This window comes from Amycolatopsis acididurans (assembly GCF_012328925.1).
GTDB classification, from domain to species: Bacteria; Actinomycetota; Actinomycetes; order Mycobacteriales; family Pseudonocardiaceae; genus Amycolatopsis_E; species Amycolatopsis_E acididurans.
On sequence record NZ_JAAXLS010000012.1, the window covers coordinates 1 to 171,110 of the forward strand.

Genomic DNA, 171,110 nt, shown 5'->3' on the forward strand with positions numbered 1-171,110 from the left:
GTTTCGGGGTCGCAGTGCACGTCGAGCAGGGTGGGCCGGTCCGTGGTCAGGGCCTCGTCCCAGGCGGGGCCGAGTTGGTCGGGGTTGTCCACGGTGATGGCGTGCAGGCCGAGGGAGTGGGCGAAGCCGGCGTAGGAGAGCTCGGGCAGGGATTGGGATTCCTCGAATTTGGGGGCGCCGCCCATGGCGCGTAGTTCCCAGGTGACCTGGTTGAGGTCGTTGTTGTGGAACACGCACACGACCAGCCGGGGGTCGGTCCACAGGTGCTGGTAGCGGACGATGGTGAGCAGTTCGGCCAGGCCGTTCATCTGCATCGCCCCGTCGCCTTCCAGGGCGATGACGGGCCGGTCGGGGTGGGCGAACTTCGCGCCGATGGCGTAGGGCACGCCGGGGCCCATGGTGGCCAGGGTGCCCGACAGCGACCCGCGCATCCGGCCCCGCATCCGCAGGTTGCGGGCATACCAGTTGGTGGAGGATCCGGAGTCGGCGGTGACGATCGCGTCCTCGGGGATCCGCGCGGAGAGCTCGTGCACCACCCGCATCGGGTTGACCGGGCGGGCCTGGACCATGGCCTGCTGCTCCATCGTGTGCCACCAGCCCGCCACGTTCTTCTCCACCGTCTCCCGCCACCCGCCATCCCGCTGGGGGTGCAGCATCGGCAGCAGGGCGCGCAGGGTGGCCTTGGCCTCCCCGACCAGGTTGACCTCGGTGGGGTAGCGCATCCCGATCAGGGAGGCGTCCAGATCGATCTGCACCGCCCGGGCCTGCCCGAACTCCGGCAGGAACTGGCTGTAGGGAAAACTCGACCCCACGATCAGCAGCGTGTCGCAATCACGCATCAACTCATAACTGGGCCGGGTACCCAGCAACCCGATCGCGCCGGTCACATACGGCAGATCATCGGGCAGCACATCCTTACCCAACAACGCCTTGGCCACCCCCGCGCCGGTGACCTCGGCGACCTCGCTCACCTCGCGCGCGGCGTTGCGGGCACCCTGCCCCACCAGCATCGCCACCCGGCTGCCCGCGTTGAGCACCTCCGCCGCCCGGGCCAGCTCATCCTCCGGCGGCACCACCACCGGATGCGGCCAGCCCGGCCCACTGGAAGGCACATGCTTGAACGCGTGCCGGGGCGGGCTGTAATCCTGCTCCTGCAGATCCGCCGGAACGATCACCACCGTCGGCGCGCGGCGCGCGGCCGCGGTCCGCATCGCCCGATCCAGCGCGTTGGGCAACTGCTCGGCCACATTCACCTCGACCAGATACTCACTGGCCACATCCTTGAACAACGGCTGCAGATCCACCTCCTGCTGATAATGCCCACCCATCGCCGTGCGCGCGGTCTGCCCCACGATCGCCACCACCGGCACATGATCCAGCTTCGCGTCATACAACCCGTTCAACAGATGAATCGCCCCCGGCCCCGAGGTCGCCAAACACACCCCCACCTCACCCGAGAACTTCGCAAACCCCACCGCCTCGAACGCCGCCATCTCCTCATGCCGCGCCTGCACGAACCGCGGCTCATTCCCCGCCCGGCCAAACGCCGTCACAATCCCATTGATCCCATCACCCGGATACGCAAAAACCTGCCCCACACCCCACTCACGCAACCGCCCCAACAGGAAATCCGCAACCGTCTCGGACATGGCTCCTCCTCGCGCTCGTTTCCCGCCCACGGACTACCCGTGCCGCGAGCGGGAAACACATCAGGCGTTCTTGCGGTCGGGCACGGAGCGCAGCACGGCTGCGTCCTCTGACGAGGTGATCGCGTTGATCGCCTGCAGCGGCATCAGTTCCTGGTGGATCTGCAGGCTCGCGAGGTGGTGCAGCATGATTCCCTCGCGCAGCGCCCACGGGCAGATGTCGACACCCTCGATGTCCAAAGTAGACATAGTGGCCTTCGCGACGATCGCGCCGGCGAGGATCTGCCGGGCCCGCGGCGCCGAAACGCCGCGCAGCCGGGCCCGTTCGGCCGCCCGCATGTCCGCGAGCTTCGGTATCCACTTGTCCAGGTCGTCGATGCGCAGACTGCGTTTCGCGAACGGTCCCTTCCGCTGTGGAGGCGCACCCGCCAGCCGCGCGAGCTGCTTGAAGGTCTTCGACGTGCCGACCGCGCGAGCGGGCACGCCCTCCCAGCGCAGCCGGTCGGCGACCTCCCGCAACATGCCGCGGACGTAGCGCTGGAGTTCCTTGACCTCCTTGCGGGACGGCGGATCGTCGTGCAGGAACCGGCGGGTCAGCCTGCCCGCGCCGAGCGGAAGCGACAACGTCAGCTCGGGTTCGGCGTCGCGGCCGAGCGCGATCTCCAGCGAGCCGCCGCCGATGTCGAGCAGCAGCAGGCGGCCGGAAGACCAGCCGTACCAGCGGTGCGCGGCGGAGTAGGTGAGCCGGGCTTCGTCCTCACCGGTGAGGTACTGCGGCCGGACCCCGGTGCGTTCCTCGATGCGGCCGAGGATGTCGTCGCGATTGGCGGCGTCCCGGATGGCGGAGGTGGCGAACAGGAAGAGCTGTTCCACCCGGTGTCTTCGGGCCGCCGCGAGCGTCTCGTCGACGGCGTCGACCACGCAGGACACACCCTTTTCCGAAACCTGCCCCGATTCCTCGATCTCCTCGGCGAGTCGCGTCGGCTCCTTCACCGCGAGCGCGGGCAGCGGCGGCGCACCCGGATGGGCGTCGACGATCTGGAGCTGGGCCGAGTTCGAGCCGATGTCGAGTACGCCAAGTCGCATGAGAGATTGATTACCCGTTTAAAGCGAGGCCAACCAGGCTAATTAGGTAGCCATGCGTACTGTGCACTACACGGCCACCGCCGATCTGCCCGCCGATGAGGCCTTCGCGTTCATGTCGGACGCGCCGAACCTGCCGAAGTTCCTGCCGGAGGCCACCGAGCGAGCCTGGGTACAGGCCGACGGATCCGCGCGCCGTCTGTTGTGGGGCACCGAAAGCGACAGCGACGACCACGGCGAGCTGCGTGTCCTGGACCGGGGGCCGGAGAAGTGCGAGATCGACATCTCGCTGCGGACGTTGCGTGAGGACACCGACAAGGTGCAGGCGCAACTGGCCGAGGCGGTGGGGGCGTTGACGCACAAGGCCAGTTCGGACGCCGACGCGAACGCCGCCGAACCCGGCACCGGCTGGGTCTAATCTGGCCTCATGCATGTGATCGTCACCACGACGACGGACAACGAGCAGGCGGCCCGCGACCTCGCCGCGAAAACGGTCGAGGCGCGGCTGGGTGCGTGTGCGCAGATCGTCGGCCCCATCACGAGCGTCTACCGCTGGGAAGGTGAGGTACAGACCGACACCGAATGGCGCGTCGAGGTGAAAACCGCGGCGGACCGGGTCGAGGCACTGGTCGGGCTGCTCAAGGAACACCACACCTACGACGTGCCGGAGATCATCGCGACGCCGATCGAGGGCGGTAACGTCGAGTACCTGGCGTGGCTGGTGACCGAAACACGCTAACTCCATAACGCCGCTCGCGGTCACTCGTTGACGCAGCGTGGCCGGAAACGTAAATCGCTTTCACATGCTGCGCCGAGCGCTCGTCGTCGTCCTGATCGCGCTGTTCGTGCCGCCCCAGCCGGCAAGCGCGGCCGAGCGGTTCTACTGGGGCGTGGCCACGGCCGGCTACCAGTCCGAGGGCAGCGCGCCCGACAGCAACTGGTCCCGCTACGTCGCGAGCTCCACCAGCGTCGACCCGTACGCCAACGCCACCGATTTCCGCCACCGCTACCCCGAGGACATCCGGCTCGCCGCGGGCATGGGCGTCAACACGTTCCGCTTCAGCGTCGAGTGGGCGCGCGTCGAACCGCGGCCAGGCGTGTGGGACGAGGGGGAGCTGGCCTACTACGACGACGTGGTCAACCGTATCCGCGCCGCCGGCATGACACCCATGATCACGCTCAACCACTGGGTCTACCCGGCGTGGACGGGCGGATTCGCGAAACCGGCCACAGTGGACGGTTTCCTGGCCTTCACCGCGAAGATCGCGCAGCGCTACCGCGATCTCGGGGTGCTGTGGGTGACGTTCAACGAGCCCGTCGCCTTCCTCACCGAGGAACTGCGGATCGGCGCACTAAACCCGGTCGAAATCCCCGTGTGGCAGGCCAACGTCGTGCGCGCGCACCGCGCGGCCTACGACCTGGTCCACCGCATCGATCCGACCGCGAAGGTGACCAGCAACCAGGCGTACTACACGGGATTCAACGCCGCGACCGACCTCGTCGTGATGGACCAGATCCGGGACAAGGTCGACTTCATCGGCTTCGACTACTACTACGGCGCGAGCCTGGACAACCTCACCGCGGTCAACGCGGGCACCGGCGATCTGTGGAAGGTCAAGCTGCAGCCCGAAGGGATCTACGACGCCCTTCGCTACTACGCCGACCGGTATCCGGGAAAGCCGCTGTACATAGTGGAAAACGGGATGCCGACCGACAACGGCAAACCCCGCGAGGACGGCTACACGCGTGAAGCCGCGCTGCGTGACTCGATCTTCTGGGTGCAGCGCGCGAAGGCCGACGGCATGAACGTGATCGGGTACAACTACTGGAGCATCACCGACAACTACGAGTGGGGCAGCTACCGTCCGCGCTTCGGCCTGTACACAGTGGACGCCCTAACCGATCCGTCGCTGACCAGGAAACCGACCGCCGCCGTACCCGCCTACCGCGAGGTGATCGCGCACGGCGGCGTCCCCGAGGGCTACCGCCTGGTGCAGGGCCCGTCCACGTGCTCGCTGGTCGATCCGCCGCTCAGCTGCCTCGCACCCGCGGACCCGAACGGGCCACTCGCCCGTCTGGGTTAGATCGAACCCGGGGAACTTCCGCGTCCGGCAGGTAGTTTTGCAAACATGGCGAAAAGAATCCGGTGGGCGGTTCCAGCGTTGCTCGGCGCGCTGGCCCTTGCGGCGTGGGAGATCCCGTTCGCGTTCGGGGGCAGGCCCGACCTCGAGGTGATGAGGCGATCAGCGCAGTTCCGTGACGGCCGCTTCCGCAACCTGGCGCCGCCGGTCACGCCGAACGCCGACACCGGCCGCGGCCTGCTGCGCGAAATGCTCTTCGGCGGGCAGAAGCGCCGCCCGAGCGGTCCGGTGCCGCTGGTTCCGCAGCGTCCGGACCGTCCCGGCACCGGCCTGCACATCACCTGGTACGGCCACGCCTCGTCGCTGATCGAACTCGACGGCACCCGGGTGCTGGTCGATCCCGTGTGGGCCGAGCGCGTGTCGCCGTCCCGGCTCGTCGGGCCGCGCCGGATGCACCAGCCGCCGCACGAACTGGAGCAGCTGCCCCGGCTCGACGCCATCATCGTTTCGCACGACCACTACGACCACCTCGACGTCAGCGCGATCCGTACCCTCACCCGCACCCAGCAGGCGCCGTTCGTGGTGCCGCTCGGCGTCGGCTCGCACCTGCGGCGCTGGAAGGTGCCCGCGGACCGGATCATCGAGCTGGACTGGCACGAGAGCACCGAGATCGCGGGCGTGCGGATCACCGCGGCCGACGCGCAGCACTTCTCCGGCCGCGCCTTCACACGCAACAACACGCTGTGGGCTTCGTGGATCATCGCCGGCGAGCGCCGCCGCGTCTTCTACACGGCGGACTCCGGCTACTTCGACGGATACCGCCGCATCGGCGAGAAGTACGGCCCGTTCGACGCGGCACTCGTGCAGATCGGCGCCTACCACCCCGCGTGGCCGGACATCCACATGACACCGGAGGAGGGCGTCGCGGCACACCTCGACGTCCAGGGCGGCCTGCTGATCCCGGTGCACTGGGCCACGTTCCGGCTCGCGCTGCACGCCTGGAACGAGCCCGCCGAACGCGTGTGGCGCGAGGCGAAGGCGCACGACGTGCGGTTGGCCGTACCGAGGCCGGGGGAGCGGATCGACGTGGACGACGTGCCGCCCATCGACCCGTGGTGGCAGGCGCTGGGCTGATCAGCGCCTCGGCGGTCGGGCCTTCTCCGCGGCCTCGTTGATCTTCGTCATGGTGTGGTGGCACCAGAGTGCCAGCGTGGGCTCGGTTTCCGGCTTGCCGACGATCTCGCAGGCGAGCAGGTGGTGGTCGTAGAGCGCATGCAGCCACACCTCGACCTGCTCCGCCGTGCCGAGCTGGACCAGACCGCCGAGCACCGGCAGTTCGCCGAGGAACGCGGTGTGCGTGTCGCGGATGCACCGCGTCAGCTCGGCGTCCACCTCGGCCACACCCTCGCGCAACGCGTCGATCAGCGACCGCTGCGAAGCCCGCCACACCAGGGGATCGCGCAACTCGAAACCGTCCCACGGGCCGAGGGCGTCGCCCCATTCGTAACCGGTGATGCGGTCGGTCGCGGTGTCGATCACGGACTCCGAGCCGCGGCGCAGTACCGGAATCATCGCCGGTTCGATGACGCCGACCACCGTGTGCCCGGCGACATCCCACGTGGTGCCGCCGGTGAACGGGCTGTCGAACCGGCTACCGGCCATATCCGGTGACGCTAGCGCATTCCGAGCGTGCGATCGATGCGGATTTCCAGGACCACGCGTTCGGGGTTGGGCCGCGGCTGCCTTCCGTAGCGCGCGGCGTATCGCTCCTCGGCGTCCCGCACGGAATCGGCGTCCTCCCGGACGACCGCGACACCTTCCAGGGTCGAGTAACGCCGCCGGTCCACCTGGCACACGGCGACCCGCGCGCCGGCCTCGCCCGCCGCGCGCACGTTGCGTGCCTTGACACTGCCGCGCGAACAGATCACCCGCGCGGTCTCGAACTTCTCGTCGACGGTGACCCCGACCGGCACGACGTGCGGCGATCCGTCCGGGCGCGACGTGGTGAGTGTGCTCAGTAACCGTTCCCGCCAGAAGTCGTGCAACTCCACCGTTTTCCTCCGTTCTTCGGGCAAGATCGTGCCTCATGATGGGCCGTACGCACGCACTGACCGGATGGTGTGCCGGACTCGCGATCGCTCCCGCGGTCGGCGCCGGCACCGTCCACCAAGCGGTGGCTTTCGCCGCCACCACAGCGGGATTCGCGCTCCTGCCCGATCTCGATCACCCCGGCGCGGGCGCGTCGAGGCTGCTCGGCCCGGTCACCGGTGCCCTGTCCTGGGTGCTGCGGAAAGCGTCGGCGCTGCTGTACGCGCTGACGAAAGGCCCACGCGACGAACGCGGCAAGGGCACGCACCGGCACATGTCGCACACCGTACTGTTCGCCGCCGGACTCGGCGCGCTGACGATGTGGGGCACGCGGGCGGGCGGCTGGTACGTGGTCGCCGGGGTGGTGCTGTTCGGCCTGTTGCTCGCCGCGGACGCGCTGGGGGACTGGCTGCTGCTCGTCGCGGGCGGCGCCGTCACGTGGTGGGCGCTGACCGCGAGCGCGGCCGGTGAACTCGCACAGCTCACCGGCTGGCTCGGCCTCGCCGTCGCGGTCGGGTGTTTCGTGCACTGCCTCGGCGACGCGCTCACCGAATCCGGTTGCCCGTTCCTGTTCCCGATCCCGATCGCGGGCGAGACCTGGTACGAGCTGCGGCCGCCGGGATTCCTGCGGTTCCGCACCGGCGGCCGCGTCGAACGGCTGGTGATCGCGCCGCTGTTCCTGATCGGCGCGCTGGTTCTGCTGCCCGGCGTGATCGAGGCACTCGTCTCGATCTACGACCGCCTGTTCGGCCCGGCTCCGGTCACCTGAACGCGGCCGCGGTGCGTGCCGCCCAGTCGAACACCGCCGCAGCCTCGGTCCGCTGTCCGCGTCGCCGGCGCGGTGGTCCGAGGCGAACCTCGACGACGTGGCTCGTGCGCGCGCCGCGTACGACGAGGCCGGGCTGCCACGCGCCTAGAATCGGCAAGATGAACGGTCCCACCGCGAAACCGCCGTTGCGCGCCGACGCGCGCCGCAACCGCGCGCGCGTGCTCGCGGCCGCGCAGGAAGCGTTCGCGGACGAGGGCCTGTCGGTGCCGCTCGACGAGATCGCCCGCCGTGCCGGGGTCGGCGCCGGCACCGTCTACCGGCACTTCCCCAGCAAGGAGTCGCTGTTCGAGGCCGTCGTGCTGGACGGGGTGGAACGGCTGAGCGAGCAGGCGCGGGAACGGCTGACCGCGGCCGAGCCGGGACCGGCGTTCTTCGAGTTCATCGAGATCGTCGCCGAACAGGCGATGCTGAACAAGGCACTGTGCGAGGCGCTCGAATCCGCCGGCGGCAGCCTGTCGCACACGCCGCACACCGATTTCCGTGCCCTGTTCGGGGAATTGCTCCGCCGCGCACAGGCGGCGGGCGCGGTGCGCCAGGACCTCGAACCCGAGGACCTGACCGCACTGCTGGCCGGTTACCTGGCGATCAACCGCCAGTCCTCGCCGGGCCGCGCCCTCGGCCGTGTGCTCACCGACGGTCTCCGCGCTACTTGATGCCGAACCGGCCGGTCCGCGAGCTCGCGCCGTGCCACAGACGCGGCGCGAACAGTTGCACCGCCTCGGCGATGCGCTCGGCCGAGCGCAGCTGAGCGCCCAGCGCCAGGTCGAGATTTCCGTCCTTGGCGTGCACGACGAGGTGCGCCGTGGTGCGCGAGTTCGACAACGCCGATCCTCTGACCACAGTGGACTGAGTGGTGATCGAAGAGATCGAATCCCACGGCAGGATGCGCGACTGCCCGCCGGGATCGCTCCACATCAGCGCGTACGGGTCGAGCACGACGTGGCGGCTGCGCGCGAGCATCGGCACACTCGCCACGATGGCCAGCGCGACCAGCAGGAACGGCACGCCGATGATCCCGGCCGCGACACGCATTCCGGCCGGGGCGCCGGCGCTGAAGGCCCCGACGAGCGCGACGATCCCGAAGAACGCCGCGAGCGCACCCCCGACGAAGGCCTGGCGCGCCGAGGCCAGGCCGGTGTTGACGACCACCGGACGTCCCGGTGCGGGCTGCGGGATCACCCGCGGTGCGATCTCCGGTGCGGCGACGAGCACGTCCCATCCGGTCGCCGCGGGCCGCTGCCAGTCGCCCGGTGCCCCGTCCCGGATCGCCTCCGCGATACCCGGGCGGCGGCGCAACCGTGCCATGCGCCCGGCGTTGTCGCGCAGCGGAACGAGCGTGCCGCTGCCGGGCAGCTCAGGGGCTTTCGGATAGCAGATCAGCGTCAGCCCGAAGCGGGGATCCACCCCCTCGTCGGTATGTACGCCGAGCGCGGCCAGGTCTGACCAGCGCACCGCGAAACCGTCGCCCCCGCGTGACTCGCATCGGACGCCCTCGGCGTCCACGACCAGCTCGCGCGACCACACCAGGTTGCGCCATCCGGCCAGCCGCAAGGCCGTGATCAGCAGGAACAGTACGCCGAGCACGATCATCGGCACGGTGAGCCAGCCGCTCCAGTCCATCACCGAGCCGAGCAACACCAGTCCGGCACCGATGATGACGAGATTGATCGCGACCGCGACCTGGTCGAGTTTGGCCTGCCTGCCGAGCCGGAACCGGGTCACTCGCCTGCTCCGTGTTCTTTCTCGTAGGCCTCGGCCGCTTCGCGGGACCGGTCGGCCTGCTCGTTGGCCTGGCGCCTGCCTTCGAGCACGGTCGCGATGAGATCGCCGGAGTTCGGCGCGGTCACGTGCCCCTCTTCGCTCCACTTGCCCAGGTTGAGCAGGCTCTTCTCCAGCGGGTTCTCCTTGGTTTCGCCGGACGCCTCGCGGATCTCCTGCGCCGTCTTCTTGGCCTCGGCGGCTTCCTTGGCCTCCTTGCCGGCCTGCTTGAGGTTGTTCGCCGTCGATTCGATCTTCGTCGCGGCGTCCAGGCTCTTGTCGGCGATCTTGTCGGCGGTCTTGCCGATCTTGGCCAGCGCCTTGGCGGCCGCCTCGATCGCGCCCTTGGACTTCTCCGCGTTCTTCGCGAGCGCGGTGAGCCGCTCGACGATCTTCGCGATCCGGGTGCTGATCTTCTCGGCGAGGATTCCGCCCTCGACGACGGTGTCGGCGATGAACGCGGCGATCGTCCCGCCGAACGAGCACCACGACGTCGCCAGCGCGGCGAGACCCTTGACGATCAGTTCGCCGACGAACTCGGAGATCATGTCGCGGATCAGGCCGCGTTCGGTGCCGACGATCGCCGCGCCCACCTGCATCGCGGTGGAGGCACTCTTCGCGTGGCCGGCGGCACCACGCAGCGCGTCGGCGTAGCCCGCCGCGGTCTGCTGGTAGGCGGCCGCGCCGTCGCCGCCCTTGTACGACTCGCCCGTCTTCGCGGCCGACTTCTCGTAGGACTCGGCGGTCTTGGTGAGCTGTTCGGAGACGTTCTGCCAGGTCTGCGCCTTGGCGGTGACCGCTTCCGGGTTGCCGGCGAGCTTGTCCAGGCCGTCCTTGAGGAAGCTGATGTGTTCGATCAGGAACCCGACGCCCGCGCTGGCGAGCGTGCCGAGCGGATCCATCGCGGCCCCGAGCAGGTCGAGACCGTCGGTGGCCACGTCCATGGCGGCGTTGCCCCAGTCGCCGTCGGAGAAGTCCTTCACGGTCGTCGCGACGTCGTTGAACAGGCCGGAGCCCGCGGTCTGGGCCGGCAGGTTGTCGACGGCGCTGGCGCCGTCCTTGCCGGTGTTGGTGAACACGCCGGAGGAGGATTCGGACTTCGCGACGAGCGGGTTCTCCTCGGCGGTCTCGGTGGAGGTCATCGCTAGAGATCCTTCCCGATCGCGGTGAGCGCCGCCTTCGACTTGTCCTCGTGGTCGGACAGCGCCTCGTGCGCGTTCTTGACCTTGTCCGCCAGGTCGTGCCCGGCGTCGCCGAGGCCCTTGACGAAGCTGGTCGCGCTGTGAATCCAGTACTCGATACCGGCCGCGACGACCTGCCCGACCAGGCCGAACGCGTTCATGTCACCGAGTCCCTGCGCCGCGCCCGTCGCGTCGATCGCCTGGTGCACCTGTTCGGCGACCTGGTCGACCTCGGGCGCGTGCGCGGCGAGTGCCTGCAGGTCGACCTCGTAACCGCCCGCCATCACCAGCTCCTTCGCAGCAGAGGACCGGAACCGTCTTCGTCGTCGCCGTCATCCTGCGCGCGGGGCCGCTGGCGTGGTTGTTCCTCGGGCGCTTCCGGCGCGGGAAACTGTTCGCGCAGGAATTGCATCGCGTCGCTGTCGGTGCCGACGACCGGCGCCATGATCTCGGTGATCTGGGCCGCCGCCTGCGCCTGCGCGCGCTGTGCGGTGGCGAGCACGACGGCCGCGAGCCGCTCCAGCGGCAGTTCGCGTGCTTTCGGCCCGAATGCGAGATTCTGCAGCGCGCCGCTGGCATTGACGGTCACGGTCGCCGCACCGTCCTGACTGGACAGAGTGGCCGACAACTGCTGAAGACGGGCCTTGGCGGCCTCCGCTTTGCGCGTGATGTCCGCTATTGCCGCGTTTCCGGGCGAATTCATGCTCACTCTGATGCAGCTAAGCGGAAACGGGTTCCCCGGGCAAGCGGGGAATTATTTGTCCGGTTGATTCGGAAAACCCCGGAATTGTTACGAATTTTCCTTGATCGCCAGCGCCAGGTACTTCACGTCGAGGTACTCCTCGATGCCCTCGGCGCCGCCCTCACGGCCGAACCCGGACGCCTTCACCCCGCCGAACGGCGCGGCAGCGTTGGAGACCAGCCCGGTGTTGACGCCGATCATCCCGGTGGCCAGCCGTTCGCCGACCCGCACCGCGCGGTCGAGGTCGCGCGTGAACAGGTACGCGACGAGCCCGAACTCGGTGTCGTCGGCCAGCCGCACCGCCTCGTCCTCGGTTTCGAACGTGGTCACCGGGGCGACCGGGCCGAACACCTCCTCGTGCAGGATGCGCGCGTCCGGCGGCACGTCGGTGAGCACGGTCGGCGCGTAGAAGTACCCGTCGCCGTCGAGCGCCTTGCCGCCGGTCGTGGTCTTCGCGCCGCGGGCGAGCGCGTCGTCGACCAGTTCGATCACCTTGTCGCGCTGGTCGGCGTTGATCAGGGGGCCGACCTTGACCCCGTCCTCGGTACCGTGCCCGACCTTCATCGATGACATCTCCTCGGTCAGCCGCCGCACGAACTCGTCGGCGATCGAGGCCTGCACGTGGAACCGGTTCGCGGCGACGCAGGATTCGCCGTTGTTGCGCATCTTCGCCGTCACGGCGCCCTTGACCGCGTCGTCCAGCGACGCGTCCTCGAACGCGAGGAACGGCGCGTTGCCGCCGAGTTCCATCGACATGCGCTGCAGGTTCGGCGCGCACTGTTCGACGAGCTTGCGGCCCACCTCCGTGGAACCGGTGAACGACATCTTGCGGATCCGCGCGTCGGCGAGCGCCGGGCCGACGACACGGCTCGCCGAGGTCGCGGGCAGCACGCTGAGCACACCGTCGGGCAGCCCGGCTTCGCGCAGCAGCCCGGCGAGGTTCAGCATCGACAGCGGCGTCAGCTGTGCGGGTTTGACGATCATCGTGCAGCCCGCGGCGATCGCCGGCCCGAGTTTGCGCGTGCCCATCGCGAGCGGGAAGTTCCACGGCGTGATCAGCACGCACGGCCCGACCGGATGCTTGGACACCAGCATCCGCCCGCCGCCGCCCGCGGGGTTGCGCCCGTACCGGCCGTCGACGCGCACGGCCTCCTCGGAGAACCAGCGGAAGAACTCGGCCGCGTAGGTCACCTCGGCGCGCGACTCGGCGAGGCTCTTGCCCATCTCCAGCGTCATCAGCAACGCGAGGTCCTCGGCGCGGTCGGTCATCAGCTGCCACGCGCGGCGCAGGATCTCGCCCCGTTCGCGGGGCGCGGTCGCCGCCCATTCCCGCTGCGCCGCGACCGCGGCGTCGATGGCCTCGCGCACGTCGGCGTCCTGGGCGTCGGCGACCTCGCACAGCTGCCGCTCGTTGCCTGGATCCCGCACCGCGAACCGGCTCCCGTCGGCGGCGTCGCGCCACCGGCCGGCGAGGAAGATCTGCTTGGGCATCCGCTCGATCAGCTCGTTCATGTGCCCCGATTACCCGCGCCTGCCTGGGCGTATGCATGAAAAGAGCCCGGGTCCCCCGACAAACCCGGGCTCTTTCCCCCTGGTGCGGTTACCCGATGTCGCGGCGCCGGAAACCTGCCATGCCTGCGGCCAGTGCCACCAGCGCGATTCCGGTCAACCAGAGCAGCGGCGTGGCCGTGAAGTGGGCACTCGGCAGTTTCGGGATGTGCGTGAACGGGGAGATGTCCAGCACGATCTGCGGAAGCTGAAGCACCGGGCCGTACAACGCCAGCGCGAGCGAGAGCGAGGCCACCGACCAGCCCGCCATCGCGTACCTCGGCACCAGCCCGACGATGAGCACCGACAGCCCGACGACGACCCAGACCGCGGGCAGTTGCGCCAACGCGGCACCGAGCACCGCGGGCAGCTGACCGCTGACGTCGCTGACACGCAGTCCGTGCAGTAATCCGGCCGCGGTCCCGCCCACGACGAGCAGCAGCGCGCTGCCCGCGAGTGAGAACACCAGGTGGCTGCCCAGCAGCTCGAGCCTGCGGACCCTGGTCACGAGCAGGGGTTCCAGGCGGACCGCGGTCTCCTCCGCACGGATCCGCAGCGTCGCCTGGACGCCGTACATCGCGGCGATCATGCCGAAGATCGAGACGATCGCGGCGAGGAAGGCGTCCACCATCGCCGACGCGCCACCCAGCCGCTCGAACATCTCCTTGGCCTGCGGGCTGTCGCCGACCACGTCGCCGATCCCGGCGGCCATCGACCCGAACAACGCGCCCATCACGGCGAACCCGGCGAGCCAGCCGGACAACAGGCCCCGGTGCAGCCGCCAGGCGAGCCCGAACGACGAGCGCAGCCCTGCCGCGGCGACCGCCGGGCCCGGCCGCGCCGGAATGATGCCCATGCCGATGTCCCGCCGCGGGAGCAGCGCGTACGCCAAGCCCGCGCACGCGATCGTCGCCGCGAACAGCAGGAGCAGCACCCACCACCGTTCCCCGGCGAACGGGCGGACCTGCGAGACCCAGCCGATCGGCGAGAGCCACGACAGCCAGTGCAGGTCGGTCGCCGCGTCGCCGATCGCGCGGAGCAGGAAGGCGGCGCCGACGACGGCCGAGGCGAGCCCGTTCGCGGTGCGCGCGTAGGTCGCCAGCTGTGCCGCCACCGCGGCGACCGCGCTGAAGAACCAGCCCGCCAGCGCGATGCCGAGCCCGAACGCGATCGAGCCGGCCGCCGGCGCGCCTCCGGCCGACAAGCCGACCGCGGTGATGAGCCCGGTGACCGTCGCGGCGAGGCCGGCGGTGGTCAGGCCCGCGGTGAGGCCGGCGAAACGGCCGGTGACGGCGGAGGACAGCAGCTCCTGCCTGCCGGTGTCCTCCTCCTGCCTGGTGTGCCTGGTCACCGTGAACACGCACACGAATGCCAGCACCAGCGCGATGAAACTGCCATAGCGCCACACCACGAAGCCGGCCGCGGTGGACAGGTCGAACGCGGGGCCGTAGAGCAGGCTCAGCGAAGGGTTCGCGCCCATCGTCCTGGTCAGCGAGGCACGGGCGGCCGCGTCCGGGTAAAGGCTGTCGTACAGCCCCATCGTGGACGCGGGCAGCACACCGAGGATGACCACCCAGATCGGCAGCACGATCCGGTCGCGTCGCAGCGCGAGCCGGGTCAGCTGCCGCGTTCCGACGAGATCGTTCATCGCGCGCTCGTCTCCGTGTAGTGCCGCAGGAACAGCTCCTCCAGCGTCGGCGGCCGGCTGGTCAGGCTGCGCACACCGACGTCGGTCAGCTGCCGCAGCACCTTGTCCAGGGCGTGCGTCTCGACGTCGAAACGGACCCGCGTGCCCTCGACCTTGAGGTCGTGCACATCGGCCAATGTGGACAGTCCGTTCGGATGGCCGGCGAGTTCGGCCGTGATCGACGTGCGGGTCAGATGCCGTAGGTCGGCCAGCGTCCCGCTTTCCACGACGCGGCCGGTGCGGATGATGCTGACCCGGTCGCACAGCGCCTCGACCTCGGCGAGGATGTGGCTGGACAGCAGTACCGTGCGGCCCTTCTCCCGTTCCTCCTGGATGGCGTACTGGAAAGTGGCCTCCATCAACGGGTCCAGCCCGGAGGTGGGCTCGTCGAGCACGAGCATCTCCACATCGGACGACAGGGCGGCGACGATCGCCACCTTCTGCCGGTTGCCCTTGGAGTAGGTGCGCCCCTTCTTGGTGGGGTCGAGGTCGAAGCGTTCGATGAGTTCCTTGCGGCGACGCTGGTCGAGCCCGCCGCGCAGCCTGCCGAGCAGGTCGATGACCTCGCCGCCGGACAGGTTGGGCCACAGGTTGACGTCGCCGGGCACGTAGGCGAGCCGCCGGTGCAGCGCCGCGGCGTCGCGCCACGGGTCACCGCCGAGCAGGCGGACACTGCCGGAGTCCGCGTGGAGCAGACCGAGCAGGACGCGGATGGTGGTCGACTTGCCGGACCCGTTCGGCCCGAGGAAGCCGTGCACCTCCCCAGTCGCGACTCGCAGATCAAGGCCGTCGAGGGCCTTGGTCGACCCGAACGACTTGTTCAGGCCGGAGATGGAGATGGCGTTGTCCATGCACGTGAAGTTACAGTGATTTCATGAAGTTGTGAAGTTAGGAAAACGTATGGATCTAGTGAAGCGTTCAAGCGGCTAAGGGAGAATGAACCCATGTCCAGCCGACCTCAGTCCCAGCGCGACCCGGCCCCGGTGCCGAAGGAGGCACTGCCCTTCGTGGAGAAGTTCGCCGTGCTGCTGAACAACGCGGGCCTCGGCCGGATGCCGGCCCGCGTGTTCGCGGCCACACTGGCGAGCGCACACGGCAGGCTCACCGCGGCCGAGCTCGCCGAGACCCTGCAGATCAGTCCCGCCGCCGTGTCGGGAGCCGTCCGCTACCTCGTGCAGGTCGGGTTCCTGCAGCGCGGCCGGGAACCCGGTGCGCGGCGGGATCACTTCGCCTTCGACGTCGGCTGGTACGAGATCGTCAGCCAGAAGGACAGCACCTACCGGGACCTGGCGCAGGCCATCGACGAGGGCGCCGCGGCCGTGGGCCCCGAGACCGAGGTCGGCAGGCGGCTGGCCGAGACTCGCGACTTCTTCGAGTACCTGGCCAAGGAGATGCCGCTGCTGCTGGCGCGCTGGCGCGAGCAGGCTATCGAACGCCGTTCAGAAGCGTCCTGACCAGGCTTTTCGCCAGTCCGTCCAGCATATCGGGACTCGGCTCCTCCCCGTCGAAGTGGAGCAGGAACGCCTGCTGGAAGCACGCGCCGAACAGCAGCGCGGCCATCGCGTCGACATCCGCCGAGCGTGCCAGTCTGTCCAGCTTCTGCTCCTCGCGCAGGTACTGCGCCAGCGCGGCCAGTGGGCGTCGCGGACCGGCGTCCAGTTCCTGGAGTGCGCTGCGATGCGCGGCGAGCAGTTCCCGGGTGGAGAACACCGAGGCGGCGATCGGAAAGCTGCGGGCGTAGAAGTCCACGGCGGCGCGGGTGAACCGGGTCAGGTTCGCCCGCACGGTGCTCTTGCCCGCTTGGCCGTCGAGAACGCCGAGCGGAGGCAGCTGTTCCGACAGCACGCCGAGGAAGATCTCCGTCTTGTCCCGGAAGTGCTTGTACAGCGCGGCTTCCGAGAAACCCGCGGCACGCGCGATCTCCTTGGTCGTGGCCCGCGCGTAGCCCTGCTCGCGCATGATCTCCGTGGCCGCGGCCAGTATCCGCTCGCGCGTGCCCATTCTCAGTCCGTTCTCAGTGTTCGCTTGACGGTTGGTGAGTACACACTAACCATAGCGGGTGAGTGAACACTAACCGATGGAGGCGACATGAAACTCACGGTGTTCGGGGCGACCGGCGGAACGGGTGTCGAGGTCGTGCGGCAGGCACTCGCGGCGGGACATCAGGTCACAGCGGTGGTCCGCGATCCGGCACGCCTGGATGTTCCCGCACACGCACGGCTCGACGTGGTGACCGCCGATGTGCTCGACCCGCCCTCGATCGAATCCGCGATCAGCGGACGGGACGTCGTCATCTCGGCACTCGGTCCGCGCGGCCGTGGCCCGACGACCATCTGCCGGGACGGCACGGAGGCGATCATGGTCGCGATGCGAAGGGCCGGCGTGCACAGACTGATCGTGGTCAGCAACAGCGGCATGCACACACAAGGTGACGGTTTCTTCACTCGCGGGATCGTCAAACCCATTCTGATCCGGGTCCTTCGCGAAGGTTATGCCGATATGAGCGCGATGGAAGAGCGGGTGGGGGTGAGCGGTCTGGATTGGACGATCGTCCGCCCGCCTCGGCTGACGAATTGGGCGCACAGCGGACGAATCGCCAGCAGCACCAAGGGCAACGTGCGGGGCAGTTTCACCATCGGCCGCGCCGATCTCGCCGACTACCTGCTGCGCGCCGCCTCCGACGACAGTGTCATCAGGACGGCCGTGTCCGTCGCCACGGGGAAGTAGTCCCGGCCACCCGGGGCGCTCGAACGGCCGTTCTCTTGCTCTGAACGGGTGAATCGACGCCCGTTCGACCAGGCTCTTCGAAAAAATCCTCAGCGGTGTGTATCTGAGCGGCCCCCTCGTGCGTCATAGCTGGCGTCGGCTGAACAGGTAGCCCGCTTGGAGGATGCATGAGCTGCGAGGAAGAAATCGCGGCCATTCGTGATTCCCTTGCCACGGTTGGGGATCCGTGGCAAGCCGGGGAGACCGTGCTCAGCAGGCTGGGGGCCGAGTCGCGTGCTGTGCGACTGGGGGTGCCGGCCCCGAGCGCGGCCGAGGTCGAGGCCAGGGCGGATCTGCCCGGCCGGATGGCCGAGGCCGCGCTCGGGACCGCCGGGCAGAAATGCACGGCGGCCTACGCGCCGACGGGCACGTTGCCGCGGTCGTTCGATCTGCGCGAAACCTGCGACGGTGACTACGTCACGCCGGTCAAGGACCAGGGGGAATGCGGTTCCTGCACGGCGTTCGGCGTGATCGCGGTGCTGGAGGGCACCGCGGCCTACAGCAGGCGCAGGGCCGGGCTCGACCTGGACCTGTCGGAGGCGCAGCTGTTCTTCGGGCACGCCGCCGAGCACCATCTGACGAGCACCAGCGGCTCGTGGCCGGACGACCTGCTCGGCGAATGCGTGTCCGAAGGCGTCACGTTCGAGAATTACTGGCCCTATCACGACACCGGCGGCGGCTCGCTGCAGCCGGGCTGGCGGCACCATCTGGTGCGCGCCGAGCAAATCGTCGACCTGACCCGGGATCCGGCCGCGATCAAGCACCACATCTACGGCTACGGCCCGGTGACCGCGTGCATGGTGGTCTACGACGACTTCTTCCACTACGCGGGCGGCGTCTACCGGCACACCACCGAGGAGACCAGCGGCGGGCACTGCGTCGCGCTGATCGGCTGGGACGACGAGCACGGGTGCTGGATCGGGAAGAACTCGTGGGGGACCGGCTGGGGTGAGGGGGGCTACTTCCGGATCGCCTACGGGGAGGCGTATCTGGAGGACTATCCGGAGGCGAGGCCGACCACGCTCGGCTGCACCGGCGCCACACTGCGCGCGTGGTTACCGCCACAGCGCGCGCTCGGCCTGCACGTCCGGGCGCAGGACGTGTGGGCGAATCTGGAGAATCTGGGCTGGACCAGACTCTCGCAGGGGATGAGCGGTGCGCACCAGCTCGCACTGCTCGCGGACGCACGGGCCGGTGGCTACCCCGTCGTTCCGTATGTCGAGCACGACGAGATTCGCATGGTCCACACCGCTTTCTGAGCTTTCTGTCGAACAGGGGAGTCGAACCGATGACCAACACCGAGCAGGAACCAACCGACCTCGACACCGCGGCCGAGCAACTGGCGAAGGAGGCGGCGACAGGCGTCGCGCCGACGGGCAACTGGGAGCCGAACACTCCGCCGCCGGTGGCTGCGCCGACCGGGAATTGGGAGCCGAACACGCCGCCGCCGGTGGCTGCGCCGACCGGGAATTGGGAGCCGAACACGCCGCCGCCGGTGGCTGCGCCGACCGGGAATTGGGAGCCGAACACGCCGCCGCCGGTGGCTGCGCCGACCGGTAACTGGGAGCCCAACACCCCGCCGCCCAACGGCGCGGCGCCCGCCCCGACTCCGGCCCCGGCAGCGCCCGCCGCACAGGGTGCCTGGGTGTACGGACGCCAGATCACGCAGCTGTTCGCCTCCAGCACCCATCCCGGTGTCTGGGCGTTCGTCGGGGGCGTCGGCTGGCGGCGTCTCGCGTCCTCCGAGGTCGGCCGCAGCCCGCTGACCACGCTGGCGCTGCTGGCCAAGACCAACGGACTCGCCGTGTCCTACCACGAGGACGCCTACGGCCAGATCGACGAGCTGCAGGTCTGACATGAGCTGGTGGTGGCCGGCAGCCGAGGGGGCCGCCGGCCGCCACCTCCCGGCGGGTCGCGCTGCGATCCGAAGGGGTGTGGTGGCCGTTGGGGGAGCGGTCACTGGGTTGAGGGGGGCGAGCCGGCCGGCACTTCGTCACGGAGCGTCGGCCGGCGTTTCCTCGACCGGCGCGGACTTTGGGCCATCCGAGTGAAGCACGTATCTGGTGCCATCGAGCTTCCTCACCTCTGTCAAGGAGCGAGATACTGCCAACGCCGAACACGAGGAGAACCACTGAGAGCGGGGGCGAATGCGGTGACGGAGGTCCATACCGCGGAAGCTGATCCTCCCTGGGAGGGCCTGGCAGGCGCCGAGCTTTTCGCGGCCTGCCTGCGTGCCGCGCGCGAAGGCAACAGACAGGGAATGAATCGGCTGGTCAGCGAGCTGACCCCGCTGGTGTGGAACGTGGCCAGAGGGCAGGGCCTGGACACGCACGCCGCCGAGGACGTGGTGCAAACCGTGTGGCTGGCGCTGTTCAGCCATCTCGATCAGGTGCGCGAGCCCAAGGCGCTGGCGGGCTGGCTCGTCACGACCGCGCGGCACGAGTCGCAGCGCGTGCACGGCCGCAAGGCGCCGCCGGTTCCGCTGACCGACGAGCTGGCGGAGACCGTGCCGAGCACCCTGCCGGCCCCCGAGGCCGAGGTGCTGCGCGGCGAACGCGACCGGCGCATCTGGCGCGCGTTCGCCCAGCTGCCGCAGCGCTGCCAGGAGCTGCTGCGGCTGACCGTGCTCGCCGGGCGCGCCGAATACCGGATCGTCGCGGAGGCGCTGCGGATACCGCGCGGCAGCATCGGCCCCAACCGCGGCCGCTGCCTGAAGACGATGCGTGAACTACTGGACATCGAAGGGGGCAGCGCATGAGAGAACACGGAGCGCCGGAGGGCGGCGCCCACCCGGACGACGAATCGCTGCTCGCCGACCTCGGCCGAGTCATCGCCACGTTCGATCCGCCACCCCCAGGGCTGGTCGAACGGGTCCAGTTCGCGCTGGAACTCGAGAATCTCGACGTCGAGGTCGCGCGCTGGGAGCGGGCGGGTCTCGCGGGCGTACGCAGCGCGGTGGACCAGGGCACCATCACGTTCACCGTGAGCGACCTGACCGTGATGATCAACCTCACCAGGACGGGCCGCTGCCACCGGATCGACGGCTGGCTGGTGCCCGCGGGGCGGTACGACGTAGAGGTCCGCGTCGCCGAACACGGTTCCTCGGCCACGACCGCCGACGAGGGTGGCCGGTTCGTGCTCGACGACGTGCCGAGGGGAACCACCCAGATCGTGGTGTCGATACCGGACACGCGAGGGCGGCGGACCGTCGTCACACCCGCCGTGGTGCTGTAAAACTCACCGGCCGCACACGATCGCGTAAGAGTGTGCTCAGATAGGGCCTGTGGCAGGGCATCCTTCTCGCGTCGACCGCATCCTGGCGGCGGCCGAGGGGCTCTACCAGCGGGCCCGCAACGCCGCCGTCGACCACGGTCCCGCGGACGCGGCGAGGCTGTTGAACCAGTCGCTGCGCGAACTCGACCGGGCCGGGGCCGAGCGCCCGGCATGGCTCGCCCTGCGTGCGCGTGTCCTGATCAGCCTCGCCTCCGCCGACGCCGAGGTCACCTCCTTCAAGGCCGGTCTCGCGCATCTCGCGGCGGCACGGGCGGTGCTGTCCCAGCTTCCCTCCGGCGACGAACGCGCCGACCTCGAGGCGGTCGCCGAACTCCAGCGTGCCGTGGTGTTGTTCCGCGTCGGCAGGCTCGAGGACGCGCTCACGGTGTTCAACGCGGTCCTGCCCAAGCTGGACCGCGACTCCGCGGACAACCGCTTCCGGTTCACCGTCAATTTGCTCAACCGTGCCTACGTGCACTTGCGGATGAGCCATCCCGACGCCGCGCTCGCCGATCTCAACCGGTGCCTCGAACTGACGGTGGCGCACGGCCGCAGGCATCTGGAAGGCAAGGTGCGGCACAACCTCGGCGACCGGGCGCTGCTCGTCGGCGACATTCCCGAGGCGCTGCGGCACTACGAGGAGGCGGCGCGGATCTTCGAGGTCGAAGGTCCTGGCTCGCTGCCGCTCGTGCGGCTGGACCAGGCGCGGGCGCTGCTCGCCGCCGGTCTCGGCGAGGAGGCGTCGCGGCACCTCGACGAGGCGTTGCCCCGGTTGCGTGCGAACAAGCTGATCCAGGACGTCGCCGAGGCCGAGGTCGCCCGCGCGGCGGCGGCGATACTGGAGGGCGACTACGAGCTCGCGCGCCGCCACGCCGGTGCCGCACAACGGCGTTTTCTCCGGCGTGGCAACGAAAGATGGGCCGAGGTCGCCGCGCTCGCCAAGCTGCGCGTCAACGCGATGGAGGCGTTGAGCGGTGCCCGCCGCCCGCCCCGGCGGCTGCCGCTCGAACTGGTCGAGCACGCCGGGCACCTCGCCGAACTCGGACTGCGCGACGAGGCGGCCGCGGCGCGGTTGCTCGCGGTGCGGCTGCATCTGCGGCGCGGCGCGGTCGAAGCGGCGGAGGAGCAGCTGGCCCAGGTGCCGAGGCCGCGGCACACCACTCCGGTCGACCACGTGATGCTGCTGCGCCTGTGCCGCGCGGAACTCGCGGTGGCACAACGAAATTCACGTTCGGCACTCGCGCAGGCGCGGGCCGGGCTGGCGGAACTGAGCCGCGTCCGGGACCGCATGGGCGGACTGGACCTGTTGTGCGGCACCGCGGTGCACGGCCAGGAGCTCGGCAGGCTCGCGGTCGGGCTGGTCCTCGACGGGGCACGCGGGCACGCGGGCGCGCGGCGGTTGCTGGCGTGGCAGGAGCTGACCCGCGCGCAGGTCTACCGGTACGAGCCGCTGCCGGCGATCGCCGATCCGGTACTGGCGAAGCTGATCATGGAGATGCGCAACGTGCAGCGAACCGCCCAGCAGAACCGGTTGGAGGGCAAGCCGGTCGGCGCGCTGGAGCAGCGTTACGTTCAGCTGCAACGGGAAGCGAGCAGGCTCGGCTGGTACACCAGTCCCTGGGGCAGACCGCGCCCGGTGTCGCCGCCGGAGGAGGTGACCGGGCACCTCGGCGACCGGGTGCTGGTGAGCATCATGGGCCACGGCGACGAACTCGCGGCCGTGGTGGTGCGCGACGGCCGGTTCCGCCTGCTGCGCCTCGGTCCGCTCGCGGAGGCCGTGGAGATCACCAAACAGCTGCACGCGGATCTGAACGTGCTGGCACCGGACCACCTGCCCGACCCGCTCGTCGCCGCGGTGACCGCGTCCGCGGAGAAACGGGCGAAACTGCTGGACGAGCTGATCGTGCGGCCACTGGCCGAAGCGATCGGCGACCGCGAACTCGTGATCGTCCCGTTCGGACCGTTGTACGCCTTGCCGTGGTCGGCTTTGCCGTCGCTGCGGGGCCGCCCGATTTCGATCGCGCCGTCCGCGACGGCCTGGGTCAGCGCGGCACGCGACCGCACAGCCGAACCGGTGCTGCTCGTCGGCGGGCCGGGGGTGCCGGGCGCGATCGGCGAGGTGCGGGAGCTGCGTTCGGTCTACCCGCAGGCGAAACTGGTCGACGGGGCGGACGCCACCTCGGGAACTGTTCTGTCCGCTTTGGACGGTACGGGGCTGGCGCACCTGGTGGCGCACGGAGCCCACGAGCCCGCGAACGCGTTGTTCTCCCGGCTGGATCTCGTCGACGGTCCGCTGTTCGCCCACGAGACGGCGCGGCTGGACCGGCCGCCCGAGCACGTCGTGCTGGCCGCCTGCGAACTCGCGATGAGCCACATCCGTCCGGGCGAGGAAGCGCTCGGTTTCGCCGGTGCCCTGCTCGCCGGCGGTTCGCGGGCCGTCGTCGGCGCGATCGCCCGCGTGGGCGACCGCGCCGCGGCGGAGGCGATGACCGACCTGCACCGCAGGCTCGCCGCCGGCACGTCGCCGGCGCACGCACTGGCCGAGGCCGTCGCCCCGGACCCGCTCCGCAGGCCGTTTCTGTGCCTAGGCGCCGGCTGAGCCGCGTTCCGCCGCGCGCACGAGCCGTGCGGACAGGAAGAGGATCGCGCCGCGCAGGAGCTTGTGCGCGACGGGACCGGTGCGGGGCAGTTTCTCGGTGAAGCTGCCGCGCCAGCACAGGTCCGTGCCGCCGGTGCCGTTCGGGGTGAACAGCACCTCGGCGCGGTAGTTGTCGACCGGGCCCGGGCGCGAGAACGTGTACACGTGGCGGCGGTCCTGCTCGTATTCGACGGTCTCTTCGAACATCAGCAGCGGCCACAGCCCGACCCGCCGGACGGCGCCGACGCCACCGGGCGGGTTGGCCCACTTCTCCCATGCCGACTGCACGATCAGCGGCTTGGCCCACTCCGACCAGCGAGCACCGTCGGTCTCGAGGCGGAACAGCGTTTCCGGGGCGGCGGTGCTCGTGCGCTTCACTTCGAAGGAGTAGGTCTTGCCTGGCATCGGCGGCCCTTCAGGTGCGAGGTCGGGGACTTTGGGGTGAGATGGTGCCATGGGCATCAACTTCGACGAAATCAAGAAGAAGGCGCAGCAGGCGCTGGACCAGAACGCGGAGAAGATCGAGAGCGGCCTCGACAAGGCGAGCGGCTTCGCCAAGTCGAAGCTCGGCCAGCATTCCGACAAGATCGACAACGTCACGTCGAAGGCGAAGGACCTGCTGCACAAGCAGACCGGCGGCGGCGACAAACCCGGCCCCGGCGCGACGGGCACCGGCCCCGACACGCAGTAGAGCGGGGAGTTCCGGAACCGGGCGGCCCAGCGTCTCGTGGGCCGTCCCGATGCCCTGTGCGCCCGCTGGGCCGGCCGCGCGTGGTTAAGCGACCTCGCCGATGGCCGTGTCGTCGGTGATCGCGGTGATCCGGCCGCCGCGTTCGCCCAGCGCGCGCAGACCGTCGCGCGCGTCGGGCGCCTCCAGGTTCACCCGCACCCCGGCCGGCGTCACCTCCCGTGCCCGCGCAAGCGTTTGCGCACCCTGGTGACCTGCGTTGATCGTCGCGGCCAGTCCGCCGGTCGAGGCGAGCGAACCGCGCATCGCACCCAGCCGCCCGAGCGCCTCGTCGAGCACCGGCAACAGCGCCTCCCGGTTGCCTTCGGTCATCGCCCGCACCAGTTCCGGCCGCGTTCCCGCCACGCGCGTGCCGTCGGTGTAGGACCCGGCGGCCAGCGCCATCGCGAGCGGCCCGCCCTCCGAGCCGACCGAGGCCAGCACCGCCGCCAGCAGATGCGGCAGATGCGACACCCGCGCGACGGCCTCGTCGTGCGCCGCCGCGGTGAGCGGAACGACGTGGGCGCCGACGTCGAGTGCCAGCCGCGCGACCTCGGCCCACGCGGCGAGATCGGTGTCGTCCTCGAGACACGCCACCCAGGCCGCCCCGCCGAACAGCGCCGCGTTGCCCGCGCGCCAGCCCGACTCGGTGGTGCCCGCCATCGGGTGGCCCCCGACGTAGCGAGCCTCGGGCGCCAGGCGCCGCACGGAGGAGAGCACAGCCGATTTCACGCTCGTGACGTCGGTCAGCAGACAGTGAGGCACGCACGCGGCCACCTTGCGCAGCACCTCGTCCAGGCCCGTCAGCGGCACGGCCAGCACGACGATCGCGTCCCGCTCCGCGGCCTTGCGCAGCGCCGCGTCGAGGTCGGTGCTCGCGGCGAAGCCGTCAGCGCTCGCCTCCGCGGCGTCGGCCTCCGAGGCCGTCGCGCCCCACACCTTGCGCCCGACCGCCGATGCCGCGCGCAGCACCGAGCCACCGATCAACCCCAGGCCGATCACGCACACGTCTCGCACGGGGCGTCATCCTGCCAGTGTCGTCCGCGGTGTGCGCAACGCGTCCATCGCAAAGGCCGCGTACATGGCGACACCTGCGGAGAAAGCGCTTTCCTCATGGCGGATGCGGTTGGAGTGATTGGACGGCGCCTCGTCGGGGTCGAGCTCGGGCGGGCAGGCGCCCAGGAACGCGAAACAGCCAGGAACCCGTTGCAGCACATAGGAAAAATCTTCCGCGCCCATCATCGGGTCCCGCATCGGGACCACCTGTGACGCACCGAGTACGTCGCGGCCGAGCGTGAGCACACGCGCTGTCTCAACAGGATCGTTGACCGTCACCGGATAACCCGGCTCGATGTCGGCGTAGACCCGGCAACCGTGCGCCGTGCCGATTGCTTCGCACACTTTGGGCAGTTCCTCGCGCACCTGCGCACGGGTGTGTTCGGACAGTGTGCGGAACGTGCCTTCCAGTACCGCCGTCTCCGGAATGATGTTGGTGGTCGTGCCCGCCTCGATCCTGGTCACGGACAACACGGCCGGATCGAACACGCTGACGCGTCGCGTGATCATCGTCTGCAACGCCCCGACCATCGCCGCCGCCGCGGGCACCGGATCGAGCGCCGTGTGCGGGGCCGAGCCGTGCCCGCCCTTGCCGACCACGTGCACCGAGAACGTGTCCGCCGAGCCCATCAGCGGTCCCGGCCGGGTGCTCAGTTGCCCCGCCGGCATGTTGCCGTGGACGTGCAGCCCGAACGCGCGTTCGACACCGTCGAGCACGCCCTCGTGAATCATGTACCGCGCGCCGTCGTGGCCCTCCTCGCCGGGCTGGAACATGAACCGGACCGACCCGGCGAGTTCGTCGGCGTGCGCGGCGAGCAGCCGGGCCGCCGAGGCGAGCATCGCGACGTGCGCGTCGTGCCCGCAGGCGTGCATCGTCCCTTCGACCTGGGACGCGAACTCCAGCCCGGTCTCCTCCCGCAGCGGAAGCGCGTCCATGTCGCCGCGCAGCAGCACGGTGGGGCCGTCATTCGCGCCACGCAGGGTCGCGGTGATCGAAGTGGTGGACTTGCCGAGCTTGAGCTCCAGCGGCAGATCGGCCAGCGCGCGCCGGAGGGCTTCCTGCGTTCGGGGCAACTGCAACCCCTGTTCTGGGTACCGGTGGATCTCGCGCCGCAGCTCGACGGTCTTCGGCTGGAGCGCGCGGGCTTCGGCCAGCAGCCCGGCGAAGCGCGCGTCGGGCAGGGACGGCAGCTCTGTAGGTCCGCTCATTGGAAGATGGTGACCCATCGCCGTCGCGGTCAGGTATACGGTGTGCGCATGGCGGTGAAGGAGCCCGTTGCGGGGTTCGCTGTGGCCGTGGTCCGGGAGGACGGCCGGTGGCGTTGTAGCGCCCTGGACGGCGACGCACTGAACAGTTTGGACACCGCGATCACCGCGCTGGCCAAGATGCGGTCCACCGGGGCCGTGTTCGGGCTGCTGGCGGTGGACGACGAGTTCTTCGTGATCGTCCGGCCGAGCCCGCGCGGCCCGTCGCTGCTGCTGTCGGACGCGGCGGCGGCGCTGGACTACGACATCGCCGCGGACGTGCTGGACCTGCTGCGAGTCGATCCGCCGGACGAGGAGGACGAGTCGATCTGGCCGGAAGGCGACCTCGACATCCTCTCCGACGTCGGCCTGCCCGCGCCGGAACTCGAGGTCATCGCCAGCGAGGTCGACCTCTACCCGGACGAGCAGCTGCAGATGATCGCGCAGCGATGCGGTTTCGGGGACCAGTACACGGCGCTGCTCGACGAGATCTGATGGACGACGCGGCACTCGTGCGCGCCGCACTCGCCGCCGCCCGCGAAGCCGGACCGGACGTGCCGATCGGTGCCGCGGTCTTCGATCAGGACGGCGCGCTGCTGGCGACCGCCCACAACGCCCGCGAGGAACTCGGCGACCCGACGGCCCACGCGGAGATCCTGGCGCTGCGGGCAGCGGCGAAGCGGCACGGCGACGGCTGGCGCCTGGAGGGCTGCACCCTGGCGGTGACCGTCGAGCCCTGCACGATGTGCGCCGGCGCCCTGGTGCTCGCGCGGGTCGCCCGGGTGGTGTTCGGCGCGTGGGAGCCCCGCACCGGGGCGGTCGGCTCGCTGTGGGACGTCGTCCGCGACCGGCGCCTGAACCGCCGGCCCGAAGTGCGCGGCGGCGTGCTGGAGGCCGAATGCGCCGAGGTGCTGGAAGCGTTTTTCGAGCTTCACCGGGACGTGTGAGGCAGGGCAAATCGGGTAGCCGGTGCCCATGAGTGTTATGGAGAGGGCGAAGAGCAGGTCGCGCCGGCTCGTCGGCGCGGCGAAGCAGATGGTGGGTGAGCGCACCGGCAACCGGCGCCTCGCCGCGGAAGGCCGCCGTGACCGGACCACCGGCTCGGTGCGCGAGACGACCAACGAGATCCGCGACTGGGCGGCGACAGCCGCCCGCGACGCACGCCGCCGCTTCGGTAACCGCCCCAGGTGAGCGGCCGATCGTGCGTGCAGTACCCTAGTCGGCGGTAGCGTGTCCGAGCGGCCGAAGGAGCACGACTCGAAATCGTGTGACGGTTGATCCCGTCCGTGGGTTCAAATCCCACCGCTACCGCTCGACGAGAGGCGAGGTGTGCCCGCGGAAAGCGCGGGCCGCCTCGTCTCGCCGTGTTTTCTGGGGGTGCAACCCCCAGGCCCCGCCCGGCGGGCTTCGCCCCCGGACCCCCAACCGGGGGCTCCGCCCCCTGGGCCCTCCGCTCGGGCCTTCGGCCCATTGCTTCCGGTGGCCGCATGTCCTTTGTGGATTGGTGGGGCTGCGGTCTTGTGTATATCGATGCGGCATCAGCCGCCGTGTAGGTCGGATGCGCGGTGTTGGGCGGCGCGGGCGGCCTGCAGCATCGCTTCGGCGAGATCGACAGGTCTGACGTGGTCCACGAGCGCGGTGTTGATCGCCACCTCCACGAGCTCCCCGCCACGCGTCACGCCCACCTCGACCAGTCCCCAGTCGTCCTGCGCGACAGTGATCCGCTGCTCGTGCTGCCGGCGCCGGGCCAGCGGCGGCGGCGACTCGGGCTCCTTCTCCATCGACATCCCTCCCGTCTGCCCGCTACGACGGCAGGTCGCGGACTTCGGTTCCGATGCGGGAGGAACCCGTGACAATCCGTCCACGTCGGACGGACATGAGCTGGGTACGGGCGTGTGCTGACCAGGTGCACCGCGGGGCTCCCCCGGCGGTGCCCGCCATGATCCGCATCGATTCAGGGTGGGCTCGCGCCTACGTGCCACAGCGCCGGAGACCGTCGGCCGACACGCTCGAGCCCGAACGGTGGCTCCTGCCGGCGCACGAGAGGTGAAAACACAGCGAACTCACTTCTCGCCCCGATGTCAGACGAGCGGGCTAAAGGAAGATCGCGATTGCCACCCAGGGCAAACCCTCAGTGGCACATATTAGGCTAAACGGGTGGTTTCTGCATGTTGCACAAAACCTAGCTCGGGGGGCGCGGAAGGGGCACTGTCGCAGCGGGACTACCACTACGTATGGCACCCCGGGGGCGGCCCACGGCACGCCGTGCCAACCGCTGCATATCTATACAACGGGTGAAAGCCCGGTTCACGCCATCGACCCATTGATCGGTTGCGCACCGACTCAATAGGTTGGAGTGCAGGCAGCTTCGCGACGATCAGCGCCGATTACGCGAGGCTGCCGAGTCGGGGTGTGACATCGGGCCGGTGGCCCGATTTTGAGCTGCGTTTTTTATCGACGCCTGGCTTGGCACTTGTTCGCTTTCTTGCGATTTCCGGCTTTCCGAACCGTGGCCACTAGCCGAACGTGAAGGGAAACCCGAATGACAGATTCGATGCAAGCCCGCCCGGAAGCGAGAATCGGCAGCGAGGTCACGGCGCATCCGGAGCAGGCGTTCGGCACCGACCCGCTCCAGGTTCGTGACACCGATCACTATACGGACGAATACGTCAAGGGCTTCGTCGAAAAATGGGACGAGCTGATCGACTGGAAGAAGCGCTACGAAAGCGAGGGCCGGTTCTTCGTCGATCTGCTCAAATCGCGCGGCGTGAAGTCGGTACTCGACGTCGCGACCGGCACCGGTTTCCATTCGGTACGGCTCATCGAGGAGGGCTTCGACACGACCAGCGCGGACGGCAGTCCGGAGATGCTGGCCAAGGCCTTCGAGAACGGCATGAACTACGGCGGGCACGTGCTGCGCGTGGTGCACGCCGACTGGCGCTGGCTCAACCGTGACGTGCACGGCGAGTTCGACGCGGTGATCTGCCTCGGGAACTCGTTCACCCACCTGTTCTCCGAACGCGACCGGCGAAAGGCGCTCGCCGAGTTCTACGCGGTGCTCAAGCACGACGGAATTCTGATCCTCGATCAGCGCAACTACGACGCGATTCTGGACAGCGGTTTCTCCAGTAAGCACACGTACTACTACTGCGGTGAAGAGGTTTCCGCGGAACCGGAATACGTGGACGAGGGACTCGCCCGATTCCGCTACCGTTTCCCGGACGATTCCCAGTACCACCTGAACATGTACCCGTTGCGCAAGGACTACGTGCGGCGGTTGCTGCGCGAAGTCGGTTTCCAGCAGGTGGAGACCTACGGCGACTTCCAGGACTCGTTCGCCGAGGACGAGCCCGACTTCCTCGTCCACGTCGCGGAGAAGAGTTACGTGAAAAGCACGCAGTACTCGACCGCGGTCAACACGGCACGCGACTACTACAACTCCTCGGACGCCGACGACTTCTACTACTCGATCTGGGGCGGCGAGGACATCCACGTCGGCCTCTACGACAACCCCGGCGAGGAGATCGCGCCAGCCAGCCGCCGCACCGTGCAGCGCATGGCGGACAAACTCGGCATCACCAAGGACAAGCACGTCCTCGACATCGGCTCGGGTTACGGTGGCGCCGCTCGTTTTCTGGCCAGGACCTACGGTTGCAAAGTCACGTGCCTCAACCTCAGCGAGGTCGAGAACGAACGGAACCGGCAGTACAACGCCGAGGCCGGGCTCGGCGAACTGATCGACGTGGTCGACGGCTCGTTCGAGGATCTCCCGTTCGAGGACAACGTTTTCGACATCGTGTGGTCACAGGACGCGATGCTGCACAGCGGGGACCGGGCGCAGGTGCTCGGCGAGGTGACCCGCGTGCTCAAACCGCGCGGCGAGTTCATCTTCACCGATCCCATGTGCTCGGACACCTGTAACAAGTCCGCGCTGCGCCCGATCCTTGAACGACTGCATCTGGAATCCATGGGATCCCCGGAGTTCTATCAGCGGGAGTTGAGCAGGCTGGGTATGAAGGGCGTCACGTTCGAAGATCACACCGAACACCTCACGACGCATTATGGGCGTGTGCTCGAGGAAACCGAACGGCGTGAGCCCGAGATCGCCCAGACCATCAGTGCCGACTACCTGCGGAACATGAAGATCGGCTTGAAGCACTGGGTGGATGGCGGTCGGTCCGGCAACCTCGCGTGGGGCATCTTCCACGCCCGTTCCTAAGGAGACGCAACAGTGACTGCGAATCGACGCTTGTTCACCAGCGAATCGGTGACCGAGGGCCATCCGGACAAAATGTGCGACGCCATCAGCGACACGATCCTCGACGCGATGCTCGCGGCCGATCCGCGCAGCCGCGTCGCGGTGGAATCGCTGATCACCACCGGCCAGGTGCACGTCGCCGGTGAGGTCACGACGGACGCCTATGTGGACGTGCCGATGTTGGTGCGGGAGAAGATCCTCGACATCGGCTACGACTCCTCCGCCAAGGGTTTCGACGGCACCTCCTGCGGTGTCAACGTCGCGATCGGGTCACAGTCGCCCGACATCGCACAGGGCGTGGACACCGCCTACGAGTCCCGCCTGGAAAACGCGCTCGACGAGATCGACAAGCAGGGCGCCGGCGACCAGGGGCTGATGTTCGGTTACGCGTGCAGCGACACGCCGGAGCTGATGCCGCTGCCGATCGCGCTGGCGCACCGGCTGTCCCGCCGCCTGACCGAGGTGCGCAAGAGCGGCACCGTGCCCTACCTGCGGCCGGACGGCAAGACGCAGGTCACCATCGAGTACGCCGGTGACAAGCCGGTGCGGCTCGACACGGTGGTCATCTCCAGCCAGCACGCCGAGGGCATCGACCTGGACACGATGCTCGCCGTCGACCTCACCGACCAGGTCATCAAGCCGGAGATCGAGCTGCTCGGCCTGGACGCGGCCGAGCCGAAGATCCTGATCAACCCGACCGGCCGTTTCGTCGTCGGCGGTCCGATGGGCGACGCGGGGCTGACCGGCCGGAAGATCATCGTGGACACCTACGGCGGGATGGCGCGGCACGGTGGTGGCGCGTTCTCCGGCAAGGATCCGTCCAAGGTGGACCGTTCGGCCGCGTACGCGATGCGGTGGGTGGCCAAGAACGTGGTCGCCGCCGGGCTCGCCGAGCGCGCGGAGATCCAGGTGGCGTACGCGATCGGCAAGGCCGCCCCGGTCGGGCTGTTCGTGGAGACCTTCGGCACCGAGCACGTCGCGCCGGAGAAGATCCAGGCCGCCATCGACGAGGTGTTCGACCTGCGGCCGGCCGCGATCATCCGCGATCTCGACCTGTTGCGCCCGATCTACGCGCAGACGGCGTCCTACGGCCACTTCGGCCGTGCGGACCTCGACCTGCCGTGGGAGCGCACCGACCGTGCCGCCGCGCTGAAAGACGCCGCCAAGGCTTAGGGAGTTCACATGCGAATCGCGGTGACGGGATCGATCGCCACCGACCATCTGATGGTGTTCCCCGGCAAGTTCGCCGAGCAGCTCGTCGCCGACCAGCTCGACAAGATCTCCTTGTCGTTCCTGGTCGACGAGCTGGAGGTGCGGCGCGGCGGGGTCGCCGCCAACATCGCCTTCGGGCTCGGTTGCCTTGGGATGACGCCGATCCTGGTCGGCGCCGTCGGCTCCGACTTCGACGACTACCGGTCGTGGCTGGAACGGCACGGCGTGGACACGAAGTCGGTGCACATCTCGCAAAACCGGCACACGTCGAGGTTTCTGTGCACGACCGACCAGGACCAGAACCAGATCGCCTCGTTCTACGCGGGTGCGATGGAGGAGGCGCGGGAGATCGAGCTGCAGGCGGTCGCCGACCGCACCGGCGGTCTCGACCTCGTCGTGGTCGCGCCGAACGACCCGGTCGCGATGGTGCGGCACACCGAGGAATGCAGGCAGCGGGGTTTCGCCTTCGCCGCGGATCCCTCGCAGCAGCTGGCGCGGATGGAAGGACCGGAGATCCGCAAGCTGATCGACGGCGCGAAGTACTTGTTCACCAACGAGTACGAGACGTCGCTGCTGCTGCAGGCGACCGGCTGGTCGGCCGAGGAGGTGCGCGAGAAGGTCGGCTACTGGGTGATGACCCACGGCCCGGACGGCGTTCAGGTCGAGGGCAACGGCCAGTCTATCCGCGTGCCCGCGCTCAAGGTCGACGACATCGCCGATCCGACCGGTGTCGGCGATGCCTTCCGCTCCGGGTTCCTGTGGGGCATCCACGCCAAGATGAACCTGGAACGGGCCGCGCAGGTGGGGTGCACGCTCGCGGCGATCGTGCTCGAAACGGTCGGTACACAGGAGTACACATTGGACCGTGCCGAGTTCTCCAACCGGGTGGCCAAGTCGTACGGCAATGACGCGGCGGCGGAGATCGAGTCCAGGTTGCGGATATGAGCTTTGCCGATGCGCTGACCGAGCGCGTCCTGGTGGCCGATGGCGCGATGGGGACGATGCTGCAGTCGTTTCCGTTGTCGCTGGACGATTTCGCGGGTTTGGAGGGTTGCAACGAGATCCTGAACGTCACGCGTCCCGACGTCGTGCGCGGTGTGCACCGCGGGTACCTCGACGCGGGCGCGGACGCGGTGGAGACCAACACGTTCGGCGCGAACCTCGCGAACCTGGCCGAATACGACATCGAGGACCGGATCTTCGAACTGTCGGAGGCGGGCGCGCGCCTGGCGCGTGAGACGGCGGACGAGTACGGCGAACGGTACGTGCTCGGCGCGATAGGGCCGGGCACGAAGCTGCCGACGCTCGGGCACGTGACGTTCGAGAAGTTGCGCACGGCTTACGAGCAGACCGCGCGTGGCCTGCTCATCGGCGGGGTCGACGCGGTGCTCGTGGAAACGTGCCAGGACCTGCTGCAGACCAAGGCGGCCGTGCTCGCGGCGAAACGCGCGATGGCCGCCGAGGGCAGGCGGGTGCCGATCATCGCGCAGGTCACCGTCGAGACCACCGGCACGATGCTGCTCGGCAGCGAGATCGGCGCGGCGCTGACCGCGCTGGAACCGCTGGGCATCGACCTGATCGGAATGAACTGCGCGACCGGTCCGGCCGAGATGAGCGAGCATCTGCGCACGTTGTCGCAACGCGCCAGGGTTCCGCTGTCGGTGATGCCGAACGCGGGCCTGCCCAAGCTCGGCAAGAACGGCGCCGAGTATCCGCTGCAGCCCGAGCAACTGGCCGAGGCGCTCGCGGAGTTCGTGACCCGCTACGGCGCGCGGCTGGTCGGCGGGTGCTGCGGTACCACTGGTGAGCACATTCGCCAGGTGGTCGAGGCGGTGCGTGATCTTCCCGTCACGCCGAGGGAACCCGATCCGCAGCCGGGGCTCGCGTCGATCTACCAGCCGGTGCCGTTCGAGCAGGACGCGTCGGTGCTGGTCATCGGTGAGCGCACGAATGCCAACGGGTCGAAGAAGTTCCGCGAGGCGATGATCGCGGACCGGTACGAGGACTGCGTGGAGATCGCGAAGGCGCAGATCCGCGACGGCGCGCACGTGCTCGACCTGTGCGTGGACTACGTGGGCCGCGACGGCGTGGCGGACATGAACGAGCTGGCGTCGAGGCTCGCGACGGCCTCCACGTTGCCGATCATGCTGGACTCCACCGATCCGGAGGTGATCCGCGCCGGTCTCGAACACCTCGGCGGCCGCTGTGCGGTCAACTCGGTGAACTACGAGGACGGCGACGGCCCCGAATCGCGCTACCACAGGGTGATGGAACTCGTCGCCGAGCACGGCGCTTCCGTGGTGGCGTTGTGCATCGACGAGGAGGGCCAGGCCCGCACCGCGGAGTGGAAGCTGCGCGTGGCGACCCGGTTGATCGAGGATCTGACGAGCAACTGGGGTATGCGGGTCGAGGACATCATCGTCGACACCCTCACGTTCCCCGTCTCCACCGGTCAGGAGGAGGTGCGTCGCGACGCGATCGAGACGATCGAGGCGATTCGCGGGCTCAAGCGGCGTTACCCGGCCGTGCAGACCACGCTCGGTGTGTCCAATGTGTCCTTCGGGCTGAATCCGGCGGCACGGCAGGTGCTCAACTCGGTGTTCCTGCACGAATGCGTGCAGGCCGGTTTGGACACCGCGATCGTGCACGCGTCGAAGATCCTGCCGATGGCGCAGATCCCCGACGAGCAGCGGGAAGTCGCGCTGGACCTGGTCTACGACCGGCGCCGCGAGGGCTACGACCCGTTGCAGAAGCTGATGGAGCTGTTCGAGGGCAAGACCGCGGCGTCGAACCGGGCGTCGCGGGCCGAGGAGCTGGCGAAGATGCCGCTCTTCGAACGTCTTGAACAGCGGATCGTCGACGGGGAGCGCAACGGCCTCGAAGAGGACCTCGATGCGGCGATGACCGAGAAGCCGCCGTTGGACATCGTCAACGACACGTTGTTGTCGGGGATGAAGACGGTGGGTGAGCTGTTCGGGTCGGGGCAGATGCAGTTGCCGTTCGTCCTGCAGTCGGCCGAGGTGATGAAGGCCGCGGTGGCGCATCTGGAACCGCATATCGAAGAGCAGAGTGAAGGACGTCGCCAGCACAAGGGCCGGATCGTGCTGGCCACCGTCAAGGGCGATGTGCACGACATCGGCAAGAACCTGGTCGACATCATCCTGTCCAACAACGGCTACGAGGTGGTCAACCTCGGCATCAAGCAGCCGATCACCGCGATTCTCGAGACGGCGGAGGAACAGCGCGCGGACGCGATCGGGATGTCGGGGCTGCTGGTCAAGTCCACGGTGATCATGAAGGAGAACCTGGAGGAGATGAACTCCCGCGGGGTCGCCGGCCGCTGGCCGGTCCTGCTCGGCGGCGCGGCGCTGACCCGCGGTTACGTCGAGAACGACCTGACCGAGGTGTATCACGGCGACGTGCACTACGCGCGGGATGCCTTCGAGGGCCTGCATTTGATGGACGACGTGATGGCCGTTCGCCGTGGTGAGGCCCCGGCCGCGGACCCCGAGGCGGAGGCCAAACGGGAGGAGCGCAAGGCCCGTCGCGAGCGGTCGCTGCGGATCGCCGAATCCCGCAAGGCACGCGAGGAACCCGTCGAGGTGCCCGACCGCTCGGATGTCGCGACCGACGTTGCGCTGCCGACGCCGCCGTTCTGGGGCAGCCGGGTCGTGAAGGGCATCCCGGTGGCGGACTACTCGGCCTATTTGGACGAACGCGCCACGTTCCTGGGCCAGTGGGGACTGCGCGGGGCGAAGGGCGGCCAGGGCCCGAGCTACGAGGAACTGGTCGAGACCGAGGGCAGGCCCCGGCTGCGGTACTGGCTGCATCAGTTGGCCACCGAGGGGGTGCTGCAACACGCGGGCGTGGTGTACGGCTACTTCCCGGCCGTCTCCGAGGGCGACGACCTGGTGGTTCTCGCCTCGCCGGAAGCGGACGCGGCCGAGGTGTGCCGATTCACCTTCCCCCGGCAGCAGCGCGACCGTTTCCTGTGCCTGTCGGACTATTTCCGGCCACGGTCCTCTGGCGATGTGGACGTGCTGCCGCTGCAGATCGTGACGATGGGTGAGCCGATCGCGGAGTACGCCAATGACCTGTTCGCCCGCGACGCCTACCGGGACTACCTGGAGGTGCACGGGCTCGGCGTGCAGTTGACCGAGGCGCTTGCCGAGTACTGGCACCGCCGGGTGCGGCAGGAGCTGAGCATCGCCGGTGAGGATTCGCCGTACGTGGAGGATTTCTTCAAGCTCGGTTACCGTGGTGCCCGGTTCTCCCTCGGCTACGGCGCCTGTCCCGATCTGGAGGATCGCGCCAAGATCGTGGACCTGCTGCAGCCCGACCGGATCGGGGTGAAGCTGTCGGAGGAGTCCCAGCTGCATCCCGAGCAGTCCACCGACGCGATCGTCGTCCACCACCCCGAAGCCAAGTACTTCAACACCTGAGGAGATTCATGTCTACTGTGGACACTGCGGAGAAGCGGCTCGACACGCGCAACGGTGTGGAGTTCGCGGTGGCGGATCTGGAGCTGGCTGAGTTCGGCCGCAAGGAGATCCGGCTGGCAGAGCATGAGATGCCGGGGTTGATGGCGCTGCGCCGGGAGTACGCGGAGGTCTTTCCGCTTCGCGGTGCCCGGGTGTCGGGCTCGCTGCATATGACGGTGCAGACGGCGGTGTTGATCGAGACGCTGGTGGCGTTGGGTGCGGAGGTGCGCTGGGCTTCCTGCAACATCTTCTCCACGCAGGATCATGCGGCGGCCGCGGTCGTCGTCGGTCCGCATGGGACGGCGGAGGAGCCGAGGGGTGTTCCGGTGTTCGCGTGGAAGGGTGAATCGCTGGAGGAGTACTGGTGGTGCACGGAGCGGATGCTCACCTGGGATGGTGAGGGCCCGAACATGATCCTTGACGACGGTGGCGACGCGACGATGCTGGTGCATAAGGGCACCGAGTTCGAGGCCGCCGGTGTGGTGCCGTCCGCGGATGAGAACGACCCGGATGAGTGGAAGGTGTTTCTGAACCTGCTGCGGGAGTCGCTGGCCGCGGACCCGCGCAAGTGGACCGGGATCGGCAAGGGCATCCGCGGGGTCACGGAGGAGACCACGACGGGTGTGCTGCGGCTGTACCAGTTGGCGGCGGCGGGCACGTTGTTGTTCCCGGCGATCAATGTCAACGACTCGGTGACGAAGTCGAAGTTCGACAATCGCTACGGTATCCGGCATTCGCTGATTGATGGCATCAATCGTGGCACGGATGTGCTGATCGGCGGCAAGGTCGCGGTGGTCTGTGGTTACGGTGATGTCGGTAAGGGTGCGGCGGAGTCGTTGTCCGGTCAGGGCGCGCGGGTGATCATCACTGAGATCGATCCGATCTGTGCGTTGCAGGCGGCGATGGATGGTTACCAGGTCAAGTCGCTGGAGTCGGCGCTGCCCGAGGCTGACATCGTGATCACCACGACGGGTAACAAGGATGTGGTGATGGCCGAGCACATGGCGCGTATGAAGCATCAGACGATCGTGGGCAATATCGGTCACTTCGACAACGAGATCGACATCGCCGGGCTCACCCGGTATCCGGGTGTGCGGCGCGTGAACATCAAGCCGCAGGTGGATGAGTGGACGTTCCCGGACGGGCACTCGATCATCGTGCTGTCCGAGGGGCGGTTGCTGAATCTGGGCAACGCCACCGGGCACCCGTCGTTTGTGATGTCGAACAGCTTCTCCAACCAGGTCATCGCGCAGGTCGAGCTGTTCACCAAGCGCGAGGAGTACGACCTGGAGGTCTACCGGCTGCCCAAGAAGCTGGATGAGAAGGTCGCTCGGATTCACCTGCAGGCGCTGGGTGGCGAGCTGACCAAGCTGACCAAGGAACAGGCCGAGTACATCGACGTCGACGTCGAGGGGCCGTACAAGTCGGAGCACTACCGCTACTGATGTGCACCGTCACCGAACGACTCCAGGCGTTGACCGCACCCGGCTTCTCGATCGAGTTCTTCCCACCCAGGGACGAACCCGACGAGGCGGTGCTGTGGCGCTCGATCCGCCAGTTGGAGCCGCTGGACCCGTCGTACATGTCGATCACGTACGGGGCCGGCGGTTCCAACCGCGACGGCACGATCCGCAGCATCGCGCGGGTGGCCACGGACACCACACTGGTGCCCATGGCGCACCTGACCGCGGTCGGGCATTCCGTGGCCGAGCTGCGACAGGTCATCGGGCACTTCGCGGCGGTCGGGGTGCGCAACATCCTGGCCCTGCGCGGCGACCCGCCGGGCGATCCGATGGGCGAGTGGATCGCGCACCCCGACGGGCTGAACTACGCCGAGGAACTGGTGCGGCTGGTGCGGGAACTCGGTGACTTCTGCGTCGGGGTGGCCGCGTTCCCGTACGGCCATCCCCGTTCGGCGGATCTGGACACCGACACCCGGTACTTGGTGCGGAAACTGCGTGCGGGGGCGGATTTCGCGGTGGCGCAACTGTTCTTCGAGGCGGAGGACTTCCTGCGCCTGCGTGACCGTGCCGCCGCTGCGGGCAGCGATGCGCCGATCATCCCCGGCATCATGCCTCTGACCACACCGCGGACTTTGCGCAAGACGATCGAGCTGTCCGGCGCCACGCCGCCTTCGTGGCTGCTCGACCGCCTCGAGCCCCTGGCCGACGACCCCGCCGCGTTCCGTGCCGAGGGCCTCAACGTGGTCACCGAACTGTGCGAACGCCTGCTGGCCGAGGGCGTGCCGAACCTGCACTTCTACACGTTCAACCGGGCCAAGGCGACCCGCGAGCTGGTGAGCAGGCTGGGGCTGAGCCCGGCGCTGGCGCCGGTCGCCTAACGGCGCGAGCGCCAGCCCAGCGACAACACGGCGTCCACGAGCTCCTGGTAGAGCGGCTTCACCTCGTTGAGGTACCGGTCCAGCCAGGAGCCGTGGGCGTTGGTCGCCGGGGTGGGGCCTTCGGCGAGTTCCAGCCACGACAAGCGCGAAACGTTGTCCTCAGCCATGCGCCACCAGTGGTGCACCGCCTGCGCCGTCCGCTGCTCCTTTTCGCGGGCTTCGGCGACCGCGGCGTGTGCGGCCGCGATCTCGGTGTCCAGCTCCTTGACCCGGCCCAGCTCCCACGCGCGCAGTTCCTCGGCGGCCTTGCCTGCCAGCCCGACGATCTGCTTGTAGCGCATGGCCGCGGTTTCCATCTAGAACTCCGGACGGTCGAAGGGAATCATCACTTCCGGTGACACGTGCGTGCTGCGGTCGAAGAACAACGCGCGTCCCGGCCGCGGCGACCAGTGCACCACCTGCCCCGCGGCGAACGTGCTCAGCTCGCTGCCCTGCACGTCGAGCGCGGCCCAGGCACCGATGTCGTCCGGCCCGCCGAAACCGAGCGTGTCCTTCAGCCGCGCCGTGCTGCGCCACCAGCCGAGCGTGTGCACACCCCTGGTCGGCCCCTGCTTGAGCAGGGCGCGGAAATGATCCAGCCCGCTCTTGAGCTCACCCGGCTTCTTCGCCTCCAGCGTCGGCAGCGCCGCATCCACGCCGTACAGCAGCAGAATGCGCGGCCGGTCGGCCGGCTCCTCCAGCAGCTGGAGCATGCGCGGGCCGAGGTCGTCCGCGGTCAGCCGGGTCACCAGATGCGCGTCGGATTTCAGGCCGTCGACGAGATGGTCGACGGCGGGAGCACACCGGTCGACTTCGCACGACACCAGGAACTCCACCGCGTGCGGCGCGTACTGCCTGCCCAGCGACCGGGCCGCCGCGTCCATAATGGACAACGCTTCGGCGGAGGCGGTGCCGATCACGGCGAAGTTCCGCCCCGGTGACCGCGACAGCTCCACCGCGCAGGCGGCGTCGTCGACGTCGATCGACTGGCCGAGCAGCACCTTGGGAGTCCCGCCCGGCATGAGCCCGCCGAACGCGGGACTGTGCTCCAACAGCGGCGAATGCGCACCGTCGAACAGGCGCGGGCGCTCGTCGTCGTTGGCATACAGCTCGAACAGCTTGCGCTGCAACGAGGAGAAGATGTCCTTGCTGCTCGCGTCGGGCACGTGCGCGAGCTGGTTGCCGTGCGCGACACCCGAATCGTGGTTGATCACCGCGTGCCACTTCGGCGCGGCCACCGCCGCGTTGTTCGTCTCGGCCAGCACGCGCCGGGCCTTGGGCATCGCGATCCGCAGCGTGCACTGCTCGAACACGGCCGGCTTGCCCCAGAACGCGTCGATGCCGGCGATGTCCTGGCTGGCCAGTATCAGGTGAATGCCCTGCGCACGGCCCCGTCGCGCGATGTCCTCCAGCAGCGCCGTCGCCTGGTTGGTGACGGTGTCGCGCCCGGAGAACAGGTACTGGAACTCGTCGATGATCGCCACGATCCGCGGCCAGTGCCCGTCCGGGTCCTGCTGGCGCAGCGCGGCCAGGTCGGTGACCTCGTGTTCCTTCGCCGCCGCCGACCGCCGCCGCAGCTCGTCGGCGAGGAAACGCAGCAACGCGAGGCCGAACTCGCGGTCGGTGTTGACGTTGATCCCGATCAGGCGCGCGTGTGGCAGCCAGCTGTTGTCGCGACGACCGGGCGCGAGCCCGGCGAAGGACACGCCTTCCTTGAAGTCCAGCAGGTAGAGCGCGAGCTCGTCCGGTGGGTAGCGCGCGGCGAGGCTGCCGATCAGGGCGTAGAGGAAGTTCGTCTTGCCGGATCCGCTCGGCCCGCCGATCAGCGCGTGCGGCGTCGCGTCACCGATGACCACCTCGACCGGATCGCCCTCGTGGAACCCGACCGGGGCACGCAGTTCGCGGGCCGAGTTTTCCTGCCCGAGTTCGGCGGGCAGCAGGTCGGCGAACGAGCGGGGGCCGCCCTGCTTGGCGATCAACGCCTCCGCCAGTTTGCTCGCCGTGCCGCTGACCTGCGCCGACGTGAGCGGCGGGTCGAGGTCCACGACGAGGTCGGGGCCGATCATGCTGGTCACGGCCCGGTGTTCGTCGAGCAGCCGGATGTTCTCCACGCCGCCGCCGAGCACGGTCGGCATGTCGACGATGATCAGCGAGATCCCGGCGGCCAGCGCCCCACCGGCGATGCGCTTGAGCTCGCGCAGCTCCTCGGGCGGCAGGGTCTCGTTGTTGCCGTACAACACCGCGATACGCCACGGTTCGGTGCGCTGGCCGATCGATTCGCGCAGGCCGCGCAGTGAATGGTGGCCCGCCTGCATGGTTTGCGCGTGAATGCGGCGGATGTGGCCGGCCAGTTCGTCGAGCAGGTCCTCCAGCCGGGTCGGGTCGTAGATGCTGACGGCGCTGGTGCGGCTGAGCGGGTAGATGTTGGGCAGCACGGCCGTGAGCTGCCCGACGTCCCACAGGTGGACGCGGACGGCGCCGGGTTCCATGCTGCTCAGCACGCGCAGCAGCAGGCCCTCGATCAGGGAGTCGATGGCCTCGCGGGTCTTCGGCGCCGACGTGATGGCCAGGTGGGACTCGTCCAGCAGCGGCACCGCCACCGGGAACGGCCCGCTGTCGTCCATTGTGGACGAACCGATGCGCCACAGCGGCGGGACGGTCAGGGTGCCGGTGCCCACGCGGCCGAGCCAGTCGCTCGGCGGCCGGCTCGCCGCGCCGGGCGCGACCCGCTCGACGAGTTCGCGCAGCTGGCCGGGCACCGTGCCGGCCTCGCGGTAGAACGCGGCGTGCACGGCGTTCAACTGCTCACGCACGGCCGCCATCGCGGGATGGCGCAGCGCGTCCGCGAGGTCCTCGTCGCCCGCCGCGCCCGCGATGCCGACCCGCACCACGCGCTGTTCGAGTTCGAGCCGCGCGAGGTGCGTCTCCGCCGATTCGCGGGACGCGGTGGCGGCGCCGAGGACGAGGGACAGTTGCTGGCGCATGTTGCCCAGCGCGGTCAGTACGCGGCCGCGCTGTTCACTGGCCTTGGGGAATCTCATTACAGCCGTGCCTGATACCCGCTCACCAGGTCGTCGGCCGCGCGCAGCCGGTCGGTGTCCTGGCGGAGGCGTTCCGTGGCGATCGCGAGCTCGGGCGGTAGCCACGACTGTGCCGCCTCGTGGGCCGTGACAATGGTTTCGCGTGCCTCATCCAGCAGCTCCACGGCACGATTGGTGTGTTCGGTTGCCTCAGCCAGTTTCGCACGAAAGGCGCCGAGCTGTGCATGCAGCTCTGACAGTGAGTACATCTACAGGCGCGCAGCGTACGACTCGGCCGACGAGACGGCGGCCTGGATCGTGCTCTGCTGGCCGTTGATGCCCTGGACCGCCTCGGCGAGCAGGCCGTGCGCCTGGGTCACCTCCGGCTGCGTGCTGCCGGACGTGACCTGTCCGAGGATCTGCTGCGCTTCCTCGAGGGCTTGCGCGGCTTGCTGCAGGGCGGCGACGCTGGCGTTGCACTTCTCGTTCGCCATCGCGATCCCAGCGCGGATCTCTTCCACTCCGGCCATTGGCGCGGGTACTCCTCGGGTTGGTAGGTCTTCGGCCGCCTTCCCGGCGACGCCGATAAAACTATCGGTAGACCCTGAGTGCGAGACATCGCGGTGTACTAGGGCAAATGGGTGACGCCCGCCAGGGGTATGCCGCGCAGAACGGCCCCGAGGCGGCCCCGGGCGCCCGGGCAATTCGCCTCTACCGGCGGGAACGCGGACCGGCTTAGCTGTGAATCCGCGCTGGCTTGATGTCGAAGGAACTCACGATGCCGACCAAGGCCTACGACCTGCCCGAGCAGGAATGTGTGCGTCTCGTGCGATCGAAGCACGTCGGTCGCCTGGTCTACGCCGAGCGCGGGCTGCCCGTCGTCCGGCTCGCGGAGTTCGTGATCGTCGACGAGAACGTGGTCATCCACGGCCAGGTGGGGCCCTGGCTGGACCGCCTCGACGGCGCCGTGGTGGCGTTCGAAGTCGATCACGTGAACACGGCCACGCACACCGGATGGTGCGTTGTCATCGTCGGCCGAGCGCGAAGGGCGGAGACGGCCGACGACTCTTACGAGCGGCACTGCAGCATCGACATGGGGCAGATCAGCGGCCACCGGGTGCGGTTCCCGGCCAGGCCCGTGCAGTGAGCCCGGTGCAACGGCAGAACGCCGGGCACCCGTTGACGGGCGACCCGGCGTTGCGCTGGCGGAGGATACGGGATTCGAACCCGTGAGGGCTGTTACACCCAACACGATTTCCAATTCCGCTTCGCGGCGTTCGACCTTTCCCGGTGGTCGCCTGACCTGCAAGGACTGATGATGCGGCGACTAGAGAGAAGCCCGCTATCTCGAGCAACTGCAACCCAGACTGCAACCCATTGGTTGCCGGGCGCAGCAGCCGCGAGCGTCCGGTCCTGAGAAGGATTGCCCCGTGTCCGCCACTGAAGGGGCTTTCGATCACGCCGCCAAAGGCATGCGTTGCACTCGTCTTTTTGGGGCAGCATGTCGCCGATCAGTAACGTTGGGTGGTTGTTGACCGACTTCTCCAGCCGAACGATCACAAACGTCTTGCGAGGATGCAGCGATGGCACGAACGGGCGAGCGAGAAACCGTCTGGGAGTTGAAGCCGCACACGGCCGCGAAGCACCAGCTTCTGACCGGGTATCTCAAGGCCTGGTTCCCGATTTTGAGCAGGTGGAACGCTCGGATTGTCTTTCTCGACGGCTTTGCGGGGCCCGGCATCTACAAAGGGGAAGAGTACGGCTCGCCGATCAAGGCTCTCGATGTGCTGCTCAAGCACACGCACAGAGATGCAATGGCGAATAAGGAGTTTGTCTTCTTGTTCAACGAGGCTGAGCAGGACCGTTACGAGCAGCTTGAAATAGTCGTAAGGGATTACGTTGCGAAAAACCAACCGTGGCCGAGTAACGTAAAGGTTTCGGTTGGAAGCGACAGTTTCGAGAATGTCGCCGAGGGGATTCTCGGCTTCCTTGAGCAACAAAAGTCAAACCTAGCGCCTACGTTCGCCTTCGTTGACCCTTTCGGTGTCAAGGGTTTACCCATGGACTTGCTGCGTCGTCTCCTCTCTTTTGACCGCTGTGAGCTCTTCGTCTACTTCGACTTCAACACAGTCAACCGGTTTGCGAACGCTGGCAACATTGACGACCGACTCACCGAGTTATTCGGTACAGACCTCTTTAAGCAGGCCAGAGGCTTGACGGGGGCAGAGCGTAAGGCCTTCCTTCACGACTTGTATCAATCTCAGCTCGTCGAGGTGTGCGGTTTTTCTTACGTCAAAAGTTTCGAGATGGTAAACAGCAGCGGGCACACCGGATACTTCCTGTTCTATGGCACCCGGAACATCAAGGGCCTTGAAGTAATGAAAGATGTCATGTGGACGGTCGACCCCGGCAGCGGTGAGAAGTTCTCTGACATACTCGCCGGGCAAGACGTGTTGTTCCAGGCTGAAGTTGATACTCGGCCTCTACAACAGGACATGGCACAACATTTTCGTGGGCAGCTCGTAAGCGTCGAAACGCTTGCGCACTATGTCCTCGTCGACACGCCCTACGCGCTGAAGCATCTAAAGAAGCTCACCTTAAAACCAATGCAGAAAGAGGGCGTAATAACCAGTCCGAATCAAAAAAGGACGGGAACCTTTCCGGAAGGTACGCTTATCAAGTTCGCAGACTGATTACACGGCTAGTGCGCTGCGCACTTGAGGATACTCGCTCCATTCTCGTCCATCAAGTGACCGGCCGCCTGCCTTTGGTGTGCGCCCTCCCCATTGCTTGAAGAAGAATGGAATGTTTGCCGCCCGCGAGGCGTCGCGCAGGTCGCGAATCCACTCCGGGGCAACGGGGCGCGCCCCAAAACCACTCTCCCCGCCCGCGATGACCCACTGGATCCCGTGGAGGTCAATCTCATTTAGTGGGCCCAGCAGTGGCTCGGCCGATATGAAACGGACGACGGCAGGAACGGAGCGTAGGTGGTCCATGCGTTGCAATTGGTCCGATGATTCGACGCTTACGCCCATCCAAAGGTTTGGCGGCCAGTCAAGCTTTCCTGCGACGCGCGCCATGCGCAGTGAGCGCTTAGTCAGGACTTGGTAAGTGTGCTGGGGCGTTTTGCGAATCGTGGCGAAGACCTCTCGGATGTAGCTGATTGGCACGCGGGCGTGGAATAGGTCACTCATGCTGTTTACAAAAATGATCCGGGGCTTCGTCCAACGAAGCGGAGCGTCAAGCGAGTCGGGATGAAGGGTTACTCCGAAACCGGGCCCCGAGGTCTTCTCGTTGCCGTCAACCTGGTACCGGGCCTGGCCCATGGCCTTTAGACGGCCTGCAAGTTTGAGCGCGTAGCAGTTGTCACATCCGGCACTAATGCGATCGCAACCGGTGGTAGGGTTCCATGTTGCTTCAGTCCACTCGATTGAGCTGCTCTGTGCCATGACGACAGCTTATAGAACCTCATCTCATCGAACAAGTGTTTGAGTGGTTAGGGAGTCGCGACCCAGGCGCGATGAGTCGTCAAATGGGTTCGACTGTCTAGATCGGCGGTCCCTTGCCGATCGGTTCTGGTCATCGCCGCGACGAATGGCCGCCGGTCGGAAATCTGAAAAGCGGAAGGTCGCCGGTTCGACCCCGGCCCTGGCCACTTCATCTACCAGCATAAACAGCCCCTGTCGCGCATGGCGGGGGCTGTTTCGCGTCACGGGACGTCTCAGTTTCCGTCTCAATTGCCCTCCAGCGGTCGTTCACGTCACGGCGAAGGGCGAACACTGATCGTTACGGGTCGGCCGGTCCACACGGTCAGTGGGTACTGTGGGACGCAATAGCGGACGGGACAAGTGAGGCGTCGCCACTACCGCCGGTCGGAGCCCAGGGTCGCCGCTATGTTCGTTGGTCCTGGCAAGAGTGAGTTCTGTTCCATCTTCCGCTTGAAGAGCCTCACAGCTCGCCGAATGCGGCGACGGCGCCACTTCGGTTCGAAACCTTCAACGCCGAGGTCTTCACGTATCGCTGCGAGTGACAGTGTGTGGACAGCTCGTTCGAGCGTCAGCAGACGCGCGCGTTCCTGCTCATCAGCCGCGTTCCAGGACAGGAGGTTCCGTATGCACTCGCGATACTCCTCGAACGCTCCGAGGACCATGTGGCTGGCGAACGCCTGCATGCGTTCTTCAAAGCGTGCCAGCTCTACGTAAAGGCCGTCGACGTCCGGCGTGCGTGGGTCGTCCTCGCCGCGGAGGAGTGAGGCGTTCCGTGTCATGACGTCGAGGTAGGCCAGGTAGAGGTCGTATCGGCGGTCAAGCAGGCGAGACAGGTGGACGTTCGACCTGTTCTTGCGTTCGCGACGGCCTGTCAGGCCGGCCGTTATGAGGACGCCGAGGAGGGTAAGGCCGCCGCCAACCAGAGTGGAGATGACCTGTTCCGTCATCCGGCTACGGTAGCTGACACGCGGTGACGGACGATCGAACACGCTGGTCCCCGCTCGCCCTCGCCGTTCCTTCCGCTGGTACTGGTGGTGACCGCATGCGGTCACCACCGCAGCGGCGACGGTCGACACGCGACTCGCGCCTGCGGCTGTGGATGTCCGCGGTGGACTTGGATGTGCGGATGAACGTGTTCGGCCTGCCTATGGACGAGATCACGAAGTTGGGCGGCGAGATTGCCACCGGCTTGAAGGCCGCTCGCACCCTGTTCTCGATCATGCCGCCTGGTCAGGACAAGGGTGCGAAGAACAAGCAGAAGCGCCAAGGCGCTTACCTCGGACTTCTGGTCGCCACCGGCGACCTGATGACCTGGCACATCTACCTCGGCGGAATGGCGGTCGCGATGCAGCGATGGGAGCCGTTCGCGTTTCGGCACACTACGACCGCGATATACCAGACCGCCGACGCGCGGAAGGCGATGTCGGCCTTCCTTGCCGCGCTATCGGAGATCCGGCTGGTCGGTAACCCGGAGCCGCGCGCCGCCGCCGAGGAGATCACCGCGGCCCTAGGTGAGCTGTTCGAGTTGCTACCGACGGCGAAGAGGGCTTCGGAGCGCGAGCAACAGATCGCGCGCACGGGGCGGTGGATGCTCCGACTGGGTGAGGCGCAGAAGGATTTCATTCTGGCTGCGCGGCGCGACCTCGGTTTCGCGAAGAAGCTGCGTACGCACCGGTGGGAGGTCTGGCGCCCGCGGACCGTCGAGGAGTGGCCGGGCGGCTGGCCTCGGAATATCTCTCGGCATCAGGAGAAGGCCCACGGCAAGGCGTTGGGGTCATCTCCGGGCGAGTAGCCGAGATCGGCTTCTTGAACGGCATCGAGTCGGCCTCAAAGCTGTACCGACCCGCCGGCTTGTGCTGGTCGAGCGCGCGGAACAAGAAGCTCAGCCACGTCACAAGGCCCAGGCCTGTCGCAGTGTGATTAGCGCGCCGCTGATCCCCACGGCATAGGTGAAGAGCCCCGTGACGATCGCCGTGTATTGGTCACCGGCCGAGTCGTTCGGTCGGGGGTGTATCCGGCTGGAGTTTGCTGATCAGTTTGCCCGGGTCGATCTCCAGGACGTAGGCAAGGTTGAGCAGGGTGTTGATGCTGGGTAGCACCTGGCCGTTTTCGTACTTGCTGATCGCGGAAAGCGTGGCGCCGGCCTGGTAGGCGAGGTCGAGTTGGGTGAGCTTCTTCGCCTGGCGTCGGTGCCGGAGGCGACGCCCGAATTCCTCGGCGGCAGCGGACGCGGGCTCGGGCACGCCCGCAACCATGATCAAACAACGCGTGAAGCACTATACCTTCGACGACACCTAGAAAAAGAGTTGGCGTTTGAGATAAGTTTGCGTGGCCGCGATCACGCTAAATACGCTGGTCAGGGCACATCGAAGTGTCGAGGTGGGGAGCGGGTGACAACGATCATGGTGTGGGTTGCGTCTACCGCAACGGGCAAGGTCACGAAGGTCGACGGCGGCGAGCGGCCGCCACGCTGCGTGACCCGCCTGTGCTCAGCGTCGCTCTGTGTGCTGGCTCGGGCGCGGGTTCCGCGCGGCGCGAGCCCACGATGCGCGCTGGCGCTCGCGCTCGCCGCCGGCGCGGGGCAGGAGATCGGTGCGGCCGAGCCCGCGGTGTGTGTCGAGTGTGGCCTGCCTCGGGGCACGGTGGCCGGGGAGATCTGGCGCCGGTCGTGGACCGGTGAGCCGCTGTGCGCGGATTGCGGGTCGGTGCTCGAACTGGACGGGGAACTCAAGGCGTTCGCCGCGCTCGCGCCCGCCCGGAGCGCGTGCTTTGCCGACCGGGCGGGGGATGTCGGATGACGCGCGAACGACCGCCGAAATGCTCGACACCGCGCCCACAGCGCACGATCCCTATCGGGACCACGGGGATGAACTGGGAGTTCCCCGCCACGACGCCGGCGCCGGTGATCACCGCCGAGCGGGAGGACGGCACCATATTCGTTGTCGATCAGTGGCGGCTGGCCTCCGCGGTCACGCTGCTGAGCCTGTGGGCCAAGCACGGCGTGCTACGGCTCTCGGCGAGCGGTTGGGCTCTGGCCTGGGAGGACGTCCAACGAGGCTACGAGTGGGGTGTCTTGCCACAGCGCGTCGGAACCCATCGGATCACGCTGCACCTGCACGACACTCGGCAGACCGAACCGAGCCGGGTCGAGCTGATCGACATCACCCGTGGCCCGGATGGGGACGCGCAGGCCCGCCATTCAGCCTTCACCGCGCCGCGACCGGGACTCAGCGGCGACACCGATACCGACACTCACCTGGCGATCATGCTGACGATGCTGCGAGAGAACGGCGGCACGCTCGCCGGTCGCCTGGATCAGCTGCTCGCCACCGCCGACATGATCCAGACCGGGCACGAGTGGCGCGCGGTCGAGCTGCCCGTCAACGGGGACACCAAGACCTTCCACCTCGCCGAACCCGCCCGGCAGGCGGCGAGCGCCCCGTGAACGAGGACTGCCCCGACCGCCGGCCGAACACATCGGCAAGGCCGGCCGCGCTCATCGCCGCGCGATTGCGTCGCGGCGGCGTGCTGCCCGGCGGCCGCATCGTCGGCGAGACCGACCGAGCCGTGCACCTGTTCCCGCTCCCGGCCGACATCACCCGCGCCGAGCACCTCACCGCCCTCTGCGGACTGACCATCACCCCCGGCACGGCAGACATGGTGCCCGCCGTGACCGGCATGCCCTTGCCCAGCGTGTCTCGCGCGGGCCCCCCACGGCGCGACCGGCTAACCCCCAAACGGCCGCCCGGCACCGGCCCCCGCGCTCCAGCCCACGCGGCGCGGGGACCGGAGTGCATGCCCACTCGGGCACGCAGCCAGCCGTTGCAGCTGTCGAACATGTGTTCTAACGTGGACGCTGGCAAGCAGGGTGGGGGCTGTCCGATTCGGGCGTCAGGGGTTGCGCATGGTCACCAGGCACGAACGTCAGCTGGAGCGGGCCGCGCTCGCGAAACGGATGCGCGAGCGCGCCGATGAGGTGCACGCGGTCGCCCGCAACGTGCCCTTCTGGCGGGTCGATGACACCGGGGACGAGCTGGTCATGCGCGACACCGACGGAGCGGTGCTCGTCACCTTCCACGGCATCCACGCGCCGCTGATGGCCAGATGGCTCGACATGCTCGGTCGAACGGCGGGGATGGCTCTCGCGCAGCTGATCCGGCATTGCAGCGGAAGCCAGGAAGAACTCCCCGGACGCGCGGCGGCGCTGGCACTGCTGCAGGAGATGGGCGTCGAACCCAAACCGACCCGGTCAGGGCGCCGATAGGCGCCGCATTCACTCGTCGAACGTGCTGGCCCCGGTGATGCATCGAAACCCGGTGTCGTCGTCGCACATCGTGGCGGCGGCGTCGTTGAACGATGACGGGGTGGCGCGGCTGAACGGGCTGGTCCAGGCGCCGCCCTTCAGCTCGTGCCGACCGGGTTTGCTCTCGGTCGAGCACCATTCCCAGACGTTGCCGCACAGGTCGTAGACGCCGTACGCGCTGAGGCCGCTCTGATAGCAGTCTCCGGCCGTGGTTTCGCCGACGCCGTTCTCGCGCACGTTGCACTTGGCCGGGGTCGGCTGGTCGCCCCACGGGTAGACGGTGCCGCGGGTGCCGCGGGCAGCCTTCTCCCACTGCTGGGAAGTCGGCAGTTCCTTGTTGGCCCAGGCCGCGTACGCCCTGGCGTCGTGCCAGGTGACGAAGACGACGGGGTGATCGGCGCGGCCGGCCGGGAAGTCGCCGTCGACCCAATGGCGCGGCGCCTCGCGCCCGGTCGCCGCCACAAATCGTGCGTACTCGGCGTTGCTGACCGGGTGGACATCGATGTAGAAGGCACTGAGCCACACGGGCTCGTTACTTGGGCCGGCTAGGTAGACGCCGCCGTCCACCTTGACCATCGGACGGCCGTCGACCGGGTGCCGGACCTCGCTACCGCCGACGAGGGCGGTCTGGCCGTCGTCCTCATTCGTCGGGACGAGGGAACCGCCGGTCAGGTGGCCGAACCGCGCCTGCGTGTCGGGGTCGCTGCGCGTGAGGCAGGTGTCGAGGGCCGCCTGGTTCACGGGCCGCGGGTTGATCGTCTCGCGCCCCGCTTCCCACTTGGAGATCATGCGTTCGCTTACGCCGAGGTGAGCCGCGAACTCTCGGATGCTCATCCTCTTTGCTTCGCGCAGCGCCCTGACCTCGACACCCGACCAGCGTTGAACCGTAGCCACGTCCGCTCCCGTAGACGATCTTCCTGCTGGCGAGGGTAGCTGCTCGGTGGCAGGGGCTACACGCGTTCGGCCGGAATATCCGCGTACAGCTCGCGCAGGCGTTGCACGGCTGGGTGGTCAGTGGGCCACTCCCGATCGTCAATCGAGGCGATGGGGCGCACCCCGGTGGCCGCGTTCGTGCCGAACGCCGCATCGACGCCGGCGAGGTCGGAGAGGGTGAGTGGCTTCGACGTCACGGGTTCGTCGAGCTCTTGGTTTATCAACGTCATGGTTACTCCGGCGAGGTATTCCGCCCGAGGCCACACGATCTCATCGTCGCGCACAAAACCGATATTGGATGTCGCGATTTCGGATATGGTGCCGTCCGGGTTCAAGAAAAGCACGTCGTCGAATCCATCACGCTGCGCGGCTCGCCTTCTCTGGAGTGCGCCGAATAGGCTGATGTGCTTCACCGCGGGGATTTCGCGTTGGTAAGACACAGCCTGCAGGCGCCAGGGCGCAGGTAGGCCCTCGCCAGCCGCACGCGTGGTGACCAAGACCCGAGGATTCGCGTCGTTGCCGATCGTGCCGAGGTCGAGCGCCGGGTCATAGATCGTCACTCGCACGACCGTCCGCTGGTCGTCTCCGGCCAGGGCATGGCGCACGTAGTCGCGTACCCGCTGCGCGTCCAGCTCAGTGTTGAAGAGGTAGCGGCAGTCCCGGGTCAGTCGCTGGAGGTGCAGCGACAGGCCGCGCACCTTGCCGGACTCGACGAGCATCGACGTGAAGTGGCCGTAGTTGGTCAGGGCCAGCGCCTTGATCTGCTCGATTGTGGGAGGGACGCCATTCAGTTCCATTGGGCCAGCTTCGCACTTTCCAGGTCCGGTGTGCACCTCGGGGGCGCGCAAGTTCAGTGAAAGTTCAGGGGTGCTGGTTCGGTGAAAGTTCAGCGGTGGGGCGCTGGTCGGACAGTTCTCGGGAACGATTTTCCGGGGGAACCTGGATTCATGAGCAAAACGGGTACAACCCGCCGATTGAGTAGCCCGAGGCATGGAGGACGTCATGGCGAGAAATGCAATTCCAACCGCGTACCGGCCCAGGCTCTGGCCCAAGGTCGTATCCGGTTTGGTGATGGCGCTGCTGCTCCTGCTCGCCGTGAGGAATCCAGTCGAGGCGGCGCATTGGCTCCGCGCCACAGCTCAGGGCCTGGCGACGATGGTGGACGGAATCGCGGAGTTCACCCGCAAGCTGAACGGGTAGGTGGCTCGGCGTTCGCTCCGTCAGTCCCCGGCCTCAAGTGCGGCGAGCCGCTCTTTGATCGACTCGATTTCGCGCCGAAGGTCGCTGACCGTTTCTGCCATGTCCTGGTCCGCCGGCCGCCGTTCAGGCCGTTCGTCGGCACGGTGGCGAACGTAGGAGCCCTTGCCCTGACGGGTCACGATCAGCCCGGCGGCGCGCAGTTCACTCAAGGCGCGCTTGGCGGTCTCGATGGCCACTCCGTACTCGCTCGCCAGCTCGCGGTGCGTGGGCAGCTGTTCGCCCGGGGCGCGGTCGCCGCTTTCGATTGCCGCGGCCAACCGATCGGCGAGCTGGCGATACGACGGCCGGGCGTCGTCGGGGTCGAGCGCGCTCATGACGCACAGCATACGAGCTGTGTCAGCTCGGACGGCTTCGCTGGCACGCCATCCTTGTCCGAACTATCTAAGACGTCTAAGATAGCTATGTACGCACGTTTGTCGGTTGTCTCGCATCCGAGGTGGCGACAGCAAGAAGCCCCGACCGGTGTTCCAGCACCAGCCGGGGCGCACATCGAAACCGTGGGAGTAACGATGCAGATTGAGCGTACCCGGCTGTACCGGGTTCGAACCGTCGCCGAGAGCTTCGACGTCTCGGTAGCCACGATCTACCGGGCCGTCGAGTCGGGGGCCCTCCGGGCTATCCGGCTCGGCAAGGGCAAGGGTGCTGTCCGGATTCCTGGCGACGCGATCGAGGAGTACCTCACGGCGTGCCAGTCGGCCGCGGTGACCCGCGAAGGCCACCGGGAACTCGACGAGGTCGCGGCTGGGGGTGCGGCCTGATGAGGACGTTCGGTGCCGCCCTGGTGGCGACGGTGTTGATTTTCCTGGGTGCGGCCTTGTCGGGCTGGCACGTGAAGGTGGCGGTGATCTGGCCGTGGTTCGTGGTCGCGGGTGTCGCGGCCGCGGCGTTCGGCCTGGCGGAACTGGTCAAGGGCAACGTCGCCCGGTTCGCCACGGTGTCGGCCGGTGTGGTGGGCCTGTCGATCTGGTTCGCGGGCTGGGTGCCGGAGGAGACCCCGGGTTATGGGGTGTGGCTGTGGGGCCTGTTCCTCGGTGGCCCGGTCCTGCTGTTCACGGTCGCCTTGGGTCTACGGGGGCGGGGCGGTTCGCGAGGCCTGTTGGGTCGGTGGTCGCGCAGGTCGCGTCGGAACGGTGGGGTTGCTTCGCGCTGGCAGATCTGGCGGGTGGCGTCCAAACACGCGATGCGCCGCAAGGCGAAGGTCCTCAAGCCCAGCTTGCGAAAGGCGATGTGGTGGACGCGGCGCCGGACGCCGGTGCTGGCCTACGCCACGCCGGTGGCCCGGGTGGGTTGGCAGCGGATCTGGTCGCCGGTGGAGGACGTGACGCTGCGCTTCGGCGGCCCGCGGTCGGGCAAGACCGGTGAGCTGGCCTGCCGGATCCTGGACGCGCCGGGCGCAGTCATCGCCACCAGCACCCGCACGGACCTGATGGGATTGACCGCCACACTGCGCGCGCAGCGCGGTCCGGTGCGGATCTTCAACCCGTCGGGGTTGGGCAAGCGGCCGTCAACGATCACGTTCGACCCGCTGACCGGGTGTGAGAACCCGGTCACCGCCACGTACCGGGCGAACGACCTGCTGCCGGGTGAGGGCGGCAGCGAGGAGCGGGAGCACTGGGTGTCCCAGGCCCGCCGCGCGCTGGCGACACTGATGCACGCCGCCGCCCTGGACGGGCTGTCGATGGCCGATGTCGCGGAGTGGGTGGCGAACCCGGAGCGCGCGGCCGATGAGGTGCTGAAGTTGCTGCGCCGGTCGCCGGAGCCGATGTTCGTCTCGATCGCAGAGCAGTTCCTGACCACCAACGACCGCACCCGCTCGTCGATCACGACGACGATCATGCCCGCGCTCGGGTGGCTGACCGACCCGACCGCGAAGGCCGCCGCCACCGGCGGCAGCTTCGACGTCGCCGAACTGCTCGAATCTCATGCCACGGTGTACATGCTGGGCGCGGAGGAGAGTCACACCGCACCGCTGGTGGCGGCGTTGACCGGGCATATCGCGCGGGAGGCCCGCCGCATCGCCGAGGAATCCCCAGGTGGCCGGCTGGACCCGGCGCTGACCCTGGTCCTGGACGAGGCGGCCCTGGTGTGTCCGATTCCGTTGCCGGACTGGACCGCGGACATGGGTGGCCGCAACGTGACCATCCACATCGGAGCCCAGTCGCGAGCGCAGCTGCGCAAGCGGTGGGGTGACACCGGGTGCGGCGCGATCATGACGAACTCGGCCACGTTGCTGATCCTGGCCGGCGCCCGGGACGCGGATGACCTGCAGGCGTATTCGACACTGACGGCGGACCGGCACGAGCTGGTCGAGTCCGAGGACGCCGACGGCAACGTGACCGGGCGGACTCCGCAGCGGGTGCCGGTGCTGTCCCCGGGGGAGATCTCGCAGCTGCCGGAGTTGCACGCGGTGATCGTGCGGCGGGGGATGCCCGCGGCGATCGGGCGGCTGCAGATGGCGTGGAAACGCCGCGATGTGAAGGCCGCCGAGCGCCGCGAGCGGTGGGCCGAGTTCGCGCAGCGGTGGGAGACCCGCCGCGAGGAGTGGGCGATCCGGTTCGGCGCGTGCGTCGACCTGCTGGCTGACCGGGCAGACCGGTGGATGGCTCGCGCCGAGGCCTGGCACGCCGCGCGGAAGGCCGCCCGTGCCGAGGTGCCAGTGCTGGTGCAGGACCGCACCGAGACGGTATGGGCCGAGGTGATCCGTCTCGACGAGCCCGAGTGGGGTGCCGTCCGGCGGGGCGACGCTCCGGCCGAGGAGCCGCTGGCCGCGCTGGACGCCGAGTTGGAGGCCGACCTGGGCCAGTGGAGCGACGCCGAGACCGGCGACGAGCGCGGCGAGGGGCGGTGACCGTGATGCGGATGGATCTTCCCGTGCTGATCGGCTCCGGCCACACCGTCGCGAGCTTCTACTACGAGTCGGCCGACCCGTACGCGGTGACGCTGCGCGTGATCGACGGTGCCGGGCCGGTGCAGTGGGTGTTCGCCCGGGACCTGTTCGCCGAGGCTCTCGACGACGGGCGGGCCGGTGTCGGCGATGTCGCGGTGACGGTCCGCGGTGATCTGGTGGTGCTGGGGTTGTCCAGCCCGCACGGGACGGGCACCGCGGTTTTCCGCCGCGCCGACGTCGCCACCTTCATGGCCAGCACCCACGAGATCGTGCGGCCGGGCAGCGAGTCCGTCTGGCTGGACTGGTCAGACGTGCCGGGGGTGAACCGCTGATGGTCTGCCCGAATGGACACGGCGACTGGTTCGGCTCGTGCGGGATCTGCACGTGCCGGGTGTGCGGCGCGCAGTGGCGGCCCGCCCTCTCGCTCATCGTTCTCGACCTCGCCCTGTCCGACGGAGGTGTCGCATGAGCAGCACCAAAGACCTGAAGGAATGTGTCCTGTGTGGACGTCGCGGGGTGCAGGGGTTCACGGCTGCCGATGCGCTGACTTGGCGCTGTGCCAACCAGATTGCCTGCCAGCGCCGCCTGAACGAGGCGGAGCAGGACCGCCCGCACACACCGGATGCGTCCCAGCCCGAAACGGGGACGGCGAATGCGGCGGTGGCGGGCATGGCCCGCGAGATCGAGGGACTACGCAAAGCTGTCGCGGCTCTGCCACCGCTGTCCATGCGGGTCGAGGACCTGGCGCGGGTAGTGCAGGACCTCGCGGCGAAACTCGCCGAGAGCCCGGCCGAGGGCAACCCGGCCCTGTCCTGGCTCGCGTTGCCCGCCGACCCGGAGATGACGCGGGAGGTGCTGGACGGGCTGTGCCGGTGGCTGGCCGAGGTGTTCCTGCGCTACCCCGACGGGGCCGGGGCGCTGCCGGAGTGCTGGCTGTGGCACCCGGACGTGGTCGAGGAACTGCTGTGGCTGATGCGCACCTGGCTCGCCGCCTACGAGGACGCCGACGCGTCCGCGTTGCGGGCTGGGGACTGGCACGACCGGTACCGGCCGGGCGTGGTCAAGCGGATCAAGACCGCGACGGGCAGCTGCTCGCTGGAAAACCACCTGGCGGGCGGCAGCCATCACCGACCAGCGCCGGCCGTACCGCTGACCGAGGCCGCCGAGCGCATGGCCGCGTGGTGGTCGACCGCGCGCGGTGACGCCGCGCCGGAGCCCACACCAGAACACCTGCAGGCGGCGCGCGATGTCGATGCGCAGCAGCGCCGCACCGGAATGGGGGGACGTCGATGAGCAGGCAAGGAAAGTCCTCGGCCGCACTGCTGGCGGCCGGTCTGGTGGTCGCGTTCGGCGCGGCCGCGGCCACGGCGCACGGCCTGTTCGAGGTCGCCGCCGCCTCCGGCGTGCCAGCCGCGATCGCGTGGATCTACCCGCTGATCACGGACGGCCTGGCGATCGTCGCGTACGCGGCCACGTCGCGACTCGACGCCGCAGGCCGCCGGTACGCGTGGGCCGTGGTGATCCTCGCCGCCGGGCTCTCCGGTGTCGCGCAAGCGGTGTTCCTGGCTGGTGGCATCGGCGCCTCCGGTGCAGCGGCGCGGCCGGTGCCGGAGCTGTTGCGGTTCGGTGTCGGGGCGTGGCCCGCCGTCGCGGCGGCCATCGTGGCGCACCTGCTGTTCATGCTCGCCACCGACCACCGGACGAATCAGACCGGAGACGAGGAGGCGAACGGCGTCGGCGGTGCGGCAACGACGGCCACGCCCGTCGCGCCGTCCACTCCGGCCGTCGTCCCGGAGCGTGTTCAGCGTCCAGCCGTTCAACCGGTGCCCGTTCAGCCGAGCCCTGTTCAGGCGGCAGCGTTGAACGCGGCTGTACCACCGGAGGCGGCTGAACGTACAGCCGAGCTACCGGCGCTGGTACAGCGCGAGGAGCCGACGGACAGCGGCGCGCATGCGGATGGGCCGCGACGTCCAGTCAGCACTCCGGCGTCGCCGAAGCGGGACCGGGCGCTGCGCGAGGCCCGCAAGCACCTGGCGCTGCACGGAGTCTTGCCGACCGTGGATCAGCTCATGCAGCTCGCCGAAGTCTCCCGAGGCACCGCAGGCACCGCCCTGCAAGAACTCCGCGAACAACCCGCAGCACTCCACCTCATCACCGAAGCCAGCACCAGCAAGGCCAACTCATGACCACCACCAAGATCGCCACGACATCACCACTCAGTAAGCCAACTCAGAAGTCCAAGACCACCATCAGCAACTCACCCAGCAACGACTCATCAAGCCAAAAAGAAGATGCACACCTATGCATCACGATCCGATGGGCCGGTGCGCCGTGGCCGGCGCCCGGGAACTCAGCGGCCGTTGTTGATCTTCAAGAAGCTGAGTTGATCTTGTCTGGGGGCGCGAAATGCTGACCGTGGCGAATGGTTACTCGGTCTCCTACCTCACCGACGAGGTCGCGAAGGGCCGGGAGAACTACTACACCGACGCCGTCGCAGCGGGGGAGCCGCCGGGCCGCTGGTACGGCGGCGGCGCCGAGAAACTCGGGCTCGTCGGGCTGGTCGACGAGCAGGACATGCGCGCGGTCTACGAGCAGTTCCTCGACCCACGCGACGAGGCGTTCAACGACCCGAGCCGCTGGGGCGAGGCGTCCACTCTCGGCCACACCGGCCGGAAATATCCGACGGAGGACGAACTGTACGCGGCGGCGTTGGACGCCGAGCCGCACGCGACGCCTGAACGCCGGGAGGAACTCCGATTGGACGCGGGCAGGCGGGCCCGCAAGAACGTCGCGTTTTTGGACGCCACGTTCAGCGTCCAAAAGTCGGTGACCGTACTGCACACCGCGTTCGAGGCGCAGCGGGTGAAGGCTGAACGAACCGCTGAACGGCTGACCGAGGCACTGGCCACCGCGACCGCCGCCGACCCGAGCGAGCTGGCCGCGTTGGCGCGGCAGCGGGACGACGCGACCGCGGCGGCGGATTCGTGGCGGGCGCACCGGGACGCGGTCGAGGACGCGATCTGGGCAGGGAACCGGGCGGCGCTGGATTACCTGTCCGAGCACGCCGGCTACTCCCGCGTGGGGCACCACGGCGGCGCCGCTGGCCGGTTCATCGACGCACACGACCTTGTCGTGGCGAGCTTCTTTCAGCACGACTCGCGCAATCACGACCCGCAGCTGCACATCCACAACGCGATCCTCAACCGCGTCGAGGGCAGCGACGGCCAGTGGCGCACGCTGGACGGCCGCGCCTTGTACCTGCATCGCGGTGCTGCCGCCGCAATCGGGGAGCGCACCACGGAGGAGCACCTCGCCCGGGCCCTGGGGGTGCGGTTCGCGTCGCGCCCGGACGGCAAGGCCCGCGAGGTGGTGGGGATTTCGCCGCAGGTCATGGAGCTGTTCAGCTCACGGCGCCGAGCGATCACACGCAAGACCGCGACGCTGGTCGAGGCGTTCGAGGCGAAGTTCGGCCGCGAGCCGAACTCGCTGGAGCTGGACCGGCTGCAGCGGCAGGCCACCTTCGCCACCCGCAAGGCCAAGACCCACGACGGGGAAACCGCCGCGGCCCGGCTGGAGCGCTGGGACCGGGAGTTGCGTGCGGAGGTCGCCGACGGACTCGCCGGCGTTGCCCGCGACGTGCTGGCCCTTTCGCACGAGCAGCGCGAGGCGCCCGAATGGTCACCGGAGGTGGTGCTGAAGACGGCCTTGGCCGATGTCCAGTCCACCAAAGCCGGGTGGACGGCGCCGGATCTCACCCGCGCGATCAGCGCCGCCCTGCCCGACCACCTCGGCGACCTCGACGGCGCCCAGCTCACACAGCTGCTGGACAGCCTGACCGCCGAGGGCGTGAAGCTCGCGACGCCGCTGGCCACCGACCGGCCCGGGGTCGCCGTGCTGCCGGACGCGCTGAAGCTGGCCAACGGCCAATCCGTGTATGAGGCGCCGGGCCGGAAGCTCTACGCCACACCCGAGCACGTGCACACCGAGCGCGCGCTCGCGGCGTCGACGGCTCGGGGCGGGGCTCCCGCGCTCGACGTGTCCGCGGTAGACGGGTTCGTAGCCGCCCTCGCGGACGCGAACGTGGTGCTTGGCGCCGACCAGGCCGCTGCGGTGCGCGGCGTGCTCACGTCCGGCGCGGCCGTCGAGTGCCTGGTGGGGCCGGCGGGCACCGGAAAGTCCTTTGTGGTCGGAGCCTTGGCGAAGGCGTGGGAAGACCCGGACCTGTGGAACGGCGCGCCGCGCCGGGTGGTGGGGCTGGCCTCCAGCCAGGTCGCCACCGACGTCCTCGCCGGAGAACGCCTGACCGCGCGCAACATCGCGCGGTGGCTGCACGCCCAAGCCAAGCTCGCCGAGGGCAGCACCCACCCTGAGCACGCCGCGTGGCGGCTGAACCCCGGTGACCTGGTGGTGGTCGACGAGTCGGCGATGGCCAACACTGCCGATCTGGCACGGATTCACCACCACGTTCGCGAAGCGGGCGCGAAGCTGCTGTTGACCGGTGACCACCGTCAGCTCGCCGCGGTCGGGGCGGGCGGCGGCATGGAACTGATGGCCGGCGCCGGAGCCGCGTACGAGCTGACCGAGGTCCGCCGCTTCGCCGCGGATTGGGAACGCGGCGCGTCGTTGCGGCTGCGGGACGGCGATCAGACCGTGCTCGGCGACTACCACAAGCATGGCCGGATCCTCGACGCCGGAACGCGCGAGCAGGCCGAGACCACGGCCGGGAAGGCATGGCTGGCCGACACCCTCGCTGGCAAGCACTCGATCCTGATCGTGGACACCAACGAGCAGGCCGCGCACCTGTGCGCCGAGCTGCGTAACGACCTCATCCGGCTCGGCCACGTCGCCGAGGACGGGGTGCCGCTGGGGTTGCAGGGCACCTACGCCGGGGTCGGCGACCTCATCCAGGCCCGCCGTAATGGCTGGGACCTCGCCGGATTCGAGGGCAACCGTGAGGTGCCGATCAACCGTAAGCAATACCGCGTCCTAGACACCCGCGACGACGGCGGCCTGGTCGTGGCCCGGGTCTTGGGCCGCGAGGACGGGATCGGCGAGGTGCTCGGCGAGCGCATCACGCTGCCCGGCGCCTACGTGGGTGAGCACGTGGCGCTCGGGTACGCGTCGACCGTCCACAGTGCACAAGGCTTGACGGTTGATACGAGCCACGCCGTGGTGACCGAGTCCACCGGGCAGGAAGCGCTCTATGTCGGGCTCACCCGCGGCCGGCACGGCAACACCGCCCACGTGACCACGTTGAGCGTGCCGAACGACGCGCCTGAGGGCGCCGCCCTGGAGGCGGTGCACAAGACCCCTGCCGCGGTGCTGGCCACCGCGTTCGAGGGCACCGGCCCGCAACGCTCGGCGCTGGCCGAGGCGACCGAGGCCGAGGCCGACAATCGGTCGATCCGCACGCCTGCCGAGCTGCTCGCGGACGCGAGCGAGCTGGCCACCGCGGGGCGGACCGCGCGCTGGCTCGATGACCTGGTGCGGGCCGGGAGGCTGACGGAGAACCAGCGGGCCCGCATCGCCGCCGAGGACGGGGCACCGACCCTGGCGCGGCTGCTGCGCCGGGCGGAGCTGGCCGGGCACGACCCGCGCCACGTGCTCCACGAGGCCGTTACGGCACGGGAGCTGGCCGGAGCACGGCAGCTGTCCAACGTCATCCACGGCCGCATCACCGCCGCAGTGCGGCTCGACCCGGTCGGCAACTCCTACCACGACTGGCTGCCCACGGTGGATGATCCAGAGTGGTCGACCTACCTGCGGACGTTGGCCGATGCCGCTGACCAGCGGTGCCGTGAGCTGGGTGAGCAGCTGGCCGCCGAACCGGAGCAGTGGGCCGTCGAGGCGTTCGGGCCGGTGCCCGACGAGCCGGAGGCCCGCAACGAGTGGGTCGAGCGGGCCGCGATCGTGGCCGCGCACCGCGAGCTGACCGCCCATGAGGACGAGGCGACCGCGCTCGGCGCGACACCGAAGACCGGGCAAGTTGAGGCGTACGCGTCGTGGCGGGCCGCGTGGCGGGCGCTGGGACGGCCGGAATCCGGCCGGGACGAGCTCGAGATGTCCGACGGGCAGCTGCACGTCCGGATGCGTGCGTGGGAGCGAGAAAAGGCGTGGGGCCCGGAGTTTGTGGGCAACGAACTGGCCGGAACCCATCAGGCGCTCGATCAGCGTCGCCGCGACGCCGCGATGCGCCGCGCCGAGGCCGACGCCTCCACGGACGAGGCCGAGCGGGAGCGACTGCTGCAGGAAGCCAGCGACGCGGAAGCCCTCGCCGATGTGCTCGCCACGCGAGCGGCGGAACTCGAAGCAGCTGACGATGCGCGCGCGGTGTGGATGGCCCACACCGCAGAAACCCGCGCCGCAGCCGACCGGGCACGGCTGGAGCTGTCAGCCCGGTCGGTCGACGCCGCGCCGGTTGAGACCGTCACCGCCGAGGAATGGCTTGAGGCCCACAACCGGCACATGGCAGAGGAGGACTCGCACCGCGAGGTCACGGCCGAGCACGACCTCGCCGACGTGGTTGAGCAACAGGCGACCGACCTCGACGCCGTCGCCGCAGACGCCGACGACGACGTTGCGGAAACCGACGTGAGCGACGTGAGAGACACCGCCAGCGCCGAAACACCGGTCGTGCATTCGGCAGACGTTCGAGTGCCCTCCGCAGACGAATCGGCCGACACCATCGAGCACGCTCGGCGCGCGCTGCAGGAAATCCAGGCCCGCGAGGCCGCCGACGCGCAGCGGGCCGAGGAGGAAGCCAGGGCAGCGGAAATGTACCGCCGCAACACCATCGACGCGGCCGAAGCAGCCGTAGTCGACGAGAACGCGGCGGTCGCGCAATGAGCCGTCAGTCGCGCGCCGGGGCCGGGGCGGGAACCTCGATCGGCGGATTTCCGTACCGGTGCCACGCCCACTCGAACGTGGCATGCACCGCCAGCAGCCAGCCCGGGCGTTTGGTCAACCAGTACGGCACCGGCCGGCGGCCCAACAGCTTTGCTGCGGCCAGGGCCTCCTCCTCGATGGCTTCCTCGTACGCGGACCCGAACCGGCGCGTGATCGGCGCGTCAGCTGGATACCACGCGCGGCCCTCCGGTCGCACAGTCGCGGTCGCCAGCCACCGGCATGTCTGGACCACCCCGAAGTTCGCCCACGTCCGATCCCGCTCATACAACCGCTCAGCTGCCAACCAGAGCCGCGCGAATTCCACCGTCGGCACGCGCACATTGCCGCGCGGAATCCTGTCGAAATCGCGTCCTGTCAGCTCCATACCAACCAGGGTGACACCGGGCACCGACAATTTTGAGCACCCGGCGCCATCGCTCGCCAACGCGCGGGTGCTCGCGCTCAAGGCCGCGCGGGCCAAGGACCCGAGCTGTGCCGCCTTCGGCGGCGCGGTCTTGTCTACCGCGACAAACGTGGCTACTCACCCTGCCAGCGGCGGCCCGTGTCCGGTTACCACGGCCCCACCTCACCAGCAAGGGGTCCAAAACATCTTGGCCGCAAAAAAGCACGCGCCCAAGATCTTTTGGCCTGATCCCTTGCTGGTGAGCCTCCGGGGCCGTGGTCGCCCTCGCCCGCGGGCAGGCCCCGGAAAAGCACGGGGCATGCCCGCCGGCCCAAGGGCCGCGGACCGAAAAGAAAAAGACGCCGGTGCCGGACTGTCTGGAAAGGACACTGAGAATGAAGTGCATTGCCCACAGCGTCGAGTACTGCCCGACCTGTAACTCACTGCCGCAGCCGTTCCAGGCCAGCTTCGAGGGCTGGAACGCCAACCCCGACAGCCTCGACGACTGGCCCAACACGGTGTCGGTCGAGGCGGTGACCGGATACGACCCGGCGGCCGAGGACGCCGCGAGCGTGGCCGGCGAGCGTGACCTCGACGAGTACGCCGACACCCACGGCGAGCGGGAACTGGTCGAGATCGACACCAACTACAAGCCCACCCGGCCGGGGCAGCACCCGGTGCGCCTCACCAGGGTTGACGCCGCGCGCCTGGCCGCCGCGATCCTGCAAGCCACCGAGGACACCTTCCACTACACGCGGTGCGGGCGGTTGCGCCCGGCCGACGCGAAGGAACTGCTGGAGGCCCTCCGTGACGTCGAGTACCAGCTGAGCGAACTGCGTGACCACGCGCTGACCGACCTGCTCATCGGCACCGGCCTCGACCGCGACCCCATGAACACCGCCGACGAGGAGAGCAAGCGCCCCGACGAACACAACCGGAGCGAGCAAGCGACCGTCGAAGGCACGCCCACACCGACTGAGGCGGGCCAGGGAAGCGAGCAGCACACGCCGGTGCCCGCATGGCGCGGAACCTGGCCAGCTGAAACCCGCAGCTTCGACACGCAGTTGGCCGACGCCCTGCACGAGCTGTACCCGGATGTCGTCGTTGCGTTCACCGGGGCCGACGCGTTCGGTGCCCTGGCCTACAAGGTGAACCGCCGCTGCCGCGAAACAGGTGAGACCCCGCTGCAGGTGCTGACCTCCCTCGACCCCGAGGACCGCGTGTTCGCACCCGGCGCCCTCGACCCGGCCGCGTTTCTCGCCAGCCGCATCGATTCCTGACCCCGCGCCGCACAAACAACGACAAGGAGGTGACACGCGATGAACTGCAACCCCGCCGCAGGCGACGGCCACTACTACGTCAAGCAAGACGGCCGCTGGGTCTGCTGCAAATGCGGCAGCTCGCAATGAGTGGCGTCTGAGATGCGGACGGGCCGGGTCGTGACCGGCCCGTCCGACTCAGAGCCTACGTCCCGCGAAGAAACCCCAGGTCCCGACCGACTCAAGCTCTGGGAGCGAGATCCAATGGAAGCCTCATCCGCCGCCGAAAACCGCCGGCGCCTGCTCACCGTTGAAGAGGCCGCCGAGGCGCTGAGCATCGGCCGCACCACCATGTACGCGCTCATCAAGGCCGGGCACATCTCGACGGTCCGCCTCGGGAAACTCCGCCGGGTACCCACCGACGCTCTCACCGCCTATGTCTCGCAACTTGCTACCCACCAGCACGCAAGCGCGACGCGCTGACCAGGGGAGGGGACTTTACATGGCAAGGAAGAAGCGAGCTGAGGGCACTCGTCGACCCAACGGGGCGTCAAGCATCTACGAAGGCGCTGACCGCAAGTGGCACGGTTGGGTGACGATGGGTGTCGGCGACGACGGCAGCCCTGACAGACGCCACGTCAAGCGTTCGAGCGAGGCCGACGTGATCAAGGCCGTCCGGCAGCTGGAGCAGGAGCGCGACAGCGGCAAGGTTCGTAAACCAGGGCGGGCGTGGACGGTGGAGAAATGGCTGACCTACTGGGTCGAGAACATCGCGGCGCCCAGCGTCAGACACACCACGATGGTCGGCTACAGGTCGTCGGTCTACAACCACCTCATCCCCGGAGTGGGAAAACACCGCATCGACAAGCTGCAGCCGGAGCACCTCGAAGCGCTGTACAGGCGGATGCAGGAGACGGACTATCGGCCGGGCGAGAAGCCCTTGAGGTCCGGCACGGTCCATCTGGCGCACCGGACGGTTCGCGTCGCGCTCAACGAGGCTGTGCGACGTAGCCACCTTGTCGAAAACCCTGCTCGGATTGCGAAGCCGCCCCGGATTGAGGAAGACGAGATCGTGCCGTTCACGCAGGAAGAGGCGTTGCGGGTGATCAACGCGGCTGCGGCGACGCGCAACGGCGCGCGTTACGTCGTGGCGCTGTCACTCGGGCTGCGCCGTGGTGAGGCCCTCGGATTGAAGTGGTCAGATCTATCAATCGAGTGGCGACACGGTTGCGTGAGGAACAGTGCGTGTCGCCGCAAGCTCGCAGCGAACGAGTGCCCAGCCCGAACCGGGAGCGGCACACTGACGATCCGACGCACGCTGCAACAACGCACCTGGCAGCACGGCTGTAGCCCCGCTGGATCTTGCGGGCATCGCCTGGGCGCCCATTGCCCGAATCGACATGGCGGGGGAGTCGTCGTCTCAGAGACGAAGTCACGGGCGGGCCGCCGGAAGGTGGGCGTGCCGCAACAGGTGGCCGAGGCGCTGGAAGCCCACCGAGCCGCGCAGCAGCGCGAGTGCGACCACGCTGCCAACCTGTGGGAGGACGGAGATTGGATCTTCACCAACCTGGTCGGCCGGCCGGTGCACCCGACCGAGGACCACCGCGCGTGGAAGGCGCTCCTGCGAACCGCCGGTGTGCGAGACGCGAGGATGCATGATGCGCGCCACACAGCAGCGACGGTGCTGCTCGTGCTAGGTGTCCCGCTGCCCGCGGTGATGGAGCTGATGGGGTGGTCTGATCCGAGCGTCGCCAAGCGCTACATGCACGTCACCGACGAGCTGGTCGCCGCGATCGCAGAGCAGGTCGGTGGGCACCTGTGGGCCGAAGCGTCCGGCGACGAAGAAGAGGGGAATGACCTGACCGACGAACAGCGGCAAGCTGTCCGTGAGGTCGCGGGCACATTGCCGAACAACCTCGCCCGGCTGCTTCTGGCGTACCTGGGCGAAGGCGGAGAGGGACCGTCTGCTGCCGCGGCCTCCAGCGTGGGCTAGGCCGTAAGCCGCAACGACGTCGTGGGCGTTTGGCGCTCGACCGGCTCGGGACTGTTCACGGCGACCTCGGCGATAAAGGTCCGGAGTCGAGCGACATCGGGTTCCAGCCTGTCGACGGCATCCGACAGAAGTTCTCGGCCAGCGGGCAGTCCGTCGTTGATCCACCCGACGATGTGCGAGTGGGACGTGAGCACCTACATCAGGTCGTGGGGCATGTCGTGCATGTCAATATGTCCGTGTGCAAGCTCGCTGGATGTCTGATTCCCCCACAGCAGGCCGGGGTCGGCGAGCATCCCGTCCTTGACGGCCACCAGCGTCTGGGACAACCGATTCCAGCGTGTCGCGAGGTCGGATCCCGGTGGTGGCGCCGCGGGCAATGTGGGCACCATGCGCGCCGCGAGGGACTGTTGGGCCGACGTCACCACCCAGTTTCCGGTCACACCCAGCTCGCGCAGATCCACGAAGGCATGCGCGTACCTTATCTGACCGGTTCCGGGACCGCTCCCGAGTCGAGGAACCCCTGGAACGCCCGCCCGTCCTGATGAACCGCGCCCTATCGACGGATGCCGGTCGCGGTCCGGATCCCGGCCACGGCGCGGTCCAGACCCACGATTTTCCCGTTGAGGCGAACCGCCCCGCTTGTGGTGTTACCTGCGTCTTTCTGCGTGTAGGTGATCTCGCAGAATTCTCGACGGCTCACGGGGATGAGGTTGACCAGCCGGATGGCACGCTGGTGATCGATGGATTGCACCGTCTCCCACGGGACTGCTCTGCGCAATTGCAGGAGAGGGAGACCGAAGAAGCCGCGCGAGTCGACGAACCCACGCTCGTAGAGGTACAACCCGTCACGGCGGATGGCGATCTCAACGATGTCGAGGACATACCACGCCAACACCACCGCCGCCACAACCGCCAGCGGCACCGACCAGCCAGAACCAGCCGTGCGGAAACTCAACACCGCGAGTACGACGATCACGATCGGCGCCAGCGCGCCGGGCCGGCGCCGAAAACCCTCGGCGTATGCGCCCAAGCCACCTGCATCCGCCGCGGCCTGCACCGGCTGCGGCACACGAACCCCGCTCATGTGCATGATCGTAGTGACCACTTTTGGGACCGCGCCCCGACTGGGACTACGTCCAGCACGTCGTCGACCTGCTTCCGGTCGGCGGGTCCCCGGTCTACCTACCGGACGAGGGCTGGCTGCGGGAGGTGGCCGCAGGCGGCTTTGGTGACTTAGTCGACGTGCGGCCTCGTAAACGGGTCCGACTGCAACCCAAACTGCACCCCCAACGACAACGCCGGGCCACCCGCTCAGCGGTGTGCCCGGCGTTTCGCCTGCTCAAGAGCGGAGGATACGGGATTCGAACCCGTGAGGGCTGTTACACCCAACACGATTTCCAATCGTGCGCCTTAGGCCGCTCGGCCAATCCTCCGTGGAAGAGGGTACAGGTCCCCGCCCGACCAGGGGTTACGGGGTCTGAACTGCGGCGACCGGCGCCCGGGGCTTCGATCAGGCGACCTCGGCCCTGGGCGTGGCGAATTCACGCGTCACGGGTGCGGTGAGGTTGTTGATCTCGCTCCAGCGGTGACACGCCACGAACGAGTCGTCGGGGGCTATGGTCATCGGCGGCCGTGTGGTGTGGCAGATGTCGACGACGTGCGGGCAGCGGCTCGAGAACGGGCAGCCGGCCGGGCCGCTGGCCGGCGCGGCGGCGGACGCGGTCGTGAACCCGCGGCGTTCCTCACGGCGTTTCTTCTGCGCCTCCGGATCGGGCACGGGGGCGGCCGCCACCAGCGCCTGCGTGTACGGATGCAGCGGGCGCCGGTAGACGGTGTCGGCCGGGCCCTGTTCCATCACCCGTCCGCGATAGAGCACGACGATGCGATGCGACAGGAAGCGCACGACGGCGAGGTCGTGCGCGATGAACAGGTAGCTGAGCGAGAACTCGTCCTGCAGGTGCCGGAACAGGTTGAGTACCTGCGCCTGCACCGAAAGGTCCAGAGCACTGACCGGCTCGTCGCAGATAACCATCTTCGGTTCGGCGATGAGTGCCCGCGCGATGGCGATGCGCTGGCGCTGCCCGCCGGAGAAATGCGCCGGGTACCGGGCGAATGCGGAGCGGTCCAGACCGACCTTCTCGAGCATGCGGACCACACGTTCCTCTGTCTCGGGCCGGGGAAGCTTCCGGTGTACACGCAAGGTTTCGGACAGTGTCTGCCCGATGGTCCTGGCGGGATTGAGCGAGCTGTACGGGTCCTGGAAGACGACCTGGAGGTAACGTGAGAGTGCTCGTCGCTGCTTGGTGTTCGCGTGGGTTATGGCCTTGCCGCCGAACGTGATCCGGCCGGTGTCCGGCCTGGTCAAGCCCAGTACGGCCCGGCCGAGTGTGGTCTTGCCCGAGCCCGATTCGCCGACCAGGCCGACGGTTTCTCCCGCTCCGACAACAAGGTTCACGTCGTCGACCGCGCGCACTGGTGTCCCGTGCCGTTCGCTGGGGAATTCGATGGTCAGGTTCTGGATATCGAGCAGCGGATGCGTGGGCTCACTCATGCGATCGCGACTCCCTTGTCGACGATGACCGTTCAACCTGCGCTGCTGGCGCGTGTAGGCCCAGATTCAATAATGAGAAACGCTCGTTTCGAATGGTGACATGAACACCAGGTTTCGACAACCTACCGACCCAGATCGGAATCGGTTCAAGCGGACGCGGTCCGTGGCGCCCTACCGCGCCTCGCGTGCAAGCGCTGCACTACATTGGCCTTGATGACAGCATGGCCGTCGGTGATGACCAGAGTCCGGGCCGGCTCCACCGGCGGCGCCCGCCGCCTCGACCCTGTCGCATGGTCGATCGCTGGGCTCGCGGTGGTGGCCGGGCTCGCGTTCCTCGGGGTCAACCTGGCCTACAACGGCGGCAGGCTCGTCGCTCCGCTCGACGATGTCTACATTCACCTGCAGTACGGGAGCCAGATCGGCCTCGGGCACTTCTTCCAGTACAACACCGGCGACCAGGTCTCGACCGGCGCGAGCAGCCTGCTGTACGCGCTGATCCTCGGTGCCGCCTCCGCGGTCGGCTTCACCGGCAACGGGTTGCTCGGCTTCGCGGTCGGATTCGGCATCGCGTGTTTCGCCGCGACCGCCGGGCTGACCTGCGTGCTCGGCACCCGTGTCGTGGCCCGGCCGGTGGGGATCTGGGCAGGGCTGCTCGTGGCGGTGAGCGGGCCGTTACTCTGGGGCTCGTCGAGCGGCATGGAAGTCGGCCTCGTCATGCTGCTGGTCGTCGCGATGCTCCTGACGTTCCGGTCGGTGAGCGGGCCGTTCATGGGTGTGCTGCTGGCGCTGTCTCGTCCCGAGGGACTGATTTTCGCGGCAGCGTTGACGTTCGCGGCGGTGTGGGTGCACCGGCGTCGCCCGCTTCGCGCCGTCCTGTCGCTGCTGCCGCTGGTGGCCGGTGCCGCGCAGTTGGTGTTCTACCGCATCGCGACGGGCAGCTTCTCCGCGAACGGGATCCAGGCGAAGTCCTTTTTCGACGACCGGCCGGTGTTCTACTTCAGTAGCTTCCTGGATCGGACGGCGGCGAACCTGCACGGTTTCCTCGGCACGTTCCTCGCGTTCACCGAGCAGGACTACGCGTTCCCGGGCGCACTCGTCGTGTTCCTCGTCGGCGTGCTCTTCGTGATCTTCAGCCGCCCGCCGGCGCGGCCCATGGTGATCGCCACCGGGATCGGCCTCGCCTGCGTGCTCGTGTCGGTGTCCACTTTGAACACCGCGTTGATCCACGAACTCCGCTATATCCAGCCGTTCATGCCGGTCTTCATCCTGTTCGCGGTCGCCGGCGTGTACGCGGCGACGCGCGTCGTCGCCCAGCCGCGAGCCCGGCGGCTCGCCCTGCACGCCGCGCTGGCCGTCGCGCTGGCGTTCTCGCTGGTGTCCGTTCCCACCTGGGCCGCCCGCTTCGGCCGCGACGCGGCGACGATCCGGGACACGGACGTGTCCGTGGCGTTGTGGCTCAAGGAACACATCCCGGGCAACGCGGTCGTGGCGGTGAAGGACGTCGGTGCGGTGGCCTATCTGAGCGGTCATCGCGTCGTTGACGTGATCGGGCTGGCGACCAACGGCCTGGCCGAGGCGGCGAACAACGGGCCGGGCGCGGTGTACGAGGCGCTTCGCCACCTGCCGCCCGCTCAGCGTCCCACGTATTTCGCGGTCTACAACACGGTTCCCGGACCGGACATGACGACCTTGCGCGACGCGGGAGTCCTTGCCGAGCCGCCACTGCAGACCTTCACGGTGCAGGCGCCACCCGACTTGACCGGTGAGCGCATCGTGCCGTTCACCGAACTGAACGTCTACCGCGCGGATTGGAGCGTCGCCGACAAGGGCGACCAGCAGCCGGTGCCCGGTTCGGTGCGCGACTACGTCAACGTCGGCGATCTCAAGGACGAGAAGGCGCATGACTACCAGCCGCATCAGGCTCAGGACGGGACGCAGCCGTGGACCGCGGTGGCCCATCTCGACGGGGTGGTGGACAGCGGCCGGGACATCGTCGGGGGCGAGTCCTTCACCGTTCGCGGCCTGACCCCGGGCCGGCAGGCGACGCTCACGGCGCGCACTGCCGTCACGGCTCCCACCGAAGCCACGAACACGACGCCGCTCATGCAGGTGCTCGTCAACGGAGTGCCGGTCAGCACGTGGAATCGTCCTCACCGCGCAGGTGCCTGGTCGACCTACACGTTCACGATGCCCGCGTCGGCGGTCACCTCGGACACGGCCCGCATCGACGTGGTCCCGCGCACGCCGCTGCTGAACCCGTACCCGGTTTACACGTCGTTCGGCTACTGGGTGAGCCAGTGATCATGCCGCTTCGCGCGGCTCGTCGACCAGCGCGCGACCGGCAGCGGTGAGCCGCACCGGCACGCGGTGCCCCACCGCACCCGGACGTGCGGGACAAATGAGGCCGGCGTGTGCGAGCGAACGTGCCGTCATCTGGTCGCAACAGGCGAGCCCATCGATGAACACGTCGGGTTCGCAGCTGCACGTGATCTCCGCGCGCCCGCTCGCGACGGCTCGCAAAATCGCCATGGCGCGTGACGAAATGTTCTTCATCGGGTGACCACCTCCGGCCAGTTCGCCGTGGCCGGGACGGGACGGTCACTAACGTGTCGACTGTCTTCTGTTGTCGTGCGTTCACGCCGACCGTGGCGCCGGGACGTCGGGCTCCCCGGTCGTCTCCGCAGGTGTGAACAGAGTGCAGATCTGTGCGATGACCTCGGTGTGCGCGGCGATGGCGAGGTGGCCCGCCCCGCGCACGAGGACGTTGCGCACCAGCAGGTCGGGATGGTCGATCAGCGCGTTGCGGGTGGGCAGGACCAGCTCGTCACTGTCGCCGGCGAACGCCACGAACTTCGTGCCGCAGCTCTGGGCGGGCTCGCTGAGTTCGAGCAGCAGTTCGCTGCCCGGCCGCAGCTGGCGGATCACCGGCAGCGGCGAGGGCAGGCGCGCCGCGATCGTGCCACCGTGGGGTGTCGCGATCGAGACGAGAGTGCCGACCCTGGCGTGCCCCGCCAGGCGCTGCACGTAGTAGCGCGCGACGAGCCCGCCGAGGCTGTGCCCGACGACGTCGACCGAGTCCGATCCGGTGACCGCGCAGAGCTCCTCGACCTGGTCCGCCAGGCGTTCCGCGGCGGTGCGCACGTCGTCGAGCCAGCTGTAGCCAAAGGACACGACGGGCCCCGCGCCGCAGGTCTCGAGGGCCTGTTTGAGCTCTGTGAAGATCGAAGTGTTGTCCGCGAGGCCCGGCAGGACCACGAGCGGGCGCCCGTGTCCGGGCGCCCGCCCGGCGGCGGCCCACTGGCGGCCGATGCTCGACGGGTACCGCACCAGGTGGGTCAGCACGCTGGCGATTTCGTTGGCCATGGTTCGCAGTGTCATTACCACGCACCTCCGCTGTGAGGTGATCGCCTCGGATGCAGAGTAGACGTGGGGTACGACATTTTTGTTTCGCCGCCGTCGGTATCAGTTGTGTGTCAACTGAATAACCCGAGCTTGGGCAGCGCCTCCGTGGCCGCGGCGAGCAGCGACCGCACGGTGCCCAGATAGGTCTGCGCTTCGGCGGGCGTCGCGTGGCTGTCCCGGCTTGTCGGCATGTCCAATTCCCGCGCGCGCCGGCGCAGAAGTTCGATCTGCGAGAACTGGTGTCCGAATTGGGCGGTGACGGCCGTGCCCACCACGTATTCCGGGGCCGAGGCCGAGGCACGGAGTCCCTGTTGCGCCAGCAACGCGGAGCCGATGAGGTTGGCGGCCTGCGCGAGCAGGACGAACGCGGAATCGGGCGAGACCTCGGCGAGCGGCTCCGCGGACGTGATGTGCTTCGCGGCCAGATCGAGGAAGGGGCGGCTGCTGGAGGCGGGCCCGTTGAACAGCTCCAGCTGACCGGTGCGCAGCATCTGCCGGATGACGTCGAGTCCGTCGAGCTCCATGCCGGCGATCTGCGGCACGGTGCGGGGCCGGATCGGGGCCACCTCGACGACCGGATGCCCGGGGCGCTGCCGCGGAATCTGCAGCGTGTCGAGGTCGGGCTCCAGCGGTACGACGGAGAAGGTCACGGGGCGGCGGAGGCGTTGTTCGACGCGCCGAGCCGCGGTCGTGAGCGCGCGGTTGTCGAGCGTCTTGCCTACCGGCGCCGCGATGAGCACCTCGATGCTGTCCGGTGCGGGCCCGCCGATGCCGGCGAACCGGTCGGCCCAGACTCCACCCAGCACGATGCGCACCACGCCGGGGACGCAGCCGAATTCCTCCGCGATGACCTGTGGCACGCCGTAGGTCATGCGCATCAGATCGGTCAGCGGCCCGACCAACGGCCCGCGGTTGCCGGCGGCGCGCATGAGCCGGATCGTGCCCTCGCGGCGGCTGGTGAGGATGCCGGCGCGTTCGAGGAGTTTGTTCTCCTTGTCAACGGAGGCAAGTGATGCGCCGGCGTGCTCGGCCAGCTCGGTCAGGCTGAACGAGCGGTCGGGGTTGAGCAACGTGGCGGCGAGAATCCCGGCCTGGACGCGCGACCGGAATACCGGCAGCAGCGCCGGCGTGCCCTGCGCGCGGCGGGTCGGCCCCGGCGAAGCGGGCGCGTTGTCGGTGACGACCGCGTGTCCCAGCCGGCTGCGCCGCCTGGCTGCGGCGGCCGCGACGTCGAGCTGGTCCTTGGGGACCTGCAGGATGACGGAGAGCCATTGGCGCGTGCCCTGCCGGGGGATCTGGTGACCGCGTTCCCAGCGAGCCACCAGGTCACGGGTGATGGTCGGCCGTCCGGAAAGCGTGGCCAGCTCCCGGGCCAGCGAGTACTGGCTGAGCTGCCGCTGCCGCCGAGCGGCCCGGATCACCTGCGAGATCGGCTGATTGAGGTCAACTTCCATGATGAGTCATAGCTCCCTGTTTCACCCTTGGGAGCTTCGACGTTAACCCTCATGAGACCGACCGGTCCGTCCGCTTCGCGCACGCCTTTGACGATTTCGCGCACGCGGTCACAGCTGCCCGCGCAGCCGCGCCGTGGCCCGGACGGCGGCCACGATCGCGGCGAGACTGGGCAACCAGCGCTGCTTCACGTCGGGCGCGACGACCCACCGCGCGGCGCCACCTTGGGCCGTCATCGGCACGGGAAGCGTTGTGCCACAACCCAGGAGCCGGACGTCGGCGGGAAGCTCCGCGGGATTGACCACAAGCCCGTTCGCATCGGCGAGAAACACCCACGTGCCCATCTCGGGTTCGAGCACAGGGCCCGCGAGGTCGTGCCGTTGGAGATAGCCGAGCACGGCCCCTCCTTCGGCGGGCGGTGTCGCGAGCCCGACCATGTTGTGCCCGAGCACGAGGTGCGGAATCTTCTCCCGGTCGGCCACCGTCCAACCGAAATGCAGGCGATATGCCGTTGACAGCATGGTCCTCCTTGGCGGCATCGGTCGTGATTGTTGAAGCACCGAGGGGTGATTTACGGGCGGCGTAGCTGTTGTGATAGTCGCAAGTCTTTCCTGAAAAAGGCGACATCGACCACGCGTTGGAATGCTGAGATGCCGTGAAGAGGTTCCGCTTCACTATATGCGACGGAAGGGGAACCGTGAATACGCCGACTGTTGCGCTTTGGCCTCGCGTCGAACAGCAGCGGGGAGGGCGCCCACGGCCAGCCCTAAGCCGGTCATCGCGCACGCGCGCTTACGATAACTATTACGCGGGTCGGCCCCGCAAAAGAAGGCCTATCGTGACTGCTCCGACAATGAGCAGACCTGCGGCGTATATCGCTGCTACCGCGTAGCCGTGTGCGATCGCCGCTGCGGATTCGGGATTGGCAGTGGCGTCTGTCACGTCGAGCGCAATCGTAGTCAACAATGCGGTACCCAGCGAGGCGCCCATCATGTTCGACGTCTGAAACAACGCTGACGCGACCCCGCTGTCATGTGCTGCGACGCCCCCGACCGCGGAATCCATCACCGCGGGTAGGGCGAGCCCGGCGCCGAATCCAAGGAGCAGTTCAGCAGGCAGGATCAGAGTCCAAAAAGACGATTCGGGTGTCAGCTGAGTAAGGAGGATCATCCCGCAAGCGGCGACGAGGAGCCTGAGCGCGAGCACTTGCCCCAGGCTGGCTCGCCGCACGAGACGACGTGAGAAAGCGCTGATACCCGCGAGGTTGGCCCCCACCATGGGGACAAAAGCCAGTCCGGTCAGAAGGGGCGGATATCCCATAATGCGCTGGAACTGATAGGTGAGGAACACCCAGACCCCGAACATGCCAAATGCAAGTACCACGGTAGCCAGGTAGCTGCTGACGCGGCTCCGGCTCGAGAAGATCGTCAACGGCACTAATGGGCGGTTAACGGTGATTTGTCGCAGCACAAATCCCAACAGCAGGACCAGGGCGACGCAGAATGCGCCCATGACATAGACAGACGACCACCCTCGGGTAACCGTTTCCGACAGCGCATAGACGAGCGCAATCATGCCGCCGGTACAGCCGAGCGCACTCCAGCTGTCGAGTCGCGTTGTTCGTTTCCCCGCAGGATTGGGCCAAAAGAGGAAGCCGACGATGCCGACGACGATCGCGAGTGGAAGCTTGATGAACATGCACCACCGCCAACCCAGAAACTGGGTCAGCGCGCCCCCGAGGAGCAGGCCCGCAACGCCGCCGGACATGACGACTGTACCGAAGACGGCTAGCGCGTTGGAGCGCTCGCGACCGTGGGGGAACGTAATGGCGAGAAGTGACAGCGCGGCGGGAGCGAGGAGGGCTGCAAACATGCCTTGACCGGCACGCGCGAAGACCATCATAAGGGGATTGCTTGCCGCGCCGGCTACGGCGGAGGCCAGCGCGAATCCGCAAAGCCCGGTCAGCAGGGTCCGGCGGTGCCCGAAGCGATCACTCACCCTGCCGCCCAGCAACAGGAGCCCGCCGAAGGTCAAGGTGTAGGCGCTTACCATCCATTGCTTGTTGGCCTCGGACATGCCCAAATCTCGTTGCGCCGAGGGCATGGCCACGTTTATGACGGTCACATCGATGATGATCAACAACTGTGCCAGCGTGATGGCGGCCAGTACCCAGCCCTTGCGGGTGCGACTCATGGTTGCTTGTGGGAGGGACATCGACAACTTTCGACTCATGAGAGCGTGATCAGCAGCACCAAGGCTGGGCGGTCATGGCGCGCACTCGTCCGGGCGATCGCCCACGTGAGGCGTTTCCCGGATGCACCGCCGTTCCTGTCGTGCGGTGGCTTCTCTGCAACGTCGCCTTCGACGTTAACGGCAAGATGACCTTCTGCCTGTCCGCTTCGCGCACGGTTTTGGTCCCTTCGCGAAGGATCCCGGTGTGATCACTTGGAAGCGACGTCAGCAGCGAGGCGTTCCGATACACCCGTTTCACCACTTGACATAGGACACCCGCGATGTGAGGCTAATGTTGACCTTGCGCGTCCCTAGCCTGCCCGATTCTTGTGTCGCTGCCGCACGTCGACGTCCGCGCCTGGCGGCTGTCTGGAGAATGATACGATGCGCCTTGGTTTGGACGAGCACTACGAGCGGCTGCGCGCCGAAATCGGCAAAGAACATTCCGAGCTGATAGGCCCATTAAGTCGGCGTGATATGCATCGTTTCGCCATCGCATCGAACGCGCCGTCCCTGGATGGAGACGAAAGCGCGTCCGCGAGTGCTCCACCGCTATTCCTCAGCTCGGTCATGGGCTGGGGCGACGGTCCGCCCGAGTCTGAGCTCGGCGCCGACGGAGCCGGCCTGAGCGAGACCCGCGGGATCCCGCTGGAAGGCGTGCGGCTCATGGGAGCAGGGCAGACACTGCAGTTCCATCAACCGGTTGTCGAGAGCACCGTGGTCTTCTCCCACGCCAGCCTCGCGGATGTTCAGCTCAAGGAGGGCCGGAGCGGGAAGCTGCTGCTGATGCGCATCTTGCGCCGTTTCACTGACGAAGAGGGCACTGCACTGGTGACCTGTGAAGAATCGTTTATCGCGCGGTGAGGTGACCTATGGCAGACGTACAGTCAGATCAGGAAACGATCACGGTTGGCACCGAGATCACGCCATACGATGTACGCCCGAGCACAACCCAGCTCTTTCGTTTCAGTGCCGCGACGTGGAACGCGCACCGAATCCACTACGACCAGGAATACGCCCGGTCGGAGGGGTACCCGAACGTGCTGGTGCAGTCTCATCTGCACGGATGCTTCCTCAGCAATGCGGTACTGGAATGGGCCGGAGACAACGCGACGCTGCGCGAGTTCCGATGGCAGAACCGCCGCCTCGCTGTTGCGGGCGACCACCTCACGGTGACGGGTACGGTCACGGCCGTCTACGACGAGCCGGGGACGCGCGTCGTGGAGGTCGAACTCGAGGAACACAACCAGCGGGGTGAGCTCTGTGCTCCCGGTCGGGCGGTGCTGGCCCTGCCGGACGACGCAGGTGACCGATGACGCAAATTGAAACAACAGCACCAGCCACCGAGCTCACGAAGCGGCTGTATCGGACGATGTGCCTGATCCGGAACTTCGAACTGGCGGCCTCGCGTGCGCTCGCCTCAGGAGAGTTGAGCGGCTTCCTCCATCTCTCGATCGGGCAGGAAGCAATCGCCGCAGGCGTCTGCGATGTCCTTACCGACAAGGACTACATCACGACGACTCATCGGGGACATGGTCACTGCATCGCGAAGGGTGCCCGGATCGATCGCATGATGGCGGAGATCTTCGGCCGTGCCACGGGCTACTGTGGTGGTCGCTCCGGCTCGATGCACGTCGCGGACCCCGCCAGGGGAATCCTCGGGGCGAACGCGATAGTCGGGGCCTGTATTCCAATCGCGCTCGGCGGGGCTTTCGCAGCGAATGTTCTCGGGCAGACCAACGTCGCCGTAGCCTTCTTCGGGGACGGCGCGGTCGCCGAAGGAACCTTCCACGAGTCCCTCAACCTCGCGGCGCTGTGGCGACTGCCGGTGGTCTTCGTGTGCGAGAACAACCTCTATGCCGAGATGACGCCGATAGACGTGCATCTGAGCAACAAAACGGTCGCGGCGTTCGCCGACGCTTACGGCATTCCGGGCGAAACAATCGATGGCAACGACGTACTGGCAGTACATGATGCGGCGGCGCGCGCTGTCGATCGAGCCCGTGCCGGGCACGGACCGTCCCTGCTGGAGTTCCGGACGTACCGCTGGCGCGGACACTTCGAAGGCGATGCGCAGCGATACCGGTCGGCCGACGAGGTCGCCGCGTGGCGCGAACGCGACCCCCTGCGGCTCCTGTCTGCCGTCACCGATCAGGAACTCACCGACGAATTGAGTCGCATCGCCAAGGACTGCGAGCAGGAGGTAGAGCGAGCCGTCGAATGGGCGAAGGCACAACCACAGCCAGAGGCCGGCTCCTTGATCGAACACGTGTACACCGCGGGGGCCTGACCACAACATGACTGAAACCAAGTACTGGCGGGCCATCAACACGGCATTGGCCGAGGAAATGCGTCGCGACGAGCGAGTCGTCCTGATCGGCCAAGACGTCGCATCCCCAGGAGGTCCATTCGGCGCGACCAAAGGCCTCATGAAGGAGTTCGGACCCAACAGGGTGCGTGACACGCCGATCAGTGAGGGAGCAGTGGTCGGGGCGGCCGTCGGAGCCGCCATGGCCGGCCTTCGCCCCGTCGTCGAAGTCATGTTCTTCGACTTCATCACGCTCGCGCTGGACCAGCTGGTGAACCAGGCCGCGAAGATGGCATACATGTCCATGGGGCACTACTCCGTGCCTCTGACGCTCCGCACGATGTGCGGCGCTGGTCTCGGCGCCGGACCCCAGCACTCGCAGAACCTCGAGGCGTGGCTGGCCGCGGTCCCCGGACTCAAAGTCGTGTCGCCGGGGACGCCGGCAGAGGCGAAGGGACTGCTCAAGGCGGCGATTCGCGACCCAGATCCCGTGGTCGTCATCGAAAGCGCGAGCCTTTGGTCGATGAAGGGCGAGGTGATCGACGATGCCGAGGCCGTCCTGCCCATGGGCAGGGCCGCGGTGCGGCGCGAGGGAAGCGACGTCACCCTCGTGTGCTGGGGCTCATCGGTCCCCGGTGCCTTGGAAGCCGCGCAGATCTTGGCCGAGCAGGGAGTTGAGGTGGAGGTGATCGACCTTCGGACCTTGAACCCCCTCGAAAAGGAATGTGTGGTTCGTTCGGTGCGGAAGACGGGGCGACTGGTGGTGTGCCAGAACGCCGTGACAACCTGCTCGATCGGGTCCGATCTCATCCGCATCGTCGCGACCGCCGCGCACCGATCGCTCCGTGTCGCGCCCGAGCTGGTCGCACCACCGTTTGCCCCGGTGCCCTTCCCGCCCGGGCTCGAACGAGCCTACTTCCCGCAACAACATGACGTCGTGGCAGCAGTTCATCGCGCACTAACGGAGGAGCCGACGTGGCCGAGATCGTCGTACCCAAGTGGGGTCTGACCATCGAAGAGGTGACCTTGCTCGAGTGGCTCAAGGAGGTCGGTGAGCACGTCGAGGTGGACGAGCCGATCGCGTCCGTGGAAACTGACAAGGTCACGCAGGACATCGTGAGCCAAGTTTCCGGCACCATTGTTGAAATCCTGGCCAAGGAAGGCGACGAACTGCAGATCGGACAGTCGATCGCCCGTGTGGAATCGTGACAGCCCGGCCCTGACCCGGTGAACTTCATCCCCTAGTTGCCGCCTGCGTCGCGCGGGGAGCCTTGAAGGCAAGCAAACTCCGAACTGCCTTCATGGAGGTCCGCGATCGTGTCGCAGGCGTCAATAGGAATCCTGGGAACAGGGTCTTACCTGCCAGAACGGGTGATCACGAACGAGGAGATCGCCTCGCGGGTAGGGACCACTGTCGAGTGGATCGAGCGAAAAACGCAGATCCGGACCCGCCGTTACGCCGCTCCGAGCGAAGCGACCTCCGATCTTGGCGCGCGGGCTGGTATTGAGGCGATCAAGCAGGCTGGCATATCCGCGGACCAGATCGACTACATCATCGTCTCGACGTCCACTCCTGATTCGCCACAGCCTCCTACGGCCAACCTGATCCAGCACGAGCTGCAAGCCCACAATGCCGCGTGTTTCGATGTCAACGCGGTCTGCAGTGGTTTCATCTACGCCCTGGCCTTGGCGCAGGGGTTGCTCACCCGGCGTCCCGATCGTCTCGCACTGGTGATCGCTTCGGACGTCTATTCCAGATCTCTGGACTTCGACGAGCGTCGAACCGCCGTGCTTCTTGGGGACGGCGCCGGTGCCGCGATCGTCGGCGGGATGCCACCGCCATACGGGATCATCGATTTCACGTTGCTCAGTGATGGCGACGCGCACGAGCTCATTCGAGTCGATGCGGGAGGAAGCCGGAAACCGGCGTCGCACGAGACCGTGGATTCCGGCGGCCACTTCTTCACCATGCGAGGTCGTGAGGTGCGCGACTTCGTGTTGGAGCGGGTACCTCCTGCGCTGGACGACCTGCTCGCCGCCGGGAACGTGCCGCGGAATGCGGTCGACCACATCGTGCCGCACCAGCCCAACGGGAATCTCTTGGACGACTTGCAGGAGAAACTCGGCCTCCGGCACGCGATCGTGCACCGGACCGTAGTCGACTACGGCAATGTCGGTAGCGCATCCGTTCCTCTCACGCTCGATGTGGCGAACCGTACCGGCGCTTTTCGCGACGGCCAACTCGTTCTGCTTGCGAGTTTCGGCGGCGGTATGGCTATCGGGGCATCACTTCTTCGCTGGATGAGGTGTGGCTGATGGGATCCGCGTCGGAACCTGTCAAGCGTGTTGGGATCGTCGGTTGTGGACAAATGGGGACGGGGATCGCGGAGATGACCGCGCGTGCGGGCTTCGAAGTAGTCGTCGTCACGTCGTCCCGCGAGTCGGCGCAGCGTGGAGCCAAACGAATCGCGACATCGCTGGATCGCGCCGTGCGCAACGGGAAGCTCGCCGACGACGATCGGGACGCCGCGCTGTCACGCATCACGACGACGACCGACCTTCTCGGTCTCGCCGAGTGCCAGCTCGCCATCGAGGCTGTTCGCGAAGACGAGTCACTGAAGTTGCGGGTCCTGGGCGAGATTGACAAAGCCATCGAGAATCCTGACGTGGTCCTGGCCACCGGCACCTCGTCGATTCCGATCGTCCGTCTCGGTCGCGCAACGGAACGTCCTGAGCAAGTGATCGGCCTGCATTTCTTCAACCCGGTGCAGGTCATGCCTCTAGTCGAGCTCATTCCGTCGTTGCTGACGAGTCAGGTGGCCTACGACCGCACGCTCGAGTTCACTGCAGTACTCCGGAAACAGGTCGTCAGATCGCCCGACCGCTCCGGGTTCATGGTGAACGCGCTGCTGATCCCGTACCTCCTGGCCGCCATACGGATGCTCGAATCTGGCTTCGCTTCGGCCGACGACATCGACACGGCGATGGAGCTCGGTTGCGCTCATCCGATGGGGCCGTTGAAGCTGACGGACCTGATCGGACTCGACATCATTCTCGCCGTCTCCGAGGCACTCCACGCCGAGTTCCGAGAGCCGCACTACTCGCCGCCGCCACTCCTCATGCGCATGGTCGATGCGGGCTTGCTCGGAAAGAAGGTCGGCCGTGGTTTCCACCAGTACACGCGATAGCCGACAGAGGGGCGCTCAACCATGACCACCACCGAAAACCGGCAGAAGCTCTTTGTGGCAGTTGTCACCAAGAGCGAATCCTTCGCCGCGACTGTCGCAACCGCACTGGCGTGCCTCGGCACCGACACCCGTCACGTCACTGGCACGCGCGCCGGCACGGACTACGTCGACCAGTGGGGACCGGTATTCGGCACGATTTCTGCGCGAGCCAAGCGGTTCCTCGACGAGATGCTCCCTTGCGCGGATGTCGAACTGCTTACGACGCCGAATCTCGATGACCTGGCTACCGAACTCCATCGACGCTCGCCGCAGGCGAATCAGCATCCGGACCGCGGTCCCCAGCCGTGGGCAGCCGGCGTGACCGTGTTGTTCCTGATCGACGCGGCGACAGCGGTGCCAGGCACAGACGTGGAGAGCCGACTCGACGCGGCTGTGTCCGCGCTCTTTCGGCTACGGGACGAAGTTGGTGTCGGTTTGTCGCCGTACTCGGTGTTCGTCTACGACGCGCACAACCGAGAAGCGGTCTACTCCCGTACGCTCGGCAACGCCAGGAAGCTTCCGGACGAGGACTGGGTACTCGGGATCGAAGCCGTCCGAACCTTCACCGACCTCGTGCAAACCCGCGTCGCGAACAAACACGCGGTAATCCCGGAAACGGACCCACCTGCCAGCCTTGCGACCGCGCTCACCGACTTCCTGACCGAGCAGGCCGGTACAAAATGGGGGTTCCATTTCTTCACGGGATCGATCGTCTCGAAAATGATCCAGGACTGCTCGACGATCGCTCATCGTGCTGGCAACCCGGTGTTGCGCGGGCCCAGCGAACACAGCCTGGCCTGCGGTGCGCTCGCCCGTTGGCAGCTGCAGGAAGCACCTTTCCTCATGGTGGTCACCTCCGGGATGGTCGACGAGCTCCGCGGGACGCTTGCGAACCTGCGGGACTCGCAGGCCAAGGGTTTCATCGTCTTCGGCGAGACCGAGCCCGGGGGCTGGCAGCCGTTCCAAGGAACGGTGCACCACGAAGAGGACGCACGAGCGGTGTTCGCGGCCCGGGGAATTCCGTGCTTCTACCTGACTGACCCCAGCCGGCTCGGCCAAGACCTCGCCGCGGCCTTGCGCACGTACCACTTGCGCAAGGGGCCGGTGGCCCTCCTCGCGTCCCCGACGGTTTTACGCTGCGCCGATCCGGTCGAGATCCCGCAGGTGACGGTGCCGAAACAGCGGTCACGGGTCAGTGAAGACACCGTCGATGCTGTGGCTCATCTGCTGAACCACGATCCAGGCGTCTTGGTGTGGCAGTGCGGCCATCTGACCGCTGAGGAGCGCAGTCTGGTCTACGAACTCGCGCACGAAGCCGGGGTAGCCCTGGTGGACTCGCTCGGGCGCCCCGGCACAGTCGCTCGATACCACGACGGCCAGGTCGTGGACGAGTACCTCGGCACCCTCAGTCTCTATGGTCATTCGCCTGCGGTGTGGCGCCTGCTTCATCCTGGTGGCCGCGGTCTGGGGTACGACGAGCACGCGATCTTCTTCATGAAGAGCCGGGTGCCCGACCTGGCGACGCCGTTCAGTGAGAAGGCGTTTTACAGCCGGCTGCGGGTGGTCCAGGTGACCGACACGTCGAGGCATGTCGCACCTTTCGCCGACATACCTGTCGTCGAAGACCTGCACTCATTCCTCACCCGGTTGCGGCCACGGGTGGAGCCCGAGCAATGGATCGTGCACAAGCGCCGCGACGCGATCGCGGTAGCCCGAAACGCACCCGGTGACCCGCTTGCCACAGTGCCTTCGACGCCGATGACGCACGAGTACTTCTTCACCCAGCTCAACGCGGTCCTCAACGACCTCATCACACAACACGCCTACACCTACACGGGCTTCTACGATGTCGGCCGCGGCGGCATCTCGGCGGTGAGAAATCTCGTGCGAACCGGCGAAGGTATGTCAGGTTGGTACGGTCGCGCGCTCATGGGCGATGCCCTGCTGGCCATTCCCGCGGTGGCGCTGAGCAGCCCGGCCAACATCCTCGGCTTCATCGGCGACGGCGCCCTGCACCTGGTTCCCTCGATCTTGCCGAGCCTGGCGCAGCAACTCCGCCACGAGGGCGGGCGGATCGAAGGCAACGTCAGCATCTTCTATCTGCTGAACGGCGGCTTCTCGATCATCAGGTCGTATCGCGAGCTGCAACATGCCGCTACCGCGGACGCCCAGATGTCGCTTATGACACCGGTAGAAGGTGACTGGCAGGCCGAGTGGGGTAAGACCACAATCCGGCACCAACGTTTGCCGGACGTGGATCCGGATGACATGGCCACAAAACTACTCACGCCGGCGACCGTGAACCTCTTCTCGGTCTACCTGGCCCACGAAAACGAAGGCGACACGATCATGCCGCTGTCCCGCAAGAACTGGAGAATGCCCTGACCTCAATGAAACTCTGGGTTCACTCCTTGACACCGGGGCTGAGGCAGTGCAAGGCTTCCCTTGGAGACAAGTAACCAAGGGAAGCAGGGTGGGAACACGAAACGACAGAATTTGATTAGCCGCGTCTTCTGAGCGCGACGCACCTGCCGTCATGGTCCGCGTCGCGTTCGTTCATGTACGCGCAAGGTAGGGAGTGAGTGCAGTGGATTTCTCTGTTCCCGATGAACTCAAGATGTTTATCGACGGCGTCAGGCAGTTCCGCGAGAAAGAGCTAATGCCACTGGAACGCGAGTTCCTGCTCAACGGACGCTTCGCTCCGGAACAACGGTCCGCGCTCGAAGAGAAGGCCCGCCAGCAGGGCTTCTGGGCCCTGGACGTCCCCGAAGAATACGGCGGCCAGGGCATGGGGCACCTGGCGATGTGCATGGTCGTGGAGGAGCTGTACAAGCACCCAGCGATGTTCGAGTTCGGTGGCAGCCCTGAGCCGATCCTCTACCACTGCAACGAAGAGCAGAAGGAACGCTACCTTTATCCGATCATCAAAGAAGGTAAGCGGACGTGCTATGCCTTTACTGAGCCGAGCGGCGGCTCTGATCTCGCAGCTATCAGAACGACAGCAACTCGTGACGGCAACTACTGGATCATCAACGGGACGAAAACCTTCATATCGCACGTTGAACGCGCAGATTTCGTCATTCTTTTCGCAACCGTTGATCACAAGTTGGGCTCCAAGGGAATCACATGTTTCTTGATTGACAGGGAAACCCGCGGCCTTCACGCGTCGAGGCCCATCCCAACGATGGGGGACGATTGGGAACCTTACGAACTAGTTCTCGACAGCTGTGTCGTTCCTGATGCCAACCGACTGGGCAAAGTTGGAAACGGGTGGGTGCTCGCAGGTGAACAGTTGACCCACGGGCGTCTTAGGATCGCGGCGTACCAACTCGGAATCGCTCAACGCTGTATCGACATCGCTGTCGACTGGGCCAAGCAACGCCACACCTGGGGACAACCTATTGCGACTCGCCAAGGCATCCAGTGGATGCTCGCGGATTCCATCACCGAGCTCACCGCGGCCAGGGCGCTTGTGTACCGTGCTGCTTGGATCGCCGATACTGGATTTAGGCAGCAGAACGACGTCTTTGCGGCCAAGTTGTACGCGTCCGAGATGGCCCAACGCGTTACAGATCGAGCCCTGCAAATTTTGGGAGGATTGGGCTATAGCAGGGAGTTGGCTATTCAAAGCTTCTATCGCCAGGCCCGTTTGTGGCGAATTGGCCACGGCACAGCGGAGATTCACCGAATGATGATCGCGCGTAACCTACTAGGTCTTTCCGCGAATAGCTGACCAGATATTTACGGAAAAAGTAAGTGCGATCAGCCGGTTACACCCACATCTAAATTATCGCAGAGTCAAGAATAGAGAAAGGTTCTTTGGAGTGCAACGGCGTTATCTGGATAGGGTTGAAGAGCGTTTCCTTCTTCGGTGGCCAGTATTCTGCGTGGATTATGAGGGCGACCTTGCGTTAGGAATAGTTGAAGAAGCATTTAACGCCTTATGCCACCATCATTCAGTTTTGCGTGCGAGGGTAGAGCGCGATGATGGCGGCTACTTGTTGCATGTGCCGCCTGGCCATGTGCCGGAGATATGTAATCTATCCGGAACCGGGCAAACTTTACGGCAGAGTATCATCCATCGCCCTCATTACTCGTCAAGCTTGGCTAGACTCTTGGTTGTGCGGGGTGATGGATCCGGGCAGCTAGCCCTACAGCTGAACCATGCCGTGTTCGACAGTCAAGCTGCCATGTACCTCTTAAACGAATTTTGGAAAAGTTATACAAGTATAAGAAATGGTGAAGACATCTCACGTCTTACTCCGGAAGCGCTTCCCGCCAGCCCTTCCAAATATATGACGGCGTTTTGGGATGACACAGATCTACGCGTACAAGATACGATGTCAGCAGACCGCGCCGGAGATCCCTCGAAATTAGACCGAGAAGATTTTAATTCTCTTCCGCATGAATTCAGAATCCGTTTCAGTGAGCAAGAAACGCGATTCTTACTGCACGTGTGCAAAGAGGAAAACGCTTCGCTTCATGCTGTCGTCAGCGGCGCTCTTGTCCTGGCGTTTCGTAATTACCGAGCGCATGAAGATCGGTCATCAAGAAGGAACATAACCTGTTACTCGCTAGTAGACGTACGGAACAAGCTAGTTCCACCGTTGGCTCCAACTGAAACAGCGCTTGTTTTCTTTCGAAGTCGTGCTGATGTAAGCGTTGGTCTCGAAGATCCGGCGATAACAATCGGAAAGAAGATTAAGAATCAATTAGATAACGATATTGCTAGGCGTCTAAGTTCTACGAGTGAACGTCCTACGTTGCGCCGGCCACAGACACTATCGCATTTGAATCAACAGAACATGAAAGAAAGCCAGTCCCTAGCAGTGAATAATGGTGGCGCTATACCCCCATTCAGGTTACCCAATGACCTGAACATTGCAGATCTTAAGTTTATTCCAGACGTAACCGTAAATCCACTTTTGTCGAAGGAGCCGTGGCCAAGCTTCACCGTTTATAGTTACAATCAACGATTGACGATCGACGGGCGATTTTCTTCGTTATCTTTCTCCGTGAACGACGTTGCTTCAATACGCGGTTTCTTCCGTCGCGCACTGCCCATTTGACAAGCTGAGACACGGGATATTTGTGCGATCGAAAACCGCACGTTGTAAATCGTGCGGGCTCGAGGCGTTCTATCTAGAAGATCGCTCGTCAATACGAGCGACCGGGCGCTTATTCTCTGAGTCGAAAGAGGCACAAGTACGCCCCTTGCCGGCCGTCGTCGATATTCTTATAGTGGGTTTCGTGTAAAGAGTTCTCGATAGTCTTTTCCGACGGGCTTGCTCGTGCGGCACTGTGATTTTCGAGAAAATATAAGCTGGTTCTGATGTAATGCGAGTTCAGTTAATCATGTACTCAGTCCGATGTTAGCCGGAATTCGCGACGCCCGTCCGAAGGGATCATTAGGGATGAGAATCAGTGATCAATCACCGTGGGGGCGACGGCATCGACAACAGTTTCGTAACTGTTCTCGGTTTGGAAAAACAACGGGTATTGCGCTTCTTTCCGCAATCTTGCTGGTTGCAGCGTCATGTTCGGCAGATCAACGTGTTGGCAGTGGTACGAGTTCATCCTTGAGCATAGGTGTGACTCAGGGCTTCCTTTCTCTTGATCCCGCGCGAGACGGTAACGGACCACAGACTGCGATACGCGCTCTATCATATGAAGCGTTGACGCACGAGAATCAGGATGGCTCAGTAGGTCCTGCGCTCGCTAAATCATGGCAATACATCGGGCAAGGGAATAAAGAGTTCGAGCTCACGCTCAGAGATGATGCACGTTTCTCTGACGGCACGCCAGTGACTGCTGACTCCGTGAAGAAATGGCTTGATTACTATAGTGGCGCGAAGGGGCCGAACGCCAACTGGATCAAAATTAGTTCGATCCAAGCGATTGCGAATGATAAGGTGCATATATCGCTGTCGGATCAAAATCCAATTTTGCCGGAACTCCTCTCCGACCAATGGACTTGGGGCGCCCTGGCGTCAGATAAGGCGGTGGCGAACCCTGCGTCATTATTGGAGGAGAGCTTCGGTGCAGGGCCGTATGTCTTAGTTCCCTCCGAGACAGTAGCCGGTGATCACTATACTTACGTGCCAAATCAGTACTACTATGATCAAACGAAAATTCGGTATCAGAAAATCGTCGCGCGGGTAATTGGCAACGCCAACTCGATGTTGCAGGCGGCGGCATCTGGACAGGTCCAGGTGGCCACAGGCGACCCGAGTACAGCGGCCGTTGCCGCAAACGACGGGCTGTCCGTCTTCAATAAGCCAGGCGGTACAGCTGAACTCGTTTTTATGGATGTCGACGGGAAATTATCGCCAGCGCTGGCTGATGTACGCGTTCGTCAGGCACTTAATTATGCGGTGGACAGAAAATCGATAATGTCCGCACTGATTGGCGGCTATGGAAGCGCGGCCTCCGTGCACATGACCAGTGACGGCGCTGAACCGCAGTATAATGACTATTACACCTATGATCCGGTGAAAGCAAAATCGCTTCTATCGGCTGCCGGCTATCAAAATGGTTTTACTTTAAAGGTGCTGACGTCGGCGCAGTGGGGGACGTTGGGTGTACCGGTGATGCATGCCGTCGCTAAGTATCTGCAAGCTGTGGGAATTACATTAGACATTGTCGAAGCGAAAGATAATTCCGATTGGCTTCAGAAGCTTCGGTCAAAGGAATTTTCCGCCACGGGCTTGCCGGGTGATAGCCTTCCGATGTTCATCACGTATCCAACGTTCTTTGCGGCGAATTCTGTGCTGCATCCAGGTGGTGCAACAGACCCAATACTCGCGGACATGTTCAAGTCAGGATCGATTTCGGGTGATCCGAGCAACGTCTGGAAACAGATGACGACGCGGATCACGGAACAGGCGTATCTTATGCCACTGTTCGCCAGTGATAAGATTTGGTATGCAAGCAAGGCTATAGGTGGCGTATCATTCAGTTCGAATGCGCTTATACCAATTGCTACGGATTGGTTCACGAGAAGCTAGTCTTGTTATTAGTGCGACCTGAGCTCAGCGCAGTTGAGGATAGCAATGGCAAAGAAATTGTTCGTCGCGAACGCGGGTGATATTCGATAGCGGAGTGCGCGCAGGTGTCCGCAATCATTGATTGCCCGTGCTTGTATCCCGCGATAAAGCGGGCCATGTCTGGGCGAAGATGGCGAGGCATGTAGGCGTACTCGTCTCGTGGGGACGGGCCCGATAACCGTCGCGCCCGTCCCCTGTCTGGCGTTGCGATCGCAACCAGGAACGTATGACGATGCCGGAGGGCTGTATCAAAGCCGCAGTAACTCATTAATGCTGCGGCGCGGACGGGTTGACGGCAGAGCAGTTACGTGGGGCACGGTGGCATACGTCCTGTGTCGGTTCGGCGTGGCTGAGCACGCGGAAGGGCCCATCGCGTGAGTCTCTACAGGAACCCGCCAAGGAATCTGTTAGATAGGCGCTTCACCATGGCCTTGGAGCAGTCTGCCCTGCTCGAAGTTCTTGATGCACTGAAAGGTCGCCGATGTTAGTGATCATGTCCGTCAGGATGAGGAGACGATCCAGCGAGCGTTTCTCGAGGCCCAGCTGACCGAGACGAGCGGCGCCGCCCTGCACGAGCGCACGGAGGGCCGCACCGCCCAGCGCAACGGGCACCGCACCCGCGCCTTGACCCAGTACGGCCGGGGACCTGGAGCTGCAGATCCAGAACTGCGCAACGGATCGTTCTTCCCGCCGTTGTTGGAGCGCCGGCGACGGGCGGGTCAGGCGCTGTTCGCGGTCGTGATGGAGGCCTACCTGCACTGTGTGTCTACTCGCGAGGTCGACGACCTGGTCAAGGCATGGGGGCCGATACCGGTCTTTCCAAGACCGAGGTCTGCCGAATCTGCGCCGTGAGGTCCCTCGGCCTCACTGTCGGTGCCCCGAGGACGGCGCGTCCTGGGGCACGTGTCTGCGCAGCCTCAGGGCCGCCGGTCTCGGCGGGGTGCAACTGGTCGTCTCCGACGTCCACACCGAGCTGACACAGGCTATTTCCGTTGTCCAGCGTGGCGTGGCGTGGCCGCGCTGCCGGGCGCACGTACTTGGCCAGGTCGTCCCCAAGGGCTCCGCGGAGATGGTCGCGGCGGCGACCCGCACGGCCTTCCCCGGACGAAGGCCGACATAGTCCGTGCGCAGCTCGACGTGGTCGCCGCGATGCTCGGGGCAACCGGCAAAGGTCGATACCATGCTTCGCAATGCCACATCCGACCTGCTCGCGTTCGCCGACTTCCCCATTCACAGGACGAGGATCCGGTCCGCCAACCCACTGGAGCCGCTGAACAAAGAGGTCAACCGCGGCACCCATGTCGTCGGGCTCTTCCTCAACTCCGAAGCCCTGCTCCGCCCGGCCGGCGCGGTTCTCATTTAGGCTCAGGACGAATGGCAGACCACCGACCGGGCCACCGCGGTGATAACACCATGGCCCAGCTCACCACCATGCCCACCGCAACGGTAGCCGCAACAGAACTCATCACGGCATGATCTAAAGCGCAGAGACCTCCGCGGACCGGACCAACACCGCCACCCCACGGGACACGGTCCCCGCTTGTCCAGAGCCTCGAGACTGTGCCGTGGGGGTAGAGCGACTCGTGCGCCTGAATCACTTGTGCTCACTACAATGCGGTGACAAGTTAAGACATTTCCCGCGCGATTGGGAATGACCGTAAGTATGACGCAAAGCGATCTGCAATGACTCGTATATCTACGTCGAAGTCTTCCGCAAGGTTGTAAATCATCCGTCCGCGAACGCCGCGGCCGTGTCTTCTTGCAAATGACTCGAGTTGCCACTCTGCCGCTGAAGTCATATTGATATCTGCTACCGAATAGATTCGCTCGACTACTGATCTATGATTCGCGGTCAGCTCTTCGAAAGTTACGTCGACGCGCCTTTGCTTGTCTATTAGGTCACCGTGACACATTACCGAATCTAGCCAGTTTTGAAGAACGGCAGCCCAGTAGTGAACGGTATCTTTGAGATCGAACGACGTGTACTCCAGGCGTGCTCTGTAGGCGCTTAAGGTTGCGACCGATTGGAGCGAAGCCATAGGGTCTCGATGCGTTACGACGACAGTTGCGTCTGGGAACACCGTGGTTAGAGCCCTTATCTGCCCCGCATGATCTGGTGTTTTAAGTATCCACCTTTCGGGCCCTCGCTGCCATTGAAGCGCCTTCAAAACTGTTTTCATAAATTCATAATGTTGCGTCTGGTCTCTGTCTTTCCCCTGTGATTTCCAGGGGCGGAGCAATGACATGCAGTCGAGGACATAACCTCCGAAGTCTAAACCTTGTAACCAGAACTCTTCTGCTGTATCATCCGCATCATATGGCTTCATGGCGGCTAAGTGAGGTAGAAGGGATCGTCGATACTCAAGCTGTTGTATACAACGTTGTCTTCTGTTGTCCGTTCCGGTCACGGCTAATTCGTGGTGGTTGGGTAGCGGTTCCTCACATTCCCATCTCGAGAGAGATCTAAATTTCGAATCGCGAGCAATTAAATTTACGAGATGTGTGCTGCCTGATCGGGGTAGGCCAAGTATTATGAGAGGTGACTTGATCTCGATATCGTTAATTTCGGGGTGAACGTGAAGAAGTTCCTCGAGTAGCAGTCTCTGCGTGCAGAAGCGAACTGCATGTTGGAACATGATCTTTTTTCCCAATGCAGAACGTTGTGGTTCTTCGGCGATACTCGTCAACCACTCTTCTAGTCTGGACGTGAAGTCCAAAGTGCGAGGTCGAAGTCCTCCACATTCATTTATTGCCGAATCGAGCACTGCGGCAGCTGTGAGTCGTATCGGCTCCGTACGTGCGATCCTTTGTGCATGCATATGGGCTTCGGTCGGTATCGGTGAACCTAGATCTTCGATTCGTATGTCGTTGTCACTTCTTGACATTTATTTAGCCCAACGCTCGCGCGAACAACCAATTATTGATGGTAATACCGATTGTCCGCTTAGCAATGTATGTTCTTTTCGCCGCGCGTGATTCTTCGTCGATTATGCAACGTGTAAATTTCATCCTCCTGTATCGTGAATCGTCGCAGAGAGTGGAAATTGTATGCTACCGCCGAACGTCGTTCTAGTCTTAGCGGACGATTTAGGGTACTCCGATCTTGGCTGTTACGGAGGCGAGATAGGGACGCCGAACCTTGACTTATTGGGGCGCGGAGGGGTGCGGCTGAGCGACTTCTACAACACGGCTCGGTGCAGTCCTTCGAGAGCGTCTTTGCTCACTGGCCTCCACCCACATCAGACCGGCGTGGGAATCTTGACCAACGACGACTCGCCGGAGGGCTACCCGGGTTCGCTCAATGATCGTTGTGTCACGATCGCTGAAGTTCTGCGCAACGCCGGCTATAGGACCGGGATGGTGGGGAAATGGCACTTGTCGGCCGATACTTCTGTGCCTAATGATTCCTGGCCTACACGTCGTGGATTTGAGCACTTCTTCGGCACGCTCTCTGGCTGTGGATCTTATTATCAACCTGCAACGCTGAAACGGGGCGAGGCGGACGCGAGTGCGGAATTCGGGGAGGCCGACTTCTATTATACGGACGCGATTAGTGAGGAAGCATCGTCGTTTATCGAGGCGTGTGACAGTGACTCGCCTACCGTGCCGTTTTTCCTATATGTCGCCTACACTGCCCCACATTGGCCCCTTCACGCTCCGGAGTCCGACATCCAACGGTATGTGGGCGCCTATGACTCCGGCTGGGATGAGCTGCGGGAGAAACGGTTAGCATCGCTGAAACGCGAAGGAATCCTGGGACGCGATTCACAGTTGAGTCCGCGAGATCCTTCTCAGCCGCCGTGGGAGGCGGCTGAGGCGAAGGACTGGGAAGCGCGGCGCATGTCGGTATACGCAGCCCAGGTTGAGCGAATGGACAGGGGTATAGGTACGATAATCGAAACGTTGAGAAAGACGAATCGGCTGGACAATACAGTCTTCGTATTCCTCTCAGATAACGGCGCGTCCGCTGAAGAGTTGCTGCGCGATGTCGGTGGCGATGACTTCATGAAGAGAAGTGAGTATGCGCCGACTTCGACGCGCGAAGGAAAGGACATATGGTTCGGGAACAAGGTCGAGATCTGGCCGGGGGCTGAGAACACGTATGCCAGTTATGGTCGGGCTTGGGCTAATCTGTCGAACACTCCTTTCCGGCTGTACAAGCGATGGGTACACGAGGGTGGGATAGCGGCCCCATTTATCGTGAATTGGCCCAACGGTGGATTGTCAGACGGATCCGTTGTGCGTAACGCGTTCCAACTTGTCGACGTGATGCCGACGCTTCTCGAAATGGCAGGTGTGGAGGAATTCTCCGCTGGCTCCGATGGTTCTGCGTTGCCACTGGAGGGAAGGAGCATGCTTAATGCTCTGCGCGGCCAGGTGGTCGATGACGTTCCATTGTTCTGGGAGCATGTCGGGAACGGGGCGCTCCGTTTGGGAAACTGGAAAATCGTCCGGGAGTATCCGGCCGCGTGGGAGTTGTACGATATCCTCAGCGATCGGGCCGAGTCGTGCGACTTGGCGGCCGAAAATTCGTGGATAGTCGAGGAATTGGCGCAGATGTGGGAAAAGTGGTCTTCGCGCGTTGGGGTGATTCGTTGGGAACAGGTTTTGGCGATCTACAGTAGCCGGAGTGCCGGGATGGACCCGGCCGACGGATGAACGGGTGCTCGTCGGGCCTTCGGTGATCGCCTGGCGATCGACCGCGGCACCTGTCATGGCGCGTGTATCTTTAGTGCACGCCCGGCTGCCGATGTCGGCGTCTTTGACATCGCGAGTTGTGGTCGGGGGCTCCGGGCCGGCGTCAGCCGGCTGGGGGTCCCAAGGTCCCTGCTCGCGGCAATCCATGCTGGTAGAACCTGCCTCTTTGTCGTTGGCCCCGTGTGATGTCGATGATGGAGCCAGCACAGGTGAGAGATGTCCTGTTTGAAATTCGACAGGCCCTGTGGGACCGAAGCCTACGCAGGAGACGGATTGCTCCATGGCCTTAACGATGCCAGCTACAGGACAATGGTCGATTGATTCGCAGCAGGTTGTCCGATATGCCGTACGCTCGCTGGACCGTGTCCTTGACGCCACGTTCGATCTAGCGTCAAACAGTGCTCTTGATATTTTAGGCCGCAGCAGAAGTACGTCGTTGCGACGTGTTGTTGTAGTGGATAGCCAGGTTATCCGCATTTATGGTGCGCAGGTTTGCGAGTTTCTCGACCGTCACGGGATTGAGTACAAGCTTGTGGTCCTCCCGGGGGGAGAGGCCACGAAGACGATGCGAACCGTGTTTCGGGTGTGTCAGGAGCTCGATGACTTCGGGGTTTCCCGGCGAAGTGAGCCTGTCATCGTGTTCGGGGGCGGCGTCCTGAACGATGTCGTTGGGATGGCCGCAAGTATCTACCGCCGCGGTATTGAGCGGATCGTGTACGGGACCACCCTCGTGGCGCTGGTCGACGCGACGGTGGGGGCGAAGACCGGGTGTGATCACAACGGGTTCAAAAACCGCCTCGGTACCTACAGGCCGGCGCGACTTGTTATCGCTGACAAGAGCTTTCTAGCGACCCAAGACCGACGTCGGATTTCCGACGGGCTTGCGGAGATCTTGAAACTCGCGATCGTGTGTGATGGGCAGTTGTTCGAGCTGCTTGAGAAGCATGGGCGGACCGTCCTCGACGAAAAGTTCACGTGCAGCACCGCAGTCGGCGAGCAGGCCGCCAACGGGATCATCGAAGCGGCGATCGGAGGCATGCTGAGCGAACTCCACAACAACCTCTGGGAAGACGACCTCGCACGCGCCACATACTTCGGGCACACCTGGTCACCCAAGGTTGAGATGGTGGCGCTTCAGCGCTCGAAAGACCTGCTGCCATGGCGGCGGAGACAGTGGCTCCTCCACGGCGAGGCCGTCGCGCTGGACATGTTGATGAGTGTCTTCATCGCGCACGCTCGCGATCTGCTGACCGCCGACGAGGTCGACCGCATCATCGGGGTGCTTGACCAGCTCGAACTGCCGATGTGGGACTCGATTTTCGGAGAGCCGGAGGTGCTTGCGGCCGGCTTCGAGGAGTCGATCCGCCATCGGGACGGGAAGCAGCTCGTGCCGCTGCCCAAGTCCATCGGCAGCGTGACGTTTGTCAACGACATCACGCCAAAAGAGATCGACACCGCGGTGCGCAGGATGCGAGCGCTGGGCGGCCGGAGCCTCGGGTAGACGCGCCCGAAGAAGAGGAGAGAGCAGATGGCTGACCTTGACCACCGCTTCGTTGTCCCGCCGTACCTGCGGATCACGGAGCGGAAGAAGACCTCTTCGGGCGACGAGGTTTACCTGTGGCAGCTGCGCCTGTCACAGCCGAACGTCGCTCAGGTGTCCATGCCGGTGGTGCACTCGTTCGAGCACTTCCTGGGGGACACGCTGCGTGCGACCCGCGAGGACGTCATCAACATCGCGCCCATGGGGTGCCAGACCGGCTTCTACATCGCCGCGATGATCGACGACTACGAGCAAATGGCAGAGCTCATCGCCGGCGTGCTCGCGTCGATCGGCGCCGCCACTTCGGTGCCGCTTGCGGATCCGGTGCATTGTGGCTGGGCGGAGAATCACTCATTGATCGGTGTGCAGGAGCTGGCGGCATGGCTTCTCCGGCAGCGCTCGGAGTGGGCCGATCCCGGGCCGGCGCGCGAGTTGTGAGCCGGGCACGATGGTGAGGGTTGTCGTGCTCGGGACCGGCACGCTGGCGCGCTTCCGTATTGAGGGGCTCAGACGGGACGCGCGCGTGGAGTGGGTCGGCATAGGGAGCGCGCGCGGACGGAGCGCCAAGGAGTTCGCGGTTCAGGTCGGCGCCGACGCCGCAGGCAGTGTCGAAGAGATGCTCGACGCAGGACCCGGTGCCGTCGTCGTCGCCAGTACGAGTACGAGCCACGCGGCTCAGCTTTGGGCAGCGCTCAAGCTCGGCGTGCCGATCCTGTGCGAGAAGCCGATCGCGACCAACTTGGCGGACAGTCAGGCGATCGTGCGCGCCTCGGAAGACGCCGGCGTCCAACTGCAGGTGGGACTTCAACGACGATTCGACGCCGAACTCGTGCGCGCCAGAGAGAAGGTGGCGCAAGGCGCGCTGGGGGAGCTGTACTCGATCAGGCTGGTGTCGCACGACCGGACACCTCCCGCGCCGCGATTCGCCGCTACCAACGGCGGGATGTTCTGCGACCTGCACGTTCACGACTTCGACCTTGCCCGCTGGTTGAGTGGCAGGGAGATTCAGGACGTCTTCGCCGTAGCGGGAGTGCGCACCGAATACCACTACCTGGGTGAGCTGCGCGACGTCGATACGACGGCGATCGTACTCCGCATGGACGACGGGCTTCCGGTGTCCATCAGTGGTAGCCGCCACGATTGCGGTGGATACCAAATGCGTGCGGAGATTCTCGGCTCGAAAGGCGCCCTCGTGCTCGGCGCCGATCGCTTCGTCGATTATCGGCAACGTTTCCGCCAGGCGTTTACGGATCAGCTGAGCGCGTTCTTGGACGTGGTAGCCGAGAAGCGAGGGAATCCCTGCCCAGGCCGGGAAGGGCTGGCCGCCGAGCGTGCGGTTGCCGCAGCTCAGCGGTCCCACCGCGAGCGGCGTGTCGTGAGTTTTTAGTTGTGCCGGTGGCACGAGTCAAATAGTGTGTTGGGTACTCCCAATTAGATCCGCCATTACATCTGTGTCCTACACGGCTGGAGTGCCTATGAAGGTTTATGTCACCGGCGGAACGGGCTTCGTTGGCTCGAATATCGCGAAGCTTTACGGCGAGTTTTTCGGACTGGACGTGGTCGTGGGCGGCAGGAAGCCGCCGGAGCGGGCACTGCCCGGCAGCTTTTCCCAGATCGACTTGCTTGACCGGGACGCCGCGCGTAAGGGCATCGTGGAGCAGGCTCCCGATCTCATCGTTCACTCCGCGATCTTCAACGATCTGTCCGGGATCTACGCCGACCGGCAGCTCGCCTGGGACTCCTATGTGGAGGCGACGCGGGCCGTGGCCGACGCGGCGAACGAGCTCGACGTGCCCATCGTCTTCGTGTCAACCGACTGGGTTTTCGACGGCACGCAAGCGGGAGCGACCGAGAGCACGCCACCGAACCCGGTCAACTACTACGGGCTGCTCAAGGTCGCGGGTGAGCTGGTCACGCTCGAGCGGGCGCACAAGCCGATCGTCGCCCGGATCGCCGGTGTGAACGGGATGCACTGGGCGCGAGCGGAGGGACCGCGGACACAGGATGCGGGCTTCGGGTTCTTCGTCGCTGCCCTCGTCGACGCGTTGAGTGCGGGCAAGCCGTTCACGGTGTGGGAGAGCGAAGCGATCAACGTACGGGCCACGCCGAGCCTCGCCAGCGAGAGCGCGGCGATGATGCTCCGGCTCGCACAGGCCGGGGCGTACGGCACTTTCCACTGCGTCGGCGGGGAATCCGTCACTCGGATGGAACTCGCGAAGCTCGCGGCAGAGGTGTTCGAGCTCGACGCAGGTCTGTTGCGCAGCGGGCCGCCGGAAGCGGGAGGGGTGCCGCCGGCGCCCGTGCCCTACGACACCAGCTTGGACGCGCGGGCGACAGCCGCGGCGATCGGCTACGAGCTTCCGACGGTCCGGCAGCTGCTGACCACCTTCCGGCGCCAGCGCGAGACCGGTGAGGTCCAGCCGGTCTGAAGAAGACGGTGGGCCAGGGCGCGAGAAGCCCTGGCCCACCACGAGAACTATCCGAGGGACCGCAGAAACTCCACACTCGCGCGGATGTCCGCCAGAGGCCCGTCCTCACCCGGCTCGGCGGCGAGGACCCGGTCCTGCTCCGGGACGTACCAACCCGAATAGCCCCGCGACTCCAGGAACCGCACGATCTCCCGTAGATCGATGCCGCCCTCGCCGAGTACCCGGTACATCCCGTCGCGCACGGCTTCGGTGTAGGTGCGCTCCGACGACCGGACGCTGTCCATCAGCGCCAAGTCGACGTCCTTGAGATGGACGTGGACGATCCGGTCTGCCGCGGCGTGCACGAGTTCGACCGGATCGGTGCCCCCGACCAGGAGGTGACCCGCATCGATGCACAGCGGCACCTCGCAGTCATCCAGGAACCGGTACACCTCCGAGCGCGTTTCGACCGTGGTGCCGACGTGCGGATGGAGGCACGCCTGTACCCCACGCTCCGCCGCTCGCGCGGTGATGCGTTCGAGGTTTTCGATCAGCTGCTTCCATTCGTCGTCATCGAGCGCGGGACGGACGTCGTAGCCGGTGAGACCGGAGTCGGCCGCGATGACCATGACTTTCGCGCCCAAGGTGTCGAATGCGTCGAGGATCCCCTCCACAACCGGCTCGATCGTCTCCGGCTTCGCGTGCAGGACGATCGGGTTGAAAGAGCCGAGAGCACGCAGGTCGAACGACGCGAGCATGTCCCGCTGGTCAGCCGGTGTGCCTGGAATGAAGCCGACCGGACCGAGTTCGGTATAGCTCAGGCCCGCCTCGCGCATCTCGGACAACACACGACTCGCCGCGATTTGATGACCCCAACCCGGGACTTCGCAGATGCCCCACGACGCGGGGGCGCCGGCAACGCGTTCGGCGATGGGAGCACGGTTCACAGGGCAGCGACCTCCTGGATCCGGACCGGGCGATGCTCACGTCGCGACAACTCGACCGCTTCAGCGATGTATGAGGCCTGGAGTGCGTCTTCGACGGTGCACGGGTTTTCGCAACGTCCTGCCGCGACATCGATGAAGGTACGCAATTCCTCGGCGTAGGCGGGTTCGAACCGGTCCCAGAACAAGGTCCAGGCGGGTCCGGCGGGGAACTCGACACCCGGTTCGGCGGAGCGGATCGGCGTACGGTCCGTCAGACCGACGACATGGTTTGCCTCGGTGCCGATGATCTCCATCCTGATGTCGTAACCCGCGCCGTTGTAACGCGAACCCTGGAACGTCACGAGCGTCCCGTCATCCAGCAGCAGAGTGCCCACCGACTCGTCGGGGTCGTGAGCCTTGGCGAAGTAGTCCGCGCCGCGGTTCGCGCCGATCGAGTACACCTCGACCACCTCTCGGCCGGTGACCCACCGGAGAATGTCGAAGTCGTGGATGTGCAGGTCGCGAGCAATGCCGCCGGACGTGACGATGAACGACTCCGGCGGGGGCGCGGGGTCGCCGCTGATCAGGTGAAGTCGCCTGAGGTCCCCGAGTTCGCCGTTTCGCAGGGCCTCTCGACCTGCCGCGTAGCCCTTGTCGAAGCGACGCTGGAAGCCGACCTGAACCGGCACGTCGTTCGCCGACACCAATTCCAGTACTTGTTTCGTGCGTTCCGCGTCGATCGCTACGGGCTTCTCACAAAAAGCCGGGACGCCTGCTTTGACCGCCGCCTCGATGAGTTCGGCGTGTGCTGAGGTGGCTGTCGAAATAACAAGGCCATCGAGATTCGCGTCGAACAACTCGTTCAGGCTCGCCGCGACGACTCCGTTGGCCTTGGCCGCGACCGCGGACGCTCGATCGCGGTCTTCGTCGAATACTACGAGTTCGGTGACGTCATCGTGAGCGGCCAGCACCATGGCATGACCGGCTCCGATACGACCTGTTCCAGCGATACCAACTCTCATCGAGCTCGGTCCTCCCAGACGTGGGACAACGGGGACTGGGTTGCGGTCAACAGTACGCAGGTTTCAGTGAGTGATCCGACGGTACAGGCCGCCCGATCTGCCCGGCAAGGCTCTGGGAGCCGCTATTCGCGGCGTTTGATGCGCCAGACAAGATCTTTCACATCTTCCTGTTGCGACATGCGCACAGAATCGGTTTGTTGCGTATAACGCGCCATTGTGTACCCACAAGTTGCGCTATATGCTCCTCGCCATGAGTAGCGTGGGCGCACTGGAGCGCGGGCTCAGGATTCTGGACCTGCTCATCGAGGTCGAGTCGGACCCGATTCGGCGTGAGGAAGGGCTTGCGATTCAGCAGGTCGCGCTCGAGCTCGACATCCACAAGAGCACCGCGTCTCGCCTCATGCAGACGCTTGTGGCCAGGGGTTATGCAATCCCGAACTACGGCGGCAAGCGCGGTTTCCGGCTCGGGCCCGCCGTCGAGGTGAGCTCCGGGCTGAACATGAACCAGCGCCGGCTGACCGAGCTGGCGCACCCCTACCTGGTCCGGCTCGTCGACGAGACCGGCGAGTGCGCTCACGCCGCAGTTGCGTCCGGCGCAACCGCACTCGTCATCGATGACGTGGAAACAGGACAGCCGTTGCGGGTCGTCGCGGGCACCGGGCGCCGGGTTCCGTTGCACTGCACCTCCGCGGGCAAGTGCCTGCTGGCACTCGGGCTCGCGACGATCCCGGCGGAACTGCCTGCCCGCACCGCACGGACTATTACCAATCCTAATATTTTACAACTGCACCTTTCCGAGATTTTGGAGCGCGGCTACGCGCTCGACGACGAGGAAAACCATTCCGGGGTCCGCTGTATCTCCGTTCCCGTTTACTACGGCGCCGGTGGCGCGCCGGTTGGCTGCATTGGGATCGACGGACCTTCGGTGCGCGTGGTCGAAGGCGAAATAGACAAGCTGGCCCGCAAGGTCATCGAAGTGGCCCAGGAGCTGTCTGCTCGGCTGGGGGAGGACCACTTGCTCCCCGTGGGATAGCCGAACAGCGGTTTTCCGGAGAAGGGACAACGGCGTTGAGTATCCGGTTGACGACAGGTCAGGCGATCGTCCGCTACCTGATGAATCAGTATGTGGACTTCGACGGAGTCTCCGAACGGTTTTTTGCCGGGATGTGGGGGATTTTCGGGCACGGCAACATCGGCGGTGTCGCGGAGGCTTTGCAGGAGGCGGGACCCGAGTTCCCGTACTACCTGGGGCGCAACGAACAGGGCATGGTGCACGCGGCGGTCGCGTACGCGAAGCTGAAGAACCGGCGCCAGGCCTTCGCCTGCCTGTCCTCCATCGGACCGGGCGCGACCAACATGGTGACGGGTGCGGCTACCGCCACCGTGAACCGGCTGCCGGTGCTGATCCTCTCCGGCGACACGTTCGCGGAACGGCTGCAGGACCCGGTGCTGCAGCAGGTCGGCAGTGAGCACGCCGGCGACCAGACCGCGAACGACTCCTTCCGATCCGTGGTGCGCTATTGGGACCGCATCACCCGCCCCGAGCAGCTGATCAGCTCCCTGCCCGAGGTGATGCGCACGCTGACCTCGCCCGCGGACACCGGTGCGGTGTTCCTCGGCCTGCCACAGGACATCCAGACGTACGCGTTCGATTTCCCGGAGCAGATGTTCGAACCACGAACCTGGTACATCCCGCGGCTGCGTGCCGACGAACGGCAGATCGCCCGCGCCGCGGCGTGGATCCGCGACAGCGAACGCCCGCTGATCGTCGCCGGCGGCGGCGTGCGCTACAGCGAGGCCTTCGACGCGCTGCGTGCGTTCGCCGAGCGGACCGGCATCCCGGTCGCGGAAACCCACGCGGGCAAGGGAGCGCTGAGCTACGACCATCCGTTGAGCCTCGGCGGCGCCGGTGTCGCCGGGACCCGCGCGGCGAACCTGATCGCCGAAGCCGCGGACCTGGTGATCGGAATCGGCACCCGCTACACGGACTTCACCACCGCGTCCAAGACCGCCTTCCAGCACCCCGGCGTGCGCTTCATCAACATCAACGTGTTCGAACAGGACACCTACAAGCACGCGGCGGTGCCGCTCGTCGGCGACGCACGCGCGGTGCTGGAGGAACTCGACGCGACACTCGGGGGGTACGAGACCGCTCCGGCGTACCGCGACGAGGTGCTGCGGCTGAACCGGGACTGGAACACCGAAGTCGAGCGGCTCTACAACCTCGGCAAGGACCCGATCAGCCAGGGCGAAATCATCGGCGCGGTCGAGGCTTCCACCGGCCCACGCGACGTCGTGGTCACCTCGGCGGGCAGCCTGCCCGGGGACCTGTTGAAGCTGTGGCGTTGCCGCGATCCGCTGAGCTACCAGGTCGAGTACGGCTACTCGGTGATGGGCTACGAGATCGCCGGTGGTCTCGGTGCCAAGCTCGCGGACCTGGACCGCGAGGTGTACGTGATGGTCGGCGACGGATCGTTCCTGATGATGAACACCGAGATCGCCACCGCGGTGCAGGACGGCATCAAGATCATCGTCGTCCTGATCGACAACCGTGGATTCTCCAGCGTCGGCCGGGTTTCCGAGCAGGTCGGCAGCGAAGGCTTCGGCTGCCACTTCCGGGCCCGGTCGGATTCGGGCTGGTACAGCGGCCAGCCACTGGAGGTGGATTTCGAGGCGGTGTGCCGCGGCTTGGGTGCCGAGGCGGTCACCGTCAAGACGAAGTCCGATTTGGAATCGGCGCTCCAGGACGCACGCGAGTCGGACCAGACCCGGTGCATCGTCATCGCCACCGACTGGCACGAACGCGTGCCCGGTTACGCCTCGTGCTGGTGGGACATGGCGACCGCCGAGGTCTCGACCATTCCCGCCGTCCGCGAGGCACGCCAGGACTACGAGAAGGAGAAGTCGCGCGAGCGGTACCTGATGGTGCCCGGTCACCCGCATTGGGGCGGCGATGACTGATCTGCTCACGGTCGGCCGGGTGAACCTGGATCTGTACGCCCAGCAGACGGGTGCCGAGTTCACCGAGGCCCGCGGGTTCGACGCCATGATCGGCGGTAGCCCGTCCAACATCGCGATCGCCGCCGCCCGGCTCGGCGTCCGGTCGGCGGTGTTCACGGCGGTGGGTGACGATCTGGTCGGCGAGTGGGTGTCACGGGCCTTTGACAGGGAGTCCGTCGATACCCGCTATGTCGCCCGGAAGCCGGGCGTGCACACGTCGCTGGCTCTGCTCGGGCAGATCCCGCCCGACCGGTTCCCGCGCACCTTCTACCGCGACAATCCGGCCGACATCCACCTGACCAGGCAGGACGCGGAGTCGCTGCCGCTGGACCCGGTGGGTGCCGTGCTGGTCTCCGCGGACGTCTTCGCGCGCGGATCGTCGGCGGAAACCGCCGCCTGGATTTTGCGGACCTGCCGGGAAAAGGGCACCACCACCTACATCGACCTGGATCTGCGGCCGGAGCACTGGCCGAAGCCGGACGAATACTCGACGCTGGTCGGTGCCGCGGTGCGGGACGCCGACGTCGTGCTGGGCACCGCGGAGGAGTTCGCGGCGCTGCACCAGGTCGAGGTGCGTGACGTGGGCCGGGTCCTCTCGGCGGGCGAGCGGACGCTGGTGCTCAAGCGCGGCGAGGACGGCGCGACCGTCCTGTCGCCGGACGGCGAGTTCGCGGCACCGGTGTTCGGTGTGACGGTGGCGAGCACGGTGGGTGCCGGTGACGCGTTCGCCGCCGGGCTGATATCCGCGCGGTTGAACGGATCCGGCTGGCAAGCGGCGGCTCGGTTCGCGAGTGCGTGCGGAGCGATCACGGCCAGCCGGTTCGGTTGTTCCCGGGGCTTCCCCTCGCTCGACGAGGTCGCCGACCTGCTCGGCTTGGAGGTGGCTGCCGATGGCCGTTGACGACCTGCGGTATCTGGGTTTCCGGGCGCTGTCGCTGCGTCCGGGTGAGACGGTGGAGCTGGACACCACCGGCCGCGAAACGGGTGTGCTGACGATTTCGGGCTCGGGCACGGCGGCCGCGGACGGCGACAAGTTCCCGCTGCGCCGGCGCGACGTGTTCGAGGAGTTGTCGGGTCTGCTCTACGTGCCGCCGGGCACGGCCCTGACGCTGACCGCGACGACGGAATGGACCGTCGCGGTCGGCACCGCTCCGGCGTCCGGCCGCTATCCCGTCCGGCTCATCGCACCGGAGGAGATGAAGGTCGAGCAGCGGGGCGGCGGCGTCGCGATTCGCCAGATCCACCACGTGCTGACGCATCCGCTGCCGGCGGAACGGCTGGTCGTGTACGAGGCGCTCGTGCCGGCCGGGGCGTGGGCGGGCTGGCCGCCGCACTGCCACGACGGGCGGCACGGTTCGCCGAACTTCGAGGAGACCTACTTCTTCCGGTTCGACCGCGCCGAGGGCTTCGGGTTTCACCGGAACTACGTGGAGGACGGCTCGTTCGACGAGACCTTCGTCGTGCGGGACGGGGACTGTGTGGCAGTGCCGCGCGGTTTCCACGTGACCGCACCATCGCCCGCGGCGAACATGTGGATCCTCAATTTCCTGGCAGGTGAGCCGGTTGACGAAGAGCGCGCACGACCACCGTATTTCGACCCCACGACGAGCTGGATCACAGATGACTGGTCACGAGGACGTCTTGAGCTTCCCGTCGCCGTCCGGTGAGCGGCTGCGCGCGGCGGCGAGCTGGGACGGCGTGTACTGCCTGCTCGCCCTGGACCATCGTGACGCGATGCGCAACGCGTTCGCGCGCGCCGGTCTCGACGGCGTGGACGAGGAGAAGATGCTGCAGGTCAAGGGCCGTATCGCGGACACGCTGACCAGTCGTGCGTCCGGCATCCTGCTGGACCCGGCCGCGCTCGAACGCTGCCGGCCGAAGGACGCCGGCGTGCTGATGCCGCTGGAGGCGCAGGGGTACGAGCCGTTCGCCGGGGGCCGGCTGACACGGCTCGAACACACCGTCGCCGAACTGGCGGAACTCGGCGCGGACGGCTGCAAGCTGCTGATCTACTACCGCTACGACCACCGGGAAACGGCGTGGCGGCAACGAGAACTGGTGCATCGGGCGGTCGCCGACTGTCGCCAGCACCGGCTGCCGCTGGTACTGGAGCCGCTGCTCTACCGGCTGGAAGGCGAGACCTCCCACCCACACCCGGATCTCATCGTGGGTGCCGCTCGTGACCTGGCCGGCATCGGCGCTGACCTGCTCAAACTGCCTTTCCCCGGTCGCCGGGAGGCGTGCGAGCAGGTGAGCGAACTCGCGGACTGGGTGCTGCTCGGCGGAAGCGACACCGACCGGGACACCTTCGCCGAACAGCTCGTGATCGCCACGAGCGCCGGCGCGTGCGGGTTCATCGCGGGACGGCCGATCTGGGGCGGGGCACTGGGATTGGACGAGGCCGAACAGGCGAAGTGGCTCGCCGAGGACGCGCTGCCCTACTTCGACCGGCTGACCGACATCGCACACGGAAGGACGATCGCGTGACCGCCATTTCCACCGACCGCATCGGTCACTGGATCGCCGGGAAAATCAACGTCAACGGCGGTGATACCGGCCCGGTGTTCAACCCGGCGACGGGTGAGCAGACCGGTTGCGTCGAGTTCGCGACGGCTGCCGAGGTCGACAGCGCCGTCGAGGCGGCCAAAGCCGCGTTCCCGGAATGGCGTGCGATGTCGTTGGCGCGCCGGGCGGAGCTGTTCTTCCGGATCCGCGAGGTCTTCCTGGCCAACCGGGAGGAGATCGCCCGGCTGGTGACGGCGGAGCACGGCAAGACCTTTGCCGACGCGTTCGCCGAGGTCGGGCGAGGCGTCGAGGTCATCGAATACTGCTGCGGCATTCCCGATCACCTCAAGGGCGAGTACGCGGAGCAGGTGTCGACCGGGGTCGACGTGCATTCGGTGCGCCAGCCGCTGGGTGTGTGCGCCGGCATCACGCCGTTCAATTTCCCGGCCATGGTGCCGATGTGGATGTGGGCGCCCGCACTCGCCTGCGGCAACACCTTCGTGCTGAAACCGTCCGAAAAGGACCCGTCGGCGCCGATGCTGATGGCGGAGTTGCTGCGCGAGGCCGGGGTGCCCGACGGCGTTTTCAACGTCGTGCACGGCGATCGCGTGGCCGTGGACACGCTGCTGGGGCATCCGGATGTCGCGGCCGTGTCGTTCGTCGGTTCGACCCCGGTCGCCCGCCACGTCTACGAGCAGGCGACGGTGCGGGGAAAGCGCTGCCAGGCCTTGGGCGGAGCGAAGAACCACATGATCGTGCTGCCCGACGCGGACATCGGCATGGCGGCGGATGCCGCGGTGTCGGCCGCGTACGGTTCGGCCGGCGAGCGATGCATGGCCGTGTCGGTGGTCGTCGCGGTGGGCGGTGTCGGAGACGCGCTGGTCGAGGCGATCCGGCAGCGGATCGCGAAACTGACGGTCGGCGACGGTGCCGATCAGGTCGACATGGGGCCGCTGATCACCGGCGAGCACCGGGCGCGGGTCGCCGGGTATGTCCGCAAAGCGCCGGGGGAAGGCGCGACGATCGTCGTCGACGGGCGTGTCGCCACGCCGGACGGTGACGGCTACTTCCTCGCCCCGTCACTGCTGGACCACGTCAAACCGGGCATGAAGGCCTACGACGACGAGATTTTCGGCCCGGTGCTGAGCGTGACGCGCACCGATACCTACGAAGAGGCCGTGCGGCTGGTCAACGACAACCCGTACGGCAACGGAACGGCGATCTTCACCCGCGACGGCGGCGTCGCGCGGCGGTTCCAGTGGGACGCGCAGGCCGGCATGGTCGGGATCAACGTGCCGATCCCGGTGCCGGCGGCACAGTTCTCCTTCGGCGGCTGGAAGAACAGCCTGTTCGGCGACACCCACATGTACGGCCGCGAGGGAATCAGGTTCTACACCCGCGGCAAGGTCATCACGTCGCGATGGCCGGATCCGGCCACCTCGCGGGTCGACCTCGGTTTTCCGGAGACACGATGAAAAGGAGATTCTGATTCCGCGTTAGCGTCAGAAAGGTTAAAGAAATGCCATTGGTAGCAGAATGTAGAAGTTGCAAGACGCGTATCTCGGGCCCGGTCTATCTCAAGGAGCTCCTGGCCACCATGGCCAAGAACGGCTGGCTGGTGGACGATATCGAGCCCCAGTGCCCACGCTGCATCGCCGAGGAACAGCGGTCCGCGTGTGCGCGTGCCGGCCGGTGATGTCCGCGCGGGATCTGCCTGCCAGGGTTCGGACACCGCCACGGCGATCCGGACCCTGGGCAGGCTGGGCGCGTCAGGCCGGCGAGGACTCCGGCTCGCCCTGCAGCGGGTTCGTCGCGATGCCCGAGGCCGTGTCCAGCAGCGCCTTCGCGACCTTCTTCACCTCTTGCATGGTGAACCGCGACGACGGACCGCTGACGCTGATCGCCGCGGGCAGGTGCGTGCCGAGCAACGGCGCCGCCACGCAACGGCCGTCCTCCTCGTTCTCCCGGTCGTCGATCGCATATCCGGTGCGCCGGACCTTGGCGAGATCGGCGAAGAAGTCGTCGATCGCGGTGATGGTGTTGCCCGTGCGCCGCTCCAGACCGGTCTCCTTCAGCAGATCGCGGACCCGGTCTTCCGGCAGCTGGGCGGCGATCGCCTTGCCGAGCGCGGTGCAGTGGATCGGCACGCGATCGCCGCGCGAGGCCGCGAGCCGCACCCCGCGCCGGCTTTCCACGATGTCGATGTAGATCACGTGGTCGCCGTCGAGGAGGCCGAGATTCGCGGTCTCACCGAAGTCGTCGCGCAGTTGCTGCAGTGACGGGCGGGCACGCTCACGCAGGATTTCGAGGTGGCGCGACTGCATGCCGACGAACCCCAGCCCCAGCCGGAACAGCCCACCCTCCTCATCGCGTTCGACGTAGCGGTGGTTCTCCAGCGTCCACAGGTAACGAAACGCGGAAGACTTCGGCAGTCCGGTGGTCTGCGCTACCTCGTTCAGCGTAATGCCGTCCACGGACTCCTGAAGCAGGTTCAAGATCAGGCACACTCGTTCCACAGCGCGTACGGAGTAATCGCGCTCCTCCTCCGAGGCTCCTTGCTCCGGAGAGGAAAGGTCATCGGGATCGTGCTTCCGGCGGCGTCCCACAGCTTTACCTCATTTCGAGCGCTAACGTTTGCGTTTCAGATATTACCGTTCGCGTACGCCATACGTCAGGGGGCCAGTGCCGTCTTTGCGTCACATTCCGTGAGAATCCGGCACCTTCGTCCGCTGGGTGTGACCCGTTCGCGAGCTTGACGGCCCCCGGGTGGCCCCCTTGACGGCGGCGGCGTGTACTCGTAGCGTTAGACGCGCCTGGAAGATCGTGCGTTTCGCTGAATGAAACCACGCGCGGACGCCGATATTCGCCGCGGGTATTTCCGCGGGCCGTTGTCCGCACGTGCTATCTGGCTCCAACCGACCAATAAAAGCCTTGGCAGTCGTGCGTTATTGATTTACTTTGGGTGATGGTTGGGTCTTGTCTATCCGCCAGGTCGGCGTACGATGTGGATTTCACGTTTCACTTGCGAAACGACGGAATCAGGTCCATCAGCCGAAAGCAGGCGTTGCATGGAACAGGATGGCAAACGTTATCCGTTCGCGGACTACCCGGTCTTCGCCTCGACGGACATCGACGAGGTCCGCGAGAAGATGGCCCGGATCATGTGCCCGCACGTGCTCAAGCCGCTCGACGCGGGATTTCGGCTGGACGCGGTGATGAACTCGATGCCGCTGGACCATCTCGTGCTGAGCTACGTGCATTACGGCGCGCCGGTGTACGTCGGGCCCGGGCGGACGCAATCGTTCACGGCGGTACAGATTCCGGTCGCCGGGCACGGCACGATCCTCAACGGTTTGACGGTCGTCGACTCCTCGCCCGAGCGGATCCTGGTCAGCCGGCCGGACGAGCCGCTGGGCATGAAACTGTCCGCGGACACAAGGCTCCTGCTCGTCAAAGTTCCCACGGAATTCATGACGCAGAAGTTGAGCGACGTGCTCGGTGGTCTTCTGGGCGAGGAACTGCGCTTCGAACCCGGAATGGACGTCACCAAGGGTCTGCAGCGTCGCTGGCTCGAGGATTTCGTCAACCACGTCCAGCACATGCATTTGTTCGCACGCCGGCTTTACCTGCCGATTTTCGAGGAACGCTTCGTGCTCAGCCTGCTGTTCCGGCAGGAGAACAACTACAGCGACATCCTGGCACACCGCGCGGTGCCGGCGTCGCCGGTCAAGCGCCGCGAGGCGCAGGACCTCCTGCACGCCACCCCCGACGATGCGCACACCGAGGGCTCGATCGCGCGCAGTGTGGACGTGAGCCTGCGCTCGTTGCAGCAGGCCTTTCATGGTCACCTGGGCCGATCGGTCGGTGAGTACCTCGCCGACGTTCGCCTGCGCCGGGCCAGGGAGGAACTGTTGCAGGCCGCTCCGTACGAAACCACCGTGCGCGCCGTGGCCGCACGCTGGGGCTTCGTCGAACCCAACTTCAGCCTGCGCTTCATCGCGACGTACGGCGAATGGCCCATCGACACCCTCCGAGGGCGCTGAACGATGAAAGACAACGCATTCTCCTACGCCCGAACCTCCGACGAGGGGATGGCGCGGGCGTACGCGATGCCGATACTCGGTGCGCATCACCTGTGCGTCAACGGAAATCACGAACGCTTCGACATGCGGATGAGCGCGGTGCGAGGTCTTTCGACGACCGCGGGAAGCCTCGCCTACAGCACCGAGGTCCGCGTCGTCCTGGAGCCGGCGCGGACGCACTACCTCGTACTGATCGTGTTCGCCGGCCGGGCCGTGTTCGGCTACCGCGGCGGATACGTGGATGCGCGAATCAGCGACGTGCTCGCGTTGTCCCCGGAGCAGGCGGCGGAGCTGACGTTGTCGGCGGACTGCGCGTTGCGGATCGTGCGGATCAACCCGGCGCTGGTCCGGCATCGGATCGCCACACTGGTTCCGGGTGCGGCCGGGGAGACCGTGGTCTTCGAACCACGCTCGTGCGCACTGGGCGGGGCGAGTGATGCCGTCACGAAGAGCGTGCGGCGGCTGCTCAGCGATCTGCCGGAGGACCCGTTCCGCCCGGCGTCCGAGCGGTCCTTTGTGGACTGGTTGGTGCGGCATCAACCGAACCAGTTCTCGCGGCGACTGGGCGATCCGGCGTATGCCGACGGGATCGTGCCGTTCGCCAAGGTGGTCATGCCGCTCGAGCAGAAGGAGCTCTCGGAGCATGCCGCCGAACTCGGAGTAGGCGAAGCGGACCTGGACGCCGCTTTCGTGCGGGAGACGGGTGCTTCGGCGGCCGAATACCTCGCCGGCGCCGCGAGGCGCAAACGGCGCTGGTTCCGGCGTCGCGGCTAACTTTCCTTGGCTTCGGACTCCGGCCACCACTGATCGAGGATCTCCATTCGCGCGTCGAGCAGGGCCGGGTTTCGCAGATCGACGATGTGCACGCCGTTCCAGCGGCGGAAGCCGACCCGTTCGAGCATCGAACCCGCGCGCACGCTCGCGAGTTCCGCCGACACCCGATCGCCCGAGCATCGGAAATCCAGCGGCGAAACGCGGCAGGCGCCGATGCGTGCGTCCGGGGTCAGGATCCGCAGCGAACTCGCGATCAGCGCCGTACCGAGGCCGTGTCCGCGCCACGGTTCGGCCAGTTCCACCCGGCGCAGGATGAGCATCCGCGGCGGGCCGGGACTCAGCGTGGCATCCAGTTCCGGGTGCAGTCTGCCCTTGTCCGGATCGATGACGGTCTCGGCGATGAACTCCAGCGCCCATTCGCCAAGGACGACCGAGTCCAGCAGGTTGCGTTCCTTCGTGAGGTCGGCGATCACGAGCGAGACGTCGCCGACGTGCCGGAATTCATCGGGACAGGGATCTAGGAGTGTGATGTCGGCGGACGCATGCCATTGTTCGGGCTGCTCGTCCTCGTCGTCTATCTGCCACCAGAAACGGCGATGCGAGAGTGTCAGCTCAATGGAAAGTGGATTCGCGGGTAGATCAGGAACCACGAGTCAGGCACCAAATCGACGAGGGTTGCACGTGCATTTGCGAGAGCATTCCGGCGAGGCCGGTCTTTCTCCGTTTGCGGGCACACCGCGAATCGTGAGTACACGTACGCGGTGAGTCAATAGGGTTAACCCTGCAGGGGCAGAATTGGGACCCTTCAGGCAAATTTTGTCACCAGGATGTTTCATTGTGCACCGATCTGCGGGAATCCGCAACATAAGTTCCCTTGGACCTGATGGTGATTACCAGTCCGCGGTATCGCAACAAGCGGGTCGCGTGCCGGGCCGTGCCGAGCGAGACGCCGTACTCATCCGCCAGTCGCCGTTCCGACGGCAGCGGTGTATTCGGCGTCAATTCCCCGGCCTCGATCCGAGCCGCGAGGTGATTCGCCATCATCTCGTAGAGGTAGCCCGGTGTGTCCCCGGGCTCAAATTTGGGCACGGCCACGTACATGACCGTAGGAGGGGCTTGAACTGCGTTCTTTCGCGGACGCGCAAGCGTGCGGCATGCCGCGCGAAGACTTGGTTGTGGATGGAATTCCTTCACCTTTTCGCGGAAGTCCACACTAAATGGTGGAGCTGAAAGGCTTTCACGTAGAACCTTTCGTGCTCGCGGCGATACGTAGCGATGTAAACCTATGCAGGCAGCTGAAGGTCACGTATGCTCAAACGTGAAGGCACGACGAGCTGGTTTCATGTTGTGCTTGCCCGGCGCCCAGCCCTCCCCCTCGGGGCGCCGTGGCACGGGGCCCCGGTGCACCAACCCCCTGGCGCCGGGGCCCTTCTCAGAGGGGTTATCGCGCCGGTGAGGGTCTCGCCGGCTGGTCCGAGCCGCGCAGGATCTCGACCCGGTCGCTGCCCGGCCAGCCGTTCACCCAGCTGGATCCCTCGACGTGCTTGGCGTGTTTCTTCAGCGGTGCCAGCAACCGCGAAACGTCGCGGTACGACCTGGCCTTGCCGCCGGCGCAGACCATGGTCGCGAGCGACACCGTCACCGGCAGCCCCTCCGCGGACCACGGGGCGTCGAGCAACGTGTCGGCGACCGTGGTGATCTCGTCGATATCGCACGCGATGAGGAAGTCGTCGCCGCCGACGTGGCTCACCGTCACGCTGCGCAGCTTGGCGCCGAGATCGGTGAGCGCGCGGCCCAGCGAACGGATCAGATCATCGCCGGCGGCGAACCCGGCGGTGTCGTTGACCTTCTTGAACGAGTCGACGTCGAGCCAGGCGACCACCGTCGGACTGCCCGCCTCGAGCCTGCGGTCGACCTCGCGCGCCACCGCGTCGCTGCCGGGGAGCCGGGTGAGCGGGTTCAGCGCCGCGGCCTCCTCGATCTTGGCCTCGGCCACGCCGCGCACGATCTCGTTCACGATCACCACGCCGACGCACTTGCCCACGTCGTCGATCACCACGATGTCGTCGCCGCTGCGCGCGAGATCGGTGTCGGCGACCAGGTCGAGAAGCTCGAGCGCGCCCGCGTTGGCCCGGATCGTGTTCGGCGCGTCCGCCAGCCGGGCGGCCGGTTTGTGCGCGTGCAATGCGTGCCCGAACGGACCGGTCATCTCGAGCAGGAAGCGGCTACGGTCGATCGACCAGCGTGGCCGTCCCTGCCCGTCCAGTCCGACGATGCCGGTCGGCGCGTCGTGATCGAGCAGGACGTTGCGTACCTCCTCGCAGGTCGCCGTTTCGGGCAGGGTCGTCGCGGGCCGCAGGAAGTCCCGTACCCGCGGGCTGTTCGGCCGGGCGACGACGGTCTCGGGCTGGACAGCGGTCGTGGACGTCGCCGACTTGAGCGGGACGGTGCCTTCGCGGGCCGGTGCGAACAGGTTGCCCTGCACGATCCGGATGCCGAGCTGCCGCACGGTCGCGAGCTGCTCCTCGGTCTCGATCCCGGTCGCGACCAGGCGGATGTCGGTTCGGGCGGTGAAGTGCACCAGCGCCTCGACCAGTGCGACCGTGGATCTGTCGGCAGGCAGCCTGCGCAGCGTCGTCCGGTCGAGCTTGATCAGGTGCGGCCGGGCCTCGGCCAGCAGGTTGAGCGGGATGTCGCCCGAGCCGAGGTTGTCGAAGGCCAGCCGGAAACCCAGTTCGCTGAACCGGCGCGCGCCGGCCAGCAGCGCCTTCGGGGACACGCCGTGGAACGGCGAGCCGATCTCGAGCACCACCTCCCGGGCGCGGCGCCCCGCCTTGCCGAGCGCCTCCATCAGCGTGTCGAGCACCAGTTGCGGCGCGGCGGCGGACAGCGCGGTCAGGTTGAGATGCAGCGGAAGCAGCGTTTCGTGCGACGCGTCCTCCAGGACGGCACGGGCGGCGAGCGCGGCATCGACCGTCACCAGCCGGCCCTTGCGCATGGCGTAGCGGAGCAGCTCCTGAACCCTGCCCGAGGCAGGCCGGGCCAACGCCTCAACCCCGACTGTGCCGCCCGTGTGCAGGCTGTACAGCGGTTGAAACGCGAAGCTGACCTGCTCGACCGCTACTTCCACGGCTCAAATCTTCGCTCGTCGCATATGGACCTTCGTTTAATTGTGGCTCGATAGTTACCCGCGAATAACGTTCAGATAAATATTGTGGCGAAGGTCACGTCGAATATTTGCCGACTGTCCACCTTGAACTGGCCCCTACCGCGGCTCGTACCGACCCAGCACTCTGGAGAGACTGGCCCGCACTGGTGCGAGGAGGCATGGGTGCCGTCTTTCATGGAGCCGTTCCGAATCAAGGCAGTAGAACCGATTCCCTTTCCTGGACCGGATGAGCGCCGCGCGGCGCTGGTCGCCGCCGGCTACAACCTCTTCCGGGTCCCGTCCCGTCTTATCACCATTGACCTGCTCACCGATTCAGGGACCGCGGCGATGTCCGCCGCACAGTGGTCGGCATTACTGTCCGGTGACGAGTCCTACGCCGGTGCTCGTTCATTCGAGCGATTTGAAGTCGTTGTTCAGGAGTTGACCGGTTACTCGGAGGTACTGCCGGTTCATCAGGGCCGGGCGGCCGAGCGAATTCTGCTGCATGCCCTTCTCGGCCTCGGTGACCTTTGTGTGAGCAATACGCACTTCGACAGCACGCGGGCGAGCGTCGAGGCGGCCGGTGCGCACGCCCTCGACCTGCCCGCGCCGGTCGAGGACGACGTGGCCGACCCCTTCGGTGGCGACATCGACACCAAGGCGCTGCGCGAGCTGCTCGCGGGCACGTCCGGTCCACGGGTCCGCTGCGTCGTGCTGACGGTCACCAACAATGCCAACGGTGGTCAGCCCGTCTCGCTGCCGAATATCGTCGCGACGCGGAACCTGTGCGACAAATACGGCATTCCGCTGTACCTGGACGCTTCGCGATTCGCGGAGAACGCCTATTTGATCACCGAACGCGATCCGGCGCATGCGAAATCGACGCCCCGCGAGGTCGCGCACGCGATGTTCGAACTGGCCGACGGATGCTGGGCGAGCCTGAAGAAGGACGGCATCGCCAACATCGGCGGGCTCATCGCACTGCGGGACGCGCCGCTCGCGGACCGGCTGCGAGAGCAGGTGATCGCGTTCGAAGGGTTTCCCACCTACGGTGGTCTCGCCGGGCGCGATCTGGAGGCGCTGGCGCAGGGCCTCATCGAGGTCACCGACGCCGACTATCTGCGGTACCGGGCGGAATCCGCCCGGTGGTTCGGTGAGCAGCTCGGCCTCGCGGGCCTGCCGGTGCTGCAGCCCACGGGATGCCACGCCGTGTATGCCGACGCCGGATTGTTGCTCGATCACATTCCGGCGCAACAGCTGCCCGCGACGGCCTTCGCGAACGAGTTGTACCTGGCAGGCGGGGTGCGGGTGTGCGAGCTCGGAACTCTCGTCTTCGGCCGTCGCGATCCCGGCGGCGGTGCGGATCTGCCCGCGCCGCGCGAACTCGTCCGGTTCGCGCTGCCGCGGCGCGTGTACACGGCGAGCCACCTGGAATACGTCGTGGACGTGACGGAGGAGGTATGTGCCAAGGCGGAGGCCCTGCGGGGTTACCGGATCGCGCGCCAGGGTGGGGCGATGCGCCAATTCACGGCCACACTGGAACCGCTGTAGATCGCGAGTTGGTATTCAACCCGTAACGCACTGCAAGTTGCAGTCCGCAAAGTCCACCCATTTGCCGGTACTTCCGTCGCGGAAAAGGGCAGACAGTATGTGGTGGAGGTGTTTGGGAGTCGACCTCACCTGGAAACCTCGACAACCGACTGCCCGGGACGAATGACCGCGTTACCACTCGAGAACTACAAATTATTCGAGTCCAGAGATCTAGACGAGACTCGGGAGCAGGTTGGCAAGATCTTCTGTCCGCACCGCCTGGATGTCGTCGGACGACGGCCGCAACTCGATGCCAGATTGCATTGCCGTCGCCTGCGCAATGTGGCGGTAACATATGTCTCCTATGGTGAGGACGCCCGGGTCACTCCCGGTGAGCTGGAAGCATTCTTCGCCGTCCTGGCGCCCGCTACGGGAAAGGGTACCTATCAGTGCGGCTCCGAGCACGCGCAAACGGATCAGAACAATATTTGTATAGCAACTCCCACCGAATCTTTGGCCATGCGTCTTTCCGCCGACTGCGGAAACGTGGTCTACCGCATCGAGCGGGCCGCCGTGGAGGCGCGACTGTCCGAGATGATCGACGGTCCGCTGCGTGAGCCCATCCGGTTCCAGCTCGGCATGGATGTCACGCGAGGATTCGCACGCAGCTGGTACAGCGCACTTCGTGCCGCGGTGTCCGATCTGGACTCCGGCGACACGATGCTGACGCACCCGTTGTGGATGGAGCAGTTCGAGCAAAGCCTGATCACCGGTTTGTTGCTGGCCCAACCGCACAACTACAGCGCGATGCTCTCCGGTGACGATCGCCCGGTGCCGTCCCGCCTGCTCGGCGTCGTCGTCGACATGATCGAGGGGCACCCGGAATGGGCGCACACGACGACGAGCCTGGCCAGGCAGGCGGGAGTCAGCGTACGGGCGCTGCAGAAGGCTTTTCGTGAACAGCTGGACAGTTCGCCGAGCGAGTACCTGCGCGGCGTACGCCTGCAGCGCGTCCACGACGAGTTGTGCGCGGCGCAATTCGACGCCACGACAGTCGGCGAGATCGCGAGTAAATGGGGCATGCCACACCATGGTCGTTTCGCGGCGGTGTACCGGCAGCGATTCGGCGAGTCACCCAAGCAAACCCTTGCCCGCCAGCATGCACGAAGGGGATAGAAGTGTACGTGAAACGGATCGCCGGCCTGTTCGCCGGCTTCTAACGTCGAGTCATGTTGACCCGCGAGAATGCCTTGGCGTCTCGTAACAGGCCCGGTGACAGCCTGCCCATCGGACGGCTCATCCGGTCGACTCGCCATGAGCACGGACTGACACAGTATGACCTGGCCGATGCGCTCGTCGCCGTGTCGGGCAACGAAAGCCTGGGACGCGACGAGGTTTCCCGCTGGGAGCGCGGCAAACGCGTTCCCGGTCCCTACTGGCAGGGTTGGCTCAGCTCGGTGCTGGGAATCGCACCGGAACGGCTGCGCGCGTCCGCGCGGCTGGCCAAGGAGCTGAGGTGGCACCAATGAAACTGGCCCCCTGATTTTCGTTCCACTCCCAGTCACACTTCTTCCCACGGGGAGATCGTTGCTGTCACCGGGAGTCGGAGTAAATGGGGAAAGCACTAGTCACCTTGGTCAACCCGAATCTGGTCCATCCTCCTATCACGCCCTATGCGCTGGATATCCTGACCACGTCCTTGGAGGCGGACGGATTCGACGTCGAAGTAGTCGATCTCACCTTCAACAGGGACGACTGGTCCACCGTTCTACGAGATTATTTCGCGGATCGTTCCCCGCTTCTGGTAGGAATAACCATCCGCAATACGGATACCATTTATGCTCAGCAGCAGCGCGTCTTCCTCGGCGATCACCGCGCGATCATCGAGGAGATCAAGGCAAGCACCTCGGCGCCGATAATCGCCGGTGGTGTGGGCTTTTCGTCGATGCCGTTCGCGCTGATGGACTACTTTCAAATCCCCTACGGCGTGAAAGGGCCGGGGGAGAACACGATCGTGCTGGTGGCCAACGCGCTGTTGCGCGGAGCGTCGCCGGATGCCGTACCCGGACTGCTCGTCAACCGCGGCGTGGGCAGCGTCGACGGTATCGCGATGGTGGGCCGGCCTCACCGCCGCAGGGCGGTGTTCAGTCCGCTCAACACCGGCACCAGCTATGTCCGGCGGTCCGGTGACGAGTACAAAGTGGACAACCTGCGTTACTACCGCAGCGGTGGTCTCGGAAATATCCTGACGAAGAACGGGTGCGCCTACTCGTGTGCGCACTGCGTGGAGCCGGACGCGAAGGGAACGCATTTCACGCGCCGTGCCGTGGAAGCGGTCGTGGACGAGATGGAGGCGTTGTGTGAGCAGGGTGTGCTCGACCTGCACACCACCGACAGCGAGTTCAACCTCGCGATCGCGCACAGCAAGGCGGTGCTGCGTGAGGTGATCCGGCGGCGGGAAACCGATCCGGGCTCGGCGTTGCGCCGGCTGCGCCTGTGGATCTACGCGCAGCCGACGCCGTTCGACGAGGAACTGCTGGAGCTGCTCGTGCGGGCCGGGTGCGCCGGCATCAACCTCGCACCCGACCACGTGCGGGAGGACCTGCTCGACGACTGGAAGGTGACCGGCCGGGGCCGCCGCTATTACGACTTCGACGACGTGCGGCGGCTGGTCGAGCTGACCAAGATGTACGAGCTTCCGGTCATGGTCGAGGTGCTGCTCGGAATGCCCGGCGAGACACTGGAGACGATGACCGAGGCGGTCGAGCAGACGCTCGCGTTGAACGTGACGGTCGCCGGATACAGCCTCGGCATCCGCACGTTCCCGTACTCGCCGCTGGGCATTCAGCTCGCCCAGCAGTGCAACGGCGAGCGCACGGTGCCGGGCCTGCAGTCCGACACGGCGACCGATCCGATCGTGCTGAAGCCGCGGTCGCTGTGCGAGAGCCTGGTCGAGTACGAGCGCCAGTTCGCCTTCGACCGCGAAGGCCGGTTCCGGCCGGTGTACTACCTCTCGCCGGCGCTGCCCGAGTCCCCGACGACGCTGGCCGCACCCAACGGCCGCTGGGTGAACACGGTGAAACTGTTGTGGGATCTGGTGCCGGAGTCCGAGCACTACCGCGTGATGCTGCCGACCCTGCCGGGCATCACCGAGGATGACAACAACTATGCCGACAACCCGTTCCTGCTGCGACTCATCGAGCGCGGCTACACGGGGGCGTTCTGGTCACACTGGCCGCAGCGGAAGCAGATCATGCGCGCCGGCTGAAGGGAGCGGGCCCCGCCGGATTCCGGCGGGGCCCGCCTTTAGTTCGGCCGCCGCACGGCGTCGGCGGCCGGCTGTTTGACCCCGATCGGCGGCGGCACCGTGCGGCGAATTCCGGCCGCCGCGATGGCGAGCACCGCGAGCGATCCACAGCACAGCAGAATGACGGTCGAAGGCACATGCCAGAGTGCGAGACCGGATCCGAGCAGCAGGATCGCCAGCGCCCAGCGAAGGAAGCCGCTCGGCGCACGGGACGAGAGGAACGCGCCGCCGAGGATTCCGGGGATCGCGCCGATCAGGACTCCCGCCACCAGGCCGAACTTCGTGTCGCCGACGATGAGATGGCCGGCCGCGGCCGCGGCCACCATGGGGATGGCCTGCACCAGATCCGTTCCGACCAGTTCGTTCACGCGTAGCCGGGGGTGGGTCAGCATCAGCGTGACGATGATGAGTGATCCGGACCCCACCGACGTCATGCCCACGATCAACCCGCCGACGAGCCCGATCAGCAGCGTCGGCACCGGGCGCACGGGCACCCGCTCGCCCGGCAGCGCGGGACGCCGGTTCAACAGCGCGCGAGCGAGCGTGCCGAGGACCGCCAGCAGCAGCGCGGCTCCGATCGCCAGCTTCAGCCGTTCCTGGAGCGCGTCGCCGTGGCCCAGCAACGGCAGGATGAACGCCCCGGCGAAACCGGCGGGCACCGCGGTCGGCAGCAACCAGCGCACGATGTCCCAGCGCACCGTCTTCGCGCGCTGATGGACCGCGGCGCCGACCGGCTTCATCGCGACCGACGCGGCGAGGTCGCTTCCGACGGCCGCGGTCGGATCGACGCCGAAGAGCATCACCATGATCGGGGTCATGAGCGCGCCGCCGCCCATACCCGTCAGCCCGACGGAAAAACCGACGAGCAGCCCGGCGACGATCAGCGGCCACGAGAAGGTCATGTATTCACCGTATTGACTCCCGGCGTGAGACAGAGAGGGCCTTGTTTCTCCCGGCCGGCGCGCATTGCCTGAAGAAAACCCTGCTCTCACGAGCTTTTCCGCGGCTTACGGTCACTGTGATGACTACTTGCGAGCCGTCCTACCTACAAAGTCTCGAAGCCGAGTCCGTGCACATCTTCCGAGAGGTCGCGGCCACCTTGGAGCATCCGGTGCTGCTGTTCTCCGGCGGCAAGGACTCCGTCGTGATGCTGCACGTGGCCGCCAAGGCGTTCTGGCCCGCGCCCGTGCCGTTTCCGGTGTTGCATGTGGACACCGGGCACAACTTCGACGAGGTCATCGCCTTCCGGGATCGGGTCGTGGAACAGCTCGGTGTGCGGCTGCTCGTCGCGCGCGTCCAGGACGACATCGACGCCGGCCGCGTCGTGGAAGAGACCGGGCCACGGGCTTCGCGTAACCGGCTGCAGACGACGAGTCTGTTGCGCGCGATCCGGGAAGGCGGCTTCGACGCCGTGTTCGGCGGGGCGCGGCGGGACGAGGAAAAGGCGCGCGCCAAGGAACGCGTGTTCAGCTTCCGCGACGAGTTCGGTCAGTGGGATCCGCGCAACCAGCGGCCGGAGCTGTGGAACCTGTACAACGGCCTGCACCGCCGCGGCGAGCACATCCGGGTCTTCCCGTTGTCCAACTGGACCGAACTCGACATCTGGTCCTATATCGTGGCCGAGGAGATCGACCTTCCGTCGTTGTACTTCGCGCACCGGCGGCGGGTGGTGCAGCGCGACGGCATGTTGCTCGCGGACACCCGGTACCTGACCGCGCTGGACGGCGAGGAGAGCTACGAAGCCACGGTGCGTTTCCGGACTGTCGGCGACGCGACGTGCACCGGATGCGTGGAGTCGTTCGCGGCGACCGCGTGCGAAGTGGTCGCCGAAGTCGCGGCGACCCGGCTGACCGAACGCGGGGCGACGCGGGCCGACGACCGGATTTCCGAAGCGGGCATGGAAGATCGCAAGAAGGAAGGTTACTTCTGATGCCTCAGCTGGTACGGCTGGCCACGGCAGGCAGCGTCGACGACGGCAAGTCGACGCTCATCGGGCGGTTGCTGTTCGACTCCAAGACCCTGTTCGAAGACCAGCTCGCCGCGGTGGAACGGGCGAGCAGACAGCGCGGGGAGTCCTATCCCAACCTCGCGCTGCTGACCGACGGCCTGCGCGCCGAACGCGAGCAGGGCATCACGATCGACGTCGCACACCGGTACTTCGCCACCCCACGCCGGAAGTTCATCATCGCCGACACACCGGGGCACATCCAGTACACCCGCAACATGGTCACCGGCGCCTCCACCGCCGACGTGGCGCTGATCCTCGTCGACGCCAGAAAAGGACTGCTCGAGCAGTCGCGGCGGCACGCGTTCCTCGCGGCCCTGCTCGGGATTCCGCACCTGGTGTTGTGCGTGAACAAAATGGACCTCGTCGGCTGGTCGCAGACGCGGTTCGAGGAGATCTGCGACGAGTTCCGCCGGTTCGCGATGAAACTGGACGTGCACGACGTGGTGTTCGTACCGATCTCGGCGTTGCACGGCGACAACATCGTGCACCGGTCGGCGAGTATGGGCTGGTACGAGGGCCTGCCGCTGCTGCACCACCTCGAAGAGATGCACCTGGCCTCCGACCGGAACCTCATCGACGCCCGGTTCCCGGTGCAGTACGTCATCCGGCAGCACGAGAAGGATTTCCGCGGCTACGCCGGCACTGTCGCGAGTGGAGTGTTCGCGGCCGGCGACGAGCTCGTCGTGCTGCCGTCGGGTTTCCGCACCAGGGTGAGGGCATTGTGGGGACCGGGCGGCGCCGAAACCGCCGAAGCTCCGGCCTCGACCGCGGTCACCGTCGAGCTGGAGGACCAGCTGGACATCGGTCGCGGCGACCTGTTCTGCCGTCCGGGAAACCGGCCGCTGGTCGGCGCCGACCTCGACGCGATGGTCTGTTGGTTCGCGGAGCAGTCCACGCTGCGGCCGGGAGCGATCTACACCATCCGGCACACGACGCATACGACCGCGGCGGAAATCCGGGGACTCGACTACCGGCTGGACGTCAACACACTGCACCGCGACGAGAACGCGACCGGCCTCGCGCTGAACGAGATCGGCAGGCTGCGCCTGAAGACGCGCCGCCCGCTGCTGTTCGACCCCTACCGGCGGAACCGGACGACGGGCAGCTTCATCCTGATCGATCAGGCGACCAACAACACCGTCGCCGCGGGCATGATCCTCGGGCCGAGCTCGCCGGCGTCGCGGATCGTGTGGCACACCAACGCGGTTTCGCGTGAACAACGGCCGTCGCAGGGGGCCACGGTGTGGCTGACCGGGCTGTCGGGTTCCGGTAAATCCAGCGTCGGTGTCGAGTTGGAGCGCCTTCTCGTGTCCGCCGGGCGGCCCGCGTACCTGCTGGACGGGGACAACTTGCGCCACGGCCTCAACGCCGATCTCGGCTTCGGCGAGGCGGACCGTGCGGAGAACGTGCGGCGGGTGGGCGAGGTGGCGAAGCTCTTCGCCGATGCCGGACTTGTCGTGATCGTGTCGCTGATCAGCCCGTACCGGGCGGATCGCGCACGTGTTCGCGCCGCGCACCACGACGGTGGGCTCCCGTTCGTGGAAGTCTTCGTCGACACCCCGCTGGCGACGTGCGAGGCGCGCGACCCGAAGGGGTTCTACGCCAGGGCGCGGGCCGGGGAGATTAGCGGCTTCACCGGCGTCGACCAGGCCTACCAGCGACCCGTCTCGCCCGAGTTGGTGTTGCGGCCCGGCGACGGCGATCCCGCCAAGATGGCCGCGAAGGTCCTTCACGTCCTTGACGGCCTGGGCTGACCGCACCTCACCCATCGCTCGGCCGCGCCTGGCGAGATGCCGCGCTCGGCGCGATGCTAGGGGCAGGAGGTGCGGCGGCAATGGCGTTGAGCTGGACCAAAGAAGAAACGCCGCGTTGGGACGCGGCCAAGCGTGCGGTGTTCGGGGAGCATCCGCCGGACGTGTTCGGGCTGAAGGCCACCGATGATCAGGTGCTCGCGGACGAATGGTGGAAGGCCACCGACGGCGACGAGGTGGTCGGCTACGGCCGCCTCGACAGCGTGTGGGGCGACGCGGAGATCCTCGTGGCCGTCGCGCCGTCCTACCGCGGGCGGGGGATCGGCGAGTTCGTGCTCGACCGCCTCGAACGCGAGGCCGCGCGCGAGGGACTGAACTACATCTACAACACCGTGCGCGACGCCCATCCCGACCGGGCGCACGTCACGTCCTGGCTGTGCGGCCACGGCTTCGCGGAGCATCCGGACGGGCAGCTCCGCAAGCGCGTGTCCAGAACTTGAACACACGCCGCTGCTCCACTCGGCCGATCATTCCCGGGACAGCCCTGGAAGACGGAGGAGTCAATGGAGACGACAGCGGCGATCCTGTGGGAACGTGGCGGACCGTGGAGTGTCGAGCAGATCGAGCTCGACCCGCCCAAGGCCGGTGAGGTGCTGGTCGAGCTGGGCGGCAGCGGCCTGTGCCACTCCGACGAGCACGTGCTCACCGGAGACCTGCCCTGGCCGCTGCCGATGATCGGCGGCCATGAGGGCGCGGGCACGGTCGTGGAGACCGGGCCGGGCGTGGAGTGGCTCAAGGCGGGCGACCGGATCATCTTCGGTTTCATCCCGGCGTGTGGCCGCTGCGCCTCCTGCTCGGCCGGGATGCAGAACCTGTGCGAGCTGGGCCAGTATCTCGGCGAGGGCACCCAGATCTCCGACCACACCGCCCGACACCACGCGCGCGGCAAGGACCTCGGCCTGATGTGCCTGCTCGGCACGTTCGCCCGGCACACCGTGGTCAGCGAGGCCAACTGCATCAAGATCGACGACGACATACCGCTCGACAAGGCGTGCCTGCTGGGCTGCGGCGTCGTCACCGGCTGGGGTTCGGCGGTCAACGCGGGCGGGGTCAAGGCCGGTGACACCGTCGTCGTGGTCGGCACCGGCGGCATCGGCATCAACGCCGTTCAAGGCGCCGCGCTGGCCGGCGCCGAGCACCTGGTCGCGGTCGACCCCGAGGAGTTCAAGCGCGAGAAGTCGATCGAGTTCGGCGCCACGCACGCGGTAGCCACCAGTGAGGAAGCCCTGGAACTGGTGCGGGAACTGACCCGCGGCCGCGGCGCGAACGTCGTGGTCAACACGATGGGCGTCGGCACCGGCCGGCAGATCGGCGCGAGCCTCGCGATGACCGCCAAGCGCGGCACCGTCGTGGTGACCAACCTGCACAACGCCACCGAGACCCAGGTCGAGATGAGCGCGCTCGACCTCGTGCTGATGGAGAAGCGGGTGGTCGGCTCGCTGTTCGGCACCGCCAACCCCCGGCTCGACATCCCGCGCCTGCTGGGCCTGTACTGCAGCGGGAACCTCAAGCTCGACGAGCTGGCGACCCGTACGTACAAGCTGGACGACATCAACACCGGCTACGACGACATGCGTCAGGGACGCAACCTACGTGGGGTTATCTCGTTCTGACTACAATTATTTGACCGCACGCACGCTCTATGTAGACTCTGTCGTCGGACGAGGAGGTCCGCCGTTGAGTGTCCTGGACACGCCCCCGCGGCCGGTGATCGCCCTGTCCTGGAAGCGTGCCGCCCTGTGCGGCCTCGATCCGGGTGCGCCGGTCGACAACTTCAGCGTCGAAGAGGTCGACCGGCGTAGCCGGCTGGCGATCGCGGCGGCACCGATGCTGGACGAGATGGCACGCGAACTCGACGGCACCGGTTTCTCCGTGATCCTGGCCGATCGCAGCGCGAAACTGGTCGATCTCCGGTTCGGCGAGCGCTCACTGCGGCCGCGCATGGAGAAGGTCGGCGCGGTCCAGGGGCGGGTGTTCTCGGAGGAGACGACCGGCACCAACTCGATCGCGACGACGTTCGAGATCCGCACCGGCATCGCGGTGCACGGCGAAGAGCACTTCATCGAATCGTTGAAGAAGTTCAGCTGCTACGGCCATCCGATCGTCCATCCGGCCACTCGCAGGCTCGAAGGCGTACTCGACATCACCTGTCTCGCGGAGGACGAAAATCCTTTGCTGGCGCCGTTTCTGCTGCGCGCGGCACGGCAGATCGAGAGCAGGCTGCTGGCCGGTGCACGCGAGGCCGAGCAGCGCATTCTCGCCGGATTCCAGATCGCCGTGACGCGCGACCGGTCCCGGCCGGTCGTGGCACTGGGCGAGGATCTGTTGCTGGCCAACGTCTCCGCCGTCGAACTCCTCGACTCGGCCGATCACGCGGTGTTGCGTGGCATGGCGGTGGAAGCAGCGGGCCGCGCGCGGCGGCTGGAGCTGAGCACCGGCCAGGAAGTGCTGGTCTCGTTCGAACGCATCGCCGACGGTGCGGTGTTCACCTTCGAGCAGCCCGCCCGGCAGGCCCCCGCGCCGCGGAAACGGGTGGACGCGCCGACGCTGATACACGGCGAGCCCGGCTCGGGACGTACGCGGACGGCGCGGGCACTGGTCGGTGAGGCCTGCGTTTTCGACGCGTGTGAGTACTCCGACGACTGGATGTCGCGTTTGGACACCGCGATGACCGTCGAGAGTGTCGTGGTGATCGAGGCGGTGCAGCTGCTGCCCGAGGCGGCCGCACGACGGGTCGCCGCCGCGATTCCGGCCGCGCGGGCGAGGGTGGTGCTGACCAGCGCACCTGTCGACGAACTGCGCGGTGAGCACGCGGGGCTGGTCGCGCACTGCCCGGAGCGCGTGGAACTGGTGCCGTTACGCAACCGCCGCGACGAAATTCCCGCAGTGGTGCGCTCGGTGCTCGTCGAACTCGGCGCGGCGAAGGAACTACGGTTCACGCCCGGTGCGTTGGAAGCCTTGTCCGGCCAGCATTGGCCCGGAAACCTCCGCGAGCTGTTTTCCGTTGTGCGGCAAGTGGTCCGGACGCGCGGTGTCGGTGACGTCGGCGTGCGCGACCTGCCGGAGGCGTATCAGGACCGGGCGCGGGCGCGCGTGCTCACGCCGATGGAACAGGCCGAGCGAGACGCGATCATGGAAGCCTTGCGCGCGACGCGCGGCAACAAGAAGGACGCCGCCAAACGCCTCGGTATCAGCCGGACCACGTTGTACAACGCGATTCGCGCGTTCGGCATCGTGACGCCCGTGTCCAGAAGTTGAACATCGGCACCGCTCCCGTGGCGCCGATGATCGCTTCATGAACTACGACAAGCTGTTTATCGGCGGCGCATGGGTCGCCCCCTCTTCCGCCAAGCGAATCGACGTCCGCTCCGCCAGCACCGAGGAACCCATCGGGTCCGTGCCCGAGGCGCAGGAGGCCGATGTCGACGCCGCGGTCGCCGCGGGCCGGCGCGCTTTCCCCGTCTGGGCGCAGACTCCGCCCGCCGACCGTGCGGCCGCGATGGAACGGCTCGCCGGCATCCTCGAACGGCGCGCCGACGAAGTCGTGCAGCGGGTCAGCTCGCAGAACGGCATGCCGGTCGCGGTCGCCGGCCAGCTCGAAGGCGCGTTCCCCGTGGTGCTGCTGCGCTACTACGCGGGACTGATCCGGGACGGCGCGTCCGAGGAAACACGCCCCGGGCTGTTCGGCGGGAAGACCCTGGTGCGCAAGGAAGCCGTGGGCGTGGTCGGTGCGATCGTGCCGTGGAACTTCCCGCAGACCCTGGCGGCGTTCAAGTACGCTCCGGCGCTCGCGGCCGGTTGCCCGCTGGTGATCAAGCCGTCGCCGGAGACCGTGCTCGACAGCTTCCTGTTCGCCGAAGCCGTGGCGGAGGCCGGAATTCCGGCCGGCGTGGTCAACATCGTGCCCGGCGGCCGCGAGCTCGGCGCCTACCTCGTCGAGCATCCCGGCATCGACAAGATCAGCTTCACCGGCTCGACCGCGGCCGGCCGGTCGATCGGCGAGACCTGTGGCCGGCTGCTGCGGCCGGTCACGCTCGAACTGGGCGGCAAGTCGGCCGCGATCGTGCTGGACGACGCGAAACTCGAGCTGGAGAAGATCGCCGAGCAGCTGTTCACCGCGACGCTGCTCAACAACGGCCAGACCTGCTTCCTCGGCACCCGCGTGCTCGCGCCGCGTGCCCGCTACAGCGAGATCGTGGACCTGTTCACCGGTTTCGCGGGTGCGCTGAAGGTCGGCGACGCGCTCGACCCGGCGACGCAGATCGGCCCGATGGCCAGCGCCCGCCAGCGGGAACGTGTCGAGGGCTACATCGCCAAGGGCCGCGGCGAGGGCGCGCGCGTCACGATCGGCGGCGGGCGTCCGGCCGATCGCGACCGCGGATACTTCGTGGAGCCGACCGTCTTCGCCGACGTGGACAACAACCACACGATCGCACAGGAGGAGATCTTCGGTCCGGTGTTGTCGGTGATCCCGTACGCCGACGAAGAGGAAGCCGTGCGCATCGCGAACGACTCGGACTACGGCCTCGGCGGCACGGTCTGGACGAACGACCCGGAGCGTGGACTCGCGGTCGCGAAGCGGGTGCAGACGGGGACGATCGGCGTCAACACGTACCTGCCGGACCCGACCGCGCCGTTCGGTGGCGTCAAGGCCAGCGGCATCGGGCGCGAACTCGGCCCGGAGGGATTGGCCAACTACCAGCAGCTGAAGTCGGTTTACCTGGGCTGAGCCGGGGTTACCCCGCTCGTATGAAGTTCCCGCGTGAGCGGCCGCGCACGCGCGAGGAGTACGAGCGGGGCCTGCCCAACTACCACGATCCGACCGCGGGCTACGGCGGCGCCGCCCCGACCTACAGCGCCCTCACACTGCGGCTTGTGCTGGCCGCGCTGGCGGTGGTGCTGTGCATCGGGGCGGCCGTGCTGTTCGGCGCTGTTCACATGTGGTGGGCGACGGTGCTGCTCGCCGTGGTCGCGGTCGGATCCGTGATCGACTTCGCCTGGGTGCTGCATCGCAAGCGCCGCGGCGAACCGGGTTGACGCGCGTGCCGCCGGGGTAACCGGCCGGTATGAGTCGGATTCGAGCGTATCCGGACCGCCGGGTGGCGGGCTTGCATCTCGGCGAGCAGCTCCGGGAGCGCGAGTGGCACGATCCGCTCGTGCTCGGCCTCGCGCGCGGTGGCGTCGTCGTGGCGCACGCGGTGGCCGAGGTGCTCGGGGCGCCGCTGGACGTGGCGGTCGCGCGGAAGATCGGTGCGCCGGGCCATCCGGAGTTCGGTGTCGGCGCCATCACCGCCAGAGGCGAGGCGACTTACGACGAACGGACGTTGGCCGCGCTGGGCCTCCGGCCCGACGATCTGGCGGAGGCGTGTGAGACCGAGCGCGCGGAGGCCCGCCGCCGTGAGGCGGTCTATCTCGGCGGCCGTTCGCCGCAGCCACGTGCCGACCGGGACGTGCTGCTGATCGATGACGGCCTCGCGACGGGGGTGACCGCACGCGCCGCCGCGCACGCCGTGCGCGAGGCGAAGCCGCGCTCGCTCGCCTTCGCCGCGCCGGTGTGCGCGCCCGAGGCGGCGATGAACCTGAAGTCCGATGTGGACGAAGTTGTCTGCCTGCTGATGCCGGACGAGTTCCGCGCGGTGGGGCAGTGGTACGGCAACTTCGACCAGACCACCGATGACGAGGTCGTCGAGCTGTTGGGGAGTAAGTCGTGACTGTTCCGCTCACGCTCGCCGGTGGCGCGGGCGATCTGACCGTGCCCGCCGACGCGGCCGGTGTCGTGGTTTTCGCCCATGGTTCGGGAAGTTCGCGCAAGAGCCCGCGCAATGTCGCGGTGGCACGCACCCTGCAGGACTACCGGCTCGCGACCGTGCTGTTCGATCTCCTGTCACCGGACGAGGACGACCGCCGCTTCGACATCGAGCTGCTGACCGCGCGGTTGCTGCAGGTCGTGGACCTGGTACGAGGCGAGGAACCGACCGCCGGGCTGCCGGTGGGCCTGTTCGGTGCGAGCACGGGTGCCGCCGCGGCGCTCCGGGCGGCGGCCTCCCGGCCCGACATCCGAGCCGTCGTGTCCCGCGGCGGGCGGCCCGACCTGGCTGGGGAAGCGCTTTCTCGGGTGACCGCACCGACGTTGCTGATCGTCGGCGGTCAGGATCCGGACGTGCGGCGGCTGAACGAGGAGGCCGCGCGGCGCTCGCCGGCACCGAACGAGGTCAAGATCGTGCCCGGCGCGACGCATCTGTTCGAGGAACCCGGCGCACTCGAATCGGTGGCCGAGATGGCCGCGACCTGGTTCACCACGCACCTGGACTGAGACCGACGAACTCCGCCATCTGCAGCGTCGTGTAGGAGAAGAACGCGTCGGCCGGGTCCGCGCTTCCGACGTACTGGCCGAACAACTCGAAGCTGATCGCGCCGAACAGTTGCGTCCAGGCCACCAGCGCACGGGCCAGTTCATCGGCGCTCAGCGAACTCTGCAGCTGCTCGGCGACCCCCTCGGCCTGCGCCCGCAGCTCGCCGGGCACCGGTGGGCCGGGGAAGGCGGGCCGCAGCGTCGCGGATTCGACGATGTGGATCAACGCCAGCGGGACGCGTGCCGCCGGGCCGGTGGTGTCCTGCGGCGCCTGGTATCCGGGCACGGGCGAACCGTAGATCAACGCGTACTCGTGCGGATGCTCCTTCGCCCACGCTCGCGTGCCTGCCCACACCGAGCGCCAGCGGGAGAGCGGATCCTCGTCCGGCCGGTCGGCCGACTCGGCGGCCTCGCCGATCGCGTTGTAGGCGTCGATGATCAGTGCCGTCAGCAGGTGGTCGCGGCTGGAGAAGTAGCGGTACAGGGCGGACGAGACCATGCCCAGCTCCCGCGACACCGCGCGCAGTGAAAGCCCGTGCGCGCCGACCTCGGCGAGCTGCCTGCGTGCGGCGCCCTTGATCTCCTGCGTCAGCTCCGCCCTGGCGCGGTCCCTTGCTGTTCGGCTCGCGGTCATGGCGATCAGTCTGCCACTTCCGAGAGCAGGGGACAAATTCGAGAGCACTGCTCTTGACACGCGAATGCGGGGAGGTGTTCACTGATCTCAACAGAGAGCGGTGCTCTCGAAACAGTGGAGGCGATCACATGACCAGGTACATCGAGCCCAAGAAGAACGACGCGGCCTTCAACAACGCGGTGGCCTGGCTGACCAGGCACGGGCTGAGCGTGCTCGGCAGCCGGGTGCTCATCGTTCGCGGCCGCAAGAGCGGTGAGCCGCGCTCCGTCCCGGTGAACCTGCTGCCGTTCGAAGGCGAGCGCTACCTCGTCGCGGCGCGCGGCGACACCCAGTGGGTGCGCAACCTGCGGGCCGCCGGCGAGGGACAGCTGCGGGTCGGCCGCCGGGTGGAGACGTTCACCTACGTCGAGCTTTCCGACGAGGAGAAGCCCCCGCTGCTGCGCTCCTACCTGAAGCGCTGGTGGTTCGAGGTCAGCATGTTCTTCGACGGCGTCAACGCCAAGGCTCCGGAGGAGAAGTTCCGCGAGATCGCGCCCGGATACCCGGTGTTTCGCATCGTGTCCAAGAGCAACGGTTGATCCTGACCTCGACCGGCCCGCGGATTCACTTCGCGAGAAACTCCCGCAGGTGCTCCAGCACGACCGCGGGCCGCTCCTCGGCCACGAAATGCCCGCACTCCGCGATCGCGAAGCCGGTCAGGTCTTCCGCGTAGTCGCGCCAGACTTCCAGCGTGGGCAGGGTGCCGAGCAGGCCGGCCTCACCCCACAGGGCCAGCACCGGCATCGCGAGCTTGCGGCCGGCGTCGGCCTCGTCGTCCTCGGCGTCGGTGGGGAAGGCCGCGCGGTAGTCGTCGAAACCGGCCCGCAGCGCACCGGGTGCGGAGAACGCGCGGACGTACTCGTCGATCGATTCGGGTGACAGGCGCTGGTAGGTCCAACGCTCGAAGAAGTAGTTCAGGTACGCGGGAATGTTCTGTCCCGCAAGGAGTTCCGGCAGATCGGGTTGCAGGTGGAACAGCCAGTGCCAGTAGCCGCGGGCGACACCGGCATCGAGGCGGCGCCACATCTCCCGGGTCGGGATGATGTCGAGAACGGCGAGGCGTTCGATCTCCTCCGGCCGGTCCAGCGCCCACCGGTGCGCGACCCGTGCGCCCCGGTCGTGCCCGATCACGCCGACCCGCCCGAAGCCCAGTTGGTGCACCAGTTCCGAGACGTCGGTGGCCATCGTGCGCTTGTCGTAACCGCTGCGTGCCTTGTCCGTGCGGCCGTACCCACGCAGATCCGGCGCGATCACCGTGTGGTCGGCGGCGAGGTCGTCCCAGATCCGGTGCCAGCAGTAGGAAGTCTGCGGCCATCCGTGCAGCAACACCAGCGGCGGCCCGTCGCCCGCGCGGCGGTAGTGCATCCGGATCCCGTTCACCGTCGCCATCGAGGATTCCATGCCTCCTTCTAACCACCTTCGCCGGTTAGAATCAAGGCCGTGGACTGGATCTTCGACGGCGGCCGCCCCAGCGTCGATCTCGTGAACACGATGCGGGACCGGCATCTCGGCGGCCGCGAGCTGCTGGTCGATCCGGCGGCGTTGATCGAGTGGCTGACGCTGATGAAGCTGGTGGAGCACCGCAGCCGCGCGACGAGGGACCAGCTGGCCGCCGCACACGAGCTTCGCGAAGCGATCGACCGGCTGGCGCGCGGCGGCCGGAGCGCTCACGACGTCCGGCTGCTCAACACAACCGCGCAGGCCGCCCCGGTCCCGCAGCTGCGTCTGGCACACGGCAGGCCGACCCGGCAAACCGCGAACACCGTCGCGACAGCCATGGCCACACTGGCGATCGACGCGATCGAGCTGGTCGCTTCGGGCGCCGAGGTACGTATCTGCGCGTGGGACCACTGCGGCCTCCGCTTCGTGGACACCTCACCCGAACACAACCGCCAGTGGTGCTCGATGTCCCGGTGCGGCAACCGCGCCAAGGCGCGAGCCCACTACGCGCGGCGGAAGGCGCAGTGAACGGACTCCAACGCCCGCACTGCCTCCGCCACGCCACCCTCGGCGCGGATCAGTCCTCGCCACTCACCCGCACGAGCAGCCATTTCGCGGTCGTTGACGGTCTCGACGACGGCTCGGGCGAGTTCACCCGCGCTCAGTTGCCCGAGCGGCCTCGGCGCCGGAGCGACGCCGAGCGCGTGCACACGTTGCGCGAAGAAGTTCTGCTCGGTCAGCGACGGGCGGACGATCTGTGGTCTGCCCGCGGCGAGGGCGGCGCCGGTCGTGCCGCTGCCACCGTGATGCACCACCGCGGCGACGCGAGGAAGCAGCCAATCGAACGGCGCATGGCCGACGTGAAGCACGCGCCCGGCTGAATCCGTGCCGGTCGAGCCGTCGACCACGACCGTGCGGAGCCCGGTCAGGCGGACCGCGTCCGCGACAACCTGCCGCACGCCGGGCTGTTCGGCGGAGCTGCCGAGCGTGACGCAGACCGGCGGTTCGCCCGCGGCGACGAACTTCCGCAGATCCGCGGGCGGCGCCGACTCCGGTACGAACCAGAAACCCGTGGTGTGCACGGATTCGGGGTAATCGGCCGAACCCGGCAGCAGGTGTCTGCTGAAGGCTTGCAGCACGAGTGAGTCCGGGTCCCGCCACCGGCCGCTGAGCGTGCGGACCCGCAGTTCGGTTGCCAGATACGAGGCCCGGTTGAGCTCCCTGGGAACCGGAAAAGTCGTGCTGGGGTTGGGAAAAGACCGCGTCGGCACCCACATGGGCTGCAGGCACACCGGCACGGCGGGCACGCCCATCTCGCCGGCGATCCGGTGCCCTGGCACGAAAGCCTGGTGCACGACAAGATCGAAGTCCAGGCTCTCGTCCGCGTCCCAGGCCATTTTCGAGTAGGCGCGGCGGATCTCCCGGTAGAGGCGCGGAGCGGATCGCGTGTCCAGCGCCCGCCCGCGGAAACCACGGCCGCCGGTCTCGAACGCCGCCCGCGTATCCGGATCGGCCAGTATCTCGCTCCAGTCGTCCCCGAACGGCGCCACGCGCACGCCGTACGACTCGGCGAGCGGGGTCGCCGAGGTGGGTGCGCGGAGCGTGACCTGGTGGCCGTCGGTGTTCAACGCACACGCGAGCGCGATGAACGGCTGGATGTCGCCGCGGCTGCCGGTGGTCAGGAGCAGGACTTTCACGCGGGGCATCGTTTCACCGCGCCGATCCGGCGAACAGGAGCCGATTTATCGCGCGAAAAGCAGAGGGCCGCGAAATCGCGGCCCTCCACCGGTACCGCGGTCAGCGTTCGAGGAAATCCTTGTGAATGCACCGGGTTTCGTGGCCCGCGGCCGGAATCGCGAGCGGAATGGCCGACTCGGCACATTCGGGGATCGCGTAGCCGCACCGGGGACGGAAGTGACATCCCACCGGCCATTCCCCCGGTTTCGGCACCATGCCGAGGATCGCGGGCAGCGTCTTGTCGTCGCCGTCCATCTCGTGGGCGTGCGGGTTCGCGGCGAGCAGCGCTTCCGTGTACGGGTGCCGCGGCTCGTAGACGATCGGTGAAATGCCCGCTTGCTCGACGACCTGCCCGGCGTACATGACGACGGCCCGGTCACAGAGGTCGGCGGCCACCCCCCAGTCGTGTGTGACGAGCAGGATGGCCATGTCCTCGGTCCGCTGCAGCTCTCGCAACAGGTCGAGGATTTCGGCCTGCACGGTCACGTCGAGCGCGGTGGTCGGCTCGTCGGCGATGAGCAGCTTCGGATTTCCGGCGAGCGCTCGGGCGATGGCGATCCGCTGCGCCATACCGCCGGACAGCTCGTGCGGGTAGCGCCGGGCGACCCGCTCGGGGTCCGGCAGATGCACCAGGCGGAGCAGTTCGACGGCGCGTCGCTTCGCCTGTCGTCGGCTCAGTTCCGGATGGTGCGTGCGGACGGCCTGGGTGAGCTGCCAGCCCACCCGGAACACGGGGTTGAGGCTGATCATCGGTTCCTGCGAGATCAGCCCGATCTGGCTGCCACGCACGCGTTCCAGTTCCTTGTCCGACAAGGCGGAGAGGTCCTGGCCGTTGAACCGGATCCGGCCGGCGGCGATCCGCCCGGTGCCGGGCAGCAGGCCGAGTACGGCCATGGCCGTGATCGTCTTGCCACAGCCGGATTCCCCGACCAGTCCGACGGTCTCTCCGGGGCGCACCGTCAGGTTGACGTCGTCGAGGATGGGCACCGGGCCCGACCGGGTGTCGAACACGACGGAGAGATTCTCGATCGACAGCAGCGCTTTGTCGTCGGACGAGACCGCCTGCCGGGTGGCGACCCGGCGCTTCTTGCGGCGCGTCACCGTGGTGGACCAGCCCTCGGCGGTGGCGTCCCGGACGACGTCGCCGAGCAGCCCGAAGGCGAGGATGGTCAGCGCGATGACGATCCCGGGCGGCCAGATCAGCCACGGCTGCAGCACGATCGTCTGTACGCCGTCGGCCACCATCCCGCCCCAGGACGGCTCGGGCGCGGGAACGACGAGCGACAGGAACGCCAGCCCGCTCTGCACGAGCAGCGCGACGGCCGCGAGCAGCGAGGACTGCACGATGATCGGGCCCGCGATCCTGGGCAGCACGTGCCGGAAGATGATGTAGCGCCGGGACAGCCCGGAGACCTGGGCCGCGGCCACGTAGAGCTCTTCGCGCACCGGCAGCGTCGCCGACCGGACGATGCGCATCAGCCCCGGCGCGGCGATCACCCCCAGTGTGACCATCGCGGCCGCCATGTTCTGCGGAAACACCGACAGCACGACGAGAATGATGATGATGGACGGCATCGAGAACGTCAGGTCGGCCAGCCAGCTGACCACGCGGTCCGCCTTGCCGCCGAGGTATCCCGCGACAAGGCCGATCGGAACCCCGAGCAGCAGGACCGCGACGAGTGCCTCGGCCACCCCGACCATCGTGATGCGGGTGCCGACCAGCAGCCGTTCGAGCACGTCGCGGCCGAGCGAGTCGGTGCCGAGCCAGTGCGCGCTCGACGGTCCCTGCCGGGCGCCGAGCAGGTCGCCCGCGAACTGGCCGGAGACGTCCGGCATGACGATCGGCGCGACGATCGCGATGCCGATGATCACCGCGAGGAATGCCAGGCATCCCACCGCGAGCTTGCGGCGCAGCAGCCTGCGCCAGAACCGCGGCGATGACGCGATCGTGGGCGCGCTGCTACCCGAGTCGGCGACAGTGGTGACGGTCATGAGGTACGCACCTTGGGGTTCAGCCACGTGTAGGCGAGGTCGACGAGGAGGTTGATCACGACCACGAGAATGGTGAAGTAGACGACGATGCCCTGGATCACCGGCAGATCGTGTTGTGCCGTGCTGTTCACGGCCAGCGAGCCCAGACCGGGCAGCGCGAAGACGTTCTCCACGACCACCGTGCCGCCCAGCAGGGCGACGGCCTGCAGGCCGAGGATCGTGACCACCCGGACCGAGGCGTTCTTCAACGCGTTCACGAAGACTATGGAGCGGTATTTGACGCCGTTCGCGCGGGCCATTCTGATGTACTCGCTGTTGAGCACGTCGAGCATCGATTCGCGGGTCTGTTTGGCCAGCGCGGCGATCCCGCTCAAGGCGAGCGCGAATACGGGCAGCACCAGCGATCGCAGCCAGTCCTGGGGCGATTCGGCGAAGTCCACATAGCCGGTGGGCGGCAGCCAGCGCAACGCGACGGCGAAGACCACGATCAGCATCGCGCCCACCCAGAAGCCGGGCAGCGCGAAACCGACGAGCGCGATCCCGTCCACGAGCCGGCCCAGCACGCCACCCCGGACGGCGGAGAACACGCCCAGCGCCACCCCGGCGACCAGCGAGACCAGCAAAGCGCCGAACATCAGCGACAGCGTCACGGGCAGCCTGGTGAGGATCGCGTTCGTCACCGTCTCACCGGAGAACAGCGATGAACCCAGATCGCCGGTGACCGCGTGCGACAACCATCGCCAGTACTGCTCGTACAACGGCAGGTCCAGGCCGAGCGAGCTGCGCAGCGCCTCGTACTGCTCCTGCGTCGCCTGCGTTCCCAGAATCGCCTGTGCGGTGTCGCCCGGGGTCAGGGACACGAGCACGAAGCTCAGGACGGAGATGACGAACAGCAAGGGAACCGCCATGAGCACGCGCCGGACGGTGGCTCTCAGCAGTGGCATGCGGATCAGTGCGGCGAGTGGATTGTCCCGTTCAGGACGCGCGATAACACCCTCAGTCATACCGCTCCTTGCCAATCGGTATGCGGACGACCATTTAAGAACGAAACTAGTATTTCACTATAGGGGACCGGCTGAGGGGAAGGAAGGGTCAAGGTCAGGACTCGCACTCGGCCGCGAGACGCCTATTCCGCCTGGTCCTGCCGATGTGTTCCGGCGCGCGATCACGATGAGCGAACAGATCAGCGCGACGTCCACGATCAACGCGAGCCGCTGGACGAAGCCGACCGGCAGCAGCCACGGCAACGCATAGCCGATCCCGAACAGCAGTAACATCAGCGTCGCGCCGGCCGAGATCCCGCGCACCGCACGGCGGCCGCTGGGAAGCGTGTCCAGCAACGAAAAACCGAGTGCGGGCAGGCTCAGAAACGCGATGACGCAGGAGTACTGGTGGATCTCGCCGCTGACCGGGTTCGGATGCTCCGGGTAGCTGGCCGGGAACAGGGCCGCCGCGCCGAGACCGAGCGACCACGTCCCGAACAGTGCCCTGCTCGTCCCGCTGACCGCGATGCCCGCCGCGCTAAGCGCCGCCAGGGTCGCCAGCGAGCCGATCGCCGTCGCGAGGATGCTCGCGCCCAGCATTCCGGTGCCGCGGTCGGTGAACGCGTAGCTGGACAGCGTGTCGGTGAGCGGGTCGTGCGAGCTGATCAGATGCAGAACCGTCATCGTGAACGCGGCCCAGGCGAGCGCCGCCGTCGCGATGCTCACCCAGAGCCTGGTTCTGTCCCCTGGTTCGGTCGAGATCCCCATGACGCCAAGCTTTTCGTGGCCGGGCGCCGGGCAGATCCGGACAAGTCCCTGATCTTCCCCCTAGTTGGCGAACTCGACCAGCACCAGCGCCTGATCGTCGTGCCGCTTGGCGCGCGGCCACCTGGCGCCGTGTGGGTCGCCGCGCTCGGCGACGCGCACCGCCTCCAGCACCGCGTGCAGACCCTGCGCACGGGCCAGTGCGCGGACGTCGTGCCAGTCGAACAGTCCGTAGTCGTCCACGGCCACGGCCACCCCGTCGCTCGCGAGCAGGACGGTTTCGATCTCGTCGCGCGGCCACGACCGCCGCAGCGCCTCGCCCGCCGCGGCCGGATCGGCCTCGGCGACCCAGAACCCGTCGGCGGCGTTGCGCCTGGCCCGCACGTCGGCGCCGGTGTAGAGCTTGCCTGCCGCGCGCAGCGCCGCGATCCGCCCGTCGGCGAGCACCTCGTGGCCCGACCGTCCAAAAGCGACGATGGGACTGTCGGCGAGTACGAGCGCGTCCACCCGCTCGGCGTTCCAGCGCAGCATCGCGACGGTGCTCGACGGCGACGAACCGGGACGCAGATCGTGCGTCTTCGCGACCTCGGCGATGGCACGGGCGAGCACGGCGCCCAGGTCGTCGTCCGGGCGCGCGCCGAGCTCGTCGGCGAGCTGTTTGCCCAGTAGGCCCGCGTACCAGCCGCCGGGAGGCTGCTCCGGGCTCGGTGCGGTCGCGCCGTCCAGCAGCAGCACGGCGTCGTCGAGGGTCAGTACGTGGTCCTCGGTCGGGCGCGGATCACCGTTGCTGCCGACGCCCGCCTGTTCGGCGATCTGGATCGTGGGCACTTCGCTGACCTTACTTGTCAACTGCGGTTGACACGATGGCGTTGTCAACTTAGGTTGACAGCATGACTGAGGCAACCGATCTGGCCGCTCTGGCCGGCGACCGCGATCCCCGCGTGGGGCTGCGGGCCGTCGCCGCGCTGCGCAGGCTGCTGGAGCAACTCGAAGCCGTCCAGGTGCGCAGCGCCCGCGTGCACGGCTGGTCGTGGCAGGAGATCGCCGCCGAGCTCGGGATCAGCCGGCAGGCGGTCCACAAGAAGTACGGGAGGAACTGATGTTCGAGAAGTTCACCGGTGACGCGCGGGAGATCGTGATCGCCGCCCAGCGTGAAGCGGTGGAGCGGCACGCGCCGGAGATCACGCCCATCCACGTGCTGCAGGCGTTGCTGCGGCGGCCGGACAGCGAGGCGGGCAGGCTGCTCACGCGGCTCGGCGTCCCCGTGGCCGAGGTCGCCGCGGAGGCCGAACGTGTGCGCAGACGTGGCGGGATCAGCGAGGCGGACGCGACGGCACTCGGCGAGTTCGGGATCGACGTCGACCGGATCGTCGAACGGCTCGAGCAGGTGCACGGGCCGGATCCGTTCACCAGCGCGCAGGCGGTGCGGGTGAAGCGTCGGCACGTCCCGTTCGCGGACGAGTCGAAGAAGACGCTCGAGATCTGCCTGAAGGAGGTGATCAAACTGGGCGGCCGGGAGCTCGGCTCCCAGCACATCCTGCTGGCGCTGGCGGTGCTGCGGGGTCCCGCCGCCGATGTACTGGCCCGCTTCGACGTCGACGCGCCGAGGCTGCGGCAGGCGCTTTCCGCTTAACGGTCGCGCTCGCGCCAGGCGACCAGCGGCAGGAAGAACTGCGCGAGCGGGCCGATCGCCAGCGCGTAGAGCACGGTTCCGATGCCGACGGTGCCGCCGAGCAGCCAGCCCGCGCCGAGCACGACCACCTCGATCGCCGTGCGTACCAGGCGCACCGAACGGCCGGTGCGGCCGGCAAGGCCGGTCATCAGGCCGTCGCGCGGACCGGGACCCAGCCGCGCGCCGACATAGGCCGCGGTCGCCAGCCCGTTCGACACGACGCCGCCGAGCATGAGCGTGATCTGCCAGGCCAGTACGTGCTGATCCGGCAGGATCGCGCGTACGAGATCGACCGTGATCGAGATGACGACGATGTTGGCCACGGTGCCCAGGCCCAGCCGCTGGCGCAGCGGGATCCAGACCAGCAGTACGCAGACCGACGCGATCGCCACGATCGTGCCGAAGGTGAGCCCGGTCCGGTTCGACAGCCCCTCGTGCAGCACGTCCCACGGGTTCAGGCCCAGCCCCGCCCTGGTCATCATCGCCATGCTCGCGCCGTAGAGCACCAGCCCGAGCAACAGCTGGGGCAGGCGGCGTGCGGGGCTGACGGAGACGGCGACGGGACGGAGATCTATTGCTGCCACACGTCGAGAATGCGCGGGATTGGCCCGGATGAACAGGGCCAATCTGTCATTATTGGCCTTATGAACCCCGTCGGCGGTCGCATCAGCGGCATCAGATTGGCCGCACTCCTGGGTGCGTGGCGCCGTGGCACACGGCAGGGCGCCGCCGATCTCGCGGCAGCGGTCGAACTGCAGGTGCTGGACGGGCACCTGCCCGTCGGCACGCAGTTGCCCGCCGAACGTGAGCTGGCGGACGCGCTCGGGGTGAGCCGGACGCTCATCGGCGCCGCGCTCGACCGGTTGCGCGAAGGCGGTCTGGTCGCGAGCAGGCGGGGAGCGGGCTCGTGGATCACCGCGCCGGGCGGGGACATCATCGATCCCGCTCTGCCCGAGCGCGAGGACACGATCGACATGAGCCGGGCGACACCGCCCGCCGTACCGGGAATGGCCGCCGCGGTGGATGCCGCGCGCCATCTGCTCGCCGACGAACTCGGCCGGACCGGCTACACCGGACAGGGCCTGCCGTTGCTGCGGGAACGCGTCGCCGCCCGCTACACCGAGCGCGGCCTGCCGACGACACCGGCGCAGGTGATGATCACCAACGGCGCGCATCACGGTTTCGTGCTGGCGCTGCGCATGCTGACCGGCCCCGGCGATCGCGTGCTCGTCGAGCAGCCGACGTATCCGAACTCGCTGGAGGCGGTGCGTGCGGCGCACGCGATCCCGGTGCCGGTCGCGATGACCGACGAGGGCTGGGATTTCGAGGGAATCGAGGCGGTGCTGCGCCAGGCCGGCCCGCGGCTGGCCTACCTGATCGTCGACTTCCAGAACCCCACCGGCTGGCGGATGGACGAGGCGGGCCGCGAGCGCCTCGGCCGGATGTTCGCGCGTGCCAGGACTTCCGTCGTGATCGACGAGACGCTCGCCGAACTCGATCTCGGAAACGAGGTTGCACCAAGCCCGCTCGGCAGCGCGATTCTCGTTGGCACATCGTCGAAATCGCATTGGGGCGGGTTGCGGATCGGCTGGATCCGGGCGTCGGAGGACATTCTCGCGCGGCTGTCGTCGGCCCGGTTCGGACTGGACCTCGGCTCGCCGGTGTTCGAACAGCTCGTGTTCGCCGAACTGCTCACACAACCCGCGCGGGGACGGCGGGAGGAAATCCGTGTGCAGCGGGACGCGCTGATCGACGCCGTGCGCACCTACTGTCCAGAGTGGACTTTCCGGGTGCCGGAGGGTGGATTGTCCTTGTGGTGCAAGCTTCCCGAGCCGATGAGCACGCGACTCGCCGTCGCGGCGGCCAGTCACGGCGTGCAGGCCGCGCCCGGTTCGAGATTCGGCGTCAACGGCGGGCTGGAGCGGTGGATCCGGTTGCCGTTCGCGCATTCGCCGCACCGGCTGACCGAGGCCGTGCGCCGGCTGAGTGTGGCCGCGGCGTCGGTGCGCGACTGCCCTGGTGAACTGCCCGTGACATGAAGCAGCCGGTGTGCTGGAGGTCCAGCACACCGGCTGCCGATACCCCGCCCTGACGACCTGGGCGGGGGTGCCGCGCGGACCGATCGGCATCGCCCCTCGACATGCCGTGGTCTCTGCGGCTAGGCACGCGTCTTGGTGATACCCCTGCTCGGCGCGGTGAGTAGGAGCGAGCGACGCGTGCCTGGTGTCGGTCCCGGCGCCGCGGGGGCAACGCGGCGCCGGGACCAGGACCCGATCCGGCTAGGCGCGGTTAGCCGGCCGGGAAGACTGTGTACGCACATGAAAGAAACCCCGAAAAACTCGCTGTGGCCGCGAAGTTGATCTTGTTTTGGACGCGGATCGCCTGTGTCGCGAGGTGGGGTCAGTCGGGAGAGGTCGTGGGCAGCGCCGGATCCCGGCCGCTGTCTAGGAAAGTGGCGCGGCGCGGTGTGCCTGCGAGCAGCAGGTCGGCCGACGCCGCACGCGTGGTGAGGATCGCCGGCTGGTTCTTGGAGTTGCCGCCGTTGTCGTGGGACACGGTGACGCCGCACGTCTGGCCCTGCGGCTGGACGGGTGCGGGCACGGGAGCCTCGTCGCGGATCCGCACCGGGTTCGTGATCGCGCTGACCGGCGGGACCGCGGGCGCGCGCCGGGCATGCGACGGCTTCGGCACGGCGGCCTCACGGTGCGCGATCGGCGTCGACGGCGCCGGTGCGGCCTGGGCCGGCGCGGCGACGGCGGGCTTGCCCGTCTCGTGCACGACGACCGGAGCCCGCGTCACGTCCGCGCGCGTCTCGGTGGTGACCGTCTTCTGCTTGGTGGCAGGCGCGGTCACGGCGGCCACGGCATCGGTGGCGGGCCGCACGACCGTTTCGACCACCGGCGTCACCACCGTTTGGGTAGTGGCCGTGACGACGCCGGTCACGGTCTGGACCGTGCTCAGCGTCGTGCCGAGCACGGTGTCGACCGTGCCGGGCACCGTGTTGAGCGTGCCGCCGACCAGTTGCCCGAGCCCCCGCGCCGGGCCCGGCTGGGGAGCGGTGGTGGTGTCGTGCCCCGACGGCTCGTCGGCGGAGGCGGTCGATGCGCCCAGTGCCGCCGCGAGCAACCAGCCCGCGACCGCGAATCCGGCGGTGAGCATGAGCTTGGCCCACAGCGGCATGGTCCGGTGCGCGGAATCCGCGTTCCTCACCGCCACCACCGCCAATCGGGCCTACGCGTCACATGCCATGACTCGATCTTGTTTGAAATTTCATTTGGGCTGGTCATCCCGCACGCGGAGCCGGCCCCTTTCTAGCATTGCTGGCGAGTGTTTCACCTCGAAAGCTTGGGATCCACCCCGGACGGCCGAAAAGAGTTACCGGCTTGCGTGCATCCAAGCATAAGTTGATCACTCTGGGTATGGCATCTTGCGACACGAAACATGCGCCGTTTCGGCCGAGAACTACCCGATCCAGCGATGACCTGCGGTTTCCCGGATCCCGCTCGCACCGTGTCCCGTCTCAGTTCCGCACAGTGCCCGGCGGGGAGGTTAGGGGAGCGGATAGTGACCGAGACCGACATCGGAGAGCTGCTGACCCGCGCGCTGGGCGGCGATCAGGCGGCGTGGCGGTCGCTCGTGCGCGGATTGTCCGCGCTGGTGCTGCACATCGCCCGCTCGTACCGGCTGGGAGACGCCGACGCGCACGATATCTGCCAGAACACCTGGCTCACCCTCGCGCAACGGTCCAGCGCCCTGCGCGACCCGGCCAAGCTTCCCGGCTGGCTGGCGACGACCGCACGCAGACAGGCATTGCGCACGATCTCGGCGGCCCGCCGCGAAATCCCGTCCGACGGGCACGACGCGGTGGGCCCGCTTCCCTCGCCCGAGCACGCGGTGCTCAGCAGCGAACGCGACCGGGTGCTGTGGCGGGCCGTCGGCACGCTCCCGGAGCGGGACCGCACGTTGATCCGCCTGCTGGCGACCCAGCCGGAACTGACGCACACCCAGCTCGCGCAGCGGATCGGCGTCGCACCGGGCACGATCGGCCCGCTGCGCCGCCGCACGTTGGACCGCCTGCGCCGCGCGCTGGAGGCGCAGGGCTACGACCACGCCTAGCCGAGCTTGTGCAGGCGGTTGACGGCCTCGTCGAGCACCTCGTCGCGTTTGCAGAACGCGAAACGGAGTAAATGTTTCCAGTCGTCCGGATGGTCGGTGAAAACGTTCACCGGCACCGCGGCGACCCCGATCCGCTCGGGCAGCTGCCAGGCCAGCTCCGCGGCGTCGGTGAAACCCAGCGGCCGCACGTCCGCGCACACGAAATACGTGCCGGAGCTGGGCCGCACGGCGAATCCGGCCTCCGCCAGTCCCTTCGAGAGCCGGTCCCGTTTGGCCTGCAATGACTCCCGCAGCCGCCCGGCCCACGGCAACTCGTGGTCCAGCGCGTGCGCGACCGCGGGCTGCAGCGGTCCGCCCGAGACGAACGTCATGAACTGCTTCGCCGCCTTCACCGCGCCCACCAGGTCCGGCGTCGCGCACACCCAGCCGATCTTCCAGCCCGTGCAGTTGAACGTCTTGCCCGCGCTCGAGATCGACACCGTGCGCGTGCGCATTCCGGGAAACCCGGCCAGCGGCAGGTGCTCGGCCTCGTCGAACACCAGATGCTCGTACACCTCGTCCGTGATCGCGATGAGGTCGTTGCGCACGCAGACCTCCGCGATCACCGACAGCTCCTCGCGCGTGAACACCGTGCCCGTGGGATTGTGCGGCGAGTTCACCAGAATCGCCCGTGTGCTCGGGGTGACCGCGGCCCGCAGCGCGTCCGCGTCCAGCACGAACCGCCCGTTCGCACCCTCGACGAGGGAGATCACGCGGCGCGTCGCGCCGGCCATCGCGACCGCCGCCGCGTACGAGTCGTAGTACGGCTCGATGACGATGACCTCGTCGCCCGGCTCGGTCAGCGCGATCAACGCCGCCGTGATGGCCTCCGTGGCGCCCGCCGTGACGAGCGTCTCGGTGTCCGGATCGTAGGACAGGCCGTAGCGCTCCCGGTGCCTGGCGACCGCCCGCCGCAGCTCCGGCCGTCCAGGGCCCGGCGGGTACTGGTTGGCGCCGCCGAACAGCGCGTTCTTCGCCGCTTCCAGCATGCCGTCCGGGCCGTCGGTGTCCGGGAAACCCTGGCCGAGGTTGATCGCTTCGGTGCGCACCGCGAGCGCGGTCATCTCGGCGAAGATGGTCGAGGTGAACGGCCGCAGGCGGGGTACTAGAGGTGGTACGCGCATAATCCCCGATCCTCACGGACAATGGCGGTGTGGAGCAAATAACCCCGGCGGATCCGTTCGGTTCCCCGGCCAAGGAAGAGGCCAAGCGGCGCGGGCTGCGCAAGATGAAGCTGGTCGCGCTGTCGTTCCTGCTCGGCGCGACGGTGATCTTCCTGCTGACCAGCTGGGCGCAGGCGGCGGGCTGGCCGGCCTGGGTCGGGTATGTGAAGGCGGCGGCGGAGGCCGGCATGGTCGGCGCGCTCGCCGACTGGTTCGCGGTCACGGCGCTGTTCCGGCATCCGCTGGGGCTGCCGATCCCGCACACCGCGATCATTCCCAACAAGAAGGACATGCTGGGCGACAGCCTCGGCGACTTCGTGGGCACCAACTTCCTGTCCGAGTCCGTCGTGCGGGACAAGCTGCGCCGCGCACAGATCGCGAGCCGCGCCGGTGAGTGGCTCGCGCGGCCGGACAACGCCGAGCGCATGACCTCCGAACTCGCCACGATGGTGCGCGGGCTGGTCACCGTGCTGCGCGACGAGGACGTGCAGGCGGTGATGGAGCAGGCCGTCGTGCGCCGCATCGTGGACCAGCCGTGGGGGCCGCCGCTGGGCAAGCTGCTGGAGCAGGTGTTCACCGACGGCGCGCACTACAAGCTGGTCGATCTCATGTGCGATCGGGCCTACGAATGGGTTCGCGACAATCACGCCACGGTGCTGCGCGTCGTGTCGGAGCGTGCGCCGAGCTGGTCGCCGAAGTTCGTGGACGCGATGCTCGCGGACAAGGTCTACGGCGAGGTGCTGACGTTCGCGTGGGCGGTCAAGACCGACGTCAACCACCCGATGCGGCTGGCGTTGGACAAGTTCCTCGGCGAGTTCGCGCAGGACCTGCAGAAGGACCCCGAGACGATGGCGCGCGCCGAGCAGGTCAAGCAGCAGATCCTCGATCACCCCGATGTGCAGAAGCTGATCGGCTCGGCGTGGACGACGGCGAAGGGCATGCTGCTCAACGCCGCCGAGGACCCGTCGAGCGAGCTGCGGCTGCGGGTCCGCGACGGCCTGCGCGCACTGGGCGACCGGCTGGTCACCGACGAGAGCATGCGGTCCAAAGTGGACGGCTGGCTCGAAGGTGCCGCGGGATACGTGGTCAACAACTACTCGCGCGAGATCACCACGATCATCACCGACACCGTCGCACGCTGGGACGCGGAGGAGACGTCGCGCAAGGTCGAACTCCAGGTCGGCCGTGACCTGCAGTTCATCCGCATCAACGGCACCGTCGTCGGCGCGCTGGCCGGCCTGCTGATCTACACGGTGGCGCAGCTGCTGTTCTGAAGCGGCGTCAAACGCCTCCCGCGAATCGGTGTGCCGGCAAGCCGCGGCCGGAAACCTCGGCCGCGTAAAGGAGTCCGCCGCCCGGCGACTCGTGGTTGGCCGTTGTGATGTACAAAGTGGACAGCTCAGCCCCGCCGAACGCGCAGCTGGTCACGTACGGCGTCGGCACCTCGACGAGGGCCGTGGTCTCGCCGGTGCCCGGATCCAGCCGCCACACCTGGCCCGCGCCACGGACGGCGAGCCAGATGCCGCCGTCCTCGGCGACCGCCAGCCCACAGGGCATCCCCGTCTCGGCGGGTATCCGGCGCAGCAGCCGCGGCACGTGCAGATCGCCCGCGAAGACGTTGTATCGCCAGCCGGTGAGCGTTCCGGTGCCGCTGTCGACGTGGTAGAGCTCCCGGTTGTCCGGTGACCAGCCGATTCCGCTGGACATCGAGATCTTTTCCAGATGCGTGGTCACCGAACGCCGGGCCAGCCGGTACAGCGCGCCGCCGCGGCTGTCGTCGCGCACGGCGGATCCGGCCCAGCACCGGCCTCGCCCGTCGATCGCGGCGCTGTTCATGGAAACCGGCGGCTCGACGACATCGGCGAACTGCTCGATCCTCCCGCTGCGCGGATCGAGCCACGCGAAGCCGGTGCTGGTCACGGCGAGCAGGTCACCCGCCGCGCCGGGTTCGATCGCGGTCACGAGCACGGGCAGCGCGACGCTGGTGTGCCGCCCGCCGCGATCGAGTGTGTGCGGCCGCCGTCCGGGGACGTCCAGCCAGCGCAGGCCGATGTCGTTCTCCCACAGGGGCGACTCACCCAGCTCCGAGGCCACCTCCAGCACGGGCGTGGCCTTGACGCGGAGCTTCTGTGCCGACATGCCACCACCGGAGTCCGAGTTTCCTCAGTGAAACGTTCGTTTCAGCTTATCAAGGCACGTTGGGCCAACCGTTCGCGCCGCTCGGGTGATTGGCTGTCCACCGTGCTGAACTGCGGTTTTTCATGGTTGTCCACAGTTTCCCGGGTTATCCACAGTCCTTTTGTGGGTAACTCGTCCGGGGGTTACCGGCCGGTTCGCTCGCGCCAGGCGCGAGCCTTTTCGCGATTGCCGCACACCCGCATGGAGCACCAGGTGCGCGATCGGTTGCGCGAGCCGTCGAAGAACGCCCACCGGCAGTCGTCGGCGGGGCAGATCTTGAGGCGCTCCCAGTCGCCACGTACGACCAGCCGGCTCGCGGCCGCGAGTACCGCGCTGACCACGGTCGGCGCGACCAGTTCCGGCCCTGTGGCGCGGAGTTCGATCCGCACCGCGACGGACGGCGACGGCCCGGCCGCCAGGGGATCGCCGACGGCGCGCCGCAGCGCACTCCTCGCCTGCCGGGCGTCGTCGACGGGGTCGGGATCGAGGCCGCGGCCTGCGGCCCACTGTCGCCAGGTGGCGGCGTCGGCCAGTACGTCGGTGTCCCTGTCGACATCGACCGTGTTGAGGAAGTCCACGACGAGCGAGACGTCCTCGGGCGGTACCGGCACGTAACCAGTGTAAGCCGAATAGTGGTTGCGACCGGTCGTCGGTAACCCACATACTCGGTTCACCGGTTATCTGGAAGGAGCGACTGATGGTTCCCACCTTTGGCTGTGTCGTACTGGACTGCCCGGATCCGCTCAGCTTGGCCGAGTTCTACGCGGCGGTGCTCGACTGGTCCGAGCCGAAGGTTCAGCACGACGGGCACTGGGTGACGCTGACGGGCCCGACGGGCGTGGAGATCGCGTTCCAGCGCGTCGAGAACTACCGCGCCCCGGAGTGGCCGTCGCAGACCATGCCGCAGCAGTTCCACCTGGACCTGGACGTCAAGGACCTCGACGCCGGGCAGGAACGGGTGCTGGGCTTGGGTGCCAGGTTGCTGGACGACAAGCCCGAGACGTTCCGCGTCTACGCCGATCCCGCCGGGCACCCCTTCTGTCTGTGCGCCTGCTGAGGCGCGACTACGGCGGGCCGCCGCCCGCGTACCGGCCGGACTCGCCGCGTCCGTACCGCGGCCACTCCGGTTACGCGGACTCGCCCCGGCACTACCGCGGTCACCGCAAGGGGAGCTTCCTCGAGAACCTGTTCGACTAGATGCTCGACCCGAGGATCTGCCCGGCCTGCGGCGAAGTCCACGGTCGGCCCGCTGCTGCTCGAACGCCTTGGCGGGCAGGCCGTCGTGCTCGAACAGGACGTGCTGTGGACGGCCGGACTACGCGACGACGTCAACGGCCATCCGGCTTTTCGCGGTGCCTGGCTGCGAATGGCCGCGATGATCCACCAGAACGGCCGCCCGGTCGTGCTGTGCGGCACGGTCGTCCCACCGGAATTCGAGCCGCTGCCCGAACGCGCTCTGTTCTCGGCGATCCACTACCTGGCGCTGGTCGCCGATCCGGGCGCGCTCGCTCGCCGTCTTCGTGCCCGGCCCGCGTGGCGCCAATGGAACGAGCCGCGGATCGAGGAGACCCTGGAGTTCAACGACTGGCTCCGCGAACACGCCGGATCGCTGACCCCACGAGTGGATCTCCTCGACACGACGGACCTTTCCGTGAGGGAAGCGGTGGATCACCTGGCGGGCTGGGTCAGTTCCCAGCTGTGCTCGCCGTCCGGATCATCGAGCCAGAGTCGTTGATCCCTCGGCGTCACGGTCAGGCCGAAGCGTTCCCTCGTCGGTTCGCCGAGCGAGCGCCAATCCGCATGCGCCTCTTCGAGCAGATCCCACAACGCGCGCGGGCCGCCCTGGGTGACGTGGCCCGCTTCGTGCCGGGCCCAGGATCCGTCCGGGTGCAGCAGATACGTGGCGTCCGCGTCGTACACCGGCGCCACCTGGGGCAGCGCGAGCCCGGCGAAGAACTCGAACCGGCTCGACGGGTTGAGCACCGCCTGGATCGACAGCGTCGTCTCGCGTGGCCCGTTCCCGTCCGGGCCGCGTGCGGCCAGCAGCGTTTGGGCGTCCGCGAGCCGGTGTGCGCGCAGCGGCATGAACCGGCCGTCGCGGGGCAGTACGCGGCCGTGTGCGGTGCCGTCGGTACCGACCGTGACGCGGACCAGGCCCGCGCCGATCGGCCGGTTCAACGTCGTCACGATGAAGCCGCCGGGCACCGTTTGCTCCAGCCAGGCCGCCGGAATCCGCGAGACCGCGCACGTGCACAACACCCGGTCGTACGGCGCGTGCGCCGGAAAACCGCGCTCACCGTCGCAGGTCGCGCACGCGGGGTGATAGTCGCACGAGCGCAGGCGTGCTCGTGCCTTGCGCACCAACCCGTCATCGATGTCTACTGTGGACACATTCGCGGATCCGAGGCGGTGGCAGAGCAATGCGGCGTTGTAGCCGGTACCGGTACCCACCTCCAGCACGCGGTTCCCGTCCTCGACGAGCAGCTCCTCGAGCATGATCGCCATGATGGAAGGCATGCTGGACGAACACGTCGGTACTCCCCGCACCGGGCCGTCGCGCCGGGCCACGTGCCATAAGCCGGGATCGCCGTCGAGTTGAGTGACCAGCACCCGATCGGAGTAGACCGTGGCGAGCCAGCCGGGGTCCTGATGGGCGACCGCGGCCCAGCCGCCGGCCTCCGCGACGAAGAACCTCGGCACGAAGACATGCCGGGGGACCTGGGCGAACGCGGCGGCCCACGCCGGGTCGGCGATCGCACCGGCCTGGCGAATCGAGTCCACGAGCCGTCGCCGTCGGCGCGCGGCGCTCCGCATTCACTCACCTTAGAGCGTGACTCAAGTCACCACCTAAGGTTGCAAGCAGGGTGCTTGCAATTGCTAGCAGTAGGGCGTACCTTGGGAGGTGTCGCGAGGAGATGAGCCAGATGCCTGAGGACGGCTCGCAAGCCGGGCCGATCGAGAAGGTCGGTCACATCGCTTCCGACATCGGTGAGTACATCCGCCAGCAACGCAACAACGCGAAGATCTCGTTGCGGCAGCTGTCGAAGCTCGCCGGCGTGTCAAATCCATACCTGAGCCAGATCGAGCGCGGGGTCCGCAAGCCCAGCGCGGAAATCCTGCAGCAGATCGCCAAGGGGCTGCGGATCTCCGCCGAGGCGCTGTACGTGCAGGCCGGAATTCTCGATCTGCCCACCGGCGGCCCGGTGCCCGACGCGATCCGCGCGGACACCGAACTCACCGAGCGGCAGAAACAGATCCTGCTCGATGTCTACGAATCGTTCCGCCGCGAGAACGAAAACGACAAGACGCCAACTCCCCTCAAGGAGAGTGAAGATCATGACGAACACCAGGACTGAGGACGTTCGCAAGACCCTGAACACGGCCGTCGAGCAGCTCCGCACGTCGCTGCTGGCCGCGCTGGGCGCAGGCAACCTCGCCACCCAGGCGGTGACCGACGCGGTGTCCAAGGCCCGCACGCGTGTCACCGAGAGCGGTGAGGTCGCCCGCAAGAACATCGAGGAGCTGCCCAACGAGGTCACCACGCTCCGCGAGAAGCTCGACCCGGCCGAGCTGCGCAAGCTCGTCGACGACTACACCGAGGCCGCACTCAAGCTGTACAACCGGCTGGCCGAGAACGGCGAGCAGGCGTGGGACAAGTTCGCCGCCGAGCCGCGCGTGAAGGCCGTGCTGGAGCAGGTCGAGGAGGTCCTGAAGACGACTCAGGACCGCGTCGGAGAGGTGAGCCAGGAGGCCCGCGAGCGCGTCGAGGACGTGCTGGGCCTGGTCGCCAAGAAGACCCGCACCGGTAGCGAGAAGGTCGCCGAGGCCGGCGAAGAGGTCGCCGAGAAGATCGAGGAGGAGGCGCCCGAGACCAAGCCGGCGCCCAAGACCACCACGGCTTCGCGCACCACGACCAGCAGCACCACCACGCGCCGCACCACCGCGGCGAAGAAGCCGGCGACCGGCTCCACCACCCCCAAGACCACCAAGTAAGCGGTCCTGTTCGAACGGCCCGTCCGGCACCCGTGTGCCGGGCGGGCCGTTCGTGGCATTCTGGACACACGTGAAAGCTTGTGATGGTGAAGGGACGTAGGCTGGGATCGTGCCGCTAATCGCGCAATGGATCATGATGGTCATCGGCTGGGCCGGGACTCTTGCGGGGCTCGGCGCCTTCATTCACGCCCTGCTGCAACGTTCCGACGCGTTCACCGCCGCCGACCGCAAGACCAAACCCATCTGGCTGGGCATCACCGGCGCGGGCACGGTCGCCATGGGCCTGTTCGGATTCGGTGGCGCCGGCACGCTGTTCTGGCTCGCCGGGATCGTCGCGGTGCTGGTGTACCTGGTCGACGTCCGGCCCAAGCTCATCGAAGTCCAGCGCGGCGGCAAGAACTGGTGATTGGCTAGCCTTGCGCGTCATGAGGAACTGGACCATCGCGGGCACCCTGACCGTCGAGGTCGCGGCCGAGCGGCCCGATTTGCTCGCCGAGCCGGTGGCGAAGGCACTCGCGAGGGTCGGGGGCGAAGCCGGAGTCGTGGCGATCGATCCCGAACTCGCCGACACTGCGGCCTTCTGCGAGGCCTACTCGTCGCCGATGTCCGCCTCCGCGAACTGCGTCGTCGTCGCGGGCAAGCGCGCCGGTGAGGTGCGCTACGCGGCCGCGCTCGTGCTGGCCACGACGCGCGCCGACGTCAACGGCGTGATCAAGCGGCGGCTGGACGTGCGTAAGGCGTCGTTCGCACCGATGGACGAGGCCGTCGAGCTGACCGGCATGGCATACGGCGGCATCACGCCCGTCGGCCTGCCCGCCGACTGGCCGATCCTGATCGACAAGGCGGTCGCCGACTCGCCCGAACTCGTTATCGGCAGCGGTGTCCGTGGCGGCAAGCTGCTGGTCACCGGGGAGCTGCTCAGCTCGCTGCCGGGGGCGGAAGTCATCGAAGGCCTCGCCAAAGCGGCCGGGTGACCGTGTTCGTCCGCGCCGCGGGCGATCTGGAGCCGGATCTCGTCCGCCGGATCGCCGAGGGTGCGCAGGTGCGGCTGGACGCCGGGTTGATGGCGTCGGTCGCGGCGCAGCGTTCCCGGGTCCTCACCGCTCTGTCGGCAGGGGAACCCGTCTACGGCGTCAACACCGGTGCCGGGCGGTTCGCGGGCACGAAGCTCACCGCGCGGCAGCAGGCCGACCACCAGTCGCGGCTGCTCGTCGGCCGCTCGGTCGGCGGGCCGCCGTGGTTGCCCGAGCGGGATGTCCGTGCGTTGTTCGCCGTGCGGCTGCGCGGGCTGCTCTCACCGGAAACCGGTGCCAGCGCGGAGGCCGCACGGTTTCTCGTCGAGCGGCTGAACGACGGATTCGTGCCCGCCGTGCCGCGCGGCGGTTTCGGCTCGGCGGGCGAGATCATCCCGCTCAGCCACGCGTTCCAGACGTTCCTCGGCGTGGGAACGGTGCTGGCCGGCGGCGCGGAGCTGCCCGCCGCGGAAGCGTTGGCGCAACGGGGAGTCCGGCCGTACCGGCCCGGCCCGAAGGAGGGCATGACCTTCCTGCAGGGCTCGCCGATGGCCACCGCGCACGCGCTGCTGCGAGCCGCCGAAGGCGCGCACGTCGTGGACCTTCAGCTCGTGGCCTGCGCGATGACGATCGACGCGATGGGTGCCCCGCGCGCCGGCTACCGGCCCGAGCTGGCCGGACCCGATGAGGTGCTCGCCGACGTGCTTCGCGAGGTCGGCGAACTGGTGAAAGGCTCGGTGGTCCGGGATCTCGTGCAGGCGCCGGTGTCGGTCCGGGTCGGCCCGCAAGCGCTTGCGCACGCCCGGCGAACGCTGCGCGAACTCGACGCGGCCGCGTCCCGGATGCTGGCCGCACCTACCGATTCACCCGCGTTCGTCGGCGGCGAGTTCGTGTCCACCGCGGGTTTTCACGCGGCCGAACCGGGACTTCGGATGGACGCGGCGACGGCCGCGCTCGCGCACGTCGGCGAGGTCAGCGTGCAGCGCATGCACCGGCTGCTCGATGGACGCTTCAGCGGGCTGCCCGACCAGCTCACCCCGGACCAGGGCCCGCAGGCCGGGCTCACCGTGGTGCACAAGCGCGCCGTCGGTGAGCTGCACGCGCTGCGCCGCCTTGCCACACCCGCGACACTGGGCACGCTCGACACGTCGGCGGGACAGGAGGACGTGCAGGCGTTCGCGTGCGCCGCGGGCGAAGAGCTGCGGACCGCGATCGACCTGCTGCTGACGATCACGGCTTGTGAGCTGATGATCGCGCACCAGGCGCACGTGCTCCGCGACAAGCCGGGCGCGCCCGCGTTGCGCGAACGGTACCGGCGCGTCGGCGAACTGGTGCCCCCGGCGCTCGAAGACCGGCCGCTCGGGCCGGAGATCACAGCACTTGCGGCTGCCTTGCGTTCTCGACGTGCAGACCTTTCGGCACGGCCAGCCGGGTGATCAGCGTGAACACGCCCTCGCAGACCAGCGCGAGCACGATCACCGCGACACCACCGGCCAGGATCTCGCCGTAGCCGCCACGACCCTGCGCGAAACCGTCCACAATGTACCGGCCGAGTCCGCCGCCGTCGTTGACGATCGCGCCGATCGCCACCGTCGCGACGAGCTGCAGGAACGCCACCCGCGCACCGGCGAGGATCACCGGCAGCGCCAGCGGCAGCTCGATGCCGAACATGATCTGCCGTTCCCGGTACCCCGAACCGCGTGCCGCGTCCACCGCGTCCGGCTCGACCGAGACGACACCCGCGTAGGTGTTGGTGAACAGCGGCGGCAGGGCCAGCGCCACCAGCGCGACCAGCAGCGGCCAGAACGACGTGTTCAGCTCCCACCGGCTGGCCAGGTACCAGAACAGGATGATCAGCCCGAAGCTCGGAATCGCCCGGCCGAGGTTGACCACCGTGCTCGACAGGAACGCGCCGCGCCGGTAGTGCGCGAGCCACAGCGCGGGCGGGATCGCCAGTGCCGCGGCCACGACGAGTGCCAGCGCCGAGAACTCCAGATGTTGGATCGTCCGGTACGGGATGCCCGCGGGGTCGGTCCAGCTCCACCGGTCCGGCTCGCCGAGCCAGGCCCACGCCTCGCTGAAGATGCTCACGCGCGCCCCTTCCGCGCCCACGGTGCCAGCGCCTTTTCCGACACCCACAGCAGAAAGTCCACGACCACGGCGAGCGCGATCGACAGCACGATGCCGACGATGATCGCGGTCGGGTTCGGCGTCGTGGTCTGGATGCCTTGGCGGATGAAGTAGCCGAGCCCGCCCATGCCGAGCATCGAGGTGACCGTGACGAGACCGATCGTGGTGACGGCCGCGACCCGCAGCCCGGCGATCACGACCGGCAGTGCCAGCGGCAGCTCGACTTTGACCAGCAGCTTCGTCCTCGTGAAGCCCATGCCGACGGCGGCCTCACGGACCTCGCCGGGCACCTGCTGGATGCCCGTCACGATGTTGCGCAGCAGGATCAGCAGGGTGTATGTCGCGAGCGGGATCACCGCCGTGGTGAACGACAGCCCGAAGAACGGTACGAGCAGCGCGAACGCGCCGAGGCTCGGAATCACGTACAGCGTGCCGGTGCCCGCCAGCGCGACGGCGTAGAACCAGCGCCAGCGCAGCGAGAGCATCGCCAGCGCGACCGAGACGACCAGTCCGATGGCGAGCGCGGCGGCGGTCAGCGCCAGATGCTCGCCGAGCCGTTCGACGATGTGTTCGGCGTTGCGCTCCACCCAGCGCCACTCGAACAGCGGCCGGTTGGATTCGGCCAGCACGTATTCGCCCACGGGCCGAGCATAAGGGCACGTCCCGGCATGTGGTTTCTGTCGGTGGTCGCCGCTAGGGTCGGTGCGTCATCGTTGCGAGAGGGTGGGGATCATGCGCTGGACCAGTGGTTTCAAGCTTGCTGCCGTCGCCGCGGCGGCGGTTCTCGGGCTTGCCGCTTGCGGGGGAGGCGGCGGTCAGCAGGCCGCGGCGAGCAAGGGCGGCAATCCGATCGTCGTCGCGTCGTTCAACTTCACCGACAGCCAGATCCTCGCCGAGCTGTACTCGCAGGCGCTGGAGGCCAAGGGCTACCCGGTCCAGCGCAAGTTCAACATCGGCTCGCGTGAGCTGGTGTACCCGTCGCTGAAGTCCGGTGAGCTGCAGTTCATCCCCGAGTACCAGGGCGCCGCGATCAGCACCGGCTTCAACGAGCAGGCCCCGAAGGACGCCGATTCCGAGCACGCGAAGCTCGCGGAGCTGTTCGCGCCTTCCGGCATCTCGTTGCTGAACTACGCGCCCGCGGAGAACAAGAACACCTACATCATGAAGGCCGACACGGCCAAGGCCCAGGGCATCACCAAGATCAGCGACCTCAAGAAGCTGGACAAGGTCGTGCTCGGCGGCCCGCCGGAGTGCGGCACGCGTGCGAACTGCTTCGTCGGTTTCCGTGACACCTACAAGCTGAACGTCACGTTCCAGAGCATCCAGGAGGCCGGCCCGCGGCTGGAGCAGCTGAAGTCCGGCGCCGTCACGGTCATCCCGGTGGACTCGGTCAGCCCGCCCACCGCCGACCCGGCCTACACGGTGCTGCAGGACGACATGAACATCGTGGCCACGGAGAACATCGTGCCCGCGGTGAACAAGAAGGTGCTCGACGAGCGCGGCGCGGACTTCGCCAACACGGTCAACGCGGTCAGCGCGAAGCTCACCACGTCGGAGTTGCGCGATCTGAACAAGCAGGTCGACTCGGACGGTGACGCGGTCGCGGATGTGGCGAAGGACTGGCTGGGCAAGCAAGGGCTGCGCTGATGCCAATCCGGCCGGAAGTAGCCCAGACAGCCTGACCGCAGGCGACCTATGTGAGGCGGACAGCCGTGGCTGTCGGTCGGATTGGCGTCGATGGGAGCAGCGCTAGAGTCGGGGCCATCACGACTACTACCTCGGGGAGTAATGATGGCTAAGGTCACGGCCACCGCGGAACGGACGATCAACGCGCCGGCGGAGAAGGTGCGCGCGCTCGTCGCCGACTACGCCGACACGCGGCCGAAGATCCTGACCGAGCACTACCGCGACTACGAGGTCACCGAGGGCGGCACCGGCGCGGGCACGAAGGCGCGCTGGAAGCTGCAGGCCACGTCGAAGCGCGTGCGCGACGTCGCGGCCACGGTCACCGAGCCTGCGCCCGGTACCCTGGTGGAGACCGACGCGAACTCCAGCATGGTCACCACGTGGACGGTCAGCGGCAGCGGTGACCGCAGCATCGTGCGGATCGAGACCACGTGGCAGGGCGCGGGCGGGATCGGCGGCTTCTTCGAGAAGACGTTCGCGCCGGGCGGGCTCAAGCGCATCTACGAGGGTGTGCTGGGCAAGCTCGCCGATCTGGTGTAAGGCGAGCCACAAAGCGGAATTACCGCCCCGGTTCACCGTGTTGTGCCCATGGATGTGCACGACGACGTTGGGAGTCGCCCCATGACCACTGGCACCGAGATCCGGCTGGCATCCCGGCCGACCGGCTGGCCGATGCTGGACAACTTCTCCATCGCAGACGTTGAGGTGCCGCGGCCCGGCCCTGGGCAGCTGCTGGTGCGCAACGTGGAGATCAGCGTCGATCCGTACATGCGCGGCCGGATGAGCGCGGCGAAGTCGTATGTCGCGCCGTTCGAGGTCGGCAAGGTCATGGAGGGCGGCGCCGTCGGTGAGGTGCTGGAGTCCACTGTGGACGAGTTCAAGCCCGGCGACCACGTGCTGCACGGTCTCGGCTGGCGCACCCACGCCGTGGTCGACGCCAAGCGTGCGTCCAAAGTGGATCCGGATGCCGCGCCGTTGAGCACGTACCTCGGTGTGCTCGGCATGACGGGCCTGACCGCCTACGCGGGCCTGTTCGAGGTGGCCGGTTTCCGGGCGGGCGACACGGTGTTCGTGTCCGGTGCGGCGGGCGCGGTCGGCTCGGTGGTCGGCCAGCTGGCGAAGCTGAAGGGCGCCAAGCGTGTCATCGGCAGCGCGGGTTCCGGCGAGAAGGTGCGGTATCTGACCGAGGAACTGGGTTTCGACGCGGCATTCAACTACAAGGACGGCCCCGTCGCCGACCAGTTGAAGGCCGCCGCACCCGACGGCATCGACGTGTACTTCGACAACGTCGGCGGCGAACACCTCGAGGCCGCGATCGCGAGTGCGAACCTGCACGCCCGCTTCGCGATCTGCGGCATGATCTCGATCTACAACGCGACGGAGCCGCCCGCGGGCCCGCGCAACCTGATGCAGGTGGTCGGCAAGCGCCTCACCATCCGCGGCTTCCTCGTCGGCGACCACTACGACCTGCAGAACCAGTTCGTCACCGAGGTGGCCCCGCTGGTCAAATCCGGCAAGCTCCGCTACTCGGAAACCGTCGTCGACGGCATCCGGCAGGCACCCCAGGCGTTCCTCGACCTGCTCCGGGGCGCCAACACCGGCAAGATGCTGGTCCGGGTCTAGTCCGACGGCTGCCTACGCCGTCGGTCGTACGAGCCGGTCGCGCCTGTGGGCGGACGAGAAACCGCGGCGTCGCGCCGAAACTGGGCGTCATGACGCTTCAGGAACTCCGGCGAACCGGCGTGCGCCCCGTCGAACGCGTCGCGTACCTCCTCGGTGCGGTGCTTTTCGCCAGTGGGCTGGTCCACCTCGTGGTGCTGGTCGTTTCCGGCACCACGTGGGAGGGGCCGCTGTCCTACCGCAAGGCGATGACGTTCGGGCTGTCGTTCGGCCTCACGCTCGCGACCCTGGCCTGGGTGACGTCGTTCCTGCGCATGAACGACCGGTGGCGGAACCTGCTGCTGGGCGCTTTCACAGCGGTCAGCGTGGTCGAGACCACGCTCGTGACCATGCAGGCCTGGCGTGGTGTCCCGTCGCATTTCAACTTCGAGACCGGCTTCGACACGGCGGTCTCGATGATGCTCGCCGCAGGCGGCGGCGTGATCATCCTGACCGTCCTCGGCTTCACGGTCGCCGCGCTGCGAACGTCGAGCGGACTGGCGCCGAGCATGCTGCTGGCGCTGCGCTTCGGACTGTTCGTGCTGCTCGTCTCGCTCGGCGTCGGCGCGCTGATGATCGCCGACGGCGTGCGCCTCGCGCGCGGCGGCCAACCCGAGCTCGCGTACACCACCGCCGGCGGCCTGAAGCCCGTCCACGCCGTGGCGATGCACGCGATCCTCGTCGTACCCGCACTCGCGTGGCTGCTGCGCTTCACCACGTGGACCGAACGGCGCAAGACCCGCGTGATCGGCGCCGTCGCCGCGGGCTACGCGCTCGTCGTCGCCGCCACGTGGCTGGTGTTCGGCTAGAACACCACCGTCCGGTTGCCGTGGACCAGGACGCGGCCTTCCAGATGCCACCGCAGGCCCCGCGCCAGGGTGACCTTCTCGATGTCGCGGCCCTTGCGCACCAGGTCGGGCACGCTGTCGCCGTGGTCGACGCGGATTACGTCCTGCTCGATGATCGGGCCCGCGTCGAGGTCCGCGGTCACGTAGTGGCACGTCGCGCCGATCAGCTTGACGCCGCGCCGGTGCGCCTGGTGGTAGGGCCGCGCGCCGACGAACGACGGTAGGAAGCTGTGGTGGATGTTCACCGCCCGGCCGGTCCACTCGGTGCACAGGTCCGGCGGCAGGATCTGCATGAACCGCGCCAGCACCACCGCATGGGGGTCGTGCTCGTCGACCAGCTTCCGCACCTCCGCGAACGCCGCCGCCTTGTCACCGGGCGGGAAGGGCACGTGATGGAACGGGATCCCGTGCGCCCGCGTGATCCCCGCCAGCGAGTCGTGGTTGCCGATCACCGCGCGCACGTCCACGTCCAGCTCGCCGGAGGCCACCCGGCCCAGCAGGTCGTAGAGGCAGTGCCCCTCCTTCGACACGAGGATCACCACCCGCCGCCGCTCGGCGGTGTCCTCCACCCGCCAGTTCGACTCCGCCGACAGCGACGCCGCCACCTCGGCGAAGCGCGCCCGCAGCTCGTCCACCCCGAACGGCAGCGAGTCGGCCCGCACCTCCTGCCTGGTGAAGAACCAGCCGGTGTCCAGATCCGTGTGATAGGCCGCCTCGACGATCCAGCCGCCGGCATCAGCCAGGAACGACGACACGCGCGCGACGATGCCGGTGCGGTCGGGACAGCCAAAGGTGATCACATAACGTCGTTCGGACACCCGGCCATTGTCGCTCACGGCCCCGCGAGCGGCTCCAACAGCGCCGTGTTCCCGGTGACCTTCGCCTCGCTCGGGCGCCGCCAAACCCGCCGGTAGACCGCGTCGGCGGTACCGGCGATCACCACGTCACCGTCGAGTCCGCCGTCCTCGACACGCGGCGCCGACCCCGGCTCCAGTACGACCGTCCACGTCCGCCCGGCGTCGGCCGCGTGCACCACGACCGAACCCGCCGCCCTCGACTGCGACCAGTCGCCGCGCGTCGGCACGAGCCACGCGAGCAGCTCGTCGATGCCGTCCGCGGCGAACTCCGAGTCGAACAGCAGCGACGGCGCCGGGCCGCACGCCAGCTCGGCGTCCAGCCGGTGGATCGCCGCCTCATGGGCCTGCCGTCGCGCCCATGAGCCCGTGACCTGCGGATACCGGGTGAACGGCAGCCACGCCGGCACGTCCGGATCGGTCAGCCCCTCGATCATCTCCGTCCGCTGCTCGTCCCACCACGGCAGCAGCTCGTCCCATGCCTGTGGTGGCCGGTCGGCCTTGACGTCGCGTCCGCTCGGATCGGCCAGCGACTTGCGCACCCACGACTGCACCCGCGCGAGATGCGCGACGAGCCTGCTAACGGTCCAGCCCGGACAGCTCGGCACCTCCGCGTCGGGCCCCGCGGTCAACGCCGCCGCCCGCAGGGAGTCGCACTGTTTCCCGATCGCCGTGAGGAAGTCCGCGTGCCGCATACCGGGAGCGTAACCGCCGTGCGACCTCGATGACGCCGACCATGAGCAAACCGATGGCGAACGAGAGCAGCAGCCCCTTGTGTGGTTCGTCGGTGAAGCTCGCGCCGCCGATGCATCCGATGAGCACGCTGTACACGGCCCAGATCGACGTGCCCAGCGCGTCCAGCGCGATGAACCGCGCCCACCGCACCCCCATGCTTCCGGTCGCCAGCCCGGTCGCGACGCGCCCGCCGGGAAGGTAACGGGCGGCCACGATCAACAGCGCACCGTGCCGCTCCAGCTGTGTCCGCGCCCAGTCGTAGCGCGCCTGCCCCTTCTCGCCGCGCTGCAGCACGTTCAGCACCCGTGGCCCCGCGCGACGGCCGATCCAGTGCGACAAGCAGTCGCCCAGCAGCGCGCCGACCGAGGCGATCACCGCGAGCAGCGCCAGCCTCGGCAGATCGACGCCGAGCAGGACGGCGACCGTGACGACCGTTGTTTCGCTCGGCATGAACGGCAGCAGCGCGTCCAGTCCGGCGACCGCGAACACGATCAGCCACAGCCACGGCGAGTCCAGCGTGCTCTGCAGCAGCTCCGTGATCCGGCTCAGCAGCTCAAACATAGGCGGCCTGACGCACGCTCAGCTCGGCTCGCGCGGCCAGTTCCCGCCGGTCACCGTCGGGGTCGAGCGCGGGATGCGCGGTGAGCCGGACTTCGAGCCCATCGGCACGGCTGATCCGGTTGAGCGAGGTCGCCAGTGTCTCGTCCCCGACGAAAGCCGCGGCGGTCGACGGCTCGCCGTCCTGCCGGTATTCCAGCGTCACCGGCCGGATCGGCGCCCCCGCATCGATCGCCGCCTGGAACGCGGCGCGCCGGAACTCACCGGGACCGCAGCGTCCGCACCACGTGGTGCCCTCCGGGAAGACGACGACCGACCGGCCGGCGCGCAACGTGGCCGCGATCCCGGCGACGGCCTCCGGCAGCCGCCGCATTTCGCGCCGGTCCACGAAAACCGTGCCGCAGCGGGCCGCGAGCGAACCGATCAACGGCCACGTCCTGACCTCGTGTTTGGCGAGGAAGGCGGTCGGCTCGACGGCGATCGCGGCGACGATGTCCAGCCAGGACACGTGGTTGGCGACGACGAGCGTGCCCGTCTCGCCCGGCACGCTCAGCCGTTCGCTGTTCGTGCTCAGCCCGATCCCCAGCTCGTCCAGCAACCGCCGCGCCGAGGTGCGAAGGTCCGCACGGCGGCTCGCCCCGGTCAGTACCGAGGTCACCGCGGCCCATCTGCGCACTGCTTGGATTCTGGTCACCGCAGGTCGCGGCAAGGTGACGCAGCGCGGTGTACACGGTGAATAGATGGCCCACGGGTTCATCTGCCGTCTCCGAAGAAGTAACGCCGGTAGCGCTCACCGATCCGCTCGAGTGACAGGAGCGTGAAGAGGTCCGCGACCTCGAACTCCGGGTCGTAGGCGGGCGGGCCGCAGATCCACGCGCCGATCCGCAGGTAGCCGCGCAGCAGCGGGGGCACCTCGGCGTACGTGCGGTGTGCGCCGCGCTGCCGGGGGATCCACGGGTGGTGCGGCGTCACGCGCAGCTCCGGCGGCGCGAGATGCTTCTCCCTGGCCAGCGACCACGTCGTACCGGCGGCGACGCCCCCGTCGGCCAGCGACACCGACGCGCAACCGCCCAGGTGGCGGTACCCGGCGTCGCGGACGTAGCGGGCCATCGTCGACCACATCAGGGTGATCACCGCGCCCGTGCGGTGCTCGGGATGCACGCACGACCGGCCGATCTCGACCAGCTCCGGCCGCAGCGGATCCAGTGCGCCGAGGGCGAATTCCCCTTGCGAATAAAGCTTTTCGCTCCGGCCGGGCAACAACATGCGATAGGTGCCGACCACCTGGTCGTCGTGCAGCACCGCGAGGTGCTCGCAGATCTCGTCGAACTCGTCGGCGTCGTCCTCGGTGCCGAATTCGGCGGCGAAGACGTGCTGCCGCAAGGACTGGCAGGCTCGGACGAGGTCTGGATCTCTGGTGACGACGGCGCGATAACGGGTCGCGGTGAAGGTTGTCATGCGGCGATCGTGGCGCCCGAAATGTGTGGCGCACCATGCTTTTGCGGCTATTCCGGGGAGAAGTCAGGGTTCGCCCGTACCGGCAGCCAGGCGGGAAAAGGTAGGGCCTGCCCTATTCACACGGCGGCGACGGTGTGCCACGGGACGGTGAGCTCGCCGAGGCGCCAGCGCTTCGGCCCGTCGAGCACCGGCCAGCCGCGCTGCACGAGCAGGCGCACGGTGTGCAGCCAGCGGAAGCGGACGCCGAAGGCCTGCTGGGGAGCCGAGACCGCCCAGCAGTTATCCAAAGTGGACAACAAGTCGTGCACGGGTTCCCCGGGAATGTTGTGGTGAATCAGCGCTTTGGGCAACCGTTCGGCCACAGTGGAGGGACGGTCGAGTGTGCTCAGCCGGTACGACAGGGTGAGCGAGCGAGGCCCGTCGGCGTCGAGCGTGATCCAGGCGCACAGCCTGCCGATCTCGTCGCAGGTCCCCTCGACGAGCAGCCCGCCGGGCGCGAGCCCGTCGATGATCACCTTCCAGGCGCCGGGCACCGCCTCCTCGGAGTACTGCCGCAGCACGTTGAACGCGCGCACGAGGACCGGCCGGGTGCCGGCGAGCTCGAAACCGCCCTGGCGGAAATCCAGCCAGGGCGGTTCGGCGTCGGGCAGCGCGGCGGCCACGCGCAGCGGATCGAGTTCCAGCCCCAGCACCCGCACCCGCGGGTGGACCGCACGCAAACGATGTGCCATTTCGACGGTGGTGATCCCGGACGCGCCGTACCCGAGGTCCACCACGAGCGGGTCCGCGGCGCGCCGCAGCAAGGCGCCCACCTCGGGCGAGGTGGTCAGCCAGCGGTCGACGCGGCGCAGCCGGTTGGGGTTGGTGGTGCCTCGGGTCGGGTTGCCTAGGAGCGCTCGGCGAGCCACTGAGCCGAGTATTCGGCCTCGCTCGCGAGCAGCTTGGTGATCTGCTCCGCGACGAAGCCCTCGAGCTTTCCGCCGACCAGTGGGATGTGGATCTTCACCTCACCGGTCGTGCGCAGCACGGTTTTCCCGCCCTCGGCCCTGAGCTCGGTCCGTGCCTTGATCTCGCCGGGTATCCCGCTGACCGTCGCTTCGGCCAGCCCGGTGCGGGTCTCGCCCGCGATCCGCCAGGTCTCGTGCCGGTCGACGAACAGGTCGCCCCGGTGCAGGTTGCGTACCACCGAGGGCAGCTTGTCCGCGCCGACACCCTGACGGAGGTGGAAGCGCACGCCGTCGGCGCCGGGCGCGTAGTCGAGCAGGGCCGAGTTGTGGCCGCCGATGTCGGCGAGGCGCGCGCGCAGGGCGTCCTCGCCGGTCTGGGCGGCGTACACGTCGGAAACACTGTGCGCGAACTCGGCACGGTGCTCGATACGGGATGGCATGACCTCAGACAGTACCCTTTTGGACCCGTGGCACCTGTCGAAACCCAGACCGTACTGGCCGAGCACACCACGCTGCGCCTCGGCGGCCCCGCGCGCGCCTTCGTCGTCGCGGAGACCACGGAGGAGCTGCTGGCGGCCGTGCGTGCCGCGGGCGAGCCGATGCTGCTGCTCGGCGGCGGGTCCAATCTGGTCGTCGGGGACTCCGGGTTCGACGGCACGGTCGTGAAGATCGCCACTCGCGGTTGGCGCGTCGACGGCGATTCGGTCGAGGTCGCTGCGGGCCAGAACTGGGACGAGTTCGTCGCCGCGATGGTCGCCGAGGGGCTCGGCGGGCTGGAGTGCCTGTCCGGCATCCCGGGTTCGGTGGGCGCGACCCCGATCCAGAACGTCGGCGCCTACGGCTGCGAGGTCGCCGACCTGCTGACCTCGATCGACTGCTACGACCGGCGCACCGGCGAGGTCCGGGAGATGAGCGCGGACGAGCTGGGTTTCGCGTACCGCACGAGCGTCCTCAAAGGAACGGACGCCGGAATCGTGCTCGATGTGCGGTTCCGGCTGCGCGCCGACGGCCTGTCCGCGCCGATCCGCTACGCCGAGCTCGCCCGCACGCTGGGCGTCGAACTGGGCGAGCGGGTGCCGACGGCCGACGCGCGGAAGGCGGTGCTCGCGCTGCGGCGGGGCAAGGGCATGGTGCTCGACGCCGGCGATCACGACACGTGGAGCGCCGGCTCGTTCTTCACCAACCCGATCGTGCCCGACGCCGAACTCGCCGGCGTACTCGCGCGGATCGCGGAGGTCGTCGAGGGTCCGGTGCCGCAGTACCCGGCCGATGGCGGCGTGAAGCTGTCGGCGGCGTGGCTGATCGAGCGCGCCGGGTTCGGCAAGGGGCACCCCGGACCGGGGGGCCGGGTGTCGTTGTCCTCGAAGCACACACTGGCGCTGACCAACCGAGGCGGCGCGAAGACCGAGGACCTGCTGGCACTGGCCCGGGAGGTGCGCGACGGGGTACGCGACCGCTTCGGCGTCACGCTCCGTCCCGAGCCACTACTGATCAACTGCTCGCTTTAGCTCACGCGGTGTGCCCGGGAGCCGTTGTACTGGTCCCGCGGCTTGATCACGATCGAGTCCAGGTTCACGTGTGACGGGCGGGTGGCGGCGAACGCGATCGCCTCGGCCACGTCCCGCGCGGCCAGCGGCGTGAGGCCCTGGTAGACCTTCGACGCCCGCTCGGTGTCGCCGTCGAAGCGGTTCGCCGAGAAGTCCGTCTCCACCATGCCGGGGATGATCTCGGTGACGCGCACCGGCTCGCCGAGATGCTCCGAGCGCAGTGTCCGGTGCAGCGCCGACTGCGCGTGCTTCGCCGAGGTGTAACCGGAGCCGCCGTCGTAGACCTCGTGCCCCGCGATCGACGTGACGGTGATGACATGCCCGTCACCGGACTCGATCAGCTTCGGCAGCAAGGCCTTCGTCATGCGCAGCGTGCCCAGGACGTTGACCTCCCACATCCAGCGCCAGTGATCCTCGTCCGCCTCGGCGACGCGTTCCAGGCCGCGCGCTCCACCGGCATTGTTGACCAAGACGTGGCATTGTGGGATCTGCTGGACAAATGCGGCAACCGATGCAGGGTCCGACACGTCCAGTACATGGGCGGTACCGGACAAATCAGCTGCCAGCTTCTCGAGGCGGTCGAGGCGCCGGGCCCCGAGCACGACGTGGAAACCGGCTTCGGCCAGCGCGCGGGCGGTCGCTTCGCCGATGCCCGCACTGGCTCCGGTGATCACCGCGGTTCGCTTGCTCATGCCGCCCATACTTCCAGTGGGGGAGTGTCCGGAGTGTGGAGGTAGTTGGTGTTGTTCGAACGGCGAACGGTGTTCAAGGCGGCGCTCGCCGGCGGGGCGGGGGTCTTCGCGGCGGCCTGTAGCAGCGGTGACGGGTCGAGCGGCGGCAACCAGCCGCCCGCGACCTCGGCCGCGGCGCCGGTGGCCAAACTCACCGCGGAGCCCGCCGTCGACGCGAAGAACGTGCCGGTCCTGCAGCCGGTCACCGTCAAGGTCACCGACGGCAAGCTCACCGATGTCAAGGTCACCAACGCCGACGGCAAGGCCGTCCAGGGCGCCTTCAACGCGGATCGCACGGCGTGGACCACCAGCGAGTCACTCGGCTACGGCAAGACCTACACCTATGCCGCCACCGCGACCGGCAGCGACAACAAACCGGCCACGCTCGGCGGCTCGTTCACCACGATCGATCCGGCCAATCAGGTGCGGGTCACGGTCAACCCCGCCGACGACGCGGAGGTCGGGGTGGGAATGCCGGTGAGCGTGAAGTTCACCACCGACGTCACGAACAAGGCGGCCGTGGAGAAGGCCCTCGTGATCGAGACCGGCAACAAGGTCGAAGGCTCGTGGGGCTGGCTCTCGGACCGGCAGGTGGACTGGCGGCCCAAGGCGTACTGGCCGGCCAACACCGAGGTCAAGGTCGAAGCGAAGCTGTACGGGATGGACCTCGGCGGCGGCGCCTACGCCCGCGCCGACGTCACCTCCAGCTTCAAGATCGGGCGCAACCAGGTCGTGAAGATCAACACGCCGGATCACGTGATGAACGTCTACCGCAACGGCTCGAAGACCGCGAGCTACCCGTGCAGCAACGGGCTCGACTCCGATGTGAACCGCAACACACCCAACGGTACCTACATCGTCATGACCAAGGAGCCGCACGCGATCTTCGACAACGCCCGCTACGGCTACACCAACGTCAACAAGAAGTGGGCCTGCCGGATCTCCAACCACGGCGAGTTCATCCACGAGAACCAGGACAACGCGGCCGCGATCGGCCGGACCAACAACTCCCACGGCTGCGTCAACCTGCTGGAAGCCGACGCCAAGAAGTACTTCGACTCGGCGCTGATCGGCGATCCCGTCGAGATCACCGGATCCCGGCTCGGGCCGGTCACGACCTCGGACGTCATGGACTGGCTGATCGACTGGCCGACCTGGAAGGGCAAGTCGGCGCTCTAGCCGGTTCACGCCCTTGGGAAGATGTCGGGGGTCCGCGCGCGTTGGCTCAGGGTGCGGACGCTGACATACATGGGAGTGGAATCAGTGACGACCTCGCTGCGCGGGCCTCGACGTGTTCCGGCGACAACGATCTGGCCGCGCAGAGTCGCGGTGCTGTCCGTGCACACCTCGCCTCTCGAACAACCGGGTACCGGCGACGCGGGCGGCATGAACGTCTACATCACGCACACCGCGATCGAGATGGCGCGCCGGGGGATCAGCGTCGAGGTGTTCACCCGCGCCACCTCCTCGGAGCAGCCGCCGGTGGCCGAGCTGGCCCCGGGCGTGCTGGTGCGGCACATCCCGGCCGGTCCGTTCGAACCGCTCGGCCGCGACGAGCTGCCCGCGCAGATGTGCTCGTTCACCTCGGGCGTGCTGCGCGCCGAGGCGTTCCACGAGCCCGGCTACTACGACCTCGTCCACTCGCACTACTGGCTGTCCGGGCAGGTCGGCTGGCTGGCGCGCGACCGGTGGGGCGTGCCGCTGGTGCACACCGCGCACACGCTGGCGAAGGTCAAGAACGCCGCGCTGGCCGAGGGCGACAAGCCCGAACCGCGCACCAGGGTGATCGGTGAGCAGCAGGTCGTCGAGGAGGCCGACTGCCTGGTCGCGAACACTCCCGTCGAGGCACGGCAGCTGGTGGGGCTGTACGACGCCGATCCGTCGACGGTGCACACCGTCGAACCGGGCGTGGATCTGGAGCGGTTCACGCCCGGTTCGCAGCAGGCCGCCCGCCGCGCGCTCGGCCTGCCCCCGGACGCGGTCGTGCTCGCCTTCGCCGGGCGCATCCAGCCGCTCAAGGCGCCGGACGTCCTGCTGCACGCCGCCGCGCATCTGCTCGCGGACCGTCCCGAGCTGCGGGAGAAACTGGTCGTGCTGATCGTCGGCGGGCCTTCGGGCACCGGGCTCGAACAGCCGCAGGCCCTGCGCGAGCTGGCGGACACGCTGGGCATCGCGGAGCAGACCCGGTTCATGCCACCGCAGGGTGGCGCGAAGCTCGCCGAGGTTTACCGCGCCGCGGACGTGGTAGCGGTTCCCAGTTACAGCGAGTCGTTCGGATTGGTCGCACTGGAGGCACAGGCATGTGGCACGCCCGTGGTCGCGGCCGAGGTCGGCGGGCTGCCGGTCGCCGTGGCGCACGGGGTGTCGGGACTGCTGGTGCCCTCGCATGCCGGCGGGGACTGGGCGGCGGCGCTGGCCAGTGTGGCGTTGCGGCCGGGTCGCCGTGCCGAGCTGGCGGCCAACGCGGTCGAGCACGCGCGGCGGTTTTCCTGGCAGCGCACGACGGAGGCGTTGCTGGGCACGTACGCGGCGGCCTCACGGACGTTCCACGAAGCGCTACGCCCGGAGGTGGCGGTATGAGTATCGACGACGTGATCCAGTCCACCCTGGACAACGCGGAACTGAAGTACGACAAGAAGGGCGAGGGACGCTATTTCGTCACCTTGCCCGGCACCAAGAAGCTGCAGACGAACTGCTGGCTCATCGAACAGAAGCACGCGTTCGCCGTGGAGGCCTTCGTGTGCCGCCGTCCGGACGAGGCGCACGAGGAGGTGTACCGGTTCCTGTTGCGCCGCAACGCGAAGCTGTACGGCGTGCACTACACGGTGGACGCGCTCGGTGACATCTATCTGGTCGGCAGGATCGGGCTGGGCTGCGTCACGTCCGAGGAGCTCGACAAGATCCTCGGCCAGGTGCTGGAAGCGGCCGACGGCGATTTCAACACGATCCTGGAGATCGGGTTCGCCGGCTCGATCAAGCGCGAGTGGGACTGGCGCGTCTCGCGCGGCGAGTCCCTGGCGAACCTGCAGGCGTTCAAGCACCTGATCGAACCCGAAACCCCCCACGAACCAGGCGCCCTAACCGACCCCTGACAACACCAAGCCCCACGAAACCACGAAAACCCGAGGCGACCACCGGAGATGGGGGTCCGGGGTTCCCCCCCCCGGGCGGGGTCTGGGGGTCGCACCCCCAGAAACAATGGGGAACCGCCTGCAATGGGAGCGCTTCCCGCGAACAGGGGGCGCCCAGGCGGGACGGCTCGAGGGAGGGGGAGTCGCGAACTCGAGCCGCCCCGCTGACGCTCCCGCCGCGAATGGACCCGGTGGCGAGGGGGAGTGCCAACGGGGCCGGCGGGGCCGCAGCTCGGCAGGGGGGAGACGAGCTGCGGTCGTACCCCGCTGCCGCTGGGGAGTGCGTGGATTCCAGCGGTGCGGGACGTAAATCAACTTGTCAGATATCCACCAGTAATCACAAGACTACTGGATACTCCATTCGAGTGATTTTCGTGACGCATGTTAACGGTATGCAGCAAGTGTCACTTTTTCGTGACGCAGAGGATTACTCGTTTTGCTGCCGGACGAGTGCGTTACCGGGCAGTAACGCACTGTGCGTAGACCGGCGTCCTCGCCCACCGCCACCCTCAACGGAGACGCTTCGCGTCGCCCCTTTAGATTCGGGGCATGGCCGAACTTGGGACGTTGGTGCTGATCCGGCACGGACAGAGCACCTGGAACGCGGAGAACCTCTTCACCGGCTGGGTCGACGTGCCGCTGTCCGAGCAGGGCGAGGCCGAGGCGCGCCGCGGCGGTGAGCTGCTGGCCGAGGCGGGGCTGCTGCCGGACGTGGTGCACACGTCGTTGCTGCGCCGCGCGATCTCCACCGCCAACCTCGCGCTGGATGTCGCCGACCGGCACTGGATCGACGTGCGCCGCAGCTGGCGGCTCAACGAGCGGCACTACGGCGCACTGCAGGGCAAGAACAAGAAGCAGATCCGCGACGAGTTCGGCGAGGAGCAGTTCATGCTCTGGCGCCGCTCCTACGACACTCCGCCGCCCGAGATCGAGCGCGGCAGCGAGTTCAGCCAGGACACCGACGCGCGCTACGCCGGCCTCGGCGCCGAGATGCCGCTGACCGAATGCCTCAAGGACGTCGTCGCGCGGATGCTGCCGTACTGGGACTCGGCGATCGTGCCGGACCTGCGCGCGGGCAAGAACGTGCTGGTCGCCGCGCACGGCAACTCGCTGCGCGCCCTGGTCAAGCACCTCGACGGGATCTCCGACGACGACATCGCCGGGCTCAACATCCCGACCGGCATCCCGCTGCGCTACGACCTGACCGACGACCTCAAGCCGGTCAACCCCGGCGGCACCTACCTCGACCCGAAGGCCGCGGAGGAAGCCGCCGCCGCGGTCGCCAACCAGGGCCGCTGATCCCGGGTGTGCCGTGAGGGATCCCCCTCGCGGCACACCTCAGACCAGGCCCAGATCGCGGGCGCGGGCACCGGCCTGGAAGCGCGACGTCGCGCCGAGCGCGTTCATCAGCTCGGCCACCCGCCGCCGGTAGGTGCGCAGCCCGAGGCCGAGCGTGCGCGCCGCCGTCTCGTCCTTGCAGCCCGAGGCGAGCACGTCCAGTATCCGCGGCGCGAGCGCCCTGACCTCGGCGAAGTTCGCGTCGAACACCTTGATGTCGGTGCTCGCCCGCCAGGCCGCGTTGAACAGCGAAGTGACACTCCGCAGGACCTCGGGGCGGGTGACGACGGTGTAGCTGTGGCCGTCGCCCGCCAGAATCGCCAGCCGTTCGCCGACGATGATCGTCTCGTTCACCTCGTCGCGGGTGATCCGGATTTCCGCGCCCAGCCGGTGCCGCTCCCAGACGTGCTCGGCCTGCGTCGGATCGAGCAGCACGGCCGGCCGGTACAGCTTGCGCACGCGGCCCTCGAGCGGCCGGTGGTCCTGCTCGCCGTGGAACTGGTGGGTGACCGCCCAGGTGTGCAGATCGTTGGCCGCGCACGCGATCTCCTCGGCCGCCGCGAACAGGTGCGCGGTGCGGGCGAACAGTTCCTCTTCGCCGCGCACCACGACGACATCGCCGGTCGTCTCCATGAGTCCATTCTGGCAGAAAGCTGCCAAGCGCGGGCACGCCGCGAAAAGCGGCAGCAGGCTGGAGTCATGACAGAGATGATCACCGCCGCAGCGGCGGGAACCTGGCAGCTCGGCGACCTGACCGTGAACCGGCTCGGCTTCGGCGCGATGCGGCTGATGATGAAGGCCGACGGCAGCCCGAGCGACCGCGACCAGGCCATCGCCGTGCTGCGGCGCGCCGTCGAGCTCGGCGTCAACCACATCGACACCGCCGCGTTCTACGTCTCCAGCACCCGTTCGGCCAACGAGTTGATCAACACCGCGTTCGGCGGCCGCTACCCCGACGACCTGGTGATCACCACCAAGGTCGGGCCCGGACTGAACCCGCTCACCATGCGGCCCGCCGAGTACGGGCCCGAATACCTGCGTTCGCAGGTCGAGGAGAACATCCGCCAGCTCGGCCGCGACCACATGGACGTCGTCAACCTCCGCATCGGCGATGGTCTGGACCGCGGCACGGGCTCGCTCGCCGAACGGTTCGGCGTGCTCGCCGAGCTTCGCGACAAGGGCCTTATCCGCCATCTGGGTATTTCCAACGTCACCGCGAGCCACCTCGCCGAAGCGCAGGCGATCGCGCCCGTCGTGTGCGTGCAGAACCAGTACGGGCTCACCGTCCGTCGTGACGACGACGAACTCCTGAAGCTGTGCGGCGAGCACGGGGTGGCGTTCGTGCCGTTCTTCGCGATCGCGAGCGGCACCGAGAACAAGCAGGTCAACGCCATCGCCGCGGAGCGGGGAGTGACCGCCTCGCAGGTCCGTCTGGCGTGGACACTCCACCAAGGACAGCACGTGCTGGCTATCCCCGGCACCGGGAATCCGGTACATCTGGAGGAGAACGTGGCGGCCGCCGGGCTCCGGTTGTCGGATGACGAGCTGGCACGGCTCGACTCGATCCAGTGAACCTCGAACGGACGAACTGTCACGGCGCGGCGGCGCCTTGATGAACACGGCCTGAAGTGGCGGAGAACAGTTTTCCCGGAGGTGTCACAGCCGTCACGACAAGCCTGCGAAGGCTAGGTCAAATGGTCACTTTCATGCTTACGATTCAGCCGTGAGCGTGAGTGCTGCACTCGCTTTGGCCGTCGGCGCACTGCTGGTCGGCGCGGTCGCTGGTTCCCTGATCACGCGGTTCCGGCGCCGGCGGGCGGAGCGCCGTCCCACCGGGCCGACCGTGGCCGAACTGCTGCTCCGCCTGGTGCGCTCGTCCAACAACGGCGTGGTCGTGCTCAACCGGTTCGGCGACATGGTGTTGCACAACCGGCGGGCCGAAACGCTGGGGCTGGTGCGAGACAACCGGGCCGACCCGCGGGCCCGCGTCGCCGCCGAACAGGTCGTGGAGACCGACGAGACCGTCGAGATCGACCTGTCACCGCTGGAGGCGCGGGGCCGTCAGCCCGCCGCCGTGGTCGGCGAGGTCCGGCCGCTCGGCGACGGCTTCACCGTGACCGAGGCCGTCGACCACTCCGAGGCGGCGCGGCTGGAAGCCGTCCGCCGCGACTTCGTCGCCAACGTCAGCCACGAACTCAAGACCCCGGTCGGGGCGATCGCGCTGCTCGCCGAGGCGGTACTGGACGCCGCCGAGGACACCGAGGAGGTGCGCCGCTTCGGCAGCAAGATCCTGCACGAGTCCACCCGGCTGGGCACGCTGGTCACCGAGCTGATCGCGCTGTCGCGGCTGCAGGGCGCCGAGCGGCTGCCCGACCTCAACGTCGTCGAGGTGGACGCCGTCGTGCGCGAGGCGCTGGGCCGCACCAAGCTGGCCGCAGAACGTGCCGAGATCACCATCACCACCGACGCGGCCAGCGGGCTGCTCGTCGAAGGCGACCGGACCCTGCTGGTCACCGCGCTGTCCAACCTGCTGGAGAACGCCGTCGCGTACTCGCCGGCAGGCAGCCCGGTCTCGATCAGCCGCCGCATCGTCGACGGCATGGTCGAGATCGCCGTCACCGACCGCGGCATCGGGATCGCCGAGGAAGACCAGGAACGCGTGTTCGAGCGCTTCTACCGTGCGGACAAGGCGCGTTCCCGCGCCACCGGCGGTACCGGGCTCGGGCTCGCGATCGTCAAACACGTCGCCGCCAACCACGGCGGCGAGGTCAAGCTGTGGAGCATGCCGGGCACCGGGTCGACATTCACCCTGCGCATTCCGGTGCACCACGGCGGGACCAACGGGGCAGCGCCGCAGCCCCGGCAGGAAAAGGTGCCCGAACGGGCATCGCGGCTTGTCTCGACCAGCCAAGAACAGGGAGGAACGCAGTGACGAGGGTGCTCATCGTCGAGGACGAGGAGTCGTTCGCCGACCCGTTGGCCTTCCTGCTGCGCAAGGAGGGCTTCACCGCCGCGGTCGCCACCAACGGCCAGACCGCACTGGAGGAGTTCGACCGCAACGGCGCCGACATCGTGCTGCTGGACCTGATGCTGCCCGGGATGAGCGGCACCGACGTGTGTAAGCAGCTGCGCCAGCGCTCGGCCGTCCCGGTGATCATGGTGACCGCGCGGGACAGCGAGATCGACAAGGTCGTCGGCCTCGAACTCGGTGCCGACGACTACATCACCAAGCCGTACTCCGCGCGGGAATTGATCGCCCGCATCCGCGCCGTGCTGCGCCGCGGCGGAGAGGGCGGCACCGAGGGCGAGCTGGCTCCGCCGGTGCTGGCCGCCGGGCCGGTGCGGATGGACGTCGAGCGGCACGTCGTCACCGTCGACGGCGGCGAGATCTCCTTGCCGCTCAAGGAGTTCGACCTGCTCGAATACCTGCTGCGCAACGTGGGCCGGGTACTGACCAGGGGCCAGCTGATCGACCGGGTGTGGGGCGCGGACTACGTCGGGGACACCAAGACCCTGGACGTGCACGTCAAGCGCCTGCGGTCCAAGATCGAACCCGACCCCGGCTCGCCCCGCCACCTCGTCACGGTGCGCGGTCTTGGTTACAAGTTCGAGACCTGAGGCACGCGCCCGGTACCGTAGGGCTTTGTGCGCCTAGGGGTTCTCGACGTCGGGTCCAACACCGTCCATCTGCTGGTGGTGGACGCCCATCGTGGCGCCCACCCGACGCCGATGCACTCGGAGAAGACCGTGCTGCGGCTGGCCGAGCAGATCACCAAGAGCGGCGAGCTGACCAAGTCCGGTGCGGAGGCGCTCGTCGAGGCGGTCGAATCGGCGAAGGCGTCGGCCGCGCGGCTCGGCTGTCAAGACCTCATGGCCTTCGCCACCTCGGCGGTGCGCGAGGCGACGAACTCCGCGAAAGTACTGCGCAAGGTCTCCGACGAAACCGGGGTGGACCTGAGAGCGCTTTCCGGGGTCGACGAGGCCCGGCTGACGTTTCTCGCGGTGCGCCGCTGGTACGGCTGGTCGGCGGGCCAACTGCTGGTACTCGACATCGGCGGCGGCTCACTGGAGGTGGCGATGGGTATCGACGAGGAGCCCGAGTTCGCCGAATCGCTGCCGCTGGGCGCCGGCCGCATCACCCGCACCCGTTTCGCGCACGACCCGCCGACCCGCTCCGAGCTGGTCGGGACATCGGCGTGGCTGGACGAGCAGCTCGGCGGGCTGGCCAAGCGGATCGGCAAGCTCGGCCCGCCGGACCGGATCGTGGCCACCTCGAAGACGTTCCGCTCGCTGGCCAGGCTCACCGGGGCGGCGCCCTCGGCGGCGGGTCCACGGCTACGCCGTACCCTGTCCGATACCGCACTGCGGCAGCTGATCGCCTTCATCTCGCGGATGACGGCGGCCGACCTGGCTGAACTCGAGGGTGTCAGCTCGAGCCGGGCACACCAGCTGGTCGGTGGCGCACTGGTGGCACAAGCCGCCATGCGGGTGCTGTCGCTGGAAGAACTGGAGATCTGTCCCTGGGCGCTGCGAGAGGGCGTGATTCTGCGGCGACTGGACCTTGAGAACGGTGCGGACGACACTGCACCGGGAGGATGGCGTAGTTCGTCGCCGAATCGGACCGGTGACAGCAGTCCGGTGGACGACGGCGAGACCTTGCGGGCAGGGTGGAAAGGTGGAAGGGATGCGTGAGGCAGTGCTGCGCGCGTGCCGGATCCGGCACCGCGCCTGGAGGGTGCGCGACCACGCGGTTGGGATGAAACGCTGATGAGTCGAGAAAGCGGACAGGACCGCTCGCAGAAGACGGTGGCCGAGCTGCTCGCTCTGCACGGTGGCAACACCGAGGGCCGCCGCCGGCACCGGCGTGCCGCCGACGACGAGGAGGAGCAGCAGAACCCGGCTCCGCCACGACGCGCGCGCGGCACCACGGACACCGGCCCGCAGGCGATCATCGACCGCGTGCGTGGTGACGGCGGCACGCCGCCGCCCTCGGGCCGCCGCCGCGCGATGCCGGACGACGAACCGCGCCCGAACGGCACCTCGCAGGACTCCGGTTATGTGGCGCGGCCGCCCAACGGCTCGCCGCGGCCACCCAACGGCGCACCGAACGGCGAGCCGCGGCCCAACGGGGCGCAGCCGTCGGGCGCGTTCCCCCGGCCACCCCAGCAGCCGGGCGCCACCGGTTTCTCGCGTCCGCCACAGCAGCCCGGTGCTCCGGACCCGAGTGGCTACTCCCGTGCACCCCAGCAGCCGGGCCCCGGCGACGCCGCCGGTTACTCCCGCCC

173 protein-coding genes, 2 tRNA genes and 3 pseudogenes are annotated in these 171,110 nt (G+C 67.4%); 110 read left to right on the forward strand and 68 right to left on the reverse strand.

Going from position 1 to position 171,110, the window contains the following annotated elements; all coding sequences use genetic code 11:
* Nucleotides 1-1,649: thiamine pyrophosphate-requiring protein (locus tag HFP15_RS18765; RefSeq protein WP_168517373.1), on the reverse strand; the 1,649-nt coding region annotated here is incomplete at its 3' end.
* Nucleotides 1,650-1,709: 60 nt separating this feature from the next.
* Nucleotides 1,710-2,732 carry a Ppx/GppA family phosphatase gene (locus tag HFP15_RS18770; protein WP_168517375.1) on the reverse strand — a complete coding sequence of 341 codons (1,023 nt, stop codon included), beginning with the start codon at nucleotides 2,730-2,732 and terminating at the stop codon, nucleotides 1,710-1,712.
* Between the two features lie 52 nt (nucleotides 2,733-2,784).
* Here HFP15_RS18770 and HFP15_RS18775 point away from each other — a divergent pair, with 52 nt between their 5' ends.
* From HFP15_RS18775 to HFP15_RS18790, 4 genes are all read left to right on the forward strand, one after another.
* The gene (locus HFP15_RS18775; protein WP_168517377.1) at nucleotides 2,785-3,147 is read left to right on the forward strand and encodes an SRPBCC family protein; all 363 of its coding nucleotides are present in this window, start codon (nucleotides 2,785-2,787) and stop codon (nucleotides 3,145-3,147) included.
* Between the two features lie 9 nt (nucleotides 3,148-3,156).
* Complete coding sequence (gene cutA, locus HFP15_RS18780) at nucleotides 3,157-3,468, forward strand: divalent-cation tolerance protein CutA (RefSeq protein WP_168517380.1); 312 nt, start codon at nucleotides 3,157-3,159, stop codon at nucleotides 3,466-3,468.
* 64 nt (nucleotides 3,469-3,532) lie between these two features.
* On the forward strand, nucleotides 3,533-4,813 hold the full coding sequence (locus HFP15_RS18785) for a glycoside hydrolase family 1 protein (RefSeq protein WP_168517382.1): 1,281 nt from the start codon (nucleotides 3,533-3,535) through the stop codon (nucleotides 4,811-4,813).
* 45 nt (nucleotides 4,814-4,858) lie between these two features.
* Complete coding sequence (locus tag HFP15_RS18790; RefSeq protein ID WP_168517384.1) at nucleotides 4,859-5,944, forward strand: MBL fold metallo-hydrolase; 1,086 nt, start codon at nucleotides 4,859-4,861, stop codon at nucleotides 5,942-5,944.
* Here the strand turns inward: HFP15_RS18790 and HFP15_RS18795 are convergent, their stop codons facing one another.
* Complete coding sequence (locus HFP15_RS18795) at nucleotides 5,945-6,472, reverse strand: hypothetical protein (RefSeq protein ID WP_168517386.1); 528 nt, start codon at nucleotides 6,470-6,472, stop codon at nucleotides 5,945-5,947.
* Between the two features lie 11 nt (nucleotides 6,473-6,483).
* A complete protein-coding gene (locus HFP15_RS18800) occupies nucleotides 6,484-6,861 on the reverse strand; it encodes a PPOX class F420-dependent oxidoreductase (protein ID WP_312871645.1) in 378 nt (125 codons plus the stop codon).
* Between the two features lie 38 nt (nucleotides 6,862-6,899).
* Between HFP15_RS18800 and HFP15_RS18805 the strand changes: the two genes are divergently transcribed.
* Together HFP15_RS18805 and HFP15_RS18810 are read left to right on the forward strand one after the other, a co-directional pair.
* Nucleotides 6,900-7,667 carry a metal-dependent hydrolase gene (locus HFP15_RS18805; protein ID WP_168517696.1) on the forward strand — a complete coding sequence of 256 codons (768 nt, stop codon included), beginning with the start codon at nucleotides 6,900-6,902 and terminating at the stop codon, nucleotides 7,665-7,667.
* 158 nt (nucleotides 7,668-7,825) lie between these two features.
* A complete protein-coding gene (locus tag HFP15_RS18810) occupies nucleotides 7,826-8,380 on the forward strand; it encodes a TetR/AcrR family transcriptional regulator (RefSeq protein ID WP_168517388.1) in 555 nt (184 codons plus the stop codon).
* On the opposite strand, the gene HFP15_RS18815 is transcribed toward HFP15_RS18810, so the two are convergent.
* From HFP15_RS18815 to HFP15_RS18845, 7 genes are all read right to left on the reverse strand, one after another.
* Nucleotides 8,373-9,449, reverse strand: a complete 1,077-nt coding sequence (locus HFP15_RS18815; RefSeq protein ID WP_168517390.1) for a hypothetical protein — start codon at nucleotides 9,447-9,449, stop codon at nucleotides 8,373-8,375. The two genes, HFP15_RS18810 and HFP15_RS18815, sit on opposite strands and share 8 nt — an antisense overlap.
* Nucleotides 9,446-10,627 (reverse strand): hypothetical protein, encoded by a 1,182-nt coding sequence (locus HFP15_RS18820; protein ID WP_168517392.1) that lies wholly within the window; start codon nucleotides 10,625-10,627, stop codon nucleotides 9,446-9,448. The genes HFP15_RS18815 and HFP15_RS18820 overlap by 4 nt, the downstream gene beginning before the upstream one ends.
* Before the next feature lie 2 nt (nucleotides 10,628-10,629).
* Complete coding sequence (locus HFP15_RS18825) at nucleotides 10,630-10,950, reverse strand: type VII secretion target (protein WP_168517394.1); 321 nt, start codon at nucleotides 10,948-10,950, stop codon at nucleotides 10,630-10,632.
* The gene (locus HFP15_RS18830) at nucleotides 10,950-11,369 is read right to left on the reverse strand and encodes a YbaB/EbfC family nucleoid-associated protein (RefSeq protein WP_168517396.1); all 420 of its coding nucleotides are present in this window, start codon (nucleotides 11,367-11,369) and stop codon (nucleotides 10,950-10,952) included. Before HFP15_RS18830 ends, HFP15_RS18825 begins: the two co-directional genes overlap by 1 nt.
* Before the next feature lie 87 nt (nucleotides 11,370-11,456).
* Nucleotides 11,457-12,920 carry an NAD-dependent succinate-semialdehyde dehydrogenase gene (locus HFP15_RS18835; RefSeq protein WP_168517398.1) on the reverse strand — a complete coding sequence of 488 codons (1,464 nt, stop codon included), beginning with the start codon at nucleotides 12,918-12,920 and terminating at the stop codon, nucleotides 11,457-11,459.
* A gap of 88 nt (nucleotides 12,921-13,008) precedes the next feature.
* Entirely contained in the window at nucleotides 13,009-14,604 is a 1,596-nt protein-coding gene (locus HFP15_RS18840; RefSeq protein WP_168517400.1) for an ABC transporter permease, read from the reverse strand.
* Nucleotides 14,601-15,494, reverse strand: coding sequence for an ABC transporter ATP-binding protein (locus HFP15_RS18845; RefSeq protein WP_168517402.1), 894 nt, complete (start codon nucleotides 15,492-15,494; stop codon nucleotides 14,601-14,603). Before HFP15_RS18845 ends, HFP15_RS18840 begins: the two co-directional genes overlap by 4 nt.
* A 93-nt stretch (nucleotides 15,495-15,587) precedes the next feature.
* Between HFP15_RS18845 and HFP15_RS18850 the strand changes: the two genes are divergently transcribed.
* Complete coding sequence (locus tag HFP15_RS18850) at nucleotides 15,588-16,097, forward strand: GbsR/MarR family transcriptional regulator (RefSeq protein ID WP_168517405.1); 510 nt, start codon at nucleotides 15,588-15,590, stop codon at nucleotides 16,095-16,097.
* On the opposite strand, the gene HFP15_RS18855 is transcribed toward HFP15_RS18850, so the two are convergent.
* A complete protein-coding gene (locus HFP15_RS18855; RefSeq protein ID WP_168517407.1) occupies nucleotides 16,069-16,644 on the reverse strand; it encodes a TetR/AcrR family transcriptional regulator in 576 nt (191 codons plus the stop codon). The genes HFP15_RS18850 and HFP15_RS18855 overlap by 29 nt on opposite strands.
* Before the next feature lie 87 nt (nucleotides 16,645-16,731).
* On the opposite strand from HFP15_RS18855, the gene HFP15_RS18860 reads away from it, so the two are divergent.
* The 6 genes from HFP15_RS18860 (at nucleotide 16,732) to HFP15_RS18885 (ending at nucleotide 23,281) form a co-directional block, all read left to right on the forward strand.
* Nucleotides 16,732-17,370: an NAD(P)-dependent oxidoreductase gene (locus HFP15_RS18860; protein WP_168517409.1), complete on the forward strand. Its 639-nt coding sequence runs from the start codon at nucleotides 16,732-16,734 to the stop codon at nucleotides 17,368-17,370.
* A gap of 167 nt (nucleotides 17,371-17,537) precedes the next feature.
* On the forward strand, nucleotides 17,538-18,668 hold the full coding sequence (locus HFP15_RS18865; RefSeq protein ID WP_168517411.1) for a C1 family peptidase: 1,131 nt from the start codon (nucleotides 17,538-17,540) through the stop codon (nucleotides 18,666-18,668).
* 29 nt (nucleotides 18,669-18,697) lie between these two features.
* Nucleotides 18,698-19,264 carry a hypothetical protein gene (locus tag HFP15_RS18870; RefSeq protein WP_168517413.1) on the forward strand — a complete coding sequence of 189 codons (567 nt, stop codon included), beginning with the start codon at nucleotides 18,698-18,700 and terminating at the stop codon, nucleotides 19,262-19,264.
* Nucleotides 19,265-19,561: 297 nt separating this feature from the next.
* Nucleotides 19,562-20,167, forward strand: coding sequence for an RNA polymerase sigma factor (locus tag HFP15_RS18875; RefSeq protein WP_168517415.1), 606 nt, complete (start codon nucleotides 19,562-19,564; stop codon nucleotides 20,165-20,167).
* On the forward strand, nucleotides 20,164-20,643 hold the full coding sequence (locus HFP15_RS18880; RefSeq protein ID WP_168517417.1) for a carboxypeptidase regulatory-like domain-containing protein: 480 nt from the start codon (nucleotides 20,164-20,166) through the stop codon (nucleotides 20,641-20,643). Before HFP15_RS18875 ends, HFP15_RS18880 begins: the two co-directional genes overlap by 4 nt.
* 49 nt (nucleotides 20,644-20,692) lie before the next feature.
* Complete coding sequence (locus HFP15_RS18885; RefSeq protein WP_168517419.1) at nucleotides 20,693-23,281, forward strand: CHAT domain-containing protein; 2,589 nt, start codon at nucleotides 20,693-20,695, stop codon at nucleotides 23,279-23,281.
* Here the strand turns inward: HFP15_RS18885 and HFP15_RS18890 are convergent.
* Nucleotides 23,267-23,725, reverse strand: a complete 459-nt coding sequence (locus tag HFP15_RS18890) for an SRPBCC family protein (RefSeq protein WP_168517421.1) — start codon at nucleotides 23,723-23,725, stop codon at nucleotides 23,267-23,269. The two genes, HFP15_RS18885 and HFP15_RS18890, sit on opposite strands and share 15 nt — an antisense overlap.
* A gap of 49 nt (nucleotides 23,726-23,774) precedes the next feature.
* Between HFP15_RS18890 and HFP15_RS18895 the strand changes: the two genes are divergently transcribed.
* Nucleotides 23,775-24,011: an antitoxin gene (locus tag HFP15_RS18895; RefSeq protein ID WP_168517423.1), complete on the forward strand. Its 237-nt coding sequence runs from the start codon at nucleotides 23,775-23,777 to the stop codon at nucleotides 24,009-24,011.
* A gap of 84 nt (nucleotides 24,012-24,095) precedes the next feature.
* On the opposite strand, the gene HFP15_RS18900 is transcribed toward HFP15_RS18895, so the two are convergent.
* Together HFP15_RS18900 and HFP15_RS18905 are read right to left on the reverse strand one after the other, a co-directional pair.
* Nucleotides 24,096-25,049 (reverse strand): prephenate dehydrogenase, encoded by a 954-nt coding sequence (locus HFP15_RS18900; RefSeq protein WP_168517698.1) that lies wholly within the window; start codon nucleotides 25,047-25,049, stop codon nucleotides 24,096-24,098.
* Between the two features lie 21 nt (nucleotides 25,050-25,070).
* Nucleotides 25,071-26,312, reverse strand: coding sequence for a M20 metallopeptidase family protein (locus tag HFP15_RS18905; RefSeq protein ID WP_168517425.1), 1,242 nt, complete (start codon nucleotides 26,310-26,312; stop codon nucleotides 25,071-25,073).
* 48 nt (nucleotides 26,313-26,360) lie between these two features.
* On the opposite strand from HFP15_RS18905, the gene HFP15_RS18910 reads away from it, so the two are divergent.
* The 4 genes from HFP15_RS18910 to HFP15_RS18925 all read left to right on the forward strand — a co-directional run bounded on the left by HFP15_RS18910 (nucleotide 26,361) and on the right by HFP15_RS18925 (nucleotide 27,659).
* A complete protein-coding gene (locus HFP15_RS18910) occupies nucleotides 26,361-26,843 on the forward strand; it encodes a tRNA adenosine deaminase-associated protein (protein ID WP_168517427.1) in 483 nt (160 codons plus the stop codon).
* On the forward strand, nucleotides 26,843-27,295 hold the full coding sequence (locus HFP15_RS18915; RefSeq protein WP_168517429.1) for a nucleoside deaminase: 453 nt from the start codon (nucleotides 26,843-26,845) through the stop codon (nucleotides 27,293-27,295). The genes HFP15_RS18910 and HFP15_RS18915 overlap by 1 nt, the downstream gene beginning before the upstream one ends.
* Nucleotides 27,296-27,323: 28 nt before the next feature.
* On the forward strand, nucleotides 27,324-27,539 hold the full coding sequence (locus HFP15_RS18920; protein WP_168517431.1) for a CsbD family protein: 216 nt from the start codon (nucleotides 27,324-27,326) through the stop codon (nucleotides 27,537-27,539).
* 33 nt (nucleotides 27,540-27,572) lie between these two features.
* Nucleotides 27,573-27,659 (forward strand) — tRNA-Ser (locus tag HFP15_RS18925).
* A gap of 227 nt (nucleotides 27,660-27,886) precedes the next feature.
* Here HFP15_RS18925 and HFP15_RS18930 read toward each other — a convergent pair.
* Nucleotides 27,887-28,129 carry a hypothetical protein gene (locus tag HFP15_RS18930; RefSeq protein ID WP_246271846.1) on the reverse strand — a complete coding sequence of 81 codons (243 nt, stop codon included), beginning with the start codon at nucleotides 28,127-28,129 and terminating at the stop codon, nucleotides 27,887-27,889.
* Nucleotides 28,130-28,890: 761 nt separating this feature from the next.
* On the opposite strand from HFP15_RS18930, the gene HFP15_RS18935 reads away from it, so the two are divergent.
* From HFP15_RS18935 to metF, 6 genes are read left to right on the forward strand one after another with little or no spacing between them, the layout of a single operon-like run.
* Entirely contained in the window at nucleotides 28,891-30,567 is a 1,677-nt protein-coding gene (locus tag HFP15_RS18935; RefSeq protein WP_168517436.1) for a glycine/sarcosine N-methyltransferase, read from the forward strand.
* 12 nt (nucleotides 30,568-30,579) lie between these two features.
* Nucleotides 30,580-31,779: a methionine adenosyltransferase gene (gene metK / locus HFP15_RS18940; RefSeq protein ID WP_168517438.1), complete on the forward strand. Its 1,200-nt coding sequence runs from the start codon at nucleotides 30,580-30,582 to the stop codon at nucleotides 31,777-31,779.
* Nucleotides 31,780-31,788: 9 nt separating this feature from the next.
* Nucleotides 31,789-32,763 (forward strand): carbohydrate kinase family protein, encoded by a 975-nt coding sequence (locus HFP15_RS18945; RefSeq protein WP_168517440.1) that lies wholly within the window; start codon nucleotides 31,789-31,791, stop codon nucleotides 32,761-32,763.
* A complete protein-coding gene (gene metH / locus HFP15_RS18950; RefSeq protein ID WP_168517442.1) occupies nucleotides 32,760-36,260 on the forward strand; it encodes a methionine synthase in 3,501 nt (1,166 codons plus the stop codon). Before HFP15_RS18945 ends, metH begins: the two co-directional genes overlap by 4 nt.
* An 8-nt stretch (nucleotides 36,261-36,268) precedes the next feature.
* Nucleotides 36,269-37,744 carry an adenosylhomocysteinase gene (gene ahcY, locus HFP15_RS18955; RefSeq protein ID WP_168517444.1) on the forward strand — a complete coding sequence of 492 codons (1,476 nt, stop codon included), beginning with the start codon at nucleotides 36,269-36,271 and terminating at the stop codon, nucleotides 37,742-37,744.
* Entirely contained in the window at nucleotides 37,744-38,640 is an 897-nt protein-coding gene (gene metF / locus HFP15_RS18960) for a methylenetetrahydrofolate reductase [NAD(P)H] (protein ID WP_168517446.1), read from the forward strand. Before ahcY ends, metF begins: the two co-directional genes overlap by 1 nt.
* On the opposite strand, the gene HFP15_RS18965 is transcribed toward metF, so the two are convergent.
* From HFP15_RS18965 to HFP15_RS18980, 4 genes are all read right to left on the reverse strand, one after another.
* Nucleotides 38,637-38,996, reverse strand: a complete 360-nt coding sequence (locus tag HFP15_RS18965; protein WP_168517448.1) for a hypothetical protein — start codon at nucleotides 38,994-38,996, stop codon at nucleotides 38,637-38,639. The genes metF and HFP15_RS18965 overlap by 4 nt on opposite strands.
* The gene (locus HFP15_RS18970) at nucleotides 38,997-41,720 is read right to left on the reverse strand and encodes an FtsK/SpoIIIE domain-containing protein (protein WP_168517450.1); all 2,724 of its coding nucleotides are present in this window, start codon (nucleotides 41,718-41,720) and stop codon (nucleotides 38,997-38,999) included.
* Nucleotides 41,720-41,884 carry a hypothetical protein gene (locus tag HFP15_RS18975; RefSeq protein ID WP_246271847.1) on the reverse strand — a complete coding sequence of 55 codons (165 nt, stop codon included), beginning with the start codon at nucleotides 41,882-41,884 and terminating at the stop codon, nucleotides 41,720-41,722. The genes HFP15_RS18970 and HFP15_RS18975 overlap by 1 nt, the downstream gene beginning before the upstream one ends.
* 84 nt (nucleotides 41,885-41,968) lie before the next feature.
* On the reverse strand, nucleotides 41,969-42,229 hold the full coding sequence (locus HFP15_RS18980) for a hypothetical protein (protein ID WP_168517454.1): 261 nt from the start codon (nucleotides 42,227-42,229) through the stop codon (nucleotides 41,969-41,971).
* Between the two features lie 248 nt (nucleotides 42,230-42,477).
* On the opposite strand from HFP15_RS18980, the gene HFP15_RS18985 reads away from it, so the two are divergent.
* Entirely contained in the window at nucleotides 42,478-42,846 is a 369-nt protein-coding gene (locus tag HFP15_RS18985) for a pyridoxamine 5'-phosphate oxidase family protein (RefSeq protein ID WP_168517456.1), read from the forward strand.
* Between the two features lie 436 nt (nucleotides 42,847-43,282).
* Nucleotides 43,283-44,392 (forward strand): three-Cys-motif partner protein TcmP, encoded by a 1,110-nt coding sequence (locus HFP15_RS18990; RefSeq protein WP_168517458.1) that lies wholly within the window; start codon nucleotides 43,283-43,285, stop codon nucleotides 44,390-44,392.
* Here HFP15_RS18990 and HFP15_RS18995 read toward each other — a convergent pair whose 3' ends face one another.
* Together HFP15_RS18995 and HFP15_RS19000 are read right to left on the reverse strand one after the other, a co-directional pair.
* Nucleotides 44,393-45,148: a DUF5131 family protein gene (locus HFP15_RS18995; protein ID WP_168517460.1), complete on the reverse strand. Its 756-nt coding sequence runs from the start codon at nucleotides 45,146-45,148 to the stop codon at nucleotides 44,393-44,395.
* Nucleotides 45,149-45,561: 413 nt separating this feature from the next.
* Nucleotides 45,562-46,134, reverse strand: coding sequence for a hypothetical protein (locus HFP15_RS19000; protein WP_168517462.1), 573 nt, complete (start codon nucleotides 46,132-46,134; stop codon nucleotides 45,562-45,564).
* Between the two features lie 179 nt (nucleotides 46,135-46,313).
* Between HFP15_RS19000 and HFP15_RS19005 the strand changes: the two genes are divergently transcribed.
* On the forward strand, nucleotides 46,314-46,979 hold the full coding sequence (locus HFP15_RS19005) for a hypothetical protein (RefSeq protein WP_168517464.1): 666 nt from the start codon (nucleotides 46,314-46,316) through the stop codon (nucleotides 46,977-46,979).
* A 190-nt stretch (nucleotides 46,980-47,169) separates the two neighbouring features.
* Here the strand turns inward: HFP15_RS19005 and HFP15_RS19010 are convergent, their stop codons facing one another.
* Entirely contained in the window at nucleotides 47,170-47,430 is a 261-nt protein-coding gene (locus HFP15_RS19010) for a helix-turn-helix domain-containing protein (RefSeq protein WP_168517466.1), read from the reverse strand.
* A gap of 147 nt (nucleotides 47,431-47,577) precedes the next feature.
* On the opposite strand from HFP15_RS19010, the gene HFP15_RS19015 reads away from it, so the two are divergent.
* The 3 genes from HFP15_RS19015 (at nucleotide 47,578) to HFP15_RS19025 (ending at nucleotide 49,451) form a co-directional block, all read left to right on the forward strand.
* Nucleotides 47,578-47,985 (forward strand): hypothetical protein, encoded by a 408-nt coding sequence (locus tag HFP15_RS19015; RefSeq protein WP_168517468.1) that lies wholly within the window; start codon nucleotides 47,578-47,580, stop codon nucleotides 47,983-47,985.
* A gap of 68 nt (nucleotides 47,986-48,053) precedes the next feature.
* Entirely contained in the window at nucleotides 48,054-48,632 is a 579-nt protein-coding gene (locus tag HFP15_RS19020; RefSeq protein WP_168517470.1) for a hypothetical protein, read from the forward strand.
* 459 nt (nucleotides 48,633-49,091) lie between these two features.
* Nucleotides 49,092-49,451 carry a hypothetical protein gene (locus HFP15_RS19025; protein ID WP_168517472.1) on the forward strand — a complete coding sequence of 120 codons (360 nt, stop codon included), beginning with the start codon at nucleotides 49,092-49,094 and terminating at the stop codon, nucleotides 49,449-49,451.
* Between the two features lie 9 nt (nucleotides 49,452-49,460).
* Here the strand turns inward: HFP15_RS19025 and HFP15_RS19030 are convergent, their stop codons facing one another.
* On the reverse strand, nucleotides 49,461-50,384 hold the full coding sequence (locus HFP15_RS19030; protein WP_168517474.1) for an SUMF1/EgtB/PvdO family nonheme iron enzyme: 924 nt from the start codon (nucleotides 50,382-50,384) through the stop codon (nucleotides 49,461-49,463).
* Between the two features lie 56 nt (nucleotides 50,385-50,440).
* Nucleotides 50,441-51,220 carry an aminotransferase class IV family protein gene (locus HFP15_RS19035; protein WP_168517476.1) on the reverse strand — a complete coding sequence of 260 codons (780 nt, stop codon included), beginning with the start codon at nucleotides 51,218-51,220 and terminating at the stop codon, nucleotides 50,441-50,443.
* A gap of 205 nt (nucleotides 51,221-51,425) precedes the next feature.
* Between HFP15_RS19035 and HFP15_RS19040 the strand changes: the two genes are divergently transcribed.
* Nucleotides 51,426-51,623: a hypothetical protein gene (locus HFP15_RS19040; protein WP_168517478.1), complete on the forward strand. Its 198-nt coding sequence runs from the start codon at nucleotides 51,426-51,428 to the stop codon at nucleotides 51,621-51,623.
* A gap of 20 nt (nucleotides 51,624-51,643) precedes the next feature.
* Here HFP15_RS19040 and HFP15_RS19045 read toward each other — a convergent pair whose 3' ends face one another.
* Nucleotides 51,644-51,997, reverse strand: coding sequence for a GntR family transcriptional regulator (locus HFP15_RS19045; protein WP_210717513.1), 354 nt, complete (start codon nucleotides 51,995-51,997; stop codon nucleotides 51,644-51,646).
* Between the two features lie 195 nt (nucleotides 51,998-52,192).
* On the opposite strand from HFP15_RS19045, the gene HFP15_RS19050 reads away from it, so the two are divergent.
* The 7 genes from HFP15_RS19050 to mobF all read left to right on the forward strand — a co-directional run bounded on the left by HFP15_RS19050 (nucleotide 52,193) and on the right by mobF (nucleotide 61,416).
* Nucleotides 52,193-52,441, forward strand: coding sequence for a helix-turn-helix transcriptional regulator (locus tag HFP15_RS19050; RefSeq protein WP_246271849.1), 249 nt, complete (start codon nucleotides 52,193-52,195; stop codon nucleotides 52,439-52,441).
* Nucleotides 52,441-54,531, forward strand: coding sequence for a type IV secretory system conjugative DNA transfer family protein (locus HFP15_RS19055; protein ID WP_168517482.1), 2,091 nt, complete (start codon nucleotides 52,441-52,443; stop codon nucleotides 54,529-54,531). The genes HFP15_RS19050 and HFP15_RS19055 overlap by 1 nt, the downstream gene beginning before the upstream one ends.
* An 11-nt stretch (nucleotides 54,532-54,542) precedes the next feature.
* Nucleotides 54,543-54,902: an SsgA family sporulation/cell division regulator gene (locus HFP15_RS19060; protein ID WP_168517484.1), complete on the forward strand. Its 360-nt coding sequence runs from the start codon at nucleotides 54,543-54,545 to the stop codon at nucleotides 54,900-54,902.
* Nucleotides 54,902-55,039: a hypothetical protein gene (locus HFP15_RS19065; protein WP_168517486.1), complete on the forward strand. Its 138-nt coding sequence runs from the start codon at nucleotides 54,902-54,904 to the stop codon at nucleotides 55,037-55,039. The genes HFP15_RS19060 and HFP15_RS19065 overlap by 1 nt, the downstream gene beginning before the upstream one ends.
* A complete protein-coding gene (locus HFP15_RS19070) occupies nucleotides 55,036-55,863 on the forward strand; it encodes a hypothetical protein (RefSeq protein WP_210717515.1) in 828 nt (275 codons plus the stop codon). Before HFP15_RS19065 ends, HFP15_RS19070 begins: the two co-directional genes overlap by 4 nt.
* A complete protein-coding gene (locus HFP15_RS19075; protein ID WP_168517488.1) occupies nucleotides 55,860-56,756 on the forward strand; it encodes a hypothetical protein in 897 nt (298 codons plus the stop codon). The genes HFP15_RS19070 and HFP15_RS19075 overlap by 4 nt, the downstream gene beginning before the upstream one ends.
* A gap of 220 nt (nucleotides 56,757-56,976) precedes the next feature.
* A complete protein-coding gene (gene mobF, locus HFP15_RS19080) occupies nucleotides 56,977-61,416 on the forward strand; it encodes a MobF family relaxase (protein ID WP_168517490.1) in 4,440 nt (1,479 codons plus the stop codon).
* Between the two features lie 4 nt (nucleotides 61,417-61,420).
* Here the strand turns inward: mobF and HFP15_RS19085 are convergent, their stop codons facing one another.
* Complete coding sequence (locus HFP15_RS19085; protein WP_168517492.1) at nucleotides 61,421-61,864, reverse strand: hypothetical protein; 444 nt, start codon at nucleotides 61,862-61,864, stop codon at nucleotides 61,421-61,423.
* 389 nt (nucleotides 61,865-62,253) lie between these two features.
* Between HFP15_RS19085 and HFP15_RS19090 the strand changes: the two genes are divergently transcribed.
* From HFP15_RS19090 to HFP15_RS19100, 3 genes are all read left to right on the forward strand, one after another.
* The gene (locus HFP15_RS19090; protein WP_168517494.1) at nucleotides 62,254-63,138 is read left to right on the forward strand and encodes a hypothetical protein; all 885 of its coding nucleotides are present in this window, start codon (nucleotides 62,254-62,256) and stop codon (nucleotides 63,136-63,138) included.
* A gap of 243 nt (nucleotides 63,139-63,381) precedes the next feature.
* A complete protein-coding gene (locus HFP15_RS19095; protein ID WP_168517496.1) occupies nucleotides 63,382-63,600 on the forward strand; it encodes an excisionase family DNA-binding protein in 219 nt (72 codons plus the stop codon).
* Between the two features lie 115 nt (nucleotides 63,601-63,715).
* On the forward strand, nucleotides 63,716-65,110 hold the full coding sequence (locus tag HFP15_RS19100) for a tyrosine-type recombinase/integrase (RefSeq protein ID WP_246271850.1): 1,395 nt from the start codon (nucleotides 63,716-63,718) through the stop codon (nucleotides 65,108-65,110).
* A gap of 194 nt (nucleotides 65,111-65,304) precedes the next feature.
* Here the strand turns inward: HFP15_RS19100 and HFP15_RS19105 are convergent, their stop codons facing one another.
* From HFP15_RS19105 to HFP15_RS19120, 4 genes are all read right to left on the reverse strand, one after another.
* Nucleotides 65,305-65,571 (reverse strand): hypothetical protein, encoded by a 267-nt coding sequence (locus HFP15_RS19105; protein WP_168517500.1) that lies wholly within the window; start codon nucleotides 65,569-65,571, stop codon nucleotides 65,305-65,307.
* Between the two features lie 92 nt (nucleotides 65,572-65,663).
* Complete coding sequence (locus HFP15_RS19110) at nucleotides 65,664-66,194, reverse strand: hypothetical protein (RefSeq protein WP_168517502.1); 531 nt, start codon at nucleotides 66,192-66,194, stop codon at nucleotides 65,664-65,666.
* Between the two features lie 262 nt (nucleotides 66,195-66,456).
* Nucleotides 66,457-66,543 (reverse strand) — tRNA-Ser (locus tag HFP15_RS19115).
* 77 nt (nucleotides 66,544-66,620) lie between these two features.
* Entirely contained in the window at nucleotides 66,621-67,661 is a 1,041-nt protein-coding gene (locus HFP15_RS19120; RefSeq protein ID WP_168517504.1) for an ABC transporter ATP-binding protein, read from the reverse strand.
* Nucleotides 67,662-67,874: 213 nt separating this feature from the next.
* Between HFP15_RS19120 and HFP15_RS19125 the strand changes: the two genes are divergently transcribed.
* Complete coding sequence (locus tag HFP15_RS19125; RefSeq protein ID WP_168517506.1) at nucleotides 67,875-69,962, forward strand: DUF8728 domain-containing protein; 2,088 nt, start codon at nucleotides 67,875-67,877, stop codon at nucleotides 69,960-69,962.
* Here HFP15_RS19125 and HFP15_RS19130 read toward each other — a convergent pair whose 3' ends face one another.
* From HFP15_RS19130 to HFP15_RS19150, 5 genes are all read right to left on the reverse strand, one after another.
* Nucleotides 69,963-70,214: a hypothetical protein gene (locus tag HFP15_RS19130; RefSeq protein ID WP_246271851.1), complete on the reverse strand. Its 252-nt coding sequence runs from the start codon at nucleotides 70,212-70,214 to the stop codon at nucleotides 69,963-69,965.
* 81 nt (nucleotides 70,215-70,295) lie between these two features.
* Nucleotides 70,296-71,039 carry an esterase/lipase family protein gene (locus HFP15_RS19135; protein ID WP_168517508.1) on the reverse strand — a complete coding sequence of 248 codons (744 nt, stop codon included), beginning with the start codon at nucleotides 71,037-71,039 and terminating at the stop codon, nucleotides 70,296-70,298.
* A 95-nt stretch (nucleotides 71,040-71,134) separates the two neighbouring features.
* Nucleotides 71,135-72,517, reverse strand: a complete 1,383-nt coding sequence (locus HFP15_RS19140) for a helix-turn-helix domain-containing protein (protein WP_168517510.1) — start codon at nucleotides 72,515-72,517, stop codon at nucleotides 71,135-71,137.
* A gap of 108 nt (nucleotides 72,518-72,625) precedes the next feature.
* The gene (locus tag HFP15_RS19145; RefSeq protein ID WP_168517512.1) at nucleotides 72,626-73,036 is read right to left on the reverse strand and encodes a hypothetical protein; all 411 of its coding nucleotides are present in this window, start codon (nucleotides 73,034-73,036) and stop codon (nucleotides 72,626-72,628) included.
* Between the two features lie 283 nt (nucleotides 73,037-73,319).
* On the reverse strand, nucleotides 73,320-74,708 hold the full coding sequence (locus HFP15_RS19150; protein ID WP_168517514.1) for an MFS transporter: 1,389 nt from the start codon (nucleotides 74,706-74,708) through the stop codon (nucleotides 73,320-73,322).
* A 435-nt stretch (nucleotides 74,709-75,143) separates the two neighbouring features.
* On the opposite strand from HFP15_RS19150, the gene HFP15_RS19155 reads away from it, so the two are divergent.
* From HFP15_RS19155 to HFP15_RS42875, 13 genes and pseudogenes are all read left to right on the forward strand, one after another.
* The gene (locus HFP15_RS19155; RefSeq protein WP_168517516.1) at nucleotides 75,144-75,611 is read left to right on the forward strand and encodes an FAS1-like dehydratase domain-containing protein; all 468 of its coding nucleotides are present in this window, start codon (nucleotides 75,144-75,146) and stop codon (nucleotides 75,609-75,611) included.
* A gap of 8 nt (nucleotides 75,612-75,619) precedes the next feature.
* Nucleotides 75,620-76,063 carry an FAS1-like dehydratase domain-containing protein gene (locus tag HFP15_RS19160; protein ID WP_168517519.1) on the forward strand — a complete coding sequence of 148 codons (444 nt, stop codon included), beginning with the start codon at nucleotides 75,620-75,622 and terminating at the stop codon, nucleotides 76,061-76,063.
* On the forward strand, nucleotides 76,060-77,037 hold the full coding sequence (locus HFP15_RS19165) for a thiamine pyrophosphate-dependent dehydrogenase E1 component subunit alpha (RefSeq protein ID WP_168517521.1): 978 nt from the start codon (nucleotides 76,060-76,062) through the stop codon (nucleotides 77,035-77,037). Before HFP15_RS19160 ends, HFP15_RS19165 begins: the two co-directional genes overlap by 4 nt.
* A 7-nt stretch (nucleotides 77,038-77,044) precedes the next feature.
* Nucleotides 77,045-78,064, forward strand: coding sequence for an alpha-ketoacid dehydrogenase subunit beta (locus HFP15_RS19170; protein ID WP_168517523.1), 1,020 nt, complete (start codon nucleotides 77,045-77,047; stop codon nucleotides 78,062-78,064).
* Nucleotides 78,031-78,264 carry a biotin/lipoyl-containing protein gene (locus HFP15_RS19175; RefSeq protein WP_168517525.1) on the forward strand — a complete coding sequence of 78 codons (234 nt, stop codon included), beginning with the start codon at nucleotides 78,031-78,033 and terminating at the stop codon, nucleotides 78,262-78,264. The genes HFP15_RS19170 and HFP15_RS19175 overlap by 34 nt, the downstream gene beginning before the upstream one ends.
* Before the next feature lie 108 nt (nucleotides 78,265-78,372).
* The gene (locus HFP15_RS19180; protein WP_168517527.1) at nucleotides 78,373-79,371 is read left to right on the forward strand and encodes a 3-oxoacyl-ACP synthase III family protein; all 999 of its coding nucleotides are present in this window, start codon (nucleotides 78,373-78,375) and stop codon (nucleotides 79,369-79,371) included.
* The gene (locus HFP15_RS19185) at nucleotides 79,371-80,243 is read left to right on the forward strand and encodes a 3-hydroxybutyryl-CoA dehydrogenase (protein ID WP_168517529.1); all 873 of its coding nucleotides are present in this window, start codon (nucleotides 79,371-79,373) and stop codon (nucleotides 80,241-80,243) included. Before HFP15_RS19180 ends, HFP15_RS19185 begins: the two co-directional genes overlap by 1 nt.
* Before the next feature lie 21 nt (nucleotides 80,244-80,264).
* On the forward strand, nucleotides 80,265-82,667 hold the full coding sequence (locus HFP15_RS19190) for a hypothetical protein (RefSeq protein WP_168517531.1): 2,403 nt from the start codon (nucleotides 80,265-80,267) through the stop codon (nucleotides 82,665-82,667).
* A 202-nt stretch (nucleotides 82,668-82,869) separates the two neighbouring features.
* Nucleotides 82,870-84,015 carry an acyl-CoA dehydrogenase family protein gene (locus HFP15_RS19195; RefSeq protein WP_168517533.1) on the forward strand — a complete coding sequence of 382 codons (1,146 nt, stop codon included), beginning with the start codon at nucleotides 82,870-82,872 and terminating at the stop codon, nucleotides 84,013-84,015.
* A 154-nt stretch (nucleotides 84,016-84,169) separates the two neighbouring features.
* On the forward strand, nucleotides 84,170-85,351 hold the full coding sequence (locus HFP15_RS43895) for a phthiocerol/phthiodiolone dimycocerosyl transferase family protein (protein ID WP_168517535.1): 1,182 nt from the start codon (nucleotides 84,170-84,172) through the stop codon (nucleotides 85,349-85,351).
* 606 nt (nucleotides 85,352-85,957) lie between these two features.
* Nucleotides 85,958-87,289, forward strand: a complete 1,332-nt coding sequence (locus HFP15_RS19205; protein WP_168517537.1) for an ABC transporter substrate-binding protein — start codon at nucleotides 85,958-85,960, stop codon at nucleotides 87,287-87,289.
* 555 nt (nucleotides 87,290-87,844) lie between these two features.
* Nucleotides 87,845-88,180: a transposase gene (locus HFP15_RS42870; protein ID WP_312871653.1), complete on the forward strand. Its 336-nt coding sequence runs from the start codon at nucleotides 87,845-87,847 to the stop codon at nucleotides 88,178-88,180.
* Nucleotides 88,089-88,691, forward strand: a pseudogene (locus HFP15_RS42875) (transposase). The gene HFP15_RS42870 and the pseudogene HFP15_RS42875 overlap by 92 nt, the downstream one beginning before the upstream one ends.
* 262 nt (nucleotides 88,692-88,953) lie before the next feature.
* On the opposite strand, the gene HFP15_RS19215 reads toward HFP15_RS42875, so the two are convergent.
* Nucleotides 88,954-90,213: a sulfotransferase family protein gene (locus tag HFP15_RS19215; RefSeq protein ID WP_312871646.1), complete on the reverse strand. Its 1,260-nt coding sequence runs from the start codon at nucleotides 90,211-90,213 to the stop codon at nucleotides 88,954-88,956.
* A gap of 163 nt (nucleotides 90,214-90,376) precedes the next feature.
* On the opposite strand from HFP15_RS19215, the gene HFP15_RS19220 reads away from it, so the two are divergent.
* The 5 genes from HFP15_RS19220 (at nucleotide 90,377) to HFP15_RS19240 (ending at nucleotide 95,995) form a co-directional block, all read left to right on the forward strand.
* The gene (locus HFP15_RS19220) at nucleotides 90,377-91,987 is read left to right on the forward strand and encodes an arylsulfatase (RefSeq protein WP_168517541.1); all 1,611 of its coding nucleotides are present in this window, start codon (nucleotides 90,377-90,379) and stop codon (nucleotides 91,985-91,987) included.
* A gap of 493 nt (nucleotides 91,988-92,480) precedes the next feature.
* Nucleotides 92,481-93,527 (forward strand): sedoheptulose 7-phosphate cyclase, encoded by a 1,047-nt coding sequence (locus tag HFP15_RS19225; protein WP_168517543.1) that lies wholly within the window; start codon nucleotides 92,481-92,483, stop codon nucleotides 93,525-93,527.
* A gap of 27 nt (nucleotides 93,528-93,554) precedes the next feature.
* Nucleotides 93,555-94,004, forward strand: a complete 450-nt coding sequence (locus tag HFP15_RS19230; protein ID WP_168517545.1) for an S-ribosylhomocysteine lyase — start codon at nucleotides 93,555-93,557, stop codon at nucleotides 94,002-94,004.
* A 10-nt stretch (nucleotides 94,005-94,014) separates the two neighbouring features.
* Nucleotides 94,015-94,953: a Gfo/Idh/MocA family protein gene (locus tag HFP15_RS19235; protein ID WP_210717516.1), complete on the forward strand. Its 939-nt coding sequence runs from the start codon at nucleotides 94,015-94,017 to the stop codon at nucleotides 94,951-94,953.
* Nucleotides 94,954-95,041: 88 nt separating this feature from the next.
* The gene (locus tag HFP15_RS19240) at nucleotides 95,042-95,995 is read left to right on the forward strand and encodes an SDR family oxidoreductase (protein WP_168517549.1); all 954 of its coding nucleotides are present in this window, start codon (nucleotides 95,042-95,044) and stop codon (nucleotides 95,993-95,995) included.
* A gap of 47 nt (nucleotides 95,996-96,042) precedes the next feature.
* On the opposite strand, the gene HFP15_RS19245 is transcribed toward HFP15_RS19240, so the two are convergent.
* Together HFP15_RS19245 and HFP15_RS19250 are read right to left on the reverse strand one after the other, a co-directional pair.
* A complete protein-coding gene (locus HFP15_RS19245) occupies nucleotides 96,043-96,810 on the reverse strand; it encodes a sugar phosphate isomerase/epimerase family protein (protein ID WP_168517704.1) in 768 nt (255 codons plus the stop codon).
* Between the two features lie 107 nt (nucleotides 96,811-96,917).
* A complete protein-coding gene (locus HFP15_RS19250) occupies nucleotides 96,918-97,922 on the reverse strand; it encodes a Gfo/Idh/MocA family protein (RefSeq protein ID WP_168517552.1) in 1,005 nt (334 codons plus the stop codon).
* 250 nt (nucleotides 97,923-98,172) lie between these two features.
* On the opposite strand from HFP15_RS19250, the gene HFP15_RS19255 reads away from it, so the two are divergent.
* Genes HFP15_RS19255 through HFP15_RS19280 form a run of 6 tightly spaced genes read left to right on the forward strand, consistent with a single transcriptional unit; the run spans nucleotide 98,173 to nucleotide 104,902 of the window.
* A complete protein-coding gene (locus HFP15_RS19255) occupies nucleotides 98,173-98,955 on the forward strand; it encodes an IclR family transcriptional regulator (RefSeq protein WP_168517554.1) in 783 nt (260 codons plus the stop codon).
* Nucleotides 98,956-99,002: 47 nt separating this feature from the next.
* On the forward strand, nucleotides 99,003-100,883 hold the full coding sequence (iolD, locus tag HFP15_RS19260; protein ID WP_281355599.1) for a 3D-(3,5/4)-trihydroxycyclohexane-1,2-dione acylhydrolase (decyclizing): 1,881 nt from the start codon (nucleotides 99,003-99,005) through the stop codon (nucleotides 100,881-100,883).
* Entirely contained in the window at nucleotides 100,876-101,823 is a 948-nt protein-coding gene (locus HFP15_RS19265; RefSeq protein ID WP_168517556.1) for a PfkB family carbohydrate kinase, read from the forward strand. Before iolD ends, HFP15_RS19265 begins: the two co-directional genes overlap by 8 nt.
* Entirely contained in the window at nucleotides 101,813-102,589 is a 777-nt protein-coding gene (locus HFP15_RS19270; RefSeq protein WP_168517558.1) for a 5-deoxy-glucuronate isomerase, read from the forward strand. Before HFP15_RS19265 ends, HFP15_RS19270 begins: the two co-directional genes overlap by 11 nt.
* Nucleotides 102,543-103,409, forward strand: a complete 867-nt coding sequence (locus HFP15_RS19275; RefSeq protein ID WP_168517560.1) for a beta/alpha barrel domain-containing protein — start codon at nucleotides 102,543-102,545, stop codon at nucleotides 103,407-103,409. Before HFP15_RS19270 ends, HFP15_RS19275 begins: the two co-directional genes overlap by 47 nt.
* A complete protein-coding gene (locus tag HFP15_RS19280; RefSeq protein ID WP_312871647.1) occupies nucleotides 103,406-104,902 on the forward strand; it encodes a CoA-acylating methylmalonate-semialdehyde dehydrogenase in 1,497 nt (498 codons plus the stop codon). The genes HFP15_RS19275 and HFP15_RS19280 overlap by 4 nt, the downstream gene beginning before the upstream one ends.
* Before the next feature lie 294 nt (nucleotides 104,903-105,196).
* Here HFP15_RS19280 and HFP15_RS19285 read toward each other — a convergent pair whose 3' ends face one another.
* Nucleotides 105,197-105,922 (reverse strand): IclR family transcriptional regulator, encoded by a 726-nt coding sequence (locus HFP15_RS19285; RefSeq protein WP_246271852.1) that lies wholly within the window; start codon nucleotides 105,920-105,922, stop codon nucleotides 105,197-105,199.
* Between the two features lie 573 nt (nucleotides 105,923-106,495).
* Between HFP15_RS19285 and HFP15_RS19290 the strand changes: the two genes are divergently transcribed.
* Both HFP15_RS19290 and HFP15_RS19295 read left to right on the forward strand, forming a co-directional pair.
* On the forward strand, nucleotides 106,496-107,470 hold the full coding sequence (locus tag HFP15_RS19290; RefSeq protein WP_168517564.1) for an AraC family transcriptional regulator: 975 nt from the start codon (nucleotides 106,496-106,498) through the stop codon (nucleotides 107,468-107,470).
* A 3-nt stretch (nucleotides 107,471-107,473) separates the two neighbouring features.
* Nucleotides 107,474-108,283, forward strand: a complete 810-nt coding sequence (locus HFP15_RS19295; RefSeq protein ID WP_168517566.1) for an AraC-like ligand-binding domain-containing protein — start codon at nucleotides 107,474-107,476, stop codon at nucleotides 108,281-108,283.
* On the opposite strand, the gene HFP15_RS19300 is transcribed toward HFP15_RS19295, so the two are convergent.
* From HFP15_RS19300 to HFP15_RS19310, 3 genes are all read right to left on the reverse strand, one after another.
* Nucleotides 108,280-108,933, reverse strand: coding sequence for a hypothetical protein (locus tag HFP15_RS19300; RefSeq protein ID WP_168517568.1), 654 nt, complete (start codon nucleotides 108,931-108,933; stop codon nucleotides 108,280-108,282). The genes HFP15_RS19295 and HFP15_RS19300 overlap by 4 nt on opposite strands.
* 169 nt (nucleotides 108,934-109,102) lie before the next feature.
* Nucleotides 109,103-109,378, reverse strand: a complete 276-nt coding sequence (locus tag HFP15_RS19305; RefSeq protein ID WP_312871649.1) for a winged helix-turn-helix domain-containing protein — start codon at nucleotides 109,376-109,378, stop codon at nucleotides 109,103-109,105.
* A 346-nt stretch (nucleotides 109,379-109,724) separates the two neighbouring features.
* Entirely contained in the window at nucleotides 109,725-111,413 is a 1,689-nt protein-coding gene (locus HFP15_RS19310; protein WP_168517572.1) for a GGDEF domain-containing protein, read from the reverse strand.
* 213 nt (nucleotides 111,414-111,626) lie between these two features.
* Between HFP15_RS19310 and HFP15_RS19315 the strand changes: the two genes are divergently transcribed.
* The 4 genes from HFP15_RS19315 (at nucleotide 111,627) to tsrT (ending at nucleotide 116,229) form a co-directional block, all read left to right on the forward strand.
* The gene (locus tag HFP15_RS19315; protein WP_168517574.1) at nucleotides 111,627-112,982 is read left to right on the forward strand and encodes a tryptophanase; all 1,356 of its coding nucleotides are present in this window, start codon (nucleotides 111,627-111,629) and stop codon (nucleotides 112,980-112,982) included.
* Nucleotides 112,983-113,144: 162 nt separating this feature from the next.
* Nucleotides 113,145-114,137, forward strand: a complete 993-nt coding sequence (locus tag HFP15_RS19320; protein ID WP_168517576.1) for an AraC family transcriptional regulator — start codon at nucleotides 113,145-113,147, stop codon at nucleotides 114,135-114,137.
* A 53-nt stretch (nucleotides 114,138-114,190) separates the two neighbouring features.
* Nucleotides 114,191-114,490: a helix-turn-helix domain-containing protein gene (locus tag HFP15_RS19325; RefSeq protein WP_168517578.1), complete on the forward strand. Its 300-nt coding sequence runs from the start codon at nucleotides 114,191-114,193 to the stop codon at nucleotides 114,488-114,490.
* Between the two features lie 83 nt (nucleotides 114,491-114,573).
* On the forward strand, nucleotides 114,574-116,229 hold the full coding sequence (gene tsrT / locus HFP15_RS19330; RefSeq protein ID WP_168517580.1) for a tryptophan 2-C-methyltransferase: 1,656 nt from the start codon (nucleotides 114,574-114,576) through the stop codon (nucleotides 116,227-116,229).
* A 38-nt stretch (nucleotides 116,230-116,267) separates the two neighbouring features.
* Here tsrT and HFP15_RS19335 read toward each other — a convergent pair whose 3' ends face one another.
* Nucleotides 116,268-117,170: a sulfite exporter TauE/SafE family protein gene (locus HFP15_RS19335; RefSeq protein WP_168517582.1), complete on the reverse strand. Its 903-nt coding sequence runs from the start codon at nucleotides 117,168-117,170 to the stop codon at nucleotides 116,268-116,270.
* Nucleotides 117,171-117,289: 119 nt separating this feature from the next.
* Here HFP15_RS19335 and cysD point away from each other — a divergent pair, with 119 nt between their 5' ends.
* The 9 genes from cysD to HFP15_RS19380 all read left to right on the forward strand — a co-directional run bounded on the left by cysD (nucleotide 117,290) and on the right by HFP15_RS19380 (nucleotide 126,400).
* Nucleotides 117,290-118,198 (forward strand): sulfate adenylyltransferase subunit CysD, encoded by a 909-nt coding sequence (gene cysD, locus HFP15_RS19340; RefSeq protein ID WP_168517584.1) that lies wholly within the window; start codon nucleotides 117,290-117,292, stop codon nucleotides 118,196-118,198.
* Nucleotides 118,198-120,030 carry an adenylyl-sulfate kinase gene (gene cysC / locus HFP15_RS19345; RefSeq protein WP_168517587.1) on the forward strand — a complete coding sequence of 611 codons (1,833 nt, stop codon included), beginning with the start codon at nucleotides 118,198-118,200 and terminating at the stop codon, nucleotides 120,028-120,030. Before cysD ends, cysC begins: the two co-directional genes overlap by 1 nt.
* 80 nt (nucleotides 120,031-120,110) lie before the next feature.
* Entirely contained in the window at nucleotides 120,111-120,527 is a 417-nt protein-coding gene (locus HFP15_RS19350) for a GNAT family N-acetyltransferase (RefSeq protein WP_168517589.1), read from the forward strand.
* A 63-nt stretch (nucleotides 120,528-120,590) separates the two neighbouring features.
* Nucleotides 120,591-121,700, forward strand: a complete 1,110-nt coding sequence (locus HFP15_RS19355; protein WP_168517591.1) for an NDMA-dependent alcohol dehydrogenase — start codon at nucleotides 120,591-120,593, stop codon at nucleotides 121,698-121,700.
* A 64-nt stretch (nucleotides 121,701-121,764) separates the two neighbouring features.
* Nucleotides 121,765-123,345 carry a sigma-54-dependent Fis family transcriptional regulator gene (locus HFP15_RS19360; RefSeq protein WP_246271853.1) on the forward strand — a complete coding sequence of 527 codons (1,581 nt, stop codon included), beginning with the start codon at nucleotides 121,765-121,767 and terminating at the stop codon, nucleotides 123,343-123,345.
* Between the two features lie 37 nt (nucleotides 123,346-123,382).
* Nucleotides 123,383-124,816 carry an aldehyde dehydrogenase gene (locus HFP15_RS19365; protein ID WP_168517593.1) on the forward strand — a complete coding sequence of 478 codons (1,434 nt, stop codon included), beginning with the start codon at nucleotides 123,383-123,385 and terminating at the stop codon, nucleotides 124,814-124,816.
* A gap of 20 nt (nucleotides 124,817-124,836) precedes the next feature.
* Nucleotides 124,837-125,124, forward strand: coding sequence for a hypothetical protein (locus tag HFP15_RS19370; protein ID WP_168517595.1), 288 nt, complete (start codon nucleotides 124,837-124,839; stop codon nucleotides 125,122-125,124).
* Nucleotides 125,125-125,153: 29 nt separating this feature from the next.
* Nucleotides 125,154-125,798: a phosphoribosyltransferase gene (locus HFP15_RS19375; protein ID WP_168517597.1), complete on the forward strand. Its 645-nt coding sequence runs from the start codon at nucleotides 125,154-125,156 to the stop codon at nucleotides 125,796-125,798.
* On the forward strand, nucleotides 125,795-126,400 hold the full coding sequence (locus HFP15_RS19380) for a dienelactone hydrolase family protein (RefSeq protein WP_168517599.1): 606 nt from the start codon (nucleotides 125,795-125,797) through the stop codon (nucleotides 126,398-126,400). Before HFP15_RS19375 ends, HFP15_RS19380 begins: the two co-directional genes overlap by 4 nt.
* Here the strand turns inward: HFP15_RS19380 and HFP15_RS19385 are convergent.
* Nucleotides 126,381-127,073, reverse strand: a complete 693-nt coding sequence (locus tag HFP15_RS19385) for a TetR/AcrR family transcriptional regulator (RefSeq protein WP_168517601.1) — start codon at nucleotides 127,071-127,073, stop codon at nucleotides 126,381-126,383. The genes HFP15_RS19380 and HFP15_RS19385 overlap by 20 nt on opposite strands.
* A gap of 128 nt (nucleotides 127,074-127,201) precedes the next feature.
* On the opposite strand from HFP15_RS19385, the gene HFP15_RS19390 reads away from it, so the two are divergent.
* Nucleotides 127,202-127,651 carry a nitroreductase family deazaflavin-dependent oxidoreductase gene (locus tag HFP15_RS19390; RefSeq protein ID WP_168517603.1) on the forward strand — a complete coding sequence of 150 codons (450 nt, stop codon included), beginning with the start codon at nucleotides 127,202-127,204 and terminating at the stop codon, nucleotides 127,649-127,651.
* Nucleotides 127,652-127,676: 25 nt separating this feature from the next.
* Here the strand turns inward: HFP15_RS19390 and HFP15_RS19395 are convergent, their stop codons facing one another.
* Entirely contained in the window at nucleotides 127,677-128,513 is an 837-nt protein-coding gene (locus HFP15_RS19395) for an alpha/beta fold hydrolase (protein WP_168517605.1), read from the reverse strand.
* A gap of 39 nt (nucleotides 128,514-128,552) precedes the next feature.
* Between HFP15_RS19395 and HFP15_RS19400 the strand changes: the two genes are divergently transcribed.
* On the forward strand, nucleotides 128,553-129,080 hold the full coding sequence (locus HFP15_RS19400; RefSeq protein WP_312871650.1) for a CGNR zinc finger domain-containing protein: 528 nt from the start codon (nucleotides 128,553-128,555) through the stop codon (nucleotides 129,078-129,080).
* Here HFP15_RS19400 and HFP15_RS19405 read toward each other — a convergent pair.
* From HFP15_RS19405 to HFP15_RS19425, 5 genes are all read right to left on the reverse strand, one after another.
* Nucleotides 129,056-130,249 (reverse strand): glycosyltransferase, encoded by a 1,194-nt coding sequence (locus tag HFP15_RS19405; RefSeq protein WP_168517607.1) that lies wholly within the window; start codon nucleotides 130,247-130,249, stop codon nucleotides 129,056-129,058. The two genes, HFP15_RS19400 and HFP15_RS19405, sit on opposite strands and share 25 nt — an antisense overlap.
* A gap of 100 nt (nucleotides 130,250-130,349) precedes the next feature.
* Nucleotides 130,350-132,281, reverse strand: coding sequence for a dipeptide/oligopeptide/nickel ABC transporter permease/ATP-binding protein (locus HFP15_RS19410; RefSeq protein WP_168517609.1), 1,932 nt, complete (start codon nucleotides 132,279-132,281; stop codon nucleotides 130,350-130,352).
* Nucleotides 132,278-133,285 (reverse strand): ABC transporter permease, encoded by a 1,008-nt coding sequence (locus HFP15_RS19415; RefSeq protein ID WP_246271854.1) that lies wholly within the window; start codon nucleotides 133,283-133,285, stop codon nucleotides 132,278-132,280. Before HFP15_RS19415 ends, HFP15_RS19410 begins: the two co-directional genes overlap by 4 nt.
* 57 nt (nucleotides 133,286-133,342) lie before the next feature.
* Complete coding sequence (locus HFP15_RS19420; RefSeq protein ID WP_312871651.1) at nucleotides 133,343-133,990, reverse strand: DUF998 domain-containing protein; 648 nt, start codon at nucleotides 133,988-133,990, stop codon at nucleotides 133,343-133,345.
* A gap of 102 nt (nucleotides 133,991-134,092) precedes the next feature.
* A complete protein-coding gene (locus HFP15_RS19425; protein ID WP_168517613.1) occupies nucleotides 134,093-134,857 on the reverse strand; it encodes a hypothetical protein in 765 nt (254 codons plus the stop codon).
* A 62-nt stretch (nucleotides 134,858-134,919) separates the two neighbouring features.
* On the opposite strand from HFP15_RS19425, the gene HFP15_RS19430 reads away from it, so the two are divergent.
* Nucleotides 134,920-135,129, forward strand: a complete 210-nt coding sequence (locus tag HFP15_RS19430; protein WP_168517616.1) for a sigma factor-like helix-turn-helix DNA-binding protein — start codon at nucleotides 134,920-134,922, stop codon at nucleotides 135,127-135,129.
* Nucleotides 135,129-135,662, forward strand: a complete 534-nt coding sequence (locus HFP15_RS19435) for a Clp protease N-terminal domain-containing protein (protein ID WP_168517618.1) — start codon at nucleotides 135,129-135,131, stop codon at nucleotides 135,660-135,662. The genes HFP15_RS19430 and HFP15_RS19435 overlap by 1 nt, the downstream gene beginning before the upstream one ends.
* On the opposite strand, the gene yczE is transcribed toward HFP15_RS19435, so the two are convergent.
* Nucleotides 135,659-136,285, reverse strand: coding sequence for a membrane protein YczE (gene yczE, locus HFP15_RS19440; protein WP_168517620.1), 627 nt, complete (start codon nucleotides 136,283-136,285; stop codon nucleotides 135,659-135,661). The two genes, HFP15_RS19435 and yczE, sit on opposite strands and share 4 nt — an antisense overlap.
* 60 nt (nucleotides 136,286-136,345) lie before the next feature.
* On the opposite strand from yczE, the gene yczR reads away from it, so the two are divergent.
* Nucleotides 136,346-137,740 carry a MocR-like transcription factor YczR gene (gene yczR, locus HFP15_RS19445; RefSeq protein WP_168517622.1) on the forward strand — a complete coding sequence of 465 codons (1,395 nt, stop codon included), beginning with the start codon at nucleotides 136,346-136,348 and terminating at the stop codon, nucleotides 137,738-137,740.
* A gap of 361 nt (nucleotides 137,741-138,101) precedes the next feature.
* On the opposite strand, the gene HFP15_RS19450 is transcribed toward yczR, so the two are convergent.
* Nucleotides 138,102-138,911: a hypothetical protein gene (locus tag HFP15_RS19450; protein WP_168517624.1), complete on the reverse strand. Its 810-nt coding sequence runs from the start codon at nucleotides 138,909-138,911 to the stop codon at nucleotides 138,102-138,104.
* Nucleotides 138,912-139,265: 354 nt separating this feature from the next.
* On the opposite strand from HFP15_RS19450, the gene HFP15_RS19455 reads away from it, so the two are divergent.
* Nucleotides 139,266-139,817: an RNA polymerase sigma factor gene (locus tag HFP15_RS19455; protein WP_168517626.1), complete on the forward strand. Its 552-nt coding sequence runs from the start codon at nucleotides 139,266-139,268 to the stop codon at nucleotides 139,815-139,817.
* Here HFP15_RS19455 and HFP15_RS19460 read toward each other — a convergent pair.
* Entirely contained in the window at nucleotides 139,814-140,980 is a 1,167-nt protein-coding gene (locus HFP15_RS19460; RefSeq protein WP_168517628.1) for a pyridoxal phosphate-dependent aminotransferase, read from the reverse strand. The two genes, HFP15_RS19455 and HFP15_RS19460, sit on opposite strands and share 4 nt — an antisense overlap.
* Before the next feature lie 29 nt (nucleotides 140,981-141,009).
* On the opposite strand from HFP15_RS19460, the gene HFP15_RS19465 reads away from it, so the two are divergent.
* Nucleotides 141,010-142,293 carry a DUF445 domain-containing protein gene (locus HFP15_RS19465; protein WP_168517630.1) on the forward strand — a complete coding sequence of 428 codons (1,284 nt, stop codon included), beginning with the start codon at nucleotides 141,010-141,012 and terminating at the stop codon, nucleotides 142,291-142,293.
* 7 nt (nucleotides 142,294-142,300) lie between these two features.
* Here the strand turns inward: HFP15_RS19465 and HFP15_RS19470 are convergent, their stop codons facing one another.
* Both HFP15_RS19470 and HFP15_RS19475 read right to left on the reverse strand, forming a co-directional pair.
* Nucleotides 142,301-143,158 carry an SMP-30/gluconolactonase/LRE family protein gene (locus tag HFP15_RS19470; protein WP_168517632.1) on the reverse strand — a complete coding sequence of 286 codons (858 nt, stop codon included), beginning with the start codon at nucleotides 143,156-143,158 and terminating at the stop codon, nucleotides 142,301-142,303.
* 182 nt (nucleotides 143,159-143,340) lie between these two features.
* Nucleotides 143,341-143,808: a CGNR zinc finger domain-containing protein gene (locus HFP15_RS19475; RefSeq protein ID WP_168517634.1), complete on the reverse strand. Its 468-nt coding sequence runs from the start codon at nucleotides 143,806-143,808 to the stop codon at nucleotides 143,341-143,343.
* 86 nt (nucleotides 143,809-143,894) lie between these two features.
* Here HFP15_RS19475 and HFP15_RS19480 point away from each other — a divergent pair, with 86 nt between their 5' ends.
* The 3 genes and pseudogenes from HFP15_RS19480 to HFP15_RS19490 form a co-directional block, all read left to right on the forward strand.
* Nucleotides 143,895-144,254: a VOC family protein gene (locus tag HFP15_RS19480; protein ID WP_168517636.1), complete on the forward strand. Its 360-nt coding sequence runs from the start codon at nucleotides 143,895-143,897 to the stop codon at nucleotides 144,252-144,254.
* Nucleotides 144,242-144,394: a hypothetical protein gene (locus tag HFP15_RS19485; protein ID WP_446680249.1), complete on the forward strand. Its 153-nt coding sequence runs from the start codon at nucleotides 144,242-144,244 to the stop codon at nucleotides 144,392-144,394. Before HFP15_RS19480 ends, HFP15_RS19485 begins: the two co-directional genes overlap by 13 nt.
* A gap of 28 nt (nucleotides 144,395-144,422) precedes the next feature.
* Nucleotides 144,423-144,932 (forward strand): annotated as a pseudogene (locus tag HFP15_RS19490) (nucleoside kinase); the annotation flags it as partial.
* On the opposite strand, the gene tgmC reads toward HFP15_RS19490, so the two are convergent.
* Nucleotides 144,866-146,011: an ATP-grasp peptide maturase system methyltransferase gene (tgmC, locus tag HFP15_RS19495; RefSeq protein WP_168517638.1), complete on the reverse strand. Its 1,146-nt coding sequence runs from the start codon at nucleotides 146,009-146,011 to the stop codon at nucleotides 144,866-144,868. The pseudogene HFP15_RS19490 and the gene tgmC sit on opposite strands and share 67 nt — an antisense overlap.
* 101 nt (nucleotides 146,012-146,112) lie before the next feature.
* On the opposite strand from tgmC, the gene HFP15_RS19500 reads away from it, so the two are divergent.
* The 5 genes from HFP15_RS19500 to HFP15_RS19520 all read left to right on the forward strand — a co-directional run bounded on the left by HFP15_RS19500 (nucleotide 146,113) and on the right by HFP15_RS19520 (nucleotide 149,639).
* A complete protein-coding gene (locus HFP15_RS19500) occupies nucleotides 146,113-146,553 on the forward strand; it encodes a helix-turn-helix domain-containing protein (RefSeq protein WP_168517640.1) in 441 nt (146 codons plus the stop codon).
* Nucleotides 146,534-147,190, forward strand: coding sequence for a hypothetical protein (locus tag HFP15_RS19505; RefSeq protein ID WP_168517642.1), 657 nt, complete (start codon nucleotides 146,534-146,536; stop codon nucleotides 147,188-147,190). Before HFP15_RS19500 ends, HFP15_RS19505 begins: the two co-directional genes overlap by 20 nt.
* 109 nt (nucleotides 147,191-147,299) lie before the next feature.
* Nucleotides 147,300-147,596 (forward strand): DUF2516 family protein, encoded by a 297-nt coding sequence (locus tag HFP15_RS19510; RefSeq protein ID WP_168517644.1) that lies wholly within the window; start codon nucleotides 147,300-147,302, stop codon nucleotides 147,594-147,596.
* A 19-nt stretch (nucleotides 147,597-147,615) separates the two neighbouring features.
* Nucleotides 147,616-148,164 carry a YbaK/EbsC family protein gene (locus HFP15_RS19515; RefSeq protein WP_168517646.1) on the forward strand — a complete coding sequence of 183 codons (549 nt, stop codon included), beginning with the start codon at nucleotides 147,616-147,618 and terminating at the stop codon, nucleotides 148,162-148,164.
* Nucleotides 148,161-149,639, forward strand: a complete 1,479-nt coding sequence (locus HFP15_RS19520; protein ID WP_312871652.1) for an aromatic amino acid lyase — start codon at nucleotides 148,161-148,163, stop codon at nucleotides 149,637-149,639. Before HFP15_RS19515 ends, HFP15_RS19520 begins: the two co-directional genes overlap by 4 nt.
* Here HFP15_RS19520 and HFP15_RS19525 read toward each other — a convergent pair.
* Nucleotides 149,575-150,315 carry an ABC transporter permease gene (locus HFP15_RS19525; RefSeq protein WP_168517648.1) on the reverse strand — a complete coding sequence of 247 codons (741 nt, stop codon included), beginning with the start codon at nucleotides 150,313-150,315 and terminating at the stop codon, nucleotides 149,575-149,577. The genes HFP15_RS19520 and HFP15_RS19525 overlap by 65 nt on opposite strands.
* Nucleotides 150,291-150,974: an ABC transporter permease gene (locus tag HFP15_RS19530; protein WP_168517650.1), complete on the reverse strand. Its 684-nt coding sequence runs from the start codon at nucleotides 150,972-150,974 to the stop codon at nucleotides 150,291-150,293. Before HFP15_RS19530 ends, HFP15_RS19525 begins: the two co-directional genes overlap by 25 nt.
* 91 nt (nucleotides 150,975-151,065) lie before the next feature.
* Here HFP15_RS19530 and HFP15_RS19535 point away from each other — a divergent pair, with 91 nt between their 5' ends.
* The 4 genes from HFP15_RS19535 (at nucleotide 151,066) to HFP15_RS19550 (ending at nucleotide 154,487) form a co-directional block, all read left to right on the forward strand.
* On the forward strand, nucleotides 151,066-151,980 hold the full coding sequence (locus HFP15_RS19535) for an ABC transporter substrate-binding protein (protein WP_168517652.1): 915 nt from the start codon (nucleotides 151,066-151,068) through the stop codon (nucleotides 151,978-151,980).
* 144 nt (nucleotides 151,981-152,124) lie between these two features.
* Nucleotides 152,125-152,559: an SRPBCC family protein gene (locus tag HFP15_RS19540; protein ID WP_168517654.1), complete on the forward strand. Its 435-nt coding sequence runs from the start codon at nucleotides 152,125-152,127 to the stop codon at nucleotides 152,557-152,559.
* Between the two features lie 81 nt (nucleotides 152,560-152,640).
* On the forward strand, nucleotides 152,641-153,642 hold the full coding sequence (locus HFP15_RS19545) for an NADP-dependent oxidoreductase (RefSeq protein WP_168517656.1): 1,002 nt from the start codon (nucleotides 152,641-152,643) through the stop codon (nucleotides 153,640-153,642).
* 89 nt (nucleotides 153,643-153,731) lie between these two features.
* Nucleotides 153,732-154,487, forward strand: a complete 756-nt coding sequence (locus tag HFP15_RS19550) for a hypothetical protein (RefSeq protein ID WP_168517658.1) — start codon at nucleotides 153,732-153,734, stop codon at nucleotides 154,485-154,487.
* Here the strand turns inward: HFP15_RS19550 and purU are convergent.
* The 7 genes from purU to HFP15_RS19585 all read right to left on the reverse strand — a co-directional run bounded on the left by purU (nucleotide 154,484) and on the right by HFP15_RS19585 (nucleotide 159,518).
* Nucleotides 154,484-155,344: a formyltetrahydrofolate deformylase gene (purU, locus tag HFP15_RS19555; protein WP_168517660.1), complete on the reverse strand. Its 861-nt coding sequence runs from the start codon at nucleotides 155,342-155,344 to the stop codon at nucleotides 154,484-154,486. The genes HFP15_RS19550 and purU overlap by 4 nt on opposite strands.
* Nucleotides 155,345-155,358: 14 nt before the next feature.
* Nucleotides 155,359-156,075, reverse strand: a complete 717-nt coding sequence (locus tag HFP15_RS19560) for a maleylpyruvate isomerase family mycothiol-dependent enzyme (protein WP_168517662.1) — start codon at nucleotides 156,073-156,075, stop codon at nucleotides 155,359-155,361.
* Entirely contained in the window at nucleotides 155,960-156,676 is a 717-nt protein-coding gene (locus HFP15_RS19565; protein ID WP_168517664.1) for a DedA family protein, read from the reverse strand. The genes HFP15_RS19560 and HFP15_RS19565 overlap by 116 nt, the downstream gene beginning before the upstream one ends.
* Nucleotides 156,669-157,349 carry a lysophospholipid acyltransferase family protein gene (locus tag HFP15_RS19570; protein WP_168517666.1) on the reverse strand — a complete coding sequence of 227 codons (681 nt, stop codon included), beginning with the start codon at nucleotides 157,347-157,349 and terminating at the stop codon, nucleotides 156,669-156,671. The genes HFP15_RS19565 and HFP15_RS19570 overlap by 8 nt, the downstream gene beginning before the upstream one ends.
* Nucleotides 157,350-157,426: 77 nt before the next feature.
* Nucleotides 157,427-158,131 carry a GNAT family N-acetyltransferase gene (locus HFP15_RS19575; protein WP_168517668.1) on the reverse strand — a complete coding sequence of 235 codons (705 nt, stop codon included), beginning with the start codon at nucleotides 158,129-158,131 and terminating at the stop codon, nucleotides 157,427-157,429.
* Nucleotides 158,132-158,247: 116 nt separating this feature from the next.
* Nucleotides 158,248-159,039, reverse strand: coding sequence for a class I SAM-dependent methyltransferase (locus HFP15_RS19580; protein WP_168517670.1), 792 nt, complete (start codon nucleotides 159,037-159,039; stop codon nucleotides 158,248-158,250).
* A complete protein-coding gene (locus HFP15_RS19585) occupies nucleotides 159,018-159,518 on the reverse strand; it encodes a DUF2505 domain-containing protein (protein WP_168517672.1) in 501 nt (166 codons plus the stop codon). Before HFP15_RS19585 ends, HFP15_RS19580 begins: the two co-directional genes overlap by 22 nt.
* A 27-nt stretch (nucleotides 159,519-159,545) precedes the next feature.
* Here HFP15_RS19585 and HFP15_RS19590 point away from each other — a divergent pair, with 27 nt between their 5' ends.
* Complete coding sequence (locus HFP15_RS19590; RefSeq protein ID WP_168517674.1) at nucleotides 159,546-160,586, forward strand: UDP-N-acetylmuramate dehydrogenase; 1,041 nt, start codon at nucleotides 159,546-159,548, stop codon at nucleotides 160,584-160,586.
* Here HFP15_RS19590 and HFP15_RS19595 read toward each other — a convergent pair.
* Nucleotides 160,583-161,317: an SDR family oxidoreductase gene (locus HFP15_RS19595; protein WP_168517676.1), complete on the reverse strand. Its 735-nt coding sequence runs from the start codon at nucleotides 161,315-161,317 to the stop codon at nucleotides 160,583-160,585. The two genes, HFP15_RS19590 and HFP15_RS19595, sit on opposite strands and share 4 nt — an antisense overlap.
* A gap of 51 nt (nucleotides 161,318-161,368) precedes the next feature.
* Between HFP15_RS19595 and HFP15_RS19600 the strand changes: the two genes are divergently transcribed.
* From HFP15_RS19600 to HFP15_RS19615, 4 genes are all read left to right on the forward strand, one after another.
* A complete protein-coding gene (locus tag HFP15_RS19600) occupies nucleotides 161,369-162,535 on the forward strand; it encodes a L,D-transpeptidase (RefSeq protein WP_168517717.1) in 1,167 nt (388 codons plus the stop codon).
* A gap of 75 nt (nucleotides 162,536-162,610) precedes the next feature.
* Nucleotides 162,611-163,936: a D-inositol-3-phosphate glycosyltransferase gene (gene mshA / locus HFP15_RS19605; RefSeq protein WP_312871654.1), complete on the forward strand. Its 1,326-nt coding sequence runs from the start codon at nucleotides 162,611-162,613 to the stop codon at nucleotides 163,934-163,936.
* Complete coding sequence (locus tag HFP15_RS19610; RefSeq protein WP_168517680.1) at nucleotides 163,933-164,448, forward strand: type III secretion system chaperone family protein; 516 nt, start codon at nucleotides 163,933-163,935, stop codon at nucleotides 164,446-164,448. Before mshA ends, HFP15_RS19610 begins: the two co-directional genes overlap by 4 nt.
* A 588-nt stretch (nucleotides 164,449-165,036) precedes the next feature.
* Nucleotides 165,037-165,786, forward strand: coding sequence for a phosphoglyceromutase (locus tag HFP15_RS19615; RefSeq protein WP_168517682.1), 750 nt, complete (start codon nucleotides 165,037-165,039; stop codon nucleotides 165,784-165,786).
* 39 nt (nucleotides 165,787-165,825) lie between these two features.
* On the opposite strand, the gene HFP15_RS19620 is transcribed toward HFP15_RS19615, so the two are convergent.
* Nucleotides 165,826-166,458 carry a helix-turn-helix domain-containing protein gene (locus tag HFP15_RS19620; RefSeq protein ID WP_168517684.1) on the reverse strand — a complete coding sequence of 211 codons (633 nt, stop codon included), beginning with the start codon at nucleotides 166,456-166,458 and terminating at the stop codon, nucleotides 165,826-165,828.
* A gap of 66 nt (nucleotides 166,459-166,524) precedes the next feature.
* Here HFP15_RS19620 and HFP15_RS19625 point away from each other — a divergent pair, with 66 nt between their 5' ends.
* From HFP15_RS19625 to HFP15_RS19645, 5 genes and pseudogenes are all read left to right on the forward strand, one after another.
* Nucleotides 166,525-167,397 carry an aldo/keto reductase gene (locus HFP15_RS19625; RefSeq protein ID WP_168517686.1) on the forward strand — a complete coding sequence of 291 codons (873 nt, stop codon included), beginning with the start codon at nucleotides 166,525-166,527 and terminating at the stop codon, nucleotides 167,395-167,397.
* Between the two features lie 193 nt (nucleotides 167,398-167,590).
* Nucleotides 167,591-168,757, forward strand: a complete 1,167-nt coding sequence (locus HFP15_RS19630) for a sensor histidine kinase (protein ID WP_210717564.1) — start codon at nucleotides 167,591-167,593, stop codon at nucleotides 168,755-168,757.
* Complete coding sequence (locus HFP15_RS19635; RefSeq protein WP_168517690.1) at nucleotides 168,754-169,443, forward strand: response regulator; 690 nt, start codon at nucleotides 168,754-168,756, stop codon at nucleotides 169,441-169,443. The genes HFP15_RS19630 and HFP15_RS19635 overlap by 4 nt, the downstream gene beginning before the upstream one ends.
* A gap of 27 nt (nucleotides 169,444-169,470) precedes the next feature.
* Complete coding sequence (locus HFP15_RS19640; protein ID WP_168517692.1) at nucleotides 169,471-170,517, forward strand: Ppx/GppA family phosphatase; 1,047 nt, start codon at nucleotides 169,471-169,473, stop codon at nucleotides 170,515-170,517.
* A 75-nt stretch (nucleotides 170,518-170,592) separates the two neighbouring features.
* Nucleotides 170,593-171,110, forward strand: a pseudogene (locus HFP15_RS19645) (hypothetical protein); the annotation flags it as partial.

Bases quoted from the DNA above. Each gene is read 5' to 3' on its own strand.
- HFP15_RS19160 (WP_168517519.1), top strand. From the start codon at position 75,620: ATGGCAGACGTACAGTCAGATCAGGAAACGATCACGGTTGGCACCGAG.
- tsrT (WP_168517580.1), top strand. From the start codon at position 114,574: ATGGGGAAAGCACTAGTCACCTTGGTCAACCCGAATCTGGTCCATCCT.
- HFP15_RS19250 (WP_168517552.1), bottom strand. From the start codon at position 97,922: ATGAGAGTTGGTATCGCTGGAACAGGTCGTATCGGAGCCGGTCATGCC.
- cutA (WP_168517380.1), top strand. From the start codon at position 3,157: ATGCATGTGATCGTCACCACGACGACGGACAACGAGCAGGCGGCCCGC.
- HFP15_RS19535 (WP_168517652.1), top strand. From the start codon at position 151,066: ATGCGCTGGACCAGTGGTTTCAAGCTTGCTGCCGTCGCCGCGGCGGCG.
- HFP15_RS18805 (WP_168517696.1), top strand. From the start codon at position 6,900: ATGGGCCGTACGCACGCACTGACCGGATGGTGTGCCGGACTCGCGATC.
- HFP15_RS18895 (WP_168517423.1), top strand. From the start codon at position 23,775: ATGGGCATCAACTTCGACGAAATCAAGAAGAAGGCGCAGCAGGCGCTG.
- HFP15_RS19355 (WP_168517591.1), top strand. From the start codon at position 120,591: ATGGAGACGACAGCGGCGATCCTGTGGGAACGTGGCGGACCGTGGAGT.
- HFP15_RS18920 (WP_168517431.1), top strand. From the start codon at position 27,324: ATGAGTGTTATGGAGAGGGCGAAGAGCAGGTCGCGCCGGCTCGTCGGC.
- HFP15_RS18970 (WP_168517450.1), bottom strand. From the start codon at position 41,720: ATGAGATTCCCCAAGGCCAGTGAACAGCGCGGCCGCGTACTGACCGCG.
- HFP15_RS19595 (WP_168517676.1), bottom strand. From the start codon at position 161,317: ATGAGCAAGCGAACCGCGGTGATCACCGGAGCCAGTGCGGGCATCGGC.
- cysC (WP_168517587.1), top strand. From the start codon at position 118,198: ATGCCTCAGCTGGTACGGCTGGCCACGGCAGGCAGCGTCGACGACGGC.
- HFP15_RS19170 (WP_168517523.1), top strand. From the start codon at position 77,045: ATGACTGAAACCAAGTACTGGCGGGCCATCAACACGGCATTGGCCGAG.
- HFP15_RS18930 (WP_246271846.1), bottom strand. From the start codon at position 28,129: ATGGAGAAGGAGCCCGAGTCGCCGCCGCCGCTGGCCCGGCGCCGGCAG.
- HFP15_RS19390 (WP_168517603.1), top strand. From the start codon at position 127,202: ATGACCAGGTACATCGAGCCCAAGAAGAACGACGCGGCCTTCAACAAC.
- HFP15_RS19230 (WP_168517545.1), top strand. From the start codon at position 93,555: ATGGCTGACCTTGACCACCGCTTCGTTGTCCCGCCGTACCTGCGGATC.
- HFP15_RS18775 (WP_168517377.1), top strand. From the start codon at position 2,785: ATGCGTACTGTGCACTACACGGCCACCGCCGATCTGCCCGCCGATGAG.
- HFP15_RS18910 (WP_168517427.1), top strand. From the start codon at position 26,361: ATGGCGGTGAAGGAGCCCGTTGCGGGGTTCGCTGTGGCCGTGGTCCGG.
- HFP15_RS18770 (WP_168517375.1), bottom strand. From the start codon at position 2,732: ATGCGACTTGGCGTACTCGACATCGGCTCGAACTCGGCCCAGCTCCAG.
- HFP15_RS18985 (WP_168517456.1), top strand. From the start codon at position 42,478: ATGCCGACCAAGGCCTACGACCTGCCCGAGCAGGAATGTGTGCGTCTC.
- HFP15_RS19550 (WP_168517658.1), top strand. From the start codon at position 153,732: ATGACGCTTCAGGAACTCCGGCGAACCGGCGTGCGCCCCGTCGAACGC.
- HFP15_RS18820 (WP_168517392.1), bottom strand. From the start codon at position 10,627: ATGACCTCCACCGAGACCGCCGAGGAGAACCCGCTCGTCGCGAAGTCC.
- HFP15_RS18965 (WP_168517448.1), bottom strand. From the start codon at position 38,996: ATGGAAACCGCGGCCATGCGCTACAAGCAGATCGTCGGGCTGGCAGGC.
- HFP15_RS19075 (WP_168517488.1), top strand. From the start codon at position 55,860: ATGAGCAGGCAAGGAAAGTCCTCGGCCGCACTGCTGGCGGCCGGTCTG.
- HFP15_RS18880 (WP_168517417.1), top strand. From the start codon at position 20,164: ATGAGAGAACACGGAGCGCCGGAGGGCGGCGCCCACCCGGACGACGAA.
- HFP15_RS19090 (WP_168517494.1), top strand. From the start codon at position 62,254: ATGAAGTGCATTGCCCACAGCGTCGAGTACTGCCCGACCTGTAACTCA.
- tgmC (WP_168517638.1), bottom strand. From the start codon at position 146,011: ATGCGGAGCGCCGCGCGCCGACGGCGACGGCTCGTGGACTCGATTCGC.
- HFP15_RS18850 (WP_168517405.1), top strand. From the start codon at position 15,588: ATGTCCAGCCGACCTCAGTCCCAGCGCGACCCGGCCCCGGTGCCGAAG.
- HFP15_RS19610 (WP_168517680.1), top strand. From the start codon at position 163,933: ATGAGTATCGACGACGTGATCCAGTCCACCCTGGACAACGCGGAACTG.
- HFP15_RS18860 (WP_168517409.1), top strand. From the start codon at position 16,732: ATGAAACTCACGGTGTTCGGGGCGACCGGCGGAACGGGTGTCGAGGTC.
- HFP15_RS18995 (WP_168517460.1), bottom strand. From the start codon at position 45,148: ATGGCACAGAGCAGCTCAATCGAGTGGACTGAAGCAACATGGAACCCT.
- HFP15_RS18795 (WP_168517386.1), bottom strand. From the start codon at position 6,472: ATGGCCGGTAGCCGGTTCGACAGCCCGTTCACCGGCGGCACCACGTGG.
- HFP15_RS19045 (WP_210717513.1), bottom strand. From the start codon at position 51,997: ATGAGCGCGCTCGACCCCGACGACGCCCGGCCGTCGTATCGCCAGCTC.
- yczR (WP_168517622.1), top strand. From the start codon at position 136,346: ATGAACCCCGTCGGCGGTCGCATCAGCGGCATCAGATTGGCCGCACTC.
- HFP15_RS19035 (WP_168517476.1), bottom strand. From the start codon at position 51,220: ATGGAACTGAATGGCGTCCCTCCCACAATCGAGCAGATCAAGGCGCTG.
- HFP15_RS19100 (WP_246271850.1), top strand. From the start codon at position 63,716: ATGGGTGTCGGCGACGACGGCAGCCCTGACAGACGCCACGTCAAGCGT.
- HFP15_RS19120 (WP_168517504.1), bottom strand. From the start codon at position 67,661: ATGAGTGAGCCCACGCATCCGCTGCTCGATATCCAGAACCTGACCATC.
- HFP15_RS18990 (WP_168517458.1), top strand. From the start codon at position 43,283: ATGGCACGAACGGGCGAGCGAGAAACCGTCTGGGAGTTGAAGCCGCAC.
- HFP15_RS19020 (WP_168517470.1), top strand. From the start codon at position 48,054: ATGAACTGGGAGTTCCCCGCCACGACGCCGGCGCCGGTGATCACCGCC.
- HFP15_RS18825 (WP_168517394.1), bottom strand. From the start codon at position 10,950: ATGGCGGGCGGTTACGAGGTCGACCTGCAGGCACTCGCCGCGCACGCG.
- metH (WP_168517442.1), top strand. From the start codon at position 32,760: ATGAGCTTTGCCGATGCGCTGACCGAGCGCGTCCTGGTGGCCGATGGC.
- HFP15_RS19320 (WP_168517576.1), top strand. From the start codon at position 113,145: ATGACCGCGTTACCACTCGAGAACTACAAATTATTCGAGTCCAGAGAT.
- HFP15_RS19110 (WP_168517502.1), bottom strand. From the start codon at position 66,194: ATGAGCGGGGTTCGTGTGCCGCAGCCGGTGCAGGCCGCGGCGGATGCA.
- HFP15_RS19255 (WP_168517554.1), top strand. From the start codon at position 98,173: ATGAGTAGCGTGGGCGCACTGGAGCGCGGGCTCAGGATTCTGGACCTG.
- HFP15_RS18945 (WP_168517440.1), top strand. From the start codon at position 31,789: ATGCGAATCGCGGTGACGGGATCGATCGCCACCGACCATCTGATGGTG.
- HFP15_RS19240 (WP_168517549.1), top strand. From the start codon at position 95,042: ATGAAGGTTTATGTCACCGGCGGAACGGGCTTCGTTGGCTCGAATATC.
- HFP15_RS19150 (WP_168517514.1), bottom strand. From the start codon at position 74,708: ATGAGTCGCACCCGCAAGGGCTGGGTACTGGCCGCCATCACGCTGGCA.
- HFP15_RS19060 (WP_168517484.1), top strand. From the start codon at position 54,543: ATGGATCTTCCCGTGCTGATCGGCTCCGGCCACACCGTCGCGAGCTTC.
- HFP15_RS19295 (WP_168517566.1), top strand. From the start codon at position 107,474: ATGAAAGACAACGCATTCTCCTACGCCCGAACCTCCGACGAGGGGATG.
- HFP15_RS19350 (WP_168517589.1), top strand. From the start codon at position 120,111: ATGGCGTTGAGCTGGACCAAAGAAGAAACGCCGCGTTGGGACGCGGCC.
- HFP15_RS19415 (WP_246271854.1), bottom strand. From the start codon at position 133,285: ATGACTGAGGGTGTTATCGCGCGTCCTGAACGGGACAATCCACTCGCC.
- HFP15_RS19315 (WP_168517574.1), top strand. From the start codon at position 111,627: ATGGAGCCGTTCCGAATCAAGGCAGTAGAACCGATTCCCTTTCCTGGA.
- HFP15_RS19335 (WP_168517582.1), bottom strand. From the start codon at position 117,170: ATGACCTTCTCGTGGCCGCTGATCGTCGCCGGGCTGCTCGTCGGTTTT.
- HFP15_RS19275 (WP_168517560.1), top strand. From the start codon at position 102,543: ATGACTGGTCACGAGGACGTCTTGAGCTTCCCGTCGCCGTCCGGTGAG.
- HFP15_RS18905 (WP_168517425.1), bottom strand. From the start codon at position 26,312: ATGAGCGGACCTACAGAGCTGCCGTCCCTGCCCGACGCGCGCTTCGCC.
- HFP15_RS19215 (WP_312871646.1), bottom strand. From the start codon at position 90,213: ATGTCAAGAAGTGACAACGACATACGAATCGAAGATCTAGGTTCACCG.
- HFP15_RS19005 (WP_168517464.1), top strand. From the start codon at position 46,314: ATGAACGTGTTCGGCCTGCCTATGGACGAGATCACGAAGTTGGGCGGC.
- HFP15_RS18980 (WP_168517454.1), bottom strand. From the start codon at position 42,229: ATGGCCGGAGTGGAAGAGATCCGCGCTGGGATCGCGATGGCGAACGAG.
- HFP15_RS19370 (WP_168517595.1), top strand. From the start codon at position 124,837: ATGAAGTTCCCGCGTGAGCGGCCGCGCACGCGCGAGGAGTACGAGCGG.
- HFP15_RS19470 (WP_168517632.1), bottom strand. From the start codon at position 143,158: ATGTCGGCACAGAAGCTCCGCGTCAAGGCCACGCCCGTGCTGGAGGTG.
- HFP15_RS19460 (WP_168517628.1), bottom strand. From the start codon at position 140,980: ATGCGCGTACCACCTCTAGTACCCCGCCTGCGGCCGTTCACCTCGACC.
- HFP15_RS19505 (WP_168517642.1), top strand. From the start codon at position 146,534: ATGACGAACACCAGGACTGAGGACGTTCGCAAGACCCTGAACACGGCC.
- HFP15_RS18830 (WP_168517396.1), bottom strand. From the start codon at position 11,369: ATGAATTCGCCCGGAAACGCGGCAATAGCGGACATCACGCGCAAAGCG.
- HFP15_RS19220 (WP_168517541.1), top strand. From the start codon at position 90,377: ATGCTACCGCCGAACGTCGTTCTAGTCTTAGCGGACGATTTAGGGTAC.
- HFP15_RS18935 (WP_168517436.1), top strand. From the start codon at position 28,891: ATGACAGATTCGATGCAAGCCCGCCCGGAAGCGAGAATCGGCAGCGAG.
- HFP15_RS19480 (WP_168517636.1), top strand. From the start codon at position 143,895: ATGGTTCCCACCTTTGGCTGTGTCGTACTGGACTGCCCGGATCCGCTC.
- HFP15_RS19410 (WP_168517609.1), bottom strand. From the start codon at position 132,281: ATGACCGTCACCACTGTCGCCGACTCGGGTAGCAGCGCGCCCACGATC.
- HFP15_RS19620 (WP_168517684.1), bottom strand. From the start codon at position 166,458: ATGGAGACGACCGGCGATGTCGTCGTGGTGCGCGGCGAAGAGGAACTG.
- HFP15_RS19040 (WP_168517478.1), top strand. From the start codon at position 51,426: ATGGCGAGAAATGCAATTCCAACCGCGTACCGGCCCAGGCTCTGGCCC.
- HFP15_RS19540 (WP_168517654.1), top strand. From the start codon at position 152,125: ATGGCTAAGGTCACGGCCACCGCGGAACGGACGATCAACGCGCCGGCG.
- HFP15_RS18785 (WP_168517382.1), top strand. From the start codon at position 3,533: ATGCTGCGCCGAGCGCTCGTCGTCGTCCTGATCGCGCTGTTCGTGCCG.
- HFP15_RS18790 (WP_168517384.1), top strand. From the start codon at position 4,859: ATGGCGAAAAGAATCCGGTGGGCGGTTCCAGCGTTGCTCGGCGCGCTG.
- HFP15_RS19560 (WP_168517662.1), bottom strand. From the start codon at position 156,075: ATGCGGCACGCGGACTTCCTCACGGCGATCGGGAAACAGTGCGACTCC.
- HFP15_RS19385 (WP_168517601.1), bottom strand. From the start codon at position 127,073: ATGACCGCGAGCCGAACAGCAAGGGACCGCGCCAGGGCGGAGCTGACG.
- HFP15_RS19565 (WP_168517664.1), bottom strand. From the start codon at position 156,676: ATGTTTGAGCTGCTGAGCCGGATCACGGAGCTGCTGCAGAGCACGCTG.
- HFP15_RS18810 (WP_168517388.1), top strand. From the start codon at position 7,826: ATGAACGGTCCCACCGCGAAACCGCCGTTGCGCGCCGACGCGCGCCGC.
- HFP15_RS19145 (WP_168517512.1), bottom strand. From the start codon at position 73,036: ATGCTGTCAACGGCATATCGCCTGCATTTCGGTTGGACGGTGGCCGAC.
- HFP15_RS19585 (WP_168517672.1), bottom strand. From the start codon at position 159,518: ATGCCATCCCGTATCGAGCACCGTGCCGAGTTCGCGCACAGTGTTTCC.
- HFP15_RS19125 (WP_168517506.1), top strand. From the start codon at position 67,875: ATGACAGCATGGCCGTCGGTGATGACCAGAGTCCGGGCCGGCTCCACC.
- HFP15_RS19185 (WP_168517529.1), top strand. From the start codon at position 79,371: ATGGGATCCGCGTCGGAACCTGTCAAGCGTGTTGGGATCGTCGGTTGT.
- HFP15_RS19070 (WP_210717515.1), top strand. From the start codon at position 55,036: ATGAGCAGCACCAAAGACCTGAAGGAATGTGTCCTGTGTGGACGTCGC.
- cysD (WP_168517584.1), top strand. From the start codon at position 117,290: ATGACTACTTGCGAGCCGTCCTACCTACAAAGTCTCGAAGCCGAGTCC.
- HFP15_RS18890 (WP_168517421.1), bottom strand. From the start codon at position 23,725: ATGCCAGGCAAGACCTACTCCTTCGAAGTGAAGCGCACGAGCACCGCC.
- HFP15_RS18915 (WP_168517429.1), top strand. From the start codon at position 26,843: ATGGACGACGCGGCACTCGTGCGCGCCGCACTCGCCGCCGCCCGCGAA.
- HFP15_RS19065 (WP_168517486.1), top strand. From the start codon at position 54,902: ATGGTCTGCCCGAATGGACACGGCGACTGGTTCGGCTCGTGCGGGATC.
- ahcY (WP_168517444.1), top strand. From the start codon at position 36,269: ATGTCTACTGTGGACACTGCGGAGAAGCGGCTCGACACGCGCAACGGT.
- HFP15_RS18865 (WP_168517411.1), top strand. From the start codon at position 17,538: ATGAGCTGCGAGGAAGAAATCGCGGCCATTCGTGATTCCCTTGCCACG.
- HFP15_RS19375 (WP_168517597.1), top strand. From the start codon at position 125,154: ATGAGTCGGATTCGAGCGTATCCGGACCGCCGGGTGGCGGGCTTGCAT.
- HFP15_RS19515 (WP_168517646.1), top strand. From the start codon at position 147,616: ATGAGGAACTGGACCATCGCGGGCACCCTGACCGTCGAGGTCGCGGCC.
- HFP15_RS19395 (WP_168517605.1), bottom strand. From the start codon at position 128,513: ATGGAATCCTCGATGGCGACGGTGAACGGGATCCGGATGCACTACCGC.
- HFP15_RS19500 (WP_168517640.1), top strand. From the start codon at position 146,113: ATGAGCCAGATGCCTGAGGACGGCTCGCAAGCCGGGCCGATCGAGAAG.
- HFP15_RS19290 (WP_168517564.1), top strand. From the start codon at position 106,496: ATGGAACAGGATGGCAAACGTTATCCGTTCGCGGACTACCCGGTCTTC.
- HFP15_RS19095 (WP_168517496.1), top strand. From the start codon at position 63,382: ATGGAAGCCTCATCCGCCGCCGAAAACCGCCGGCGCCTGCTCACCGTT.
- HFP15_RS19135 (WP_168517508.1), bottom strand. From the start codon at position 71,039: ATGACACTGCGAACCATGGCCAACGAAATCGCCAGCGTGCTGACCCAC.
- HFP15_RS19435 (WP_168517618.1), top strand. From the start codon at position 135,129: ATGTTCGAGAAGTTCACCGGTGACGCGCGGGAGATCGTGATCGCCGCC.
- HFP15_RS19365 (WP_168517593.1), top strand. From the start codon at position 123,383: ATGAACTACGACAAGCTGTTTATCGGCGGCGCATGGGTCGCCCCCTCT.
- HFP15_RS19615 (WP_168517682.1), top strand. From the start codon at position 165,037: ATGGCCGAACTTGGGACGTTGGTGCTGATCCGGCACGGACAGAGCACC.
- HFP15_RS19625 (WP_168517686.1), top strand. From the start codon at position 166,525: ATGACAGAGATGATCACCGCCGCAGCGGCGGGAACCTGGCAGCTCGGC.
- HFP15_RS19190 (WP_168517531.1), top strand. From the start codon at position 80,265: ATGACCACCACCGAAAACCGGCAGAAGCTCTTTGTGGCAGTTGTCACC.
- HFP15_RS19430 (WP_168517616.1), top strand. From the start codon at position 134,920: ATGACTGAGGCAACCGATCTGGCCGCTCTGGCCGGCGACCGCGATCCC.
- HFP15_RS19055 (WP_168517482.1), top strand. From the start codon at position 52,441: ATGAGGACGTTCGGTGCCGCCCTGGTGGCGACGGTGTTGATTTTCCTG.
- HFP15_RS19325 (WP_168517578.1), top strand. From the start codon at position 114,191: ATGTTGACCCGCGAGAATGCCTTGGCGTCTCGTAACAGGCCCGGTGAC.
- HFP15_RS18870 (WP_168517413.1), top strand. From the start codon at position 18,698: ATGACCAACACCGAGCAGGAACCAACCGACCTCGACACCGCGGCCGAG.
- HFP15_RS19050 (WP_246271849.1), top strand. From the start codon at position 52,193: ATGCAGATTGAGCGTACCCGGCTGTACCGGGTTCGAACCGTCGCCGAG.
- HFP15_RS19545 (WP_168517656.1), top strand. From the start codon at position 152,641: ATGACCACTGGCACCGAGATCCGGCTGGCATCCCGGCCGACCGGCTGG.
- HFP15_RS18835 (WP_168517398.1), bottom strand. From the start codon at position 12,920: ATGAACGAGCTGATCGAGCGGATGCCCAAGCAGATCTTCCTCGCCGGC.
- HFP15_RS19245 (WP_168517704.1), bottom strand. From the start codon at position 96,810: ATGCGCGAGGCGGGCCTGAGCTATACCGAACTCGGTCCGGTCGGCTTC.
- HFP15_RS18855 (WP_168517407.1), bottom strand. From the start codon at position 16,644: ATGGGCACGCGCGAGCGGATACTGGCCGCGGCCACGGAGATCATGCGC.
- HFP15_RS19000 (WP_168517462.1), bottom strand. From the start codon at position 46,134: ATGACGGAACAGGTCATCTCCACTCTGGTTGGCGGCGGCCTTACCCTC.
- HFP15_RS19575 (WP_168517668.1), bottom strand. From the start codon at position 158,131: ATGACAACCTTCACCGCGACCCGTTATCGCGCCGTCGTCACCAGAGAT.
- HFP15_RS19165 (WP_168517521.1), top strand. From the start codon at position 76,060: ATGACGCAAATTGAAACAACAGCACCAGCCACCGAGCTCACGAAGCGG.
- HFP15_RS19140 (WP_168517510.1), bottom strand. From the start codon at position 72,517: ATGGAAGTTGACCTCAATCAGCCGATCTCGCAGGTGATCCGGGCCGCT.
- mobF (WP_168517490.1), top strand. From the start codon at position 56,977: ATGCTGACCGTGGCGAATGGTTACTCGGTCTCCTACCTCACCGACGAG.
- HFP15_RS19265 (WP_168517556.1), top strand. From the start codon at position 100,876: ATGACTGATCTGCTCACGGTCGGCCGGGTGAACCTGGATCTGTACGCC.
- HFP15_RS19130 (WP_246271851.1), bottom strand. From the start codon at position 70,214: ATGAAGAACATTTCGTCACGCGCCATGGCGATTTTGCGAGCCGTCGCG.
- HFP15_RS19235 (WP_210717516.1), top strand. From the start codon at position 94,015: ATGGTGAGGGTTGTCGTGCTCGGGACCGGCACGCTGGCGCGCTTCCGT.
- HFP15_RS19025 (WP_168517472.1), top strand. From the start codon at position 49,092: ATGGTCACCAGGCACGAACGTCAGCTGGAGCGGGCCGCGCTCGCGAAA.
- HFP15_RS19270 (WP_168517558.1), top strand. From the start codon at position 101,813: ATGGCCGTTGACGACCTGCGGTATCTGGGTTTCCGGGCGCTGTCGCTG.
- metF (WP_168517446.1), top strand. From the start codon at position 37,744: ATGTGCACCGTCACCGAACGACTCCAGGCGTTGACCGCACCCGGCTTC.
- HFP15_RS18845 (WP_168517402.1), bottom strand. From the start codon at position 15,494: ATGGACAACGCCATCTCCATCTCCGGCCTGAACAAGTCGTTCGGGTCG.
- HFP15_RS18840 (WP_168517400.1), bottom strand. From the start codon at position 14,604: ATGAACGATCTCGTCGGAACGCGGCAGCTGACCCGGCTCGCGCTGCGA.